This window comes from Streptomyces peucetius (assembly GCF_025854275.1).
In the GTDB taxonomy this organism is placed as follows: Bacteria; Actinomycetota; Actinomycetes; order Streptomycetales; family Streptomycetaceae; genus Streptomyces; species Streptomyces peucetius_A.
Map to the genome: position 1 here is coordinate 115,057 of NZ_CP107567.1, position 226,057 is coordinate 341,113.

The window sequence follows — 226,057 nt, forward strand, 5'->3', positions numbered from 1 at the left end:
ACACTCGCGAGGCGGCGCGCGCGCACGGCGTGCACTGGTTCGAGCTGGAGCACAGCGGATGGCACACGGCCAGCCGGTGGGAGGCGGCGGCTCCCGGCCGAGGGGTCACCGAGGCGGTGGCAGACGGTGGCCAAGGGCCTTCTTCGAACGTCGTCAGTACGCTCCGAACGACCAGAAGACGCCTACCTCGTCGTCGGTAACCGAGATCAGGCCCAAGTCCTCCAAGAAGTCGAGGCCGTTGAGGTACTCGCAGGTGAGGAATCGATGGGATTCGGTGCCCTGGAGGCCCGCTGCGAGGAAGTCCGGAGCCGGGTAGAGGCGAGGGTCGTCGCGTTGTTCCAGTGGCGCGCGGTGGACCCCTGCCGGTCGAGCAAAGTCGGGGATCCGCCAGCACAGCGTTCCGGTCCGGGCGGGAGCGGACGGGGCGGGTTCCGACTGCCATTCCTCGGCCATGATGGCCAGCGCGGCGACCGGCGCCTCCACATCCAGGGGGTACAGACGTCCGGGCATCTCTGCGTCCGGGGGGTCGAAGGGATAGGCAGGCATCGTGTGGCGGGCGGTGTTGGTGCGGTCCTGGTCAGTCGGACCCAGCCTCCGGGGGTCGGGGACCCAGTCCGCCCGGTTGTGGCCTGCCCTTCGGAGAGGGCGGCCCGGATACCTATCGGTTTACTTAACCGTGTTTGGCCTGCAGGTGGATGCTGCTGTCTGTCTCCTGCTGGTTTCCTCGGTGATACGTTGACTTTCCCTGCATGCCATACATAACATGTATCTAGAACAGCTTGACCCGCACGAGATGATCGGCTGATCGCCAGCCGGCCGGGAGTTCTCCTGGCGCTCGTGCCTGATACTGCCGAGCGGTGTCACGCGGGGACGCGTGTCGGGTCCGCCCGGATGGCTGAGGTCAGCGAGGCATGTCATGTTTTCCACCCAGGTCGGTTCAACGATCACATCAAGCGGGCTCCGCCCCCTGCCGGGGCGCACGCGTGTTGCCCCGCCCGCGTCGCCTGCGGTTCCGGCCGGGCGGGAAAAGGACACGTTCCGGCGGGCGATGATCGCCCTCCCCGCGGAGACCTGCCGGGTCCGCACCGTCCGGGCTTTCGTCTCCGGCCTCCTGAAGTGCTGGGGTGTGACCGGTCCGGACCGGGACAGCGCTGTCCTGGTGGTCAGTGAACTGGCCGGCAATGCCGCGCAGCACGGCGGTTCCGAGATGACGGTGAGTGTGTCGCTCACGGCTCAGGATCTGGCCATCGACGTCGTCGACACCGGGCTCTCCACCAACCTGCCCCGCCCCCGCGGAACCTACGCCGACCAGGAACACGGGCGCGGGCTGGGGATCGTCGAGTGTCTGGCCGAGTGGACCGACATCCGTACCCAACCCGACAGCTGGCGCTGCGGCGTCGGACTGCGCGTCACCCGGACCGTCGCCGGGGACGTGCCCCGGGCCGTGTAAAGGTACTCATTTCCCGGCCCTGCCCGCGACGTCCGTGTGCCCGCATCCACGTTACGACCTCGCCGTTCTCAGCAGTCTGCAGCCACTTCCTTGGCCTGGGCCCTTGCCGATTGCAGCGGGACGGCTTCGTCCATGTCGGCGAGCAGCCGCCACGCCGTTGGTGTGGAGGCCACCGCGCCGAACACGTCGCTCTGGTCGCGCAGGACGGCCGTGTCCGTGACGGTCGCACCGCCGTCGGCGATCACCACCGCGAAATCAGTGCGATCCGGCCCAGGTCGTGGCCGGTACCGCGCGGCCTCAGCCGCCGCAACGAGCTCGAGCAGGCACTGGTCAGCCCGGTTGCATCGGCGAGATCCGCCGGCAACCGTCCCCTGGCACACCCGCCCCCGTCCGGTCACGGACACCACGAGCCTGGACCGGGGACCGAACAACCTGCTTGCAGAAAGCGCCTTCCGCCGACGACGATCAAACCCTCGGCAAGTTCAGCGCCCAGCTCGGGAAGGCACTTTCGCGCCACCGGCGTGCGGACCAGCCCGACCGAAGGCAACGGTCGCTCCGGTCGTTCCGGCGTCACGCTCTGCGCGTGCGGTCTGTTACAGCGTGTCGCTGAGGGTGTCCGCGAGACGGTGCCGGACGGCCCGCAGGGCGGGCAGCAGCGAGACGGCGACCGCTCCGGTGACTGCCGCCGCGACGAGGAGGATGAGAGCGCCGGGCGGCGGGAGCTGGGCGATGCCCGCGCCGATGCCGCTGGAGGCGGCCTGGAGATCGATGAGCCATTGGGAGGCCAGGAGCCCCAGGCCGGTACCGACCAGGGCGGCTGCCAGGGCGATGAAACCGGTGCCTGCCACAATCACCGCGACGATCTGGCGGGGTGTCAGTCCGATGGCTTTCAGGGCCAGCAGGTCACGCCGTCGGTCCCGTACGCCGGCGGCGATGGTGGTCGACAGTTCCGCCAGCCCGATCAGCGCCAGCACGCCGATCAGTCCGGCGATCACCGGGCGTACGGAGGAGAGCTCGTCGGCGGCGTTGGCACTCTCGCGGATGTCCAGCCGTCCCGACGCTCGGTCCGACAGTCGGTCACCGACCTCGGAGGGGTCGGCTCCGGGCTTGAGGAGGAGGGAGTAGAAGTCCGGCTGGAGTGCGGGGTCGCGCTCGCGCAGAGTGTCCAGGGAAGTGGAGATCACCCGTCCGTTGTCCTCGGGCTCGACGATGCGGCCGACGATGTGCAGGATCTGTGGGGCGCCTCGGACGGTCATGCGGACCCAGTCGCCCACTTCGACACCGAGCAGGTCCAGCAGCCCTTGCCCGGCGACGGCCTCGTCGGGGCCGTCGGGCGGGCGGCCTTCGGCCACGGCAAAGGGATAAGGGTGGGCCGTGGTGCCCAGGCCCCGGAGTGTGATCGTGCCGGTCTGGCCGGGCACCAGCGCCGCGACGTCGGCGCCGGGATAGGTCGCGGTGACGGCGGGGTCCGCAGTCGCCAACCTCCGCAGGGAGGTGTCGTCGAGGTCCTCGCCGCGGGCGGTGAGGGCGGCGGCGATCCCGACGTCCTGTGGGGCGCTGTCGAGCCGGTCGAGGGTGGACCAGGTACCCAGGGCGATCGTGATCAGCACGATGGGCACGGCCAGCCGGGCGACCGCCGCGCAGGCCCGCAGGGGATATTGGAAGGCGCCGCGCCAGCCGAGGACCAGGGCGGGCGGCAGGCGCAGGCGCAGAGCCCGACGGGTGGTGCCGGACATCCGCCGGGTGGCGGGGACGGTGGCTCGTGCGACGGGTACGGGCGATACGCGGCCTGCCCGCCAGGCCGCAGAGCTGGTCGTTGCGGCGATCAGGAGGATCGCACCCACCGCAATCCCCGCAGGCACCCAGATGTGTCCGGGCAGGGCCTGCCAGAGCTGCACCGCGTCGCCGGCCCGGCCGGGCAGCTGGGCGCCGAGCAGCTCGGTCAGGAGCGTCCCGGCGGCGATGCCCAGCAGCGCGAGCGTCACATACTCGGCCAGGAACATTCGGATCAGCTGCGCGGGCGTGAAGCCGATGGCTTTCAGTACGGCGATGTCGCGCAGCGAACTGCGGATTCTGGTGCTGACAGCGCCCGCCACGGCGAATCCTGCGGCCAGCAGAGCTCCCAGGCCGAAGACGCCCAGGAGCAGTCCGAGCAGGCGATCGCTTCCCTGGGCGGCGGCTCGGGCCTCCTGCCAGGTGGAAATCCCGGAGATCTGGTCGGCGCCGAGCTCGGTCACCGCACGCTGGACGGCGAAACCAGTGTGCTCCGGATCGGCGAGCCGCAGGCCGATGACCTGTTCATGACGCTCGCCGGGCTCGAGCCGCAAGAACGTGGCCGTGGGCACCCATGCCACGCCGCGCACTTCTCCCGGCTCGTACGGGGGCTCCGCCGTGTCTGCGATGCCGATGATGCGCAGGGTGGCGGCGGCTGCGCCGTCCCCGCGCACATGCAGCCGGTCGCCGGGCTCGGCCCACAGCGCCCGGGCCAGTGAGCTCTCCAGAACCACTTCGTCGCCGGCCCCGGAGGCCAGCCAGCGCCCGGAGGTGATCAGCGGCCTGGCCACCTCCGGCGGAGTCGAGGTGGCGGCGCGCAGCTGCACCGCCGCTCTGCTCCCGGCGAGGTCGGCGGTACCAGGGCCGATGAGGAACGGTCCCGACGTGGCCCGCACTCCATCGAGCACGGCCAGCTCCTTGGGGTCGGAACCTGCTTTCGTCTGGATCCACACGTGCGCGCCGGAGGACTGGGTGAACACCCGCTGCCACGGGTTGGCCGCATAGGTGAGGAACGCCCCGGCGAGCAGCAGGGAGACGATGATCCCGGCGGTCGCCAGGACCAGGAACAGCGCCTCGCCGCGACGCACCCGCAGATCGGCCCGCACCCACAGCGCCACGGCACGCATAGTTCAGCCCCCGAGTTCCAGCGTTCCGGACACACCGCCACGGCGCGGGCCTTCGCGGCCGAGTACGGTGTCGTCGACGATCCGGCCGTCGAAGAGGCTGATGACCCGATCCGCGGCGCTTGCCATCCGAGCGTCGTGGGTGACGAGCACGATGGTCTGACCGCGCTGATGGAAGCGGGAGAGCAGCCGCAGGACTTCGCGGGTGCCTTTGCTGTCCAGACTGCCGGCGGGCTCGTCGGCGAGGAGCAGGGCGGGGTGGTTGACCAGGGCGCGGGCAAGAGCGACGCGCTGCTGCTCGCCACCGGAGAGCTCGCCGGGCATGCTGTTCTCCTTGCCCTCCAGGCCGAGCTCGGCGAGGAGCTCGGCGCGATCCTCCCGTGCGTGCCGCGCCGTCTTGCCGGCCAGCAGCGCGGGCAGATCGACGTTGTCCGCCACCGTCAGGTGGGAGACCAGGTTGAAGAACTGGAAGACGATGCCGATGCTGCGTCGGCGCAGCACGGCCCAGCGGGCCTCGCTGTAGCCGTCGACCCGCCGGCCGTCGAGCCAGATGCGCCCGCTGTCGGGCCGGTCGAGTCCGCCGAGGAGGTGGAGGAGCGTCGACTTGCCCGCTCCGGAGGGGCCGGTCACCGCGAGGAACTCGCCGCGCCCCACACCCATATCGACCCCGCGCACGGCCCTGACTGCGGCGCCCTCGGTCTGGTGCGTTTTGACCAGGCCCTCTGCCCGCAGAAGAGGCTCGGCCTCGGTGGATTCCTTCCCGCCGCTCGGGGAGACGGTCTCGTCGGCGCCGCTCCCGGAAGACGCCTCGCGATTCATTCCAGCTCCTCCTGACAGCGCTCCAACCAGTCGAGGTCCGCCTGCAGGTGCAGCATCGCCCCTTCGATGAGCAGTTGCGCGAGCCGGTTGTCCCGGTCCTCGGTCGCTGCCAGCTTCGACAGATCACGCATGGTGTTGAGGTAGTGGCGGCGCTGCTGGTTGATCAGCGTGATCTGGTCGGCCACTCCCGAGTCCGGCGCCAGGGCGAGCTTCATGAAAAACTCGTCCCGCACCCGCGGCTCGTCGGTGGGCTTCTCGAACCAGGCTGCTACCGCCTTACGCCCCGCCGGGGTGAGCCGGTAGATGCGCTTGTTCGGGCGGTTCTCCTGGGTGACGTCCTCGCCCTCGATGAGCCCCGACTTCTCCAGTCTGCCGAGGGTGACGTAGATCTGCCCGATATTCGGCTGAGGGTACGCGGCGCCCAGCAGACTCTCCAGCGCCTGCTTGAGCTCGTAGCCGTGGGCCGGCCCCTTCGCCAGGAGAGCCAGAAGGTGGAGACGCACGTTCGCCCGCCTCCCTTCCCGGCGTAGGATTTGCCGCGGGTGCCCCATAACCCGGCGTGCGGCCGAAGCCTACGGACCTATCCGCACAGTCGAGCATTCCGCTTACCTAACGGGTATCCAGCGTACGTCTGCCTGACGAGCTGTATCACTGCACCCGCCTCCACGCCGTCAGCATTCCACTACCCAACGGATATCCAGGGCACGGCCGCCCGGCGAGTTGGCATCGCTGCAATCAGGAGGAGCCATGCGGTGGACAGGAACCGCCAGCCGGGGACTCCTCGTCGCTGCGCTGATCTGCGCCGGCTTCGTCAGCCTCAGCGCCGCGAGTTGCGGGACCGACGAGACCGCTGCCAGGAGAGGACCCTTGACCCTGGTAACCGGCGAGGACCTCACCGGATACCTGGAAGGGGTCTTGAAGGACTGGAACCAAGCCCACCCCGGCGAGAAGGTCACCCTCGTCGAACTCCCGGAGGCAGCCGACGAGGTCCGGGCCCAGATGGCCACCAGTCTGCGATCCGGCAGCGCCCGCTACGACGTGCTCAACATCGATGTGGCCTGGACCTCGGAATTCGCCGCGGCAGGCTGGATCTCCCCGCTGAACGCCGACCGTTTCCCGATCAAGCAGTTCCTCCCGCCGGTGGTGCAGACCGCCACGTTCGACGGCCGCCTCTATGCGCTGCCCTATGTCACCAACGCCGGCCTCCTCTACTACCGCAAGGACGTGCTGGAGAAAGAGGGGGAGAAACCGCCGCGCACGTGGGCCGAGCTTGAGCGACTGGCCAAGACGGTGGCACCGAAGTACGGCCTGGACGGCTATGCCGGGCAGTTCCTTCCCTACGAGGGGCTCACGGTGAACGCTGCGGAGGCCGTGCAGTCCACAGGCGGCACCATCCTCGTCGACGACGGCAGGCGGGTGACTGTCGACTCTCCCGCCGCACGCCAGGGCCTGGAACTCCTGACCCGGGGTGTCCGCGACGGCTGGATCCCCAAGAAGGCACTCACCTACAAGGAGGAGGAGTCCCGCAAGGCCTTCCAGGACGGTCACCTCCTCTTCCTGCGCAACTGGCCCTACGTGCACGCCCTGGCCGGCGGCAAGGACTCCAAGGTCGCAGGCAAGTTCGGTGTGACTCCGCTGCCGGGACTGGGCGGGAATGCAGCGGGCATCCTCGGCGGCTCCAATCTCGCGATCAACGCGGACTCCCGTCACCGTGACTCTGCAACCGATCTCCTGGTCTACCTGACCAGCCAGAAGGTGCAGCGGCAGGTCCTCATCGACGGCGGCCTGCCACCGGTACGGGCCGACCTCTACAACGACCCGTCGCTGGTGCGGCAGTTCCCCTACCTGCCCACGCTCCGGGAGGCCGTGCTGGCGGCGACGCCGCGGCCCAAGAGCCCGCAGTACGACCAGGTGACCCTCGTGATCCAGGCCGTCGTCCACGACGCCATGGCCCAGCGCGATACGGCCGAGGAGGCCATCGCCCGGCTGAAGCGGGAACTCGAGGCCATCGCCCGCCGGCGCTGACCCCTGACCTCCCTGTTTCGCTTCGGATGGTTGAGCTGGACCTGATCGCGGTGGCCGGGTGATTTCGGTGGCCGGTCGCCGAGTGCCGTGGCGGGGGGCCGACGCTTGGGGCGGGGGCTCCAGGATTCCTCGGGTCGTGGGCGGGCGGGGGGTGTCGCGAGTGGGGTGGACGGCCGTGGCAGGGCCGCGTGGCGGGCGACTGCGTGGTCAGCTCGTGTCGCCAGGGCCAGGTTGCGGAGACTCACAGGTGGAGGCGGCGTCCGCCGCGGGTGATCCGGGCTCCAGCATCGTGATCCGCACGTGGTCCCGGTGCCAGTCCCGGCGCGCTACCGGGCCGGTCGGACGCCCCGGAGTCGCGATGACCCCGTCGGCGCCGGCCGGCGGTTCCGTCGCCTGCCGCCCGATCGACAACCCGCCGACCACTGTCGCCAGCCGCAGCTTCAGCGCCTGGGCTTACGGGACCGGCGCGTCGCTCACCCGCTGCGCCAGTTCGCGGGTCGGCACGAGGACCGGCCCGCGCGGCTGCTTCGGCTCGGCGGCCCCGGCCTGTCGTACGGGCGAGCACGGCCGGCCCGGAGGCGAGGGTCTTGCCCGACCCGGTCCGCGCGCGGCCGAGGATGCCCCGGCCGGCAAGTGCGTCGGGCCTGTCCGGAGCAGTGCGGGCAAGAAGATCGACACCACGACCCCCGACCAGCAGGCGGTACGGGCGCCGGACGCAATCACCAGCTTCTGGCAAACCCGGAGCGGTTCGCTGACCTTTCCCTGCATACTGGGTGAGCCCGTGTCCGGGCTGCGGAGGGGGGCCGAAGTGTCCAATGTGTGGTTCTTTCCGGAGGGCGCCGATCGTCGGCTCCTGGCAGCGGTTCGACGCCAGGAAGGTTTTCGCAAGCGACTGCGGTGGACGCCTGTGATCGGCGGGGTCTACCGCCGGTTCACGGACAAGCGATGGCGGCGCGACATCGAACTCCTGAACAGCGCCCGAGCTGCACAGACGTCCGGCGCCAACTCCTCGAACTCTGCACACCTGATCAAGGAGCTACTCGACGTCGGCCGGGAGGCCAACGAGGCGGCCGGAAGGCTGGATCTCAAGCGCATGTGGCAGGTGCAGTCCTATGTCGCCGGGCAGATGTGGCAGGCGGTCTACGTGCTGGACGTGCGCAGTCTGCCTGACGAGGAATTGACCGAGCGAGTGCGGTGGGCTCGGGATGTCCAGGTCGGACTGCGCGAGCTGACCCGACGCATGGCCGATGGCCAGGACCCGGTGGTACCCGAGGGCGTGGCCACCCGTGAGCACAGGCATCGCGGAGCCACACCACACTCCTGATGGGCTTGCGCACGCAAGCTTCATTGGTATGACTCGGCGTTCGTTCTCAGAGGACACCCATGACCTGTGGCAGCGAACCTTGAGCGTGTGAGCTTGTTCCGTTCCGACGGACACCTTTGGTGTGGTGCTCAGGCTGCGAGTGCCGTCTCCTACTCGGCGGGATGCGGTAGACGAGGCTGCTGTGCAGACGGTGCAAGTTGTGCCAGGCGGCGGCCCGGCCGGGTGTTGCGTGTGCTGCACACGCCGGTCACGAGCGCGACGAACTCGGTCCCCAGCCCGGTCTGACAGATCTGCCCCGGCTCGTCGAGCAGATCCGTGAGGCCGGGCTGGACGTCTCCGTCACCGACGGGATCCAGACTCCTCTGCCGGCCCGCGTGGAGCTGTCGGTGTATCGCATCGTCCAGGAGGCGCTCACCAACGTGCTCAAGCACAGTGAGCCGCGGACGCACACCGAGGTGAACCTCCGGCGCGAGAAGTGCGGCCGCGGCATCACCGCCGAGGTGCTCGACGACGGCCGAGGCGCCGCCGTCCAGGCCGTGTCGAGCGCTGCCCGCGAGAGTGTGGGCGGCCATGGGATCGTCGGCATGCGGGAGAGAGCCATCCTGCTCGGCGGCAGACTCGATGCGGGGCCGCGGCCCGGTGGCGGATTCCGGCTGACCGCCCATCTGCCCACTGGAGAGGAGCCCGCGTGAGCATCCGCGTCGTCGTCGCCGACGACCAGGCGCTGGTCCGCCGGGGCTTCACCATGATTCTGCGGATCCACGACGACATCGAGGTCGTGGCCGGGACCGGGCTCGAGGTGATCGAGGCCGCACGCCGACATCGTCCGGACGTGATCCTCATGGACATCCGCATGCCCGAGATGGACGGTCTCGAAGCGACCTCCCGGATCCTGCGGGAGGCGGATTGGACGTGCGGGTGCTGATCCTGACCACGTTCGACCCGGACGAATACGTCTACGAGGCGCTGCGCGCCGGCGCCAGCGCGTTCGTCCTCAAGGACATTCCGCCGGAGCAGCTCGCCACCGCCGTGCACACCGTCGCGGAGGGTGGTGCGCTGCTGGCACCGTCCATCACCCGGCGCCTCATCGACCAGTTCGCCGAGCGGCACGTCGTCAACACCACCGTGGCGGGCCTCCTGAAGCGACTCACCGGCCGCGAGCGCGAGATCGTCGTCGCCGTCGCGCGGGGCGCGAGCAACTCAGAGATCGCCGAGCAGCTCTTCATTGGTGCCGCGACCGTCAAATCGCATGTGTCGAGCATCCTCACCAAACTCGGTCTGCGCGACCGCATCCAGATCGTGATCTTCTCCTATGAGAGCGGACTCGTCGAAGCCGGCGGCCACGACGTCGGTCACTGACAGGGGGCTCCCCTCGAAGATCTCCTCTGTGCGCCGGGCCTTGCGACATCGCAGCCGACTAGGACGGCTCGTCCCAGCTCGACAGGCCCGGCGCGTCCTGCTGGTATCCGGGTCGGGTGCTGGACAGCCAGACTCGCCTGGCCACACGGGCATGCAGGTCCAGCCATTCCGGCAGCTCCGCCACACGCAGGCCGGCAGCCGGGCGGGATGCGGCGAAGGTCCAGGCCCGCATCCCGCCATCGTCGTCCAACTGCGCCGCAACGGCCGCCTGTTGCTCGACCACGTCGGCAACGACGCCCTTGGAGTAGTGCGGCACCTCGGCAAGCGGCGCGTTGTCGAAGGCAGCGTCGCTGCTGTAGAAGTCGAACTGTTTCGCATGGAGGCGGAGATCGACCGGATCCTGCTGTGTGCGTCCGCGGACGGTGGAAGTTTCGGCCGTCTACTGACGGCGGCCCGCACGCCCGCTCATCGCCGGCACCGTCCCCCAGCCCTACAACCCGTGGGCCCGGAACCAGGCCGATGCAGCGATGCTCAACGTCCTCTCGCCGCTCTCCGGCCGGGCTGCAGAGCAGGCCCGCGGAGATGATGGAGGCAGCCCCCGGCTGGACGGAACAGGCGCATGGCAGAGCTTCCGCTGTCTGACGCCGCCCCGCCTGCGTCGTTACCTCCGACTCGGCATCCTGCTCGGCTCGGTGTACCTCGTGCAGAACTTCGACGTGGTGTTCACGATCACCTCGGGCGGGCTGGGCACCGCCGACCTCCCTGGCAACCTGTGCGACCGCTGGGCGGCCATGACGTGCTGAGCACCTCGGAGCCGAGGTCCTGATCTACGGCTCCGGCGCCATGGGCCTGATGGTGTCGAACTTGCCAAACGCACCGGCGCGGCGTCGGCCGACGTCCTCGACGTCAACCCGGAACGGCTCGCCACGGCCGGGCCCCTCGGCTGCACCGACGCGGCGGCGCCCGCCGACGAGCTCGACCGCCCCGGGGGCTGGGGCGTCGTCATCGACGCGACCTGCAACGCCAAGGCCATCCAGGACGGGCTCGGCCGGGTCGCCAAGGGCGGCCCGTTCCTCCAGTTCGGTGTCTCCGACTACGCGGCGACCGCCGTCGTCGAGCCCTACCGCATCTGCAACCAGGAGATCACCATCTCCGGCTCCATGGCCGTCCTCCACAGCTACGAGCGCGCAGCCGCCCTGTTCGCCGCCGGAGCACTCGACCCCGCGGTGTTCATCAGCGACCGGCTACCGCTCGAGCAGTATCCTCAGGCCATCAAGCGCTTCCAGGCGGGCCGGGGCCGCAAGATCGGGGTGGAACCCTGAGCCGCGACGGCGTGCTCGTTCGGGAGCAGGCCAGTCATCTGTCCGATCTATCGCGCCGCGCCCTGTCGAGCTGCGGCGCTGCCGTCGACGTCCCGCAAGGCAGCCAGCTCCTCCCGCGTGGCGCGCGCCAGACGGTCGAGGTCGGGCAGTGCCTTGCCGTCAGCCACCAGCCCCATGTGCACCTGACCGGCGTACGACGACATGGCCACCGCCAGCGACTGCCCCCGGGCGAGCGGCGCCATCGGGTAGATCTCGCGCAGGGGGCAGCCGCCGAGGGACAGGGTCGAGCGAGGCAGCGGCACGCTCGTGACGAGGACGTCGAAGAGGATCCGGGCGGCGCCGCCCGCGAGCGGAGCACCGAACCGGTGGGCCACGTATGGAAGTTGGTCGGCCAGCAGTGCGACGGCTCCGGCACCGCGCGTCGGCCCCGCCGCTTTGTTGCGGTCCATGGCGTCGCGGATGGAGGCGACGCGCGCCAGGGGGTCGGGCTCGGCGACGGGCAGCTCGACCAGGTAGGCGGACAGCTTGTTGCCTGCACCGGGCGGGCTGCCGGGGCGGCGCCGCGAGACCGGTACGAGGGCTCGGGGGCCCGTGGCGGGCAGCCGTTCGCCGCGCTCATGCATCCAGCGCCGGAGCGCGCCGGCGACGACGGCGAGCAGGACGTCGTTTGCGGTGCCGCCCGCAACGCGCCGCACCTGCTGTACGTCGTCCAGCTGCAGCACCGCGGTGCCGAGCCGTCGGGTGCCGCTCGGGGCCGCGGTCAGGGCGGGCAGCCAGGGCGGGTCGAGCCGGCTGGCCCGTACGACGGAGGCCCCGACGCCGATGGCGCGGCCCAGTTCCTCGATACGGCTCTGGGCGAGGTCGGCGAGCATCCGGGGTCCGGCGAGCCAGGAGCGCGGGGGCACGGGGCGCGCGCGGCGTGTCCCGGTGCGGCGGGCGTCGGCGATCTCGTCGAAGATGCCCGCGCCGATGGCGATGGCGCGCATGCCGTCGGCGAGGGCGTGGTGGAGTTTGACGAGGACGGCGAAGCCCCCGTCTCGGGGGCCGCGCAGGAGGTACATCTCCCACGGGGGCAGACCACGTTCGAGCGGACGCTCCATCAGCTCACCGGCTGCCGCGGTGACCTCTCCGGTGAAGTCGTCGCCGGTCAGGCACACGTCCTGGACGTGGCGGCGCACGTCGAAGTCCTTGGCGGTACTCCAGGTGGCTCCGCCGACGGGGACCAGGACGTCGCGCACCCGCATCCTGAACCGCGGAATGGCGGCGGCGCGCTCCGCCAGCAGGTCGAGAACGCCGTCGGCACCCCCGCCGCCGGGCCGGGGGCCGAAGAAGGCGAGGGCGCCGAGGTGCATGGGGTGACCGGCCGATTCCAGATGCCAGAACGCCAGGTCCAGCGGGGCGAGAAGCTCAGAGCTCACATGGTCCTCATGTCTCTGGGAGGCCGGGAGTCGCAGTCAACATCTTCCGGTCGATTACAGTCAAGTACGATCTGTTCACAGCCAGTTAACGGTCCCGACCATCAGACCAGGACTGGCCCGGGCTGGGACTCGCGCCATGTGGTGCCGTGCGACCACAAGGGCGTTCAGTCCGCGTGGGGCGACCAGCGGGGGCGTAGTCGTACTCGCACGGGTCAGACCCTCGATAGCGCTGGTGCGGGGCGGACGGCCGGGGTCGTCGACACGGACGGTGCCCGTGCGGCTCCGGAGAACCATTCCAGCTCGGGGTACCAACTGCAGTCGCAGGTCCTGGTGTCGGCAGTGATCCGCACTACCTCGGGGTCCTTCGCGGAGACCCGGTAGGGCATGCGCACCGCCGGGATCGGTGTGCCGGCGCCGTTACCGGCGGTCGCGCGGGCGATGGGCTTGATCCTTGTCAGCACGGCAACAAGGAGCACGAGGTGCCGGCTTCGGCTACCCGGGGCACATGCGCCTTCCGAGTCCTGGGCGACACTGGTCAAGTGATTGTCGAACGTGCGTATGCCCATCTCTCCTCGTACGACGAGGACACCTGGCCCTGGTCGGTGCCCTGCGTCCGGCAGCTGCTCAACGAAGGGCTGCGCTTCACCGCACCAGTGACCTTCCTGGTCGGTGAGAACGGCTCGGGAAAGTCGACCCTGGTCGAGGCGCTGGCGGAGGGATTCGGTCTGGACTCCTACGGCGGCTCGCACGACTGGCGCTACGCCTCCCCGCGCGGCAAGTCGACGCTCGGCGAGCGGATGAAGTTCGACGCGGCTCCGCGCGGGCGCCGCATGGTCACCAGCTGGTCGGCACGCAAGGGCTTCTTCCTGCGGGCCGAGACCGCGCTGGACGCCCTGGGCAGGGAAGGGTTCTCACCGGACTCGGTCAGCCATGGTGAGGGCTTTCTCGTGGCGTTCCGCGGGAAGTTCCTTCACGCCGGGCTCTATGTTCTCGACGAGCCCGAGGCGGCGCTCTCCTTCTCCTCGTGCCTCGAACTGATCGGGCACATCGACCGGTTGACCAAGGAGGGCGGCCAGGTCATCTGTGCCACGCACTCCCCGTTGCTGACCGCCCTGCCCGGTGCGGACATCATCGAGGTCGGCGAGCACGGCATGCGGAGGGTCGCCTGGCGGGAGCTCGGCGTCGTGGATCACTGGCGCCGCTATCTCGCCGACCCGCACGTCTATCTGCGGCACATCGTCGAACCGTAGGCGACGTCCCCGCAACTATGCTGGTGCGGACATCCTCGGCCGGCGAGCGTGGGAGCGGCGCCGGGTGCGCTGCGCTTCTGACGAGTCCCCAGCGCCGGGTGAGTTGTGCGCCGAGGAATGACATGGCCGCCCTCGCCGGTGGCCCAGGGCGTGCCGCAGGCGGGTGACGTGGCGTTCGACCATCGTGCCTGCGGTGCCATCGGGGTCCTGTAATCCCGACCTGTCACCAGAAACCGCAGCCCGGGCCGGTGACTGAGCAAGCGTCATCAGGGGCTCCATACCGGTGCCGGAGTTTGCCTGCGTCAGGCCAGTTCAAGTAGCGCCTCGCCGAGCATCGCCACTCCTTCGGCGATGGCGCCGGCCGGGGTGGCCGCATAGCCGAGGACGAGGCCGGGCGGTCCGGGGAGCTGCCGGTGCCACGACAACGGCTGGCACTTCACGCCCCGGGCGAGCGCTGCGGTGGCAAGCTCGGTGTCGGGTATTTCTCCCCTGTAGGTGACAGTCAGGTGCAGACCGGCTGCTGCGCCGTGGACTACCGCGCCCGGCAGGTGCTCGGCCATGGCTTTGATCATCGCGTCGCGGCGTCGCCGGTGACGGCCGCGCAGCAGCCGCAGGTGCCGTTCCAGGTCGCCGCATTCCATCAGGCGGGCCAGCACCAGTTGGGGCAGCACGGCGTTGCCCAGGTCTGTGAAGCGTTTTGTGTCGATCAGGGCATCTCGGTGGCGGCGCGGCGGTATCACCCAGCCGATGCGCAGCGCGGGTGCGAGCAGTTTGGACACGCTGCCCATGTAGCACACATGGTCGGCAAGCAGCGCGCGTAGCGCGGGTACCGGCGGCCGGTCGTAGCGGTGTTCTGCATCGTAGTCGTCCTCCAGGATCAGTCCGCCGTCCTGGGCCCAGCGCAGCAGTTCGCGGCGGCGTTCGCCGCTGGTCACCACGCCGGTGGGGAATTGGTGGGCGGGCGTGAGCAGTACGGCGCGAGCGCCGGTGGCGCGTAGTGCCTCTACGCGCACACCGTCGCCGTCGAGGGGCACCGGTGGGGTGGCCACGGCTCCGTTCCGCAGATGCTGGCGGATGCCGAGTGAGCCTGGGTCCTCGACTGCGACGCCGTCGATGCCATCCGCCCGCAGCACCGGGAGGAGCAGGGTGAGCGCTTGCGCGGTACCGGCGACGACCAACACCTCGTCCGGGTCGGTCCGGATGCCGCGGCTGCGTGCCAGCCAGCCGGCGATGGCACTGCGCAGCTGCAGGGTGCCGCGAGGGTCGCCGTAGCTGAGGTTCTCGGCGGACAGTTCGGTGAGCACGGATCGTTCCGCTCTCAGCCAGGCCGCTCGGGGGAACACGGTCAGATCGGGCGGGCCGGGGGTGAAGTCGATGCGGGCAGGGGTGGCACGCAGCACGTCGAAGACATCGGCGCCCGGTTCGCCGACGAACAGCGTGCCAGGTGCAGTCTTCTCGGTGACCGGTGAGCCGAAAACCGCGAGGTCCCGGTCCCTGGAAGTGCCATGGGTCTTCGAGGCCGGCAAGACCTACGCGTTGGTCGGGCCCTCGGGCTGCGGCAAGACCACACTGCTGAACATCCTCTCCGGCCTGGTCAGGCCGTCACAGGGCCAAATCCTCTTCGACGGAGCGGACGTCACGGCCCTGCCCACGAAAACCCGCAACATCGCCCAGGTGTTCCAGTTCCCCGTCATCTACCAGTCGATGACGGTGTACGAGAACCTCGCCTTCCCTCTGCAGTGCCGCAGGTGGGACAAGGCAAGGATCGATGCCAAAGTCCATCAGGTCGCCGAGGCACTGGACCTGGACGGCCGGCTCGAACAGCCCGCCCGGCGGCTCACCGCCGACGACAAGCAGCTCATCTCGCTCGGCCGTGGCCTTGTCCGCGACGACGTGGCGGCCGTACTGATGGACGAGCCGCTGACGGTCATCGATCCTCAGCTGAAGCACTCGCTGCGGCGCAAGATCCGTGAGATCACCGAGCAGTTCCGGCCCACAGTGATCTACGTGACCCACGACCAGTACGAAGCCATGAGCATCGCTCAGGAAGTGCTGGTCATGAAGGACGGCCGAGCCATGCAGCAGGGCACCCCGGAGCAGCTCTTCGAGGCCCACTCGTCCACGTACGTCGGCTACTTCATCGGATCGCCGGCAATGAACTTCCTGACCCTGGACCGGGCCCAGGGAAGAGTCAGCCTTGGGGGCCGGGCCCTGACCATGGCGTGGGACATTCCCGAGAGCACCACCGAGTGCCAGGTGGGAATCCGGCCCGAGTACGTCCAAATCGTCGCGGAACCGGGGCCCAATGCGTTTCCCGCCAGGCTTCGGGACGTCCGGGACCACGGACCGCAGCGGGTGCTCGAGATGGACGTGGCCGGCCAGCTCATGCGGGCGAAGGTGCCACGGGAAAACGGAATTCCGGGCGTCGACGAGTTCCTGGTGCATCTTCCGCGCGCCAAGGCACTCCCCTATGCGGATGGCCGCCTCGTACTCCACTCGTAGAGGTCATCGACAGGCTGGCGCCGCGGCACGGCCCTGGAACGCTTCGTGCTCCCTCCGCGGTGACGTCGCGGCGTATGCGGCCGGACGGGGCCGGAACGGTTCCCGGCTCGGGACCTGCTCCGGCCACAGCGGTGGCAGCCGAGCATGCCGGACGGGAAGAGCCCGGACTGTGCGGGCACCAGCGCCGTGAGCGTGCCTCCGGGTCGCAGCACGCGCCGGATCGCCCCGAGAACCCGCGGCAGGGGGTGACGACCGGCAGGCACATCGCCGCGCATACGGCCGCAACGCTCGCGGAGGCGGCCGGGAGCGCGTCCGCGCCGGCCCGGACCAGCGGTCCGCGGCCCCGGCGCGCCGCTTCGGCGAGTTCCGCCGCCGACAGGTCGATCCCGACCCAGTCGACGTTCGGCAGCTCCTCGCGGGTGGCGGCCGAACCGCAGGCCAGGTCGAGGACCGTGCCGCGTGCATCGTGCAGCGGTTCGGCCAACCAGGCGTACGGAGAGGCGTCGGCCAGGGAGAAGGGCCGTTCGGTGATACCGGGGTGCGCCTGGTGGTGGGCGGTGATGAAGCGCTGCCAGTCCGGCTCGAAGCGGCGGGCGCGGGCGTTGGACGTCCACACGAGGTGGTTCAGGCCGGGTGTGCGGTGGTCGAAGCGGAGGGTGAGGCCACTGCTGTCTCCGCTGCGGGACTGGACAGCCCCGAGGATGCCGTCGCGTTCCTGCCGGACGCGCCGCCTGGCCCGTTTGCCCGGGTGAGTTTGCCCGCGAGGTCAAGGGCCCGGGCGCCGGTGTTCTTCACTCGGGCCGTGACCATCGGTGCGCCGTTGGCGGCGCGCGCACCGGTCAGATTTTCGATGCGGAAGTCGGGAGCGCGATTCGCCGCCGGGCTCGACGGACAGATGGATGCGCTCCCCCGCGCGGGCGCTCCGGGCCATGGCCTCCGGACCGGCGCATCCGGTGCGGCCTCACGAAGGGCGTGCGTGCCGCACCGGTCGCGCCAACATCGGAGAGCCGGTCCCTCAACCGATCGAACTCCTGCCGGCAAGGGCAGGTTCGCGCCATCCCTACTTCGGTTTTCCGGCTCTCTTCAGCCGGAAACGTTCAGTTAACCCTGCAAACGACTTTGCCGAGTTAAGCTGTTTCTTGACTGGCCATTGACCATTCTTTGGCACGTGCAAGTAGCGATGAACGGCCTGGAGGGGGCGAATGTTCCGAGGTACGACGGCCCGGATCGCGATTTCCACCCTCGCCGCCGTCCTGCTCGCCCTTGAGCACTTCACACCCGGCACGTCCTTCGCACACGCGCACACAGTCAGTCAGGCAAAGGCCAAAGCACAGCCCGGAATCAAACTCCTCGGGAAGGCACTGCGCGACGAAACCCTCACGTCCCGCCGCTGCGTTCCATCGGGCCACGGGGACCCGGCCGGACCGCTCGGCACCCGTGATCGTCAACGCCTCGCCGGCTCCGGGCCCCAGGCGCCCGACCGACCACCGCTCACCCGGGACCCCGCGCACGGGCCGGCCATACCCGGCACAGCTCATCAGCGCACGTCGAGATCATCGACGCCCCACGCCCCGGCCGCGCTTCAGGTCTTCCGCTGCTGAGAGCAGAGCAGCCCCCACCTCTGTCATGTAAACCACACCGACGCGCCACAGCGGCGCGCCAGGAGGAGTCACCACAAATGCAGCCCCTCATCGACAACGCCCGCATGTTCGGACAGCGCCCTGAGGAGTTCGCCGAACTGGCCAAAGGACAGTCCCCGCAGGTCCTGTTCATCACCTGCTCCGACTCCCGGGTCGTACCGGCCCTGATCACGGGCGCCCGCCCCGGCGAGCTTTTCGAGCTGCGCACCGCGGGCAACATCGTCCCGCCGTACGCCTCCGAGCACCCCACCAGTGAGGCCGCCACCATCGAGTACGCCGTGGAGGTCCTCGGGGTCAGCGACATCGTGGTCTGCGGCCACTCCCACTGCGGCGCCATCGGCGCGCTCGTGCGCGGCGACGACCTCAGCGCTGTACCGGCCGTGCGGGACTGGCTGACGAATGCCGCCGACGAGCCCAAGTGCTCCGACACGGCCGACCCGACCGTCGCCGAAGCCGTCCAGAACCACGTCCTCGCCCAGTTGCTGCGACTGCGGTCGTACCCGGGCGTCAACAAGCGCCTTCAGTCGGGTGAACTCCAGACGCACGGCTGGTACTACGAGGTCCACACCGGCATCGTGCGGACGCACCGCGCGGACTCCGACACGTTCGAGACGCTCTGAGGGGACCGGAGACCATGCTGTCCAAGTTCCCTTACCTGAGGCAGGACTTCCTCGCCTCCATCGTCGTCTTCCTGGTCGCCGTGCCGCTGTGCGTCGGCGTGGCGGTCGCCTCCGGCGTCCCCGCCGAACTCGGCCTGATCACCGGCATCGTGGGCGGACTCGTCACCGGGCTCATGCGCGGCAGCAGCCTTCAGGTCTCAGGGCCGGCCGCGGGCCTGACCGTCCTGGTCTTCGAGGCCGTCAGCGAGTTCGGAGTGGCCACGCTCGGCCTGATCGTGCTGATCGCCGGTCTGCTCCAGCTCGCCATGGGCTTCCTCAAGATCGGCCGCTGGTTCAGGGCGATCTCGGTATCCGTCGTCGAAGGCATGCTCTGCGGCATCGGTCTGGTGATCATCGCCGGGCAGATCTACGCGGCAGCGAGCCTGAAGGCCCCGGAGACCGGCATCGGCAAGATCGCGGGCCTGCCCGGGGCGTTCGCCGAAGCGCACGGCAACACCGAGGCGCTGGCCTCCCTCGCCATCGGCGCGGGCACCATCGCCGTCATCGTGCTGTGGAAGAAAATGCCCAAGGCCGTGCAGTCCGTACCCGGCGCCCTCGCCGCGGTGGTCCTGGCCACGCTCGCCACCCTCGCCCTCAGCCTGCCGGTCGCCACCGTCCAGGTCGAGGGCCTGCTCGGCGTCATCCAGCCGCCGGGGGCCGACGCGTTCGGTGCGCTGGCCAACCCGGCCATCTGGGGCACAATCGTCGCCTTCGCCCTGATCGCCTCGGCGGAGAGCCTCTTCAGCGCGGCGGCCGTGGACCGGCTGCACGACGGACCGCGCACCGAATACAACAAGGAGATGGTCGCCCAGGGCGCGGGCAACACGGTCTGCGGTCTACTCGGCGCACTGCCGATGACCGCGGTGATCGTACGCAGCTCCGCCAACGTCAACGCGGGCGCGAAGACCAAGGCATCGCGTGTGCTGCACGGCGTGTGGCTGCTGCTGTTCGCCACCGCGATGCCATGGGCCCTGGCCCTGATCCCGATCCCCGCCCTGGCCAGCATCCTCGTCCACGCGGGCTGGAAGCTGATCCCCTTCCGCGGGATCGTCTCCCTGTGGCGGGGCCACCGCGGCGAGGCACTGATCCTCGTCGTCACCGCCGTCTCCATCGTCGCAGTCAACATGTTCGAGGGCGTGCTGATCGGCCTGGCCCTGTCGGTCGCCAAGACCGCCTGGGAGGCCTCACACCTCAAGACGGAGGTCATAGACAAGGGCGCCGGACCCATCCAGGTCTACCTGTCGGGCAACGCCACCTTCCTCAGGCTGCCGAAGATCCTCGACCACCTGGAGGCCCTGCCCCAGGACCGCCCGATCGAGTTGAACCTCTCCAGGCTGCACCACCTCGACCACGCCTGCCGTATGGCCCTGGAAACCTGGGCCGAGCGGCACAGCTCACCCGACACCGATCCCGTGAAGGTCACGACGAACACCTGACATCGGCCGGCGGCCGGGCGGTGCACACCACACGCGTACCGCCCGGCCTGCCAGCCCCACGCCAGCGAGTAGCCGGTAGGGATCTCACCTGCCGGCTCTCTCAGAGGGCGGTTCGTAAGGTGATGCCCGTCTCCGGTTGAGCTTGGAGCAAGGTCGCTGGTGGGGTTCCGTCGGCTATGGCTTCCTGGCGAAGTTGCCGGTGTCGGCCTCGGTGAGTATCCCGAGTTCGACCAGGCGTTCCAGCTTTGCGCGGGCGCCTTCGGCGTTCCTCGGCAGCAGTTCGTGGCCGAGGGCTTCGCCGACGTCTTTGGCCCGTAGCGGCCCGGTCGCGTGGTCGAAGGCGGCGAGGATGCGGGGGTAGTCCGGGTGCTCGGCAGGTCCGGTTTGCGGGCCGGGAGCCGGTCGGCGGGGCCGGTAACGGTCTCTTGCGGGTGATCGCGAGCTGCTCCAGGCGGGTCTCGGCCGCACCTGGTTCTGCAGGTCGTCGATCTGTGCGCGGAGGCCCAGTAGACGCGGAAGGCGGAGGAGGAGAGGCGGTGCTCGTAGTCGCGGACCAAACGCCGGTGCGGTATCAGGATCCCGTAGGTCTGTTCGACCCTCCACCGCTTCGGCAGGGTGTCGCGCCAAGCGCCGCGCGGTGCCGCACGGCAGGATTGACAAGGCAGGTTGAGGGTGCGCCCACGGCTCGCCGACGCCCTGATCGCGTGCGTGATGAAAGGTGATCCGACCGTGGAGCTCACACTGGTGGTGCTGATCATCATCGTGGGACTGACGTTTGACTTCACCAACGGCTTCCACGACGCCGCGAACGCGATCGCCACTTCCATCTCCACCAGGGCTCTCACCCCCCGCATCGCGCTGGCCATGGCCGCCGTAATGAACTTCCTCGGCGCCTTCCTGGGCACCGAGGTCGCCAAGACCGTCGGCAGCGGCATCATCGGCGCCCCCGAGGGGCTCTCTGGCCTGCTGCTGGTGATGAGCGCGCTCATCGGCGCGATCGGCTGGAACGTCTTCACCTGGTGGAAAGGGCTGCCGACCTCCTCCTCCCATGCCCTGATCGGCGGACTGGTCGGCGCCGCCCTCGCCGCCGCCGCGACCGTCAACTGGCCCGGGATCCTGGGCAAGGTCCTGCTGCCCATGCTGCTGTCCCCGCTGGTCGGGGTGGCCCTCGGCTACACCCTGCACACGCTCATCCTGTGGATGTTCCGCCATGCCGCCCCCCGCCCCACGACCCGCCGCTTCCGCATGGCGCAGACCGTCTCGGCCGCCGGCATGGCCCTGGGCCACGGACTGCAGGACGCACAGAAGACCATGGGTGTGATCGTGCTGGCACTGGTCACGGCGGGCTGGCAGGACGATTTCTCAGTGCCGCTGTGGGTGATCGTGGCCGTGGCCGCCGCGATGGCCGCCGGCACCTACAGCGGCGGACGCCGCATCATCACCACCCTCGGACGGCGCATCGTCCACCTGGATCCGCCACGCGGCTTCGCCGCCGAGTCCGCCGCCACGGGCGTCCTCTACACCACCGCGTTCGTCTTCGAAGCCCCGATTTCCACCACACAGACGATCACCGCATCGATCCTGGGCGTCGGCGCGACCCGGCGCCTGTCGGCCGTCCGCTGGCAGGTGGCTCGCTCGATCTTCACAGCGTGGGTCCTCACATTCCCCGGAGCCGGACTCCCCGCCGCCGCCCTCTACCTGATCCTGCACGCCACTACCGAACTGTGAACCCGATCCGGAGCCGATCATGCCCACCCCACTCACCCCGCAGCCGGACAGGCCACCTCACGTGGGAATCCCCGACGGCCTTCCCACGCCCGGACGCTTCACACACCTGCACCCCGACGACGGCGCCTGCCTGATGGAGACCGCCTCGATGCTGGCCACGGGCAGCTTCACCGACAGCCCGCCCGGCACCCACCCCGTGCTCGCCGCGCTCACCCGCGCCGTCAACGACACCGTCAGCGACGGTACCCGCCGAGCCCTGTGGCCACTGGCCGCCGACCTTGCCGACGCCAACCCCGCCGACCGGGCCTACGGACCGCTGCTCGTCGGCACGGTGGTGGACGCCGCCCGCCGCGTACGGCCCGCCTCCCGGCGCCTGAAGCGACACAGCACGGCCTGCCACCGGCGGGCGCGCCGGCTCGCCCATGCCCCTACCTGGCAGGTGTCGCCCCGCATCGCCGACCTGCTGTGGTGGCACGGCCCCGGTCACCGCCACCTCGAACACGCCTTGCACGTCCTGGTCACCACACCCGACGCCGACCAACGCCTGTCAGAACTCCTGCACCAAGCCGTCGCACAGGCCCGACGCACCACGAACGCGGCTTCGACCGGATCTGCCCATCGAACGGCTCCGTCACCTTCCCGGTGACCGGCGCTGTCTGCGACACGCCCGCACCGAACCAAACGGCCGTGGCCATGGCCGCCGACCTGGCGCCGTGGCGGTCAGCACTGCGGAACACAGACAGTGGAGGAAGGTGCGGATGGGGCGGGTGCTGTGGCCGCGGCCGTCGCCGCGCCCGGCGCCGAGGCTACGACCCTTTCGGCCCCGACGTCGACTGCCTCCGCGACGAAGGACTCACCCGGCAGAAGGTTCATGTCCTGGCGTCCAGCACCGTGGACCGGCGCCTCCTCGTCGGCCACGCCGAGGATACTGACCCGCCAGACCGGGCCGGCGTCACGCCCTCCCAGTCCGGAAGGCGGTGACTGTCTCGCCCCTGTCGGCCGCTTCATGAGCCGCCTCGCCAGGCGCGATCCGCGCGTCCTCCGGAACTGCTCAACTCCTGCCGCTTGGAGTCCGAACAGGCCGGGACCGGAGCTCGTCCGCAGCACCTCACCCCCGGTGGCATCGAGCGGACCGCAGCCCACGAGCAGCGACAACACGGGCACCGGTACGCTCAGGACGTAGCGAGACGAACCTGACCGCGGGCGACAGGGTTTCACCAGCCAAGAAGGCCATCAGGTCAACACCCAGCTCGACCGGACCGGCCGCGGCAGCTGCCGAGCGAAGTGCTCCCAGCACTTGACCTGGCCACCGGAGGACGGCGTCCTCACCAGATCGACGAGCACCGCTACGGGACGGGGAGCCGCCGGGCTGCTCCCCAAGGCGTCGGGGATCTGCGCGAGCCTGATCAATTGCGCCCGTTCAGCTCGTCGTCGCCGTCAGTCGGCTCGTGTCCGGCGACCGCCACGAATGCGCCGAGTTTCCGCTGGTGAAAAGTGGTTTGCCGGGAGAGCGGCGCGTGGGTAGCTTCGCCGGCTATGACCCCGACTCTGCGCACTGAGCGCCTGCTGCTGGAACCGTACGCCCCCGAAGACCAGGAAGACTTCGTCACCCTGTTCCAGGACCGGAGGGTTTCGCAATGGATGGGCGACGGCCCTGCTACCGAGGCGGAGGACCGTGCCCTATTCGGACGGATCTTCACGAAGGTCTATGCCCAGGATCTGTTCGACGTCTGGGCCGTTCGTCGGAATGGTGTCATGATCGGACACGCTGAGATCAAGCCGACCGACGTAGCCCAAGGCCACGAGATCATCTACGCGCTGGTCCCTGATGTGTGGGGATCGGGCCTGGGGAGAGAACTGGCCGAAGCGCTCGTCTCCTACGGCTTCGACGCTCTGGGGCTCGCGGAGGTGTACGCCACCGTGGCGGCCTCCAACAGCGCCTCGCTGGCCGTGCTGAGCAGGATCGGATTCGAGCACGCCCGGGACATAGCCGAGGATGACGGCAGCACCACTCGCGTGCTGACGCGCCGTCGGGCCGTGCAGCCCACCGGGCAGGAGTGAGCGCATAGGCGGCTCGAGGACAGCGTCGGTGTTTGCTGATCATGCGGCTCTGGCCGGGTAATCGGTCCAGGTTCGGATCGGTGAGTTGGGACCCCCGCTCGTTGCAGATGCCGGAGGCGGCGGTGTCCTTCTCGCCGCGCACCTGTTCGGCGGCATGAAGCCGGGCGAGCCGACGACCGGGCCCGTGCTGGTTAGGCCCTGTCGGTGACGGTGTTCACGGCGCGCGCGATGCCATGAAGTCGATGATCCGCGGGCCTTCCACGGCCAGCAGGATGTTGGACGGTTTCGGATCGCGGTGAACGACCCGGCGGCGTGGATGTGTTCCAGGGCCTGTCCGAGCCCGGCGGCGAGGGTGCACGCCGACTACGGCGGCAGCGGTTCCTCCTCGTCCACGACGGTCTTCAGCGCGGGCTCGGGTACGTCCGCGACCGCCACCCACGGCGGGTCCGCCGCCGTGGCGGAGTCGATCACGGGCGTGGTGCCGCTGCCGAGCCGGCAGAGAAGGCGGAACGGGCCGATGCGGGCCGGGTCTTCCGGCGTCAGCGGGTCCACGCGGGGATCCTCGCACACCGCGCCGCCGGTACGCCGGGGCTCCGCAGGTCGCTACGCGACCCGGCTCTCATGGGCTCTATGCCTTCAAGAACGCCAGGATGTCGGGATTGAGGACTTCCGGATGGGTGGACAGCATGCCGTGCGGCAGCCCTTCATACGTCTTCAGGGTGCTGTCCTTCACGATCTCGGCCGTCAGCGGCCCCGCGTCCGCGTACGGCACGATCTGGTCGTCGGTGCCGTGGGCGACGAGGACCGGAACGTCGATCAGCGTGAGGTCCTCATTGAAGTCGGTCTCGGAGAACGCCTTGATGCACTCGTAGTGGGCGTTGGCCGCGCCCATCATTCCCTGTCGCCACCAGTTGTCGATCAACCCCTGCGACACTTTCGCGCCGGGCCGGTTGAATCCGTAGAACGGACCCGTCGGCAGGTCGATGTAGAACTGCGAGCGATTGGCGGCGAGGGCGGAACGCAGTCCGTCGAAGACCTCGATCGGCAGCCCGCCCGGATTGGTGTCCGACCTGACCATGATCGGCGGCACCGCGCCGACGAGCACCGCCTTTCCGACCCGTCCTGGCTTGGCGCGCGCGACATAGCGCGCGACCTCACCGCCGCCGGTCGAGTGCCCGATGTGGAAGGCCCCTCGCAGATCGAGCGCGTCCGTCAGTGCTGCCACATCGGCGGCGTAGGTGTCCATCTCATGGCCGGTCGCGGTTTGAGAGGAACGCCCGTGGCCACGACGGTCGTGGGCGATCACCCGATAACCGTGCGCGAGGAAGAACAGCATCTGGTTGTCCCAGTCATCGGCACTGAGCGGCCAACCATGGTGAAAGACGATCGCCTGGCCGTCGCGCGGACCCCAGTCCTTGTAAAAGATCTCGGTGCCGTCCTGAGTGGTGACGCTGCCCATCGCGCTCGCCTTCCTACGACTTGGGTCCCTAGCGGAACCCTCCTTTTCGACCGTATGGCCGAACGGGGCAGGCCGCCACATGTGCCAGGTCTGAGTTTGACTCTGTCGGGGATCTTGAAGGTCGGTTTCATCCGCCGACGTATCGCCGGGATCGTGGCCGGGGTAGGCCAGGCTGGTCCAGGTAGGCCTGGAACGCGGTCGGCAGTGGAGCACGGAGCGGTTCTCCAGGCGTCGGCCGTTCGGAGAGCCGCTCGATGTTCACCGCGATGGCGGTGAGTACGTGCTGGACGTGGGTCTTGTCCAGGCCGCGGTAGCGGCGTCGCCGCATCTCGTGTCCGTGCGCAAGCTCGTTGATGGTGCCCTCTATGCCGGATCTGACCGCGTAGATCCGACGCCGGTGACCACCCCACGAGTTCCTGCGGGGACGGTGCGGGCGAGCTCCTCCAGGGCCGCGCGCACGGCTTCGGTCACCAGCTCCACGCCGGTCAGATCACGCACGGCTGCCAGGACATGAATGGAGTCGATGCGGCAGCGCACGGCCTCGGCGGTCTGCCGGTCCGAACAGATTGTGCAGGAACTGCCGCAGGCTGACGGTGGCCAGCTGGTAAGGCGGTAACCCGGGCCCGCCATCGCGCGTGTACCAGGCCTGGAAGTTTTCCGTCCCGCCGCAGCCCGTCGAGCCGGTCCCGCACCCACATCACCGTCGTCCCGCCCGGATTGCTCGCCTGCGCGAGCTGCGCCGTCAGCGACGGAACCTGCTCACCGGGACGGGGACGAACGGACATGGAGCACCTCACATCGTGCCTGAACCTCGGACCGTCCAGAGCATGCCGCATCAAGCCCCCGCATCGGAGAATCTCAAGATCCCCGACAGAGTCAAGCTCAAGTACGTGTTTCCGATCCCCGACCGTCGTTGAGTGGGTATGCCGCCTCTGGAAAGGTATGGCCGAAGCGAATGCGGCGTGCCGAGGTGAACGTCCTGAGCCGCTCCGGGCACGCGGTGCGGCCCGGTCAGCGCGAGTGGTTGCGGCGGCGGTATGCGTAGGCGGCGAGCAGCGCGGCGGCAACTGAGGCGAGGCCGCCGAGCGTGAGTACGGCCAGCTGGGGGTTCTCGTCGCGTTGTGGCGTGCGGATGGTGATGCTGCCGGCGTTCTCGCGGGTGACGAGTCCGCTGGTGAGGGTCAGTCGTGCGGTCCACTTACCGGCCGGGAGCCCTGGGTCGAGTGGGGTGGTCGCGACGGTTGATCTGCCCGGGCCGATGGTGCCTGCCTTGGCATTGAACGGGCCTGCGGACGCGCCGCCTGGCCCGTTCGACAGGGTGAGTTTGCCCGCGAGGTCGAGGGCCCGGCCGCCGGTGTTCTTCACTCGGGCCGTGACCATCGGTGCGCCATTGGCGGCGCGGGCGCCGGTCAGATTGTCGATGCGGAAGTCGGAGGGCGGTTCGCCGCCGGGTCCGACGGACAGGTAGATACGCACTCCGGCGCGGGCCGCTTGGCGTACCTGCTTCGAGGGGTCGGGATCGGGGCTGATCTGCGCCCAGATGACGCCGTAGTGTTCGCCGCCGGTCGCATCGTCCGCGACGGTGATCTCGGTCCACACTGTGGCCGTCTCGTCGGGTTCCAGGACGAGTTCGCTGCGCTCGAGCGTCACCCACCTGGTGAGCTCGTTGCCCCCGCGCCCGTGCGCGAAGGTGAAGCCGTCCTTGTGGACCGCTGCGGCCCCGGGGTAGAGCTGTACGCGGTGTCGCGTGTCCGCCAGGTTGGTGACCGCGATCCGCCTGCGGATCTGCTGGCCCGGTCTGATGTGATCGACGATGTACCGGTGGGCACGCTCGTCGTCGCGGCGGCTGACCGGCGCGTCGACGAGCCGGATGCCGACGGCCAGGTCGTCGGACGTCCGCCGCGGCGGCTCCGCAGCCACAGGCGCGACTGCTCCGAGGAGCAGTAACACGGCGAGGAGCAGTCCGCCCACGGGCTCACGCCACCGAATGGGTCACCGTTCCGCTGTAGAGCCCGCCGATGGCATCCTGCGGGATCCTGATCTCGAGGGTGGGGTTCCAGCTCGCGCTGTTGTTTCCGCTGCCCGAGGTCTTGGAGAACGCGGTGCGTGGCTGCTCCAGGCTGACCCGGTCGTTACGTGTGGGCTGGCCGGGCACGAAGGTGCCGGTGCCGGTGGTGGCGGTCGCCGGCCCGGACCAGTAGTTCACCAGGTTGGGCACGATGACCTCGGTCGGATCGTCGGTTCCGGTGTCGAACTGCGTCGCGACCACCGACACTGTCCACGTGGCATTGTTCGCGGCCCTCTCGTCGCGCACCGTGACGGTGCCGAGCTGACCGCTGACGGTCTGCCCCGGGAACCCGGACCCCAGGTCGCGCGAGGAGGGCACCTCGAGCGTGAGGTTCGCCGTGGCCACGGTGAACGTGACGGTCGTGTCCCCCGACGGCTGGGCGACCGCAGGCAACGGTGCCGCGCCGACCACGGCGACGGCGATGGCACTTGAAATCAGTGATCTTTTGCGCACGGAACCATCATGGCTCCTTATTTGACGGTATGTCGGTATCTAGCATGTTTCATGCGACTGAGTGGGTGACGGTCCCGGTGTAGGTGCCGCCCACGGCGGCCGCCGGCACCGTGAGGATCAGCGTCGGCTGCCAGGCGGTGGTGTTGATCCCGCTGCCGGACGTCTTGGCGAACGCCGTACGCGGGACGCTCAGGGTCTGCGCCTGCGCACTCGTGGCCTGGCCCGGTACCCGGGTGCCGATGCCGGTGGTTGAGGTGGCCTGACCCGACCAGTACGAGAACTGACTCCTGGAGATCTGCCGGGCGGCGCCACCACCCGGCGTCGTGAAGTCGCTCGCCGACACCGTCGCCGTCCAGACCGCGTTCAAGCTGACCCGTGTATCGGAAACCCGGACTTCACCGACCTGTCGGCTGATCGATGAACCAGGGAAGGCCGCGCCGAGATCCACCGCGGCCGGCACGGTGATCGACAGCGTGCCCACCGGTTGCGCGACGCGTACCACGCCGTGGCTCGTCACCGGCGCCGCTGCGCCGGGCAGCGCCGTCACCACGACCGCCGACCCGACACCCATAAGCATCCACAGGATTTGCACGCCGCGACTATAGATCCCGCTACGGGTGATTTTGATCCATCGTCACCCGTTCAGCCGGTTTCTTTCTGGCTGCGACCGGTTAGCGTTCCTCGACCGTTTCGCTCATCCGCACCCTCGGCGGATCTTCGTCCAGGAGCCCCCATGCGCAAGTCCGCGCGTACCGCGACGTACACCGTTCTCGCCCTGGTTCTCGCCGCCGCCGCCAGCCCCGCCCTGTCCATGCCGGCGCACCAAGGCCGCACGGAACCAACCCGGCTCGCCAGCATCAGCGAAGACCACGAACCCACGCTCATCCGGCTACGTACCCGCACCTTCGATCCGACCACACCGGAGGCGGAACGCTCCCGGCCGCAGGGCCATCTACGGTCAAAGGACGGCCGCGCGTACCTCGTGCAGTTCACGACCACCCCGCTCGACAGCCACCGCGCCGCGCTGACTGCCCTCGGTGCCCGGATCGGCGCCTACATTCCCGACGCCACCTACGTGGTGCGCATGGACGAGGCGGCCCGAGGACAGGTCGCTGCGCTGCCGTTCGTGCGATGGGTCGGCCGGTACGACGCCGGCGACAAGATCGAAGGCGGAGCCGTGCCGTCGAGCGCCCGCCGATACCTCATCACGCTCGTGGAACGCAGCGCCGCCGATCAACGTTCGGTGGTCGAGCGGATCAAGGCGATCGGTGGGAAGGTTCACGTCGCATCGGCGAGCCGGCAACTGGTTGAGGCAACCCTGCAGCCGGCGCAGGCGCTTGCCGTGGCGCACTTGGACGCGGTGCTCGCGCTCGACGTCTGGACGGCAGGCGAAGTGGACATGGACAACGCCCGCGTCGCGGGCGGCGCCAACACGGTCGAGACCGCCCTGGGCCACCTCGGCCAAGGCGTACGCGGCGAGGTGATGGACAGCGGGCTGCGCACCACGCACCAGGAGTTCGCGGCCTTCCCGCCGATCATGCACACCGCCAACACCACCAGCACGAGCCACGGCACCTCGACGTACGGGCAGATCTTCTCCTCCGGAGTCAACGCCAATGCCCGCGGTCTGCTCCCCCAGGCACAGCCCATCTTCGCCGCCTTCAGCCAGGTGTCCGACCGGTGGGCGCACACCGCGGAGCTCGTCGACCCGGCGGGCCCCTACCGGGCGGTGTTCCAGTCCAACAGTATGGGCAGCGCGCTGACATTCAGCTACAACTCGACATCGGCGGCGATGGACGACATCGTCTTCGACCACGACATCCTCATCTGCCAGTCCCAGGGCAACACCGGTAACCGCTCTGCCCGGCCACAGGCGTGGGCGAAGAACGTGGTGTCCGTCGGCGGCACGTACCACTACGACACCGTCTCCCGCGCCGATGACGCGTGGAACGGCGGCGGGAGCATCGGCCCGGCCGCGGACGGGCGGATCAAGCCCGACCTGTCGAACTACTACGACGCGGTCCACACCACCGCGTCCGGCGGCGACGCCGCGTACACCAGCACGTTCAGCGGCACCAGCGCCGCCACCCCGATCACCTGCGGCTACGCGGGCCTGATCTTCCAGATGTGGGCCAACGGGGTCTTCGAGGGCAGCCCCGGTCTGGACCGCGACGTCTTCGCGTCCCGGCCACATGCCGCCACCGCGAAGGCATTGTTGATCAATTCGGCCGACCAGTACGCCTTCACAGGCGAGTCCCACGACCTGGCCCGGATGAAGCAGGGCTGGGGTTCGGCCAGCGCCGGCAACCTGTACCAGCAGGCGGAGGCCAACAACTGGCAGCTCCCGATCCTCGTCAACGAGACGGACGTGCTCACGCAGGGCCAGAGCGCGACGTACACACTGACCACCGACGGCAGTGAGCCGCTGAAGGCGACGATGGTCTACACCGATCCGATGGGCTCCCCGTCGGCGGCCCAGGCGCGGGTCAACGACCTGACCCTGAAGCTCACCGCCCCGGACGGCACCGTGTACTGGGGAAACAACGGACTCGCGGCAGGCAACTGGTCAGCCCCGGGTGGCTCGGCCAACACGATCGACACCGTCGAGAACGTGTTCATCCAGAACCCGGCCGTCGGCACCTGGACGATCGAGGTCATCGCCAGCCAGATCAACGTGGACGGACACGTGGAAACCCCCGCGACCGACGCCGACTTCGCCTTGGTCACCACCGGAAAGGTCACCAGCTGATACTCCACGGCTCCTTCCTGATGGCGTGCACGGGCGGCGGATCAAACGATGCGTCGCTCGTCGGCGGGCGCAAAGTCCGCTGCACAGGTCAAACGGCGGCGGGCCGGGAGGAGCGTGACTGGGCGGCGTGCCGCATCGTTGTTGCTTCCAGTGCACGCGTCCGTCCTCACGGAATGCATGCTGGGCCCTGATCAGCGCCGATCAGGGCCCGCCTCATGCCTCGGGCCAGGCGGCGGTCCACTGGCTCTCCGGGATGGGCGGCGACGTGAGGGGCGACCGTGCCGGTGATGATCCGGCAGAACTCGGTGAGTTCTCGGTGAGCACACGTCAGCCTGATCAGTGCGGCGGCTCCGGCATGGGCCCGCCGACGGCAGACGAGTCGCCGCCGTTCGGAACACAGCCATCGAGCAGTGCGTCCAGACCTGCGGCGAGTCCCTCCGTTCCACCACGCTCGGCGAGGTCGGCGGTGGCCGCCCGGAGCCGGGGCAGTTCCTGCGCCGACATCCGGTGCAGGCCGAGTCGGAACGCCGGATCGGACTCGTCGGGAGCGTCCACCATGGCCCGGAGCTCGACGAAGACATAGCCGAGCAGCCACGCGATGTACGCCCGATGGGTTCTTGCCGCGGCGGCGTCATCCAGACCCGCCTGGTGCAGCAGGGTCAGGACCCGCTCGTGGTCCCGGAGTACGGCCGGTGGGCGGCGTGCGAGTGGGACCGCCAGCATGCGGGTCGCCAGCAGCGGCACGGCGTGGGGGTGGCTCAGGGCAACCAAGTAGGTTTCGCGTGCGACGTGGTGGAGTTCCGCGCGCCAAGCGGGAGACGACCGCGAGACGTTCGCAGTCGGCGTTCGGGCATCGCGGGACTCAGCGGCCAGGACATCCTCCAACTCCAGATACAGCGCCTCGACCAGGCCGTCTAGCAGAGCCTCCTTGCCGGCCGCGTACCGGTACAGAGCCATGGCCTCGACGCCCAACTCGGCGCCCAGTCGTCGCATGCTCAGCGCCCCGAGCCCTTCGCGATCGACCACTTCCAGAGCGGTGGCAAGGACCCGCTCCCGGCTCAGCCGCCCGTAGCGGCCTCGATCACCGGCACGTCGGCCCGCGCCCTGCCCGGTCTCCCTGGCCATTCCATCGCCTCCAGCGACGAGATGAGCCTTTCGGCCTGCCCCCTTGACCATATGCGACCTTCAGTGGAAAGTGTACGTATACGCCGTAAATATACGACGTAGGGATACAGGCGGAGATGCCTCCCATGCGATCGCTGCGGCAGAAGCCGCGGCTGTGGGCCTGACACGGCCAAACCGACACATAAGGTACGCGACCGATTACGGAGCGTTGCCATGACCTCCAGGCGCCTCGCGATCTCCAGCGATTCCAGTGACGGCGACTCCATGTCCGATTCGGGGACAGTGACGCCACTGGAAGCCCAGATCCGGAAGCTGTCCGGCGGACGTGTCGCACGGATCACTGCGGAAGGCCCCATCTTCAGGTGGCGCCCGCCCTCTCGGTCCGTACGCCCCGACACCTTCGTGCGCGTGCTGTCCGGCGGGGACCAGGCCGTCGTCATCGGACTGGCCGTCAGCTGGGCGCTGGCCTTCACCTGGTTCTGGACGTGGTGGCTGAGGCCGGAGCACCGGGTCGGATGGGCCGGGCTGGTCGTCAACAGCGTCCTGCTGCTGTATCTGACGGCACTCCCCTTCTACTTCCTGATCACCGTCAGCCGGCTGAAGCGGGTGAACCCCTCGCTGGCGGTCCCCGCGCTGAAAGTCGCCTTCGTGGTGACCCGGGCTCCCTCCGAGCAGTGGTGCACGGTCCGCAGAACCGTCGAGGCCATGACGGCCCAGGTCTTCCCTCACCCGTACGACGTGTGGCTGTGCGACGAGGACCCCACCGAGGAGATCCTCCAGTGGTGCCGTCGCCACGACGTCCGTGTGTCGTGCCGCCGGGGCGTCGCCGCGTACCACCGGACCACCTGGCCCCGGCGTACCCGCTGCAAGGAAGGCAACCTCGCCTACTTCTACGACCGCTGGGGCTACCGCGACTACGCCGTCGTCTCCCAGCTCGACTGCGACCATGTTCCGGCCCCGACCTACCTGGCCGAGATGGTGAGGCCGTTCGCCGACCCGGCCATCGGGTACGTGGCCGCTCCCAGCGTCTGCGACGTCAACGCCGGCCAGTCGTGGTCAGCGCGGGGCCGGTTGTACCGGGAGGCCGTCTGGCACGGAGCCGTGCAGCTCGGCCACACCAACGGACTCGCACCGATGTGCATCGGCTCGCACTACGCGGTCCGCACGGCCGCGCTGCGCGACATCGGGGGTCTCGGACCGGAGCTCGCGGAGGACTTTTCCACGACACTGCTTCTCAATTCGGCCGGCTGGCAAGGGGCATTCGCAATCGACGCCGAGGCACACGGCGACGGGCCACTCACCTTCGCCGACATGGTCACCCAGGAATACCAGTGGTCTCGCAGCCTCACCACGATGCTGTTCAGTCTCATCTGGCACCACATAGGCCGTATGCCCGTCCTGCGTCGTCTGCGTTTCGCCTATGCGCTGGGCTACTACCCGCTGCTCGCACTGACCGTTCTGGCTGGAATGTCACTGCCGCCGATCGCGGTGCTGACCGGCCTGCCATGGATGAACGTCAACTACTTCGACTTCCTGCTCCACTTCTGGTTCATGCCGCTCTGGGTCCTCTTGGCGTTGCTCCTCATGCGGCGGTGCGGACTGCTGCGCCCGCCCTCGGCGCCCGTCATCAGCTGGGAGATCTGGCTGTTCGCCCTCGCCCGCTGGCCTTACATCGTCTGGGGGGTCCTGGGGGCGGCGCGCCAGCAGATGCGCCCGCGGCCGGTGGTCTTCAAGGTCACGCCCAAGCAACGCAGCGGCTTCGAACCCCTGCTGACCCGTCTGGTGCTTCCGTTCGCCGTCCTGGCTGTGTCCCTGGCCGGCGTCACCCTGTTCGGAGAGCTGATGCGACCTGCGGTGGGCTACGTCTTCCTGTCCCTGCTCGGCGCCGTGACCTACGGGGCGGTCGCCCTGGCCGTGCCCTTGATGCACGTGCGGGAGACATCCCGTGCGACCGGCACCACGTTCCGCACCGCCCTCCCCACAGCGAGGACACCGCTGCTCATCGGTGTCGCCTCCGCTGTCCCTTCCATCCTGGCCATCACGTTCTTCCCTGCCTACGCGGCCGCTGTTCTCGGCTGGTGAGCCCCGGTGTCCGCAGTCAACCAACCTCATGAACTCACGAAGGAGAGGCCCGTGCCAACACCGTCAACCATCCTGATCACCGGTGGAGCGGGTTTCATCGGCAGCCACACCTGTGTCGAACTGCTCGATCACGGCTACGCGCTGGTGGTGGTCGACGACTACTCCAACAGCTCGCCCCAGGTGTTCTCCAGGGTGCAGAAGGTCGCCGACTGCTATCTGAGCGCCGTCTACCGGCTGGATCTGCGCAACAGACGCGCACTCTCCGACGTCTTCGACCATCATTCCGTGGACGCGGTGGTGCACTTCGCCGGGAAGAAGGCCGTCGGCGAGTCGATGCGGAAACCGATCGAGTACTACGACACCAACATCGGCGGTACGACCGCCCTGCTGCGAGCCATGGACGAACACGGCGTCCACCAGATGGTGTTCTCTTCGTCCTGCTCCATCTACGGCGAAACCGACAAGGTGCCGCTGAACGAGCACGATCCGGCCCGGCCCACGAACCCCTACGCCGCATCGAAGTGGGCATGCGAGCAGATACTCGCCGACGTGTGCCGGCTCCGGCCCGAGTTCAGCGTGCTGTCCCTGCGCTATTTCAACCCTGTGGGCGCACATCCCAGCGGCCTGCTCGGCGAGTCCCCCCGTGGCGGCGACGTCAACCTGATGCCTCGCCTGGCCCAGGTCGCCGACGGCGAGCGGAAGGCCGTCACGGTGTACGGCAGCGACTACGCCACCCGGGACGGAACCGGGGTCCGTGACTACATCCATGTCATGGACGTCGCCGAGGCGCACCGGGTGGCGCTGGACCACCTCGACGACGCACCCGGAATGCGGGTGTTCAACCTCGGCGTCGGATCAGGCACTTCGGTCCTGGAACTGCTGGCCGCCTTCGGCGAGGCCTGCGGCAAGGAGATCCCGTACACGGTCGAGGACCGCCGACCGGGCGACGTGAGCGAACTCGTCGCCGATCCCCGCGTCGTCGCACACGAATGGGGCTGGCGCCCGACCCGCAATCTCGCCGCGATGTGCCGGGACGCATGGCGGTTCCGGCAGCTCAACCCCCTCGGCTACGCGGACTGATCCGTCCGCGCCCTCATGAAGGAGAACGACATGCGGATGACAGTCATCGGCACCGGATACGTCGGGGTGGTCCATGCCGCGTGCATGGCGGACATCGGCCACGATGTCCTCGGCGTGGACATCGACGAAGAGCGCATCGCGGCCCTGACCGCGGGGCACGCCCCGATCTACGAGCCCGGCCTGAACGCGCTTCTCGCCCGTACCGTCAAGTCGGGACGGCTGCGTTTCTCCACCTCCACAACAGAGGCGACCCGGTTCGCACGCCTGCACTTTGTATGCGTGGGAACGCCGCAAGTGCCCGGCGGTGAAGCGGCGGACATCCGCCACGTCGACGCCGCGGTCGACGGCATGGCACCGCATTTGCAGCCCGGCAGCCTGATCGTCGGCAAGTCCACGGTGCCGGTCGGCACGACCGCCCGCCTGGCCGCACGCCTGCGGGCCGTCGCACCGCACAGCGAGATCGCCTGGAACCCCGAGTTCTTGCGCGAGGGGTTCGCCGTGGCCGACACCAGGCGTCCCGAACGGATCGTCGTCGGCGTCGAGTCACGGCGCGCCGAGGCGACCCTCCGGGCGATCTACAAGCCCATGCTGATCAGCGGAGTCCCCTTCTTCAGCACCGACCCCGCCACCGCCGAACTCGTCAAGGTGGCGTCGAACGCCTTCCTCGCCACCAAGATCTCCTTCATCAACGCCATGGCCGAGGTGTGCGACGCGACAGGCGCCGACGTGGTGACGCTGGCCGAGGCCGTCGGCCAGGACTCGAGGATCGGCCACCGGTTCCTGCAGCCCGGTCTGGGCTTCGGCGGCAGCTGTTTCCCCAAGGACATCCGTGCTTTCGCCGCGCGGGCCGAGGAACTGGGGGTCGGCGACACGATGGCATTCCTCCACCAGGTCGACGAGATCAACACCCGGCAGCGGCGCCGCACGGTCGACCTGGCACGGAACCTCGTGGGCGGCTCCTTCACCGACCGGCACATCGCGGTCCTGGGAGCGGCCTTCAAACCCGAGAGCGACGACGTGCGAGACTCCCCCGCCCTGGACGTCGCGGCGGCAATCCGGCGCCTGGGCGCCGAGGTCCGGGTGCACGACCCGGAAGCCGTCGACAACGCCCGGCGCAAGTACCCCGGGCTGCAGTACACCCTCGACGTGCCCAAGGCGTGTGAGGACGCGGATCTCGTCCTGCATCTGACGGCATGGCCCGAGTACAGGGAGATCTCCCCCGCCGAGCTCGGCCCCGTGGTCCGCAGCCGGAAGATCCTCGACGCGCGGGACACCCTGGACGCCGCCTCCTGGCAATCGGCGGGCTGGACGCTGAGCGCACTCGGCCGTCCTCGGATCAGCGGCGCGTACGCCGCCTGACGCGCGAACTCTGGAGGAATCATGCATGTGGTGGTCACTGGCGGGGGCGGCTTTCTCGGATCGCACCTCTGCGACGCCCTGCTACGCAGAGGAGACAGCGTCCTGTGTGTGGACGACTTCTCGACCGCTGACCCGCAGAACACGGCGCATCTGAGCGGACACCCCTGTTTCACCTTCGTCCGCGCCGACGTCACCGCCGCATTCGACGTTCTGGGACCGCTGGATGCCGTGGCGCACCTCGCCAGCCCCGCCTCGCCCCCTGATTACCACCGCCGCCCCCTGGAAACGCTGGCCGTGGGCAGCAGGGGGACGGAGAACGCCCTGCGGCTGGCGGTCCGCCACCGGGCACGTTTCGTCCTCGCCTCGACCAGTGAGGTGTACGGCGACCCGGTGGTCCATCCTCAGCGGGAGGACTACTGGGGGAATGTCAATCCGGTGGGCCCGCGCAGTGTGTACGACGAGGCCAAACGGTTCGCCGAAGCGCTCTCCATGGCGTATCGGCGCAGCCTGGACGCGAACGTCGGCATATTGCGGATCTTCAATACGTACGGACCCAGGATGCGCCCCTACGACGGCAGGGTGGTGTCCACCTTCATCCGGCAGGCATTGGACGGCGAGCCGCTCACCATCTACGGGGACGGAAGCCAGACACGTAGTTTCTGCTACGTGGACGATCTGGTCAGGGGCATCGTCGCCATGATCGACTCAGATCTGCCCGGGCCCCTCAACCTGGGCAATCCCTGCGAGCGGACGGTGCGGGAACTCGCGGAGCTGGTGCTGGAGACGACCGGTTCAGCATCGGGACTGGAGTTCCGTCCGCTGCCCGTGGACGATCCTGTCCGGCGGCGTCCCGTGATCACGCGGGCGCAGCATCAGCTCGACTGGTTCCCCCACGTGACGATGGAGGAAGGCCTGCGGAACACCATGGAATGGTTCAGGTCCAGGCGCAGCCTCTCCTCGGCGGGTCGAACGGCGCAGGAGTCCGTGGGATGCTGATCGGGATGCGAAACCGTTCCGCACGGCGCCTGGGGCGATGCCGCCGGTGCGTCCTCGCGGCCGCGCCGATGGCGCTCACGGGTGTTCTCCTCGCAGGCTGCGTCGGAACTCCGCATTACACACCCGCCCGTACTTACTACGTGAGTCCGGACGGCGACGACGACAATGACGGCCGGTCCCCGGGCCAGGCGTGGCGGTCGCTCGCACGCGCCGACGCACGAGCGCTCGAGCCCGGTGACCGGCTGCTGCTTCGGGGAGGAGGCAGTTTCCCGGGCTTCCTCAAGCTGGACGAGGACGAGGCGGGCAGCGCGGACAAGCCCGTGATCGTGGGCAGCTACGGCGGCGGAAGGGCCACGATCGTTGCGGACAACACCACGGGCATCAGCGTGCACAACACTGCGGGGGTGGAGATCCGGGATCTGGCTATCGTCGGCAGGAACGGCGCCTATGCCGGTCATGGCGGCGTTCACGTCTACAGCGACAGGACCGACGGCGGGAGACTGCGGCACGTTGCGGTGGCCGACGTGGAGGTCTCCGGTTTTCACATCGGCATTCAGATCGGCAGTGCCAGTCGGTCGACCGGTTTCCATGAGGTACGGATCACGGACTCCGTACTGCGGAACAACAAGGACATCGGGCTGCTGACGTACGGCCCGGCGACCCTTGAAGACGCCCCCACCGGATATGCCCACGAGGATGTAGTGGTTTCGGGAGTCGAAGCGCACCACAACGCGGGTGACCCCCATGCCGACGATCGGCACACCGGGAACGGCATCGTCTTCGGCAGTGTCCGGGGCGGTCGGATTCAGGACTCCAGTGCTCACGACAACGGGAGCCGCGCCTCAACCGAAGCCGGGGAGGGGCCGATCGGCATCTGGAGCTACGACTCCACCGGCCTGCTCATGGAACACAACCGCAGTTATCGCAATCACACGGGGTCGCGGGTCGACGGAGCCGGCTTCGGGCTCGACTCGAACGTTTCGCATTCGACCGTTCAGTACAACTTGGCATTCGGTAACGACGGTCCGGGGTTCCACGCGTACACCAGCAAGAAGAACGACGCCCACAACGGCAACGTGTTCCGTTTCAATATCAGCAGTAATGACGGACGTAAATGGCCGGAGAAAGGTGCAATCCATGTGCACGGAAACGTGATGCACGGGCTTCAGGTGTACAACAACACCGCGGTGATGACGGACTCCGTGCGGCCCGGCCCCGCAGTACGGCTGACCGCCGAAGGGCAGGGCATGACTTTCCGTAACAACATCCTGGTCACGGACGGCCCACCGCTCATCGTGGCGGACAAGGCGTTCCGCACCGGTCAGGCCCTGTGGCAAGGGAACGACTATTACAGCACCGCCGGCCGAGAAAACGTGCAATGGGGTGGCGAGACCTACTCCGGGCTCGCGGAGTGGCGGTCCGCCACCGGCCAGGAGATGACGGGCGGCCGGAAGACGGGCTTCGAGAAGGACCCCTGCTTCAGAGGGGGGCAGGCACCGGTCGTCAACAAGGCGAGCGACGCCGCGCTATTGGTGCCCGTGTGCGACGCCTTGGCGGACAAGGGCATCGACCTGCGCTCGCTGTTCGGGATCGATCCGGGCAGACAGGACTACTTCGGCGAGGCGCTCGGGCGGGGGCTGCCCGTCGGAGCCGCCCTGATGGCGACGGACTAGGCGACGCCCTGCAGCGCGCCGAAGCCGAGGCTGGGCCAGGCTCAGTGTCCGAGTTACTCACGGACAGCCCTTCAGCCCCCGAAGCGGAGCTTGTACTGCTTTTTACCCTTCGGGAAGTCGTCCATCGTCCCGCCGCCCCAGTCGTGGTTGAAATACGCCTGGTACTTCGAGTCCTGGACCAGGTCGGCCATGCGGTCGATGAAATAGGGCGAGTCGCCGCCCCCCGCATAGTCGTCACCCTTCAGGTACAGGCCCCACTCCGGGTAGGACGTGGGCTTGTTGTGGGCGGCGGCGAATTCCTTGAACTCGTTCACTCCCATGGCGGTGGTGAGAGTGTGGTTCCACCGCTGAGCCGGCGTAGCGCCCGGGTGCTGCCACCACACGTCGTAGATGTTCAATCCGACGATGTCGACGTAGGAGTCGCCGGGGTACAGCGTCTCGAATGACGTGACCTTGCCCGAGGGACCGACGGCCATGTTGTAGTCGAACTGGAGATCTCCTCCGGCCCGAGCACGCATAAGAGAGACCACACGTCGGAACATCGCCCGATAGGCTGCCGGGTCGTCAGTACCCTGCCATGGCCCGATGATCTTGTTGTTACCCTCGTACCCGAGGCGTACGACCGAATCGCCCAAGCCGTTCTCGACCATCAGGTCGGCGAGGCCCTGGAACTGACTGTCGTACTTACCGGCGAGTCCGTCCGCGAAGTTGCCACCCTTGGGCAACATATGCAGACCGAGCACGAACCGGCGATCGGCCTCGGCCTTCTTCCAGTCACCCCAGTACTTGAACGCGTACTGATTCCACTTGATGTTCTCGGACGGGTCGGCATAGTCGGTCGCGTGAACCGGGGACCGGCTGAGCCAGGTTTGGAAGTTGTTCAGAGCATCGGTTTTCCCGGGGCCCACATAGACACCCAGGCGGGGCGAGGTGGCGACACCCTCGGACGGCACGGCCATGAGCGAAAGGGTAACCGTCGCCATGGCCAGTGTCGCCGCCAGCTTTCGCTTCATCCTCGCCCTTCCTTACCGACTTGCCGATTTACCGAATCACCTGATGCCGACACGGCGGCCAGGGCCGGGCTGCGCCTGAGCCACTCGGTCACCTTGCGGCCTGGTCATTCTTAGGAGGGCTGCGGGCACAGGGCAACAAAAGATCGCTACTAAGTGACTCCGTAGATGGAAGGGCCTTGCCTGCGGACTCAAAGGCATCCGTCCGGCACCCAGGCGCCCCCGGAAGGAATCCTTGTCGCCGCGGGAGTAGCTCTATCGCTTGCGAGGCGGCGGAAATATCGAGCAGTCGAGTGCCGCATCCGCCACACGCCAGGCATGTCCGTTATGCACGTTTTGGACTATTACGCCCTCAGAGGTCTGCTGCTAACAGGCATCGTTGAAGCGGAACGCGGCATGGCGCATGTCACATCACGCAAGAGCCCGGAGTCGCGCGTGACCGGCAGGAGACCGTGACGACTCCGGAGAACCGTCGGTCGACGGATCGCAGCTCCGGGCTGCCCACTCCCGGCCCTACGAGGCCGGGGGTGGCGGCCGATGGGACTGCCGTCGTCCGGGCCCGTTGATGTCATCGATGGACGGGATCGGCCACACACTGTGGCCGACCGACCGCCCCCCGCATCAAGGACCGCCTGGGCCCCGAGCAGGGAAGCGGTCAGGGGCACCGTGCTGATCGTGAACGGCACTCGCGGCCGTCAGCCGGCCGGCGCTCAAGGCCTGGGAGTCGGCTTGGCGCGAAGGCCGCAGTCGGCCACACCACGGTGCTTGCGGACGGCGGCTAACGGGAGGCATCGTCCCGAGATGCGCCATGGGCCCTCCGCGCCTAGTCTCGAAACGGAGACCTCCCTGCAACTCCCAGGTCGCCACGGTTAGTTCCGGTCGAGCGTGTCCTCGTCCGCCTTCGGTGGTCGCGCGGTTTCAGGGCGGATGATGCCCGCCTGCCGTATCCCTCCCGCGTGAGGAGGCGGTTTCCTTGACGCGGATCCACCGGTTGACGGTTTGCTACCTCGCCTTCGTGGTTCTCTGCACGGTTCTGTATTTGGTCTATCCCGACCGGCGTACGACGATGTGGGCCGCCATGGGGCTCGCAGGCGTCGTCGCCATCCTGGTGGGAATCCGCATCAACCGGCCGGCCCGTCGCTGGCCCTGGCTGGCACTTGCTGCCGCAAACCTCGCCTTCACCGCGGGCGATACCGCGTACAACATTCTCAACAGCTTCTTCGATCAGAACAACCCGTTCCCCTCGGTGGCGGATGCCTTCTATCTGTCCACCTATCCTCTGTTCGCCGCGGGGCTCATCGGTTTCATCCATTACCGGTGGCCGGGAAGAGATTTTCCAAGCCTGCTCGACGCGCTGATTCTCACTTCCGGTCTGGCCGTTCTCCTATGGGTCTACCTGATCGGTCCTCTGAGCCATGTGGAGGGAATGACCTGGATACAGCGCGCGATTTCGATCGCCTATCCACTGGGCGACGTGTTGATGCTGACGATGCTCACCCGACTGCTCGCGTCGGGCGTCGGCATCACGCGCAGCATGCAGCTGCTCACCCTCGGCACCCTGGGCATCCTCGTGTCCGACGTGCTGTACGGACTGCTGCAGTTGAAGGGCACCTGGCAGGTCGGTACCCCCATGGACCTGGGGTGGGTGGTCTTCTTCACCGCATGGGGTCTCGCCGCGCTCCATCCGACCATGCGGGACCTGACCGAGCACGTGCCCCAGCGCGGTTCGCCCACGTTCCCGGCCAAACAAAGGCTCGTCCTGCTCGCGGCCGCCTCTCTCGTGGCGCCCGGCATTTTGCTCTACCAAGCCCTGCACGGCAAGGTCAGTGACGCGGGCGTTATCGCCGTGTTCTCGACGGCGCTGTTCCTCCTCGTCATCCTGCGGCTCGCGGGCGCGGTGGGGGTGCACCGGCAGGCAGTGGCCAGGGAGCGCGCCCTGCGTATGGCCGCCGCCTCACTGCTGACAGCGGTCAGACCACGCGAGGTGGCCAACTCCGTCGAGACGGCGGTGAACGCGCTGTTCGGGCCGGGCGTACCGCACAGGACCGTGCTGCTGGCCTCGGAGGGGGACAAGGGCCTGTACGCCGTGCACACGGAGTCGACCGCGTGGGACTGGAGGATCAGCCGTTCCGACGACGGCGGGTCCCACCTGGTCTCGGCGCTCAGCAGCCACGGGGCCCGGTTGGTGCCGCTCGGTGAACTCGACCGACGCGTGGTCGACGGTCTGGACAATGCACAGTGCGCGCTGCTGTGTCCCCTGGCCCTGTCGGACCGGCCGACCGGGGAACCACTCGTCGGTGCCCTGTTCGTGGCGGGCCCCGAACGCAAACTGATGGAGCTGTGGAGTTCGCTGGAGATCCTGGCTTCCCAGGCGTCGCTGGCGATGGAGCGGGTGGGACTCAGCCAGGAGGTCAACCGCCGCAACAGCGAGGCGTACTTCCGTACGCTGGTGCACAATGCCTCGGACGTCATCCTCATCCTGGACGACGACAACACCGTCCGGTACGCGAGCCCGTCGGCGGACGGCATGTTCGGCCGCAACAACCTCATCGGCACGATGTTCACCACGCTGGTCGATCCGCGGGACCAGGAGCGGGCAAGCCGGGCGCTGACCGAAATGCGGGTCACGGGTGACCAGGACATGCACGAGGACTGGAAGGTGCTGACGCCCGCCGGACGGCGCACGGACGTCGAGGCCCGCTGCAGCAATTTGCGCGAGGACCAGACGGTCCACGGACTCGTCCTCACCCTGCGGGACGTGACAGAGCAACGTCAGCTGGAGCGGGAACTCACCCGTCGTGCCTTCCACGACTCACTGACCGGCCTGCCCAACCGCGTACTTCTCCTGGAGCGCATCGAGCGGGCACTGATGCGTGACCGCCGGGAGTCGACCATCGCCTGCGTGCTCTTCATCGACCTGGACGACTTCAAGGTCGTCAACGACACGATGGGCCACACGGTGGGGGACGAGCTCCTGACCGCGGTGGCAGCCCGGCTCACGTCGACGCTGCGGCGCAGCGACACCGCGGCCCGGCTGGGCGGCGACGAGTTCGCGGTGCTGATGGAGGGGGCGAAGGTACCGCTCGACGCGGAGGTACTGGCCAGCCAGGTCATCCAGACTCTCAACCAGTCGTTCCCGTTGTCCGGCGGCATTGTCAGCGTGTCGGCCAGCGTGGGCATAGCCACGGCACTCGACAGTGCGGACGGGGAGGAGCTGCTCGGTCACGCCGACCTTGCCCTCTACGCGGCCAAGTCCGCGGGGAAGCGGCAGTGGCGCAGATACCAGCCCGCACTCCACGCCGACATGCTGGAACGCCACGAACTCCAGGCCGGCCTGGCCACTGCGGTCTCGCAGGAGGGTTTCGCCCTGCGCTACCAGCCCATCGTCGACCTCGGCGACGGCCACGTCGTCGGTTTCGAGGCACTGGCCCGTTGGCCGCATCCCCGGCGTGGCCTGGTGCCACCGGACGAGTTCATCACGCTCGCCGAGGAAACCGGGCACATCTTGCCGCTCGGTGCCTGGGTACTGGAACGGGCCACGGCGGACATCACTCGCTGGCAGCAGGCGACTCCACGGCCGGCCCCGCTGTGCGTCAACGTCAACGTCTCCGCACGCCAGTTCCGGGACCCGGGGTTCCTGGACGAGGTACGTCGCACACTGGAGACGACCGGGCTGGAGCCGGGGTCGCTGGTGCTGGAGCTGACCGAGAGCGTTCTGATGCGCAGGGACGAACAGATCGAGGGCGTCATGCGGGTTCTGAAAAACCTGGGCGTGAATATTGCGATCGACGACTTCGGTACGGGATTCTCGTCATTGAGCTATCTCAGAGAGTTTCCGATCGATGTACTCAAGGTCGACAAGTCCTTCATCGACAACATATGCGTGGACACCCAACAGGTGGCACTCGTCGACGGGATCGTCCGCATCGCCGACACGCTTGGCCTTCAGGTCATCGCCGAAGGCATCGAGGAGTTGTCTCAGCGTCAGTTGCTGACCGCCATGGGCTGCCGTTTCGGGCAGGGCTATCTGTTCGCCCGTCCGATGACGGCGGACCAGGCGGAGGCACTACTGAGCGGCGGGCTGCAGAACCGGGCCGCCGGTCTGATCGACAGGACGGGTCGAACGACGCCACAGCAGCCGAGCGGCCCTCTGCCCGAACCTCGGGCCGTCGACCACATGATTCCGCAGGCCGTCCCCACCGGGAACAGGAATGAGAAAGAAATGCGCAAAGCGCTCCCGGAAGCACGAGGCATACGGCACGACCCGAGATGGGGAGACCTTGAACGCCTCCGCCGGACCAGTCCCATGAGCGACGCGGTCCTGGACGAGGTCGACGGACGGCGCATTCGCTGTGGCGACCACTGGCTTACCGATTTCGCGTCATGCAATTACCTCGGCTTCGATTTCGACCCGGAGATCATGGCGTCGATCGAACCGCAGGTGCGGAAGTGGGGTACTCATCCCAGCTGGTCACGGATGATCGGCAGCCCGCAGCTCTATCCCCAGATCGAGGAGAGGCTCACCGAACTCCTCGGCGCACCCGACACCTTGGTCCTCCCCACCATCACGCTGATCCACGCTTCGGTGATCCCGGCCCTGGCCGGGGAGGAAGGGCATGTCTTCGTCGATGCGGAGGCGCACCGGACGGTGTACGACGGCTGCCTGGTCGCCCGCGGACAGGGCGCGACCGTGCGGCGGTTCCATGCCGACCGCCCCGACGAACTCAGGGAAATGCTGCGGACCGTGCCATCGGGGTCCGCCCGGCTGGTATGCCTGGACGGCGTCAACAGCATGACGGGAAACCTGCCCGCACTGGGCGAACTCGCCGAAGTGTGCCGGGACCTGGGCGCCACCCTCTATGTCGATGACGCGCACGGCTTCGGAATCATCGGTGAACGGGGCCCGGACGAGACATCCCCTTACGGATCCCGCGGCAACGGCATTGTTCGCCATCTCGGCGAGACCTACGACGACGTCATTCTCGTCAGCGGTTTCTCCAAGGCCTATTCCTCACTTCTCGCCTTCATAGCCCTGCCCACCTGGCTCAAGGAGCATCTCAAGGTCGCGGCGGCGCCCTATCTCTATTCCGGGCCTTCACCCACCGCCTCTCTCGCGACGGTGCTGGCCGGGTTCGACGTCAACGAGCGGCGCGGGGACGCCCTTCGCGCCGACCTCCACCGCAAGACAGCCGATGTCCTGAGCCATGTGCACCGGCTCGGCATCGACACTCCCAACGTCCACGGCCTGCCCATCATCGAACTCCCGCTCGCCGACGCCTCCGACATCGACGCGGCCGCACTGTTCCTCTGGGACAGGGGCATCTATGTCACGCTCGCGGCCTATCCCCTCGTTCCCCGTCACCGCGTCGGATTCCGCATCCAGGTGACGGCGCTGAACACCGGCGAGGACATCGAACGGCTCAATGACGCGCTGACCGCCCTGACCGAGCGGTTCCAGTTCCAGACCAGACCGTGAGGCCCGTATGAGCGAACCTCCCGCCGGGAATCGCCGATCGACCCGCAACCGGGACGTGGACTGGGGCAGATGGCCGGTCCAGGAGTACCTGGCCGAGAACTACCGCGAACTGCATTCCTGTGATGCCGCGGTGATCAGACACCACTCGGCCTTCTACCGGCAGTTCGCGCCAGGGTCCATCCAACGCTCCCTCGAATTCGGTGCCGGGCCGAACCTGTACCCGCTGATGTTGGCCGCCGCCGCCAGCCGCCGTGTCGAAGCAGTCGAGCTCGGCGCCGGCAACGTCGCCTATCTGTCCCGTCAGCTCCGCGAGGGCCCTGACGAGAGCTGGCAGGCGTTTTACGCGTTGTGCCGCCGACTGGACCCCGCGCTGCCCCCTGCCCTGACCGACGCGCTGTCCCGTGTGCACATCGTGCACAGCGATGCACGATCGGTCCCACGCGGCACCTACGAACTCGCTTCGATGAACTTCGTGGCCGAGAGCGTCACCGAGGACATGGACGAATTCACCGAGTTCTGCCACTCCTTCGCCGAGTCCGTGCGCCCGGGTGGCCACCTCGTCGCCTCGTTCATGGAGAACATGCCGAGCTACCGCATAGGGACGGTATCGCACTGGCCGGGCTGCCCTGTGGACCGGGCGGTGGTGCAGAGCGTCTTCGCTCCCTGCACCGAGCGGCTCGCGGTCACCCGCATCGACGCGGACCCCAGCCTGCCCGACTACGGAGACACCGGCATGGTGCTGATGAGAGCCGTCAGAACTCGGCAGTCACCTCCGGCGGGACCCGGTACCGAGCGCGCGCCGAGGCGCCACTCGGGGAGTCCAACACCTTCCCCAGGGTGAAGGCTGTGTCGACCAGGGCGATATGGCTGAATGCCTGAGGAGTGTTGCCGAGCTGTCGGCGCCGCTCCGGGTCCCATTGTTCGGACAGCAGACCCACATCGTTGCGGATGTCCAGGACCCTCTCAAAGGTCTCGCACGCCTCCTCCGCACGACCGGTCGCAGCGAGCGCGTCGGCGAACCACAGCGAGCAGGCGACGAACGTACCCTCGGGCCCGTGCAACCCGTCCACGCCATGCACCCCGTGCCGGATGTGCGCATAACGGCGAAGGAACCCGTGGTCGTCCAGCCCCCTGATCGCCTCGACAGTGCTCAGCACCCGCTCGTCATGAGCCGGGAGAAAGCCGAGCTTCGGGATCAGCAGCAGCGAGGCGTCCAGCGCCTGGGAGCCGTAGGACTGAACGAACGCCCTCTGCCCGTCGTCCCAGCCCAGCCTGCACACTTCTTCGTGCACCTCACGGCGCATCTGGCGCCAGCGCCCGTCCGAACCGTTCATTCCCAGCATGTGCGCCATGCGCAGCGCCCGGTCTGCGGCGACCCAGGTCATCACTTTGGAATGGACGAAATGCCGCCTGGGCCCACGCACCTCCCACAATCCCTCGTCGGGCTCACGCCAGTGCTCACCGAGGTAGCTCATCAGCGAGTTCACCAGGCTCCACATGTGGTGCTGGATGGGGATACCCGCGCGCAGCGCGAGGTGGAGCGTGTCCAGCACTTCGCCGTAGACGTCCAACTGGAGCTGGCTCACTGCCGCGTTGCCGAAGCGCACGGGCTGGGAGTCCTGGTATCCGGGCAACCACAGGGCCAGTGACTCCTGGAGCCGCCGCTGTCCCGCCAGACCGTAGAGCGCCTGCAGGTCCGCCGGATCGCCCGCAATGGCCCGCAGCAGCCAGTCGAGCCATGCCTCCGCCTCGTCCCGGAACCCGCTGCGCAGCAGACAGGACAGGGTGAGGGTGGAGTCGCGGAGCCAGCAGAACCTGTAGTCCCAGTTGCGTTCGCCTCCGATGCATTCCGGCAGGGAGGTCGTCGGGGCCGCGACGATGCCGCCGGTGGGCTCGTAGGTGAGCGCCTTCAGCGTGATCAGCGAGCGCACCACCGCCTCGCGCCAGGGCCCCCTGTAACGGCACTTGGCCGCCCAGTCCTCCCAGAAGTCGACGGTTCTGCGGAGCGCGGCATGCGGGTCGCCACAGCCGGGTACGGACAGATGGGAAGGCGACCAAATGAGCATCAGGGCCAGATGTTCCCCCGCCGAAATCCGGAAGTCGAAGAACGTGCGGTCGTCGGCCGCGTGGACATGCACCTGCTGATCGGCGCCCAGCCACACGGAGTCCGGGCCCGCCACCGCGACGGTGTACGTCTCAGTGGAACGCATCCAGGGGACTATGCGGCCGTGGTGGAAGCGAAGTTTCAGCTCTCCCCGCATGTCGACCGTTCCCGAGAGGCCTTCGATACGGCGCACCAAACAAGGCGAACCGGCACGCGGCGGCATGAAGTCCGTGACCTTCACGGCACCTGACACGGTTTCCCAGAAGGTGTCCAGCACCAGGGTGTCTCCCCGGTACGCCCTACGGTTGCATGTTTCCGCGCCTGCGGGCGAGACCCGCCAGTACCCGTTGTCCTGCGTACCGAGCAGTGCCGCGAAGCAGGCGGGAGAATCGAAGCGGGGCAGACACAGCCAATCCATCGACCCGTCCCTGCCGACAAGGGCAGCCGTCTCCAGGTCGCTGATGATGGCGTAGTCCTCGATCAGCCTGGGCATAGGGGGACATCGCCGTATCCTCTTGGCGTCACGGTGACAATTGTAGGATCGGCACCAGTAGATCGCACCTGGACCCGTGTTGCCCGGGCATCAGGGCGATGGCCGGAAGTGTCTTCGCCTATGTCCTGCGTTCCCAGGCTCGCTCATGACGTGTCCCTCTCCTGACCACCGCTCCGATCCCGCTCCACGGCACGTAGGCCGGGCAGATAGAGGAAGGCCAGGGTGACCACTGCGCCGATGACGCCGGCGCCGATGAACGTGCTGCGTACTCCCACGGCCGCGGCGACGGGAGCCGCAAGGGCGTAGGACAGCGGCAGGAGCGCGAGCGAGACGAACCAGTCGACGCTGGATACCCGGCCCAGCAACTCGGCGGGTACGAGCCGCTGCTTCGCCGTCGACCAGGCAATGATCCCGGCCGTCTCCAGTCCGTTGACCACGGCGCAGGTGACGGCGAGTTGCCAGCTGCTGTTGGCGAGTCCGTATCCGGCGACCCCCAGCGTGGCGAAGGTCCAAGTCCAGTACATAAAGGTGATGAACCGGCCGGGCAGCCCGGTCTGCCCTACGATCATCGCCGCAAGGATGGCACTCACACCGCCGCTCGCAAGCACCAGTCCCAGCTCCGTCGCCGACCCCTGCAGCACGTGTTTGACCATGTACGGCAGCAGAACCTCGGTGGGGCCGAGGAAGAGCAGGTACGCGAAGGTGGCCGACACGAAGGTGCCCCAGAGCCAGGTGTTGGCCCGGACATAGCGGAGGCCCGTGCGCAGGTCCTTCCACAGCGACTCCCGCTCCTGGGCGTCGTCAGGCGGCAAGGGCCGAAGACGGGCCAGGCACACGGCGGAGAAGGCGAAGGTGAGAGCGTCGAACCCGAAGGCCCAGCCGGGTCCCACTCCCGCGACGAGCCCGCCGCCGAGGGCGGTTCCACCGATCTGTACGGCTGTCGGGCGGACGAACTGGTCGAGTGCGTTGGCCCCCACCAACTCCGACCTGGGGACGAGAGTGGGCACGGTGGCGTCGAATGCCGGCGGAAAGAACCCGGATGCCGCGCCGTACACCGCGACCACGCAGATCACGTGCCACAGTCGCAGCATGCCGGTCAACGCGAGGATCGCCAGCGTCGCCAGGCAAACACAACGGGCCAGGTCACTGGAGAGCATCACCTTGCGCCGGTCGAAGCGGTCACTGACCACACCGCCGACCAGCACCAGCGCAATCTGCGGGACAGCCATGGCCACACCGACGACGGACATCGCGCTGGGACTGCCCGACAGCGTGTAGACCTGCCATGCGAGCGTGACGAGCAGCACTCCGTCGCCCAGCAGCGAGACACTCATCCCGATCCAGAGGAGCCGGAAGTCGCGGTGAGCCAGCGGCGTCAGCAGCCGCACTCGCCGGGCGCCTCCCGCAGCGTCGAGGATCCTCATTCAGGTCCTTGGGCCAAGAGGAACATCACACCTATCTCCAGGGGCTTCACCTATGCCTGGGGGGACCTCGACGATGGAGCGACTGCCGCTGCGGATGTGCCTGCCACGGACCTCGTCGAGAACCGCTTCGCACACCCGGGCAGAACCCCCACAGACGTTTGAGATCGCCCCACCGGGGGACTCGAGTCGCACACCGCCGCCGACCCGCAGTCCGACCACAGGTTCCTCCTTCCAGGCGCCGGCCTCGCGTGCTCCCAAGGGCTGCGATGAAGGGGGCCCTGACAGACTTGGGCGGGTTGCTGCGCGCGATGCTGTTGATGAGGCATCCGAGTGCGTCGGCGTACGCACAGTACCTGCAGTCACGCGACGTGCCGCTCATCAACACGGACGTCGTCGTCGCACCGCCGGCGCGGGATCGGGACCGGGCATGATCCAGGCCGGGTCGCCACCGATCTCGCGGTGGTGCTCGCCGACGGCCGTGAGGCGATCGCGGATCCGGCTGTGCTGAGCTGGAGAGCAGCTCCGCGCCCGACCGGGGGAAACAGGGCACGGAGCCGCCGATTTGAGGACCCTTTCCGGCAGCCAACGCAGTGAAGCGCTGTATGGACGGCTGATAGTCAGTCAACGACCCCCAGGCGGGCACAGCAATCTTGAGATTCCGCGGGACAGGATTTTCGCCGGTAACGGGTGGGCGTACTCGCCGGCCGCTCCGGTGCACCGGCTGGTGTGGATTCCGAGCGGTATCTTCTGCGCGGTCGTTGGTGGGCGCCGTTGTGATGTTGGTGCACTACTACCGCATGACTCGATCAGGTAGGGGTGCATGAACGGCTCGCCTCCGGTCGGCGTGACCTCGGTGACGATGGGTGCCGAGGCAAACCGCCCGGGTTTCTCCCTCATCCACGTGATACGAACCTCGGGAGGGGACTGAATCGCCGGCCGCAGAGGCGACGAGGCCCCCACCGCCGATCACGGCAGGGCCTCGCGCGCTGTCGCTCGCGTCTTTGCAGCGCCGCCTGTTACGCAGCGCCGAAGTCCTGCGTCCAGTAGTTGCCGGGCTGCGCGAGGCCGACGCCGATCTCATTGAACGCGCAATTGAGGATGTTGCGCTTGTGGCCAGGGCTGGCCATCCAGCCCGCCATGACGCTCTCGGGAGTCGCGTAACCGTAGGCGACGTTCTCGCCGTAAGTACTCCAGGCGTAACCGGCACGCGTGATCCGCTCACCTGCGTCCGATCCGTCGGAGCCGGTGTGGGACATGTTCCGGTGAGCTGCCATGTCCTTGCTGTGATCCTGCGCAGCCTTGGTCAGTTTCGCGTTCAACGTCACCGGGGAGCATCCGGCCTTGCTGCGCTCACTGTTGACGAGTGCCACAACGCGGGCGACATCGCCCGACACCGGCGAAGCCGGCTTCGGCGCCGCCGGCTTGGGCGAAGCCGGCTTGGGTGCGGCCGGCTTCGGCGCGGCCGGCTTCGGCGCAGCGGGCTTCCGGGTGCCCGGCGTCGTGGTGGCGGTCTGCGACTCCGACGCAGTCGGCTTCCAGTCCCGCTTGTGCCCCTCCCACCGATGGTCGTTCCCGTCCCACTGCCGACCGGAATGTGCACTCTTCCACGGGTCGTGGGACCGGCCCTCCTGCATCTCCTGCGGGTCTATACAGGCCATGGCAACAGAGGGCACACCCACGGCCGCCACTGCGACCCCAGCGATGATCGTCTTCCGGTAGTGCGTCGTTCTGCGGTGCTTGCTCATGTGTGACCTCACTCGTCATCGCGGAGCGCCACCGCGAGCGGTTGGCCTGGCCCGTTCTGGTACGTGACCTGCGGAGACGCCTTTGCGGGCAGTCATTGTTAGGACCGCTGCACAAGGAGTGCAACGAGCACCCGCCACTACTCTCATTCGTAGAGACGGACTGCTCTTGCCACGGACCCAACCGACATGCAGGGACGCACACGGGGACTCACCGAGTTTGTGACACCTCGTCAAACCGCCTGCGCCGTCAGAAGACAGCCACATACACCGAACGGACCGAAGGCGCCTGAACACCGCGAACGGTATGTCCGCACCGAGACGGACAAATGGCCTCATGTCACCAGCGAGACGTCTACTATCGACTCTCATAAGTGCCGGAATCGGCTGTGGCGGATGTCACGGAACCATTCCTTCCGCTTCTTCTCCGGTCATGGGCGAACCCTCTTGCCCCATTGGCACGACAACCGGCGAGCCGATACCGGCCCTGGGGCCTCACGGCGGCCTGACGCAAGGCCTGGCCCGGAGCCTGCAGGCGCCGGCGTATGTCGCTCCTGCCAGCGCCGCCTGTCACGCCTCGGCGACAAGGGCTCGTACGGCATTCCCGCCACCCATGACCGGAGCTGCAGAAGTCGCCGGCGCCAGCAGTGCGGCCGGCGTCCCAGTTGCCCGGAGATGTGAGGCCGCGGCCGAGGACGAGAGCGGCCTTCTCTTCCACCTGGCCGGCCACCGGCCCCCGCCCACCGACGGGGTGACCCGCCCGGCCGGCGCCGGCCTGGTGTGCAGGCTCGACCTGCTCGGCGACACTCGGCCCCGATGCTGTCCTGCCTGGCGAGATCAGAGCCGGTCGATTCCCCACCAACGAAATCCTCGACGCCCTGTTCAGAAGAGATCCTCACCGGGCAGGTCGGCGGCCTCGCGGATCCGGATCGGCGACGAGCTCCTCGTCGGCGTACTTTCAGGTGGGGTCCATTCCCCCGTCCCCGCCCTCCCCCGACGGAACGGACTCGTCGGGATCCTCTGCAGAGGGCTCATCCGCGCAGGTCGGGCGGGAATGCTCGTCCGCGAGTCCGGCTCCTCCTCCGGCTCCGGAGGTGCGAATTCATTTCCCTGATCGGACATGGCCTCCGATTCCTTCCTGTGATGACGGTGTACGGCTTCATCGCTGCCCTTCCAGGCCCCGTCCGCATGCCCATCTGGCCAGCAGAACCGCACGCTCGGGACCGTCGGCTCAGTGGATCCCTGGGTGGACTCCGCGGCCACCCTCGTGTACGCCCAACGGATATTCGGCCCCTATGGAACAAACAGGATGAATCCCTGGGCAGCGACCGGTCCGAACTCCGCAGGGCTTCTTCTCGTCGTCCGCAGGCCCCGGCCGGTTCCTTGCGGTGATGGACCGCTTGGAGCGTCATCCGCGCAACAACCGGGTGATCAACCGTGTCCGGCGGGCGGTGCATGGGCTTCTCATGGGACGGGGCAGGGATTTCTTGCACGGGAGGCGGCTGGGGCACCCCGTGCATCTATCGTGCAAGTGCTGATCGGCAGCTGGTTCTCCGCGGCAGTGCTCGACCTGCTTTCCGGGCAGCGCCGGGGAGCGCGCGCCCTGGTCGGGGTGGGGCTTGCCGCGGATGCCCCGGCGGCCGCGGCGGGCTGGGTCGACTGGGCGGACCTGCAGCGCCAGCAGGAGGGCCTTGCCCAGTCGGATGCGACCTTGTGTCCGGGCGGGTGAACGACCCCGCGTACAACGCCACGGCCGGCATCGCGGGGCTGGCGGCCGTGAGTCTCGGCGGCGCGACCGGCGGCCACCTCGTCTGCCGGCAGGTATCTGGCGCCCACCACGCGGAAGCGGTAGACGACGTGCGGGTCGTCGTGGTGCGTGAGGGCGACGCCCCTGAACCTCGACGCACCGGACCGCGCGAACCGGTGCGCCAAGCGGCCTGCCGATATGCCGTGCGTCCGGCCCCGGCGGGCAGGCCCTTCAGGGAGGAAGCCTTGGTGCTGTAGCGGACGGCGGGTTTGCGTCCGGTTCCCCTCCATGCGGGGACGGGCAGGACGGGCGCGCGGGGCACTTCACCCGCACCGTGACAGCGCCGTCCTGCAGGCGTTCACAGAGATCATCCCGCAGTCCGAGGCCCGCGCTGGACAACGCGGGTGACTCCTACAGCCAGTACGGCGTGCCGATCGTTCGCAGCACACATCACCCACCAGATCCCGTTACCGTCCCGTGTGTTCCCTATGTCTCTCTCTCGGGGATGTGTGATGCGTCGACTCACTGTGGGGCTGGCCCTGCTGTCCTCCCTCGTCTCCTGGCCCTGGCTCACGGGACCGGCCGACTCCGACCCGGGGGCACCGGCGGCCCGGGCCACCGGCCGCGGCACGAACATCCTGATCGTGGGGACCGACAGCCGTTCCGGCTTGTCTGCTGCCGAGAAGCGGCGCCTTCACGTCGGCGGCGAAGGCTGCGACTGCACCGACGTGATGATGCTCGTACACCTCTCCGACGACCGGCGTCGTGCGAGCATCGTCTCCATTCCCCGGGACAGCTACGTCGAGTACGCCACACCGGAAGGCGCCACCACTCCGGCCCGCCGGGGCAAGATCAACGGCGCCTTCAAAATCGGCCGGGGCCCCCTCGCCGTACGCACCGTCGAGAAGGTTACCGGGCTGCACATCGACCACTATCTCGAGACCGGCTTCACCGGCTTCGAACAGGCAGTCAACAACCTGGGTGGCGCGACCGTATGCACGGACAAGCCGCTCAAGGACGAGAACTCCGGCCTCGACATCACCGCGGGAAGACATCATGTCGACGGTAACGGAGCACTGCGCTACGCCCGGGCCCGGCACATCAACCCACCAGGAGACCTCGGCCGTGTCCGCCGCCAGCAGCGGCTGCTCGCCGACATGCTGGCGGACCTGACAGCCCGAGGGGCGCTGGGCGACCCCGTGAGCGCGGCGACCACGGCTCACAAGCTGCTCAAATCCGTACACACGGATGAGCGGACGGGCCTGGTTGATCTCGTCCGCATCGGCTGGTCCCTCGGGCGGCTGTCGGCGGACCGGACGGAGTTCGCCACGGTACCGATCTCCCACTTCGACCACCGGGTGCCCGGCGTCGGCTCCACTCTCCTCTGGCACAAAGGCCGCTCCCAGGCCCTGTGGGACGCCCTGCGCGCCGACCGCCCCATCACTGGCGACACCCGCATTCTGCCCGTACCCGAAACACGCGCCGAGACCGATCCTGCCCGGATCAAAGTACGCGTCGACGACGCCACCGTGGCCAAGGCTCTTCGGCGGAACGGATTCGCCGTGACGGACACCTCGGCTTTCGCTCCGGCGGTACGACCCGCAGGCCCCCCTGTCATCACCTACCCGATCGGGCGTGAGGCGGATGCGGCCACATTGGCCGCAGCACTGCCCGAGGCACACCAGCGGGCAACCTCGCGGACCGATGCCGTCTTCGACGTCGCCGTCGGTTCCGAGCCCGTCGCGGTCAGAACCGTCACCTACGACCGCAATGTCGCAGAAGGAGCCCCCGTCACAGCGGACAGCCTACGCTGCTCCAACTGACGAGGGCCCACGAAGGCGTTGAGCGAGGCCTCTTGCCGCCGGACGCCTCTCCTGACTCGCAGAACGCGTCACGTTTTCGGCCAGTTCGAGCGGACGACTCCGCAGTACAGCGCTCCCGGTCCGAGCGACACGGGAGAAGCTCGACGACGATCCGACCAAGCAGGCCCAGCAGGTCTTCGGGCGGGCCCGACAACTGGCCGATCGGGGTGTCCACCTTCGACGGGGCCGTGCCGGTGCAGAGCAATGCCAGACTCCCAAGGCTGGTTCACCGTATGGCGCGGTGACCTCGCCGCGGCGATGGCGGTCCAGCAGGGCGGCCGGGGTGGCAAGTCAACGGGCCGCTGCCGGCCGCGGCGCTGAAGGCGGGCAGCAGACCGCCCTCCCCGCTGAAGGTGATCGCGACCGCGGAAGCGATCGATGACCACCGTACTCGGCGCCGGATCCCTTCGGGGACGTAACGGTTGGTCCGAAGGAGCCTCTGGTCCGCAACGCATTCCGGACCCATAGCACGCAATTGATCACTGCGGCAAGTCCTCTATTTCTCCGCGTGGCTGGTTATGATCGGCACCCCTGCGTCCCACCGAAGCCGGACCGGCCCTTCCCCCGTCCCTCCCCAGGACCACGCCTGGCCCGGTTGCTGGTCTGCCGCCCGCTTTCGCCTGCTCCCGAGGATTGATGTCTCCCATAGAAACCGAAGGGTCACGAGGCCGGTCGACGGCTCGTCGGCGGCGTGCCGTACGCCTGCGTACGCTCCTCATCTGGCTGGCGGTGGTCCCCACCGCGGCGATGGGTGTCCAAGCCTTCATCACCGCGGACCGGTTGCTGGACCGTGCGCATCACCTGCGCGCCGACGTGGCGGCCGGTGAGCGGATCGGCGTACCTCTGTACGAGCTCATGGTTGAGATGCAGGCCGAGCGGACGGTGACCGCCGCGCGATGGGCGGGCTCATCCGTGTCCGAGGAGGACCTGCGTAAGCGGCGTGCCGCCACAGACCTGGCAGCCGCCGAGTTCCGCCGGTCGTCGTCCACCGGCGGGGCGCGATCCGAGCAGGCGGACCGTCGCCTCCTGGAGGTGACGGAAGGCCTCGACGACCTGGATGCCTACCGTGAACGCGCGGACGCCCGCAGCGGCAGCGTCGACAGTGTGATCGCCTACTACACCGGCGTCATCAGCCAGATGGTGCGCTTCTACCAGGACGAGTTCAGCCACACGGAAGACAGCGGGCTCACTCAGGAAGGCCGCGTGGTCGTCGCCATGTTCTCGGCCTCCGAGATGATGGCGCAGCAGGACACGATCCTCGCCCAGGCCGGGCCGTCCAGGGAACTGACCACCTCCAAATTCGCCGAAATCGTCAACGCCATCGGCGCCCACAGGTACCTGTACGACATGTGGATTGTGCCGTATCTGCCTGTCGAGGAGAACGAACTCTACGCTCAGATGGCCCACTCGGACGCGTGGCAGACCAAGACCCGCATCGAGAACGAGGTCGTGTCCGAGCACACGGACACCCGATACGACGTGAAGCTGCCCCAGGCGATCAGCGGCTGGTCGGCCGCGCGCGAGAAGTGGGCGCCGCAGTTGGAGAGGCTGAACGCCAGCCGGGCGCGGGGGCTGCTCGCGCAGGCCGACACCAAGGCGGCGGAGCTCGAGGCCGAGGTCGCCTGGCTGATCACGGGAAGCGGCGGCGCGCTGCTGCTTGTCACAGTCGTCGTCGTGTTCACCACGCGCTCGGTGCTGCGCCGCCTGCGCCGTCTGCACGAACGCACGGTGACCATCGCCGAGGACACGCTGCCGGAGGTCGTCGCCCGCCTCCAGCGGGGGCAACCCGTCGCAGCCGACACGCTGCCCGCGGTCCGCGGAGACCGGGACGAAGTCGGACGTATCAGCGACGCGTTCGCCCGGGTCGTCGCCGTATCCGTCGACGGTCACCAGACACTCGCGAACGAGCGACGCGGCTTCGGCATGTTCGCCGCGGGCATCGCCTCACGCACTGGAAATCTGGTCAGCCGCCAGTTGAGCCTCACCGAAGACCTCCAGGACGCCTTCGGCCACGACGAAGCGCTGCTCGCCCAGTTGATGCGGGCCGACCAGTTGACGGTGGGCATGCGGCGGCAGATCGAGAACCTGCTCATCCTGGCGGGCGGTGAGATCCCGGACCCGCACACCGAGCCCATGCGCGTCGCCGACCTGCTGCGCGAAGCCGCAGCTGAGGTCGAGGACTTCCGGCGGATCGAGCGGCAGGCCCTGGAGGAGATCAGCGTGGAACCGCGCGCGATCAGCCAGATCAGCCACCTTCTGGCGGAGCTGCTCGACAACGCAACCCGATTCTCCCCGCCGAAGTCGAAGGTCGTGATCAGGGCGGACCTGGTGGCCGACGGTCTGTCGGTCGAGATCGAGGACCGCGGTCCGCGAGTGACGCCCGCGAGCTACGAGGAGATGAACGGGCGGCTCCACTCCGCCCCGCCGTACGCCGTCCTGGCGGAGAACGCACACCGGCTGGGTCTCTTCGTCGTCGGCCACCTCGCCGAGCAACTCCGGGCCAGGGTCACGTTGCGCAGGTCGGTGTACGGCGGGACGTCGGCCATAGTGATCATTCCCAATGAGCTGCTCGTGCCGACCGAGCGGGAAGAGTCACGCAAGTCGGAGCGGCCCGTTCCCCCTCAGCCCGTCCCCGCCGAGCCTCTCCCCGCACCGCGCCGCCTCGATGAGCGCAAGCCCGACCTGGTCCTGCATTCAGGCTCCGGCCTGCCGAGCCGCCGGACGCATGAACGGTCGCGTCAGAGCTCGCTCCCGGTTCGGCCCGTGGCGCCGAACGGCGACTCGCGACCCGCCCTGCCCGAGCGTGTCCCGCAGGCCCATATCGCCGAGCAACTGCGCGAGCCACGCGCGCCGGAACCCGTGGTCCCTCAGAACGCGGCGACACCTGAAGAGGTTGCCGACGCCTGGGCGGACTACGAACGCGGAACCCAGACAGCAGAAGAAGAGCTCCGACAGGACCAGCCATGACGACGACATCGAACGACATGATCTACAGCATCCTGGACAACAACCTGAGCAGGATCGCCGGCGTCCAGGGAGCCGTACTCCTCTCCAACGACGGGATCAAACTCAGCGCCTATCTGCTGGAGAGGCCGCAGGCGGAGCGCATAGCAGCGGCGTCCTCCGGGATCGCGGCCACGATGAAGGCGATATCCAGGGAGGTCGACGGTGGCCGGGTGATCCGCCAGCTGGTCGAGATGGACGACCGGTATCTCTGCATCGTCGGGTGCGGAGAGGGCAGCACGCTCATCGTCGTGACCTCGCGCAAGGCACGGCTCGGGGAACTGGGCGGCGAGGCGGTGCGAACCGCGCAGGCGCTCGGTGAGTGGCTGGGCACACCTGAGCGCACTCAGGCGCCCACGTCGTAATGCCGGACGATCCGCAGCACAAAGGCCGCCGCCGGACTCGGCTGTACGCGCTGACCGATGGCCGTACAGCCGCTTCGCACACCGTCCTGACCATGGACACCACGATCACGGCGGCGGTCGCCGCGGACGCCCGCGGTGGCCTGCCCACCGAGTGGCAGGCCATCCTCTCCATGTGCCCGGCTCCGGACGGGCGGGCGGTCGCCGAGATCGCGGCCCGGATGCACATTCGCCTCACTCCGATGACCGTCCTTCTCGGTGAACTCGCGGACCGCGGGCTGATCCAATACCGGCCGCCCCTGGCGGAGGCCGAGACCACCAATGTCCACTTGCTCATGAGAATCAGGGACAGCCTTGCCCGAATATGACTCCCCTGCCCGGGAAGCGGCCCCCGTCAAGATCCTGATCGCCGGGGGATTCGGCGTCGGCAAGACGACGCTGGTCGAGACGGTCTCCGAAATCGAGCCGCTGCGTACGGAGGAGCGCCTGACGGCCGCGGGGGTCGGCGTGGACGACCTCGACGGAATCGAGTCCAAGACGGTGACCACCGTCGCAATGGACTTCGGCCGTATCACCCTCACCGACGCCGGGGTCGTCCTCTATCTGTTCGGTACGCCAGGCCAGGAGCGCTTCTGGTTCATGTGGGACGACCTGCTGAACGGGGCTCTCGGAGCGATCGTGCTGGTCGACACCCGGCGACTGGACCGCAGTTTCCCGGCCGTCGACTTCTTCGAGAACCGCGGGCTTCCGTTCGTGGTCGGCGCGAACTGCTTCAACGGCGAGCAGCTGTACACCGCGGAGGAGATCGGTGCGGCGCTGCATCTGCGTGACCCGAACACTCCCGTACTCATGCTCGACGCCCGCTCCCGTCAGGACGTCCGTGACGCCCTGCTGTCGCTCCTCGACCTGCTGATCGCCAAGGCAAGGGCCTCTGCGTCCGTCTGAAGGAGCCAGCCGACGCCCATCGGCGTGGACCCGTCTGCGCCGACTCCTCGGCCAGGGCGACGAGTTCGGCGAACAGGCCGCCCGTAGCGGCCAGTTCCTCGTACCCGCCCCTGTTCGATCACACGCTCTCGCTCATGACGATGCTGCGGTCGGCCAAGCGCGTGTTCTCGTGCCGGCGCCCGGGACCAAGCGGCGGCGCAGCAGCCGTTCCACGGCGCGGCTCGCCAAGTTGCTGAGCGATGTCCACGAGCGGCAGCACGGCGGGACCGGCAGCCACAATGCGCTCGCGCGGGCAGCCTTGCGGCCACGTCCCGTCACTCCGTGTGCGAGACATATAGCCCTATGTCACAATTTGGTTCAATCGCTCCCGCAGTCCGCCGGGAGCAGCAGCTGTCCACATGGGTCAGCTTGCTCTCAGACTTCTCGGAACCAGGAGAGTTCATGAGTCCCGAATCCAAGGCACGGTCCTCGTACGGGCCGCTCCCCCGACGCAGCACATGGCTTGCCGGCACCACCCTCATGTCCCTCACCCTCGTCCTTGCAGGCGCCTCGAGCCCCGTACTCGCCGTGGCACAGCCTGCCAGGGCGACCACTGCTGCGAACGTGGCGGACGCGACGGACGGCGAGGAGTGCCGGCCGGGAGACAACGACGGCAGCTGCTCCGACAAGCCCAACGGCAACGGCGTGCTGTGCAATGACATCGACGCCTACAGGCCCAACGGCGAAGAGGTCCGAGCCGTCACCTACAACGGCGAAACGTTCGCCGGTATCCGGAGCCTCACCCCCAGCGCGACGCCGTTCGTCTGGTCCGACCTCAGCGACAACGCGGACTACCCCAAAGGCGCTTGCTCCGTCGCCATCGTCCCCCAGAACGGCAGCTTCTCGGTCGAGCTGCTGACGAAGACCGGAGAAATCTGGCGGACGGAGTGCACGATCACCCAGGGCACCCCTGACACCCTCGTGTGCAACGCCCCCTGGGTGGAGGGGACCACGCCGTTCGAGAACGGCGTCATGACTCCTTGATCCGTATCATCGAGGCCCGCACGCGGAGGCGTGGGTCTGTCAAACGATTGAACATTTGACAGACCCACGCCGGGAAACAAGGACAACAAGAGCAGTGACAGCCGAAGCGTCGTGACCGCTCCGGCAGGCAACCAAGCCCAGCACCGGGCGGACACGGTCGCCATGCCGGCCGTGAGGGCGAGGCACGTTCTGGCTGCCTGGCCGCGGTGGATGAGGAAGTCTTGGCGCCAGTGTCCCCCTGGCCGCTGACAACGCTTCGTCCGGCTGCGAAGCAACGTCTCTGATGCCTCGCGGCGAGACCGGACGGCGGGGTGATGCCGGACCCCCGACAAGCCTCTCGATCGAGACCTGTGCAGCCGCAGGGACAGGGCCGGGGCGCTGGACACCGCCACCCCTCATGCACCGTCACGGCCTCCCCGCCCGGGAGGGCCCCCGCCGAAATACGCCGACAGCGCCACCGCCAGATCCTCGCCGCCCGGCGCTTCACACGTGGGCGCAGCATCGACAACCCGCACCACCCCGTCCCAGTTTCGCGCCTCCTCACGATAGGCGTCAGCCTTCTCACCGAAGAGCAGCAGCAGGGGCCGACCCGCCTCCAGAAGCCCGATCACATCGGTCGCTCCCTCCGGCGGCGTCAGCACTACGTTGCGCAGGAACGTTCCCGCGGCCGGCGACGGACACTCGGTGAAGCCCGGCAACCGCAACACCGTGTCCTGACCACTGATCACCTCGCCGAGATACGACGCATCGTCCCCACCCGCCGTCAACAGCCCCGTGGACAGACCACGCAGGGCGTCGAACTCAGGCCCCGGCCGCATCAACGCCAGCTGTGCCCGGGCATGCTCGATCACCCGCGCCACCGCCGGCCGCTCCAGATCGTACGTGTCCAGCAGACCCTCGCCCGCCTCCCCCCGCACGGCGAGCGCCAGCTTCCATCCCAGGTCCAAGGCATCCAGCACCCCTGCGCTCAACCCCTGCCCGCCCACCGGGAATTGCACATGCGCCGCATCTCCCGCCAGGAACACACGATCCGATCGAAAGGACCGCGCCAACCGCGCGAAGTCGCTGAACCGGCTCAGCCAGCGCCCCTCCTTCACCACCACCTCCCGTCTCACGATCCGCGAGGCCTCCCCGCTCAACTCCTCCACGGTGACCGCATGCCGCCGGTTCCCACGAGCGCCCCCACAATCCAGAGTCCGAACCAGCTTCGCTCCATCCGGACCCGGCGTCACCCCACCGGGCCGCCCCCCACCACAACAGCCTGCACCCGCCCCAACGCCCCACCTGACATAACGCAACCCCCTCAACCCCGACACAACACCCCAACAACACACGAAACCGAAAGATACCGCCCAAGCCGTTTCCTCCACCAGAGGCATCACGCGCAATTGGGCGGCCAACTCCGCTGCGGCTGCCGCCAGTTCGACACGCGGAGCAGCCGGTTGCCGAACCGGCCTCCCCATGGGACCTGCGCAGCAGCCCACGTCTGCACAGGCGGAAAATCGGTGTCCGGCGTGGCGCGGTGCGCGATCATGGACCGGACACGGGCACGCGAGCAGACGAATGAGGAAGCGCCACCCATGCCTGTGCCTGCTGACCCGACGGTTCTCCACCCGATGCCCGAGCAGCCCCGGGTGGTGCTGCTCAGGCCGCTGGTGAAGTCCCCGCTGATCGAAGTCGGGGAGTACTCCTACTACGACGACCCGGACGACCCGACCGCGTTCGAGACGCGCAACGTGCTCTACCACTACGGGCCGGAGAAGCTGGTCATCGGCAAGTTCTGCGCGCTGGGCACGGGAATCCGGTTCATCATGAACGGCGCCAACCACCGTATGGACGGCCCTTCGACCTTCCCCTTCCCCACCATGGGCGGCTCGTGGTCAGACCATTTCGACCTGCTCACCGGTCTGCCCAACCGAGGGGACACCGTTGTGGGCAACGACGTCTGGTTCGGCCACGGCACGACGGTCATGCCCGGCGTGCGGATCGGTGACGGCGCGATCATCGGCTCCGGCTCGATGGTCACCGGCGACGTACCCGACTACGGCATCGTCGGCGGCAACCCGGCCCGTATCATCCGCGCCCGTTACAGCGAGCAGGACGTCGCCCGGCTGCTGGCGGTGGCCTGGTGGGACTGGCCCGCGGAGCACATCACCGAGCATGTGCGAACGATCATGTCGGGCAGCATCGCCGATCTGGAAGCCGCCGCCCCGGACACCCCGCCCGCGTGACGGGTTCGGGGCGCCTGCGGCGGCGTGTGCGGGCAGGCGCCGTGGCGGCGAGGCCCAGCCCGCGGAGGCCGACGGCCAGAGTCCGGACATGCCGACGAGCGGCGAACCGACCAGGGCCCATTTCTCCGGGGCCCGCTTCTGTGTTCTGCTGGAAGAACCGGCCCCTCTCGTCACACCCGGCCGGCCGTCGTTGATGCCGCCCGTGTCCGTGGTGGAGCGTCCGGCGGTCGCGGCAGGGACCGGGCCCCTGGAAGGAGCGCCATGCTGCACCTCCGCATCGCGACCCCCTCGCCGGCACAGTCCGGCAACGTTCTGCCCCGGCGTGATCTGGCTGTCGCGTGGTTCCTCATGGTCCTGCTCGCCGGGACGGCATGGATTCTCACTGTGGCCCAGTCCCGCGACATGGGCATGGAACCGGGGACGATGGGGCTGGCGCTGCCTCTCTTCCTGCTGCTGTGGGTGATCATGATGGTGGCGATGATGTTCCCCTCGGTGGCGCCGGTGGCCATCACCTGGGCGCGGTCGATCGGCCGGCAGTCGTCCGGCGCAGCCCGCGCCGCGCGCATCGCCCAGTTCGCCGCCGGCTACCTGCTGTCCTGGACGGCATTCGGTCTGGTCGCCTACGGAGCGCTGGCGGCGACCGGAAGTCTGGTGGACGGCCATCCCCGTGCAGGTCGCTGGGTGGGCGCCACCGCATTCCTGCTCGCGGGGCTGTACCAGCTCGGACCGCTGAAGCGGGTGTGCCTGCTCCATTGCCGGAACCCCCTGGCGCACCTGGTCCGGTACGCGCGCTTCCGGCCGTGGGCACGAGATCTGCGCGTGGGCGCGCACCACGGGCTCTACTGCGTGGGCTGCTGCTGGGGCCTGATGATCGTCCTCGTCCCGCTCGGTGTGATGAACCTGGCCGCCATGGCCGGGCTGGCGGCGGTGATCTTCCTCGAGAAGCTGTGGCGGTGGGGCCCGTGGCTCACCTGGGCGGTCGGCATCGCCTTCCTGGTCCTGGCCGTACTCGCTCCGTTCCATGACGGGCTGTTGCCCGGGCTCCATATGTCCGGGCCGTCGATGTAGCCGCTCGCTTCCGATGCAGCCGCTCGCTTCCTGTGCCGGTCAGGCGCACGATGGAAGGGAAGCCGCTCGCGTCCCGGGAGCGGGCTCGGGACGCGCGGCTCGCCACTCCGAGTGGGCCTCCCTGGGGCCCGACGGGAGGGAAGCGACATGACAGAGCAGGTCACTACCGATACGCGCTGGCACCTGGCCGGCGACTGGTTCGATGTGTGCAAGTGCGCCATTCCGTGCCCCTGCACGTTCGCGCAGCCTCCTACCTACGGCGACTGCGAAGGCGTGCTGGCCTGGCACATCCGGGAAGGCAACTTCGGCGACGTACGGCTCGACGATCTCAACGTGGTGATGCTCGGCTCGTTCGTGGGCAACGCCTGGGCCCGCGAGCACACCGACGCGTACGCCGCTGTCTTCTTCGACGAGCGCGCCGACGAGGGACAGCGCGCCGCCCTCCAGAGCATCTTCGGCGGTGAGGCGGGCGGATGGCCCGCGGAGTTCGGCGAGATGTTCGGTCCCGAGATGCGGGGCATGGAGTTCGCCCCCATCCGGATCGAGATCGACGACGACCTGGCCGCCTGGCACGCGGAGATTCCCGGGCGGGTGTCGGCAGACGCGGAGGCGCTGACCGGGCCCACCACCCCGGAAGGGGGACGGGTGCAAGTGCACAACGCGCCGGGCGCCGAGGTCGGGCCGGGCCAGGTCGCCACCTGGGGACGGGCCACCACCGATCACGCCGACGCGTACGGCTTCACCTGGGACCGCTCCGGGAAGTCGAGCAAGCACTTCCCCTTCGACTGGAACGGCGGTCCGGGCTGACAGCGTCACCGGAGCGCGCCCCGCGCCGGGTCGGCGTGACAGGGTGTCAGTGCCCCTCTGCCGGGCGGCCGGAGACCGGCCTCACCGGCGGACGGGAAGGGCGCGGAACCTTCGACGGGCGGTGGTCTTGGGCAGTGGTCTTCTCGGCCACCCCTTCCTCACGGGCACCCGGCGTTGCACCGGCTGCCCGTAGGATGGTTCGATCATGGAATCGAAGACGCACGTCGAGATGATCTCCGTCCCCGCGGGCCGGGTTGCTCTGTCGGATCGGCGAACGCGGCGCAGTTGGTCGGTTGATCTCGCCCCCTACGAGCTCGCCGCGTTCCCGGTCACGCAGAGTCTGTACGCGCAGGTCACCGGTCGACGGCCCAGCTCCGGGCCGGGTGACCGGCTGCCTGTCGAGTGTGTTTCCTGGTGGGACGCCGTCCGGTTCTGCAACGCCCTGTCCCGGCGCGAAGGGCGCGCGCCCGCCTACCGCCTGCATTCCGACGGTGAGGGCATCGAATGGGACGCTGACGCCGACGGGTACCGGTTGCCGACGGAAGCCGAGTGGGAGCACGCCTGCCGTGCCGGTTCGGAAGGACCGCGCTACGGGCCCCTCGACGAGATCGCCTGGTACCGCGGCAATTCGGACGAGCGCATCCACGAGGTGGGCGGCAGGCGTCCCAACGCCTGGGGCTTCCACGACATGCTCGGCAATGTCTGGGACTGGTGCTGGGACGTCTACGACGCCGAGGTCTACGGCACCTACCGGGTGCTGCGGGGCGGCGGCTGGTTCGACGAGCACTGGAGCTGCCGGGCCTCCGCGCGGCGCCGCAGTCACCCGACCTTCCAGGTCGACGACGTGGGCTTCCGCGTCGCGCGTTCCCTCGATCGTTGATCCTCGCCTGTCGTGGCGGCTTCGCCGTCGCCCGCACCGGTTGTCGCGTACCGGCATCAGCGGCTCTGGGACAGAGTCCGTGCGATGAGGTGGGTGGCAGGCGCCCGACTTGATAGGCAAGCCATGACTTGCCTATGGTGATGGCCATGGCGGAGGACGTCTTCAAGGCGCTGTCCGACCCGACCCGCCGGCGCATCCTCGACGAACTGGTCGAACGGGACGGGCAGACACTGTTCGAGATATGCACACGGCTGGTGACCATGCACGGCCTGGGGCTGTCCCGCCAGGCGATCAGCCAGCACCTGGCCGTACTGGAATCCGCAGGTCTGGTCCGTTCGCGGCGCGAGGGCCGCTACAAGTTCCACGATCTGAACACCGAACCCCTTGAGCACATCGTGACCCGGTGGCTCAGACCCGACAGACCGGAGAGCACACCATGAGGATCCACCTGTCCAGTGTCTTCGTCGACGACCAGGACAACGACGGTATCCCGGCCACGTCCTTCGCCGTGGACGATGTGGTTGCCGAGTTCAACCGGTTGCGCGGGCTCGGCGTGCGCTTCACCCAGGATCCGCTGGAGATGGGCCCGGTCACCACCGCGGTTCTGGACGACACCTGCGGCAATCTGATCCAGATCGTGCACAGCGAGTAAGACACCTCATAGAACACATCGAACGCATCGAAAACTCGTCGAAGCCGTTTCCTGGCGTCCTCTTGTCAGATGCCTCGGTGCACGATGTGCCCGCCGGTCACCGTGAGGCGTACCGGGGCCTCGGCGACCTCGTCGGCGGGTGCTTCGACGGGGTCGAGGCCCAGGGCGGTCAGGTCGGCCCGGAGCCCTACGGCGATGCGCCCGGCGACCGCCGCTTCGCCGGCGGCGAGAGCCGCGTGGGTGGTGCAGCCCTCCAGAGCCTGCAGACCGGTGAGTCCCGCCCGCGCGGAGGCCGCTCCCCGCGGTGTCCGTGCGGTCGCCAGGACGGCGCGGGCGTCGTAGTGGGCGATGGGCCAGTCCGAGCCGAGAGCCACGACCGCGCCCGCGTCCCGCAGGTCCCGCAGGCGCCAGGCACGGGCGGCACGCGTCTCCCCCAGCCGCACGGACCACTCGTCGGACCGGTCGGAGCGGGTGTAGCCGGTGTGCGGGGGCTGCATGGAGGCGATGACGCCGAGCCGGCCGAACCGTGCGACGGTGTCGTCGGGTGCGGACTCGATGTGTTCCACGCGGTGCGCGAGGCGGGCGCCCGGCCCCATCGACTCGACGGTGTCGAGGACGTGGCGCACGGCCGCGTCCCCGATCGCGTGGGTCGCCGTCCGCACTCCGGCACGGTGCAGGAAGCGGACGGCGTCGCTGTACGCGGACGGGTCGGGCCAGAACGCCTCGGTGCCCTGCCCGTGACAGTCCGGGTGCTCCAGCCAGGCCGTGCCCCCCTCGACGGTGCCGTCCATGAAGAACTTCACCCCGCCGACCCGCCAGTGCCGCCCGGTGCGGCTCTGCAGTGCGACGAGCTCCTCCAGGGCGTCCTGGTCGGCGCCGGGCATGCACCAGGGGGCGAAGCGCAGGCGGAGCGGCAGGATCGTCTCACGTGCCGCGGCGCCGACGAGGTCGAGGTCGCCGAGGTCCATGACATGGGCGCCGGTGAGCCCGGTGGCCGCCATGGCGGACAGCAGCTCGCCGAGCCGGGCGCGCCGCTCGGCGTACGAGGGCCGGGGCATGACCGCCGTGACGAGGTCCATCGCGGCGTGTTCGACGAGGTGCCCGGTCAGGCGGCCGTCGGCATCGGTCGCGAGGTGGGAACGCTGGGCGAACTTTCGCGGCCCGGTGATGTCCGCGGCCTTCAGCGCCGCTCCGGAGACCAGGGCGGAGTGCCCGTCGTACAGGCGCAGGAAGGCGGGGGCCCCGTGCAGAGTGTCCTCGATCAGGGCCCGGTCGACGGGCCGGCCGCCGAACACGTTGTGGTCCAGGCCGAAGCCGATGACCCATCCGTCGGTCCGCTCCGCGGTGGCGAGCGCCGCCCGCAGCCCGTCGAGGTCGCGGACCGCGGACAGATCGATCCCGGTGGCCATCGCCAGGCCCCACACGGGGTGGCTGTGGCAGTCCACGAGGCCGGGCACGAGGCAGGCGCCGCCCAGGTCGACGACCTCGGTTGCGGACCCGCGCCAGTGGCGTACGTCGCCTTCGTCGCCGACGGCGGCGATCAGCCCGTCCCGTACGGCGAGCGCGGAAGCGTACGGGCGCTCGGGGTCGAGGGTACGCACGCGGGCGCCGGTGACGACGAGTTCGGCGGTGGGCATGGGGAGGGTCTCCTTGGCGGCTCGGGTGGGCTGTCGGCCGACAGCGGCGAGGTTCGACAGCGGCGAGGTGCGGCAGGGGCGAGGTGCGGCAGCTGTGGGGGTGCGCGGCCCGGCTGGACGCCCCGGGCCGCGACCGGAGGGGTTACGGGGCTTCGGCGGCATCCGCTTCGGCCGGGGGCTCGGCGGCGAAGCGCGCATATGTGTCCGGCCTGCTGCGGCGCAGCCATCGGGCGAGTGCCAGCCCGGCGAGGAAGACCGCGGGAACGATGCCCGCGAGCACCGTGTTCACGGTCGCGGAGGCGCCGGTGAACAGGTCGAGGTGCGTGACCACCAGGACGATCGCGGTGGTGAGGAGCATCGCCGCGGCGACGGGTGCCACGACCGTGCGCAGGACTCCCTCACGGTGGCTGACGCGCCGGAAGTGGAGCGGCACGGCAAGTGCGGCCAGCAGCTGCAGTGCCATCAGGCCGAGCATGCCCGGGGTGTTCACCCACAGCAGCAGCTGCCCGTACGGATCGGCCCCGGCCGCCGCGAAGGCCAGGACGACGACGGCGCCGAGGACGGTCTGGGCGATGCCCACGACGTACGGAGAACCGTGGCGCGGGTGGATGCGGGCCAGCACCTTGGGGAGGATCCCTTCCTCGGCGAGGGCGAGGCCGTAGCGGTTGATGGCGTTGTGGAACGCGAGCAGGGACGCCAGGACGCTGGTGACGATGAGGACGTGCATCGCATCGGCCGCCCATGCGCCGACGTAGGTCGTGATGGCGGAGAAGAACAGTCCGGCGGGGTCGCTGCCGGCTGCCTCGACGACCTCCGCGTCACCGAAGGCCTGGATCGCGGTCCAGACGATGAACGCGTAGAACAGGCCGAGGAAGCCGACGGCGAGATACGTGGCGCGCGGCACCGTGCGGGAGGGGTCGCGCGCCTCGCGGCGGTAGATGGCGGTCGATTCGAAGCCGGTGAACGCGGCGAAGGCGAAGGCCAGCACGGCCGCGGTGCCCGGCACCAGCACATTGCCGGGAGTGAAGGAGGCCAGGGACAGGCCGTGGGCGCCGCCCTCGATGAGCACGCCGGCGGCGAGCAGGACGAGGATGCCGGTCTCGGCGGCGAGCAGTACGCCGAGGATCTTGGCGCCGAAGTCGATGGAGCGGTAGCCGCCGTAGCCGATGAGCAGCAGGCCCGCGAGTGAGACGGGCAGCCACGGGACGCCGGTTCCGGACAGGGCGTGGACGGTGTCCTGAGTGGCGGTGCCGAGAAGTCCGTAGACGCCGATCTCCATGCCGTTGTAGCCGATCAGGGCGAGCAGCGCGGCGCCGACGCCTGCGCCACGGCCGAGTCCGCGGGTGATGTACGCGTAGAAGGCGCCGCCGCCGCGGACGTGGCGGCTCATGGTGGTGAACCCGACCGCGAAGACGGCGAGGGTGATTCCGGCGAGCAGATAACCGACCGGGGCGCCGATGCCGCCGAGCAGGATGGCGAGCGGGGCGACCCCGGCCATGACGGTGAGCGGGGCGGCGGCGGAGACGACGAAGAACGCGATGTCGGCAGTGCCGAGCGACCCGGAGCGCAGGGACGGGGCGGGGCTCGTGGTGCTCTCTGCGGGGCGCGTGCTGGAGCTGGTGACGGGCATGAGGGAAAGCCCTTCTGGCGGCGGGCGGGGACAGGGGCGGGGGCGGGCGTGCGGGGTGTCCGGAGCCCGTAAACCTAAAGGCTTTCGGTTTTGGCAATGTAGCCTCCTCCTCAGACGGCTGGGAAGACCTCGAGGGGAACGAACGACATGGGACGACCGCGCACTCCCCTGCTCGACCGGGAGCGCATCACCACCACAGCGCTGGAACTCCTGGACGCGCAGGGCGAGTTCAGCGTCCCGCAGATCGCGCGCCGCCTCGGTGTGCAGACCGGCTCCGTGTACCACCATGTGGACGGCCGGGACGGCATCGTGGAGCTGCTGCGGGAGCGGGTGGCGGAGGCCATCGACATCGCCGCCCTGGACGTCCGGCCCTGGGACGCGGGCCTGGCGGCCTGGGCGCGCTCCTACCGTGCCGCCTTCGCCGCGCACCCGCGGGCCATTCCACTGCTGATGACGAATCCCGTGCGGGCTCCCCGCGTCCTCGAACAGTACGAACGAGCCGTTGCCCTGCTCCTCGACGCGGGTTTCCCGACGGGCGACGTCATGCCGGTCGTCGTCGCCCTGGAGAACGTCGTCCTCGGATCGGCCCTGGACCTCGCCGCCCCCGCGGCCATGTGGGAGATCGCCGACGAAGCGGCCACCCCGCGCCTGGCCGAGGCGCTGGACGCGGCCGGCGAGAACCGTGCGGACCGGGCCTTCGATCTCGCGCTGGAGGGCTTCCTGTCGCACGCACGGCGCAGGCTGGAGGCGCAAGGGGCGCGACCGGTGATCTGAGCCGCCGCCCGGCTTCACCCGAACGGCTCAGTCACCTGCGAGAGGTGGGTGGGCGGGTCGCAAGGTGGTCCCATGTGGTCCCGACGAATCGTCCTGGGTGCGGGAGCCGTGGTGCTGGCTCTGCTGGTGATGCGGGACGCCCCGTCACGGCCCTCCCGGCCCGAACGCGTCGCCGTCGGTCCCGCGGCTCCGCGGCCCCCGATCGTCAGCCGGAAGGCGTGGCGGGCGGACGAGAGCATGGTCAGGGAGCGTGCGACGTACACGGGACCGGTGAGCGCGGTCTTCGTCCACCACACCGGTCATCTGAACGGTTACGACTGTGCCGAGGCCCCACGCATGCTGCGGGCGATGCAGAAGGACCACATCGAGAGCGAAGGCTGGGACGACATCGGCTACAACTTCGTGGTGGACCGCTGCGGCACCATCTACGAAGGCCGGGCCGGCGGCGTCGGACGACCCGTACAAGGGGCGCACACCAAGGGCTTCAACGCCGACACCATCGGCATCGCGGCGCTCGGCACCTTCGGGCCCGGCACGACGGTCCCGAAGGCGCTGGAGTCGGGGATCGTGAAGGCCGCCGCCTGGAAACTCCGGCCGGAGGCCGACCCCCGTGGCACGGTCCGGCTCGTGTCGACGAACGACGAGAGCACGTACAAGGAGGGCGAGACGGCCCGACTGCACGTCATCTCGGGGCATCGTGACAGTTTCCGCACGGACTGCCCCGGCGAGGTGCTGTACGAGCGCCTGCCCGTGATCCGGGAGTCCGTGGCCCGGCTGCGGCAGCGCTGAAGCGGCGGCCACGGGTGCGAAGGCGTCCCGCAGACGGTGCACGGTGGTGCCGACGGCGAGGCGGTGAAACGCGTACGCGGTTCGACGGTGCCGTGCCCGGCACCGTCGAACTGCTGATCCTCGGTGCTGTCGCACCCGTGGCCGAGGAGGAACGACATCACGGCAGGGAGGATGCCGGGACGCTCGGGGCGGCTGAGGGTGAGGTGATGCTCATCCGGTGCTTCCCCGGTACTCCGTACAGGCGTCGACGAGCCAGGTGGCCAGGTAGGACGCGAACGAGGAGCGGACGAGCAGCCACATGCCGGAGTCTGCTTCGTCCCGCACCACGAGAGTGATCGGGGCCTGTGCCAGCAGAGTTGTCAGGCAGGAGCCGACGGGCGTCACCCGCGGGTCCAGGTCGACGGCACAGCCCTGGGCCAGCACCGTGCGCGCGAAGTGCCCGGACAGGGCCAGTGTGGTGCGCTGCGCCGAGACGTCGGCGACGGTGGCGAACTCGTCGCCGACGGCCGTCCGCAGCTGCGCGACGAGCCGGTCCTGTCGGCCCTCGGGGGCCACGAGCAGCCATTCGTCGGGGCCCGTCCACAGCGCCTTGACGTCGCCGGACATCTCGGCGCGCAGGGGGCCCGGCAGGGTGATGCCCAGCAGAGCCTCGACGGAACGGGCCGCCGGACTGCCGGGCCGCAGCCGCAGGGTGAGCTGGGTCAGGAAGGGCAGTTCCCTCGCCCGTATCCCGGTGGGCAGCTGCGCCAGGGTGTCCTGCCATGCGGCGAGCGGGCTGTGGCGAGTGGGCGTCTCAACCGTCACGGCGAGTTCCCTCCTTGTCGAAGAGCACAGGGTCGGTCACGGTCACGGGGACGGTCCGGCCGTCCAGCGGGACGTAGAGGGTTTCGCCGATGCGCTGCGTTCCGGAGCGCACCAGGGCCAGGGCGAACGTCCGTTGCAGGGCGTCGCTGTGGTAGCTGGAGGTGACATGGCCCAGCATCGGCACCGGTGGCGCGGGGATGCTGCTGGTGGCGATGATCTGGGCGCCTTCGGGAAGGAGGACCCGCTCGTCGGCCGGCAGCAGGCCCACCAGCTGCTTGCGGTCGCCGCGCCGGTTCTCCTCGCGGGAGAAGGACCGCTTGCCGATGAAGTCCGGCTTCTTCCTGGACACGATCCTCGACATGCCGAGGTCCTGCGGGGTGACGGTGCCGTCGGTGTCCTGCCCGATGATCGGGTAGGCCTTCTCGGCGCGCAGCACGTGCATCGTCTCCGTGCCGTACGGGGTGATGCCGTACTCGCTGCCCGCCGCGAGCAGGGCCTTCCACACGGTGATGCCGTCCCAGGCCGGGACGTTGATCTCGTAGGCGACTTCGCCGGAGAAACTGATGCGGCACACCCGCGCCGGGACGCCGGCAACAATGGCGTCCCGCCAGGACATGAACGGGAAGGCGTCGTTGGCGACGTCCAGGCCGGGGGCCACCAGCGCGAGCACGTCGCGGGAGCGGGCGCCGACCAGGGGGACGGTCGCCCAGTGCTCGGTGACGGAGGTGAGATGCACCCGCAGGTCCGGCCACTCCGTCTGCAGCCACTCCTCCATCCACTCGAGGACCCTGGCCGCGTTGCCGGTGGTCGTCGTCAGCAGGAACTCCTGCTCGGACACGCGGATCACGGTGCCGTGGTCGAGTGCCATGCCGTCGACGCCGCACATCACGCCGTAGCGGATCCGGCCCACCTTGAGCGTGCTCATCATGTTCGTGTAGAGCCGGTCGAGGAGTACGCCGGCGTCCGGGCCCTGCACATTGATCTTGCCGAGCGTCGAGCCGTCCATCATCGCGACGCCCGTGCGGGCCGCGCGGCATTCGCGCAGCACCGCCTCCTCCATGGTCTCCCCCGCCCGCGGGTAGTACCAGGGGCGCTTCCACTGGCCGACGTCCTCGAACAGGGCGCCGTGTTCGACATGCCACGGATGCAGCGCTGTCACCCGGACCGGGTCGAACAGTTCGCCGCGGTTGCGTCCCGCGAGGGCGGCGAAGGCCACCGGCACGGCGGGCGGGCGGAAGCGGGTGGTGCCCAGGTCGGCGACGTCCATCCCGAGCGCCTCGGCGATGATGCCGGAGGTCATCACACCCGATGTGCGGCCCTGGTCGTGGGCGGTGCCGATGGTGGTGTAGCGCTTGACGTGCTCGACCGACCTGAGGCCTGCGCCGGTCGCCCGCAGTACGTCGGAGACGAGGGCCGCCGGCCAGTTCGAGTGCCGCGGGATAGGCGCTGTCGTTCGTGGTGAACACGACTGCCTGCCGTCCGGGCAGTACGCCGAAGCGGTTGAGGTAGGTGCGGGCCGATCCGGCCAGCATGGTCCCGGGGCGGTCGTTGTCGTCGGAGGCGACCGGCCGCTCGTGGGCGCCGGTGGCGTACACGACCTGCTTGGCGCGGATGCGCCAGATCCGCTGCCGCGAGAGGTGGGCGGGCGCCGCGGCACCGAGATGGTCGGTGCGCTTCTCCAGGGCCAGGACGAGTCCGTCGTCGTAGTGGCCGAAGGCGGTGGTGCGCCGCAGTATCCGTACGTCGTCGCAGGCGTCGATCTCCGCGACGGCGTCGCGGACCCACGCGGTCGCCGGTGCGCCGTCGAGGAGTTCCTGGCTGCCGAGCAGTGACCCGCCGGGCTGCGGGAGTTCGTCGACGAGGATCACGCGGGCGCCGGACCGTGCGGCTGCCAGCGTGGCGGACAACCCGGCCGGGCCGGCGCCGACGACCAGGATGTCGCAGTGGGCGTGCATGGTGTCGTAGCGGGCCGTGTCGGGCTCGCTGCTCAGCCGGCCCCGGCCGGACAGTCCCCGTGCGACCAGGCCGTCGTAGAGCTCCACGGCGGTGGCCGTGAGCATGGGTTCGGGGAAGGGGGCCTCGATCTGAACGAGTGCGTTGGGCTCTTCGGCTCCGGCGGCCAGGACACCGCGCGGCCTCCCGTACTTGATGCTGCCGGCCACGTGGTGCACGCCGCCTGCCAGCAGCGCGGAGGCGAGGGTGTCGCCGGGGTGCCCGGTGTACGCGGTGCCGTCGAAGGTGAAGGAGAGTGTGGTGTCGCGGTCGATGTGACCGTGCCCCGGGGCACGGAACGGGTTGTTCATCGGCCGGCCTCCTGGCCCTTGTGCTGCTGTGCGGCGGATGCGGTGCTGGTGGTGGGGGGCTGCTCGGCACCGGTGTCATGGACCGGGAGGAACGCGTGGGTGACGGTGTCGCGCACGGCGATGAACCAGCGGCGGCAGCCGGCCGCGTGCACCCACCGCTCGGCGAAGGGGCCCTTGGGGTTGTCGCGGAAGAAGACGTACTGGGCCCACTGCTCGTCGTCGAGCGCGTACGGGTCGTCGGGGTAGGCGACGTGCGCCTGTCCGCCGTAGTGGAATTCGATCTCTTCGCGCTCGCCGCACCAGGGGCAGGCCATGAGCTGCATGTCGGTCTCCTCGGCCGGGCGGTCAGTGGGCGACGCCGGCTGCGCCGTGCTCGTCGACCAGGGCGCCGGTGGTGAAGCGAGTCAGGGTGAAGGGCGCGTTGTAGGGGTGCGGTTCGCCGGTGGCGATGGTGTGCGCGTAGCACCAGCCGACGCCGGGGGTGGCCTTGAAGCCGCCGGTGCCCCAGCCGCAGTTGAGGTAGAGGCCCTCGACAGGGGTCGGACCGACGATGGGCGAGGCGTCCGGAGTGACGTCGACGATGCCCGCCCAGGTGCGCAGCATGTGGGCGCGGGCGAAGACGGGGAAGAGCTCCAGCGCGGCAGCCATCTGACGCTCCAGGATGTGGAACGCGCCGCGCTGTCCGTAGCCGTTGTAGCTGTCGATGCCCGCTCCCATGACCAGTTCGCCCTTGTGGGCCTGGGAGACGTACACGTGCACGGCGTTGGACATGACGACGGTCGGGTGCACGGGTTCGAGCAGTTCCGAGACCAGGGCCTGGAGCGGGTGGCTCTGCAGCGGGAGCCGCAGCCCGGCCATGGCGGCCAGTACGGAGGAGTGCCCCGCGGCCGCGAGCGCGACCTTCCCTGCGGCAATGCGGCCGCGCGTCGTCCGCACCCCGGTCACCCGGCCGCCCCGGATGTCTCGGAAGTCCGCCAGCAGCTCGAGCCCCTCGCCGCCGGCCTCGCGGCCCGGCGCGCCGGCGAGAGCGACCGCGATGAACTCAGCCGGTTGCTGGCACAGCTGGCGGACGTGTCGGACGGCGGCACGGACCTGATCCGGCTCGACATGACCGTGCACCGTGCCATCTACGCCGCGACCCGCAATCCCTACCTCGAGGACACCCTGGTCAGGTACGACAACCTGGCCACACGGATCTGGTGCCTGTTCCTCGACCGGCTGCCGGATCTGGCGGGTCACGTGCACGAGCACGGACCGCTGCTGCGCGCCGTCGTCGACCGCGACGCGGAGAAGGCCGCAGCACTTGCCGCGCGCCACGTGGAGGGGTTCGAGACGGCGATCCGCCGCGTCATCTGACGGTTGGCCCCGGGCCGTTGCGGCTGGGCCGCAGCAGACCGGCGGCCTCAGGGCTCTGCCGGGTATTCGTTCTGGTCAGGAATCGAGAAGCGCCGGTCCCACAGCCGCGGCTAGCGTCATCGTCATGACTTCCATCGAATCCGTCACCCTCGAGGTGACCGACCCCACCGCCGCCGACCGCTTCTACACCGACGCCTTCGGCCTGGGCAGTCAGATACGCCTGCGGGCCTCGAAGGCACCGACCACCGGCTTCCGCGGGTTCACGCTGTCGCTCGTGGTGTCCCAGCCGGCCGACGTCGACGCCCTCGTCGACGCGGCCGTGGACGCCGGCGCCACGACGCTGAAGCCCGCTGCCAAGTCGCTCTGGGGCTACGGGGGCGTCGTACAGGCCCCGGACGGGACGATCTGGCAGATCGCGTCGTCGTCGAAGAAGAACACCGGCCCGGCCACCCGGCGGATCGACGAGATCGTGCTCCTGCTGGGAGTCGTGGACGTGGCCGCGACCAAGCGGTTCTACGTCGATCACGGCCTCGCCGTGGGGAAGAGCTTCGGCAGCAAGTACGTCGAGTTCGCCACCGGTTCGGGTCCCGTCAAGCTGGCGCTGTACAAGCGCCGCGCCCTGGCCAAGGTCGCCGGCGTCTCTCCCGACGGCACCGGATCGCACCGGCTCACGATCGACAGCGATGCCGCGCCGTTCACCGACCCCGACGGGTTCGCGTGGACGACCGCGTCGGAGACCGCGTCGCTGTGAACCGGGTGACGCAGGTGCACGCCGACATCGACGACGAACGGAGCCCTCACATGTGTCACCCCGCATGGGGCCGTGCACTCGTCGCGGCGCAGCGCCTGAACGACCTCGCGCGGCTGCGCCGCGTCCGGGACCGGATCGGCAGGGAGTACGCGCAGCCGCTCGATGTCGAGGCGCTCGCCCGCGACGTGCACATGTCGGCCGGACACCTCAGCCGCCAGTTCCGGCTGGCCTACGGCGAGTCGCCGTACGCCGGTCTGATGACGCGCCGTATCGAGCGGGCGACGGCGCTGCTGCGCCGCGGCGACCTCAGCGTCACCGAGGTCTGTTTCGCGGTCGGCTGCTCGTCTCCGGGCACCTTCAGCACCCGCTTCACCGAGCTGGTCGGTGTGCCGCCCGGCGTCTACCGGCGACAGGCGGCGGGCGCGACGGCGGGGATGCCGTCGTGCGTGGCGAAACGCGTGACCAGGCCGATCAGGAACCGGGAAGCGCGGGTCCTCGAGCCGAAGCCGGCGTGAAAGGGCCGGGCTGTCGCCGACGCGTCAGGAGGCCGGGTTCCCTTCGCCGCGTGAGCAAGGCAAAAGGCAGTGGACAGCGATCACGCGGGCGGCAGACTTGACCCATGACCACATCGGATCCCAAGGCCGACCTTCACTTCTACCTGCAGTCCGCCCGCGATGCCCTGTTGTGGAAGCTCGGAGGGCTCTCGGAGTACGACGTCCGCCGCCCGATGACGCCGACCGGCACCAACCTCCTGGGCATGGTGAAACACGTGGCCGGCGTGGAACTCGGCTATCTCGGGGACACGTTCGGGCGGCCGTCCGGTGAGCCGCTGCCCTGGCTCGAGGACGGTGCTGAAGCCAACGCCGACATGTGGGCCACCGCCGACGAGTCACGCGCCTTCATCGTGGAGCTCTACCACCGGGCATGGGCACACGCGGACGCGACGATCGACGCGCTGCCGCTGGAGACGATCGGCACGGTGCCGTGGTGGCCCACCGGCAGGGACAAGGTGACGTTGCATCATGCCGTGGTGCGCGTGATCGCCGATACACACCGGCACGCCGGGCACGCCGACATCATCCGGGAACTCATGGACGGGGCCGTCGGGATGAACAAAAACAACGACAGCATGCCGCCGGGCGATTCGGCGTGGTGGGAGAGCCATCGGACCCGGCTGGAGCGAGTGGCGCAGGAGGCCGACCGCGACGCGTAGCGCCGGATGCCCGGCGCTCGGGCATCTTGACCGGGCCGGCGGGGCCGAAGACGCGGCGGCAGGACGCTGCCGGTTCTTCGCCCCGCACGGGCCCGCGTCAGCCGGTGCGGCGGGAACGCACCAGGGCCAGCCCGGCCAGGACCACGGCGATCAGCCCCAGCAGCAGCGCCACGAAGGCCCCGCCCAGCCCGTTGCCGGTGCCGAGACCGCCGTCGGCGGTGGCCACGACCAGCGCGTCGAGGGCCACGCCGGTCAGCCCCGCCGCCAGGGCCGCGACGACTCCGAGCCGCCCGGATGCGGTGCCGAAGCGGCCGGCGGGGCGGGCCAGCGCCAGTCCGGCGACGGCCACGCCGGTCAGCCCCAGCACGGCGGCGGCGACGGCGCCGATCCGTCCGGAGCTCATGGTGTAGACACTGGCGGCGGCCGGCCTCGGACCAGGTCCGCCGCGCGCTGCACCTCAGCGGCGTGTTCGGATTCCCACCGGCTGTCGCCACGCGCAGCATTCGGAGCAGGGCGACCAGGACCGTCGGTTCCGCGGCGGCGAACCGGCAGAGTTGCCCGCAGGTCACGGTCGCGTCGAACACCACGGTCCGCACCGGAGTGCTCGAATCGATCCGGTCAGGGCAGGAGGCTGCCCGTGGCGAAGGGAAGGACGGCTCCCGCGGCAAGGCCGAGGAGGAGGGAGACGGCGGCCGCCGTGCCGGCGGTGGCGGCGGCCCAGCGGCCGAGGACGGCGTGCGTGTCCGCGGCTGCGGCATCGGTGGTGGTGAAGACCGGCGAGAGCCAGCGCAGATAGTAGAAGAGCGAGGCGACGGTGTTGGCGACGGCGAGTGCGGCGAGCCAGCTGTAGCCGCCGTCGACGGCGGCGCTGAAGACCTGCAGCTTGCCCAGGAAGACGCCGGTGGGCGGGGTGCCGACCATGCCGAGGAGGCAGACGACGAGGACGGCGGCGAGGCCCGGGCGGCGGCGGGCGAGGCCCCGGTAGTCGTCGAGGGTGCGTGCGGCGGGGAGTTCGGTGACGACGGCGAAGGCGCCGAGATTGGTGGCCGCGTAGGCCGCGAGGTAGTACAACAGGGCCGGCTGCGCGAGGTCCGTGCGGGTGGCGACGGCGAGGGCCATGAGGAGGTAGCCGACCTGGCTGATGGTGGAGTACGCGAGCAGGCGTTTCACGGAGGTTTGGAAGAAGGCGGCGAGGTTGCCCAGTGTCATGGTGACGGCGGCAAGGACCGCGAGCAGCAGCGGCCAGTTGACGTCGGTTTCGGGCAGGGCCTGGTGGAGCAGGCGGTAACCGGCGATCAGTCCGCCGATCTTGGGCAGGGTGGTGACGTAGGCGGCGACGGGCGAGGGTGTGCCGTCGGTGACGTCCGGCACCCAGAAGTGGGCGGGCACGGCGCCCGCCTTGAACAGCAGCCCCGCCAGCACCGCCACCAGTCCGACGGCGACCAGCCCGTAGGGGGCCTGCGGCAGTGCGGTGCGCAGGGCGCGGTAGAGGGTGGCGTGGCCGGCGCCGTGGAGCAGGGCCGTGCCGGCGAGCATGACGGTGCCGGTCAGGGCGCCCATCAGGTAGTACTTCAGGGCTGCTTCGGTGCCGCGCGCGTCCTTGGCGAAGGCGGCGAGAGCGTAGGCGGGGACACTGGCCAGCAGGTAGGCGGCGAAGAGGGTGAGCAGGTCGTTCGCGCCGGTCAGGGCGAGGGTGCCCAGGCCCGTCAGCAGCAGCAGGACCCAGTACTCCGTCTCGCGTCTGTGGCCGCGCACCGTCTCCACCGACATGGCGATGACCAGCAGCAGGGCCCCGAGGACGATCAGGCGGCCGGCGTTCGTGGCGGTGTCGACGGCGAACGCATGGGAGAAGACGGTCTGTCGACTGTCGGTGGCCATGGTGACCGCTGTCGCGGTCAGACCGGCCGCGCAGGCCGCGGCGGCGAGAACGGCGACGGCCCACTGGCGGCGGCGCGGCAGCCACGAACCGGCGAGCAGGCCGAGTACCGCGGCGGCGGCCAGTGCGAGTTCGGGGAGGAGGGCGGCGAGGTTCTCGTTCACCGGGCCACCAGCCCGGTCAGGGTACGGCTGGCGGGTTCGACGACGTCGAGCAGCCATCGCGGCGCGATGCCGATCACCAGCGCCAGGGCCAGCAGCACGACGCTGGAGGCCCCTTCGCTGCTTCTCAAGTCCCGGAAGCCGCCGGTGTGGAGGGACGGCGGCAGACGCGGAGCCCCGAGGAACATGGCTCGCAGCGCGCGCAGGAACAATGCGGCGGTGACGAGGATGCCGGTCAGGGCGACGGCGGTGGCGAGCGTCTGGGACGCCAGGGAGCCGGTGAAGATCTGGAACTCGGCGATGAACCCGGAGAAACCCGGGATGCCGAGACTGGCGAACGCGGCGACGAAGGTGACGGCGGCAAAGCGCGGGGTGTGCTCCGCCAGGCCGGAGTACGCGTCGATGGCGTAGGTGCCGCCGCGGTCGTACAGGACGCCGGCGAGCAGGAACAGCGCGCCGGTGATCAGGCCGTGACTGACCATCTGTGTGACGGCGCCGGTGACGGCCAGGGAGCGGGCCTGGGCGTCGGTACCGGCGAGGGTGCCCGCGGCGCCGACGGCGAGGACGATGTAGCCCATGTGGTTGACCGAGGTGTAGGCGATCATGCGTTTGAAGTCGGTCTGGGCCAGGGCCACCAGCGCTCCGTAGACGACGGAGACGACTCCGACGACGACGATCACCACCGCGTAGTGGCGCCAGCTGCCGGGGAGCAGCGGCATGGCGATGCGGACGAATCCGTAGGTGCCCATCTTCAGCAGCACGCCTGCCAGGATCGCGGATCCGACGGCGGGTGCGTCGGTGTGGGCGGGCGGCAGCCAGGTGTGGAACGGCACGGTGGGTGTCTTGACCGCCAGCCCCACTCCGACGGCCAGCAGTACGAGAGCGGCGTACGGGCCGCGCCCGGACAGGGGGTCGGCGGCGGTGAGGTCGACGATGTCGAAGGTGTGCGGGTCGGCGGCCAGGAAGAGGCCGATGAAGCCGAGCAGCAGGGCCAGGGAGCCGATGAAGGTGTAGAGGAAGAACTTCAGCGCCGCCGCGCGGGCCCGCTCGCCGTGTCCCCAGCCGGCGATGACGAAGAACATGCCGACGATGGACAGGTCGAAGAAGACGAAGAAGAGGATCAGGTCGAGAGCGACGAACACGCCGAGGCTGACGGTCTGCAGGAACAGGAACAGGCACACGTACGGTCGCACGCGCCGCGTCTCGCGCAGCGAGTAGACGGCCACGGCCAGGAACAGCACGCAGGTCAGGGCGAGAAGTGGCAGGGACATTCCGTCGACGCCGACGTGGTAGCCCACTCCCGCGCCGGGGATCCAGCGGACGCGCTGCTGGTTCTGCATGCCGCCGTGCGGATCGAAGGCGGCCCACAGGGCGACGACCAGTGCCAGCTCGGCGGCGGTGGTGGCGATCCACAGCCAGAGGCACGCCCGGTCCGGGAGGCTTCGGGGCAGGACCGTCAGCAGCACGCACATCAGCAGCGGAAGGAAGGTCAGGGCGGTCAGCACAGGGGGGTTACCTCACCAGGAGCACGATCAGGGTCAGCACGGCGAAGCCGACGGCGGCTTGGGCGTAGTACTGGTGCAGCAGTCCGGTCTGCGGGCGGCGCGCCCACCGGCCCAGCCTCCGGGCCCCGGCGGCGACCGCACCGACGGCGGCGTCGATACCGTCGTCGTCCAGGCGGCGGGCCTGCCGGGCAACTGCGAGCCCGCCGCGCGCCAGCTGCCGGACGGCGCCGTCCACGACCCGGTCGTCGAACGCGGCCAGCGCACGGGCCAGGGTCGTCGTCGGCCGGACGACGAGCACCTGGGCGGCGTGTTCCAGGCCGAGCCAGTTCTCCGCCCATCGCGCCGCGGCCCCGGGCACGAGGGCGCGGCGGGGGAACGGCCGCCACCAGGCGAGGGCCGCGGCGAGGAGCGCGACGCCGGCGGAGAGGCCCAGCTCCCACGGCCTGGGCGGGGGTTCACCGGTGGCACCCACCAGGTCCCGCATCCAGGCGGCCGGTCCGGGCAGGGCGAGGACACCGAGTACGGCCGCGGCGAGCGCGAGGGCGATCAGCGGGGCGGGCGTGGTGGGGGCGGTACGGCGGGTGCCGTGCTGCTCGGTGTCGTATCCGGACTGCGCGTCGGCGGGAAGGGGCCGGGTGACGTACCACAGTGCTTTGACGCTGTACACGGCGGCGACGGCGGCCGCCGCGAGGCCGACCGCGTACAGGGCGGGGCTGTCGGCGAGCGCCGAGGCGAGGACCAGGTCCTTGGCCGCCCACAGCGACAGCGGCGGCAGCCCCGCCAGGGTGAGCGCGCCGACGGCGAAGCACGCGCCGACCGTGCGGTGGCCGCGGGCGGCACCGCGCAGGGCGGGCAGTTGCCTGGTGCCGAGGGCGGTCAGCCACGCCCCGGCGGCGAGGAACAGGCCGGACTTGGTCGCGGCGTGCGCGACGAGCTGGGTGGTGCCCGCGGTGACGCCGCCGCTGCCGGCGGCCAGGACCATGAAACCGATCTGTGAGGCGGTCGATGCCGCGAGCAGCTGCTTCAGATCGCTCTGCGCGACGGCCACCACGCCCAGGGCCAGAGCGGTGGCCGCGCCGGTCCAGGCGACGACAGGTCCGGCCCAGCCGGTGGCGGCCAGCAGCGGGTGCAGGCGCAGCAGCAGGTAGGCCCCGGCGGCGACCATGGTCGCCGAGTGCAGCAGCGCGGACACCGGGCTGGGTCCCTGCATGGCCCGCGACAGCCAGAAGGAGAACGGCAGTTGCGCGGACTTGCCCAGCGCCGCGGCCACCACCCCGGCGGTGACCACATGCAGCCACGGGGCGGAGGCGTCCGGGAGGGCGTCCAGCCGCAGGGTGCCGGCCCCGCCGGCCAGCGCGGCACCGGCGGCCAGGTACAGGCCGAGGTCCGCGGTGCGGGTGGTGAGGAACGCGGTGTCCGCGGCACGCGCCCGTCCGGGCCGGCGCCACCAGTATCCGATCAGCGCCCAACTGGCCGCGCCCATCAGCTCCCAGGCCATCAGCAGCAGCGGCAGCGTGGTCGCGGTGACCGTCACCAGCATGAATCCGGCGAACAGCAGCATCAGTCCGGTGAACCGGCCCCGGTTCTCCCCCTGACCGAACTCTCCGGCGGAGAAGACCAGGACGGCCGTGGTGACCGCGGCGACCGTGACGACCAGGACCGCGGACAGGCCGTCCACCGCAAGGCCCGTCCGAATTCCGGCGAACAGCGGCGCGCTCGCCGCAGGTCTGGCCGTCGCGGCGGCGACCGCGAGAGCCAGCGTCGCCGAGGCTGCCGCCACGCCGAGGGCGGGCGCCTGCCGGTTCACGCGCGTCCCGGCCAGAGCGAGGGCGGCACCGGTGCCCAGCGGCAGGCCGATCAGCAGCCAGATCAGCGCGGTCATCCCTTCAGGTCCTCGGCCATGTCGGTCATGTCGACCTGCCGGGCCCGGAAGATGGCGGTGGTGACGGCGAAGCCCATCGCCATTTCGACGGCCATCGCCACCACCGCGGCCACGATCACCACCTGCCCGGCGCCCGCCGCCGGGGCGAGGAAGCGCCAGAAGGCGGCGGCGGCGACGACGATGCCGCCGATCATCAGCTCGATCCCCATCATGATCATGACGATGGACTGCTGCGACAGGGCGCCGAACAGGCCGATGGAGAACAGTGCGGCGGCCAGGACCAATACGAGCTCGAAGGTCATCGGCCGACCCCTCCGCCGGCCGGGTCCCGGGGAGGCCGCTGATCGAGGTCGTCGCCGAAGCGGTCGTAGCGTCCGCGCCGGGTGGCCAGGACCGTCGCGCCGACCATGGTGGCCAGCAGCACGAGCCCGAGGACGACCATGGTCAGCATCTGATCACTCATCAGGGACATTCCGACCTGGAAGGTGGTGTCCCGCGGGAGGGATCCCGTGCGCTCGGGCCAGGGTGTCACGAAGATCCCGGCGGTCAGTGCGACGAACACCGCCGTGCTGATGCCCAGTGCGCCGCGCTTGTTGTGCAGCATCGACATCGGCATCAGACCGGCCGGATTCATCATGTAAGCGATCATGAACACAGCCATGATCACCATCTCCATGACCATCATCAGCACGATGACCACCCCCAGATAGGGCAGCCCCAGCACGGTCACCACACCGCCGACGCACACCAGTGAGCCCAGCAGCGCGAACGTGACCCGGGCCATCGAGTCGCAGGTGAACACCAGGACCCCGCCGGCCAGGGCCGACGCGCCCAGCACCCACAGCAGCACCGTGCCCATGAAGGGCGCTCCTTTCCTATCGGTCGAGACCGGCCACAGCCGGGACCAGGGCCTGCACGATCGTCAGCGGGAGGAGCACGACCCAGGCGAACTCGACGTACCGGTCCGCCCGGATCGCCGGGAGCCGCCGCCGCACCCACACCAACAGGGCAAGCACCAGCAGGGTCTTGACCAGCGACCACGCCCAGGCGGGCAGTCCCGGCCCGGCTCCGCCGCCCAGGAACAGCGGCACCGCCATCGCCGCTCCCGACGCGAGCCACAGCCACCGGCCGGCCTGGAGCAGCAGTCGGTCCGCTCCCGAGGTCTCGCCCAGCACGCCGCCCGCGATGTCACGGCCCGCCGGATAGGCGAACGGCCCCAGGAAGCTGAAGGCGAGCACGCCCGCCAGGTAGACGACGAACGCCACCGGCATCCACACCGCGTACCACAGGCCGTGCTGCGCGGCGACGATGTCGCCGACCCGCAGCGACTGCGCACCGGTGGCGGCCGCGATGAGGGCGAACATGAGCGGCAGCTCGTACGCCAGGCCCTGGGCCAGGAAGCGGTAGCCGCCGACGAGGGGGAACGCCGCGTTCGGCCCCCAGCCCGCCAGCCACAGCCCGGCCCAGGTCAGCACCTCCATGGCGTTGAACCACACGACGCCGACCGACAGGTCGGCGACCGCGACGTTCCCGAACGGGACGACCAGCGTCGACAGCACGGCGGCCACGGGCACGGTGACCACCCCGAGCCGCCACAGGAGCCGGTCGGCCGCGGCCGTCCGGCGCGGCTGCGACACCAGCGCCCTCGGCACCCCCAGCAGCGGCCTCAGCGCGGCGGAGGCGGTGACCGGCCGGCCGGCGTCCCGCGCGTCGAGCACGGCGTCGGCTACGACGGCCAGCAGGGCGAGGAGCGTCAGCAGGGCCGGTGCGGCCGGCAGCGTCCACCACGCTCCCGCCTCAACCACGCGCCCTCACCTCCCGGGGGCAGGCGGCCAGTTCGTCCGGGTCCGGGTCGAGGCTGGCGACGACGAGGCGGGCCGCGGCCAGTTCGGCGCCGTCCAGCAGCCGGGGCAGCAACGCGGCCAGGGCTGCCGAGGGCGGGCGCTCGGCGTCCCAGCGGCCGCGCGGGCCCTCGTCCAGGGCAGGGTCCAGTGGTGAACGGTCGTCCAGCCGCGGTACGTCCCCGCGGATGGCGGCGAGCCACTGCCGGTAGCGGGCCGGCACGTCCCCACCGGCGCGCGCGGCAGGGCCGCTCACTCCGGACGCCTCGGCGTCCGCGGTGGTGACGACGCCCATGCCCCGGGTCAGCCGGTACAGCGTCCGTGACCGGCCCACGCGCCGGGCCAGGGGCTCCAGCCGGGGGGCGACCACCGCGGCCGGGGCACCGTCGAGCAGGTCGTCGCGCAGCCGCCGGGCTCTCGTGGCCTCGACGGGCCAGCCCGCCACGCCCAGCAGGCGCCCCAGGCTGTCCAGGTGTGCCGCCGCCCGGCGGCGGACGGCCTCCCCGGTACGGACGGGCTCACCGGCCGCGGCCCGCAACCAGGGCCGGGTCCAGAACGGATGGGCGGGCGCCGCGGCGGGCGGCGGCGGTTCCTCGAGGTCGGCCCGCTGGACGACGTCGCCCTGCAGCACCAGGCGGACGACGAGTCCGGCGGGCCAGTCGGCCAGGAACGGCCCCAGCGGCACATGCAGCCGGTCCAGCGTCAGGCCGTCGCGGTCCTCGCCCTGCTCGGCCATGGGCAGCCCGCCCGGCATCTCCGCCGTGTCACCACCGTGGCCGCCGTGGCCGTGCTCGCCACTGCCGTGCTCGTCCTGCCCCTCGGGGTCGCCACTGCCGTGGCCGTCGTGCGCGTCCTGCCCGCCCGGGGCATGACGGTCATGCTGCCGGTGTGCGTCCGATCCGGCCGGTCCGGCCGGCGGAGAGCCGCGTCGCCGTACGGTCGGCCGGCCCGGGCGCAGACGCAGGTTTCCGCGAGCGGCGTCCAGCGCGTCCGTCACCTCGTCGGCGTCGCGGGCGCGCACGCGGGTGCGTGGGGCGGGCATGTCCTGCCACAGCCGTTGCAGCGCCGCCTCGAGAGCGGGGCAGTCGGGCCCGGCGACGAACAGCACGTCCGCCTGGGCCGGGGTGGACGCCAGGGGCCAGTCGCGCCGTCGCAGGTGACTCTCGGCGGCCACTCGCGCGGCGGCTCCGCCCGGCGTGGCGGCCAGAAGCACGTGCGGCCGGGCGGCAACCGCGCGCAGCGCCATGCCCGTCAGGTCCATCGCAGTGCGCCCTCCCGCCAGGCGTAGGCGACTCCGGTGAGCAGGATCGCGAGGAAGACGAACATCTCGATCACCGCACCGGCTCCCATCGCCGAGATCACGCGCGTCCACGGGTACATGAAGACCATCTCCATGTCGAAGGCGAGGAACAGCATGGTCACCGTGTACCAGCGCACGTGGAAGCGGCTGACCGCGTGCTCCACCGGTTCCAGCCCCGATCCGAACGGCGCGGCGGTCAGTGCCTCGCCCGAGACCCGCAGCAACCGCGCGGCCCCGTGGACGCCGACGGCTCCGAGCAGGGCAATGCCCAGCAGGGACAGCGCGGCCGCCGAGCCGCTCACCGCCTCTCCCCCGCCCGGGAGTCCATCCGGGGGCGGTGGTCCGCCGAGCCGACGGCGCCGGCGCCGGTCGCCGTCCGCACCGACGCCGCCTCTCCCACTGCCATGTGCACGTCCTCCCTGCCCGTCGCGCCAGAAGCATCGGGTACCCGTGCGGGCATGCGAAATCCGAGAAGGGAGTGAGCATCCCGCCGCGGACCCCTGGGACGTCCGCCGGGCCGATGTCGAGCATTCCGGCTCTGCCGCGCGAACTGCGTACGACGCGCCAGCGGCGGCCCACCGGATCCGCCCGGCGCGGCAATCGGCGCCCTGCTGCTCGACGTCTCCTCGCCGGTGCGGGATGAGTGAGTGTCACTCGCGTCGGGACGGCGAGGTGGGGACGCACCATTCGATGGGGCGGCAGGTCTGCCCTGTCCCGAGGTGGAGGCAGCGACATGGAAACCTGCACGGCGGTTCGGCACAGCGTTGCGCACCGGTACCGGATCGGAGCCGTGATCGGCGAGGCGCTCGGCCGGAGGCCGGTCCGATGAACGCACCGGAGGCACGGCCCTCTTCGTCGGGCGGGCCTGAACGGCGGAGAGATCTCGTGGCGCGCCTGGGGACCGGAGCGGCCTTTCTGACGCTCGCCTCCGGCGCTCTGGCCTTCGCCGTCATGGGCGAACAGGCCCGGGCCCTGCGATTCCTGCTGGGGATCGTGCTGCTCCTGGCGGTGACCCGCCTGGTCGTTCCCGGGCCCTACGAAGCCGCGTTCTCCGTCACCGTCGCACTGTCCCTGTGGTGCGACACGGGGCAGTGGTACAGGACGGTTCCGCATCTCGACACGGCGGTCCACTTCCTCCTGTCGGGTACCGGTTGCGTGATCGTGTTCTTCGCTCTGCTGCGGCTCGGTGGTCCCGCCGTCCGCGCGGGCGCCGTCAGCGCCCCGCGATGGGTGCTGACGCTGTGGGTGGCGTGGATCGGCCTCGCCACCGCCGCAGTGTGGGAACTCTACGAGTGGGTGGTGGAGGAGCTGGCGCCCCGGTCGATGCGCGTCGGCTACGACGACACGATCGCCGACCTCGCCGCCGGACTGGCCGGATGCCTCCTTGCGGGAGCGGTCCTCGCGTATGCGACGCACGGTCGGCTGCCCCGCGACGAGTAGTCATCGGGCCCGCAGGTTGTGCGGCGTACGCCATACAGCTCACAGACACGTTTCCCGTACGGGAAAGGCGGCTACCCAGCAGGCGCGGTGGTGGGCCGGCACACCACCGGGACCGAGCGCTTCGGAGGGGCCATGGCAGAGCTGGAACATCGAACACGGCAGCAAGCAGGCGATGGTTCCAGCAACGCACGGATCCGTACGGGCAGTCGGTTCCGGATGATTCTCACCACGACCGATCACAAGACGATCGGCAACATGTACCTTGTCACGTCGTTCGGTTTCTTTCTGTTCGCCGGAATTCTGGCGATGCTGATGAGGGCCGAACTGGCGCGGCCGGGAATGCAGATCGTGAACGCGGACCAGTACAACCAGTTCTTCACGATCCACGGCACCGTCATGATGCTGCTCTTCGCGACACCGACATTCGCCGGATTCGCCAACGCCGTCATGCCTCTGCAGATCGGCGCCCCCGACGTCGCCTTTCCGCGGCTCAACGCGCTGACCTACTGGCTCTTCCTCTTCGGCGGGCTGATCGTCGTCTCGGGTTTCCTTCTCCCCAGCGGTGCCGCGTCCTTCGGGTGGTTCGCCTACGCACCCTTGAACAGTTCCGTCCGCTCCCCCGGCGCCGGCGGCGATCTGTGGGCCATGGGGCTGGTCCTGGCGGGCATCAGTACGACCCTGGGGTCCGTGAACTTCATCGCCACGATCATCAGCCTGCGCGCTCCGGGTCTGACGATGTTCCGGATGCCGATCTTCACCTGGAACATCCTGTTCACCTCCATCCTCGCGCTGCTCGCCTTTCCCGTGCTGGCAGCGGCTCTGCTGGCCCTGGTGGCGGACCGCAGGTTCGGCGCGCACATCTACGACCCGGCGGCCGGCGGTGCGTTGCTGTGGCAGCACCTGTTCTGGTTCTTCGGCCACCCCGAGGTCTATATCGTCGCGCTGCCCTTCTTCGGCGTGGTGACCGAGATCGTCGCCGTGTTCAGCCGCAAGCCCGTCTTCGGGTACGTGGGCATGGTCGGGGCCACCATCGCCATCACGATGCTCTCGGCCGTCGTCTGGGCGCACCACATGTTCGCCACGGGGGCGGTCCTGCTGCCCTTCTTCTCGCTCATGTCGTTCCTCATCGCCGTGCCGACCGGTGTGAAGTTCTTCAACTGGATCGGCACGATGTGGAGAGGCAGTCTCTCGTTCGAGACCCCGATGCTCTGGGCCGTCGGGTTCCTCGTGACGTTCCTCCTCGGCGGTCTGAGCGGTGTGCTCGTCGCCTCACCCCCGCTGGACTTCCATCTCACGGACAGCTATTTCGTCGTGGCCCACCTGCACTACGTCCTGTTCGGCACGATCGTCTTCGCCATGTTCGGCGGGTTCTACTTCTGGTGGCCCAAGATGACCGGCAGAATGCTCGACGAACGTCTCGGCAAGATCCATTTCTGGACGCTGTTCATCGGCTTCCAGATCACGTTCCTGGTCCAGCACTGGCTCGGTGAGATCGGAATGCCCCGCCGTTACGCGGACTATCTCGCCGCCGACGGATTCACCGCGCTGAACACCATCTCCTCGATCGGGGCGTTTCTGCTGGGTCTGTCCACGCTGCCCTTCCTGTACAACGTGTGGAAGACCCAGAAGTACGCGCCGAAGGTGACGGTGAACGACCCCTGGGGATTCGGCCGGTCGCTGGAGTGGGCCACCTCCTGCCCCCCGCCGCGGCACAACTTCGACGCGCTCCCCCGGATCCGGTCCGACTCCCCCGCCTTCGACCTGAACCACCCGCGGACCGTCGAACTGCGGCCTGCCGATCACGCGGTGACCCGGCCGACCCCGGACACACTCGGAGGCCAGAGCGAATGAAATCCGAGGCCTATATGTTCGCAGGCGTCGCGCTCTTCTTCCTGATCACCGATGTCGCCTACATCTGGTTCGCACGAGAGCCGGCCGGGATCGCGGCGCTGACGGTCTCCTTTCTGATGTCGGCACTCATCTCGTTCTTCTGCGCGGCGAACTACCGCAGGAAGGGCAAAAGGCCCGAGGACCGCCCGGAGTCGCGGATCCAGGAGCGCACCGGCGCGCTGGACTTCTTCCCGCCGCACAGCGCGTACCCCGTCCTCATCGCCCTGGGCATGGCTCTGCTCAGCCTCGGCATCGTCTACGGACTGTGGCTGTTCCTCATCGGTCTCGGCATGACCGGCGCCGGGGTGTTCGGCATGACCTTCCAGTTCGCCGCACGGGACGACTGACGCGCCGGCGTCCGTCGCCGGCCGCTACTTCTCCTCCGCACCGACGACGGGGTCGTTCATCTTCTCGGTGATCTGGACCCGTTGCTCGGCCGTGGCCGGCATCTCCACCCGGTCCCGGTAGTACCAGCGGCTCAGCAGGCTCCGGAGACGGGCCCTCCGTGCTGCCCGTCCGTCCGGCGGGGCCAGCGGCTCGGGAACGTCCCGCACCAGCGCGCGGTAGCGGCGCTCCGCGTCGAGCGGCTGGTGGACCTCGCTGATTCCGCCGTACACGCTCTGCCGCACCCGGCCCGTCTCCTCTCCCTCCTCCATGAGCTCCCGCTCATGCGCCTGGAGTGCCAGGCAGATCCGCTTCGTGATCATGAAGGCGATCACCGGGCCGGCGATCACCGCGACTCTGAGGATCCACGTCAGTGCCTCCACCGGCACGCGGAAGATCAGGGCGACCACGTCGTTGCCGCCCGCCAGGAGCAGTACGGCGTAGAAGACGACGGCCCCCACTCCCAGCCCGGTACGCGTGGGACGGTCCCGGGGCCGGTCGCAGAGGTGATGTTCCATCAGGTCGCCGGTCACCCATTTCTCGAAGTAGGGGTACATGTAGAGGACCGAGAAGAGCAGACCGGGAAGCACCACCGCCGGGACGAAGACGTTCCACATGATCGTGTGTCCGGCCACCTCGTTCTCCCACGGAGGCATCAGCCGCATCGCGCCCTCGAGGAAGCCCACGTACCAGTCCGGCTGTGAATCCGTGGACACGTGGTCGGTCCGGTAGGGACCGTAGTTCCAGACGGGGTTGATCTGGGCCACCGCACCGAGCCAGGCGCTGACGCCGGCGACAATCAGGCTCAGGCCGGTCGACTTGGCGATGAAGTGCGGGAACATCGGCTGCCCCACCACATTGCGGTTCGTCCTTCCGGGCACCGACCACTGCGTGTGCTTCAGATACACCACCAACAGCAGATGGACCAGGACCAGGGCGATCAGAAGGCCGGGGACGAGGAGCACATGGACGATGTACAGCCGCGGCAGGATGGACTCACCCGGGAAGGCTCCGCCCCACAGGAAGAAGTTCAAATACGTTCCGACGACGGGAATCGAGGTGACGATCGTGTTCGCGGTGCGCAGGCCGGTTCCGGACAGCAGGTCGTCGGGCAGCGAGTAGCCGGCGAAGCCCTCCAGCAGAGCGAGCAGGAACAGCGTCACACCCACCATCCAGTTGATCTCCCTGGGCCGGCGGAACGCGCCGGTGAAGAAGATCCGGAGCATGTGAACGCCGAGGGCGGCCACGAAGATCAGAGCGGCCCAGTGGTGCATCTGCCGGATCAGCAGGCCGCCCCGCACGTCGAAGCTGATGTGCAGTGTCGACTCGTACGCGTCCGAGACGAGCACGCCCTGCAGGGGTCCGTAGGAGCCGCGGTAGGGTTCCGTCTCCATGCCGGGGTCGAAGAACAGCGTCAGGTAAGTACCTGTCAGCACCAGCACGACGAGGCTGTAGAGGGCCAGTTCGCCCAAGAGGAACGACCAGTGGTCCGGGAATGCCTTGCGCATCAGTCCCTTGCCGGCCTCGGAGACGGGTGCACGGCGGTCGACTGCGATGTATCCGGCACGGGCTGCCTCATGTGCCTTCTCTTCGAGCATTCGCCTGCGTCTGCGGAATAGCACCCGTCAACTCCTGTCCCTCGCGAGCGGAACCGCACGCCGTGCGTCCTCGGAACCGCACGGAAGTACCCGCACTATGCGATCCGAATCGGAGCGCGGGCCCGCATTACGCAGAACAGGGGCACGGCTCCCGGGGGACGGCCCGGGGGCGGCGAGCGCTCTTCGCTGCTGTCTCCGCCGGATCGGCCGGGCCCGGAGGAGTCACGGCGGACTCCCCCGTCGGAGGTACGCCGGAACCGCTCGACACATCGCGCGGGGGCAGCCACTGCGTGGCAACCTTCCGCGGGTCCCGGCTCACGCTTTGATGCTGGGGACCTCCGCCACGCTCGCCCGCGAGCGCCCTCATGAGAGGACGTCCCCATGGCTTCCACCGTCGTCATCACGGGAGCAAGCGCCGGGATCGGCCGGGCGACCGCCCGGCTCTTCGCCCAGCGCGGGGCGGATCTGGCGCTCCTGGCACGCGGCGAGGCAGGTCTGCGCGCCACAGCCGCCGAGGTAGAGGAACTGGGCGGCCGGGCCCTGACGGTGCCGACCGACATGGCGGACGACGCCCAGGTCGAGGCGGCCCGCCGCCGCGGCGGAGGCGGCGTTCGGTCCCATTGACGTCTGGGTGAACGTGGCGTTCACCTCCGTGTTCTCCTCGTTCGTCGACATCGAGCCGGACGAGTACCGTCGCGTCACCGAGGTGACCTACCTGGGGCTCGTCAACGGGACCCGCAGTGCTCTGAGGCGGATGCTGCCCAGGGACCGTGGCACCGTCGTCCAGGCCGGATCAGCGCTCGGTGAACGTTCGGTCCCCCTGCAGTCGGCCTACTGCGGCGCGAAGCACGCCATCAACGGCTTCACCTCCAGCATCCGCACCGAACTGCTGCACCAGGGCAGCAATGTCCATGTCACCGTGGTCCAGATGCCCGCCGTCAACACACCCCAGTTCTCCTGGGTCCTGTCCTGGCTGCCCAAGCACCCTCAGCCCGTCCCGCCGATCCACCAGCCGGAGGTGGCCGCCCGGGCGGTGCTGCATGCCGCGACCATCCGCGCCGCAAGCAGTACTACGCCGGCGCCTCCACAACGGCCACCCTCTGGGCGAACAGGCTGGCCGCTCCGCTGCTGGACCGCTGTCTGGCACGGACCGGCTTCGCCTCGCAGCAGAGTGACGACAAGCCGGCGGAGCACCGCACCAGGAATCTGTGGGAGCCGGCCGACGACAGCAGCGACTGCGGAGCGCACGGGGTCTTCGACGACCAGTCGCGCACCCGTTCGAGGCAGGCGCTGCTGACCCACCACCCACGGGCGGCCGGAGCGGCGGCCGCCGCGGGTGCGGCGGCCACGCTGTGGTGGGCGACGATCCGTCGTCGTCGCTGAGACGGCGTGGCCCGGCCTGCTTCCTCTCCGGCCGTCGACACCGCACGGCAGAAACTCGCCTCGATGCGGTTTCGCCGGGACGAGGAGGGTTAGTCGTTGCCCGGGTCGGAATGTGCTGCGGACGACAAGCCCTCGACCTGCGTGGAGGTGTGTACCCCGTGAAGGCGACGCTTTCCCTGGGGCGGCCGGCGGGGGTCCGGGTCGGTGTGCACTGGAGCGTCCTGGTGATCGTCGTGGTGCTCGGTCTCGGGCTGGCGGGCCGGCTTGCGGAGGTCTATCCGGGCCGGCCGGGGTGGGTGTACTGGCTGACGGGTCTCGCCGCCGCGGTGGTCTTCCTGCTGTCGTTGCTGGCCCATGAACTCAGCCATGCCGTCGTGGCCCGCCGCAACGGAGTCGAGGTCGGCGACATCACCCTCTGGCTGCTCGGCGGAGTCGCCCGGTTGCGGAGCGAGTCCCCCTCCCCGGGGGCGGAGCTGCGGATCGCCGGCGTGGGACCGCTGGTCAGTCTGCTGCTGGCCGTCGGCTTCGGTCTGGCGGCCGGGCTGGCCGGGATCGTCGCCGGAGCGGGGCTGCTGGTCGAGTCGCTGGCCTGGCTGGCGGGCATCAACCTCGTACTCGCCGTCTTCAACGCGCTGCCCGCCGCCCCGCTGGACGGTGGCCGGCTGCTGCGGGCCGTGGTCTGGCGGAGGACCGGCGATCCCCTCCGCGCCACCGCGGTGGCGACCGGCGCGGGCAAGGCCCTCGGCTGGGTCCTGATCGGAACCGGCCTGTACCTGGTGTTCCTCGGGGCCGTGTTCAGTGGGTTCTGGCTCGTCGTCGTGGGCTGGTTCCTCACCGCCATGGCGACCGCCGAGGGCGGCCGGGCGAAGCTGCGGGAGTTGCTCAGCGGCGTTTCCGTACGGCAGGTGATGAGTACCGGGCCGGTGGTCGTACCCGCCTCGCTGAGCGTCCGTGAGTTCCTCGCGGACCCGCTCTACCGCTACCGGCACTCCGCCTTCCCGGTGGTGGGCCCCGATCAGCGCCCCGTCGGCCTGGTGACGGTCAAGACCGTCACCGGCCTGCCGGAGGAAGAACATGACGCGCCCGTCACCTCGGCCATGATTCCCCTCGAGGACATTCCCACCGCGCGGCCGGGCGATCCCCTGGTGCACCTCCTCACCGACCTGGACACCAGCCCCGCGCACCGCGCTCTGGTCTTGGAGGACGGGCGGCTGGTGGGCATGATCACCAGCTCCGACATCAGCCGTGTCACGACCTGGCTGGCGTCCTCGGCCGCCTGGCGCTTCAGGGCCTTCTGAGCCTGTGAGCGAGCGCGGCGGGCATCGTGGTCGCCGGCGACCACGATGCCCGTCCGCGCGCTCTTCAGCGGACCACGGGGCGCGGCCGGCTAGGGAGTCGCCACCATGGAGTGGCTGGACGTGAAAGCGTCGAGCTGTGCGGTCGTTGCGCTGTACAGCACCTTGGTGGCCGTGGTGGCGGCGTCGAGGACGACCTTGGCGGGCAGGTTGCTGGTGATGTGGTTGGCCGCCAGATAGTTGTTGTCGCCGCTCTTGACCAGCACGATCGTCGGGTCGGCGCCTGCCGGGGTGATGTTCTGGGCCGGCACGGAGAACGAGAACTGGTTGGAGGTCACCGTGTTCCCGCTGCCCGCGATGTGCACCAGGCCGAACTTGTCGTCGAAGCGGTTGCTCGTGCCGTCTCCGTGGACCCGCCGGAAGTGGTTGCTCGCGATCAGGTTTTCGGAGCTCCCGTTCAGCAGCGCGATCATGCTCGGGAAGTTGCTCAGCAGCTTGTTGCTGGTGATGGAGGCCCGGTTCACGTTGTGGAGCGTGATGTTGCAGGCCCACAGAACGGTGTTGCCGGATATGTGCGGTCCCTCCGCGTTCTCGGCGAAGATCGAGTAGCCGCCCCAGGAACTGATGAGGAAGTTGTTGGTGATCTTGGCGACCTGGGACGCTCCGGTCAGCTCGATGCAGGAGCCGCACTCGGCGATGAAGTTGTTGGTGATGCTGGGAGCATCGGCACCCTTCACGATGATCGCGTGCTCCAGGTACACGAATCCCATTCCCTCGATCCGGACCGCGTCGTTGTCCGACTGGAACGAGATCCCGGTCTTGGAGTTGCCCGGCGTGTAGGGCTTCGTGGAGGACACGCCGTCGATGCAGAAGTCCTGGAAGACGATGCTGTTCAGCCGGCCGACCGTGGCGGGCGCCCCGGAGCGGCTGACGAGGAACGCCTCCTGGTGGCCGTCGGTGTTCTTGACCCGGATGTGGCTGGCACCCGGCAGCGTCTCGACCCAGGAGCCCGTCGGCGACTCGTCGCGGATCGCTTCGGACAGGAAGCCGTGGCCGGCTCCCTTGATCTGGAGGAAGCCGATGTCGATGACGACGCGCGTCAGCAGGTCGTAGTGGCCCGGCGGGATGTAGACGACCGCACCCGGTCTCGTGGTCTGCGTCGTCTGCTTCGACTTGATGTCGGCGATGATCTGGTTGATCACGGCACCGATGTCCACATAGGGGGAGACCGTCGCTCCGGTCCATGTCGTGACGTCGTACACGGTGTCTGCCATGGTGTTCCTTCCTCGGGTGGTCGGTTGGAGTTCCTTGACGACGCCGGTCAGAGAAGGCCGACGATGGAGTGGTACGGCGGGTGCGACGGAGGCGGCGCCACGGCCGGTGCCGTGGCCGTGGCCGCCTGGGCCGTGCCCTGCCGTGCGGTGTTCACGAACGCCGCCGAGGCCAGAGCGGCGGTGAGGCCGGCCAGCACGCCGCGGCGGGAGATCTGCGGCTTCCTTGGGGTCATGTCGGCTCCTGGACGAGACGAAGGGATCGGTGGGCGGTGGGTTCCGGAGGGAGCACCCGGGCGTGCGCGGCGGGGCGCTGTCGTCGTGTCAGCGGATCGCGCCCGCCGTCATGCCGGAGATGACCTGTCGCTGGAAGACCGCGTAGATCACCAGCTGCGGGACGAGCACGAGGACGGCGGACGCCATCATGGCCCCGTAGTTGACGCTGTAGACGCCCTGGAACTGGGAGATTCCCAGCGAGATCGTCGTCAGCTCCGGATCGTTGATCAGCGTCACGGCGAACGGGAACTCGTTCCAGACGTAGATCACGTTGAGAATCGCAAGGGTGGCCACGACCGGGCGCATCAGGGGGAACACGACGTGCCAGGCCATCGACCAGAGCCCCACCCCGTCGATGATCGCCGCCTGCTCGATCTCCTCCGGGAACTCCCGGAGGAATCCCGTGAGAAGCAGGATGTTGAAGGGGATCGAGACGGCGATGTAGGGCAGGATCAGCGCGGCGTGCGTACCGAACAGGCCCAGCGCGATGTCCAGTCGGTAGACCGGGAAGAGCAGGATGTAGACGGGTATCGCGAGGCCGGCGAGGAAGTAGTACTTCATGGTGTTCTGCACGCCGCGCCTGCCGCCGCGGAAGACCATCCGGGTCAGCGCGAAGGCGGCCATGTAGGACACGGCCAGGCCGATGGTCACGGAAAACACCGCCAGGATCAGCGTGTTCTTGTACATGAGCATCAGGTCGAGGGTTTCCAGGGCCTGCCGGTAGTTGGTCAGGCCGAGGCCGGACAGCGAGAACGGGTTCGCCAGGATGTTCTCGTTCGTCTGGAAGGACAGCAGCGTGATCCACAGGAGCGGCAGCAGGATCACGAAGGTGACGAGGTACGCGACGGCCGAGGCGATGACGCGGCCGCGACGCGGAGACCGGGCCGGGCGGTGCTCGGCCTGCGACGCTGTGTTCCGGGTGCTGGTCGTCTTCACGCCGCCGCCCTCCTCTTGACGCCGAACAGCGTGGCGACGGTGGCGAGGACGCCGATCACGAAGACCACGACGGCCAGCGCCATGCCGTAGCTGTACTGCAGGGTGGTGAAGGTGACGTAGTACATGTAACTGACCATCACTTCCGAGAGGTGCACCGGGCCGCCGCCGGTCAGTGCGTAGACCAGCTCGAAGATCTTGAAGACGCCGGTCACGACCAGGGCCGTGCAGATCCCGAACGACTGCCGGAGCATCGGCACGGTGATGTACCGGAGCTGCTGGAAGCGCGAGGCGCCGTCGAGGGTGCTGGCCTCCATCACGTCGCGGGGCAGCATGCGGATCGCGGCGTAGAGGATGGTGACGATGAATCCGATCTGCTGCCAGAGGTAGACGAACGCGATCGAGTAGGGGCTGAGCGTGCTGCCCCCGATCCACTGCGGCTGGACGGCGATGCCGACGGCCTGCAGCAGCGCGTTGAGCAGGCCTATCTTCGGGTCGAGTATGAAGATCCAGATCAGCCCGACGAGAATCGGTGCGACGATCGCCGGCGCGAAGACGAGCGGCCTGAGGATCGCGCTTCCCTTGACGTTGCCGCTGAGCAGGACGGCCATGAGGAACGCCAGCGGCACCAGAAGGGTCACCGCGATGCCGAGGATGATGCCGGTGTTCTGGACCGACGTCGTGAACACCGTGTCGTTCGCCATCGCGCGGTAGTTGTCGAGACCGGTGAACGTCGCCGGTGAGACACCGTCGTAGCTGGTGAAGCTGTAGTAGAGGGAGTACAGGATCGGGTAGACCATGTACCCCGTGTAGAGGAGCAACGCCGGCGCGATCATCAGGGTGAAGCTGCGGCGTGTGGTGAGCCAGTTCATGCTGTCCTTGCCATTCGGGCCGACGGCCGGGCCTTCTCGCGCCCGCGCGGGCGGCTGCACGAGCCGTTGCGCGGTGCCTTTGCGCGCGGCCTTTGTGCTGGGGCTTTGCGCGGGCGGCTGCCGCCGGCTGCGTCGTGCCGTCGGCTACTTGAGGGTCCGCTGGACCAGCTGCACAGCTTCCCCGGGCTTCATCGCGCCCGACATGACCCCGTAGAAGCTGTCGTACATCGCGTTGGCCGTCTTCGCGGGGACGACCAGGTCGGGTTGGGCCGCGGGGCTCGAGAGCTCGGGCCTGGCCGCCTCCTCCAGCACGGCCCAGAACACCGGGGACTTGCTCCTGTCCACGGCCGGGACGTACGTCGTGACGGGCGGCTGTGCGTTGTCGACCAGGATCTGCTGGCCCTCGTCGCTGTAGTAGAACTGCAGGAACTTCTTGACGGCCTCGTACTTCTCGGGGTCCTTCTTCACCGCGGCGGAGGCGACGAGCGGTGCGGAGGGAGCGTTCATCACCAGGTTCTGGTTGCCGACGCCGTCGGAGAAGGTGGGGCCGGCCCAGAAGCCGACGTCCTTGCCGACGAGGCTCTGCTGGATCTTCGCGGCTTCCCAGACACCGGAGTCGAGGAAGGCCGCCTGGCCGGCGGTGAAAGAGGCGACGGCCTGTGTGTAGGTCTGCGTCGACATGTTGGGCGGGAAGGCCCCGGCGTCGGCGAGCTCCTCGACATGCTTGTAGAGGCGCAGGAAGTCGGCGTTGTCGTAGCTCTGCTTCTTGTCCAGGATGGCCTGGTACTTCTCCTCGTAGCCGAAGCGGTCCAGCATCGTGAGGAACGCCCAGACGCTGAACGAGGAGTTGTTCGCGCCCTGTGCCATGGGCACGACGCCCGCGGCCTTCAGCTTCTTGACGGCGGCGAGCAGGTCGTCGAACGTCTTCGGGACCGGGATGCCGTGCTCGTCCAGGATGGCCTTGTTGTAGTAGAAGCCCGTGATCAGTGCCTGGTAGGGAACTCCGTACTGGGTGTCGCCCTGTTCGAAGGCTTTGAGCATGTTGGGCGCGAACTTGGTCTCCAGGTCCTTCTCCGCCAGGACCGGCTTCAGGTCGAGCAGGTCGCCGTTCTTCGCCATGGTCTTCGCCAGAGCGTCGTAGACCCAGAACACTTCGGGGAGCGTGTCGCTCTGCGCGGCGATCGTCATCTGCTGCTGATGCTGTTCCATCGGGCGCCCGAGGAGCTTGACCTTCATCGTCGGGTTCTTCGCGTTGAACGCCTGGACGAGCTCGTACGTCGCGGGGTCCTGCTCCTGGATGTTGGGGTTGTGCATCGCGAGGGTGATCAGCCCCTCGCCGGACGCTCCCCCGGGGCCGGTCCCGCAGGCCGTCAGCATCGCGGCCGCCATGACCGTCGCTGTGACACTGCTCGCGAGGCGCAGGGTCCGCGGCGAGCCCGGCCTTCCGGCCTTGTGTGTCATCGTTGACATAGGTGCACCTTTCGCCGGCATCGTTCGATGCGCGTCTGCTGACTCGACCACGACGGGTTGCCCGGACCGGCTACGCGAAGTGTCCCTTTGAGGGACAGAGGGTTCACATCGCGGGACCCGGTGACCTCGGGGCAAACGTTTCGATGAAAGATACTCGGGCGGTTTCCCGTGTCAAGGTTGTATGCGGACCAGATCTCCTCCGAAGCAGTGCTCCTGCCCTGCGCCTTGCTGTGCATGGTGGGGCGAGCCGCGCGGCGGACGTGAGGCCGTTGACTGGGCCACTCACCCGTGCCATCGTTTCGTAAACGTTTCGATGGCGATAAGGCGGAAATCAGGCAGTGGCAACAATCGTCGACGTCGCACAGCTGGCGGGAGTTTCCACGTCCACCGTGTCCCACGTCCTCAACGGAACACGTCCGGTCCGCGACGACACCCGCGCACGCGTCGAGGAGGCGATCCTGGCGACCGGATACCGGCGGGACAGCGTCGCCCGCGCGATGCGCCGGTCGCGCACCGACTCGGTCGGTCTCGTCGTGTCGGACGTGACCCAGCCCGCGTTCGCCGAGATGGTCCGGGGCGTCGAGCACGAGGCGGCCGCCGCCGGTCACACACTCCTGCTCGCCAACTCGGGAGAGGACCCGGCGCGGGAGCTGCGGGCACTGCACGCACTGACCGAGCGCAGGGTGGACGGACTGATCATCGCCCCGGTGGGCCGGTCCCATCGCAAGGAGATGGCGGACATCCAGCAGCGCGGGACCCCGCTGGTCCTGATGGACCGGCTCGGCGGGGTCCGCGCGGACCAGGTGGGCGTGGAGAACGCGGCCCCCATGCGCGACGTGGTGCTGCACCTGGTGGAGCACGGCCACCGGCGCATCGCGCTGGCGGGCGGCGACGCCGCCGTCTCGACCGTCGCCGAGCGGCGGCAGGGGTATCTGGAAGCGCTCGCCGAGGCGGGCATCGAGGCCGACGACTCTCTCGTGCTGATGGGCAGTGGTCTCGCGGCCGCCGTCCGCGAGCAGGCGACGGCGCTGTTCACGAGGGCCGACCCGCCCACGGCCGTGGTGGCCGTGAGCACGGAAGCCGCTGTCGGAGTGCTCGAGGCGGCGCGCGGCCTGGGCCTGGGAACGCCGCACGACTTCGCGTTCGCCACCTTCGACGGATTCCCCAACGCCGACCTCTTCCGGCCCCGGATCAGCACCGTCACGCAGCCCGCGTACGAGATCGGCAGTACGGCCATGCGGATCCTGCTGAGCCGCCTGGAGGACGACACGTCGACCAGCTACCGCTCCGTCCGGCTCGTGCCCGAGATCACGTACCGCGAGTCGTGCGGCTGCCCCGAATGATGCCGCCGGCTGCCGACGACGACTGACGACGGCGGCGGCTGACGACGGCGACCGACGACGCGCCGCGGGCTGGATTCGCCCGGGAGACGGCCGGCCGGTCCCGGGCGCACGGAGGCGCCGTGAGGGTCCGTCGGGCGGTGCGCCCGGTGTCGGCCCGATGCGGCCGGGGCGGCGCCTGGCGTCGGCGACCGCCGGACGAGAGGGGCACAGGAGCCGTCCGCCGGTTTGCCGCTCCGCCTCCGTCACGTGCTTCCACCCCGCCCCACTTCCGGTTCCGCCGCAGCTCGGAGCAGCTTCGGCGGTCTCTTCCGTTTCCCCGGCGCAAGTGGCCCGGCCGCCGGAAAGTTGGGCCATGCACCTTCTTGACACCCACCGCATCGCGTGACAAGAATCAGCGCAATCGTTTCGCGCAAACGTTTCGATAGAGAGGAATGTGCGTGACCACCATCGTCGATGTGGCACAGCTCGCCGGGGTGTCCACCTCGACCGTCTCGCACGTCGTGAACGGGACCCGCCCCGTCGCGGACAAGACCCGGGAGCGAGTCCTGAAGGCCATCGAGCAGAGCGGATACCGGCAGGACACCCTCGCCCGCTCGCTGCGCCGGTCACGCACGGACTCCGTCGGTCTGATCGTCTCCGACGCCGGACAGCCCACGTTCGCCGACATGGTCCGGGGCGTCGAGCACGAGGCGGCCAGGGCCGGATACACCTTGCTGCTCGCCCACTCGGGAGAGGATCCGGCCCATGAGGCGCGTTCGGTACGGGCGCTCGCCGCCCGCCGGGTGGACGGCCTCATCGTGGCACCGGCCGCGCGGTCGACGGGTGCGGAGACGGAAGCCGTGCGGCGCGGCGGTACGCCCGTGGTGATCCTCGACCGGCTCGGCGCCCCCGGGGCGGCCGACCAGGTCGGGGTGGACAACACCACGCCGATGCGCGAGGTCGTGGAGCACCTGCTCGCCCACGGGCACCGCACCGTCGCCCTGGCCGCCGGGGACCTCGCCGTCCCCACCATGGCCGAGCGCCATCGCGGCTACATGCAGGCGTTCGGGACGGCGCACGCAGCGCCCGATCCCGAACTGGTCATCACCGGTTCGGGGCTGGCCGCGGAGACCCGTGCTCTGGCCCTGCGCATGCTCGGCAGTGCTCGGAGGCCGGAAGCGGTCGCCTGTGCCAGTACGGAAACGGCCGTGGGCGTCATGGAGGCCGCCGCGGCGCTCGGCCTGAGGATCCCGCAGGACCTCAAGCTGGCGGCCTTCGACGGATTCCCGCAGTCCGGGCTCTTCGAGCCCCGTGTCACCACCGTCGTCCAGCCGGCCTTCGACGTGGGCACCACCGCCATGGCTCTCCTGCTGCGGCGGGTGAACGGCGACACCCGCGGGGAGGGCGAGGTCGTCCGCCTCGAACCGCGCGTGGTCTACCGCACCTCGTGCGGGTGCGGCCCGGCATAGCCCGTCCGCCGGCGGCGCAGGCAGCCTTGGCCTTCCATCGGCCGGGCGGTGGAGGAGCCCCGACCCGTCTCCACCGCCCGGCATCGGAAACCGGCATCAGAAACCGACGTCAGAGACCGCCACCGGCGGCCTCCACCGGCGGCCGCCAACAGTCGGCCGCCATCAGAGCCGACATCAGCAACCGCCATCAGCGACCGACATCACGAAAGGTAGTGCCCCATGCTTTCCCCACTTGCCGATCTCACCCGCCGGAAGGCGGCGCGCAGCGCCCGTACCTCGAGCTGGGACCAGCGCGGCCGCAATCAGGACTACTGGACCACCCCGGCCCACTCCAGCCGGGTCCTCGCCGACCTCGAGGGTCCGGGCCAGATCACCCACATCTGGATGACGCAGTTCTGCCGCAGGACACTCGGGCCCGGTCTGATCGACCCGCTGGAGGCGGACACCGTCGCGCCGGTCATGGAGATACACAACGCGCTCGGCGTCAACTGGGAGGAGCCCGACCCGGACTACTACCGCAAGGTCCTGATCCGGATCACCTGGGACGACGAGGACGAGCCGGCCGTCCTGGTACCGCTCGGGGACTTCTTCGGTGTGGGCCACTGCATGCCGAACAGCTACCAGTCCGCGCTGTTCACCGTCTCGGCCAAGCCCGAGGAGTCCCTGCTGTTCGGCGGCAGCGCCGCGCTGAACTGCTGGGCACCGATGCCGTTCGGCAAGCGGGCCCGGATCGAGCTGGTGAACGAGAACGACCTGCCGATCCAGCAGTACTTCTACATCGACTACGAGCTGTTCCCCGAGCCGCTGCCCGAGGACACCCTCTACTTCCACGCCCGCTGGAACCGCAGCAACCCGTGCAACGGCTGGGCCCCGGACATCCAGACCAACAGCCCCGAGGTCAACATCGCCGATGTCACCGGCGAGGACAACTACGTCATTCTCGACACCGAGGGCACCGGCCACTACGTCGGCTGCAACCTCTCCGTCCACCACCGGCAGGGAAGCTGGTGGGGCGAGGGGAACGACATGATCTGGATCGACGACGACTTCCTCCCCGACGGGACCACCTCCTGGCCGCCGTCCCTGCACGGCACCGGGACCGAGGACTACTTCAACCACGCGTGGGGCATGCAGAAGAACGCGTACCTCTACCACGGCGCGATCCTCCACGAGGCCGACGTCCCGGGGTACTCGGTCAACTACCGCTTCCACGTGACCGATCCGGTGCGCTTCGAGGAGCGCATCAGGGTCTCCGTCGAACACGGCCACGGCAACCACCTCAGCGACGACTGGGCCTCGACCGCCTACTGGTACCAGGCGCTCCCCTCCCCGAGGGCCTCCGTCCTTCCCCTCGAGCAGCGTCTGCCCGTCCGGCCCGCCGACGCGCCGGCACCTGCCCCGGCATCCCGCGCCGGCGCGGTCGCCGAAGAGATCGCGCAGATGCGCGAGCGCTACCGGGCCCGCTTCGAGCGGCACATGGAGCACCTCGCCGAGCGCACCCGGCTGCGGGGCGAGCGCTCGCTGCGGGAGTCGGAGGCGAACACCGAGCAGGCCGCGAAGGTGCGGCACCGTTACAACGAGCGCAGCCGTGGCTGACCCCGCGCAGGCCGCAGAGAGGCGTCGCACCGTGTCGACCCGAGCGCGGGACCCGCACTTTCCCGCACTGCATCTCCGCCCGCCCCGCAACTGGCTGAACGATCCCAACGGGCTGGTCTTCCACGACGGCCACTACCACGTCTTCTTCCAGTACAACCCGGGCAGCGCCCGCCATGCCGACATGCACTGGGGGCACTTCCGCAGCCCAGACCTCCTCACCTGGGAACTGCTGCCCATGGCCCTGGCGCCCACGCCCGGCGGCGACGACACGGAAGGTGTGTGGTCGGGCAACGCCGTGGAGACGGACGGCGAGCTCGTCGCCTTCTACTCGGCCAGGCATCCCGAGCGCTGGTACCAGCCGGTCGCCCGTGCGTCGTCCGGCGACGGCGGTCTGACCTTCACCAAGCAGAAGCGGCTCGCCGTCGCCGAACCGCCCCCGGGCACCACGATGTTCCGCGACCCCTACGTCTGGCGGGACGGTGAGCGCTGGCGGATGCTCGTCGGCGCAGCACTGGAGGACGGGCGCGGCGCTGCGGTGCAGTACTCCTCCACCGACATGGCCGAGTGGGAGTACGGGGGTGTCTTCCTCGCCCGTGCTCCCGAGCCACTGCCCGGCGGCGCCGACACGGAGGAGGGCTGGGAGTGCGCCCAGTACGCGGACTTCGGCGACGGCCGGGGCGCTGTGCTCGTCAGCGCGTGGGACCCCGAGGAGGGGGCCTCGTGCACCGCGGTGTGGCCCGGGCACGAGCGGGACGGGGCCTTCGTGGCCGGCGCTCCTCAGCGTCTCGACCACGGGCCGGACTTCTACGCCCCGGCGCTGCTGCACGCTCCCGACGGCCGCCGGCTGCTGTGGGCATGGCTCTGGGAGGCGCGGGACGAGGTGCGCATCGGCGCTCCGAGTGCGTGGACGGACGAGGTGGGATGGGCCGGGATGCTGTCCCTGCCCCGAGAAGTGACCCTCGGCCGGGACGGGGCGCTCCTGCAGCGGCCAGCCCGGGAGATCGCGCAGTTGCGGCGAGACCGCCGGGTGCGTGCCGCGGGAGAGGCCGGCGCGGGCCGGCCGGTCGAGTTGGGGGAGGTCGGACGGGCGTGCGACATCACGGCTCGCCTCGGTCCCGGCGGCGGTCTGCGGCTGATCACTGACGCGTCCGGTGGCGAACACCTCGACATCGTCCGCGACCCGGCGACCGGGGAGGTGGTCGTCGACCGCTCCCGTGCCTCGCTGGACCCGCGGGCGAAGCAGGGCAGTTGGCGGCTTCCGGCGCCACTCGGGCCGGCGGAGCTCCGTGTCGTGCTGGACCATTCCGTCGCCGAGGTGTTCACGGCCGAGGGGCAGGCGCTCACGCTGCGCCTCTATCCGGTCGGTGGCGCCCCGTGGCGCCTTCAGGCCACGGCGGCGGGCGGGACCACGCCGGTCGCCTACGAGGTGGAGGCATGGGACCTCCGCGGGCTGCGGATCGTCGACAAACGGCCCCCGTCGGAGCGGGCGTTCTGACCGTTCTCGTCAGTGACGGCCCGCCGGCCGGCCGGTCCGGCGGGCCTGCCGGGGAGGCGCCCATCACCCCTGTTGGCGTCTCCCCCGGTGACGTGCAGTGGCCGAACGGGCGGACCGTGCGGGCGGCCGACGGCCGGGGCGGGGTGGGCCTTCACGTCACCGGCGCTGCTCAGCCGTCCGCGTCGGCCGACGCCCGCGTACGCCGTGGTGGCCTGCTGGAGCCGCGGACGATCAGGCGGGTGGGGACGGTGACCGTACGGGCCCGGGAGCGGTCGCCGTCCAGGCGGGCAAGGGCCGTCCTGGCCGCCGCTTCGCCGATGGCTGCCGGGTCCTGCGCCACGACGGTCGGCGCCGGTTCGAGCACCTCGGCCAGCGGGAGGTCGTCGAAGGTGACCAGGGCGACGTCCTTGCGTGCGGCGCGGGCGAGTTGGGCGACCACGCCCATGGCCACGATGTTGTTGCCCGCGAACAGTGCAGTGGGCGGATCGGCCAGCCCCAGGAGTTCGGTGGTCGCGGCGGCGGCGGTCTCCTGGCCGTGCGCGCCGGTCACCAGAGCCCGGTCGTAGGGCAGACCCGCCGCCTCGAGTGCCGAGCGGTAGCCGGCGAGCCGTTCGCGCCGGGTGTAGAGCTTCGCGGGGAGGTCACCGATGAATCCGATGCGCCGGTGGCCTTGCGCGACGAGATGCGAGACGCCCTCGTGGACGCCGGTCCGGTTGGAGCTGACGACGCAGTCGGCCGACAGGCCGACTCCCGGGCGGTCGAGGAAGACCACCGGCAGGCCTGCCGCGCGCGGCGCCTTCAGGTAGCCGTGGTCGGCACCGTACGCGGGGACGACCATCAGGATGCTGACACGGCGGGCCAGGAAGGTCTGCGTCAGCACCCGCTCCCGTTCGGGGTCCTCGGCGGACGAGCCCATGAGCAGGGTCAGTCCGCGGCCGCGCATCGTGTCCTCCATCCCGCCGGCGACCGTTCCGAAGAACGGGTTGCCCAGGTCGGGCACCACGAGCCCCACGGTGGTGTCGGGGCCTCCGACCCTGATGTTCCGGGCCATCAGGTTGGGCTGGAATCCCAGCTTCGCCACCGCCGCGAGGACGCGCTCCCGTGTCTGCGGGGAACTCGGACCGTCCTCGTTGAGCACCCGGGAGACCGTCTTGGCGCTGACACCCACTTCGCGGGCGACATCGGCCAGTGTGGGGCGGCGGGTCGCGGTCATGTACCACCGTTCCTGTGCGTTCGCCGGGCCCGGCCCGTCCGGACCGGGCCCGCTGTCTTCTCTGAGCTGCCGGCTCAGTGGGCTGACACGCCTGCTGCCCTGGCGGCGTCGGCGTCCGTGACGACGGTACCTCCGTCGCTGTTCACCGTGAGCGCCCCGGTCATGATGGCGACCACCTCGGCCATGGAGTGGTCGGTGGGCTTGATCAGTGCCTCGCGCCGCCCGAGCCGGTGCACATGGATCCGGTCGGCGATCTCGAACACGTGCGGCATGTTGTGACTGATCAGGACGACGGGCATGCCCTTGTCGCGGACCCGGCGGATGAGGTCGAGGACCTGTCCCGACTCCCTGACGCCCAGCGCCGCGGTGGGCTCGTCCATCACGACGACGCTCCTGGCCCACGCCACGGCGCGGGCGACGGCCACGGCCTGGCGCTGGCCGCCGGAGAGGGTTTCCACCGCCTGCGTGAGCGAGCGCAGCCCGATCTTCAGATCGGCCATGTGGGCGGCGGCCTCCTCCCGCATCCGCTTCTTGTCGAGCAGACGGAACACGCTGCCGAGAACACCGGGCCGGCGCAGCTCGCGCCCGAGGAACATGTTCGAGGCGATGTCCATGGAGGCCGCGACGGCGAGGTCCTGGTACACGGTCTCGATGCCGTGTTCGCGCGCGCTCTGCGGGCCGCCGAACCGGATGGGCCTACCGCCCAGTCTGATCTCGCCCTCGTCGGGGACGATCGCGCCTGTGAGCGCCTTGATGAGGCTGGTCTTGCCGGCTCCGTTGTCGCCGATGACGGCGAGCACCTCGCCGGGCATGAGGTCGAAGTCGGCCCCGTCGATCGCGGTCACATGGCCGTACCTCTTGACCAGGCCGCGGGCCTGGAGGACGGGAGTCGCGGACGTGTCGGTGCTCATCGCGCCTTCTTCCGGGAGATCTGGTCGACGGTCACGGCGAGGATCACCAGGACGCCGGTGATCAGCGTCTGGTAGATCGACGCGACGCCCATCAGCTGGAGCCCGTTGCGGAAGACACCGACGATCAGTACGCCGATGAAGGTGCCGAGCACCGCGCCCCGGCCGCCGAAGAGGCTGGTCCCGCCGAGGACGACAGCGGTGATGCTGTCGAGGTTGTCGGTCTGTCCCGCCTGCGGATCGCCCACGCCGGTACGGGAGATGAGCAGCAGCGCCGCGACGCCGTACACCAGACCGGCGAGCGTGTAGACACCGATGGTCAGCCGGGAGGTGCGGATGCCGTTCAGCCGCGCGCTCTCGGGGCTGTTGCCCAGCGCGTAGACGTGGCGGCCCCACGAGGTGCTGCTGAGTGCGTAGGCGAAGGCCAGGAACAGGGCGATGGTGAGGAGGGAACCGTAGGTGATGTCGGTCCGGCCCAGCGGGAACGTCTCGCCGAGGGCGGTGAGCGGCGCGGGCAGATCGGTCACCGTCTGCTCGGCGGAGTAGATGTGGGTCAGGGCGAACGCCACGTTGAGCATGCCCAGCGTCACGATGAAGGGCGGCAGCGGGATCATCCGCACGAGCAGGCCGTTGAGGAGTCCGAAGCCACCGCAGACCACGAGTCCGAGGACGATCGCGGCGAGAGGGGGAAGCGTTCCCTGGGCCGCCGTCTTGGCGATGACGATGCTGCCGAACGCCATGACGGCGCCGCAGGAGAGGTCGATGCCGGCGGTCAGGATGATGAGCGTCTGACCGATGGCGAGGGTGCCCACGACCATGACCTGCTGGACGATCAGGGAGAAGTTGCCGCCGGACAGGAACTGTTCGGTCGTCAGCGAGAAGAAGACGCAGGCGAGCAGGAGCGCGGCCAGGGGGCCCGCGGTGGGTGTGGCGATCAGCCGGCGGACCGCGGTCGGTCCTTTCAGCTGGTCGTAGGGCGTGGTCGTGGCAGTCATGGTGGTCCTTGCCGGTGATGGGTGCGGTGCCGCAGGTGCGCGCCGGAGGTGTGTACGGGGAGGCACCCGGTGACCGCTGGGGCGTACGGAGAGGGGCCGGTGTCCGCAGGTGCGTGCCGGACCTGCGTACGGGGAGGGGGCCGTTTGGCAGCCCGCCGGCGGGCGGGGGCAGGCGCGGTCCGCGCCGCCCCGCCGCCCACGGCGGTGCCGGCCGGGCGGCGCCCCGGGGTCAGCCCCAGCAGTTCTCCAGGCCGAACGCGGTGTCCTTGGCGTCGACCCCCGCCTGCGCCCGGTCGGTGATCAGGGTGACACCGGTGTCGGTGTAGCCGGAGGCCTTCTTGCCGCTCTCGGCGAAGTCCGCGACGGCCTTGACCCCCAGGGACGCCATCTCGAGCGGGTACTGCTGCGAGGTTGCGGCGATCTTGCCTTCCTTGACGGCCTTCGTGCCGGTGCAGCCGCCGTCGACGGAGACGACAAGCACCTTCTTCTCCAGGCCCCTGGCCTTCAGGGCCGTGTACGCGCCAAGCGCGGCCGGTTCGTTGATGGTGTAGACGACGTTGATGCCGGGGGCCTTCTGCAGGCAGTTCTCCATGGCGGTCTGGCCCTTGGCCTGGTCGCCGCCGGTGTCCTGGCTGCAGACGATCGACGGGTCGTTCTCCGGGACACCGAAGCCCTTGAGGAAGCCCTCGTGCCGCTGCTCGCCCACGGCGACCCCGGGCGCCAGGTCGAGCGTGGCGATCTTCGCCTTCTTGCCGGCCATGGCGGCCTTGGCGTATGCGCCGATGAGTTCGCCGGCCTTGACGTTGTCGGTGGCGAAGAGGGCGTCGGTGGCGTCCTGCGGCTCGGTGGGGCTGTCCAGGGCGATGACGAGAATGCCCTTGGCGCGGGCCTTCTCGAGGGCGGGGACGATCGCCTTCGAGTCGTTGGGCGTGATGAGGATGCCCTTCACGCCGGAGTTCACCATGTTCTCGATCGCGGTGACCTGGCCGGCGTTGTCCCCGTCGAACTTGCCTGCCGCGCTGACCAGTTCGACGCCGCTGTCCTTCGCGGCCTGCTCGGCGCCCTCCTTCATCTTCACGAAGAAGGGGTTGGTGTCCGTCTTGGTGATCAGGCCGACCTTCACCGACCCGTCGTCCGAGCCGCCCTGCGCGCCGGAGCCGCAGGCCGTCAGCGCCAGCGTCGCGGCGGCGGTGCAGGCCGAGACCCTGACCAGGTTGGTGACGGCATGGTTGTTACGGGGCATGACTGACTCCTGCTGGTTTCGGGCGGAGCGGCCGGCTGTCCAAGGGCACTGCGGCGCGGGGACATTACTGCTGCGGGCGGTGTCATCGTTGACCGATGTCATCGTTGACACTGCTTGCGGAGGATGATGGACTCCGTCTCCCGGCAACGTCAATGCCTTGACGCCGTCACAAATCCGCAACGCCGCGCCAGCGGCCGCACGTCGACGGCGCCGCCCCTCGGACACCCCTGGGCGGCGCGCCGCCCTACCCGGAGAGAAGCAGCCATGCGCCTGCCTCAGGTCACCGTCCTCGGCGAATGCGTCGCCGACGCCTTCACCGTCCCCGCATCCGCACCGGGCGAGCTCGGCCTGCGGGTCCTGCCGGGCGGCGGCCCGGCGAACACAGCCGTGGCACTCGCCCGGCTGGGCACGCCCGCCCGCCTGCTGGCCCGGCTGTCGGACGACGTGTTCGGCCGGCTCTTCCGCGCCCGCCTCGAGGCCTCGGGGGTCGATCTGTCCCAGGCCGTACGCGCCGGGGAGCCAAGCACCCTGGCCGTCGCCGAGCTCGACACGGCGGGTCAGGCGGTGTACTCCTTCCACGCGCAGGGCACCGCGGACTGGCAGTGGACGGCGGACGAACTGTCCGCGACGGACCTCTCGTCCACCGCCTGCCTGCACTCGGGCTCACTCGCCCTCGTACGCGAACCGGGCGGCCGGGTCGTGGAGGAATTCCTGGCCCGCGCCTCGGCCACCGCCACGATCTGCCTCGACCCCAACGTCCGCCCGCTGCTCGTGGCGCCCGGGGTGTACCGCGAACGCCTGCCGCGCTGGTGCGCGCTCGCCGACGTCCTGCGCGTGAGCGAGGACGACCTGGAACTGCTGCTGCCCGGTCGCCCCGCCGAGCAGGCCTGCGACGTCTGGCACGCCGCGGGCGCCCGGCTCGTCGTCGTCACGCTCGGGGGGCGCGGCGCGATCGCCTCGCTGGACGGCGAGCGGGTCAAGGTGCCTGCGCCGCCGACCGCCGTCGTCGACACCGTCGGGGCCGGCGACTCCTTCACCGCGGGGCTTCTCCACCACCTCGGGACCAAGGGGCTGCTCGGCGGCCGGCTGACGGATCTGCGCATCGACGACGTCACTCGGGCGTGTGTGTTCGCGGCCAGGGTCGCGGCGCTCACCTGCTCGGTGAGCGGGCCGAACCCGCCGTGGGAGGGCGAGTTGCGGGAGCCGGTGGCGTCGGTCGGGCCGTAGGGCCGTCACCGTTCCCGTCGCGGCGGCTCTGCCGGAACCATTGACGGACCTCCTCGAGCACGCTCATCATCACTGCCCAGTGGATGTCATCGCTGACATATGTCAGCGATGACATCCACTGTTCCGGGCCGCCCCCACCGCCCGGCACTGCGATCCCCTTCGGCGTCGTGCCACCGCGGCGGACGCGGACACGACGCCGCCGCCCACAGTGCAGGAGAGACCATGAGCCCAGGCCCCGTGTACCGACGTGCCCGGCTGCGCCTCGTCGCCGCGGCAGCCGCGACATGCGCGCTCGCCGTCACCGCCGTAGTCCCCCAGGCGGCGGCGACCGGCACCACGCCCCACACCGAGACCTACCGGCCACAGTTCCACTTCTCCCCGGAGAAGAACTGGATGAACGACCCCAACGGCCTGGTGTACTTCAAGGGCGAGTACCACCTCTTCTACCAGTACAACCCGAGCGGCAACACCTGGGGCAACATGTCCTGGGGCCATGCGGTCAGCAGGGACCTGGTGCACTGGGAGGAACTGCCGCTCGCGATCCCGCACGACGACGAGGAGATGGTCTTCTCCGGCAGCGCGGTCGTCGACCACGAGAACACCAGCGGCTTCGGGACCAAGGACAACCCCGCGATGGTCGCCGTCTACACCAGCGCCTACAAGAAGGACGGCAGGCAGGCCCAGTCGCTGGCGTACAGCACGGACCGCGGCCGCACCTGGACCAAGTACCAGGGCAACCCGGTCCTCGACATCGGCTCCAAGGAGTTCCGCGACCCGAAGGTGCAGTGGTACGCGCCGACGAAGAGCTGGCTGATGACGGTGTCCCTGTCCACCGAGCACAAGGTGCGCTTCTACTCGTCGAAGGACCTCAAGAGCTGGACGCATCTGAGCGACTTCGGCCCGGCCGGCGCCGTCGGAGGCGTATGGGAGTGCCCCGATCTCTTCCCGCTGCCCGTCGACGGCGACAGCGGGCGCACCAAGTGGGTCCTGGTCGTGAACATCAACCCCGGCGGCATCGCGGGCGGTTCGGCGGCCCAGTACTTCGTCGGCGACTTCGACGGGACCCGCTTCACCCCCGACGACGACGGTTCGTACACGCCTCCGCCCGGCCTGGTCGTCCAGGACTTCGAGGCGAGCGACTACGGGAACTGGACGACGACCGGCACGGCCTTCGGCGAAGGACCGGTCCCCGCGCCGGCGCCCGGCTCGTCGGGCACGAGCGGCGTCGAGGGCCAGTGGTTCGCCGACAGTTTCCACGGCGACGACGCCGAGACCGGCACACTCACCTCGCAACCCTTCACCGTGAACAGCGCGTATCTCAACTTCAAGGTGGCCGGCGGCCGTCACCCGCACGTCCCCGGCTCCGTCCTCGGCGACGCACCGGCGCCCGGGGGCACGGTGCTCGCCGACTTCGAGCAGGACGGCTACGGATCCTGGACCGCCACGGGAACCGCCTTCGGCGACGGCCCCGCCGCGGGAACGCTCCCGGGCCAGCAACCGGTGTCCGGGTACACGGGCGACCGGCTGGTGAACAGCTTCCGGGAGGGTGACGCGACCACGGGCACGCTCACCTCTCCCGAGTTCACCGTCACCGCGAAGCACATCAACTTCCTCGTCGGCGGCGGCAGGCACCCCTCCGGAGCCGAAGCGCCCACCGCCGTCCGCCTCGTCGTCGACGGCAGGACCGTACGCAGCGCCACCGGCGCCGACTCCGAGGCGCTCAACTGGGCCTCCTGGGACGTCGCCGATCTCGTCGGCCGAAAGGCGCACATCGAGGTCGTCGACGAGAACACCGGCGGCTGGGGGCACATCCTGCTCGACCAGGTCATGCTCTCCGACACTCCGGCCCGGCCGCGTTCGACCGAGACCGCCGTCAATCTCCTGGTCGACGGCAAGGTCGTCCAGAGCGTGTCCGGCGCGGACAGCGGAAGCCTGGACTGGGCGTCCTTCGACCTCCGCGCCCACCGGGGCAAGCAGGCCGTCGTCCAGCTCGTCGACATGAACAAGGGCGGCTGGGGCCACATCATGGCCGACCACTTCGTCGCCGCGGAGGAGCCCGCGACCTCCAGCGTCCAGCGGGCCCACTGGGTCGACCACGGCAAGGACTACTACGCGGCCGTCTCCTGGGAGGACGCGCCGGACGGCAAGCGCCGCATGATCGGGTGGATGAACAACTGGCAGTACGGCAACAGCATCCCCACCTCCCCCTGGCGCAGCGCGCAGAGCATCCCGCGCGAGATGGCGCTGCGGACCGTGGACGGCCGGATCCGACTGACGCAGCAGCCGGTGACGTCCGTGCGCTCGCTCCGTACGGGGCAGGCGGTCGGGGTCCGCGACATCACGGTCACGGACGGCACCACGCCGCTGGCCCAGGGACGGGCCGACGGAAAGGCGCTCGATCTGCAGGCCACCTTCTCCCTGCGTGACGCCGAGCGGTTCGGACTCAAGGTCCGCACCGGCGAAGGGCAGGAGACCGTCATCGGGTACGACGCGAAGACGCAGGAGCTGTACGTCGACCGCACCAAGTCGGGCGCGGTGGACTTCCATGCGGACTTCCCCGGCGTCCAGCGCGCACCGCTGGCGGCCGAGGACGGCAAGGTCAGGCTGCGGATCCTGGTCGACTGGTCGTCGGTGGAGGTGTTCGGGGGCGACGGTCAGGCCGTGATCACCGACCAGATCTTCCCCGACCCGGACAGCGAGGGCATCCAGCTCTTCGCGGAAGGCGGCTCGGTCGGCGTGGAGGAGGTGAAGGTCTGGCAGCTGCGGTCCTACCGCGACTGAACCACTCGACGACGAAGCGGGCGGGGGCGGCCGACCGCCCGTGCCCTGGGCGCCGGGCCGGCCGCGTGCCGGTGACACGACAGGAGACAGAGACATGACGAAGACCCTGCTGGCCGAGTTCAGCGTGCGTCCCGGCCGTGAGGCGCACGTCGCCGAGCTGGTGGAGGGCTACAGCCGACGTGTCCGCCAGGAGCCCGGAAATCTGGCCTTCGAGGTGTACACGAAGGAGTCCGACCCCCGGTCGTACTGCGTCTTCGAGGTGTACGCGGACGAGGCCGCGTTCCGGGCCCACCTGACGGCGCCCTACGGCGCGCTGTTCAACGCCGAGCTGCGCCCGTGCATCAACGAGGAGGAGTCCGTTCTCACCTTCCTGACTCCTGCCGACCACGCACCACAGGCCCGGCGCCGTTAGGCACGGTACGGGCCGCCGCCCGCCCTGGCAGCAGGGCGGGCGGGCATGTCAGCGGGTGCGCCGTCCGTGTGGTGGTGCGCACCGTCCCGCACCGGCTTCCGAAGGCGCGAGCCGTCTCACGCCTGGAATTCGGTGAGATCGATGCTGTGGACGTGCAGCGGGAAGCCGTACACCGGGTGCTCCGTCTCGCGCTCCGGCGCCATGCCCAGCTTGCGGATGACGTTCTCGGACGCGTCGTCCCCCACACGGCTGATGCTGATCACGCGGTCGAGGCCCCGGTCCTGGAGCGCGAACTCCAGCGTCGCGTGGGCGGCTTCCGAGGCGTATCCCTGGCCCCAGAAGGGTGCGCCGAGCCGCCAGCCGATCGCCACGGCGGGCATCACCTCCGGCAGGAACCCGGGAACGTACAACCCCGTGAAGCCGGCCAGTTCGCCGGAGGCCAGCAGTTCGACGGCGAAGAGACCGAAGCCCTCCGCGTCCCACTCCTCCTCCCACTGCTCGATCTCCTCAGCCGTGCGTTCGAGATCGTGCACCGAGGCGTCGTCGGTCCAGCGCATGACCCGCGGGTCCGCGTTGATCTCCGCCATCGGCACGAGGTCGTCGTCGGTCCAGCGGCGGAGCAGGAGGCGGGGCGTGCGGATCTCGGTCATGGGCCCATCCTGCCGGAGGCGGTGGACCCACCGGTAATCGGTGCTCGTGCCGGCCGCCCCGGCGGACGAGGCGTCCCGCTCGGCCGCTGCGATCAGTGGCGGACCACCAGCAGGGCCGCGGTGTCGTCCTCCAGGCCGTGGACGCCGAAATGACGGAGGTCGCCCTTCAGCAGGGAGGTGATCGCATCGGCGGGGCGCGTGGCCCACTGGCCGAAGCGTTCCTCCAGCGGGTAGAAGTCGCCGTTCCGGTTGCGGGTCTCGGTCACCCCGTCGGTGAACACCAGCAGCCGGTCCCCAGGCTCGAAGGGCAGTTCCCGCACGTCGTACTCCTGCTCCAGGCGCACCGGCAGATTCACGGGCAGTGAGGGCGCCGGGAAGTCGACGGCCCGGACCGTGGTGTCGTGCTGGATCAGCGGTGCCGGGTGCCCGAGGGTGAGCAGCCGGACCACCGGGGCGTCGTCGGGGACCTCCGCCAGGATGACGGTGGCGAAGCGGTCGGCCCCTTCCGCCTCGGGGGCGCGCTGCCCGTACCGGCGCATGCTGAGCTCCAGGCGGCGCGCGATCCCGGGCAGGTCGGTCTCCGAGTACGCGGCCTCGCGGAAGGACCCCAGCAGTATCGAGGCCGCCTCCACCGCGCCCAGCCCCTTGCCCTGCACGTCTCCGAGGATGAGGCGCACCCCGTCACCGACCGGCAGGGCTTTGCAGAAGTCGCCGCCCACATGGGCGCCGTGCACCGACGCCTCGTACAGCAGGTGCAGGTCCACCGGGCCGAGCCGGGACGGCAGGGGCCGCTGGACCGCCCGCTGGGTCACATCGGCCAGCGCGATGACATCCTTCAGTCTCCGCTCCCGCCGGTCGCGGGCCCGGCTCGCCCACACCGCCGCGCTCACCACGACCATCAGCGCGAGGAAGCTGAGACCCGAGTCGCCGGAGACCAGCTCCGAGTGGCGGGTGGCCAGCGCCGCGAACAACGCCACGGAGAGCAGCCCGAAGCCGAGAGTGCTGAGCGTCCCCCAGGTGACAGCTGCGAGCGCGGGCACGGCGAAGAGGAAGTGCTCGAAGTGCTCCGTGTCCGGTGTGACCAGGTCCAGAACCACGGCCAGGACAAGCAGCACGCACGGCAGCACCCGGCCGACCACCAGAGCGACGTCGGCCTTACCGCGGGAGTACGAGGACTCAGGCATTCAGTCCATTACGCCCGATCACGGCGATCCGCTCCACCGCTGGGACCGTGTCGGTCCGGCCCTTCACTCGGCTGCCCGCCCGAGCATGTGGGCACGGCTGCGCGAGAGGCGACGAAGGGGCGGGACGCCGACGCCCGCCCCGGCGGACCGGGGCGGGCGTCACAGCGAGGTGGCTCAGGCGGGGGTGATGTTCTCCGCCTGCGGGCCCTTCTGGCCCTGGACGACGTCGAAGTTCACCTTCTGGCCCTCCTGCAGCTCACGGAAGCCGGAGCTGGCGATGTTCGAGTAGTGGGCGAAGACGTCCGGGCCCCCGCCGTCCTGCTCGATGAAGCCGAAGCCCTTTTCCGAGTTGAACCACTTGACTGTTCCACTGGCCATTTTTGCCCTCCAAGGGACTGTAAATCGGTGCCCGCACGGCGCGGGAGCCGGAGGTGATCGCCCTGGTCCTCAGAGGCTTGAAACAGCAAAACGCCCGTGAACTCGCGCTCACGGGCGACCGGTACTTCGGAACCATGACAGCTGTCACTGACGCTACACGGCCTGTGCCCTCTTCACCACGAGAACCACCCTGCCGGGCGACTCCGCGCCCGTCACCCGGGCTTTTCGGGCGTCGGCCCCCTCGCCGTACCGTCCGCCAGGCACCCGGCCCCATACTGGAGCGGCCCGCAACCGCCGCCGCGACAGAACGACTCCATGCCAAAGACCCGTACCTCCTCGACCGCCGCCCCCGACACGACGTGGCTGGGGCACGGGCGCCACCTCGGGCACGCGCCCGAGCAGGACGTCCGGCGCAACCTCATCGCCCTGAAGGCCGCCGGTGTCATCGACGACTTCCTCGACCTCGCCCCCTCCGACGCCTCGGCGGCGGGCGTGGGCGATCCGTCCGCCGTATCCGGCTCCCGCGAGAGTGCGGGCACGCACGGTTCCTCCGCACGCCGCCGCTTCGAGGCCCGCTGGCGCGTGGACGGCGATGTCACCGTGCGGGCCCAGCTGACGTGCTACGACTCCCCCGGGCGGCAACGTGACGGCGAGGCCGTCGCATGGACGCTGGCCGCGGAGGCGGAACGGACCTGGGACCAGCGGTGGCCCTCCCCCGCCACCATGTTCTGGCCCGACAACGACGGCGTCGCCTGGGACCACGACGCCGTGCCCGGTCCGCGTCTGCGGACCGTCAATCGGCTGCCGGGCGACGACAAGGAGATGCGGCGTCTCCTCAAGGACTGCACCCGTCTCAGCTGGAACGTTCACGTCGTCGTCCACGAGGCGATGACCCCCGACGCGCGCGGCCGCCGGCCACTGACGCCCTTCCTGCCGCCGGGCCTGCGCCATCGCGTGGTGGAGCACCGGGCCGCGCCGGAGCAGTTCCAGATCGTCAATTGGGCGATGAAGGATGTACACGTACAGGTGCCTCGGGGCGGGGCGGTGGTCCTGCCCACGGCGTCGGTGAGCCGGGAGTACGACGCGGAACAGTTCGCCGTCCGCACTGTCTTCCTGGACGGCTCGGAGCCGACGGAGCTCATCGAGAGGATCACCGCCTTCGCCGGCCTGCCGCGGTCCCTGACCGCCGACGCGGAACAGGCCCTCGGCAGTCTGCGCCGCCACTGGCATCTGCTCACCGTGGAGGAGGAGTTGGCGCACGCGCGTGAACTCGTCGCCAAGTACGCCGAGGCGCTCGATGCGATGACCAGGTCCCGTGACCTGTACCGGGAAGCAGCCGAACTCGCCCAGGCCGCACTGGCCGAGGTGACCGGATCGGACAGCCTGCCGCATCCGGCCGCCTCGGACGCCACCGTCGCCAAGCCGGCGGGCTCTTCGCGAAGCGTCCTGACCAAGGCGCTGGGACGCTTCAAGGACACATCGAGGCAGCACCCCCAGAAGTAGCGGTGCGACTCTGCTCCTCGACGATGCGCGCCACTGCGTCGGGGTGGGTGAGCTGGGGGCAGTGGCCGGCACCCGGCACGCTCAGAAGTGGCGTCAGTCGGGGCGGAGGGCCTGACGGCGGGCCGACCGCGCCCTGTTGCCGCATCCGACCGAGCACCATGCCTGATCACGCCGGCGAGCCAGGAAGAACATGCCGCAACTGGGCGCGGGGCAGGTCCGCAGCCTGGCCTGCTCCGGGCCGGCGGCCAGGACGAGTACCTGCCTGGCCACCCTGCCGGCGACCGGGCCGCCTCCCTCCCGCTCGGCGAGCCGACCGTCCTCCCCGACCTCGAACGTCACCGGGGCCCCGGCGGCGAGAGCGTTGAGCCGCGTCCGCGCGGCCTCGGGCAGCGGGGCCTGCCGCGCCGCGGCGCCCAGGACGGCCCTGGCCGGCTCGCGCAGCCGCGTCAGCTCCTCCAGGGGCAGGTCCGCCAGCCCCCGGTCCGCCGCCCGGCTCCGCCAGGACGCCCGCAGCCCCTCCTCGGCCAGCAGATCGATGTCGCCGCCGGAGGAATCCGCACCGCACACGACGGTGTTGGCGAGATCGAGCACGGCGTGCTCACCGATCCACGGCATCTCGTGGAGGTTCTTGAGGCTCATGCCCCCAACCTACCCGACACACGGTTTTGGCATCCCGAATCCGTGATAGCTTCCGCTCGCGGTTTCAAGGATTTAAATCCGTGATCAGCGATCCCGAAGGAGTGCCACATGAGCACGACCGTCGAGTACGTACGCTTCGAGGCCACCGACCCCGCCGAGCTGACCGCCCAGCGGGACCGGCTGATCTCCCTGCTGCGCGAGCGCTACGAGGCCGACTTCCTCGGCGCGTACCTCGCCCGCTCCAAGGACGGCTCCCTCCTCGACTTCCTCATCTGGGCCTCCCCCGAGGCCGCCGCCCGCGCGGCGCGGGAGATGCCCGGCGCACCCGCCGCCGCTGGCTTCTTCGGCCTGATCGGCGAGGTCCACGAAATGCGGCACGCCGAGGTGCTGCACAGCACACAGCCGTAGCCGTTGGAACAGCGACCGGTCCCGTGCTGCCGCGCGGCGGGGCGGGACCGGCACAGAAGACCCGCAAGGAGACAGCCGTGCCCACGGTCGACGAACTGATCAACACGCAGACCACCGACGGCCTCGCGGCTGTCATGACGGCGGCCGGTTCCACACCGGCCACCGCCCTCCGTGGCTGCGGCGCCCGCCTTGACGGCCTGACCGTCGGTCAGCGCGTCGCCACCGTGAAGGAAGCCGTACTCGCCGACCTGCCGGACGACTACGCAGGCTTCGCCGCCGTCGTCCGCGCGGCGCTGCGACAGCCCGCCTTCACCGGATGGATGACCTTCCCGCTCAACGAGGCAGTCGCCGAACGCGCCCTCGCCAGCGGCGTGTTCGAGCCCGCACTCGACCTCCTGGCGGACCTCACGCCGCTGCTGACGGCGGAGGCGGCAGTGCGGCCCTTCCTCCGCCACGATCTGCACCGGGCTCTGCGGACGATCCTGCCGTGGACCGGCCACCCCGACCCGCACGTACGCCGTCTGGCGAGCGAGGGCACGCGGCCGCGCCTGCCCTGGGCGTCCCGGCTGCCCGCCCTCGTCGCCGACCCCGGCCCGGCCCTGCCCCTACTGGACGCGCTGCACCGCGACACCTCCGAGTACGTCAGGCGGTCGGTCGCCAACCACCTCAACGACATCAGCCGTGACCACCCGGAGACCGCGATCGCCACCGCCGCCCGCTGGTTCACCGACCCCGCCCCCACCACACCGGCCGTGGCACGGCACGGTCTGCGCACGCTCGTCAAGGCGGGGCACCCGCAGGCCCTGGCCCTCCTCGGCCACGACCACGACGCCCCGGTCCACGTCACCGGGCCCGACGTCCGGACTCCCGAAGTGCCGTCCGGCGGTCATCTGGTCTTCTGCTACGAGGTCACCAACACCGGCTCCGAGACGGCCGGCCTCATGATCGACTACGTCATCCACCACCGGAAGGCCAACGGGACCCTCACCCCCAAGGTGTTCAAGCTGACCACCCGCAGCCTCGCCCCCGGCGAACGGTGGTCCGGCGTCCGCCGGCACTCCTTCCGGCCCATCAGCACACGCCGTTACCACTGGGGCGTGCACCGGGTTCAGCTCCAGATCAACGGACGTCCTCACGGGCTCGCCGACTTCACGCTCACCCCCGGCACCCCGGCAGAAGCCCCGCTCTGAACAGCCCGGCCGGCAAAGCACGACGCCCCTGCCGGGACCGGACAAGCCGTGGCCCCGGCAGGGGCGCCCCCGCGGTCGGTGCCGCGCTATCCCTCGTCGTCCGCCGGGTACCGCACCGCGGGAACGCCGTCCCCGGCCGGCAGGGCCGACGACAGCCGCGGCAGCAGCTGCGCAGCGAGCAGGGTCGACAGGGCGGAGGTGTCACCGCTGCCCGGGCCGTCCGTACGGATCACCACCGGCTGCGGGGCGTGCGTGGCCAGCTCCGCCCCGACCTCCAGGCGGCGCCGGGCCAGCTCGTACCGCAGCACCGCGGCGTTGTCCCGGTACGCCTGGGCGAGGGCACGCTGGGCACGGGCCTCGTTCTCCGCGGAGATGAGGCCGCTGCGTCCGCGCGTCTCGATCTCGAAACGCACCCGCTGCGCGTTGGTCTCCTGCTCCTCCAGGAGCTGCGCCACCGCCTCGCGCGCCCGGTTCAGCGCCGCCTTCACCTCGACGATGCGGGCGTCGCGCACCTTCTTGGCGCGCTCGATGTCCATGCCGAGGCTGTCGATCCGGCGCTTACGGGTCAGGCCCCACTCCTGCTCGTACGCGTGGCGTTCCTTCGCGACCCGCTCGCGCGTGGCGAGATGCTGCTGGTACTGGGCCGGCAGCTGCACGTCCGGGATGTTGCACCCGGTGATGCGCACCCCGTAGCGGGACAGCTGGCGGTTGAGCAGCTCCTGCATGTCGGCGACGTCCGAGCCGCGCAGGTCGTAGGCCCTCTCGGTGCGCATCAGGCGGGCCCGCTGCCGGATCGCGTCCTGGACGGCGCTGGAGAGCACCAGGTCGAAGTTGCCCGCGCCGATGGTCCGTACGAACAGCACCGCGTCGGTGATCCGGAACTTCAGGAAGAACTCGATCGACCGCAGGGGCACGTTCTCCTGGGTCGGGCAGGCCATGACGGGGGCGGAGTACGGGATCTCGGTGGCGGTGTCCACCACGAAGTCCACCCGCGACCACGGGTGCCACAGATAGTGGCGGCCGGCCTCCAGGGTGTTGGTGACGGCCCCGTAGCGGGTCAGTACACCGTTCGTGCCCTGCTCGATCTCCACGATCGAGGAACGCCACCACCACAGGGCGCCCGCGAGGAGCAGCACGCAGCCGCCCGCGTAACCGAGGGTGGCGAGCGCGCCGTAGGCGACGTCGGCGACGTCGCTGCCCTCCGATTCCGCCTCGGCCTCCCGCAGCGTCAGCATCACACCCGACAGGAGGGCGAAGACGCCCAGCCAGAGCGGGAGCATCCACCAGAGCCTGCGGCGGTGGCGGGGAATGATGACCGGAACCAGGGTGCCCGCCTCGCCGCCGCGCAGCAGTTGGGCGATGTCGCTCCAGGGGGCGACCGCTTCGGAGATGACCGACCTGCGGTTCATGCGTGCGGTGCTCACAGGGCGCCCTCCTCGGGCTCGGACGTCGAGACGGTCGGGGACTCGGACAGGGTCCCGGGGCCGGAAGCGGGCGGCGCGGGCTCGTCGGCGGTGCCGGGCTCCTCGCCCCGTACGGCCGGTACCACCGGCCGGTCCGCCTCCAGCAGGGCGCCGATCTCCGTCTCGCGCTCCGCGATACGGGCGGCGACCTCGGTCAGCCGGGCGCGCATGGCGGCCATGTCCGCGTCCGTGAACAGCTCCGCGCCCTGCTCGCCGACCAACTCCCTGGCCAGTTGCAGGAAGTCGACCCCGGCGGCCTCCCCGCGCTCCCCCGAGCCACCGATCCGCACGAGCCGCGGCAGATGGTCGGCCACCTGCTCCAGGGTGTCCAGCACCTGCTGCTGGTAGCGGTACTCCAGGATCTCCGGCGCCTCGGCCGCCGTCACCGCGCGGATGTCGAGGGCCTGTGCCTCCAGGAGCGCCGCGTTGGCCTTCGCCTCCGACTCGGCCTGCACGTACCGCTGGCGGGCCAGCGCCTCTGCCCGGTTGGTCTCCCGCTCCACCGCGGTGTCCATCTGCGCCTGGTACTGCGCGATGTCCGCCTGGATCGCCGAAAGGGTCTCCTGACGGGTCGCCAGCTCCTTGGTCAGATCACCCTCGTCCTGCTCCTTGCGGAGCTGGAGGGCGTACTCATGGGTGTACGCCTCCTTCGCGACGCGCACCATCTCGGGCGACGCCAGGTCCATGCGGTAGGCGCGGTCGGACGGCTCGGCGTGGGTGATGTTGGCGTTCGTCAGCTCCACGGCCGGCCGGAACTGCTGGTTCAGCTGCTCGAGCAGACGCCCGGTGTCCTCGCCGACCATGTCGTAGATGGCCGCGGCTTCCTGCTCGTAGATGAGGCTGCGGATGGTCTCGCTGACCGCGTTGCTCAGCTTCTCCTCGAAGCCGCGCACCGCACCCAGCGTGTAGACGAACTCGGTGGGGTCGCTGATCCGGAACTGGATGAACAGGTCGATCGACGCCTTCACCCCGCCCTTGGTCGGAGCCTCGCGAACCGGCGCGTTGAACGGGTACTCACGGGTGGTGTTGACGATGTACGACACCCGCTTCCACGGGCTCAGCAGGATCACCCGGCCGGGGCCCACCACCTTCTCCAGCTTTCCGAAGCGGGTGATCAGCGCCTGACAGCCGTCGGGGACCATCACCATGCCCTGGCGTGCCCACACGAAGGCGACGGCCAGGACGGAGATCACCCAGTAGTGGATCCCGAAGAGGGGATGGGTCAGCAGGCCGCCGCCCGTCGCCGTCACAACGGCGGAAGCGACGGCGCCGAGCACGAGCAGCAGCACGACGGGCAGCATGCTGAGGAAGGAGCGGCCGCGCGGCATCACCATCGGGCAGATGGCATGCACCTGCTCGCCACCCTCCTGCCGCTGCTCACTGCGGTTGAGGGCTTCCCCCGCCTCGTCCAGCGGGACGGTCTTCTGGGCCATGACGGTGGCGATGCTGCCACCCTGTTCGCGGGCGGCGGGGAAGTCGCCGGGGTCCATGCCCTCGTCCTGTGCGGTCTGACCGGCCTGTGCACCGGTCACGCCGGACTGCCGCCGGCCTCCGTCGTCACCACCACTGCTCCGGCCACCGCTGTTCCCGCTCGCACCACCGGCGCGGCGGCGCAGCGCCTCTTCGGCGACCTGTTGCGGGCTCGCACCTCCTGCGTACGCCCGCGCGGCGTCCCGCAGGTTCTGAGTCCGTGCCACGTTTCCCCCTTCGCTCTTGCTATCTGCGGCCATCCCACACCATGGACCCGGCCGGATGTAAGGCAGGGTCGCATGTGCCGCCCGTTTCGTGACCGGACGGGCCGGGCGGAGAGGGGCAGGGGCGGGCCGCGTGGCAGCCGGGACGGTGGTGCCCGCTGCCACGGGGCCTGTTGACGCCTGTTGGGGCCTGTTGGGACCTGCCTAGTGGGCCAGTGCCTGCCGGTGTGCTCTCGGTACCGTGGCCGTACCCGCACCGCCGTGGATCACGAACTGCGATCCGGGTTCGACCAGGATGTCGCCCTCGGCCGAGCCGGTGATGGTCACGTCCGTCAGGGTCGCTCTGCCGCGGGCACCGCCGTGGGCGAAGATGCCGGATCCGTTGTTGGACCTGTCGATGGTCACGTTGGTGATCTGTGCGCCGGGCACCGCGCCGCCGCCCGACTTGAACTGGATGCCGTCATAGGTGGAGTCGTGGATGTCGGTGTCGCGGATCACGACACCGGGGATGTCCTGGCCCGCCTCGAACAGGGTGATGGCGCCGAACTCCTGGGCCTCGCCCCAGAACGCGCCGCCGGTGCGGTGCAGGGCGTTGTTGGCGATCAGCGTCTGTCCGGAGAACGGCAGCGGGTCGTGATCGGTCGTGAGCATGATGCCGGGGTAGTTCATGGTGTCGGAGACGATGTTGTTCTCGATGGTGTTGCCGTGACCGCCGTAGATCGCGATGTTGTTGGCACGCCAGGGAAGCTGAACGGTGTTGTTTCGGAAGTGGTTGTCGTGGCCGATGCCGACCGACGGGTCCTTGACGTAGCGGCTCGCCCAGACGGCGAGCGCGTCGTCGCCGGTGTTGCGGAAGGACGAGTTGTACACGGTCGAGTTACGGGTGCCGTTGGCGAAGTTGATGCCGTCGGCGTAGGTGTTGCGGATCCGCATGCCGGTGAACTCGAGGCCGTCTCCCGGGTTCCACAGTTCGGGGATGTTGGAGTGGTCGCGCCCCACCCAGACGCCGACGTTAGCGCGAACGGCGGTTCGTGGAGGGCGTCGAGGCGCGTGCCGGGTGCGTCGCCGGATGGAGATGACGGGGTCTCGTCAGGTAGTTGACGGCGACCTGACGAGCAAGCAGCGGCAACCAAGCGATTCTTTGAGTAATTCCGTCAATCTTTTGCGCTGCCAAGGTGACAGGTTTCTACCAGGTCTGGACTTTGGCAACGGCCCGGTGAACATCACGAGTTGCCGCGAGAGTCGTCGCAGGCCACGCCCGCCCCCTGCCGGGCGCCCACCCGGTCTCCTGTGGTTCCTTCCTGCAGCGAGTCGGTGAGATAGGCGGCGAGGTCGGGGCGGGCGGGCGCGAGCAAGTGCCGTACCCAGGCTTCGCGTTCGTGGAGGACCGGCGGCAGCTCCCAGACACTCCCAGCTCGATCGTGCGGCCACCGGGGTCCGCGTGGTCCAGCGGCACGTTCGCCACCGCGCACTCGAAGCCGGCCTGGGCCTCCTGCGGGCAGGGCCGCCAGCGGAGCTCGACGCCGCCGGGGCCGCCCGGTCCGCCGGCCGGGCCGGACCGGCCGACAGCAGCAGAAGGATGGCCGCGACCACGACGCCGGCGGCGGTCCTGAGCGGCCTGCGTCGGGCGGTCCGCCGCATCGCCGGGCCCTTCCGTCGGCAGGTGACGGGCCCTGCACGACGGTGGCGGGCCCGCCTGCCATACCTGTGGGGTCCCCGCGCGCCGGGCAACCGCCACGCGTCCGAACGTCCGCACCGCCCGCTGCCGGCGCCTCCGGCAGTGCCGCGGCAGCCGCGCGCTGCTCCTCACCGGGGCCGTACGCACGAGGGCCGGGGGCTCGCGGCTGAGGTACCGAGGCGGACCGGGCGCCTCCCCCTGCTCCGGGGGCGTCCTCGGCGCGGCCGCTCCCGGCCGGTGCGCTGGTAGCCTGGTGGGACGCTTCGACTTGCCGGGGCCCGCACCAGGAGGTGCGGGCCCCCGCTCGTTCCGGGCGCCAGACCAGGGAAGGGTCCCCCATGAACACGAAGCCGTCAGCCCCTGGGCACTCCGGTGCCGGCACGACACGGGCCGCGGCGCCGCGGGGCGAACTCTCGGCGAAGACGCTGACCCCCGGTTCGCCGCCCGCCGCGTCGTTCGCCGAGCTGGGGCTGCCGGCGGCAGTGGTGCGGGTGATGACCGACCACGCGGTGACTGAGCCGTTCCCGATCCAGGCGGCCACCCTGCCCGACGCGCTGGCCGGCCGGGACGTCCTCGGCCGCGCGCGGACCGGCTCGGGCAAGACCCTCGCCTTCGGGCTGGCGCTGCTCGTCCGTACGGCGGGCCGGCCGGCGGCGCCGAAGCGGCCGCGCGGGCTGGTCCTGGTACCCACGCGGGAACTGGCGCAGCAGGTGAGCGACGTCCTGGAGCCGTACGCCCTGGCGCTGAAGCTGCGGCTGGCGACGGCCGTCGGCGGACTGTCGATCGGGCGGCAGGCTGCCGCGCTGCGGTCCGGCGCCGACGTGGTCGTGGCGACTCCCGGGCGGCTGACCGACCTGGTGGCACGCCGGGACTGCCAGCTGGACCAGGTGCGCATCACGGTGCTGGACGAGGCGGACCAGATGTGCGACATGGGGTTCCTGCCGCAGGTGTCGGAGCTCTTGGACCAGGTGCCCGCCCAGGGGCAGCGGATGCTCTTCTCGGCCACTCTCGACCGCGACGTCGACGAACTCGTCCGGCGCCACCTGAACGACCCGGTGCTCGCCACGGTCGACCGGGCGGCGGGCGCGGTCACCGCGATGGAACACCATGTGCTGCACGTCCACCCCGCGGACAAGTACGCGACGGCCACGGAGATCGCCGCCCGCGACGGACGGGTGCTGATGTTCCTGGACACCAAGGCCGGTGTGGACCGGTTCACCCGGCAGCTGCGCGACAGCGGGATCCGGGCCGCCGCGCTGCACAGCGGGAAGTCGCAGCCGCAGCGCACGCACGCGCTCGCACAGTTCAGGAGCGGTGACATCACCGTGCTGGTGGCCACCGATGTCGCCGCACGCGGAATCCACGTCGACGGCCTCGACCTCGTCGTCAACGTCGACGTGCCAGCCGAGGCCAAGGACTACCTTCACCGGGGCGGCCGCACGGCTCGCGCGGGCGAGTCCGGCCGCGTCGTCACTCTTGTCACCCCGGACCAGCGGCGCGACGTGAACCGGATGATGTCCGACGCCGGGATCCGGCCGGAGGTCACCCAGGTGCGCTCCGGCGAGGAGAAGCTGACCAGCATCACCGGAGCGAAGCGTCCGCCCGCCGGGACCAGGGCCGCCGGCGGCAACGCGCCCTTCCGCGGCCTGGGCACCCGGCCGGGCCGCGCCCCGAAGGAGTCCCGCCGGGCCGCCGAAGCCCGCGGTGTCGCGGAGGCCCGTAAGGCCGCCCGGATCCGCCGGGGCCACTGACGGCCGGGCGGGACCGCCGACCTGAGCCGTCGGCGGTCCTGCCCGGTGTCAGCCCCGCCCGTCGGCCGGCCTTGCGGCGGGCCGGCCGGTCCCGGCGAAGCAGCCCTCGTTTACGGGCGTCAGGCGAACTGGCCGGGCCGGTAGTCGCCGGCGGGCTGCTGGACCATGACGTTCACGCGGTTGAAGGCGTTGATGAGGGCGATGAGCGACACCAGGGCGGCGAGCTGGTTCTCGTCGTAGTGCTTGGCGGCCGTCGCCCATGCCTCGTCCGTGACGCCACCGGCCGCGTCGGCGATACGGGTGCCCTGCTCGGTCAGCTCCAGCGCGGCGCGCTCCGCGTCCGTGAACACCGTGGCCTCCCGCCAGGCCGCGACCAGGTGGAGGCGTGTCGACGTCTCCCCGGCCTCCGCGGCCTCCTTGGTGTGCATGTCCGTGCAGAAACCGCAGCCGTTGATCTGGCTGGCGCGGATCTTCACCAACTCCTGCGTCGCGGCCGGCAGCGTCGAACCCGAGACCGTCCTGCCGCCCGAGACGAGGTTTCCGAGGAACTTGGCCGCGACCGGGTTGCCGAAGAGGTTCAAGCGAGCATCCATGGTGAACTCCTTGCCGTTGTGTGTGCCTGCGTATTTCTGACGGGCCGGCTCGGCACGATGTGACACGGACGGATGTGACGTGCGTCTCTCGCGGGCTCAGGGCGCGCGCGTACAGCGCTGTTCGCCATGGTGACGGCCCGTTGGATCTCCGCGCGAAGGTTCCTGTCGGTGACCCCTGGGGAAACGGGCGCTGGTTCCGCGATTCGGAGCGGGTCCGGACGTGCGTGGCACAACCGTGGTCTGCTCAGCGGTACGACGGCACAGCGTGCCCGGACGGCGAGGCGACGCGCCGGCCTCACATTCCGGTGCGGTGTCTCGTCGGACAGGTGTGGGCAGCAGCGACCGAAGGAGTCCGACACCATGACCAGCACGTCCGAGCCGGGAGACGCCCCGCTCGATCCGGACCTGAGCGCGATCACGAGCGAGCGGCGCCAGCTGATCAACGTCGCGTACCGGCTCCTCGGCTCCCTGGCCGAGGCGGAGGACGTCGTGCAGGAGACGTACGCCCGCTGGTACGCCATGTCCCCGCAGCAGCGGGAAGCCGTCGAGTCCCCCGGCGCCTGGCTGACGAAGGTCGCCAGTCGCGTCTGTCTCGACGTGCTCCGCTCGGCAGGGGTCCGGCGGGAGCGCTACGTGGGCGAATGGGTCCCCGAGCCGCTGCCCGACCGCACGGAGTGGGCCAACGGGCCCGCCGGCGGCGCGACGGCCGACCCGGCCGACCGTGTCACCCTCGACGAGTCGGTCAGCATGGCCTTTCTCGTCGTGCTCGAATCGATGACCCCGGCCCAGCGCGTCACGTTCATCCTGCACGACGTCTTCCGCTACTCCTTCGCGGAAGTGGCGGAGATCGTCGGCCGGACCCCGGCGGCATGCCGCCGGCTGGCCTCGTCGGCCCGCGGCCGCCTTCGCGAGTCGCAGGCCACCGCGACTCCGGCGGACCGGCGCGCAGGCATCGTCAGGGACTTCAAGCGGGCATGGGAAGCCAAGGACATCGACGCCCTCGTCGGCATCCTCGACCCCGACGCCACGGCGGTCGGCGACGGCGGCGGCCTCGTCAGTGCGCATCTCCACCCGGTCCGGGGCGGCGAGCGGATCGCGCGGTACTTCGTCGAACTCGCCGACAAGGCGCCCGGCCTGACGATTCTCGAGCGTACGGTCAACGGTCAGCCCGGTCTGGTGGTCCAGCAGGACGGCGTCACCGGGACGGTGGTCGCGTTCGACTTCACGGGCGACCGGATCAGCCGCATCTGGGGCGTACGCAACCCCGAGAAGCTCCGGCCGTGGACGGCATGCTGATCCGCCTCCCCGTCGGGGGCGCTCACGCCAGGGCGTTGACGGCGGCGGTGAAGACGCGCGGCAGGCGTTCGGCCGTGGGCACGATGAGCGGTGCGAACGCCGGCTTCTGCCGGGCCCGCAGCAGGAGCTCCGTCAGCAGCCGATGCCTGCGGGTCGCCCGGTTCCAGTCGGTCTCGTATCGGCCCGGCGTACCGCGGCGCAGGTTGCCGACCAGGGCCTCGGCGCCCGTGAGGGCCAGGGAGATCCCCTCGCCGGTCAGCGCGTCGACGTAGCCGGCGGCGTCTCCCACGAGGAGCACCCGTCCGTGAAGGCGGGCGCGTGCCTTCTGGCGCAGGGGGCCCGCGCCTCGCACCGTGGTGACGGCGGTCTCCGGCGGCAGGCGCGCCGCGAGTTCGGGGAAGCCGGCGAGTTGGGCGTCGAAGGGGACGCGTCGTGCGGTCAGCAGGGCGATGCCGACGAGTTCCGGCCCGAGGGGGGTGACGTAGGCCTCGCCGTGCCGGCCCCAGTGCACCTCGACGCAGGAGGACCACGGAGCCACGGCGTAGTGGCGGCGCAGCCCGTACCGGGGCGCTCCGCGGGTCGGCACGCCCAGGCCCAGGGACCGGCGCAGCGGCGAGTGGAGGCCGTCGGCGGCGACCAGCCAACGGGCGCGCAGCCCCGTACCGGGCACGTGCACGCCGGTGGAGTCCTGCCGCACTTCCTCGACCCGCAGGCGCACCACGGGGACTCCCGCCGCGCGGACAGCCGCGTGCAGGGCGCCGTGCAGGCTGGTACGGCGCACCCCGAGGCCGGGACCGTACCGGAAGTACGCCTGGGCCCGGCGGGGTTCCTGGACGTAGCGGATTCCGTCGATCGGATGGCCGGGGACCTCTACCCCGAGCGCGGCGAGAGCCCGGACGGCGCCGGGCATCAGACCTTCGCCGCAGGCCTTGTCGACGGGTTCCCGGCGCGGCTCGGCCACCACGGCGTCGAATCCGGCGCGGGCCGCGTGGAGGGCTGTCGCGAGGCCGGCGGGCCCGCCCCCGACGATGAGCAGGTCGTGGCCGTCCTTCACGCGGACACCGCCACTTGGGCGAGGGCGGCGTTCTCGCACCGGACACGGACCGTGAGCAGCGCCGCATTGGCGGCGGTGAACACCGCCGCGGTCAGCCACGCCGAGTGCACGAGGGGCAGTGCGGTGATCTCCATGACGACGGCGACGTAGTTGGGGTGGCGCAGGAACCGGTAGGGGCCCGCGTCGACCAGGCGGGTGCCGGGGACGACGATGACGCGGGTGTTCCAGTACCGCCCGAGGGTCGTGATGCACCACCAGCGCAGGGCCTGGGCCAGGAGGACCAGGGTCAGCATGGGCCATCCCAGCGCGGGCAGGAACGGCCGGGGAGCGAGCAGGGGCTCGAGCAGACAGCAGGCCAGCAGGCCGGTGTGCAGGGCGACCATGACCGGGTAGTGGCCGCGGCCGTGCTCCACGCCGGAGCGGGCGAGGGTCCAGGACGCGTTGCGCCGGGCGACGACGAGTTCGGCGACGCGTTCCGCGGCGACGGCGAGGACGAGCAGCGTGTACCAGGGCATGCGGATCACTCACCAACGCAGCAGGACGAGTTCGGAGCAGAATCCCGGGCCCATCGCCAGCAGCAGGCCCCAGGTGCCGGGAGCGGGCCGACGGGCCTCTCGGGTGTTCTGGAGAATGTGCAGTACGGACGCGGACGACATGTTGCCCACCGTCGCGAGCGAGTGCCGTGCGGCGGCGAGGGCGTTGTCGGGCAGACCGAGGACGTCGGTCACGGCGGACAGGACCTTGGGTCCTCCTGGATGGCACACCCAGGTCCCGATGTCGTCGGTGGTGAGGCCGTGGTCGGCCAGGAAGTCCCGCAGGCCGGCACCGAAATGGCCGCGCACGATGCCGGGAACACCGGCACCGAGCACGATGCGGAATCCGCTGGCGCCGATGTTCCAGCCCAGGAGCTGTTCGGTGTCCGGGTACAGGTGGCTGCGTGTGGCGACGACCGTCGGCCCGGGTCCGCCACTGCCGGGTCCACCGCTGCCGGGTCCGCGGCCGGTGGTGCGGCGGCCGCGTGCGACGACTGCTGCCGCGCCGTCACCGAACAGGGCGCCGGCGACGAGATTCGCGTGGGAGTCGTCGCGCTGCTGGAGCGTCAGTGAGCACAGTTCGACGGTGAGCAGCACGGCGGTGTCGTCGGGGTGGCCGCGGAGGTAGTCGTGCAACCGGGCGAGGCCCGCGGCCCCGGCCACGCACCCCAGGCCGAACACCGGGACCCGCTTGACGTCGGGCCGCAGCCCCACGCGTCCGGCCAGCCGGGCGTCGAGCGACGGGGCGGCGATACCGGTGATGGAGGTGCACACGAGCAGATCGACGTCGTGCGGTTCGAGCCCCGCTTCTTCGAGGGCGCCTGTGAGGGCCTGCTCGGCGAGGTCGAGTCCGGCCGCCATCCAGGCATCGTTGGACTGCCCGAAGTCACCGAGGGCGGCGTACCGCTCGATCGGCAGCGCGAGATGCCGTGTGCGTACCCCGGCGGAGGCGTGCAGGCGGCGCAGGAGGGCGCGCTCGGCACCGGGCGCGAGGCAGAGGTCGCCGATCAGTTCGGTGAGGTCGTCCTGGGTGTACCGGTGCGGCGGCAGTGCGGTGCGGACCGCGAGGATCGTGGTGGCCGCGGCCGTCCGGTCCGGCGGGGCGGGCGGGGGAGGGGCATCGTCGGCCATCACAGGAACACGCATGCCGGTAATGCCCTTCTCGTTGTCGAATGCCTGATTATCTTTCCTTCGTGTCTCTACACCCCGCCGACGCCCTTCCCTGCACGACACACCGTGTCCCCCCGCTGTGGCGCTCCTGTCACCTCGGGCCGGCGCTCGCCGTGACCGGGTTCGCGACCGCGCTGGCCGTCACGGCCGGACGCGGCCCGGCGGGTGCAGCCGAGGTGGCGGCGGCGGTTCTGGCGGGCCAGCTGTCGGTGGGCTGGTGCAACGATGCGGTCGACGCGCGGCGTGACACGCTCTGCGGTCGTCGCGACAAGCCCGCGGCGACGGGAGAACTGCCGCCGCGGACGGTCGCTGTCGCGGCCGTGACGGCCCTGTGGTTGTGCGTACCGTTGTCGCTGCTGAGCGGCGCCGCCGCGGGGGCGGTGCATCTGGGGACGGTGGCGACCGGCTGGGCCTACAACCTGTGGCTCAAGCACACAGCGCTCTCACCACTGCCCTACGCGGTCGCCTTCGGCGCGTTGCCGGCCTTCGTCACGCTCGGTCTGCCGTCGCCGTCCTGGCCCGTCTGGTGGGCGGTGACCGCGGGAGCGCTGCTGGGTGTGGGGGCGCACGCCGTCAATGTGCTTCCCGACATCAGGGACGATCTCGCGGCCGGTGTGCGGGGTCTGCCGCAGCGCCTGGGCCGAACGGCGTGCCGGTGGCTGACCCCTCTCGTGATGCTGGGGGCCGTGGGCGTGGTCGTGGCAGGTCCGCCCGGGCCGGCCGGACCGGCGAGCCTGGTGCTCGCGGTGGTCGCGGGCGCCGTGGCCGTCTCGGCCACGGCACTGCCGTGGGGGCTCCGCAGCCGATGGCCGTTCCGGGCCGCGATCGCGGTGGCGGGCATGGCTGTGGCACAACTGCTGCTACGGGGGCCGGACATCGTCTGACCCGGCCAGCGGCGGCGAACGCGAGACCGCGCCCCCGCACTGCCCCCGCGGGCGCGACGAGGGGCCCTGGCCACTCGGGCCAGGGCCCCGGCGCCCCCTCGCGGATGAGGGGACGGCTGAAGCCGGCTTCGTCTACTGCCGTCCGCCGCCGCTCTCACGGCCGCCCTTCCGGCCCGCCTCCGACGCACGCTGCGGATCGTTGGCGAAGTTCCCGGAGTTGTTGGACGCAGCCATGACCGCTCCTTTCCCTCAGGTCGCTGTGGTCTCTTACGACACCGCGAGCGCCCAAGGCGAGGTACCCCAATCAGGACTCTCGCGACGTTTTACTGACTATTGGTCACCGACCCTGCCGGCAAAGGCCTGACCCGACACACCCCCGAGGACGCTCCCGGAACGGTCGGTCTCAGGAGGCGGGTGCGTCCGTCGGCTCGTCCGAGGGACGCTCGGCGGCCTGCCTCGCCAGTTCGGCGCGGAGGTCCTCCGGACCGAGCGCCAGCAGGCCGCCGATCGCACGGTTCCATTCGACGGCCGCCTGTTCCACCGCGGACCGGAAGCCCAGTCGCACCGGGCACCCGGCCACCATCAGGACGAACGCGGCGACCGGCCGCAAGAGCCACCGACCGCGTACGGTGAGCGCGACGTCCACGTGCCACCGGCCGTCGTCCGCCCGCTGCGGCCGCAGATGCAGCCGCGCCTGGCCCAGCCGGTGCTTCAGCCGTGCCGTCGCGGGAGCCCGCGCGACCGACGGCGCCCCGGGCGCGAGTTCGGTCGCCGCCCACCACGCGGCCAGATCGAGACGTGCCTTTCCCGACCCCCGGTGCAGCGTCCCCGATCCCTCCTGGCCCTGCATCCGCCCTTCGGCCTCCACCAGCCGCGGGCGGTCGGGGCTGCGCAGTCGCAGAGACATCCGCACCGTCAGATCGTCCGAGACCAGCAGCTGTTCCAGGACGATCGCGTCGTCGCGCCGCCACTCGCGTACGAGCAGCGCCACCCGGTCCGTGGCGCCTGCCTCCGAGAGCTCGTACCGCGCGCCGGGCCGCAGATGGCGACCCTTGACGAGCCGCACGTCCGCGACGGGCTGCCCGTTCTCGAGGAGGATCTCCGCTCCGCGGCCCCGGGTGGATTCGGCGAAATCCAGGAACACCCGCAGGAGCTCGTGGAACCGGCCGGGTTCCACGGCGAGGACGGTCACGGAGTGCCGGAGAACGGTCATGTGTCCCTGCCCGCGGAGGCGGGGCCGACCGGCCGTGCTGCCGCAGGCCGCCGCTGCCACTCGCTCACTGTTCCCCCCGCCTCTACCGGAACCGTCCGGCCCACTCGGCCGGACCCGGCGCGCCCAGTGCCGCCACAGCCAGATGCGACGGCGGCTGAGGGTGCGTCATATCAGCGTTGCCATTGGTATCAGCATCGTATCGTGTGCCTTTTCCCGGGAACGCCCGTGCTGCCGGGCAGAAGCGGATCCTGGTCGTAGTGTGTGGCCGTGGCACGGATCCCGGATCCGGCGCGCGCCTCCACACCGCCCACCGCTTCCCTGGGGATCCGCATGGCCGCATCTACCACCGAGCCGCCCACTCTCGTCCCGGTGAAAGGCCGCAGGTGGGGAAGTGTGGTCGTCACCTGGGTGACGACCACCGATCACAAGAAGATCGGGCATCTGTATCTCATCGCGTCGTTCATGTTCTTCGTCATGGGCGGCGTGATGGCGCTGCTGCTGCGGGCGGAGCTGGCGCGGCCGGGTATGCAGATCATCTCGAACGAGCAGTACAACCAGATGTTCACGCTGCACGGCACGATCATGCTGCTGCTGTTCGCCACCCCGACCTTCGCGGGTTTCGCCAACGCGGTCATGCCGCTGCAGATCGGCGCGCCGGACGTCGCCTTTCCCCGGCTGAACATGCTGTCGTTCTGGCTGTTCCTCTTCGGAGGACTCATCGTGGTCAGCAGTCTGCTGACCCCGCAGGGCGCGGCCGACTTCGGCTGGACGGCCTACACACCACTCAGCGGCGACACACGTACCCCCCAGGTGGGAGGAGACCTGTGGATCATGGGGCTGGCGCTGTCCGGGTTCGGCACCATCCTCGGCGCGGTCAACTTCATCACCACGATCATCGGCCTGCGCATGCCGGGCATGACGATGTTCCGGATGCCGATCTTCACCTGGAACATCCTGCTGACCTCGGTGCTGGTCATCCTTGCTTTTCCCGTGCTGGCGGCCGCGCTTCTGGTCCTGGAGGCGGACCGGCGCTTCGGTGCCCAGGTGTTCAGCCCGGAGCACGGCGGCGCGCTCCTGTGGCAGCACCTGTTCTGGTTCTTCGGGCACCCGGAGGTCTACATCATCGCGCTGCCGTTCTTCGGCATCATCACCGAGATCATCCCGGTCTTCTCCCGTAAGCCGATCTTCGGCTACATCGGGCTGGTGGGCGCGACCCTCGCCATCACGGGGCTGTCCGTCACGGTGTGGGCGCACCACATGTTCGCGACCGGCGCGGTGCTGCTGCCGTTCTTCTCGTTCATGAGTTTCCTGATCGCCGTGCCGACGGGCGTGAAGTTCTTCAACTGGATCGGCACCATGTGGAAGGGCTCGCTGTCGTTCGAGACGCCGATGCTGTGGTCGATCGGCTTTCTGGTGACGTTCCTGTTCGGCGGCCTGACCGGCATCATCCTCGCCTCGCCGCCGCTGGACTTCCACGTCACCGACACCTACTTCGTCGTGGCCCACTTCCACTACGTCGTCTTCGGCACCGTGGTGTTCGCGATGTTCGCCGGCTTCCACTTCTGGTGGCCCAAGATGACCGGCACGATGCTCGACGAGCGCCTGGGCAAGATCCACTTCTGGACGCTGCTGGTCGGTTTCCACACGACCTTCCTCGTCCAGCACTGGCTCGGCGCCGAAGGCATGCCCCGCCGCTATGCCGACTACCTCCACGCGGACGGCTTCACCACCCTCAACACCGTCTCCAGCATCGGGGCGTTCCTGCTGGGAGCGTCCACGCTGCCGTTCTTCTACAACGTATGGAAGACGGCCAGGACCGGGCGGCGCATCGACGTCGACGACCCATGGGGTTACGGGCGATCGCTGGAGTGGGCGACCTCGTGTCCGCCGCCGCGGCACAACTTCGTCACCCTTCCCCGTGTCCGCTCCGAGTCGCCGGCGTTCGACATGCATCATCCGGACATCGCACAACTGGACACAGCCGAGGACACCGGCCGTCGCGACGTCGTCGAGCCCGGCAAGGGGGTGGCTCCATTGACGGGCGAGGACGACGAGCACTGACGGAGGCGCTGCCCCCTCCTGGACCGCGTCAGGCCCGCGCGGGAACCGCGGGTGTGCGGCGACAGCTGCCGAGCGCGCATCGGCCTCACCATGGAAAATAGCACCGCAAAAGACGCATGAATGAGCATTCCACCCGGCGGTGGCCGAGCGACGACGGTGAGGACGCGGGGGCAGACAGGAAGGCGATCATGGCGAGAGCGATCTGGACCGGAGTGCTGACCTTCGGGCTGGTGTCGGTGCCGGTGGGTCTCTACACGGCGACCGAGGACCACACCGTCCACTTCCACCAGCTGCAGCGGGGCACCGGTGACCGTGTCCGCTACAAGAGGGTGAACGAGCGCACCGGGAAGGAGGTCGACAGCGCCGACATCGTGAAGGGCTACGACATCGGCGACGGCGAGTACGTGGTGGTCGAGCCGGAGGAGCTCGAGGAGATCGCCCCGGGCAAGTCGCGGGTGATCGACATGGCGGGCTTCGTCGACCTCGACGAGGTGGAGCCGGTCTTCTTCGACCGCACGTACTACGTCGCACCGCAGGACAAGGAATACCTGAAGGTGTACGAGCTGCTGCGCGCCGCTCTGCAGAAGTCGCAGAAGGCCGGCATCGCCACCCTCACCATGCGCAACAAGGAGTACCTCACCGCGCTCCGCGCCCAGGACGAGGTGCTGGTCCTGCACACCATGCACTGGGCCGACGAGGTGCGCGACCCCCGGCAGGAACTCGGCCTCCTGCCCGACCGGCGCACCAGGACCGGCGGCAGGGAACTCGACACCGCGCAGCAGCTGATCGACGCGCTGAGCATGGAGTGGAACCCGGACGACTTCCACGACACCACCGAAGAGCGCGTCCAGGCACTCGTCGACGCCAAGCGCGAGGGCCGGGAGATCGTCGAGGAGGCCGGACCGCCGGCGGCCACCAACGTGATCGACCTGATGGAGGCGCTGCAGAGCAGCGTCGAACGCGCCCGCTCGAAGGGCACCGGCAAGCGCGCCCGGCCGGCGGGCGAGCTGAGGCGGCTGCCCTCCCGCGAGGGTGACAAGGAACGGACCGGAAAGCGCCGAGGAACGAAGAAGGCCGGGGGCGAGAAGGATCTGGAGAGCCTGACCAAGAAGGAGCTCTACGAGCTCGCCTCCGGCCAAGGCATCGAGGGCCGCTCGAAGATGACCCGGGAGCAGCTGGTCAAGGCGCTCAGGGCCAAGGCCCACGCGGCGTGAGACCGACGCCCCGGGCCCGGCCGGCGCCCGGCCCCGCATCGCCGCCCTTCCCCCGGGCCTCGCAGCACGGAGCCACCGGGCGGCCGTGCCACCGGCCTCCTCTCCGCCGGCCGGCCGGTGCCGTACGTGTCCAAAAATGCGTTTCAGGCGGTGCGTGAAGCGCCTTACCGTGGCGCGGTGACGACACAGATGATCATTCTCAACGGTGGTTCCAGCTCGGGGAAGTCCGGGATCGTCCGGTGCCTGCAGGCCGTACTCCCGGATCCCTGGCTGGCGTTCGGCTGCGACTCGTTCGTCGACGCCATGCCCGCGAAGATGCAGGCCTCGGACGGGGGCATCCGCATCGCTGCGGACGGCGGGGTGAGCGTCGGGGCGGACTTCCGGGCGCTGGAGGCGGCCTGGACGGACGGCATCGTGGCGATGGCCCGGGCAGGAGCCAGGGTCGTCGTCGATGACGTCTTCCTCGGCGGGGCGGCGTCCCAGCAGCGGTGGCGGAAGGCTCTGGGCGGGGTGACCGTGTTGTGGGTCGGCGTCAGATGTGACAGCGCGGTCGCCGCAGGCCGTGAGGTCGCACGAGGAGACCGCGTCCACGGGATGGCCGCGTCGCAGGCGGATGCGGTGCACCAGGGAGTGTTCTACGACCTGGAGGTGGACACGACGCACACCGAGTCCCTGGTGTGCGCGCGGACCATCGCCGCCCACGTCAGCTGATCGGCCCGTCCGGATCGGCCCGTCCCGGATGGGCCTGGAGGCCGGAATCATCGCCTGGCCCGCTTCCTGCAGAGCAGCACGGTGACCGTGGCGGTGACCGCGGCCAGCGCGGCAAGGACGAGGAGACGGTGGTCGTTCACCGTGCCGGCCGCGTGCGCGGCTTTGTCGCGTACGGGCTCGGGCGTCCTGTCGCGTGCCACTTGCAGCGCGTGCGCCGTCGTGTCGTGGACCTGCTGTCTGACCTCCGCCCCCTTGTGCTGGGCCTGGGTCCTGGTCTCGGCCAGTTTGTGCTGGGCCTGAGCCTTCACGTCCGCCTTGGCGGCCAGTGCTTCGACCGTGTGCGCGAGCTCTTCGCGGGTGGCCCGGGCCTGCTCGCGCAGCTCCTCGGGAGTGGGGTCCTGTCCACGGGGGCCGTTGTCGGTCATCGGTGTGCGCTTTCCTTGATCTGGGCGATGTCGGCCTTGACGTTGTCGACGGTCTGCTGGGGTGCGGGCGGGGTGCCCCGGTCGATCTGCTTCTTGCCGGCTACGGCAAGGACGCCGGCCACCGCGCAGAGCACGGCCGTGACCACAAGGGCGGACAGCCACAGCGGCCAGACGAGATCGAGCGCGATGATGGCGGTCGCCACGACAGCCTGCAGCGCGAGGACGGCGACGAGACCGGCGCCGCCGAACAGGCCGCCGCCCAGCCCGAACCGCTTACCCTTCTGCTTCATCTCCGCCTGCGCCAGGCGCATTTCCTGACGCAGCAGCTGGGAGATCTGCTCGGACGCCTGCTTGACCAGCTCCCCCACCGATTCGTCCCGGTGACGGGGCGGGGTTTCCGGTGACCTGTCCATGGTTTCCTGCCCTTCTCCGCTCGCGGGTGAGCTGCGGATGCGTCGTGTTCCGCTCGGGTGCCGTACCGGTTCCCCCGGTTGTGCCGGGCGCATGCCTGCCGGCCCTGTCAGCCGTCGTCACGACCTGCGGGACCGGGGCCGGTCTCCCCCATGGCGCTGCGGTCCTCGGCGGTCCACTTGCGGGTGTCCCGGGGTTCGACGTACGGCTCCTCCCGGCGGGGGTGCCCCCCGATGATGGCCCGCTCCCTGGCCAGTTCCGCGTCGAACTCCAGGCCGAGCAGGATCGCAAGGTTGGTGATCCACAGCCAGACGAGGAAGATGATGACGCCGGCCAGGGTGCCGTAGGTCTTGTTGTAGGAACCGAAGTTGGCCACGTAGACCGCGAAGCCGGCGGAGGCCACCATCCAGATCAGCAGCGCCAGCAGACTGCCCGGGGAAACGAACTTGAAACCACGGCCCCTGGCGTTCGGTGCCGCCCAGTACAGGATCGCCAGCATGATCGTGACCAGCAGGACCAGTACGGGCCATTTCGCGATCGACCAGACCGTCAGGGCGCTGTCTCCGATGCCCAGGGCGGTGCCGATCTGACGGGCGATGCCGCCGGTGAGTACGACGATCAGGGCGCTGACGCATGCCAGGACCACCAGCGTCAGGGTCAGTCCGACGCGTACGGGAAGTACTTTCCACACCGGCCTGCCCTCGGGCAGGTCGTAGACGACGTTGGACGTCCGGATGAACGCCGCCACATAGCCGGACGCCGACCACAGCGCGCCCAGCAGGCCGACGAGCGCCAGGACGGAGCCGACCCCGGCGCTGCCCTGCAGCTGAGTCACCGCGTTGGTGAGCACGTCACGGGCCGCGCCCGGCGCGAGCTTCTGGATGTTGTTCAGGACGGACTGCGTGGCCGAGCTGCCGGCGATCCCGAGCAGCGAGATCAGGACGAGCAGCGCGGGGAACAGGGCCAGGATCCCGTAGTAGGTCAGGCCCGCCGCCCGGTCGGTGAGCTCGTCCCGCTTGAACTCCTTGAGCGTGCGTTTCAGCACCGCCACCCACGACGCCTTGCCCATCTCCGTCGGCGTGTCAGGCGCATCTCGCTCCGCTTGCGGGCTCGGGCCGGTCTCCCGTTCGGTGCGGCGGGCTCGGTGCGCGTCGCCCGGGTGCTCACTGCTGTGTTCGTTGGACATGGGACCCGGGTAACCGGCATGATCCCGTCCACGCCAGTTTTGCGCCGATTTCATTCAGAGGGAGTACTGGCGCGACTCCTCGGCACCCGGCCCCGGGCAGGTCCGCGGGTGTTCACGCGGTCCTGCCCGGCGGGGCCGGTGCGACCTCCCGACCCGCGGCCGGCGGAGCCAGGGGCATCCTCGGCGGTACGGCGGTACGGCTCAGGCGTATGCCGGCTGCCCCGGCCCCGGCACGTTGCGGAAGCGGAACGGCTCCGGCTCGCGGCCCGCCTGGACGAACCAGCACTCACCGGTGTCGTCGCCGGTGACGATGCGCAGCACCGTGTCGGCGACCACCTCCGCGGGGATGACCGGCATCCCCTGCGCGGAGAGCATGTCGCGCAGCGGGTCGATGATCCGTGACTCGGCGAAGCCCGGGCAGATCGCGTTGAACCGGATGCCGTCGGGGGCCAGCGCGGGCCCCAGTGAACGTGCGAGGCCCACCACGGCGTGCTTGTTGGCCCCGTACAGCGGGTCGAGCGGTACCGAGGCCAGGCCGGCCAGGGACGCGGTCGCCACGATCGACCCACCGCCGCGGGCCCGCAACGCCGGCAGGACGGCATGGGTGCCGAAGACGACGCCGTCGAGATTGGCGCCCATGGCGCGACGGTAGCGTGCCAGGTCGAAGTCGTCGGCGACCCCGCAGCCCGTCGCCACCCCCGCGTTCAGGAACGCGATGTCGACACCGCCGCAGCGTTCGACGGCGAAGTCCACCAGGGCACGGTTCGCGTCGAGGTCGGAGACGTCGCACGTCCGGAAGCTGCCGCCGACGAGGTCGGCCACCTCCCGGCCGCCCTCCACGTCGAGGTCGGCGACGACCACCTCGGCGCCCGCCGCGGCGAGCGCCAGCGCGGTGGCCCTGCCCAGCCCGCCGGCACCGCCGGTGACGATCGCGACCTTGCCGTGCAGCGCTGCCGGTCCCCGCCCGCTCCCCGCGGCCCGGGCCTCGGCGGTCATGCCAGCTCCAGCACGAGCTTGCCGACGTTCTCGCCGCGGAAGAGCATCCGGAGCGTCTCGGGGAAGTCGTCCACCGTCCCCTTCACCACATGCTCCTTGACCTTGAGCCGGCCCTGGCCGATCCAGCCGGCGATTTCCTGTCCGGCCTGGGCGTAGCGCTTGGCGTAGTCGAAGACCACGAAGCCCTCCATGCGGGCACGGCGCACCAGGAGGGACAGGTAGTTGGAGGGGCCGTTGACCGGTGTCGCGTTGTTGTACTGGCTGATGGCGCCGCAGACGACCACGCGGGCGTGCATGGCCAGCCGGGTGAGCGCGGCGTCGAGGATGTCCCCTCCGACATTGTCGAAGTAGACGTCGATGCCGTCAGGAGTCTGCTCGCGCAGTGCCCGCTTGACGTCGCCGGCCCGGTAGTCGATCGCCGCGTCGAATCCCAGTTCGTCGGTGAGCAGCCTGCACTTCTCGGGTCCTCCGGCGATGCCGACGACGCGGCAGCCCTTGACCTTGGCGATCTGGCCGACGACGGTGCCGACGGCACCCGCGGCGCCGGACACGACGACGGTCTCGCCTTCCTTGAGGGCACCGACGTCCAGCAGGCCGAAGTACGCGGTCATACCGGGCATGCCAAGGGCGCCGAGGTAGGTGGAGGGCGGCGCGAGCGAGGTGTCGATCTTCAGCGCGCCCTTGCCGTCGGACACGACGTGCTCCTGGACGCCGAACGTGCCCGCGACGTGATCCCCCGGCCGGAAATCGGGGTGGTTGGAGGCGGTCACCTCGATGACCGATCCCGCACGCATCACCTCGCCGAGCCCGACGGGCGGGAGGTAGGACGGGCGGTCGTCGAGCCAACCGCGCATCGCGGGGTCCAGCGATATGACGCGTGTGCGGCCCGCGAACCGGCCGGGGCCGGGTGCCTCGACGGGCACCGAGACGTGTTCCCAGTCCTTCGGCTCGACGTCGCCCACGGGGCGGGCTGCCAGGCGGATCTGGCGGTTGGTCGCAGACATGAAGCCTCCTGTCGTCCATGAACCCCCTGACCATACCGACCAGTAGGTACGTCTGTGACTGTGAGGTGCGTCACGCACCTCTCTCCGGTGGAAACGCCGCCTCACTGCCCGCCCGCGATTTGCCAGCCCGCGATCGCGGTGCCTGTATGGAGCACAACGCAACACGCCGGCACCGGGACAGGGCACAGCATGGGAATCGACGAGACGGCGGAACGGGTGATCCCGTTCGCGTGCGAGCAGGTGGCGGCCTACGCGATGGACTGGCGGCACGATGCCGAATGGACCCAGGGCATCCGTGAGGCGACGCTGACACGGGAAGCCGACACCGGCGGGTTCGGGGTGGGCGCCGAGGTGACCCGTACCGCGTACTTCGTGGGCAAGCGGATCGACTACGTGCTGCGCGTGGCCGCGTACGAGCCGCCGACACTGTTGGACATGGTCTCCGTCGCGGGCCCGATGCCGATGCACGTCACGTACTCGTTCGCACCGCACGCGCGGGGCACACTCGCTCGCATCCGCGTCCGGGGCGACACGGCCAACTACTACCGCCCCGCCGCACCCCTGATGGCGCGGAAGGTCCGTTCCTCACTGGTCAAGGACCTGCGCGACCTGGAGCGGCAGCTCAGTACGACGCCACAGCGATGAAACACCGGCGGTCCGCATTCCGCGGGCGGGGCGTCCGCCGCTCAGGCACCGCCCGGAGGACGTCCGGGCCGGTAGACCAGTTCGATCAGGAACCCGACGATCACCATCCATCCGCCGGCGCCGAGGAGCCACACGGAGTGGGTGAGGAAGCCGCAGACCACCAGGACCGTCGCGGTCAGCGTGAGTGCGTGGACGACGCGCCGCACGCCGCGGTCGTTGTCAGCAGTCGTCACACGACTGCCCTCGAGCGCCCAGGGCACTGGTCTGCCGAGTTCACCGACGGCGTGGGCTGTTCGCGCGAAACGGTCACCGGGGTAACGGTAGGCCCCGCTCAGCGGCACGGCCGGGGGCTCGCGTCAGGGCTGCGTACAGGAGTGCGGCACTCGCGTAAGGACGGCGTCAGGGCCGCCCCCGACTGGCTATCGTCATCCCGTGCGAGTGATCGAAATGTACCCGGGCGACACGACGGAGTCGCCGTGGTGAACCGGCGGTGGCCCCGCCCCCGGCATCCGGCACAGGTCGTCGTCGCGGGTTTCGCCACGGCGATCCTGGTGGGGGCCGGGCTGCTGATGCTTCCCGTGGCCAGAAGCGGCCCGGGCGGCGCGAGTCTGCTCGAGGCGCTGTTCACCTCGGTGTCGGCGGTGTGCGTGACGGGCCTGGTCGTGGTGGACACACCCGCCTACTGGACCGGGTTCGGGCAAGTGGTGATCCTGGCTCTGATCCAGCTCGGCGGGCTGGGCATCATGACCTTCGCCTCCCTGCTGGTGGTGCTCGTCTCCCGCCGGATGGGGCTGCGTGCCCGGCTGACCGCGGCGGCCGAGACGAAAACACTGGGACTGGGCGAGGTCCGCTCCGTCATTTCCGGCGTGGTCAAGGTGAGCCTGCTGCTGGAAGCGCTCACGGCACTGGTGCTGACGCTGCGTTTCGGCCTCGGCTACGACAACTCATGGCCGCGGGCCCTGTGGCTGGGCGTCTTCCACGCCGTCTCGGCGTTCAACAACGCAGGCTTCGCGCTGTACTCCGACAGCCTGATGGGTTTCGTCACCGACCCGTGGATCTGCCTGCCGGTCGCGTGCGCCGTCATCGCCGGCGGCCTCGGGTTCCCGGTGCTCTTCGAGCTACGGCGCCGCTGGCGCAGGCCGCGGTCCTGGTCGCTGCACACCAAGATCGTGGTGTGTGCCAGCAGTGTCTTCCTGGTCGGTGGCAGCGTGTTCATCACCGCGATCGAATGGACCAACCCGGCGACCCTGGGCCCGCTGGACACACCGGGCAAGCTGCTGGCCGGCTTCTTCCAGGGAGTCATGCCCCGTACTGCAGGCTTCAACAGCATCGACACCGGCCAGATGAACCCGGCCAGCTGGCTCGGCATGGACGTCCTGATGTTCGTCGGCGGCGCCAGCGCCGGCACCGCCGGCGGCATCAAGGTCACCACATTCGCGGTGCTCTTCTTCGTCATGTACGCCGAAGTACGGGGCGAGAGCGCGGTCAACATCTTCCACCGGCGCCTGCACGGCGACACCCAGCGCCAGGCGCTGACCGTCGTCCTGCTCTCCGTGGCCGCCGTCGTCGGCTCCACGGTGGTTTTCATGGTCTTCACCGACATCAATCTCGACCGGTCGCTGTTCGAAGTCATCTCCGCGTTCGCCACCGTCGGACTGTCCACCGGCATCACGGCCGACCTGCCCGCCACCGAACAGGTGCTGCTGACCGCACTGATGTTCATCGGCCGGCTCGGCCCCATCACCGTGGCCTCCGCGCTCGCCCTGCGCCAGCGCGTCCGCATGTACGACCTTCCCGAGGAGCGACCCGTCATTGGCTAGGAACCGCAGTCCCAGAACACGCCGCATCACCCAGAGCGATTCCGTCGTGGTGATCGGCCTGGGCCGCTTCGGACGAGCCCTGGCCCTGGAACTCGTCGACGAGCACACCGAGGTCCTCGGCATCGACGAGGACCCGGAGCTCGTCCAGCAGCTCTCGGGCACCCTCACCCACGTGGTGCGCGCCGACTCCACCAAGGAGGACGTGCTGCGTCAGCTGGCCGTCCACGAGTTCAACCGCGCCGTCGTCGCCATCGGCACCGACCTGGAGGCCAGCATCCTGACCGCCTCCCTGCTCGTCTCCTTCGGCATCCAGGACGTCTGGGCGAAGGCCATCAGCGAGGCCCACGGCCGCATCCTCACGCAGATCGGAGTGCACCACGTCGTCTATCCCGAGCACGACATGGGCCAGCGCGTCGCCCATCTGGTCCGCGGACGCATGCTCGACTACATCGAGTTCGAGGACGACTTCGCCATGGTGAAGACCACCCCGCCCACCGACATCATCGGCAGACGTCTCGCCGACAGCGCCGTCCGCACCCGCTACGGCCTGACCGTCGTGGCGATCAAGCGCCCCGGTGAAGGCTTCACCTACGCCACCCCCGAGACCGTCGTCCGAGCCGACGACACCATCATCGTCGCCGGACGCACCCGAGAGACCGAACACTTCAGCGAACTCCAGTGACCGCCCGGGAGCAGTCCCGGATGCGCCGGCGGCAGGCGGATGCGTCCCGTGCTGCGTGTGAGCGGCCCCGCCGGCCCGGAGGGCGGAGCGCCCGACCGGGGTTATCGGTCACTCGTCACCCATTGGCGTGAGCGACAACCGAAGACCGCCCGGTCCGCCCGGGCGCCTTCTAGCGTCCGGCTCCATGAACGACATGACCGAAATCGGCGCCATCATCCAGCAGGTGCAGCAGGACATGGGCGACGAGCTGCGCCGGCGGGTGCGTCAGGCCCTCGCCGACCGGCCGCGTGACTGGCTCGTGGAGCAGCTCATCGATCTCGCCCTGGCGCCCGCGCTGCCCGGGCAGCGCGACGTGCGGGCCGCCGCCGCCACGGAACCGGAGGAGGAGCCGGAGAAGGACCGCGCGGCACGGTCGGAACGGATCCGTGCCCTCGCGCTCGATACGGAGGTGCTGCGCCGGTACGTCCAGGGCTACAGCGCGCTCGACCGCGACACGCTGGTCGCCCGCGGCCTGCTGCTCGACCCGCTGGAGAAGGGAGCCGGTCTCCTCGGGCCGGAGCACCGTTCCGCGGAGGGCGAGTCGCTGCTGACGCAGGCGAAGGACCTCCTGTACGCGCTGCTGTTCGGCGACGCGGAGATCGGTGTGCACCTCGACCGTGTGGAACGGGAACTCCTGACACTGACCATGCCGCGGAGCAAGGCCCACGCGATCTCTTTCGTGCTGCGCGCCGCCACGGAGATCGGCGCCGCCGGCACCTGGCGCGACCCCCGGGGCGCGGCGAACGACGACCGGGCACCGAACACACTGCTTCAGGTCGAGTACGGGGAGATCGCGGAGGAGCTGGTGGGAAACGGGATCGCCGCGTGCCTGCGGCTGATCAATCACTTGGAGGTGAACGAGGTGGTGCTGTACGCGCGGATGGAGAACGTGGAGGAAAGCACCCTCATGTGACGGCGGGCCCCCTCCCGGGTGTCGCAGCTCACACGGTCCGGCACGGAGGGCACGGAACATCCCGAAGTGGTTGACCGTTCACCTGTACGTGGCGGCGGAGGGGACAGTGTCCCCGGGCCTCACCCATGGCCCATGGGGAAGATCGTTCGGCTGAAGCCCCATGGTCCCCTCGCCGAGAGGCGACCGCCCTCCGCGCCACCACCTGCTGCCCCGGCTGGTTCCCCCCGACCAGCCGGGGCTTCCTGCGTCCTGCGGCGTGATGTACCGGCCGTCTCTCAGGCGGCGCCGTTGCGGTCCATGGGCCCCCAGTCGCCGGGCTGGGAGGTGACCACCTCTGTTGCTTCGGTGATGACGCGGCTGGCGATCCAGCCGAGCGGCTCGACGTCCTTCACGAGGGGTTCGTTGTCCGGGCCGCGGGTCGCCTCGGTGCCGTGCAGTACCCACGGTCGCGTGCCGGAGCCCTTCACGTGCGGGAAATGGCAGTAGTCGTGCAGTCGCCGGGCGACCCAGACGTGCGGGGGACGCCCGCCCCACCAGTCCTCGATGTCGAGCGGGCTGGCCGACAGCCCCGGCAGCGGGACCCCTGTCAGGTCATCGGTGCTCGAGACGTCCCGCAGGTCCTGACCGGGTCCGCGCGACCAGCGCACATAGAGACCGCGGCGGTCGGTGACGACCCGGGTGAGCGCCGCCAGACTGTCGAAGACCGGCATCGTCTGCGTTGACTTGCTCATGGTCCAATTGACGGCTCCGCCCGCCGCACGGGTCAAGCGGGGAGCAGGGAGTCGTCTTCGGGGCGGGCGCCGGGCAGTTGATGGCGGGCCGCGATCAGGGCCGCGTCGATGTCGCGTGTGCCGGTCGACACGCACAGCGTGCGGGCGATGTCGTCCATGCGCTGCCGAACCTCGGCGCTGCCTTTGTCGGCGTGCAGGATGCGCAAGGTGTCGTACTGCTCGACCAGGTTCTGAAGCACCGCGGGGTGAGCCATCAGCATCAGCCGTCTCCTTCCGTCACGGAACACTTATGCGTCGTGTGCCGGCCCGCCTACCCCGGGCCTCGCACACCATGCGCGCCGTGCCCGGCTCAGGACCCGGAAGCGGAGGCCTCGCCACTCGAACGGCCCTGCGGCGGCCGGGCACGTGATGAGGAGCGGTGAGCGGGTGCTCACGGAGGAGAAGTGGGCCTTCGGTCCGGCTTCTCCTCCGTGAGCACCCGGTCCGTTGCGCGGGTGCGGGGTACCCGCCGGCCGCACAACACATTGCGGACCCTGCCGCGGGCAGCTTCACTGCAACAGAGTCCAACGGCGAACTCGATCGGAGGCTGTGATGCTGTCCCACGCTCTGGACCGCGGCGTCCTCGTCGTCACCGTCCACCAGGACCCCGGCATCAGCCGACGCGCCGAACTCGCCACACGGATCAGCAGCCTGGTACACGCCCACAAACCGGCCCCGGTCGTCATCGTCCTCGAGGACCATGCCGCCACCAACGCCGCGGTGAGCGCCGTGCTTCGCGCCCACCGTCTGTGCAGCCACCTCGACACGCTCATGTCCGTCGCGACTCACAGCGCCCCCGCCCGGCGCCTGCTCGAGGCGAACGCCGACGCCGGCAGCCACCGTCTGGTCGTCCACTCCCGCATCGACATCGCCATCAGTGCTGCCAACACCGCAGCCGCAGCCTGACGGGCCTTCCGGCAGCGCTCGGGCACACCCCGGTTCCCGCCGGAGCGCGCCGCCCCGTGCCGAGGCGCGCCCGAACCCACCGGCAGTGGCACGGCCCTGTGCCGGGCCGCGCCCGGACCGGTGGCCGCGGCCCGCCGGGTTCAGGCGCCGAGTTTGCCGACGGTGTCGCGCAACGTCTCCGCCAGCCGCGTGACGCCCTCCTGCGCGGGCGACGAGGTGCCCAGCTGCTCGACGAGCTCTCCTCGCGACATCAGTACGGCCGCGCCGCGGAAGGCGTCGCTGTCCAGGTCGGCCGGGCCGGCCACCCGCGCCCGGCCTTCGAGCACCACCAGGGCGGCATCGTCGTCGGTGGCGTCCAGCAGTTCCCGGACCAGAGCCTCGTCGATCACCACAATGCGCTTCCTTCCCGCGATGCCGGGACCGCCCGACGGGGCCGAACGGCCCGGTGTTGCCGGTGGCCGGCGAGCCGGTGACTACTGTCCCTCCTTGCTCACTTCCTTGTTCACTTCGGCCGGCGAGTCGTAGCTCTTCTCCGGCAGAGCGTCGAGCGCCTCCATGATCTTCTGGTCGGCACCGTGCTGCTTCGCCTGGTCCAGGATCTGCCGCTTGTCCGCGGGGTACCCCACGCCGCCCAGGCACTTCTGCAATGCGATGGGATTCACGTTCATGGAAAGACGGCTACCCGTGCCGGGAAAGGGAGTGCACCCCGTGTCTCCAGGTGCACACCGATGGCCGCCTTGCAGGCTGCCGGCGTGTCGCCACCCGGCGGCTGGGCACTTGCGTCAAGTAGCAGCGAGCCCGGCTGTGGCCGACGTTGGAGGCGAGGGCGGCCAGCACCCTGCGAAGCCTGTGACCGTACGTGGAGGTCCTGCCGTATGACCGTTCGCACCCGCATCACCGTCGTCGTCATCACGCGTGACCGGCGAGAGAATCTCCTCCACACTCTCGACCGCCTGGCCGCGCTGCCGGAGCGCCCGCCGGTGATCGTCGTCGACAACGGGTCGAGCGACGGAACCGCGGAGGCGGTCCGCCGCCACCACCCGGACCACCTCCTGCTCACTCCGGGCCGCAATCTCGGGACACTCGGCCGCAATCTCGGCGTGCGCCGGGCACGGACGCCCTACGTCGCGTTCAGCGACGACGACTCGTGGTGGGAACCGGGTTCACTGGCCGCCGCGGAGGGTCTGCTGGACGCGTATCCACGCCTGGGGCTGCTCGCCGCCCGCATCCGGGTCGGCACGGAAGGCGGCACGGACCCCCTCGACGCCGCGCTCGCCCGCTCCCCCCTCGAACCGGTGGCCGACCTGCCCGGCCAACCGGTGCTCGGCTTCCTGGCCTGCGGCGCGGTGGCCCGGCGTGATGCCTTCCTCGACGCCGGCGGCTACCACCCCGTGCTGTTCTTCGGCGGCGAGGAGACACTGCTCGCCTACGACCTGTCCGCCCGCGGCTGGGGCGTGTGCCACGTTCCCGGGGTGGTCGCCGTGCACTGCCCGACCAAGGAGGTGCGCCCGGGCCGGCCGGCCGTGATGCTCCGCAACGCCGCACTCACCGCGTGGCTGCGCCGCCCTGTCCCGGTGGCGCTGCGGCACACCGCCGCACTGGTCACCGCGCCGCGCCGGGACCCCGAGGCGCGCACGGAACTCGGACGGATGCTGCGCAGGCTGCCCGCCGCACTCCGGGCCCGGGAGTCGCTCCCGGCCGGCGTGGAGAGCGCCGCGCGGCAACTCGACCTGCAGGGAGCCATGCCGTGACCGGCGTACGCACCACGGTGGTCGTCATCACCCACAACCGCCGCGAGGAACTGCTGCGTACCCTCCGCGAGCTGACGCGCCTGCCCGAACGACCGCCGGTGATCGTGACCGACAACGCGTCGACCGACGGCACCGCCGAGGCGGTGCGCCGACGGTACCCGGACGTACTGCTGCTCACTCCCGGCCGGAACCTCGATGCCGTGGGCCGCAACCTCGCCGTGCGGCACGTATCGAACCCCCTATGTCGCGTTCTGCGACGACGACTCCTGGTGGGAGCCGGGGTCCGTCGCGCGGGCGCAGGAACTGCGGGATCGCCACGAGCGCCTGGCCGCGGTGACCGCCCACATCGTCGTGGAGCCCGGGGGCACGGAGGACCCCATCGTGGCCGAGTTGCGCGACTCACCGATCAAGGGGCCGGCGTGGCTCCCCGGGCCCGCGCTCGGTTCGTTCCTCGCGGGGGCCACCGTGCTGCGGACCGACGCGGCGTTCGCGGGCATCCCCTGGGTGATCCGTGAACGGCGCGTCGTGGCGCCCGCCGTCGAACGGCGACTCGTGCTCCTCGAGACGGAGCAACGGCACTCCACTGCCCGTCAGTACGTGGGCTGATCGGGCAGTCGGAGCACGTCACCGCAGAGAACTCGGCACAACCCGTCCCGCCCCGGCGTACCTGCTCCGCACGTTGGGCGTCCGTGAGGCCCAGGTCGAAATCGGCGTCCACCAGGACGGAGTGGGCACGTCGTCCTGGTTGCCGTACTGCAAAGCCGGTGGCCGGGCTACGACTCGTAGTCCTCCGGCTTGATTCCCGCCTCCTCCATGGCTTCGCGCATGGTGCGACCCGAAGCGTCGGGGATTTGCTCGTCCGCCTTTTCCTTGCTCTCGTCCTCGATCTTCTCCGGGTGGGTGATCACGTCGTCGGTCGTCCTGCTCTTGCGCCGGTTCTCTTCGGGTACGGTCATCTCTCTCAATCCTCTGGTACGCAGGCGGTTCGCCGGCCGGGTACCCGGCCGGCGAACCGCCGAACACACCGACGGGCAGCACACGCGGCGTGCGGACCGAGGCCAGTGGCGGCGAGTCGTCCGCGGCCCGGCGGCCGCCACCGCCACACAGGCCCTCCCCGCTCGCCGACCGTGCGGGCGTGCGGTAGGGCTGGGTGCATGGCTGGAATCGAACTCAAGAGTGCGGCGTTCAACGACCACGCGCTGATCCCCCGGCGCTACGCACGCGAAGGCGAAGACCTCTCCCCGCCGTTGTCCTGGTCCGGGGTTCCCGACGGCACCGCCGAGCTGCTCCTGCTGTGCGAGGATCCCGACGCGCCCAGCGGCACGTTCGTCCACTGGCTCGTCACCGGCATCGACCCGCGCGACGGCACGGTCGACGCCGGGCAGGTCCCCACGGGTGGCACAGCAAGGAGGAACGGCTACGGCGAGGACCGCTGGGGCGGCCCCCAACCGCCCGTCGGGGACGAGGCGCACCGCTATTTCTTCCGCCTGTACGCCCTGCCCGAGCCGGTGGATCTTTCCGACGGGGCGACCGCCGAGGAGATCCACCGGGCGGTGGACCAGCAACAGCTCGCGAGCGGCACCGTCGTCGGTCTGTACCAGCGCTGACCTGCTGGCTGGCACCGGTTCCCGGGACACGCCCCAGGCCCGGTGCCGCCGCCCGGCTGCCACGCCTCACAAGCAGGGTGCCGGCTGCCCGTGCGGCTGCGCGGCAGCCGCTTGCCCGGCTCGGCGCCCGTGCCGCTGTCGGCCTGCGCCTTGCGGAAGAGTGCGGTGACTTCACACCGGCAGCGGCATGGTGCACCCGGTGCTACGGGTTGTCGCTGTCCTCCGTGTCGTCCTTTTCGCGCCCCTTCAGTGCTTCTCCCTCGCCTGTGCCGTGCGGGCTGTATCCCTCCGCGGCGCTTGCCGTGCCGTGCACGGTGCGCTCCCTCGGCTGCTGCTCGCGCCCGGAGTGTGCTCCGGGACCGCGGTCGGCGGCTTCTCTCGGTCCGGCGGATCCGGATGAGGCTTTGCGATCGTCAGGCGATGAGGCTTTGCGGTCGTTGGCCATGGTGCCTCCCTTCGGGGCCGTAGGCACTTTGGACCAGTACCCGTCGAGGCACAGGTGACACGCCCGGCGGACGGTGGATCCGCCGCCCCGCCCCCCCGCGAATGGCGCGACCTCGCCGAGCGGCCGGCGAGGTCGGTGGTCCGCAGGCAAGCCGCTCCGGGGACCGGAGCGGATCGGCTCTCCTCGGCTTCAGGCCCGGTTGTGCTCGGCCTTGCGGCCGGACCGCTCTGCGGCTTCGTCCTTGTCCTCGGGGATCCCCGCGACGTCCTCGACGTGGAAGAGGCGGGCGATCGGGACGTCGGTGCTGCTGTGGGCGATGATCGAGGCCGCGATGCAGACGGCGATCAGTGTGTACGCCTCCTTGCCCTGCGGGATACCGGCCTGCAGCACCAGAAGTCCATACACCACCGAGGCGAAGCCCTTGGGTCCGAACCAGGCCGCGACAAGCCTCTCCCGCCGGTCGAACCGGGTTCCGATCAGCGAGACCAGCATGGACACGGGGCGGATCAGGACGATCGCCAGGAACACCGCGACGTAGCCGCCGACGGAAAGGTCGCCGAAGAGCGCCGGGGTCAGCAGCGCGCCGAAGACCAGCAGGGCCGCGAACTTGGCGAGTTCGGCAAGCTGCTCCCCGAGCGGTTCGAACGCGGTCTTCGCCTCGGTCGGTGCGACGGCGGTGATGACCGCGCCGGCCGAGAACGCGGCGAGGTAGGGGTTCGCGTGCGTGAGGTGGCACAGCCCGTAGAGGATGACGCCGATGGCCAGCGGAAGCAGCGGCTGGAGCTTCGGCTCCGCGCCGAGCAGCTTGAACCGCAGCAGCCCGATGACGAGCAGCGGCAGGACGATGCCGAAGGCGAGACCCAGTCCCAGCTCCAGGCCGATCATGCCGAGCGATGCCTCGGCGTGCCCGGCGGTGGGGCCGGCGGCGGCGATGAGGATCAGGACGATGGGCAGTGCGAGGCCGTCGTTGATGCCGCTCTCGACGTTCAGCAGCTGGCGCAGCTTGGAAGGCACTTCCTTGCGTCCGACGATCGCCGAGGCGAACACCGGGTCGGTGGGCGCCAGCACGGCTCCGACGAGGAAGGACGTCGTCCAGTCCAGACCCACCAGGAAGTGCGTGATCAGTGCCATGCCCACCAGGGCGAGCGGCATGCCCAGACCCAACGCGCGCGCCGGGTTCTTCCAGTTGGCGCGCAGCTTCGGGAACGAGACGTGCATGCCGTCGGTGAAAAGCACCGCGAACAGGGCGAGATCGGCCGTGACGGAGACGATGCCACTGTCCGGGGTGATGTGAATCAGACCGAGGAAGCCGTCACTGACGAGCGCCCCGCCGACGAGGAAAAGGAACGAGGTGGAGAGAATCGTGCGGGCCGCGAGCCCGGACAGGAGTACGGCGATGAGCAGCGCGACTCCGAAGACAGCTACGAGCAGCATGACGAGAATCCCCCGATCAGCTAAGACACGTGTCCCTTTGTTCGCCGACCCGACTTCCCGGCACTCCGCCGGTGACTCTACACGCCTCCCGCACCCTCTTGGCGAGTGCCGGGTGCCGCCGTCATCATCTGGTTCAGCTTGCCGGGACCCGGCAACCGGTGCACACCGGCACCGCTGAACCCGCGGCGCTCGCAGCCCGTCTGCCTCGTGCGGGGCGTCACCGGCTCAGGTGACACACTGCCGGAACACCGTACGGAAATCGGCTCGCTGTACCGAGAAGGCGGGGCACAGCGCGCGGCCCGGCATCAACGACGCGCAAAGGCTTCCGGGACCGCGCAATGTTCCGTAGTGCGTCAACTGCCATCCTGCACGCAGACAGGCCGGGCCTCAGGCCGAGGACGGGACTCGAGGTCCGTGTCCCGGCCGGCTCGCAACGGGCACGGTCAGGGCGCTCGTCCTGTCACCTCGACAGCAGTCCCCTGCCAGGGAGTGCGTACGGAAAGGGACTTGCTCGTGACCATGCCACCGCCCCCGCACGGATTGCCGCCTGCCCCGTCCGGCACCGGTGGCGCCCTGCCCCCGCCCCCGCCCTCTTCCGCGTGGAGCGGCCTCGCAGTGGCGTCGTTCGTTCTCGCGGTGCTGGTCGTTCCCGCACCACTGGCACTCGTTCTCGGCGTCGTCGCCTTGGCACGGATACACCGGCGGAACCAGCGCGGCCTTGGTCTCGCCGTCGCGGGCGTCGCCGTCTCCGGCGTGGCCGTCCTGGTGGCCGGGGCCCTGGCTTCCGGCTTGCTCCACTTCTCCGTGTGGTCCGGCACCAGCGGCGAACGCGGCATCCCGACAGCCGTCCCGGATCGGACCGTTACCGTCTTCGACCTGACGGTGGGCGACTGCTTCGACCCGGGAACGGGGCGGCTGGACAAGGACCACGAGTCGCTGAGGGACATCAGCGCAGAACGCAAGGCATGCGACGAACCCCATGTCGCCGAAGCCTACGGGTCGTTCGAACTGCCGGACCGGACGCGGTACCCGGGATTCGAGGAGATCTCCGCGATCGCACGGCAGAGGTGCGCGGACCTTCTCCTCGACTATGCGATGGACCCTTACGCCTACGGCCGTCTCCAGACGTACTTCTACCAGCCGGACCGTTCCGGGTGGGCGCGCGGCGCTCGTTCGGTGTTGTGCTGGGCGGGCCGGCCGCAGGAGGACCTCACCGCCTCCCTGCGCAACGACGCCTCGGTTCTCACCGAGGAGCAGGTGACCTACCTGACCGCGCTCGAGCCCGCCCATCTCGCGCTGCTGCACGCTCCGCGGCAGAGCCCGGCGGACGACTTGCCCACGGCCCGGGAATGGGCGGGCCGTATGGCGGAGGCCCAGGCGGCATCCGCAACGCGGTTGCGGCAGGCGGATCTGCCGCCGGAGGTACGCACGACCGCGGCGGAACTCGCCGCACAGCTCACGGCAAGCTCGGTTCACTGGGAGCGGGCCTCTCACGCCGAGAACGCCGAAGGGTTTGCCCGGCACGCTCGACAGACGGAGAAGAGCTCGGGCGAGGAACAGGCCGTGAGAATCCGGACCGCACTCGGCCTGCCGACGGAGCCGGCACACACGGGCGGCTCCTTCGGCGCGGACGCCTGACCGGACGGCGCCGGCCGGCCGGGACGACGTACTCGCTGCTCGCAGGCCGGCCTGCCGCACAGCGCGGCAGGCCGGTCAGCGGCCGACGGAGCCGTCGATCTGCTCACGGAGGATGTCGGCGTGGCCGGCATGCCGGGCGGTTTCCTCGATCATGTGCACCAGGACCCAACGCATCGACGGTGGAGCTGTTTCACGGAGCGACCGGGCCCCAGGGCGCCCCAAGTCGTCACACGCACGGATGATTTCGTTGGACTGTCCGATCGCCCGGCGGTAGGCGGCGAGCAGACTCACGGCGGTCTCGTCGTCAGCCGGCCCTGATTCGTCGTCCTGAAGGGCGGCATCGGCGCCGGCGTAGGACCAGGTGAACCAGTTGTGTTCCACCGCGGTCAGGTGCTTGACCAGGCCGAGGATGCTGGTTCCCGACGGCACCCCGGCGGTGCGGACCGCCTTCTCGGAGAGGCCGGACGCCTTGGCGGTGACCGCGTCCCGCAGGTAGTCGAGGAAGGCCAGCAGCGTGGTCTTCTCATCGGCGTCAAGACTCGGCGGACGGAGATCACCACGCGATCCGTGCTGCGCTTCGGCCGGAGTTCCGGGCTGTGATCGGGGCTGAGGTTCAGTCCGCGGTTCTGTATGCGGCTCGGGATGCGTCACACCGTGACACTACGCGTCTGCCGCGTCGGAGGAAGGGAGTTCGTTCCAGTTCACCCGGTCGTCCGCGAACACCGGCACGGCTGCGAGCGAGTTCCTCTCCCGGCTGCTGGGCTCCGTGACAACGCGCGGGCAGTACCGTTGCCTCACAGCAACCTCATCCACCGCGGGCGTCGTCCCGCAACTCGGGAGACCTACATGACTTCGTCGACCAACCCTGCAGGCAGCATCACCGAGGCAACCGCACTGCTGCAGGCAGAGCTGCCGCAGTTGGAGAAGTACCAGCAGACGCTCGAGCAGGAACTCGCCTCGGTCACCGGGCGACTCGAGTCGGTGCGCAGTGCTCTCGCCGCTCTGCAGGCGCTGTCGGCCACTCCCATTCCGGCCCCTCGTGAGGCGGAGAGGGCTGGTGCGATCGCGGCCGACGCGCCGGCGGTCGTGGCGGAGGAAGTGCCGGAAGCGCAGCCCGCAAAGGTGCCCACGGCAGCGCCCGCACCTCAGGACCGGCCCGCGCGGAAGGCGAAGCCCGCGGCGCGCACAGCGGCCGCCGGGAAGCGCCCGGCGAGGACGGCCTCGGCAGGCAAGGAGGCGGAGCCCAAGAAGGAGACCCGGGCCGAGAAGGAGACGCGGACGAAGAAGGTGGGGAAGCAGTCCCGGTCCGCGAAGACCGTGCCGGCTCAGGACAGGGCGCGGAAGACTCCGGCGAAGAGCCAGGACACCGCCGGCCCCGCCGTGTCGGATGCCGCCGGGCTGACGGACCAGGTTGTCGCGGTCCTGACCCGCAACGCCGACACTCCGCTGCGTGCGCGCGACGTCGCCCAGGCCCTGGGACGTGACGGCTCCACCGGCAGCGTCAACACCGTTCGCAGCACGCTCGACCGTCTCGTCGCCACGTCCCGCGCCCACCGCGCCGGCCGCGGCCTGTACCAGGCGCCCCGTAACTGACCGCCGGACGACGCCGCGTCGGCCGGGGGATGACTCACGCCGTCAGCGCCCGCCGAGGCCGGTACGCCCGGCTCTGTCGCGGAGGGGGCCGATCAGGGAGGGCCCTCCCCGCAGGCACCACAGGGCGATGACGGGGTCGCAGACGGCGCAGGCCATGGAGGAGTCGTGCTGGAAGGGCATGATCGGGTTGCCTTTGAGGTGGTGGGCCAGGTCCCAGGCGGTGTGCAGCAGCCAGGCGATGCCGATGAAGGTCCAGGATTCCAGCCCGCGGTACGCGACGTAGGTGATGACAGCGGTGACAGGGAATTCCCAGCCGCCGAAGCCGCCACCGCTGAGGTAGGCGGCCCGCTCCGGCAACCGTGATCGCGTTGAGTCGGCGTCGGTGCGGTTCGCGGATCAGCGACATCAGCAGGACGTAGACGACGCCGACCAGTTACCGGCGTGACGTAGTCCAGGAGGCCGGGGTCGAGGTGGTTCACGGCTGGCCGGCCTCCTCGGGGTGCGGCGCCGCGGCCGTGCCGGGGCGGGCGGGTTGCCGCAGGACGAGCAGGCCGCCGATGCCCGGGACGAGGGCGGTGGCCCTGGTGAGGGTCGTCGACTGCGAAGGCGCCAGGTCGCGACCACGACGAACAGGTAGGCGCAGCCGTGGGTGGGGCCCATCAGCGAGGAGACGGGTTCGAGGTGGGCGGTGGCGAGATTGGCCAGCATGACGACCAGTGAGGCGAGTTCGGTGTGTGCCGCGATGCGCAGCGGCCGCGGATGCACGGTCATGCTCCCGTGGTGGAACCGGGGCGGACGATCATCAGGACGGTGACCGTGGCCCACAGGAGGTTGAAGACGCCGGTGAACGCGGCAAGGCGGCCCGGCGTCAGGGCGTGGGTGCCGGCAGCCCCCACCGCGGCGAGGACCTCGTCCTGGGCGGGCAGGATCAGCAGGACGAGGACGGCGGCAGCAGCCGCGGTCAGAACGATCGAGACGATCAGCCATGCGCTGCCGAGGACGCCGAGGCTGCCGGCCGTGGCGAACCCGAAGACGGGTACGGCGATCCCGACGGCCGCGTAGACGCGGCAGATGCGGTGCAGCAACCGCAGGCGCGTCAGCGCCTCGCCGCCGCCGTCACCGTCTCCGCCACCGTCGAGGGCCGGCCGCATGGCTCTGGGGAACATGCTCGCGGCGACGGTGACCGGGCCGACGGCCACGACGGCGGCCAGCACGTGCAGGGAGAGGAAGAGTTTCGTCACGGTCGGCGGCCCGTGCCCTTCCGGACGGCGCGGCGCTCGCCGGTGACGCGGCTTGAGGTGCTTCCTTCGGAGGCGCTGCGGCGGGCGTACAGCGCTTCGCCGAGGGTGACGGAGTCGGGCGGGCCGAAGCCGTCGGGCAGGGGGATCCGGACGTGCATAGAGGTTCCTTCAGGTGCGGACCGGTCCGTTCTGGGCCGGGGACGCTCCTGAAGTTAACCGGCTGCCGACCTGCCTCCCAGTGGCAGGAGTGACACCTTTCAACGAGATATTGCCAAGTGCCTCGTTGAGGCTCTGATCTGGGGCATGCGAGGGTTCTCCGGCTCCAGAAGCCGAGGTTCACCGTCCGGCGGGGAGGTATTTTCCGGCCATGCACACCATCGCCGTACTGGCGCTGCACCAGGTGATTCCGTTCGATCTGTCCACTCCGATCGAGGTCTTCACCCGCACCCGGCTTCCCGACGGGCGTCCCGGCTACCGGATCCGCGTGTGCGGCGAGCAGCCGGAGATCGACGCGGGCACGTTCACCCTGCGCGCACCCTGGGGCCTGGAGGGGCTCGAGGGCGCGGACACGATCATCGTGCCCGGTACGGCCGCCCCCGCGGCCCCGCTCTCGCCGGCCGTCCGGGACGCGTTGCGCGTGGCCGCCGAGGACGGCACCCGTATCGCCTCCATCTGCACGGGCACTTTCGTCCTGGCCGCCGCCGGGCTCCTCGACAGCCTGCGGGCGACCACCCACTGGATCGCGGCCGAGCTCCTTGCCACCGCCCACCCGGACGTCGAGGTGGACCCGGCCGTCCTGTACGTCGACAACGGGCAGATCCTCACCTCGGCCGGCGCGGCCGCGGGCCTGGATCTGTGTCTGCACATGATCCGCCGTGACTACGGGTCGGCGGTCGCCGCCGACGCCGCCCGCCTGTCCGTCATGCCCCTCGAACGCGAGGGCGGGCAGGCGCAGTTCATCGTCCACGACCACGCGCCCACCCCGCAGGGTTCCGTCCTCGAACCGCTGCTCACCTGGCTGCAGGACAACCTGGGCCGTGATCTCACCCTCGCCGACATCGCCGCCCGGGCCGGCACCAGCACCCGGACGCTGATACGGCGCTTCCGCGAACAGACCGGCACCACTCCCCTCCAGTGGCTGCACGGCGCCCGCATCCGCCGGGCCCAGCATCTTCTGGAGACCACGCACCACTCCGTCGAACGCATCGCCGCCCAGGTCGGCTTCGGCTCCCCCACCGCATTCCGCGACCGTTTCAAACGCACCACGGGTGTCAGCCCGCACACCTATCGCCGCACCTTCGGCTGAGGTTCCGCCCAGCCGAAGACGCGGCGTCCGGTTCGGTGCCGCTCAGCTCGTCCCAGGGTGGGCCGGCTCGTCAGGCGGCTCGGGTGAGTTCCGCGCGGCCGAACAGCAGGCCGTAGCCGGCGGGCAGCTGCGCAAGGATGCGGTCGACGAGGTCGGGGCCGGCGAGGCGGGAGACGACGTTGAGCACGGCGCCGGTGTCCCACCGCGTGGTGGCCGGGGTGCCGCCGATGCGGGCGGCGAGGTCCTTGACGAACCCCCAGCCGGTGAGGGGCTGGGTGGCAGGGATCTGGGAGGTGAAGGCGCGGGCCGCCTCGAGAGGGAGGCAGGCAGCGAGGTCGACGCGCTCGTCGCCGGTGATCTGGCGTCCGAGGGCGGCGAGAACGGCGCGTACGGTGTCCTCGGCCCGGTCGCGTGTGGGGTAGGCGCCTTCGTAGCGCACTCGTTCCAGCATCTGGTCGAACGTCATGCCCGGCGTCGTCGGGGTCGGTTCCTGCTGGGTGAGCATGGTCGGTCGTCTGCCTTTCTCGTCACGGTGTCCGACGCCGCCGGCCCGGTGTGTGTGGCACCCGGCCGACGGCGCTCTCATGCGGTCCGGTTGGTCATATGCGCGCGGGGCGGCCGAAGAGGAGGTCGTACCCCGGGGGCAGTTGGAGCAGCACCCGGCGGGTCAGCTCGTCGCCCGCGGCGTCGGCGGCCACGCTCAGGACGGCGCTGACGTCCCATGTGGCGGTCTGTTCGGTGGCGCCATCGATCCATGCCGCGGTGGCACGTACGAACCGTTCCGGTGACAACGGTTCGGCGGCCTGCAGCGGGTTGAGCAGGATCAGTGCGAAGGCTTCGGGGAGCCGGGCGGCCAGCCTCGCCCGCACGTCGCCCACCAGATGCGCCCCCAGCAGCGCCAGCACGGTGCGTGCCGCCCGCTCCGCCTCCTGGCGCGTGGTGTACTCACCGCGCTCCTGCACCTGGTCCAGGAACGCATCCCATCGCATCGTCATCTGGGCCCCTTCCTCTCCCGACCCGAGGCGGGGGCGGAGGAGGGGACGGGAGGGGGGAGACCGTTCCCGTCCTCCGCCACGGCGCGGGCAGGTCGCGGGTCAGCCGCCGATCTCCTTGCGGCCGGACTCCCCGCCGATGGTGATCTTGCGGGGCTTGGCGCGCTCGGCGATCGGGATCCGGAGCGTCAGGACGCCCGCCTCGTAGTCGGCCGTGATGTGCTCGGTGTCCAGGGTATCGGCCAGCATCACCTGGCGGGAGAACACACCCAGGGGCCGTTCGGACAGTTCCATCTGTACGTCGTCGGCCTTCGCGACCGGTCGGCGCTCGGCCTTGACGGTCAGCATGTTGCGCTCGACGTCGATGTCGATCGCCTCGCTCGTGACACCGGGAAGGTCGAGGGCGATCACATACTCGTCGCCCTCCCGGTAGGCGTCCATCGGCATCGCCGAGGGCCTCGACCACGTGCCACTGGTTCCCAGGAGCTGCTGGGTGAGGCGGTCGATCTCGCGGAACGGGTCGGTGCGCATCAACATCGCGAAACACCTCCAGTCGGTTCAGGCAGGAACTGCCAATGCGTTGCACCTGAGACCGTTGTAGCATGTCATCGAAACGATGACAAGTGGATGTGTCATCGCAGCGATGACGGGAAGATTGTCATCGGAAGAATGACGAAAGCGAAGGGAATCCCGTGAACGCAGCCGAGCAGTCCCGCGAGCCCGGGCCGACCCCCGCCTCGTTCCTCGCCGCGGCAGCGGCGCTGACAGCCATCGACGAGGCCGTACGCGCCGCCCAGGCCCCGCACTCCGAAGAGCAGCCGCCACCGGAGCGGGCGAGTTCCCGGCAGGCGCTGGCCGCTCTGCTCCTGCTGCGCCAGGTGCGCGACCAACTGGCCGGCTGGGAGCCGGGCCTCATCGAGACGGCCCGCGAGGCAGGCGCCAGCTGGGCCGAGCTCGCCCAGCCCCTCGGCGTGGCCAGCCGCCAGGCCGCAGAGCGCCGCTATCTCCGCCTGCGCCCCGGCGACGCGGGCAGCACCGGCGAACAGCGTGTGCAGGCCACCCGGGACCGCCGCGCCGCCGACCGCACCGTCACCGCCTGGGCCCGCAGCAACGCGTCCGACCTCCGGCAGCTCGCAGGCCAGATCACCACGCTCACCGACCTGCCCACCGACTCCCGCGCACCGCTGGCCGAAGCGCTCGGCGACAACGACCCCGCCGCTCTCCTGCGCCCGCTCATCGACACGCACCCCCACCTCGAGACCCACCACCCCGACCTCGCCGCCCGGGTCGACTCCGTCAACCGGCACACCGACGACCTGCGCCGACGCGGCGGCAACCGGCAGCAGCCCGCCACCTGACGGCACGGGTGGCGCCGCTCACCGGCAGCCCCGCGCAACGGCCGTCGCCTCCGCGCGACGGCGGACGTTTACGGCACGGGGGCTCGGAGACCCGACCGGGTGTCGACGTGCGTGGAGGCAGTCATGGCGGTGTCCGCACAGATCAGCGACGAGCTGTGGAACGAGTTCCATGCCGTGGTCAACATGACCTCACGGGAGTTGCGGGAATGGCTGAGCGTGGAAGCGGCCGGCGAGGAGACCGAGGAGGTTCCCGACCGTGCCGGAAAGCCCACCGGCCGACGGGTTCTCGAGGTTCTCGGCAAACGTCGCACCGACCTCACACGGAGTGATGTGGAGGTGATGGAACGAGTCTGCGAGATCGTCCGCTCCCAGCGCGATCCCTCGCTCGACCCGAAGGCCGGGGGCGCGGACTGGCGGCACAGCTTGATGGACATCGGCCACGATCCGCTCAAACCGGCGTGACGCCGCCCGGCACCGTCCGGATCTGCGGCCCCGCCTCGTGAGCGGCCCTCAGGGGCCCAGGGAGCGTGGGCCCTGACGGAGGTGAAGACACGGATGCGCTTCCTCGATCACCGGCACGCGGGGCAGGAACTGGCGGCACGACTCGTCGAGTGGCTCTCCGGCCGTGACCTGACCGACATCCTCGTCCTGGCCCTGCCGCGCGGCGGTGTGCCCGTCGCGGCCGAGGTCGCCCGTGCGCTCGGCGCACCCCTGGACGTCGTGGTGGTCCGCAAGATAGGCGCGCCCGGACGCCCGGAGGCGGGGATCGGCGCCGTCGCGGGCGACGAGCCCCCGTTGTACGACGGCAGGGCTCTGGAAGTGCTCGGCCTCTCCGAGGACGATCTCGCTTCCGACGCGGCCCGCGAGCGGGCAGAGCTGCGCCGGCGTGAGGAGCTGTACCGCCGGGGGCGGCCGGCTCCGGCGGTCGAGGGGCGGACGGTGATCGTGGTCGACGACGGGCTGGCCACCGGCGTCACCGCACGCGCCGCGCTGCGCCACTTGCGCGCGCGGAACCCGGCGCATCTGATCCTTGCCGTACCCGTGTGCGCTCCCGGGGCGGCAGCGGCGGTGCGGGACGAGGCCGACGCCATGGTCTGCCTGTACCGGCCGGAGTCCTTCCGGTCGGTCGGCCAGTGGTACGAGGAGTTCGCCCAGGTCTCCGACAACGAGGTGATCTCGACCCTGCGCCGGCCCGGCGTCTCCCCCGGGGACCGGTAGTCACTCGGGTCCGGACGGCGTCGCGGCCCCGGAGGTGTGCCCAGGTGTCTGTACGGGGAGCAGGCGCGGCCGTTTGGCGGTGCGGCCGTCGCCGGACGACCGGCCGCGCACCCGTCTGCGCAGCCACGGGCCGAGGAACGCGGCGGCCCAGCGCAGTTCCGCGGTGAGGGCGTGCCGTCCGGCGGGAGCGGCGGTTCCTGCCGGAGAGGGCAGGGGCTGCGTCCAGGCGAGGTCACTGCCGGGCAGGCCGAGGGCGTGAGCGACCGCGGCGGCGATCCGCTGGTGGCCGAGCGGCCCGGCGTGAAGCCGGTCAGGGCTCCACAGGCGGGGGTCGGTGACGACGGGATGGCGGCCGGTCTCGGCGACGGCGACACCGTGCCGCCGGGCGGCTCCGCGGATGCGGTCGTTGAGTGCGGTGACGCGGGAGCCGAGCGGGCGGGCGAGCGGGGTGATCCGCGACAGGTCGGGGAAGGTGACGGTGGCGACCCTCGCACCCTGAGCGGTGAGCGCGGCGAACATCGCGTCCAGGTGGCCGGCGACCTCGTCGGCGTCGAACCGCGGCCGCAGCAGGTCGTTGACCCCGGCGACCACGGTGGCCAGATCGGGGTCAAGGGCGAGAGCAGGCGCGAGCTGTTCGGCACGGACCTGCCCCGCCAGGCGTCCGCGTACGGCCAGGTTGGCGTAGCGCAGCCCGGGGTTGTGCGGTGCGAGGTGCTCGGCGAGCCGGTCGGCCCACCCTCGCAGGCCGACCGTGTCGTCGCCGTCTCCCAGGCCCTCTGTCTGGCTGTCGCCGAGGGCCACGTACCGCAGAAAGGGCGCGTCAGTCTCGGGCATGACGGTCCGTCCTCTCCCGCAGGACCTCGACGGCACGCAGGCACCAGTCGCGGTTGCCCTCCTCGAAGGCGAGACCGCGCAGGCACGTCAGGTAGGGGCCCACGGGCCTGCCGTGGCGCAGGAACTCCTCCTCGGTTCGGCCGCCCCGCATCGAGTGCAGCAGACGCTCGAACAGGTCGATCCTGGCCTGGGCGAAGACGGTGCGTTCGGTGAGCTGCGCGATCAGGTTCCCGGTGTCGACGTGGTCGGCGGCCTGGACCTTCACCAGCAGGTCCTCGCGGATGTAGGAGGGCTTGGCGGCGGCTGCCGTGAACTGCTGCAGCTCGGCCAGGCCGGCGTCGGTGACCTTGAACAGGCGCTTGTTGGGCCGGTTCTCCTGCACCACTTCGCGGCCCGTGACGAGTCCGGCCTCCTCCAGCCGGCCCAGTTCCGCGTACAGCTGCTGCGGCCGGGCGTGCCAGAAGTTCGCCACTCCCAGGTCGAACGCCTTGGCCAGCTCGTACCCGCTCAGTTCCTCGTCCAGCAGCGCCGCCAGTACGGCGTGGCGCAGAGCCATCGGATCGCCTCCTTGCCGCCTCTGTTCATGAACACACCGAGGATGATACTCATGAACATGACTAGTCACATTCATGAGTAGAAAGTTCCACGAGAATCACGAAGGAGAAGCTGTGACCGCAGCAGACCGCTTCCGCGCCGGCGTCGACAACCGCGACCTGGCCGCCCTGGACGACCTGTTCACCGAGGACGTCCGGCTCTACAGCCCCGTGAAGTTCACGCCCTTCGAGGGCAAGCGGATGGTGCTGGGCCTGTTCGGGGTCCTGCTGCGCACCTTCGAGGACTTCCGCTACGTCGGGCACTGCGCCGGCACGGCCGAGACGAGTGCCGACGGCGTGGAGTGTCCGTCGGCGGTCCTGCTCTTCCGGGCCACCGTGGACGGACGGCAGATCCACGGCATGGACCTGCTGCACTTCGACGACGAGGGCCGGATCAAGGAGTTCACGGTGATGGTCCGGCCGCAGTCCGCGGTTCACGCCCTGGGTGAAGCGGTCCTCGCCGGCCTGATCGCCGACGGCCTGGTCCCCGCGCCCCTCGCGCCGGAGCCCGGAGCGCGTCCGACGGCCGAAGCGCCGGGGCGCTGACGGCGGCGCCGGCTTGAGGACCGCCGCCTGCCGCGGACGGAACCGGCCCCCGGAAAAGTGACGCACGCCCTGGCTGCCGGGGCATTGTTACTGGTAGCCAGAGCCCTACGCTGAGCGCAACGGAGCGTTCCCATGTCACAGCGGTCGCCCGGGCATCCGTGAGCGGCCACCACAGAGACGGAGCGAGATGTTCGGCAAACTACTGGTCGCCAACCGCGGTGAGATCGCGATCCGGGCCTTCCGGGCCGCATTCGAGCTCGGTGTCTCGACGGTGGCCGTGTTCCCGCACGAGGACCGGAACTCGCTGCACCGGGCGAAGGCGGACGAGGCGTACCGGATCGGCGAGCCCGGCCACCCGGTGCGCGCGTACCTCTCCGTCGAGGAGATCGTGAAGGCCGCACGCCGTGCCGGCGCCGACGCGGTCTACCCGGGTTACGGGTTCCTGTCGGAAAACCCGGAACTGGCCGCCGCGTGCGAGGAGGCCGGCATCACCTTCGTCGGGCCGCCGGCGTCGGTGCTGAACCTGACGGGCAACAAGGCCCGGGCGGTGGCGGCGGCGCGCGAGGCCGGCGTGCCCGTCCTGAAGTCGTCGGCCCCCACGGCCGACGTGGACGAACTGGTGCGCGCGGCCGACGACATCGGCTTCCCCGTGTTCGTCAAGGCCGTCGCGGGCGGTGGCGGACGCGGCATGCGACGGGTCGAGCGGCCCGGCGACCTGCGGGAGGCCGCAGAGGCCGCCATGCGCGAGGCACGCTCGGCCTTCGGTGACGCGACGGTGTTCCTCGAGCAGGCCGTGATCGACGCCCGGCACATCGAGGTGCAGATCCTGGCCGACGCCGAGGGCAATGTCGTGCATCTCTACGAGCGGGACTGCTCGGTGCAGCGGCGTCACCAGAAGGTCGTCGAGATCGCCCCGGCGCCCAGCCTCGATCCCGGACTGCGGGACCGTATCTGTACCGACGCCGTCGCGTTCGCCCGCCACATCGGCTATGTGAACGCCGGCACGGTGGAGTTCCTCGTCGACGGGCGCGGCAACCACGTCTTCATCGAGATGAACCCGCGCATCCAGGTCGAGCACACGGTCACCGAACAGGTCACCGGACGGGACCTGGTGATCGCACAGCTGCGCATCGCCTCGGGCATGACGCTGCCGGAACTGAACCTTACGCAGGACAGCATCACGCTGACGGGTGCCGCTCTGCAGTGCCGCATCACGACCGAGGACCCGGCCAACGGCTTCCGGCCCGACACCGGCACCATCGCGGCCTACCGCTCCCCCGGCGGCCCCGGCGTGCGGCTCGACGGCGGGACCGTGCACACCGGCGCGTCGGTCTCGGCCCACTTCGACTCCCTGCTGGTCAAGCTGACCTGCGAGGGCCATGACCACGCGAACGCCGTCCGGCGGGCCCGCCGGGCGATCGCCGAATTCCGCATCCGGGGTGTGGCCACGAACCTGCCGTTCCTCGGCGCCGTGCTGGACGACCCCGACTTCCAGGCGGGACGGGTGACCACGTCCTTCATCGACGAGCGCCCGCATCTGCTGCGGACCCGGCCGCCGGCCGACCGGGGCAGCCGCATCCTGGGCCATCTCGCGGAGACGACCGTCAACCGCCCGCACGGGCCTCGTCCTTCCGTCGTGGAACCGGTGGAAAAGCTCCCCGTCACCGACCTCACGGCCCCGCCGGCAGACGGCTCCCGGCAGCGGCTGGCCGCGCTCGGTCCCGAACGGTTCGCCGAGGAGCTGCGCAGGCAGTCCGCGGTCGCCGTCACCGACACCACCTTCCGTGACGCCCACCAGTCGCTGCTGGCGACCCGGGTCCGCACCCGGGACCTGCTCGCCGTGGCACCCCATGTGGCCCGTACCGCACCGCAGTTGCTCAGCCTCGAGTGCTGGGGCGGCGCCACCTTCGACGTGGCGCTGCGGTTCCTCGCGGAGGACCCGTGGGAGCGGCTGGCCGCGCTGCGCGAGGCCGTGCCCAACATCTGCACGCAGATGCTGCTGCGGGGCCGCAACACGGTGGGTTACACGCCCTATCCGACGGAGGTGACGGACGCGTTCGTGGCCGAGGCCGCCGCCACCGGCATGGACGTCTTCCGGATCTTCGACGCCCTCAACGACGTCTCCCAGATGCGTCCCGCGATCGACGCCGTACGGGCCACGGGAACGTCGCTGGCCGAGGTGGCGCTCTGCTACACGGCCGACCTGTCGAACCCCGCGGAGAAGCTCTACACGCTGGACTACTACCTGCGCCTGGCCGAGGAGATCGTGGAGGCCGGGGCCCATGTACTGGCCATCAAGGACATGGCGGGCCTGCTGCGTCCGCACGCCGCACGCACCCTCGTGACGGCGCTCCGGGAGCGATTCGACCTGCCCGTGCACCTGCACACGCACGACACGGCGGGAGGTCAGCTCGCCACCCTGGTCGCGGCGATCGACGCCGGCGTGGACGCCGTGGACGCCGCCGTCGCGTCGATGGCCGGTACGACCAGTCAGCCGTCGCTGTCGGCGCTGGTCGCGGCGACGGACCACACCGAGCGGGCGACCGGCCTGTCGCTGCAGGCGGTGGGCGACCTGGAGCCCTACTGGGAGGCGGTGCGGAAGGTGTACCGCCCGTTCGAGTCGGGTCTCGCGTCGCCGACCGGCCGCGTCTACCACCACGAAATCCCCGGCGGGCAGCTGTCGAACCTGCGGCAGCAGGCCATCGCGCTCGGGCTGGGCGACCGGTTCGAGCTGGTCGAGGAGTACTACGCGGCGGCGGACCGGATGCTGGGACGTCTGGTCAAGGTGACGCCTTCGTCGAAGGTCGTGGGCGATCTGGCGCTGCACCTGGTGGGTGCCGGTGTCTCGGCGGACGCCTTCGAGGCGTCCCCGGAGAAGTTCGACGTCCCGGACTCGGTCATCGGCTTCCTCCGCGGCGAACTGGGCGACCCGCCCGGCGGCTGGCCGGAGCCGTTCCGCAGCCGGGCACTCAAGGCGCGGCCGTCGCAGGCCGAGCCGCCGCAGCTGTCCGAGGAGGACCGGCGGGGCCTGCGCGACGAGCGCCGTTCCACCCTCAACCGGCTGCTGTTCCCCGGCCCCGCCAAGTCGTTCGCGTCCCACCGTGAGCACTACGGCGACACCTCGGTGCTGTCGACGAAGGACTTCTTCTACGGGCTCGAGCCCGACAGCGAGCACACCGTCACCCTGGAGCCGGGCGTGACACTGCTCATCGAGCTGGAGGCCATCTCGGAGGCGGACGAGCGTGGGTTCCGCACGGTGCTGACCCGTATGAACGGGCAGATGCGCCCGGTGTCGGTGCGCGACAACTCCGTCGCGACGACGGTGAAGGCGGCGGAGAAGGCTGAGCGCGGCAACGACCGCCACGTCGCGGCGCCGTTCGCGGGCGTGGTCACCCTCCAGGTCGCGGAGGGCGCGTCGGTGAGCGCGGGACAGACCGTGGCCACCATCGAGGCGATGAAGATGGAGGCGTCGATCACCGCGCAGAGCTCCGGCACGGTGCGGCGGGTCGCCATCGGTGAGGTCCAGCAGGTGGAGGCCGGTGACCTGCTGATCGAGATTGCGCCGTGACGCCGCGGGGCCGGACGCACTGACGAAGGACACGGGCGCGCAACGCTGTCGCGGCGTTGCGCGCCTGCGGTCTTCCTGGCTCCGTGCGGGCTCATCGGCCCGGTGCGCAGCGTGGCGTCCTGACCGTCCTCCTGCGGTCACTGCGCTTGCCGTCGCCAGGGTTCGCCGAGGGCGCGGCCGCGCGCCGCGTGCCGGGCGTCAGGCGTCAGGCGTCCTTGCCGTAGAGGTCGGTGAGCAGGGCGACCGCGGCGTGGGTGGCGGGGTGGGGGTCGTGCCGGCGCCAGATGAGGTGCACGGGCACGGGGTCGGCGTCGCGCAGGGGGCGGTAGGTGATGCCGTCGCGGCGGTACTGGGCGGCGGTCGCCTGCGGGGTGACGCCGACGCAGCGGCCGGTGGCGATGGCGGCGAGCCAGTCGTCGACGTCGCGGGTGAACTCCACGGCCGGGCGGGCGCCTTCCGGCCACAGGTCCAGGGTGGTGGTGCCGGTTCGGCGGTCGACCACCAGGGTGCGCTCGCGGATCTCCGCCAGCCGGATGCCGCGGCGCCTGGCCCATGGGTCGTCCGAGGCGAGGGCAACACAACGGCGTTCGTGACCGACGAGGGCGTGGGCGTAACGGCGGGTGTCGAGGGCGGTGCGCAGCACGGCCAGGTCGCACAGACCCTCGGCGAGGCCGCCGGTGGGGGTGTTGTGGCGGATCAGCTGGAGTTCCACGTCAGGGTGGCGGTCGTGCCAGCGGCGCTGGAACTCGGCGGTGTGGCGGCCCATCGCGGACCAGGCGTGCCCGATGTGCAACCGGGCCTGGCCGGTGGTGGCCCGGCGGACCAGTTCGTCGGCCTCGGCCAGCAGATGGCGGGCGCGGGCGAGGACCTGCACGCCGGCGGTGGTGGGGGTGACGGTGCGGCTGGTGCGGTGCAGCAGGCGCACGCCGAGGATCCGCTCCAGCGCGAGCAGGGTGCGGGAGACCGCGGCCTGGGAGAAACCCAGTTCGATCGCGGCGTCGGTGAAGCTGCCGGTGTCGACGATCGCGACCAGGCACCGCAGGTGCCGCAGCTCCATTTCCGTACGACCATCCATGCGTCCAGCGTATAGGTGGGGTGTCGGATGCATTTTGCGTATGCGCGGGTGCGACGGATCGTCGGGCCATGACGACAGACGTTCGCGCGAGGCCGACGGTGGCGCCCCGGGCGCAGGCGATATCACCCCGGTGGTCCGGAACAGTACTGATGGTGGGCAGTGGACTGTCCACCCAGGCCGGGGCGTCGGTCGCCGCGCTCGCTTTCCCGGTTCTCGGGCCGGTGGGCGTGGTGGCGGTGCGCCAGTGGGTGGCCGCGGTGGTGCTGCTGAGCGCCGGCCGGCCGCGGCTGCGCTCGTTCACCGCCGCGCAGTGGCGGCCCGTGCTGGGGCTGGCCGTGGTCTTCGCGGTCATGAACATGGCGCTGTACACGGCGATCGACCGCATCGGACTCGGCCTTGCGGTCACCCTGGAGTTCCTCGGCCCGCTCACGGTGGTGCTGTCGAGCTCCCGCCGCCGAATCGATCTGGTCTGCGCGCTCGCCGCCTCGGCGGCCGTGGTGGTCCTGGCCCGTCCCCGGCCCAGCACCGACTACTTCGGCATCGGCCTGGCCCTCCTCGCCGCCGTCTGCTGGGGCTGCTACATCCTGCTCAACCGCACCGTGGGCGAACGCCTGCCCGGCCTGCAGGGGTCGGCTGCCGCCGCGGCCGTCTCGGGTCTGCTCTATGTGCCCGTCGGCACCGTCGTCCTGTGGCTGCACCGGCCCACCGCGGGCGCCCTGCTGTGCGCGCTCGCCGCGGGCGTGCTGTCCTCGGCGGTGCCGTTCCTCGCGGACCTGCTGGCCCTGCGACGGGTCCCCGCATCGTTCTTCGGCATCTTCATGAGCGTCAACCCGGTGTTCGCGGCCCTGATCGGCATGCTCGTGCTCGACCAGCACCTCGGCTGGGCGTCGTGGTCCGCCGTCGCCGTGATCGTCACCGCGAACGCCGTCGCCGTCGGCACCGCCGGCGACCGCTCACGGGAGAAGACCGACGGGCACAAGGCTCACTGCTGAGCCCCTCGGGGGATGCCGAGATCCTTGACCCACCAAGGGCCGCCGGCCCCGTGGTTCACGCCGACGCCCATGTCCTCGAAGCGGCAGTCCAGGAGGGCGTCGCGGTGGGCGGGGCTGCGCATCCAGTCGGCGACGACGGCCGAGGGGTCGGTGGGGCCTTTGTGGATGTTCTCCGCCCACCGGCCCCAGGCGTAGCCGGCGGCTTTCATCCGGTCACCGCCGTCGTGGCCGGCAGGTCCGGTGTGCTGGTAGTAGCCGCGGGCGGCCATGTCGTCGGCGTGGGCACGTGCCGCCTTCGCCAGCCGCGGGTTCACCGACAGGCGGTCACAACCCACTTTGACGCGTTCGGCGTTCACCAGCTCGGCGATTGCTGCCGCGTCGTTCCTCAGGGCACGCCCGGCGGCGGGTGGCAGCGAGGAGGCGGTGCCGGCAAGACCCGGGGCGGCCCCGCCGCCCGCTCCCGCGTCCCGCCGCCCGTCCGGCGCCGGCCACGCCACCACGACCACGGCGGCGAGCAACGCCGCTCCGCACATCCGCGGCAGGACGGCTCGGGGCGGCCCCGGCCGCTTCGGGCTGCGCATGGATTCTTCTCCTTCCCGAGGAAGCTCAGCGGGGCGAGGTTTTCACACCGGACCGGCCCCTCCGGCGCACCGCGCCCGCCGCTGGGCCCATCGAGCGACCTCCGCGGCGGTGCGGCACTGCCGGGTGCCGGGGCTGCGGCGGTCACAACGGGTGACGCTTCGGGATGCGGTTCCGGCCCGTCGCTGGTTCGCTGGTCGGGCCCGCTCTTCCGAGTTGCGCAAGGAGCAATGATCATGAGCGTTGCAGGTGAGTCCGGCGGCCGTGCCCGCCAGATGCGTGAGAAGGCACAGGAGCTGAAGCAGGCCGCGGAGCGAGCCACGGATCCGCAGGAGCGTCAGCGGCTGGAGGAGAAGGCCAAGCGGCTGCAGTCGCAGAGCGAGCAGGAGAGCAGCATGGGCGGCGGCGACATCTACCCGCCGGAGTAGGCACCGTACACACACTGCCCGGCCGTTCGGAGCTCCCGCAGGAGCGCGCCGAACGGCCGGGCAGCGTCGTGTCATGGCGTACGGGCGTGGTCCCTGCCGAGGAGGCACCCGTGGACGACTCCGACGGTGAGTACGGTCAGGGCCACCGCCAGCAGCAGCACGGCGGGGCTCACGGAGGCTCGCAGCAGTGCCGCGCCGAGCACCCCGCCGGCGAACATGGCCGCCACGGATGCGGCCCGGCGGCGCCGGTGCCCGGTGTCCGTGGAGGCGCCCGGGCCGGTGGTCGGGGCATCGCCGACGGGTACGGATCGCCCTCCCCCGAGCAGGCCCGTCATCGCTCGGGTGACCAGGGTCGTGGGCACGTCCGGTACCGGTGCTTTCATCGCCGTCGCGTTCTGCAGCCCCATCGCGGCTCCGACGATGGCGGTGACCGCGTAGTGCCGTGCGGTCAGTGGCCCGCCGGTCCCCTCGATGCCCCACGCCACCAGTGCGCCCGAACCGATCAGCACCGCCTCGGCCATGAGTGCCGCGAAGAACCAGCGCAATCCGCGCGCCTGGACGGCCGCTTCGAACCCGCTGCCGACGACGACGCCTGAGGCGAACCCGGCGAGCGACATACCGGAGGCCGCCGGTGAAAGGTCGGACTCGGCACCGGTGATCGCGAAGCTGAGGAAGAGCAGGTTGCCTGTTTGCACGGCGGTGAAGACGGGGCCGAGCACCAGGAAACTGACGGCCTCGATCACGCCTGTGGTCATGGTGAGAGCCACCATGGTCGCCGTGAGGGCCTTTCCGGACTTCGGCGTCCTGGCTCCCGCGGCCGGGGACTGCCCCTCACGCATGCGGCTTTCACCCGCCTCGTCCGGTCGGTACGAGCGGCATCATCGTACGGAGGCCAGGCGGCCGAGCCCGTCACGACCCGGCGGCCGCCCCGCTCACGGCTGTTCGACGTGGACCTGGACGCGTCACGGCCCGTTGCCCGTCCGAAGGCGGGCAACGATGCCGGTGAGACGATCCCCGCCGTCTCGTTCCCGTACCGGATCTCGGCCACGGATCCGAAGGTTCTGCTGGTGGCCGGCCGTACCGTCACGTGCGACTGCGACTGGTACCCGGAGTTGCGGTGGTCCAGCGGCGGGAGGTCGGGCGCCGTACGGATCGACGACGGAGGCCGGCCGTTCCGTACGAGCGCCCTCGGGGACGGTCCCGTGTACGAGTACGACTACGGTGCTCGCCGCCGGGTCTCGTCCCTGCCCACCTCGCGCAGGCCCTGAGCCGTGTCCTGACCCGCGCTGCGCGTCTCGTCCCTCGTGGTCCGCGCCGCGTCCTGCGCCGCCGACTTGACCGCCTCGACGGCCTCGCCGGCCGGGCCCCGCAGCCCTTCCTGGACTTCGTGGGCGCCCTGCTTGACCGGTTCGAGGAGCTCGCCGGAGTGCTCGCGCAGCTGCTCGCCGACACGTTCCTCCGCCTTCGACGGTGGCAGGAACGCCGCTGCCAGCATGCCCGCTCCGAAGGCCATGACTCCGGCGGCGAGGGGGCTGCCCTGGGTGCGTTCCTTCATACGCGCAGGCGCCTGCTGAGCGGTGCTGCCGAGGTGGCCCGCGGTGTCCTTCGCCTTGCCCGCGGTGGCCCTGGCCCTGCCCGCGGTGGCCTTTGCCTTCTCGCCCACCTGGTCGGCGCCCTGTCCTGCGGTGTCCGCGACACTGTGCGCGGTCGACGACAGGCCGCTCCTGCTCTCCTTGGCCGAGCCCATGACGTGCTCCTTGATTCCCCTGAGTCGGTGCTGCGCCGAATCGGCCTTCCGGCGGGCGATCCTGCGGGGCGCCATCCGGTCCGCCAGGAGGTCCACATTGCGGGCCAGATGCGCCCGCGTGTGTTCCACTTCGCTCCTCAGCTCGTCGGGTTGCGTACCCATCGGGCGTCCTCCTTCAGTGTTTCGACGGTCTGCTCGGGTGTGAGGTTCACATTCCGCATCTGTTTGCGGCCGCGGACGAACAGCACCGCACCCACCACTGCCCAGACGGCGGTCACGATCAGTGCCGCCCAGGCCCAGTCCATGACGTTGGCGAGCGCGAAGACGACGGTGAGGCTGCCCAGCAGGAGCACCAGGTGCCCCGCGTAGCCCGCGCCGGCGAGCATGCCGGAGGCCTTGCCCGCCTTCGTCGCCTCCTCCTTGATCTCCGCCTTGGCCAACTGGATCTCTTCCTGGACCAGTCGGGACACGTCCTTGCTGATCTCGCCGACCAGCTCACCGATCGACGGTTCGCCGGACGGCTCGACGGACACCGGTTCGACGGGACGGCCCGTCCGCGTCCGGCGCTCCGCCGCGGGCGGCGCCTTGTCCGTGTAGATGGTGGCCACGGCTCAACTCCCTTGTACCGGCGGGTTCCCGTCGTCCCGGCTGCGCGGGTACGTGGGCGGGGTGTGCGGCGCGACCGGGCCGGGCTCGCCGCGGGCGCTGCCGGAGGTGTGGTGCGGTGGCTGCGACTGGCCGTACGTGCCGAGCGGATCCGGTTGCCCGACTCCGGCGCTCGACGATTCGAACCGGGTTTCACCGGCACCCACGCCTGCCGGTTCGAGGCGTTCGGCCGGGCGCTCGGCGCCGTACGGTTCCGCTCCGGGACTGCGGGAACCACCGTCGGAGCCGGCGGCGCTCACGCTCTTGCCGGCGCGGGCGACGGCGAAGCCTGCCAGTGCGGCACCCGCGAGGAACACGCCGGGCCTGCGCCTGGCGAAGTCCTCGAGGTCGCTCAGCAGACCCTCCGGGCCCCGGTCCTCGAGGCGGGACGCCACGCGCCCGCCACCGTCGGCCAGCCGGCGCACGACGTTGGCCGCGGCGGAGTCCGGCCGGGCGCTGCCGCTCATCTCCCTCAGGTCGTCGGACGCCCGCTGAAGGTTGGCGGCCAGACTGTGGGTCTGGGAGTGAGCCTGGTCGCGGAGCTGACCGCGCACCTGACCCGCCAGATCCCTGGCCTGGGAACGGGCCTCACCGGCAACTCCCGCCGCCTGCTGTTTGGCGGTGCCGGCCACGCTCGAGGCGTGCTCCGTGACCACCTCCGCGCCCTGCGCCGCCTTCTCCTGCGCTGCGCCCGCTGCTGCCGCGGTCCTGTTCTGGTCCCTGCGGTCGGGGCCGTCGATGTCACTCAAGACTCCTCCTGCGTCAGACGTTGCGGATCTTGTTTTCCTGCGGGTACCCCTGCTCCGGCTCAGCATTGGGGCATATCGGCACAAATATTTATTCAATGATCAAAATTGCAGCGAATCGCCCGACCCCGGCTTGGATCAACCCCACAGGGGTTTGCGGGCGACGGCTCCGGATACCCGCTGTCCCGAGGCAACCATGGGACGTACCGCAGAGAACCGACGCAACGAAGACCCCGGACACAACGAACCCAACGAGCGACGCAACGAAGACAGCGAACACAACGAAGGCAACGACGACACGCAGCGGCGAGAGCGCCGGACCGTCAGATCGGTCGAGGTGCTCCGCGCCGCCCGGGAACAGCTCGCCGAGCTGACGGGAATGACCGCGGAGACGGTGTCGTCGTTCGCCCGGACACCGGACGGCTGGCGGCTCGTCGTCGAAGTGCTCGAGCTTGCCCGCGTCCCCGACACGACGAGTCTCCTCGCCTCGTACGAGGTCGAGGTCGACAGCGAGGGCGAACTGACCTCCTACCGGCGGACGCGGCGATACGAACGCGGACGGGCCGACCGCCCCTCTTCCTGAGGGCCGGTCCTCCTGAGGCCGGTATTCCCACAGGCCGGTCTTTCCAAGGCCGGGCATCGTGCCCGGCCCCCGTCTTTGCGCCCCGGGGGAGACAGCCGACGCCCCGCACACACTGCCCGACACAGGGAGGCATCAACCAATGACCGTTGTCCCGGCACAGCAAAGCACGGGCAGCCGCGGCACTTCCGGACTGTACGACGTACTGGAACTCGTTCTCGACCGCGGGCTGGTGATCGACGCCTTCGTCCGTGTCTCACTGGTCGGCATCGAGATCCTGAAGATCGACGTGCGGGTCGTCGTCGCCAGCGTCGACACGTATCTGCGGTTCGCGGAGGCGTGCAACCGCCTCGACCTGGAAGCGGGGAACCGCAAGGACCCGGGGCTTCCCGATCTGGTGGGCGAGATCACCGAGTCCGGCGCCCGGGGCAAGTCCAAGGGCGCCCTCGCCGGAGCCGCACAGACCATCTCGGACGCCTTCGGCGGCGGGAACGACGACGAGGAGAAGGAGTCCCGGCCGCGGGCCAGGCGCACTGCCTCCCGTCGCAAGGAGGAGCAGGAGTGAACACCTACGTCTACGGGATCGCCCGCAACTCCCCGGAGCTCGAAAGCGCCTCCCGCACCGGTGGCGTCGGCGATCCGCCGCGCCCCGTGCGGCTGCTCGGCCGGGGCAGGCTCGCCGCCCTGGTCAGCGACGCGCCGGAGGACCTGCGGCCCAAGCGCCGCGACCTGCTCGCGCATCAGCACGTCCTGACGGAGGCCAGTGCGGCCGGGACGGTGCTGCCCCTGCGCTTCGGCGGTGTGTCGGCCGACGACGAGACGGTGGCCACGGCACTCGCCGACCGGGAGGAGCACTACCTGGAGCGGCTCGACGCGGTCGACGGCAAGGCCGAGTACAACGTGAAGGCCCACCACGACGAGGAGGCGGTGCTGCACCGGGTCCTGGCCGACGATCCGGACCTGCGAGCAATGGGCGCCGCACAGCAGGCCGCCGGCGGCACGAGTCAGGAGGAGAAACTGCGGCTGGGCGAGCTGATCGCCGCAGCCGTGCGCCGGCGCGAGGAGCTCGACCGCGACGAGGTGCACCGGGCGCTGAAGGACACGGCCGTGGCCTCGGTGCCCGGGCCCGAGAGCTCCGGGTGGGTGGCCAACCTGTCGTATCTCGTGGAACAGGAGCGCGCGGAGGAGTTCGTGACGGCCGCCGCCAGGTTCCAGCGGGTCAATCCGCACCTGCGGATCCAGGTCAACGGCCCGCTGCCCCCGTACAGCTTCGTGGGGTGAGTGATGGGCCTGCTGGGAGAACTGCTGCTGCTGCCCGTCGCACCGGTCCGTGGCACCTCGTGGGTGCTGCAGCAGGTGGTGGCGGAAGCGGAGCGGCAGTACTACGACCCCGCCGCCGTTCAGCGCGAACTCGCCGAGCTGGTCGAGCGGTTCGAGGCGGGCGAGATGGACGAGACCGAGTTCGACCGGCGCGAGGACGAGCTCCTCGCGCGGCTGACGCCGGAGGGCGGCCCACGATGACGATGACGACGGCGGCCGGGCGGCCGCCCGGCCCGTACGACTCCGGAGGCGGCACCGATCTCGCGGACATCCTCGAGCGGGTCCTCGACAAGGGCATCGTCATCGCCGGTGACATCCGGATCAATCTCCTCGACATCGAGTTGCTCACCATCAAGCTGCGCCTGATCGTCGCCTCCGTCGACAAGGCGAAGGAGATGGGGATCGACTGGTGGGAGCACGACCCCGCGCTGTCCTCCGGCGCCCGCAAGCGGGAACTTGAGGAGCGGAACGCCGAGTTGGAGCGCCGGGTCGCGGAGCTCGAGGCCGACTCGCGGCCCGCCGGGCACGCACAGCAGGAAGGGGAGCGGTCATGAGCGGACTGCTGTACGTGTATGCGGTGGCCCGGCCTCCCCTGGGCGGTGTGCCCGGCTCCGCGACCGGCGTCGGCGGTGGCCCGGTCCGGCCCGTGGAGCACGACGGTCTGCTCGCGGTGGTGAGCGACGTGCGGGCGGAGGACTTCGAGGAGGCGCCGCTGCGCGACCATCTGGAGGACCTGGACTGGCTCGCAGACACCGCTCGTGCGCACGAGTCCGTGGTGCGCGCCGTCGGCGAGGTCACGGATCTCGTGCCGCTGCGGCTGGCCACGGTGTGCCGCGGCGAGAGCGGGGTGCGCCGCCTGCTCGACCAGGGGGCCCGCCTCTTCGCGGAGAACCTCGACCGGCTCGCGGGGCGCGTCGAGTGGGGCGTGAAGCTGTACGCGGCGGCCGAACAGGAAACCGCCCCGGAACCTCGGTGCGCGCCCGCGGAGGGGCCCTCGTCGGGCCGTGACTACCTGCGCCGGCGACTGCGGAGCCGGCAGTCCCGGGAGCAGAGCTGGACGCGTGCCGACGCTCTCGCCCGCCGGCTGCACACGGAACTCGCGGGACACGCCGAGGCGCAGCGGCTGCACCGGCCGCAGAGCGGGCAACTGGCCCGGTCGCACGGTGTCAACGTGCTCAATGCCGCGTTCCTGGTGCGCCGCGAGGACAGCGAGGCGTTCGTGGGGCACGTCGAGCGGCTGACGCCGCCGGAACCGGGCGTCCGGGTGGAGCTGACCGGGCCCTGGGCGCCGTACTCGTTCGCGGACCTCTCGGACACCCGGGACGACGGCCGGGTCGGCGCATGACGGCGGCAACCGACGGCACCGCGCCGCGCGACAACGCACACCTCGACACCGCACGCCTGGGCACAGCGCCGCGCGACACAGCACCGCGCGACACCACACCGCTCGCCCGGCGCGAACTGGCCCTCGTCGACCTGCTGGACCGGCTCCTCGCGGGCGGCGTCGTCATCGCCGGCGACGTGACGTTGCGGATCGCCGACGTGGACCTGGTGAGGATCGACCTGAAGGCCCTGATCAGCTCGGTGGGCCCGCGGGTGCCGTCACCGTGGCCGGATCAGGAGGCGGACCGATGAGCAGCACCCGGCGCCCGCGGGTGGAACTCGACCCGGACACGGTGGAGCGCGACCTCGCCAGGCTGGTACTGACCGTGGTCGAACTCCTGCGGCAGCTGATGGAACGGCAGGCGCTGCGCCGGGTTGACACCGGGGAGCTCACCGAGGACCAGGAGGAGCGCATCGGCATGACGCTGATGCTGCTCGAGGACCGGATGGAGGTTCTGCGGGACAAGTTCGGGCTGGAACCGGGTGATCTGAACATCGATCTCGGACCGCTGGGCCCGCTGCTCCCGCCCGGTGAATGACCACCATCCGGACGGGTCTTTGCCGTTCCGGCAACATGGTTTGCCGTGGCTGTGGTCGCGGTCTCCCTGAACGGAGGTACACCACATGTCCACAGCAGCAGAACAGAAGGTGACCGGCGCGGACGCCCCGGCTCGCGGGTGTTACGACATCGTGGTCGTCGGCGGCGGGGCCGCCGGACTGAGTGGAGCACTGGCGCTGGCCAGGGCCCGCCGCTCGGTGCTGGTCGTCGACTCGGGCCGGCCGCGCAACGCTCCGGCCGGGCACGTCCACGCGTACCTGACGCAGGAAGGCGTGGCGCCGGGACAGATCCTGGCCACAGGCCGTGCCGAAGTGAGCGGCTACGGCGGCGAAGTCGTCACGGACACCGTCGAGGCCGCCGAGCGCCTGGAGGACGGGCGGTTCCGTCTGGTGCTCGCCGGAGGAGCGGCCGTCGAGGCGGACCGCCTGCTGGTGACGACCGGCCTGATCGACGAGCTGCCTCAGGTGCCGGGCCTGACGGGGCGGTGGGGCCAGGAGGTGCTGCACTGCCCGTACTGCCACGGGTACGAAGTGCGCGACCAGGCCGTCGGGGTGCTGTCCACCGGTCCGATGGCCGTCCACCAGGCCCTGATGTGGCGGCAGTGGAGCGACGACGTCACGCTCTTCCTGCACACCGGTCCGGAGCCGGACGAGGACGAGTACGAGCAGCTGGCCGCCCGCGACATCGCGGTGGTGGACGGGCGGGTGGCGTCCGTGGAGGTGACGGACGGCCGGCTCAGCGGCGTGGTCCTCGACAGCGGCAAGGTGATCGCGCGCCAGGCACTGGTGGTCGCCCCTCGCTTCACCGCCCGCGCCGGCTTCCTCGCCGGGCTCGGTCTCGAGGTGAGCGATCAGGAGATGGGCGGCGTGGCGGTCGGCACGCGGATCGCTGCCGACCCTGCCGGGGCGACCGGGGTGCCGGGCGTCTGGGTGGCCGGGAACGTGGCCGATGTGAGCCTGCAGGTGATCGGCGCCGCTGCGGCGGGAGTCCGGGCGGGGGCGGCGATCAACGCCGACCTGATCGCGGAGGAGACCCGCCGGGCGGTCGAGGACCGCAGGCGCCCACGTGAGGCCGCTCCGGCCGGGTGAAGCCGTCCGCGTGCGGGCCCGCCGTCGGAGCGGGCCGCTGCGCGAAGCGGGCCAGAAGCAGCCATCCCACGCAGCGGCCCACCGACCAGCGGCCGCCGCGCAGCGGTCTAGGAGAACAGGAACGCCGTGGCGGCGCCGGTACCGAGACCGGCGCCGGCCGCCGTCTGGGCGACCGAGTGGTAGCCGAGTGCGACACGCGACCAGCACACCGCCACGACGAAGACGTACCCGGCGGCCCACCACGGCGAGTGCACACACGCCAGCAGAGCCGTGACGGCGGAGGCCACCGCCGAGTCCACACTGATCTTCCAAACGGTGTTCACGGCGAGGAGGACGACGGTCATCGCCCACAGGGCGGTCATCGCGAGCAGGATCCCGGTCGGGGCGCCCCCGAGGACCATCACAAGGAAGCCCGCGCCGATGGAGCCGAGGATCACGAGGAAGATCGGGGCGCGCTGCCGGCGGTCCACCACATGCCGGTCGCCCCAGGTGCCGCGGCGGCGTTCCCTCTCGATGTACGCGGCGGGCACTATCCCGGCGCACAGCGCGCCCAGGAGGCCCCACGGCAGGCCGGTCCAGTTGCCGGCGGCGGCCAGACCGATGCCGAGCATGCCCAGCAGGAGCACATTGCGGGGCTGGAGGATGTCGGTGACCGCCCGGGCCACGTCGGTGGTCCGCTGCGCGGCGCTGCGGGACATGCCGGTTCCTTCAGGGGCTTGGCGGGTGCACGAAGAGTCGGCCGGCCGCGGGCCGACGGCCGTGATCGTATCCGGCCGCCCAGCGGCGCAGGCGCACGCCCGGGCACCCGTCGGGGCATGCTCACTCCCGCGCGCCGGCGCTCAGACGGCGAGCACGTCCGCCGCGACCCGCAGGTCGGAGACCAGCCCCCGGTACACCGGTTCACGGTCGTCCGCCCGCAGCACCGCCGACGGGTGGATCGTGCCGATGACGCAGCCGTGGGCGGCGGCCTCCTCCGTCGGTACCCCGGCGGCTCCCGAGACGTCCGTCCGGCCGAGCTCGTCCCAGGCGGGTGCGGGCAGCAGCAGCCCGCGCTGCTCGGAGACCCGGAAGGAGCCTCCGAGCAGCGCCTTGCCGGCGGTGGCCCCCAGCGCCATCACGACATCGGGTCCGATCTTGCGCAGTTCGGCGGCCAGCCACGGACGGCACGCGGACATCTCCCGCAGGCTGGGCGGCTTGTGGATCCGGCGTTTCCCCCGGGGCGCGGGCGCGAACTTGAAGTGCTTCACGGCGTTGGTGAAGTACGCCGTTTTCGCGTCGATGCCCGCTTCCTCGAGCGCGTCGCGCAGCAGCCTGCCGGCGGGCCCGACGAAGGGCGCCCCCTGACGGTCCTCCTGGTCGCCCGGCTGCTCCCCCACGAGCACGATGCGGGCCGAGGAGGGCCCGGCGCCGAACACCGTCTGCGTGGCATTGCGGAACAGCGGGCACCCCTCACATCCCGCCGCGGCACTGCGCAACGCCGGAAGGCCTCCGCGCCGCGGGAGGAACGGACCGGCGTCGTAGCCCTCCCCTGCTTCCTTCTCACTGCTGACGGTCACCGTCCTCGCCTCCCGTCCGGGCAGGTTCGCCTCTGTGCCCGCCGGGTACCCGTGCCAGCCCGGCGGTACTCGCGCGGGCCCGTGCGCCCGCAGCCGTGGCCTCCGGGCGCCCGGGACGAACCGCGTACGCATCGGGAGGACCACGATGACCGACGCCCTTGAACTCGACGCGCTGTGGGACGAGTTCCACAGCGTCGTCAACATGACCTCGCAGGAGCTGAGCGCCTGGCTCACCACGCGGGAGGCGGGCGAGGTGACCGAACCCCTGCCGGAGGGGCCCGGGTCCCCGACGGGGCGGCACGTCCTGGCGGTCCTGCAGAAGCGCCGCACCGATCTCACCGAGGACGACGTGCGCGTGATGTACGAGGTGGTGGACACCGTGCAGGCAGAGCAGGAGCAGGGTGCCGCCGAGACCGCCGACGACACTCGCAGGCGTCACCGGCTGATGACGCTCGGGCACGACCCGCTGAAGGCGGGCTGACCGGCGCGGGACGCAGGTCGCGAAATGGGACTGTTGATCCGGGCGATTTCGGGCACCCGGCCGGTATGAACAGTCAGAGCCCCGATCCCGACCCCCGGAAGACCCCCGGCGTTCCTCCGGGCGGCACCGTGCCACCCGGGGAGACACCGCCCGGCGAGGAGAGCACCGGTTCGGAGACCGGCCCGCGAGGGGACCAGTCGCGTGGCTGGGCCATGGGACCGATGATCGCCATCGGCATCGTCGTCGTGGTCTTCGCGGCGTTCTTCCTGGCGTACGCACTGGTCATGATCCTGTGACCGCTCCCCGTACGCCGACTGGGACGCGCCGCGGAACGCGTCGTCCCGTACGCGCTCGCACCGCCGCACTCCGGTGAGCACCCCGTCCACCGCATCCGACCGCACCGCGGCAACCGCAGGTGCCGCAGGAAGGAAGCACGCCATGTCCGACGATGCAGTCCAGCACGAACAGGCGCGGGGCGACGACGTCTACCAGCCGGAGGGCTCCGACGCGCAGAACCGCCCCAACGACGACCTCGACATGGAGAACGTGATCGGCGAGCGCGGACTCGACGACATGATGGTGGAAGGCTACTCACCTCCCGAGCGTCCGCTCGGCGTGGGCAAGTACGGCACCACCGGCGAGGAACAGCAGGAGGGCGAAAGCCTCGACCAGCGCCTCGCGCAGGAACGCCCCGATGTGGAGGCGGCACGGGGCGACGGCATCGGCGACCTCGAGGGCGGCGCCGGCGAGCCGGTCGACGAGGAGGCCGGCGGGCCCCGGGCCGGGCGGCTCACCCCGGCCGAGGACCCCGCCCCCCGCCGGCCGAGCGACACGGTGGCCCGTGACGTGGGCATCGACGGCGGCGCCGCGTCGGCCGAGGAGGCAGCGATGCACGTGACCGACGACGAGGAACTGCGCGACCGGTGACGCGGGTCCGGCGGCGGGCCCCGGCGAATGTGAGCGGCGACCGGGCCCGCGGCCCCGGACCTGTGGCCGGACCATGAGGGAAGTGACCCCAGGAATGCTTTTCCACGACCGTCGGGAGGCCGGGCGCGAACTGGCGCGCGGGCTCCTCGAGCACCGCGACGAAGAAGCCCTCGGAGATCCCCTCGTACTGGCGCTGCCACGCGGTGGCGTACCGGTCGGCGACGAGGTCGCCAGGGCGCTCGGCGCCCCGCTGGACATCATCGTGGCCCGGAAGATCGGGGCGCCGTTCAACCCGGAGGTGGGGGTCGGCGCGCTGGCCGGCGAGGGCCCTCCACTGTACGACGAGCGGGCGCTCGCCATGCTCGACCTGACGGCCGACCGGCTGAGTCCCGAGGTCGCCAGGGAACGGGCGGAAATGCACCGGCGTGAGCAGCTCTACCGGGGTGCACGGCCCGCCCCCGACGTGAAGGGCAGGACGGTCGTCGTCGTGGACGACGGGCTCGCGACCGGCGTCACGGCACGTGCGGCACTGCGTGCGGTGCGCGCCATGGAGCCGGGCCGGCTGGTGCTGGCCGTGCCGGTGGGGTCGCCGGACGCCGCGGAGGCACTGGCTGCCGAGGCGGACACGGTCGTGTGCCCGCACCGGCCGCAGCCGTTCCACGCGGTCGGGCAGTGGTACGAGGAATTCGACCAGGTCGGTGACGACGAAGTGGTCGCGATCCTGCGGAGCCACGGCGGCGGCTGACGGCCGTTCACACGAGCCCGCGTGCCCCGCGAGACGCGGTGACGGGACACGCACCCCGTGACGGAGCCGGACGTGGCCTTTTCGTGTCCCCCGAATTCCGCAAAGACCTTGGTCGCGGTCGTCTCCGTTGGCATGCTTGAGCCCCCACGCAGGCCGGGCACGGAGCCCTCCGGGCCCCGCTGTGCGCGGTTCGCCCAGCTCACGGCGGAGGTGTAGAAAGAATCTATGGCCGGACGCTACGGCCGCCCGCGCTCGGTTCTGAGGATGCGAACTGTCGCCGGTCAGGTCTTCTTCCTGCAGGTGGCGATCGTGGTGTTGCTCGTGGCCGCGGCCATGGCGGCACTCGTCTTCCAGTCCCGTGCGGGCAGCGAACGCGAGGCACGCAACCGGTCGGTCGCCGTCGCGGAGACCTTCGCCAACTCCCCCGGAATCGAGGAGGCACTGGCGAGTCCCGATCCGACCGCGGTGCTCCAGCCCAAGGCCGAGGCGGCCCGTGAGCGTTCCGGCGTCGACTTCATCGTCGTGCTGAACCGCGAGGGCATCCGTTACACCCATCCGCTGCCGGACCGGATCGGGAAGAAGTTCGTCGGCGACCTCAGTCATGCCCGGGCCGGCGAGGTGTTCACCGAGCGGATTACCGGCACCATCGGACCGCTCGTCCAGGCGATCGTCCCGATCACCACGCGCGACGGAACCGTGATCGGCATGGTCTCCGCCGGCATCACCATCGAGAATGTCAGCGGTGTCGTCGAGGAGCAGTTCCCCCTCCTCTTCGGCGCCGCGGGCGGGGTGCTGCTGGTGGCCACCGGTGGCACGGCCCTGGTCACCAGCCGGCTGCGGCGACAGACCCATGGGCTCGGGCCTGCCGAGATGACCCGGATGTACGAACATCACGACGCGGTCCTGCACGCCGTTCGCGAGGGGGTCATCATCGTGAGCGGCGACGGCCGCCTGCTGCTCGCCAACGACGAGGCACGCCGGCTCCTCGGGCTGCCGGCGGACGTGGACGGCGTACCCGTCACGGAACTGGGTCTCGATCCGCTCACCGCGCGCCTGCTGTCCTCGGGACGTGTCGTGACCGACGAGATCTTCCCCGTCGGGGAACGGCTCATCGCCGTCAACCAGCGCTCGACGGACCAGCACGGCGGGCCGCCCGGATCCGTCGCGACCCTGCGGGACACGACGGAACTCCAGGACCTGACCGGCCGGGCCGACCTGGCCCGGGGCCGGCTCAAACTGCTCTACGACGCCGGCGCCGAGATCGGCACCACGCTGGATGTGGTCCGCACCTGCGAGGAGCTCACCGAGTTCGCCGCGTCCCGGTTCGCCGACTTCGCCACCGTCGACCTGGTGGAAGCGGTGCTGCGCGGCGAGGAGCCCACCTCCACGGGCGCGTACACCGACATGCGGCGCACCGCTTTCAGCGGCTCGGGCGAGACCGCGCTCTACCCGTTGGGGCACACGATCCGGTTCGCACCGGTCACGCCGATCGGCAGAGGGCTGGGTCAGGGCGAAGCGGTGCTCCAAGCGGATCTGACCAGCCTGGCCGGCTGGCGGGAGCAGGATCCGGAGCGCGCCCGGCTCCTGCTCGAGGAGGGGATCCACTCGCTGATCGCGGTTCCTCTGCGGGCACGGGGCGTGATCCTGGGCGTGGCCATGTTCTGGCGGGGGGCGGGCAATCCGGATCCGTTCGAGGACGAGGACCTGTCGCTGGCGGAGGAGCTGGTCGCCCGCGCGGCGGTCAGCGTCGACAACGCACGGCGCTACTCGCGGGAGCACACGATGGCGGTCACGCTGCAGCGCAGCCTGCTGCCCCGGATGCTGCCGGAGCAGAGCGCCCTCGACGTCGCGTACCGCTACCGGCCCGCGCTGGCCGGGCTCGGTGGGCTGGGCGGCGTGGGCGGCGACTGGTTCGACATCATTCCGCTGCCCGGCGCACGGGTGGCCCTCGTCGTCGGGGACGTCGTCGGCCACGGCCTCCATGCCGCCGCGACCATGGGCCGGCTGCGTACGGCCGTCCACAACTTCTCCAGCCTGGACCTGCCGCCCGACGAGCTGATGTTCCATCTGGACGAGCTGGTGGCGCGCATCGACCAGGACGAGACCGACGACGGTGCCGACGCCGGGGTCACCGGCGCCACCTGCATCTACGCCATCTACGACGCGGTGTCGGGGACCTGCAGCATGGCCCGGGCCGGGCATCTCCAGCCGGTGATCGTCCGTCCGGACGGGACCACCGAGTTCGCGGACGTGCCGGGCGGGCCGCCACTGGGGCTGGGCGGTCTGCCGTTCGAGACCCTGGAGCTGCGGCTGCCGGAGGACAGCCGGCTGGTGCTCTACACGGACGGGCTGGTCGAGGACCGGGAACGGGAGATCGACGAAGGGCTGGAGCTGCTGCGCCGCACCCTGGCCGAGCACGCCGGTCAGGATCCCGAGGAGACCTGCGAGACGGTGCTGGCCACGCTGGTGCCCGAGCGTCCGCGCGACGACATCGCGCTGCTCGTGGGACGGACGCGCGTACTGGACTCCGGGCAGGTCGCGGAGTGGGACGTGCCGTCGGATCCGTCGGCGGTGGCCGGGGTGCGGGCGGCGGTCGCCGACAGGCTCGGGGAATGGGGCCTCGAGGAGGAGTCGTTCACCACCGAGCTCATCCTCAGCGAGCTGGTCACCAACGCCATCCGCTACGCCGCGGGACCGATCCGGGTGCGGCTCATCCGGGACCGCGCACTCATCTGCGAGGTCTCCGACCACAGCAGCACCTCGCCGCATCTCAGGCAGGCGGCCATCACGGACGAGGGGGGTCGCGGGCTGTTCCTGGTCGCGCAGTTCGCCGACCGCTGGGGGACGCGCTACACGGCGGACGGCAAGGTCATCTGGACCGAGCAGCCCCTGCCGGGCGGAGGGGCCGTGTGACGGCTCCGCCGTGAGGGCCGGTACGGGGGCGGGCGCGCGGTGCCCAACGCTCATCCGCGGACAAGAAACCGGGGACGCCTGCTGACGGGGCGACAAGAAACGGGGGCTCGCCGGCCCGTGCCGGGGAAGTTCAATGGCCGCTCTTGCCTGCCGGGTTACCCGTCCGTAACGTCCTTCTCGCGCAACGGTCCGGGGCGGCGCGAGCGGCCGGTTCAATTCTCGGCAGCGGCCTCGGGGTGTTGGGTCCGCCCTTTCTTCCGTGATTCCGAGCGCCTCTCCCCCGGTGCCGGACACCGCCGCACCGTTCCCGTTCTGCCGTTCTCCCGTTCCGTTCGTTTCCCTCGTTCCCGTTCTCGTTTCCGCATTCCCCGCGTCTGCGTGCCATGCTCGCAGCGCCGAATCCTGGAGCCGTGATGAAGCGTCTGAATTCCGCGCCCTTCAAGGGCCGAAGAGCCGTGATCCGCGGGGCGATCGCCCTCGCCGCGGGGCTGGGGCTGGTCGCCGCCACCTCGGGCACCGCCCATGCGGTGCCGGTCCGCCTCGACTACCCGCTGACCGGCACCACGCACCTCGAAGGCACCGGCTCCGACCTCGAGTTGGGCCCGGGCTTGCTGGAGGTGACGGCGGACCTCAGGGCGGGGACGATCTCGGCCAACACCAAACTGCCGCCCGCGCCCGGCTCGTTCAAGATGCTCGGCGCGATTCCCGTGAGCGTCACCACGGAATTCGTCGAGACGGAGCCGACGGCCGGCACGATCGACCTGAAGACCGGGGCCCTCGTGACCACCACGAAACTCACCCTGCGGCTCAAGGACCTGAAGGTCGCCGGCATTCCCACTCCGGTGGGCAGCTCGTGCCGTACGGAAACACCGGCGGTACTCAATCTGACGTCCGATCCGGGATTCAACGCGCTCAAGGGCGGAACCCTCTCCGGTACGTACACGATCCCGAAGTTCGAGCACTGCCTGCTGGCCACACCGCTGATCAATCTGATCATTCCGGGTGACGGCAACAAGGTCAGCCTGACGCTGGGGCAGCCGGGTCCGCCGCCCGTCGCCTGATCACGGTCCCGTCCGGGCGCTCCCGGGCGGGGCCGCCGCTCCCGGGCGTGCGTGGCGGCGCGCACCCGGGGGCGTCGCGGCCCGTGGGCCCGTCAGTCCTTCGTGGCGACGTAGTAGACGTTGAGCGGGTCGCCCTCGACGGTCCGGACGTCGACCTCGGTGAAACCGGCGTCCCGCAGCATCCGGACGGCCGTCTCCTGGCCCCAGACAGTGCCGAGTCCCGCGCCGCCGGTGCTGAGCGAGGTCGTCATGCAGTAGAAGACGGAGAAGCCGAACAGGGCGGGCCCGAAGGGGTGTCCGATGTTCTTCTCCAGGCTGCTCGACGCGGCGATGTCTCCCATCAGGAAGGTGCCGCCCTCACGCAGCGCCCCGGCGATCGCCGCGAGCGTCGCCTGTGGCCTCGCCAGGTCGTGGATCACGTCGAACGCGGTGATCAGGTCGTACCGGCCGCTGATCTCCGTGGAGTCGCCGACCGTGTAGCTCACGTTGCCGAGCCCCAGGCGGGCCGCGTCCGCGCGGCCGGCCTCGATGCCCGCCTCGGACTGGTCCAGGCCGTGGAAGCGCCCGGCCGGGTACGCCTTCGCCAGCACGATCGGCGCATGGCCCTGCCCGGTGCCCACGTCGAGCACGTCGATCCCGCCGCGCAGCCGTTCGGGCAGACCCGGCACGAGAGGGATGATGGTGTCGACGAGCGCCCGGTCGTATACGCGGGCCGTCTCCTCGGCCTGCAGCGACTGGAACCTCGGATACGCGGAGTACGGGACGCCGCCTCCCTCGCGGAAGCAGCGCACGACCTGCTGCTCGACCTCGCCGATGAGACCGATGTACGGCATCATGCCGGCCAGGTTGTCCGGCCCCGCCGCGGCCGTCAGGGAGGCGGCGTGCTCGGGCGGCAGCGTGTACGTCTCGCCGTGCGGCTCGTACGTGACGATGCCACCGACGACCATGCCGCCCAGCCACTCGCGCACATACCGCTCGTCGAGATCCGCCGCCCCGGCGATCTCCGCACTGGTGGAGGGCGGCAGCCCGGCGAGGGTGTCGAACAGGCCGGTCTGATGGCCGACGCTCATGAGCAGGGCCAGCGCACCCTTGTTCAGGATGTCGACGACTTCACCGGCGAACGCCTCCTGCCGGGCGAGGTCGGGGGCCGCCTGCTGCGTGTCAGGACTCGACATGACCGCTCCTTCCACCGGGCTGCTGTGGCGCACCGGCGGGGCCGGCCCGCATCTGTCACATTACGCCCCGGGCCTGCTCTGGAGACCTTACGGAGTGGGAACGGCGGGCCTCCGGCAGGCGGTACGCGGGGGTGGCTGCGGGAGCGCTCCCACTGCGGGAAGAGTCCTCCCGGGTATGACTCATGTGCGCCCCTACCGGCCCGCGGACCGTGCCGCGGTCTTCGACATCTGCCACGGTTCGTCCAGGCGTTCCGCGAGCAGTGGCTGCCGCTCGTGCGCGACCGGTTCCCCGACCCGGGGGAGAAGCAACCGCGCACCCCGAGCGAGGACATGGCGGCGTTGCTGCACCGCCCCGAACACCTGCTCACGCCGGAGACCGCCGGCTGTCCGGCATCTGCACATCGATCTGCTGCCCGCCTTCCAGGGCCGGGGCCATGGGCGGGAGTTGATGGGAACACTGCTCGGCACCCTCCACGCACGGGGCGTCGGCCTGGTGCACCTGTGCATGGCGGACGCCAACACGGGCACGCGGCTCTTCTACGACCGGCTCGGCTTCCACGAGATCGAGGGGCCGCCGGTGTCACCTACCTGGGGCGCGACACCGGGCCAGTGGGAGCCCGATCGTAGGGTGGCCGCCGTGGACAGACCATCTGGTTCGAACGGGTGCACAACTTCCGGGACTTGGGCGGCTCCGGCACTGCGGACGGCGGCCGCATCGGAAAGGGCGTCAGAGGTCAGGAGACGGAGAGCAGCAGCTCAGGGCGGTCCCACATGACGGCCGGGGGACGGGCCTCGACGGTGCCGGTCCGCCGGGCGCCCACGCTCAGGTAGAACCCCTCCGCGGGCGGGTGCGCGACGATGCGCACGGCGTCGAGACCGGCCGTCCCGGCCCGGCCGGTCAGGTGCTCGATCAGGAGTCGGCCGATGCCCAGCCCCTGCGCCTCATCGGCCACGAACATCAGATCCAGCTCGGGCGGCGACAGCACCAGCGAGTAGAAGCCGAGGACTCTGCCGCTGTCGTCTGCCGCGACGAACACCTCGTGCGCCTCGATGTAGTCGGGGCCGACCCGGTACCCGGCGACCATCGGGGCGTAGTGCCCCCGGTAGGCAGCGGACCCCCGCACCAGCCGGGTGAGCCGCCTGGCGTCCGCGCCGGTCGCGCGGCGGATCGCCGGGGCCGCCGGGCGGCCGGCCCGTCGCCCGGGGGCATCGTTCGATGGCAGGGGTGACGTCATGGAACAAGTATGACGCGCCCGGGTCGGCCGCCGGGGTGCCGGCGACCGGCCGCGCGGTCCGGGAACGGTTCAGACGCCTCGGGAGCGGGGTGGGCGGATACGGCCGTACCCGCCCACCGCTCCGGTTCACACCGTCGTGTCGAGGAAGCCGGCCACCATGGCGGCGAACTCGTCCGGCGCGGCGATCCGGGTGCCCAGCTGCTCCGCCTTGTCCCTCTTGGAGCCCGCGTTCGCCCCGGCGACCAGGAGCGAGGTGCGCTTGGACACGCTGGAGGACGACTTGCCCCCGGCCCGCTCGATGAGCTCGTTCATCTGGTTGCGGCTCAGCTTCTCCAGCTCACCCGTCATCGCGCCGGTCACGACCACGGTCATGCCGTGGAGCGGGCCGGCGTCCTGGTCCGTCCGCGCAGGCGCCCCCGGACTTGCCTGGTCCCCTTCGGGCAGGCCCGCTTCGGGACCGGCGCCGCCGCCCTCGGTCACCGCGCCCCGGTATGTCGCCCCCGGCTCGGTCATGTTGACGCCCGCGGCCGTCAGCCGGTCGATGAGCGGGGCCAGCTCCGCCAGTTCGGCCACGACCGTACGGGCCTTCTCCGCGCCGATGCCGTCGACCTGCTGGAGGGCTTCGGCGTCGGCCGTGCGTATGTGCTCCATGGTGGCGAAGTGCCGGGCGATCCGGCGGGACATGGAGCGGCCGGTGCCGCGCACACCGAGGGCGCAGAACACCCTCGACAGCGGCCGGGTCCTCGCGGTGTCGAGGGCGGCCAGCAGGTTGTCGGTGCTGGTCTCTCCCATCCGGTCCAGCCCGAGCAGCTGCTCGCGGGTGAGGCCGAAGAGGTCGGAGAAGTCGCGGACCAGGCCGGCGTCGACCAGCTGGACGACCCGGGTGGTACCGAGCCCTTCGATGTCGAGCTGGTCCCGCCCCGCCGCGTAGGAGACCGAGGCGACGGCATGGCAGTCGCGGCCACGGACGCATCGCCAGCGCTGTTCGGAGGTGTCGATGCCGGAGCCGCACTGGGGGCACACCTCGGGGAAGACGACCGGCTGCTCGGCGCCGGTGCGCAGATGAGCGACGGGGGCCTCGATGCGGGGAATGATGTCGCCCGCCTTGTAGACCATCACCCGGTCTCCCGTGCGCAGATCCCGGCGGGTGATGTCGGCGGGGTTGTGCAGCGTGGCGTAGGTGACGGTCGATCCGTCGATCTCGACCGGCTCGAGCACGGCGCGCGGGGCGATGATGCCGGTGCGGCCCACGTTCCACTCGACACCGAGCAGGGTGGTGACCTTCTCCACAGCGGGGAGCTTGTAGGCGACGGCCCACCGCGGCGCCCGGGAACCGGAGCCGGCCGCTGCCTGGTCCTCGGCCAGGTCCGCCTTGATCACGATCCCGTCGATCCCGAACGGCAGGCCGGGGCGGGCGGCGGCGATCTCCGCGATGCGTTCCTGGATCGCCGCCGTCGCGCTCAGGGTGCGCGGTGCGACCGGGGTGCTGTGGGCGGTGTGCACACCCAGCCCCGCCACATGGCGCATCACCTCGCTGTGCGCCCACTCGCCGAGCCGGGCCGTGAGCTCGGCGCCGGAGTCGGGCAGGGCCAGTGCCGCGTAGCCGAAGAAGGTCATCTCGACCGTGTACTCGCGGTCCCGGGCGCGCAGGCTGCCCGCCGCGCCGTTGCGCGGATTGGCGAAGGGCGTGCCACCGTGCCCGGTGCGCGCGGCGTTCGCCCGCTCGAACTGCTCGTCGGTCATGAGCACTTCGCCGCGGATCTCGAGCGTCGCCGGCTCGGTCAGTCGCTGCGGCAGTCCGGCGATGGTGCCGATCGCGTGCGACACGTCCTCCCCGGCCGTGCCGTCGCCCCGGGTGACGAGCCGGGCGAGGCGCCCCTGTTCGTACCGGGCGGCGACGGCGAGGCCGTCCAGCTTGGGCTCGACGCTCCACACCGTGACGGGCCGGCCCGTGCGGCGCTCCACGGAAGCGGTCCAGGCGACGAGCTGCTCCGGGGAGAAGACGTTGTCCAGGGAGAGCATCGGTACCGTGTGCGGCACGTCGCCGGACACCGCGCCGCCCGCCACCTTCCCGACGGGGGAGACCGGTGACGTCTCGTCGGGGTGCTCCTGCTCGTACGCCGCGATGCCGCGGACCAGGCGGTCGTACGCGTCGTCGTCCAGAGGGCTCTCGCCGGTGGCGTAGTACGCGGAGGCGGCACGGGTCGCGGTCGCGACCGCCTCGGCGTACGCGGCGGCATCGGCGACCACGGCGGCAGGCGCGGCAGTAACGGCGGGTGAAGTCGTCATGTCGAACATACTGCCGCCCACCACTGACAATGGCCGTGGCGCGAGACTCGAACGCCTGTGGCACATGCCAGAGGCACCACCGGATCGAGTGTTGCCAAATCGCTTACGGCCCCTTGCCGCCTGTGCAACAGTCGTACCCGGTCCCTGTCCCAGACCCTGGCCGTGGCCGCGTTTGTATCGGAGTACGACATGCCGTCCCATGTGTTCGCGGACCGTACCGCTGAGCCGCCCGAGCGCGGAACCGTCGATGCGCTGATCACCCGGACGCGAAGACTTCGCGGAGACGTCGACGCGGTGCGCCCCGACGGCGCGTCGACGGAGGACGATCCGCAGGGCCGCTGGCAGCGCGCCCTCTGTGACCTGGCGCTCCACCATCTCGACGACTTGGGCGCGCACTTGGGACAGCTCAAGGAAGGGCTCCCGCAGCAGGCCGCCGACGAACTCGCCCGTGAACTCGCCGAGTACGAGGCGGACGGCGCGGTCGGCACCGGCTCGCTGCTCAGCCGGGTCGGCAGCGCCGAGTGGAACCTCCTCACCGACGAGGTGAGCTGGTCCGACGAGCTGTACCGGATCCTGGGACGCGATCCCTGCTGCGGCCCGATGTCGCTGGACGAGCTGCCGTCCGTCGTGTTCGCCGAGGACCAGCCGCTGCTGACCGCGATGGTGACCGACTGTCTCGTCGACGGCCGGCCCATCGACGGCGAGTTCCGTCTCGTCCTGCCCGACGGCCGGGTGCGCACCGTGCACATGATGGGCGAGCCCGTGCTCGACGGCGACGGGTGCACCGCGTCGATGTGGGCCGTCCTGCGGGACGTCAGCGAACTGCGCCGCAGCCAGCGGGCCGTCCGGGAGACCCACGACTGGCTGCAGCGGCAACAGCACATGGAGCAGACGGAGCGCCGGCTCGCGGCCGAGATGCATGAGGCCGTGCTGCCCCGGCGCAGCACTTTCCCCGCCGGCGGCAGGGCGTCGCTGGATGTCGCGGCGCACTGCGTCCCGTCCCCGAGCGGTGCGCTCGTCGGCGGCGACTGGTACGACACGCTGCAACTGCCCGGCGGGGAAACGGTCCTGAGCGTCGGCGAACTGACAGGGCATGGAGTGAGCGCCGCCTCCTCCATGGCGATGCTGCTGGGAGGGCTGCGGGGCATGGCGGTGGCCGGTATCCGGCCGGGACCGCTGATGACGCACCTCAACCAACTCCTGGACACCTCCGCGCAGCCCGCTCTCGGCAGCGCGGTGTGCTGTGCTTACACCCCGCGCACCAGGACCCTCTCGTGGGCGCAGGCCGGCCACCCCGCCCCCCTGCTGTTCCGCAACGGGACGGGGCGGGCCCTCGTGGCGCCGGACGGTGTCCTGCTCGGTGCCACCGGCGGTGCGGTGTACGAGCAGGCCGAAGTCGCCCTCCAGCCGGGCGATCTGCTGGTGCTGCACACCGGCGGCCTGACGCGCACGAGTGCCGCCTCGGAGCCCGATGCGGACCGGCTGACGGCGTTGGCAGCGCGGTTCGCCCGGGCCGTGGATGCTCAGGAGTGCGTCCGTGCGATCGTCGAGGAGTTCGGTGAGCAGGAGCATGAGGGCGACGCCTGTGTGATCGTGGCAAGGGTCATCGCATGAAGCGGGCCGCCGCGGCGGCCGGCGGCTAGATACCCGCGCCTTTCGGCCGCGCCGGGGAGCCGGTGCGCGGCAGCGCGATCTGGATCTCCTCGCGCAGGTCCTCGATCTTCGCGTATCCCGCGTACTGCCCGGTCAGGCGGTACATCTGGCGCAGCCTGTCCCATGTCCGGTGCGAGGAGGTCTCCCCCATCGACACCAGGGCGAGCCGGGCGTAGCGGTCGGCCTGCTCCGGGTCGTCCGCGATGAAGCAGGCGGACGCCAGCGAGATGTAGTCGAAGATCTTCGAGCGCTGCCGGCCGCCCTCGCGCAACTGCAGTGCCTGCTTGGCATGTTTCTGCGCGATGCCCGCCGCCGAGGGGTCGTGGTCGGCAAGGGTGCGGTAGGCCAGTGCCTGCATGCCGTGGAGGTCGGCCTCGTCGAACATCTGCATCCAACTGGGCGGCGGTACGTCGCCCTTGTCGGAGACGAACAGTTCCTCGGCCTCACCGAGGGTGCGACGCATGGCCTGGCCTTTGCCCATGGATGCCTGCGCCCATGCCTCGATGGTGTGCAGCATCGCGCGGGTGCGCGGCAGGGTCTGCTCCCCGGAGCCGGTCCTGGCGAGCTTCATCAGGTCGAGCGCGTCGTCGGGACGGCCCAGATGGACCATCTGGCGCGCGGCGCGGGACAGTGCCTCACCGGCGCGTGGGCGGTCGCCGCCCTCACGGGCCGCGTGGGCGGCGATGACGAAGTATTTCTGCGCGGTGGGTTCGAGGCCGACGTCGTGGGACATCCAGCCGGCGAGCACCGCGAGATTGGCGGCAACGCCCCACAGGCGGCGCTGGAGATGGTCGGGGTGGTGGTAGGCGAGCATGCCGCCCACCTCGTTGAGCTGTCCCACGACCGCCTTGCGCTGGAGGCCGCCGCCGCGGGCGGCGTCCCATGCGCGGAACACCTCGACGGAACGCTCCAGTGCCTCGATCTCCTGCGACCCGATGGGGGCGGCCTCGTACCGGTCGTACCCAGCGGGGTCGGCGTGCAGGAGGTCGGAGGTGTGTGCGGCGCCCCGGGAGGCCGCCGGATCGGTCTTGAGCCAGTCGTGCATGGCGCTGCTGAGTGCTGAGCCCGCGGCAAGTGCCGCGCCGGCGCCCACCAGGCCGCGTCGGTTGAGCATGAGGTCCATTCCCGTGAATTCGGTGAGGACCGCCGCCGTACGGTCGGGCGCCCAGGGCAGACCGTCAGGGTTGTCGGTGCCCTGGACGTCCCGCCGCTTACCCGTTCGCCCGCTCCGTGCGAACCCGAGGTCCTCGATGGTCACGACACGACCGAGTCGCTCGGTGAACAGAGCTGCCAGCACCTTGGGCACGGGATCGCGCGGGGTCTCCCCCATGTCGATCCAGCGCCGGACCCGCGAGGTGTCGGTCGCCAGCTGCGGATGGCCCATGGCGGCCGCCTGCCGGTTCACGAGTCTTGCGAGCTCACCCTTGGACCATCCGGCCAGGCCGAACAGGTCGTACAGGCGGGTGTTGGGTTCTCTGCTCACGTCAAGCCCCCAGGTTCTCGGCTGAGTTGACATTAACGCGCTGTCATGGGGCGGGCGAGTATTCGCCAGGGTTCGCCAGGGTTCGCCAGATGGTGTGCCACCCGCGACGCGGTGTCAGGTAGGAAAGCGCCACCTCGCCCCGTCTGCCGGGGCACATTCCCCAGGGTGTTGCCCATGACATGTGGGGCGGGGCAGCGCACGCCACCTGTCGGCACACGAAGGGATCTGTATCGCCCATGTACACAGCATCGTCCTCCGTGTCCGCCCCGCCCCGGCTCCAGCAGCGCAGCGTGTTCACGGCCGGTACCGCACCGTATTCCGAGCCCGCCGCCGGCCGAGTCCCCAGGCAGGCCGGAACCGCCGGCCGACCCCTCAGCGGGAGGATCGACCTGTCCGGCCCTCAGGGAGCGCAGCTGCGCAAGGCCGTCGCGTCGGTGCACCGGATCTGTCCGGAGTTCAACCCGGTGCAGGTACTGCGCCGCAGCGGACGATCCGTACTGATCGTCGGAACGACGGGGCGTACCACGGCGGTCGCCAAGTGCTTACTGGACCACTCGCCGGCCTGGGCCGAGCGACTCCGGCACGAAATAGCTTCGTACCGCGCCTTCGTGCGGCACCGCCCACCGGTGCGGGTCCCGCGGCTGATCGCCGCCGACCCGGAGAACTGCACCCTGGTGATCGAGCGGATGCCGGGGCGGCCGGCGGCGCTGACCCGTCATCCGGTGGAGGCCCCGCCGCGTGCGGACGTGCGTGCCGTGCTGGGCGCGGTCGCGCGGCTGAACAGCTGGCGCCCACCGGCGGGGATGTTCGACGCGCCGCTGGACTACGGGTCACGCATCTCGCGCTACCACGAACTGGGGCTGTTCACCGACCGGGACCTGGGTGACCTGCAGAAGCTGCTGCACGGTCTGGCCCAGGCCGGGGGCAGGCAGGGGATGGGGCAGTTCTGTCACGGGGACGCGCTGCTCTCCAACATCCTCCTGGCGCCGACGGGTCCGGTGCTGGTCGACTGGGAGCACGCCGGCTGGTACCTGCCCGGCTACGACCTGGCGACGCTGTGGTCGGTACTGGGCGATGCCCCCGCGGCACGCCGTCAGATCAGTCAGCTCGCCCAGCAGTCGGGCACCGCGGCCCGGGACGCCTTCCTGGTGAACCTGATGCTGGTCCTGACCCGGGAGATCCGTACCTACGAGACGGCGGTGCAGCGCACCATGCGCGAGGCGCCGCCGGTCCCGGCCGGCCAGGCACAGCCCGGTCCGTCGGCCGGTGAGGAACAGCGGTTGCTGCTGAGGCGGCTGCACGACGACTGCGCGATGGCCCGCAGGGCCGTGCGTGCGGCGGTCGGCACTCGCTGACCACCGCCACAGAGGGGGAAGCGCGCTGCGCGCCCGGTGTCGGCACACCGCGCGCGCAGCGCACTGTGCTGTGCGCCGCGGCCGACGCCTCGGGCATGTCTTCCGTTCGGCGCCGCCGCCGCTGTCCGCCGAAGGTACGCATCTCCTGAACGCCTCGGCCATTGGTCCATGCCACTGACGCGCCGCAGGCCCGCGCGCCGCGGCCGCGAAAGTCGCCGAACGGCGGCTGACGTGCAAGTTCCTTGTCGGCGAGCATGATTGACGGATCGTCTGTGAGCCGATACCCATGGGCGTGTCCCGGCCCGCAGGTCCCGTTGCGCATCACTCGTCACTGGAGGCTGCATTGCAAGGATCGACTGCCCCACGGCCAGGCGGCGCCCGCCGCCGTCGCGCCTTGACCGCTGGGGGCGCGGTGGCGTGCGCCGCTCTGCTGCTGCCGCTGGTGTCGGCAGGTCCGTCGGCGACCGCAGAACGGGCCCCGGCCGGTTCGCTGCAGGGGGCCTTCGCCGCCGCGGCCGACGAGTACGGCGTGCCGGAGAGTGTGCTGCTCGGCGTCTCCTATCTGCAGTCCCGCTGGGACGGGCACGGCGGCGCGGCGAGCGTCACGGGCGGCTACGGCCCGATGCATCTGACGGACGCGAGGACGGCGCTGGCCGAGGCGCCGCACCATTCGCACGGCAGTGAGGACGCCCGCGGGGACGACACGCGTGCGGCCCGCCCGGTCGCCGAGGCGGCGCTGCCCGACCCCGGCGAACTGCCGCCGCGACTGCGGACGCTGGAACGCGCGGCAGAGGTGTCGGGCATCGGCGCCGAGCAGCTGCGGGACAGTGCGGCGGCCAACGTCCGAGGCGGTGCCGCGCTGCTCGCCGCGGCACAGCGCGAGCTGGGCAGGCCGGCCGGCCAGGACCCGGCGGACTGGTACGGGGCCGTGGCCAGGTATTCCGGCGCGGACGACGTGGCGACGGCGACGGCGTACGCGGACGACGTCTTCGACGTGATCCGCACCGGCCAGTCCCGGACCACGGACAGCGGTCAGCGGGTGGCGCTCGAGCCGCAGCCGGAGGTGGCGCCCGAGCGGGCGCAGGTGCGGGAGCTGGGGCTGCGCACGGCCGACGCGGGCAGGACCGAGTGTCCGCCGACGGTGGCGTGCGAGTGGATCCCGGCGCCGTACGAGGAGTTCGGCGCGGGCGACTACGGCAACCACGACCAGGGGAACCGGCCCGCGTCCCAGTCGGTCGACTACATCATCGTCCATGACACGGAAGCCTCCTGGGACACCACCCTGAAGCTGGTGCAGAACCCGCAGTACGTGTCGTGGCAGTACTCGCTGCGCTCGTCGGACGGGCACATCGCGCAGCACGTCCCGCTCGAGGACGTCGCCTGGCACGCCGGCAACTGGTTCGTGAACGCCAAGTCGGTGGGCCTCGAGCACGAGGGTTTCCTGGTCGCTCCGGACGCCTGGTACACCGAGGCGATGTACCGCACTTCGGCGCGGCTGGTGAGGTACCTGGCCAAGCGGTACGACATCCCGCTGGACCGGCAGCACATCCTGGGCCACGACAACGTGCCCGGTACGACGACGGCGACGATCCGCGGCATGCACACCGACCCGGGGCCGTACTGGGACTGGGCGCACTACTTCAAGCTGCTGGGCAAGCCGTTCACGCCCCAGGCGGGGCCGCGCAGTGCGGTGGTCACCATCCGTCCCGAGTACACGGAGCACCGGCCGCTCTACACCGGCTGCGTCAAGGCCGGGGAAGCGTGCGCGCCCCACGGTTCGGGTGCGGTGCGGCTGCACACCGGGCCGAGCGAGAGTGCTCCGCTCGTCAAGGACATCGGCCTGCGCCCGGGTGGGCAGGACTCGACGACCGCGGTGAACGACACGGGGGCGCGCGCGTCGACCGGCCAGCAGTACGCGGTGGCGGAGCGCCGGGGCGAGTGGACGGCGATCTGGTACCTGGGGCAGAAGGCCTGGTTCCACAATCCGGGCGACCGCCCGACTGCGGTCGGCGCGCGGGAGGCGGTGCTGACGCCGAGGGACGGTCTCGCGGAGGTGCCGGTGTACGGGAGGGCGTACCCGGAGGCGTCGGCGTATCCGGCGGGCGTTCCGGTGCAGGCTGTCTCGCCGCTGCCGTACAAGCTGCTCGCCGGGCAGAAGTACGTGGTCGGTGACCGGGTGCCGGGCGAGTATCTGTACGCGACCACGTTCGACACGGCGGGCCACCGGGTGGTGCGGGGCAAGGAGACGTACTACGAGATCCAGTTCGGGCACCGGGTGGCCTTCGTGAAGGAGGCCGATGTGCGGGTGCTCCGGTAGACCACGGGGCGCCACCGGTCGTGGGGTCCGGTGGCGCCCCGTTCGCCTTGACCTATTGTCCGACTAATCGCCGGAATGCGTGGGCCGTACGGGCGAAGGGTAGGGCTGGGCCGTCATGACCGGTCCGCGCCTGGTGCGCGGCTGCTCCCGAAAGGCCCTGGCGCACATGGCACAGCCCTTCGTACTGCCGGACTTCTATGTTCCGTATCCGGCCCGCCTCAATCCGCATGTCGAGGAGGCCCGGCGGCACTCCAAGAAGTGGGCGCGCCGGATGGAGATGCTGGAGGGGTCCGGCATCTGGAAGGAGAGCGACCTCGACGCACACGACTACGCCCTGCTGTGTGCCTACACCCACCCGGACTGCGACGCCGAGGCCCTCGGCCTCGTCACCGACTGGTATGTGTGGGTCTTCTTCTTCGACGACCACTTTCTCGAGGTCTTCAAGCGCAGTCAGGACCTGGCGGGCGGCAAGGCGTATCTGGACCGGCTGCCGGCTTTCATGCCGATGGACCTGTCGCAGGGCACTCCGGAGCCGACGAACCCGGTGGAGGCCGGGCTCGCCGACCTGTGGCGGCGTACGGTGCCGAGCATGTCCCCGGCGTGGCGGGCCCGGTTCGCGGAGGCCACCGAGCATCTGCTCAACGAGTCGATGTGGGAGCTCGCCAACATCGACGCCGGCCGGATCGCCAATCCCGTGGAGTACATCGAGATGCGCCGGAAGGTCGGCGGCGCCCCCTGGTCCGCCGGCCTGGTGGAGTACGCGGCGCAGGCCGAGGTGCCGGAGTCGGTCGCCGGCTCCCGTCCGCTGCGAGTGCTGCGTGACTCCTTCTCCGACGCGGTGCATCTGCGCAACGACCTCTTCTCGTACCAGCGCGAGGTCGAGGACGAGGGCGAGAACAGCAACGGCGTGCTGGTGCTGGAGCGGTTCCTCGGCTGTACGACGCAGGAGGCGGCGGAGGCGGTGAACGATCTGCTCACCTCACGGGTCCAGCAGTTCGAGAACACCGCGCTCACCGAAGTGCCCGCGCTGTGCGTCCAGAAGGGTCTCTCGCCGGCGGACTGCGCGGCGATCGCCGCGTACACGAAGGGACTGCAGGACTGGCAGTCCGGCGGCCACGAGTGGCACATGCGCTCCAGCCGTTACATGAACGACGGTGTGGCCACGGAGCGTTCGTCGTTCGAGGGGGTGCTGGGCACCTCCGCGCTGGACATCCGGACGCTGTTCGGCCGTCCCGCCGCGGCCCGGCTGCGGACACTGACCCACCGGCCGCAGCGGGTGGGGCCTTCGTGGCTGCCCGAGTTCGACCTGCCGTTCCCGTTGACGCTCAGCCCTCATCTGGAGCATGCCCGCGCCGCGTCCATCGCCTGGGCCGGCCGGATGGGTCTGCTGGCCGACATCTGGGACGAGGCGAAGCTGACCGGCTTCGACCTGGCCCTGTGCTCCGCGGGGCTCGACCCGGACGCCACGCCGGAAGAGCTGGAGCTCAGCGCCGAGTGGCTGACCTGGGGGACGTACGGCGACGACTACTACCCGGTGGTCTTCGGACGGTCCCGCGACGTCGAGGGAGCCAGGCTCAGCAACGAACGGCTCAAGGACTGCATGCCCGTGGACGAGCCCGAGGCCGGCGCCGGGGTCGCGGTCACCCCCATGGAGCGCAGCCTGGCGGATCTGTGGGCGCGTACCGCCGGGCCGATGTCCCCGGGTGCCCGGCAGTCGCTGCGGAACGCGGTCGACGTGATGCTGGACAGCTGGCTGTGGGAGCTGCACAACCAGGCCCAGCACCGGGTCCCCGACCCGGTCGACTACATCGAGATGCGACGGTTCACCTTCGGCTCCGACATGACCATGAGTCTGTGCCGGCTGCGGCACGAGGGCGAACTGCCGCCCGACCTGTACGCGAGCGGGCCCGTGCGGGGCCTGGAGAACTCGGCGATGGACTACGCCTGCCTGCTCAACGACCTCTTCTCGTACCAGAAGGAGATCGAGTACGAGGGGGAGGTCCACAACGCGGTGCTGGTGGTGCAGACGTTCTTCGACTGCGACCACCGGACGGCCGCCGCGATGACCGACGCTCTCCTGCGGTCCCGGCTGGAGCAGTTCCTGCACACGAAGGAGCACGAGCTTCCCTTGGTGTGCGAGGAGTTCGGTCTGGACGAGAAGGGGAGGGCGGCCCTCGACTCGTATGTGAAGGAGCTCGAGGACTGGCTGGCGGGCATCCTCAACTGGCACCGGAAGGTGCGGCGTTACAAGGAGGAGGATCTGCGGGGCGGCGCGTCCCCGTGGCGGCTGGGCGCGCCCACGGGGCTCGGTACGTCGGCGGTCCGGCTGTCGCTGCCGGCCCAGCGGTCGGCGGTCAGGGTGTAGCGGGTCGGTGCGGCCGGTCGGGGGTGCGGCCGGTCCGGGGTGCGGCTCCGGCCGGCCCTGTCTCTCCGGCGGCACGTCGGCTGATGCGGCGAGAGGGGCACGACAGAACTGCCCGGGGCGGGGCCCCGGGCAGTGGGTCGGACATCGGAGGAGCGGCTCAGCCCTGCTGGAACAGCTCCGCGGGCAGCGGCTTGAGCAGCGCGTAGAGGTCGTCGGTGATGGGCCGGTCCCAGCTGGCGATGGTGACGAGCACATTGTCGCTGCGGTCGAACTGGACGCAGGAGATGCGGCTTTCCGAGAGCTTCAGCCGGCGCACGATCAGCAGATTGTCACCCTGCATGACCGGCGTGTCCTCGACGTCGGTGACATGGACCGGCTCTTCGTTCTCCAGCGCGAGCAGCAGCTGCCCCACCTCGAAGGGGATCTCCCCCTCCGCGACCTCGCGGGCCGGCGAGCCCTCCGGCAGGTTGCCGATGATCATTGCGGGTCCCCGGCCGCCGAACAGGTCGTAGCGCAGGAACACGCCCTGGCAGCTTCCGTCCGGGGCGGGCAGCAGTCCGGCGCCGAGGTTTCCGGGCCAGTCCCCCGGGTCCATGGCCAGGACATCGAAGTCCGGGCCCGCGGGTGTGGCGGCGCTGCGGCGGCGGAGGAAGGACATAACCGCAATGGTACGGGTACGGGGGGACTCGGCCGAGCCGGGGCCGGGGCCTGTTGAACGCGGCTGCCCCCGTTGCCGTATCCATGGGAGCACCGGCGGCGGAGCGTCGGTGCGGGTGCACGCCCCCTCCGTGTGAGGAGCAGGTTCCCACCGGGATTCCGTACCGACGTGAGGATCATTCCATGAACGACCGCACCACTCCTCCCCTGCAGGCCCTTCCCGACGGCGAGGCGGAACTGCGGCTGGTGGTCCGCCTCCACTGGGAGGACGTCGCCGCGCTCGGGCAGGAGGCGGGCCGGCTGGCGGCCCGGATGCAGCGTCCGGTGGGTCTCGACGAGGCCGCGAGTCACCGGCTGCGCAGCCGCTCCGCCGGCCGCACCACGCCGCCGGCGACGACAACGCCCACAACGCCGACGTCAGCGGCCCCGTCCACGAGCGGTCAGCAGCTGCCGCCGGCGACGTCGGTCTCCTCAATCTCCGCCCGTAACCCCGCCGACCACGCCCGACAGGCCATCGAGAAGATCAACGGTACGGCGGGGCCGGGGCGGGACATGACGCACACCGCCTGAGCGGGCCCGTACTGTCCCGCCGCGTTCGCCGACGGGAGGCCCGGCGCGCCGGGCACGTCAGGTGAGGTCGAACTCGCCGTCCCGTGCGTTCAGCACGAAGGCACGCCACTCCGCCGGGGTGAAGATCAGCGACGGGTTCTCCGGACGGCCGCCGTTGCGCATCGCGATGAATCCCTCGACGAACGCGATCTGCACGTCCCCGGTGCCCTGAGTGCCGGAACGCCAGTCCGCGTTGCTCAGGTCGAGGTCCGGCTTCTCCCACCCGGAAAACATGTGCGTGGTTGTGGTGGTGGTGGTGCTCTCGGCCACGTCCCTGCTCCTCCCGCGTCGTCTCCCGGGCCAGCCTAGCGACGACACCCGGTCACGGACAGGGTGCCGCACGTGACGGTACGGCGGAGATCACACGGCGGGCGGTTCGCGGCCGACCACCCACATGGCGAAGAACTGGGCCCCGCCGCCGTAGGCGTGGCCGAGCGCCCTGCGTGCCCCGTCCACCTGGTGCTCGCCCGCCTGCCCGCGCACCTGGAGCGCGGCCTCCGCGAAGCGGATCATGCCGGAGGCCCCGATGGGGTTGGTCGACAGCACCCCGCCGGAGGGGTTGACGGGCAGGTCGCCGTCGAGTCCGGTCGCGCCGGACTCGGTGAGCTTCCAGCCCTCGCCCTCGGCGGCGAAGCCCAGGTTCTCCAGCCACATCGGCTCGTACCAGGAGAACGGCACGTACATCTCCACCGCGTCGATCTCGCGGCGCGGGTCCGTGATGCCGGCCTGCCGGTAGACGTCGGCGGCGCAGTCCTTGCCGGCCTGCGGCGACACGAAGTCCTTGCCTGCGAACATGGTCGGCTCACTGCGCATCGCCCCGCCGTGCACCCATGCGGGCCGCCGGGGCGAACGGGCGGCGCCCGCCCGGCCGGTGAGGACCATCGCGCACGCCCCGTCGGAGGAGGGGCAGGTCTCGGAGTAGCGGATCGGGTCCCAGAGCATCGGTGACGCCTGGACCTTCTCGAGGGTGATGCCGTGCTCGTGGAGGTGCGCGTACGGGTTCTTCAGCGCGTTGCGCCGGTCCTTGTACGCGACCAGGGAGCCGACCGTGTCGGGTGCGCCGGTGCGGCGCATGTAGGCGCGTACGTGCGGGGCGAAGAAGCCGCCCGCGCCGGCGAGCAGCGGCTGCTGGAAGGGGACCGGCAGGGACAGGCCCCACATGGCGTTGGACTCGGACTGCTTCTCGAAGGCCAGGGTGAGCACCGTCGTGTGCACCCGCGCCGCCACCAGGTTGGCGGCGACGAGGGCGGTGGAACCGCCGACGGAGCCGGCCGTGTGGACGCGGAGCATCGGTTTGCCGACCGCTCCGAGCGCGTCGGCCAGATACAGCTCCGGCATCATCACGCCCTCGAAGAAGTCGGGCGCCTTGCCGATGACGACGGCGTCGATGTCGGCCCAGTCCAGGTGCGCGTCGTCGAGGGCCCGCCGGGCGGCCTCGCGGACCAGTCCGGCGAGGGAGACGTCGCGGCGGGCGGCGACATGTTTCGTCTGGCCGATGCCGACGACGGCGACGGGCTCAGCGGGCATGGGCCTCTCCTTCGAGGACGGCGACCAGGTTCTGCTGGAGGCAGGGCCCGGAGGTGGCGTGGGCGAGCGCACGGTCCGACTCGCCGCGGTGGATCCGGGCCGCGGCCTCTCCGATCCTGATCAGTCCGGCGGCCATGACCGGGTTGGCGGCGAGCGCTCCGCCGGACGGGTTGACCCTCACCCTGTCGTCGAGGTCGAGACTGCGGCGTAGGACGATCTCCTGCGAGGTGAAGGGGGCGTGCAGCTCCGCCGTGTCGACGGGACGCTCGAAGGCTCCGGCCCGCTCGGCCGCGAGCCGTGTGGAGGGCGAGCGGGTGAGGTCCCGTACGCCGAGGCTGTGCGCCTCGATGCGGTGGTCCATGCCGCGGATCCAGGCGGGCCGCCCGCACAGCTCGCGGGCCCGGTCGCCGGCGGCCAGGATCACGGCGGCCGCGCCGTCGCCGACGGGCGGGCAGTCGGAGACTCTCAGCGGCCGGACGAGGTACTCGCCGCGCGGGATCTCTCCCTGAAGCTGAGCGTGCGGGTTGGCCGAGGCGTCACCGCGGCTGCGGGCCGCGACGGCGGCGAGCTCCGGTTCACCGGTCTCGCCCGCGTCGATCAGCGCCTGCGCCTGCAGGGCGGCGAGGGCGACCGGGTCGGGCCAGAGCGGGGCCGCGTAGTAGGGGTCGAGCTGCCGGGTGAGCACGTCGCGGACCTCACCGGGCGACGTCTTGCCGTACGCGTAGACGAGCGCTGTGTCGGCCTGGCCGGTCAGCAGCTTCACCCACGCCTCGTACAGTGCCCAGGCGCCGTCCATCTCGACGTGGGACTCGCTGATCGGGGGCCACGCGCCGACCCCGTCGAGCGCCATCGTGAACGAGAACGCCCGGCCCGCGAGATAGTCGCTGGACCCGGAGCAGGTGAAGCCGATGTCACCGGTCCGCAGGCCGGTCGCCCCGAGCACCCGGTGCAGCACCGGCATCAGCATCTCGACCTCGGACGAGTCGTCCGTGCGGCGCCGGTGGCGGGTCTGGGCGAAGGCGACGACGGCGATGTCCCTGCCGGTGCCGCTGCCGTTCGGGGTGGCGGTGTCCCTGCCGTCCGGCGCGTCGTACCGCGTCACAGCAGCTCCCTGTAGGTGTCGTAGTCGGCGTCCGGTTCGCCGGTGGGCCGGTAGTGGTCGGGGTGCCGGGCCCCCTCCCGCCACACCGGCTCGACGCGCAGGCCCATGCGGACCCGGTCGTACAGGATGCCGCCGATGCGTCCGTGGAGGGCGAGGCCGGCGCCGTCCAGGGCGATGTGGGCGTAGACGTAGGGCACCTCGATGTCGAGATTCTTCGCCTTGATGTTGACGACGCAGAAGGTGGTGACCGTGCCGCGCGGGCCGACCTCGACCTGCTCCCCCGTGGCGACGCCGCAGGTGGGGCAGGCGCCGCGGGGCGGGACGTAGACCTTGCGGCAGGACGGACAGCGTTCGCCGACGATCCGGTGCTCGGTGAGGGCGGCGAGGTGGTCGCTCTGGGCGCGGCCGGGCGTGTAGGTGTAGTCGAGCCTGGCGGGGGCGACGATGCCCGTCACGGGCCCGGCGGCGGATTCGGGGAAGGTGCCGCTGTGGGCACGCGGCGCCGCGTCGGGCTCGCTCCCGTACGGTTCGAAGCAGGCGATGTCCGTGATCGCGCCGCTGCGCTCGGCCGCCCAGCGCACCCGAACCCGCATCCCGGTGTGCACGGCCTCGGGGCCGGGGGCGTCGAGGACGTGCAGGAGGGCGGTGTCCGCGCCGTCCAGGCGTACGAGCACCCAGGCGAACGGGGTGGCGAGCGGCTGCTGCCGGCGCGGGTGCGGGTTCCACGCCCAGGTGGTGACGGTGCCGGTGGCGTGCACCTCCACGAGGTCGCGGATCTCCTCGGCGGTGACGGGGTCGTACTCGACGGGCGGGACGAGCACCGTGCCGTCGCCGGTGCGCACGCCGAGCACGGTGCGCTCGCGCAGGCCGGTCAGGAAGGCGCTCTGCACGGGCCCGAGGGAGCGGGTGAAGGGGAACTCGACGACCAGCGGGGCGCGCAGCACATCGGGCATGGGGCTCTCCTCTCAGGCGCGCCGGTAGACGGGGTCGCGCTTCTCGGCGAAGGCGCGGGCGCCCTCCTTCGCGTCGGCGGTGTCGAAGACGGGCCGGCCTCGTTCCAGTTCGGCGGCGAGTCCGTCGGTCTCGGTCATCTCCGCCGTCTCGTACACCGATGCCTTGACGGCCTCGACGGCGAGCGGGCCGCAGGCGTTGATCTGTTCGGCGATGCCCAGGGCCGCTTCGAGGGCGGTGCCGTCGGAGACGACACGTCCGACGAGGCCGATGCGTTCGGCCTCTGCCGCGGTGTAGGGGCGGCCGGTGAGCAGCATCTCCAGGGCGTGCGTGCGCGGGATCTGGCGTGGCAGGCGTACGGTCGAGCCGCCGATCGGGAAGAGGCCGCGGCGGACCTCGAGGAGTCCGAAGGTGGCGCTCTCGCCCGCGACCCTGATGTCGGTGCCCTGGAGGATCTCCGTCCCGCCGGCGACGCAGTACCCCTCGACGGCGGCGATGACCGGTTTTCCGGGGCGGTGGTGGCGCAGCATGGCCTTCCAGTGCAGATCGGGGTCGGCCTTCATCCGGTCCCGGTACCGCTCGCCCTCCATGCCGGCGCCGGCGAGCGCCTTGAGGTCCATGCCCGCGCAGAAGGAGCCGCCCGCCCCCGTGAGGACGACGGAGCGGACGGTGTCGTCCGCGTCGGCCGCGAGCCAGGCGTCGTACAGGCCGACGAGCATGGCGATCGAGAGGGCGTTCTTCGCCTCCGGCCGGTTCAGGGTGACGATCAGGGTGGCGCCCTCGCGCGCCACGCCGAGGTGCTCGGTGCCCGTGCGGTGGTCGCTGCGATGTTCCATGGGGAACCTCCCGTCCCAGACCTGGAACAGGTTGCAGCAGCCGGGCGGCCAGTTCAATAGTTTCCTGACACTCAGTCAGATTCTCTTGCCCGTGCCCCTTCCCAGTTGTGCCTGCCGGCGCTCTAATGACGGCCAGGTTCGCCGGGTGTCAGGAGGAGCGGTGGAGTACAACCTTGCCGACCTGTTCGAATCCGTGGTCGACGTCGTGCCCGACCGCGAGGCGCTCGTGTACATCGACCGTCCCGGGACGGGTGCGCAGCGCCGGCTCGACTACGCCGCACTCGACGCGGCGGCCAACCGGATCGCCCACCATCTGCTCGACACGGGCATCGGGCCCGGCGAGCATCTCGGGCTGCACCTCTACAACGGGATCGAGTATCTGCAGACCGTGCTGGCCTGCCTCAAGGCGCGGATCGTGCCGGTGAACGTCAACTACCGGTACGTCGAGGACGAGCTGGCCCATCTGTACCGCGACGCCGACATCACCGCGCTCGTCTTCGACGCGGAGTTCACCGAGCGGGTGGCAGCGGTGCGGCCACGGACCGGAAAACTGCGGCACCTCGTGCGCGTCGGCACACCGCCCGACGGGGCACCGCGCCTGGACGCGGTCGCCTTCGCCGACGCCGAGGCGGCCGGCTCGCCGCGGCGCGGCTTCGCGCCCCGGTCTGCGGACGACCGGTTCATCATCTACACGGGCGGCACCACGGGCATGCCCAAGGGGGTGGTGTGGCGACAGGAGGACCTGTTCTTCGCCGGGCTGGGCGGCGGCGCACCGACCGGCGAGCCCGTGTCACGGCCGGAGGAGCTGGCCGAGCGGGTGGCCGCGGGCGGCGACGGGATCACCTTCTTCCCCACTCCCCCGCTGATGCACGGCACGTCGACGCTCACCGCGTTCATCGGCTTCAACTTCGGCCAACGGGTCGTACTGCACCGCAAGTTCGTGCCGCACGAGGTGCTGCGCACGATCGAGCGGGAGAAGGTCACCAGTGTCTCGCTGGTCGGCGACGCGATGCTGCGGCCGCTGATCGACGCACTGAACGGACCGCTCCGGGGATGCGACCTGTCCAGCCTCTTCAGCGTCTCCAGCTCCGGGGCGATCATGTCGGACTCGGTGCGCGACGAGTTCGGCGCGCTGGCTCCGCACGTCATGCTGCTGAACAACTTCGGCTCCTCCGAGTCGGGGTTCAACGGCACCGCGACCGACGACGCAGGACCCGCGACCGGCTTCCGGCTGCGGGTCAACGCCCGTACGACGGTGGTCGATCCGGCCACGTACGAACCGGTGAAGCCGGGCGGGACCGGCCGGGTCGCGCAGTGCGGGCACGTACCGCTCGGCTACTACAGGGACCCGGCGAAGTCGGCGGAGACGTTCTTCGAACGCGACGGTGAACGATGGGTGCTGCTCGGCGACATGGCGACCGTGGACGAGGACGGCATCGTCACCGTCCTGGGCCGGGGCTCGCAGTGCATCAACACCGGCGGCGAGAAGGTGTACCCGGAGGAGGTCGAGCAGGCGCTCAAGGCCCACCCGGACGTGTACGACGCGCTCGTCGCGGGCGTACCGGACCGCAGGTGGGGCAGCCAGGTGGCCGCCGTCGTGCAACTGCGCGAGGGCGTGTCCGCACCCAGTCTGGACGCGATCCGGTCACACTGCCGCAACCGGCTGGCGGGCTACAAGATCCCCCGCCGGCTGGTGATCACCGAGGAGATCCGGCGCTCGCCGAGCGGCAAGGCGGACTACCGCTGGGCCCGGGAGGTCGTGACCCAGGCGGCGGAGGGCCGCCGTCCAGCGGGCGGCGTGGTGTGATCAGTCTCCGTCGCCCGGGCCGCCAGGCAGGATCCGCTCGCCGTTGAAGACCCCGAGCCGTTCCCGGTACAGCTCCAGCGGTACGCCGTTCGGGTCGCGGGAGGCCAGCGGGCCCTCGGGCCGTTCCGGCGTCGGCCGCGGCGGGTCCAGGGGCAGCAGCGGGGGCGCGCCCTCGATCACGAGCCGGCGGACGAGCCCGGGGTACTACTCGGCCAGGAGTACGGCGGCCGCGCCGCCCATCGAGTGGCCGACGACATCGACCGGGCCGAGCTCCAGGGCCCCGATGAAGGCGCTCAGGTCGTCCCTGAACGCCTCGAACCCGTAGCTGCCGGGCCAGTCGCTCAGCCCGTGGCCACGGAAGTCGGGGCGTACACGCGGCGGGTCGCGGCCAGGCGCTCGGCGATGCGTGCTCGCGCAGCGCCTCGACGTCGTCCACCTGGCGGTCGCAGCGGTGGGTGCCCGCGTCGGCCGGTACGGCAGAGCCCGCCGGTGCCGCGCAGGTCGAGCAGCACGAGCCGCCGGCGGGTGGTCAGGCCGCCGAGATCGCCGAGGTACGCGGAGGCACGCATCGGCCCGCCCGGCAGACAGATCAGCGGCTCGCCCTCCCCTGCGGTCCGGTAGGCCAGTTCAGTGCCGTTTCGCACGACGTGAAGGACAAGGCGTGGACGTCCCCCGGAGGTTCCCGCGGGGACGTCCCTCGGCCGTGCGCGTGTGGCCGTGCGACTGGGGCTGTGTCCGTCAGGGGCGGCGCGGCTCGCGCCGCATGGCCCACAGCACCGGCCCCTCCCCCGGCAGCCGCAGCTCCTTGCGCACGGTGAAGCCGAAGTGCTCGTAGAATGGGAGGTTGGACGGTTTCGAGGACTCCAGACAGACGGGCAGACCCGCCGCGTCGGCCTGGGCGAGCCCTGAGCGCAGCAGGGCGGCCCCCTGCCCCTGGCCCTGGGCGGCCGGGTCGGCGCCGATGAGTGCCAGGTACCAGTGCGGCTCCCGGGGTGTGTGCTCGGCGGCCGCCTCGACGGCTTCCCGGAACAGCCCGGCCCGGTCACCGAGAATGTTCTGGAGCTCCTGGACGGTCTCCGCGTCGGGCACGGCCTTGGCCTGCGCCTCCGGGGGCACCCAGAACGCGGCCGCCGCCTCGGTGCGCTCACACACTCCGTGGTGGACGTACTGCCGGGTGAAGATCGTGGTGAAGTAACGGCCCAGTGCTCCCTCGCGCAAGGCGTCGTCGGGGAAGAACCAGCGCATCATCGGGTCGTCGTCGAAGGCGCGGGTCAGGGTGCCGGTGATCAGCGGAGCGTCGTCGATCGTCGCCGGCTTCGGCGTGTTCCTTATCGGCATACGGGCCATTCTGCACTTGTTGATCTTGCGGTTGCGGGGCGGGGCCCGGTCCGTTCACCGAGCAATGCCTTGACGGGCGCCGGGCCGGGCTGAATAACTGATCCCGAATGGAACGACCGAATGATCGGTCGTCCGGTTCGGGACGGGAGCAAGCGGATGACGGACCTGCTGGACGCGGCGGAGCGGCTGGGCCGCGAGGAGCTCGAGGCGCTGCAACTGGAGCGGCTGCGGGCGACCTTGCGCCACGCGTACGACAATGTGGCCTTCTACCACGAGTCGTTCGACAAGGCGGGGCTCCGCCCGGAGGACTGCCGTTCGCTCGCCGACCTCGCCCGGTTCCCGTTCACCGCCAAGACGGACCTGCGGGACAACTACCCCTTCGGCATGTTCGCGGTCGAGCAGTCCCAGGTGCGCCGTATCCACGCCTCCAGCGGCACGACGGGCCGGCCCACCGTCGTCGGCTACACCGAGCGCGACCTGGACACCTGGGCCGACATCGTCGCCCGCTCCCTGCGCGCCGCCGGCGCCCGCCCCGGCCACAAGGTCCATGTGGCCTACGGCTACGGCCTGTTCACCGGCGGCCTCGGCGCCCACTACGGGGCCGAACGGCTCGGCTGCACCGTCATTCCGGCGTCCGGCGGGATGACCGCCCGCCAGGTCCAGCTGATCTGCGACTTCCGGCCCGAGATCATCATGGTCACCCCCTCGTACATGCTCACGCTCCTCGACGAGTTCGAGCGCCAGGGCGTCGATCCGCGCACGACCTCGCTCAAGGTCGGCGTCTTCGGCGCCGAGCCGTGGACGGAGGAGATGCGCTGCGAGATCGAGGAACGGTTCGCGATCGACGCCGTCGACATCTACGGGCTCTCCGAGGTGATGGGCCCGGGTGTGGCGCAGGAATTCGTGGAGACCAAGGACGGCCTCCACATCTGGGAGGACCACTTCTATCCGGAGATCGTCGACCCGTTCACGGGCGAGCTGCTGCCGGACGGCGAGGAGGGCGAGCTGGTGTTCACCTCGCTCACCAAGGAGGCCATGCCGGTCATCCGCTACCGGACGAGGGACCTGACGCGGCTCCTGCCGGGCACGGCACGGGTCTTCCGGCGGATGGAGAAGGTGACCGGCCGCAGCGACGACATGGTGATCCTGCGCGGGGTGAACCTCTTCCCCACCCAGATCGAGGAGATCGTCCTGCGCACGCCCCATGTCGCCCCGCACTTCCAGCTCCGGCTCACCCGCGAGGGCCGCCTCGACGCACTGACCGTGCGCGCCGAGGCCCGCGCCGAAGCGACCGGCGAGCAGCGCGCCGCCGCGGCGCAGGCCATCGCGGCGGCGGTGAAGGACGGCGTCGGGGTGTCGGTCGCCGTGGAGGTGGTGGACCCGGAGACGCTGGAGCGCTCGGTGGGCAAGATCAAGCGGATTGTGGACATCCGAGGGGCATAGGGCCTGCCGCCGTCCCAAGGGTCCGCCGCTGTCTGACTGCCGGGAGTGCACGTCGTTTCGATGTGCCGCCAGGGCTCGGAGCTTGCGATGTCGTGGGCTTCTTCATTGCGCAGCCGCAACGAGGCGTTGGACAGATCGATCACGGGCGGATAGACAAAGACACGAAGGTCTTGGTCCGTCGGTTTCCTGATGGGTCGAGGACGTGGGATGAGGGGCGGCGCGTCGTGGACCCGTGCTCGACGTCGACGGAGTCCCTGCGGGAGGCGCCGACACTGTCGCCGGCTGATGCGGTGAGGAGAAGGATGTCGCGAAAGGTGAAGCGATTCGCCGTGGTGACATGGGCCGTGCTCATCATTGCCGGCGGCGGGCTGACGCTGTTGCTCGGCGAGCCGGGGCCGGTCGACTGGGACGACTGGGGGCGGGACGAACCGCCGTCGCCGACGTCCTGCCCTTCTTCCGGTGCAGTCGCCGACGGGACAGATACCGCTCCGTGGCCCACACCGTCCATGCCCCAGCCCCCGACGTACGCGCCGGTGCCGACACAGCCCGTTCCTGAGCCGGCACGACCGGTCGCAACCGTGATTGCGTGCGCATACCGCGTGGAGGACTGATCCACCCCGCTGGTGTCGTACGCACTTTGCCCAAGCGGGCCTCAAACGCCTCTCACGCGAAGCTCACGCACGCTCGGTGAACACGCCGTGGCCGGCCTCAAGACCTGGTGACTGCGGCACACCCGGACCAACGATCAGATGATCTGAACGAAACGCCCCAGCCGTTTGGTCCCGCGCACGGTTGGCAGACTCTTGATCAGAACTGCTGTGTGATCCGCCGGCCATCTGTCTGTGTCTGCCCTTCTCACCGCTGGAGTCTTTGTGTACCTGTCCAACCGCAAGGCGTGTCCCCTTGATCCGGCCGCTGATCCTGTTGAGGAGGCCGGACTGCTGAGGAGTCTCGGCCCTCTGGTGCGCGTCGAGCTTCCAGGGGGTGTGGCCGCCTGGGCAGCCACCGATCACGCCACCGCGCAGAAGGTCCTCGGCCACGAGGCCCTGACCAAGGACCCGGCCCACTGGCCGGATCTCAACGCGGGTCGCATACGCGACGACTGGGAACTCATCGCCCTGGTCCGCGGGGCAGCCATGCTCCACGAAGGCGGCAGCGAGCACCGCAGACTCCGGCAGCTGGTCAGCACGGCCTTCGCCCGGGCGCCCATCGAGGCACTGCGTCCGCGCATCGAACAGATCGCCGCCGAACTCCTCGACGACCTCCTCGCCACGGGCACGACCGGGCCGGTGGACCTGCGTGAGCACTTCGCCTATCCCCTGCCGGTGCGCGTGATCTGCGAAGTCCTCGGCGTCCCGGACACAACGGTGAGCGAGCTGCGCCACCGTTTCGACCGGCTCGTCACCCCCCGGAAGAACGCCTCCGGCGAGGAGGACATCCGCGTCGCGCAGATGGACATCGTCAGCAGCCTCACGGCGCTGATCGAAGCCAAACGAAGCCGGCCGGGCGACGATCTGACGACAGCGCTCATCCAGGCACGCGACGAGAGCGACCGGCTGAGTCAGCGGGAACTGGTGGAGACGCTGTTCCTCGTCCTCATCGCCGGACACGAGACCACGATCAACTCGATCACCAACACGGCCCACGCCCTGCTGCAGAACCCCGCCGTACTCACTGCCGTACTCCAGGCAGAAGACTCCGACGCCGCGTGGGAGGCGGCTGTGGAGGAAGGCCTGCGGTACGCGTCACCAGTGCGCCACGCCCTGCTGCGGTACGCCGTGAAGGACGTCGAGATCGCGGGAGTCACCATCGCTCGGGGCGAGCCGGTCCTGGCGAGCCTCGCGGCCGCAGGACGGGACACGACACGCCACGAGAACCCCGACCGGTTCGATGTGGCCCGGTCCACCCGCCGTGAGCACCTCGCCTTCGGCTTCGGCGCCCACTTCTGTCTGGGGGCCCGTCTGGCCAAGCTCGAGACGAAAATCGCCCTTCGAGCCCTCTTCACGCGGTTCCCCGCCCTGGCCCTCGCCGAAGAGCCTGCCCGTCTGTCGTCCATCCCCCTGCAGGGATACAGCACCCTGCCGGTACGTCTGCAGAGCCGGCCGGTGCTGCCGGATCCGGAACGCGGGTGCCCGGCCGACGCTGCTCCCGGCGACGCCTGACGGCGCCACAGCCCCGGAAGGCGTCTGTGACAGAACCGCGGGCCGGGGGTGGGGGGCCGGGCAGGGAACGCACCTTGCCACCGGCCCCGCCACCCGCCGGCCCGCCGGGATCGCGGTCAGTGCGTACGCCGCCGGAAGAGGCCACTCCACCACGACGACCGTGTCCCCGGAGAAGTGGCGACGGATGCCACCGGCTCTGCCGCAGGAGTGGCCTGTGGCAGAGGCTGCGCACTGGCCGCGACCGCCGGCTCGCCGAGGAGGTGGTTCCTGGGTCCCGCTGAGTGTGGTGTGAAGCGGGCCGGCAGGTTGTTCAACCGGCTGGAGACCAGGGACGAAGTGACCTGTACTTCGTCGCCGGTGTCGTCGAGTTGAACGTCCGGCAGCCGTGCGAGCAGGGTGTCGATGCCGGTGTCGGCGATGGCCCGGCCGATGTCCTGGCCCGGACACTCGTGCGGGCCGCTGCTGAACGCCAGGTGCGCTCGGTTGCCGTGCACGGGAGCGGTGAGGTCGGGCCGGATCTCGGGATCGACGTTCCCGGCCGCGAGGCCCAGCATCACCATGTCGCCGGCCTTGATGTCCTGCTCGCCGAGCCGGATGTCCTGCCTCGCCCAGCGGCAGGCACCCACCGCAAGCGGCGGTGCGTCCCACATCACCTGTTCCAGCGCATCAGGCAGCGTCATCGACCCGCCTGACAGGCTGGCGCGAAACCGTCGGTCGGTCAGCACCATCTTCAGCGTGTTCGCGACCAGGTTCGTGGTGTTCTCGTGAGCGGCGACGATCGCATGGCGCAGATGCTCCACGACCTCGTCGTCCGTGAGTCCGGACTCATGGCTCAGGAGCCAGCTGGCGAGGTCGTCCCCCGGTTTGCCCTTCTTTCGCTTCAGCAGCTCCGACATGATCCCCACGACGTAGGTGTTGCTCTGCAGGGCCGTGGGCGTGCCCTTCACCATGTCCCGTACAGCTGCGCCGAGCGGCAGCGCGTCCTCCTCGGCGATTCCGAACTGCCGTGCCAGTACGAGGATCGGGAGCTTCTCGGCAAAGTCGCTCACCAGGTCGGCCCGGCCCGCCTTGGCGAAGCCGTCGACGAGCTGATGGGTGTAGCGGACGACGTAGCGGCGTACGCCGTGGCGGTTGAACCGAGCCAGGCTGTCGGTCACCGCGGCCCGGAGCCGCGCGTGCTCCTCGCCGTCCGCGAAGACGAGCAGCGGCTGCCACGCCGTGATCGGCAGCAGCGGCGAGTCGCCGGTCAGCTGCACGTTCCATATGCGCGAGTCGCACGACCACAGCGACGGAGTGCGCATGACCTCAAGGTTTTCACGGTGCCCGAGCACGAACCACGCGGGCACTTCCCCGGGGAGAAGCACAGGAGCGACCTGCCCGTGTTCCTTGCGCAGCCTCTCGTACAGCGCGTGCGGCTTCCTGGCTTCCGGCCCGTAGATCCGCTGCGCTCCGAGTGCGCCGGTGTGCGCAGGGCACTGCGTCGGCGGGACGGTGGCGGTCGGCGGGCCCGCCGGTTCCGGGAAGGGCATGGTCACGAGTCCTCCGTGAAGCAGCAGCATGGACGTGCGGATCGATGAGGGATCACCCACCGTGCTCCAGTTGCCAAGAGCCGGGCCGGTGCACGCACTCGGAATGCGGTGTCCCTCGCGCACGATCAAGAAGCAGGAGCGCCCGCAGCATATCCATGTCGGAGACGGGCCAGGCAGGCGGTCCCTGGCCGAACTCGTCGGCCGGCCACGGGCGTTGCTCGAGGACCCGGTCTCGCACGAACCGGATGCGGATGATGAGATTCCCCGCGGCGGCCGCACCGGCCACTTCACCAGCACGCAATCTAAGGACCTCCCGAAATGGCAGTTGTGCTGCAACCGTCCGGAACACGGACCATCCCGCGAGCCCCCGGGACCGTTCCGCTCCTCGGACACGCTCTGGCCCTGTGGCGCGATCCGCTCGGGTTCCTGACGTCGTTGCGTCAGCACGGGGACATCGTCCGGGTCGACCTCGGCACCATGCCGATGTACGTGCTGACGTCCCCTCGGCTCGTCCATGAAGTGCTGGTGGGTCAGGCCCGCAGCTTCGAAAAGGGGCGCTTCTTCGACCGCCTGCGCCCGCTGGCGGGCAACGGACTGGCGAACTCCGACGGTGACATCCACCGGCGGAACCGGCGCATGCTCCAGCCGATGTTCTCCAAGGACCGCATCGTCGCCTACTCCGACACGATGAGCCGCAACGCCCTGGCCGTGGCCGACTCGTGGGCACCCGGCCAAGTCGTGGACCTGGAGCAGGCCATGGCCGAGTACGCCATCGAGACGCTGGCTTCCACGATGTTCTCCACCGGCATCGGACTGCCCGCGGTCGAGGCCGTACGCAAGAACCTGCCCGTCCTGCTGAAAAACCTCCTGATACGCGCGGCCTCCCCCAAGTTCCTGGACCGTCTCCCCATCCGCGCCAACCGGGACTTCGACGCGGCCTCCGCCGCCCTCAGGGCGGTCATAGAGGACGTGATCACCGCCTCCCGCACCTCCGGCACGGCCGATCACGCCGACCTGCTGTCCCTGCTCCTGGCCGCCCATGACGGCGAAAGCGGGCGGGGACTGACCGACGTCGAGGTCCGCGACGAGCTGAGCACCATCCTGTTCGCCGGCGCGGAGACCACGGCCGCCATGCTCGCTTGGACCTTCCACGAACTCGGCCGGCGCCCCGACATCGAGAAGCAGCTGGTCGAGGAGATCGATGACGTGGTCGGGGACCGGCCCGTCACGATCGCTGACGTCCCCCGGCTCGAAGGAATCCGCCGCGTCCTGGACGAAGTGATCCGGCTCCACGGCGTCACGCTTCTGATGCGCCGCACGACCGCGCCGGTTCAGCTCGGTGAGACCCTCTTCCCCGCCGGCACCGAGATCGCTTTCAGTCTCTATGCCATACACCGCGACCCGAGCGTGTACGACGACGCCGACACCTTCGACCCGGACCGGTGGCTCCCCGAACGCCGCTCGCAACTGGATCGCCAGGCGTACATGCCGTTCGGAGCCGGCAGCCGCAAGTGCATCGGTGACCAATTCGTCTGGACCGAGGCCACGATCGCCGTCGCCACCGTTCTCTCCCGATGGCACCTCACGCCTGCCGCCGGCCACGACGTCAAGGAAGTCGCCTCAGCCGTGGCACACGCCGACCGTATCCCCATGATCGTGCAGCCTCGGCAGCGCTGAGCGCAGCCATGTGCGCTCCAAGGCCCCGGGCCCCGGCCCGGACACCAGCCGTGAAGCAGGTCGGGGGCAGCACGGCGGGGCGCCGAGGAGCAGGCGGCGGACGCGAGCAGCAGGAGGCCCGCGCCGACGGGGATCTGCCGGGTACTCCGACGGGAGTAGTGCCGGGGCGGGCACGAAGTCCCGTTGCAGCCATACCAGTTTGGGCGGAGCGGTCCTCCCGGAACTTTCGTCCAAGACAGGATCGCCGAAGTCGGCGACCGTAGGGGCATGCGCAGCTACGAAGCGGGCTCCGCCCCCATGGACCGTGAGGCCGAGGACGGCTGGGAAGTCGCCCATCCCGTCGGCGGCACGTCTCCCGGTGGCGTCCGGATGGCCGGATTCCGCGACCGCATCGCTGCCGGGCTGGACCTGCGGGTGCTCCCCCAGCCTGCCGTGATCGTCGTCATCGGTTTCGGGGAGAGTCCGTTCACCGTCGAGGGCGCCCCCGGGCGCCGGTCCCTGAGCAGCCTTGTCGCCGCTCTGTCGCCCGGTCCGGCCCGCATCCGCGGGGAGCGCGTCGAGTGCATCGAAATGCGACTTCGAGGACGTCTGCCACCGCGCGGGCCTGTCCCTCACATCGGTCACCCCGCTCGCGGAGGCCGCGCCGTTCTCCCTCGTCGAGGCCGTGGCCGACTGAGCGAGCATCGCCTGCCGTGCCGATGGCGCGCGGGGCCGGCCGTGGGCGCCGTGATCGCACCGCCCGGCGGGCCGGCCCCTCGCCGCTCCTCCTTCCGGCCCCTCGGCCAGGCCCCTCGGCCAGGCTCCTCCGTCCCGCTCCTCCGTCCCGCGCCTCGGTCCGCTACCTCGTGCCGAGGTAGTAACTGACCTGCGGCGGCTGGTTGTAGCCGGTGTTCTGCCAGGCCACTCCGAGCCGGTACACCGGGTCGTGCATCAGGGTCGGCAGCCGGAACTCGGTCGGGTGCGGGGTGGTGTAGAGGCGCAGCGCCGTGGAGTCGTTGTTGCGCCAGATCATCTCCTCGCGCCAGTCGCCCAGGAGGTCGGCGGAGAGCACCGGGTTGCCCTTGGTCCAGTTGTTGGAACGGGCGTCCTGGTCGTACCAGAGGCGGGTCAGCTCCGTGGAGCCGTTGTACTTGAGGATCTGGCCGTAGCCGGATCCCGCCGTGCCCGACCAGCGGTGGTCCAGGAGTTCACGGTTCGCGTCGCCGTCCCACCAGATCGCCGAGTTGTACGACGCGCCGCCGCCGAAGCCCGGGACGGCGTCGCTGATCTTCGTACCGTCGGCGGCGTACAGCCCGCCCCCACTGGACCAGCACTCGGCGCCCGCGTGCGCGCGCGTGAGGTCGGCGCAGATGCCGCGCCCGACGTCGGTGCCGGTCTTCCGGCCCCACAGGATCTCTCCGGTCCTCGCGTCGTGCATCTCGAAGCCGTACGCCGAGCCGGTGTGCTCGTGCACGTTGAACGACTCCAGGCCGGGGCGGGCCGGGTTCAGGTCGCCGACGTGCAGCGCGTCGCCATGGCCCAGTCCGGTCGTCCACAGCCCACGGCCGTCGTGGTCCACGGCCATGGCGCCGTAGACGATCTCGTCCCTGCCGTCCGCGTCGACGTCCGCCACGGCGAGATTGTGGTTGCCCTGCCGGTCGAAGCCCTTGCCCACGTTGGTGGAGGAGTTGGTGTCGAACTTCCAGCGGCGGACCAGGTCGGTGCCGTTCCAGTCGTACGCGGCGATCGCGATCCGCTCGTAGATGCCGCGGCTGAAGATCATGCTGGGCGTCGAGCCGTTGACGTACGCGGTGGCGGACAGCAGCCGCCCCTCGCGGTTGCCCCAGGTGTCGCCCCAGTCGGCGACCGAGCCGCGGGCCGGCTCGAAGGGCACGGAGTCCATGACTCGGCCCGTCTGCCCGTTGAAGACCGACAGATACTCGGGGCCGCTGATCACCGCGCAGTTGTCGGCGAGGTGCGAGGCGCCCGCGTCACCGATGACGGTGCCGGCGGAGTCCCTCGACCCGTCGGAGGTACGGACGGCCATCTCGGCCCTGCCGTCGCCGTTGTAGTCGTACACCTGGAAGGAGTCGTAGTGCGAGCCACTGCGCACATTGGTGCCCAGGTTCACGCGCCACAGACGGGTGCCGTCCAGTTCGTACGCGTCGAAGACCGTCGGACCGGTGCAGGTACCGGAGTTGGCCACGTCGGTGGCGTTGGAGGGCACCCACTTGAGGACGAGTTCGTAGGCGCCGTCCCCGTCGAGGTCGCCCACGCTCGCGTCGTTGGCGGAGTAGGTGTAGGCGACGCCGTCGCGGGTGGTGCCGCCCGGTGGCTTCCGCAGCGGGATGTCGAGCCGGCCGGAGGCCCAGACGACGGCCTTCTCGCCCGGCTGCTCCGTACCGCCCACGACGGCGCGGACCTCGTACGAGGAGGAAGTGCTGCCACGGGCGTCGAGGAAGTTCGTCCTCGTGGTCTCCGAGACGAGGGTCCCGGCCCGGTAGAGCCTGAAGGAGACACCGGACGGATCGTTCCCGAGCATGCGCCAGGTGACGAGGACGCCGCCGCTCGCGGGGACGGCGACGAGCCCCCGGTCGAGCCGTTCGGCGATTCGGGGGGCGGCCAGGGCACGGACCGGGGGCTCGTCGGCCGCGGACGCCGGCGCGTTGACGGCCGGCAGGCCGCCGGTCCCGGCAAGCACGGCGGCGAGGAGTGCTCCGGCGAACCTGCCTGAGCGGTGGGATGTGCGGCGTGATCGGGACATCACTCGACCTCGTTGTCAGGGGACGGAGGGACAGCTGCCCCCGGTGGTCGCCGCCGGTGCCGCCTGAGGTTGCCGGTTCGATCACTCCGCCGCGACGAGCCTCCGGCCGGTCCGCCTGGAACACCGTGCACAGCGGCCGGGGGCCCGAGCGTCCAGTCCGTTCAACCGGGGTGCCTCCACGGGCGTCGGTCGGGTAGCGTGCGGGGCATGTCGAGCCCCGAGTCAGCCGAGGTGGGGGCTTTCGGTCACGCCGTCAGCCCCCTGAACCACTGAGTTCGTAGTCCTGTCGTCCCGCCGCGTTCCGCGGCTGGACGAGTGCGCCCGTGGGTGCCGGCGGCGGTGACGAGATGTCCTCCTCTCGTGCTTCTCCTCGCCTCGGAGCCACTCGATGCCTCTCCCGCTGTACCTGCTTGCCCTGGCGCTCTTCGCCATGGGCACCTCCGAATTCATGCTCGCCGGCCTCCTGCCGGACATCGCCTCCGACCTCGACGTGACCGTCGGGACGGCAGGGGCGCTCACCTCGGCCTTCGCGGTCGGGATGATCGTCGGCGCCCCGCTCGTGGCCGCGCTTGCCCGCAACTGGCCCGGACGGTCCAGCCTCCTCGGGTTCGTCCTCGTCTTCTCGGCAGCTCACGCCGTGGCCGCCGCCACCGCGAGCTTCCCGGTCCTGTTCGCCACCCGGGTCGTCGCCGCGCTGGCGAACGCGGGGTTCCTCGCCGTGGCTCTGACAGCCGCTGCCACGCTGGTCTCCCCCGACAAGAAGGGACGTGCACTCGCCGTGCTGCTGTCGGGCACGACGGTGGCCACGATCGCCGGTGTCCCAGGAGGGTCGATGCTCGGCACGTTGCTCGGATGGCGGGCCACGTTCTGGGCTGTTGCCGTTCTCTGCGTGCCTGCGGCTCTCGGCATCTTCAAGGCGATCCCTGCCCGGCCCGCGAAGGAAGCCGCGGCCGGCGGGCCGGCGTTGCGGTCGGAGCTGGCGCAGCTCAGGAATCCCCGGCTGCTCCTGGTGATGCTGCTCGGCGCGCTGGTGAACGCGGCAACCTTCGGAAGTTTCACCTTTCTCGCCCCCGTCGTCACCGACAACGCCGGGTTGGACGAGTTGTGGATCTCGGTCGTCCTGGTGCTCTTCGGCGCCGGTTCCTTCGTGGGCGTCACCCTCGCCGGACGGCTGTCGGACCGGCGCCCCGGTCTGGTCGTCGCAGCCGGTGGTCCGCCACTGCTCATCGGCTGGCCGGTCCTGGCCTTGCTCGCCGACGAGCCGGTCGCTCTGCTCATCCTCGTGTTCGTGCAGGGCGCGCTGTCGTTCGCGCTCGGCAGCACCTTGATCACGCGGGTCCTCTACGAGGCCGCCGGAGCACCCACCATGGCCGGCTCGTACGCGACCGCGGCACTCAATGTCGGGGCCGCTGCCGGACCACTCATCGCCGCGGCCACCCTCGGTACCACGGCCGGGAGCCTGGGGCCGCTCTGGGCCAGTGGTCTCCTCGTCCTGGTCGCGCTGCTGGTCGGGTTCCTCTTCCGCGGGGTGATCCTCAGCGACGCGCGTGGCGGATCTTCAGCCGTCCGAACCCCACGGCCCCGGTGATCCGGATCGTCGGCCCGCCGGGGCCGGGGCGCCGCCGGGTCCTGTAGCGGACGTCCTTCCACCCGGTCCGCAGACCCTCGACGTCGACGATCGCGTCGCGCGGCACCGTGATCTTCGCCCTGCCGGTGCCGAGTTGCAGCTCGATGTCGACCACCGGGTACTCGATGACCGCCCGGGACAGGTCCAGGTGCACCCGTCCGAATGCGGACCCGACCGTGAGGTTCCGAGGTACCCGCCATGCGCCGGCGCCGCCGGATCCGTCCGCCGGCGGCGGCAATCGTGGACGTGGTGCCCGGGCTCTCCTCCGGGAGCGAGGCCAGAGGCGACACGAGCTCGCCGCGCGTCCTGGCGGTGAGCACCTGGTGGAGGCGTTCGTCCATCTCCTCGTGCGAGATGTGCCCTCCGGCGTACGCCTCCTGCACGCGCCGCACTGCCGAGTCGCGGTTGTCTTCGCTGATCGGTGACGCGGGTCTTCCGGCAGACAGGTCACCCCTTCACCCTACGGCCGTGCCGGACTCCGCGGCCGGCGAACGAAGTTCGCAGCGGATGACGGAGGCGGGTGGGCCGCGGGAACCGGCGTGGTCGGCGGGCAGGACCGAGCGGGTCGTGGAGGTCAGGCGCGCGCAGGGCCGTCCGCGGTGTCGCCGAAGTGGTCGCGGAGTTCGCGCTTGAGGATCTTGCCGCTGGCGTTGCGCGGGAGGGCGTCCACGAAGAGGACCCGCTTCGGGGCCTTGAAGGAAGCGAGCTTCCCGCGGGTGTGGGCGATCAGTTCGGTCTCCGTGACGTCCTCCCGGGCGACGACGACCGCCGTGACGGCCTCGATCCAGCGGTCGTCGGGCAGACCGATCACGGCGGTCTCCGCCACGGACGGGTGGGTGTAGAGGGCGTCCTCGACCTGGCGGGAAGCGACCAGGACGCCGCCGGAGTTGATGACGTCCTTCACCCGGTCGACGACCGTGAAGTAGCCCTCGCCGTCGCGGACGGCGAGGTCGCCGGAGTGGAACCAGCCGTCGCGGAAGGCCTCTTCGGTCTCCTCCGGCTTGTCCCAGTAGCCCTCGCACAGCTGCGGCGACCGGTAGACGACCTCTCCCGCGGTGCCGTCCGGGACCTCCTTGCCGTCCTCGTCGACGACCTTCGCCTCGACGAAGAGGACGGGGCGGCCGCAGGACTCCATGCGGCCCTCGTGCTCGTCGGGACCGAGGACGGTCGCGAGCGGGCCGATCTCCGACTGGCCGAAGCAGTTGTAGAAGGCCAGCGCGGGCAGCCGTTCGCGCAGGCGTGCCAGCACCGGCACGGGCATGATCGAGGCCCCGTAGTAGGCCTTGCGCAGGCCCCGGAGGTCACGGGTGGCGAAGTCCGGGTGGTTGGACAGGCCGATCCATACGGTCGGCGGGGCGAACAGGCTGTCGGCGCGGCCCGCTTCGACGAGGTCGAAGATCCGGCCGGCGTCGGGCGCGTCGAGGATGGTGTTCTCCGCGCCGACCGCGAGGTACGGCAGCAGGAACACGTGCATCTGGGCCGAGTGGTAGAGCGGCAGCGAATGGACGGGCCGGTCGCCGGCCGTGAGGTCGAGTGCGGTGATGGCGCTGACGTACTCGTGGACGAGCGCGCGGTGGGTCATCATCGCGCCCTTGGGCAGGGCGGTGGTGCCCGATGTGTAGAGGAGCTGGACCAGGTCCTCGGCCTGCGGCTCGCGTTCGGCGGTGAACGGCCGCGGCCGTGCCAGCTCGGCGAGGAGCGACTCGTCCGTGTCGCGCAGGGCCAGCACCCGGTGCCCCGAGGGCAGGCGGGGCGCGAGGGCGGGGTCGGCGAGGACGAGCGCGCTGCCCGACTGGTCGAGGATGTAGGTGAGGTCGTCGCCGGTCAGGTTCTGGTTGACCGGCACGTGCACGAGGCCGGCGCGGGCGCAGGCGAGGAACGCGATCAGATAGGCGTCGGAGTTGTGGCCGTACGCGGCGACCCGGTCGCCCCGGCCCAGGCCGTGTCCGGCCAGTACGGCGGCCGCGGTGGTGACGGCGGCGTCGAGTTCGGCGTAGGTCCAGGACCGGTCCGCATACCGGACGGCGGCGCGGGCGGGGGTGCGCCGGGCACTGCGGCGTACGAGGGAGTCGACCGTGCTGCTGTGGGCGCCTGTCATGGCGTGATCCTGTGCGGGGCACGGCCGTGGGGTCAAGCCCTCGTGACGGCCTCACCCCGGACAGGGAACGGGAAGGCGGGAGCTCACGGGCTCACGGCGAGGAAGATGAACGCCGCGAGGATCGCCAGGTGCACCCCGCCCTGGAGCAGCGTGGCCCGCCCGGGCACGACCGTCAGCGCGCCGACGACGACGGTGAGTGCGAGCAGCACCATATGCGTGGCGCCCAGACCCAGCAGCAGCGGCCCCTCCAGCCAGATGGTGGCGAGCGCGATCACCGGGATCGTCAGCCCGATGCTCGCCATGGCCGACCCCAGCGCGAGGTTCAGAGACCTCTGGACCAGGTTCCGCCGGGCGGCCCGTACCGCGGCGATTGTCTCGGGCAGCAGGACGAGGAGGGCGATGACGACGCCGACGACGGCGTGCGGCAGACCGGCCGACGCCACCGTGGACTCGATGGTGGGTGACACCGCCTTGGCGTCGCCCACCACGGCCACCAGGGCGACGACGAGCAGCACCAGGCTGAACAGCGCGGCCGACCGGCCGGGGGCCTCCGAGTGCTCGTCGCCGGCCGTGCTCCCCGGTTCGTCGTCGCGCGTGACGGACATGAAGTACTCGCGGTGCCGCACGGTCTGCACGGCGACGAACAGCCCGTAGAGGCCGAGCGAGGCGACGGCGGCGAACGTCAGCTGGGCCGGGGAGAACTCGGGGCCGGGCTTGCTGGTGGTGAAGGTGGGCAGCACGAGGCTGAGGGTGGCGAGCGTCGCGACGGTGGCGAGCGCCGCGCCGGACCCCTCGGCGTTGAAGACGGCGACGTGGTTGCGCAGTGCGGCCGCCAGCAATGACAGCCCGACGATCCCGTTGCAGGTGATCATCACCGCGGCGAAGACGGTGTCCCGCGCGAGGGAGGAGGACTCGGGTCCGCCGTCGACCATCAGGGTGACGATGAGCGCGACCTCGATGACCGTGACCGCGACCGCGAGCACCAGGGAGCCGAACGGTTCCCCCACCCGGTGGGCGACCACTTCCGCGTGGTGGACCGCGGCGAGCACGGCGCCGGCCAGGCAGACGGCGACGAGGACGACCGCGAAGCCCGGCAGGTCGCGGCCCCAGCTGAGGACCAGGGCGACCACCGCGACGAGCGGCGCCCAGACGGTCCACCGGCTCAGGAAGGACGTGAGGTTCACCGCACTCATGGGTGTCAGGCTGCCAGCGGCGGACGCCCGCCGCGCGACGAGTGTGCGGCGGACGCCCGCGGGCCGGCGCAAAGGAGCCGGGCGCCCGCCGCCGGCGCCGGACGGATCTCACCACGACCCCGGCGGTCGGCTCGGTGACGCGGTCACACGGCCCGATCGTGTCCCTCCCAGTACGGCTCACGCAGCCGCCGCTTGTAGAGCTTGCCGTTGGGGTCGCGCGGCATGGCGGCGACGAAGTCCACCGACTTGGGGCGTTTGTAGCCGGCCAGGTGCCGTGCGCAGTGGGCGAGGATCTCGGCGGCGAGGGCGTCGCCGGGCGTGCGGCCCTCGGCAGGTTCCACGACTGCCTTCACCTCTTCGCCCCAGTCGGTGTGCGGAATGCCGAAGGCCGCGGCGTCGGCGACGGCCGGGTGGGTGAGCAGCGCGGCCTCGATCTCGGCCGGGTAGATGTTGACCCCGCCCGAGATGATCATGTCGATCTTGCGGTCCCGGAGGAAGAGGTAGCCGTCCTCGTCGAGGTGCCCGAGGTCACCGACGGTGAAGAAGTCGCCGATGCGGTTGCTCCGGGTCTTGGTCTCGTCCTTGTGGTAGCTGAACGCACCGGTCGTCATTCTCATGTAGACGGTGCCGAGTTCGCCCGCCGGGAGCCGGTTGCCGTCGTCGTCGAAGACGGCGAGCTCGCTGATGGGCCAGGCCCTGCCGACGGTGCCGGGCTTCTTCAGCCATTCGCCGGCGGTCGCGAAGGCGCCGCCGCCCTCGCTCGCCGCGTAGTACTCCTCCACACAGCTTCCCCACCAGTCGATCATGGCTCGTTTCACATGGTCGGGGCATGGGGCCGCGCCGTGGATGGCGTGCCTCATGGACGTGACGTCGTAGCGCCTCTTCACCTCGTCGGGCAGTGCGAGCAGGCGGTGGAACTGGGTGGGGACCATATGGGTGTGCGTGCACCGGTGGGTGTCGACGAGGCGGAGCATCTCCTCGGGCGTCCACTTGTCCATCAGGACCAGCGGATGGCCGATGTGCAGGGCGGCGGCCGCGAACTGCAGCACGGCCGTGTGGTAAAGCGGCGAGCACACGAGGTGGACGTTGCCGTCGTGGGGCCGGATGCCGAAGATGCCGAGGAAGCCTCCGAGGTGGGTCTCCTCGGGCGGTTTGCCGGGCAGGGGCCGGCGGATGCCGCGCGGCCGGCCGGTGGTGCCGGAGGTGTAGTTCATGACCCAGCCGAGCGTGCGCCCTTGGGGCGGGGTCCCCGGCTGCCCGTCGAGGAGCGCGCCGTACGGCCGGAAACCGGCCACGTCGCCGGCACCGACCGCGTATCGGTGGGGGTGCGGCAGCCCCGCCTCGTCGGCCGCGTCGCCCGCCGGGCCGGTGAACCGCTCGTGCGCGACGAGCACCTTGGCACCGGAGTCGGACACGATCCACGCGATCTCGGACCCGACGAGATGGTGGTTGACGGGGACGAGATAGAACCCGGCCTGGGCGGCGGCCAGGTAGGCGGTGATCAGTTCCGCGCAGTTGGGCAGGACGACGGCGAACGAGTCCCCGGGTTCGAGTCCCGCGGCCCGCAGCCCGTGCACCAGCCGGTTGGCGGCGCCGTGGAGCTCCGCGGCCGTCCACCGTTCGCCCGCCGGGCCGGTGAGCACGGTCCGGCCGGGATCTGCGGCGGCCTGGGCCCAGAAGCCGTTCGGGGGTGCGGGGGCACCGGTCATGACGCGCTCCTTCCCGCGATGCGGTTGATGCGGTCCACGGCGCGTTCGAAGCCGCGGGTCAGGTCGTCGAACACCTCGCGCACGCCGCGCTCCGAGTTCATCCGGCCGACGATCTGGCCCACCGGGGTGCCGAGGAGCGGCTCCACCTCGTACCGCTGGATGCGGGAGACGGCCTCCGCGACGAGGAGCCCCTGCAGGGGCATCGGCAGGGTGCCGGGGCCGGCCGGGTCGTCCCAGGCGTCGGTCCACGCGGTGCGCAGCTGGCGGGCGGGTTTGCCGGTGAGGGCACGGGAGCGGACGGTGTCGCCGGAGCCCGCGGCGAGCAGTTTGCCGGTGAGGGCGCGGGAGCCGAGTGAGGCCTCCGTGGTGGTGAGCCACAGGGAGCCGAGCCAGACCCCCTGGGCGCCGAGGGCGAGGCCGGCGGCGATCTGTTCGCCGCTGCCGATGCCGCCCGCGGCGAGGACGGGTACGGGGGCGACGGCGTCGACGACTTCCGGTGTGAGCACCATGGAGGCGATGTCTCCTGTGTGTCCGCCGGCTTCGTATCCCTGGGCGACGACGACGTCGATCCCGGCCTCGGCGTGGCGGCGGGCGTGCTTGGCGCTGCCGGCGAGGGCGGCGACCAGGGCGCCGTGGTCGTGGGCGCGTGCGACGACGTCGGCGGGCGGGGAGCCGAGGGCGCCGGCGAGAAGTGCGACGGGGTAGTCGAAGGCGACGTCGAGCTGGTTGCGGGCGACCTGTTCCATCCAGCCGGTGATGCGCCAGCCGGAGGCCTCGCCGTCGGCGAGTTCGGGGACGCCGTGCCGGGCGAGGGTGTCGGTCACGAATCTGCGGTGCTCCTCGGGAATCATCGCCTCGACATCCGCCTCGGTGACGCCCTCGACCTTCTTGGCGGGCATGACGACGTCGACCCCGTAGGGCCTGCCGTCCGTGTGCTCCTGCATCCAGTCGAGGTCGCGCTTCAGGTCGTCGGGCGCGGTGTAGCGGACGGCGCCGAGTACGCCGAGTCCGCCCGCGCGGCTGATGGCCGCGGCCACCGCCGGGAACGGTGTGAAGCCGAAGATGGCGTGCTCGATGCCCAGTTGTCTGCTCAGCTCCGTCTCCATGGGCGGCAGGATGCCGCAAGGCACCGGACGAGGGAAGACGTTTTCTGATGCCGCGTCAGATTCTTTGGAGTGGTTGACAGACCCACGACGCCGCAAGAAAGTTTCACCTGTCGCGGAAGATCCGAAAGATACTTTCAAAGACGCGCAGAGAGGGTTCCGTATGACCGACGACTCGGCGGGCAGAGGGATCAGCAGGCGGAGGCTGGGCGGCGGGATGCTGGCGCTGGGCGGAGCGGTCGCCCTCGCGCCGGTCTCCTTCGCGGCGGCTGCCGGAACGCCGGACGGCTCCGGCACGGGGGCGGGGGCCGGTCCGGGCGGCGGGGCCGGCCACCGGCCGACACTGCGGCGCGGCACCGCCCGGCGGGCGGGTCTGCTCTCCGAGCATCTCGACCGACTGGTCGCCGACGCCGAGAAGTTCCTCGCCCCCTCCCCCAAGCACCCGTGGTACGGGGGAGCGGTGCTGCTCGCCGCCCGGGGCGGCACGGTCGCGCTGCACCGGGCGATCGGCAAGGCGCTGCGCTACTCGGCGTACGACGAGACGACCGACACCGCGCTGGAACTGCCGGCCGAGGAGCAGATTCCCATGGCCGAGGACACCGTCTTCGACCTGGCCTCGGTCTCCAAGCTGTTCACGTCGATCCTCGCGGTGCAGCAGATCGAGCGGGGCGCGCTCGGACTGGAGGCGCCGGTCGCCTCCTACCTGCCGGAGTTCGGCCGGGCGGGCAAGCAGGACGTCACGGTGCGTCATCTGCTGACGCACACCTCCGGCCTCCGTGCCTGGATCCCGCTGTTCCGGGAACCGACCCAGGAGGCCAGGCTGCGGCGGCTCTGGGACGAGGCCCCGGCGAACCCGCCCGGCACCGCGTATCTCTACTCCGACCTGAATCTGATCTCGCTCCAGCTCGTCCTGGAGAAGATCACCGGTCGCTCTCTGGACAGGCTGCTCCACGACGAGATCACCGCTCCGCTCGGGATGCACCGCACACGGTTCAACCCGCCC

The 226,057-nt window shown here is 70.4% G+C and carries 203 protein-coding genes and 18 pseudogenes (1 of these 221 cut by a window edge); 110 read left to right on the forward strand and 111 right to left on the reverse strand.

The window, feature by feature from the left end:
• Positions 1-153: 153 nt before the first annotated feature.
• Entirely contained in the window at positions 154-510 is a 357-nt protein-coding gene (locus OGH68_RS00525) for a hypothetical protein (protein WP_264241262.1), read from the reverse strand.
• 538 nt (positions 511-1,048) lie between these two features.
• Between OGH68_RS00525 and OGH68_RS00530 the strand changes: the two genes are divergently transcribed.
• The gene (locus tag OGH68_RS00530; protein ID WP_264241263.1) at positions 1,049-1,450 is read left to right on the forward strand and encodes an ATP-binding protein; all 402 of its coding nucleotides are present in this window, start codon (positions 1,049-1,051) and stop codon (positions 1,448-1,450) included.
• Between the two features lie 80 nt (positions 1,451-1,530).
• On the opposite strand, the pseudogene OGH68_RS00535 reads toward OGH68_RS00530, so the two are convergent.
• The 4 genes and pseudogenes from OGH68_RS00535 to OGH68_RS00550 form a co-directional block, all read right to left on the reverse strand.
• Positions 1,531-1,826: pseudogene (locus OGH68_RS00535) on the reverse strand (IS1380 family transposase); the annotation flags it as partial.
• 217 nt (positions 1,827-2,043) lie between these two features.
• Positions 2,044-4,350 carry an ABC transporter permease gene (locus tag OGH68_RS00540; RefSeq protein ID WP_264241264.1) on the reverse strand — a complete coding sequence of 769 codons (2,307 nt, stop codon included), beginning with the start codon at positions 4,348-4,350 and terminating at the stop codon, positions 2,044-2,046.
• A gap of 3 nt (positions 4,351-4,353) precedes the next feature.
• Positions 4,354-5,166, reverse strand: coding sequence for an ABC transporter ATP-binding protein (locus tag OGH68_RS00545; RefSeq protein WP_264241265.1), 813 nt, complete (start codon positions 5,164-5,166; stop codon positions 4,354-4,356).
• On the reverse strand, positions 5,163-5,669 hold the full coding sequence (locus OGH68_RS00550; protein ID WP_264241266.1) for a PadR family transcriptional regulator: 507 nt from the start codon (positions 5,667-5,669) through the stop codon (positions 5,163-5,165). The genes OGH68_RS00545 and OGH68_RS00550 overlap by 4 nt, the downstream gene beginning before the upstream one ends.
• A 244-nt stretch (positions 5,670-5,913) precedes the next feature.
• Here OGH68_RS00550 and OGH68_RS00555 point away from each other — a divergent pair, with 244 nt between their 5' ends.
• The 4 genes and pseudogenes from OGH68_RS00555 to OGH68_RS00575 all read left to right on the forward strand — a co-directional run bounded on the left by OGH68_RS00555 (position 5,914) and on the right by OGH68_RS00575 (position 9,874).
• Complete coding sequence (locus OGH68_RS00555) at positions 5,914-7,191, forward strand: ABC transporter substrate-binding protein (protein WP_264241267.1); 1,278 nt, start codon at positions 5,914-5,916, stop codon at positions 7,189-7,191.
• Between the two features lie 358 nt (positions 7,192-7,549).
• Positions 7,550-8,515, forward strand: coding sequence for a hypothetical protein (locus OGH68_RS36295; protein WP_413470909.1), 966 nt, complete (start codon positions 7,550-7,552; stop codon positions 8,513-8,515).
• Positions 8,516-8,712: 197 nt separating this feature from the next.
• On the forward strand, positions 8,713-9,207 hold the full coding sequence (locus OGH68_RS00570; RefSeq protein WP_264241269.1) for a sensor histidine kinase: 495 nt from the start codon (positions 8,713-8,715) through the stop codon (positions 9,205-9,207).
• A pseudogene (locus OGH68_RS00575) lies at positions 9,204-9,874 on the forward strand (response regulator). The gene OGH68_RS00570 and the pseudogene OGH68_RS00575 overlap by 4 nt, the downstream one beginning before the upstream one ends.
• Positions 9,875-10,016: 142 nt before the next feature.
• On the opposite strand, the pseudogene OGH68_RS00580 reads toward OGH68_RS00575, so the two are convergent.
• Positions 10,017-10,181, reverse strand: a pseudogene (locus tag OGH68_RS00580) (VWA domain-containing protein); the annotation flags it as partial.
• Positions 10,182-10,429: 248 nt separating this feature from the next.
• Between OGH68_RS00580 and OGH68_RS00585 the strand changes: the two are divergent.
• Together OGH68_RS00585 and OGH68_RS00590 are read left to right on the forward strand one after the other, a co-directional pair.
• Positions 10,430-10,638 (forward strand): annotated as a pseudogene (locus tag OGH68_RS00585) (ABC transporter permease subunit); the annotation flags it as partial.
• 40 nt (positions 10,639-10,678) lie between these two features.
• Positions 10,679-11,196: pseudogene (locus OGH68_RS00590) on the forward strand (zinc-binding dehydrogenase); the annotation flags it as partial.
• A 47-nt stretch (positions 11,197-11,243) separates the two neighbouring features.
• Here the strand turns inward: OGH68_RS00590 and OGH68_RS00595 are convergent.
• Positions 11,244-12,614, reverse strand: coding sequence for a wax ester/triacylglycerol synthase family O-acyltransferase (locus tag OGH68_RS00595; RefSeq protein ID WP_264241270.1), 1,371 nt, complete (start codon positions 12,612-12,614; stop codon positions 11,244-11,246).
• A 207-nt stretch (positions 12,615-12,821) separates the two neighbouring features.
• Positions 12,822-13,060, reverse strand: a pseudogene (locus tag OGH68_RS00600) (transcriptional regulator); the annotation flags it as partial.
• A gap of 93 nt (positions 13,061-13,153) precedes the next feature.
• Here OGH68_RS00600 and OGH68_RS00605 point away from each other — a divergent pair.
• Positions 13,154-13,864 carry an AAA family ATPase gene (locus OGH68_RS00605; RefSeq protein WP_264241271.1) on the forward strand — a complete coding sequence of 237 codons (711 nt, stop codon included), beginning with the start codon at positions 13,154-13,156 and terminating at the stop codon, positions 13,862-13,864.
• Positions 13,865-14,166: 302 nt separating this feature from the next.
• On the opposite strand, the pseudogene OGH68_RS00610 reads toward OGH68_RS00605, so the two are convergent.
• Positions 14,167-15,309, reverse strand: a pseudogene (locus OGH68_RS00610) (PLP-dependent aminotransferase family protein); the annotation flags it as partial.
• A 13-nt stretch (positions 15,310-15,322) separates the two neighbouring features.
• Between OGH68_RS00610 and OGH68_RS00615 the strand changes: the two are divergent.
• Entirely contained in the window at positions 15,323-16,366 is a 1,044-nt protein-coding gene (locus OGH68_RS00615) for an ABC transporter ATP-binding protein (protein ID WP_264241272.1), read from the forward strand.
• On the opposite strand, the gene OGH68_RS36300 is transcribed toward OGH68_RS00615, so the two are convergent.
• Positions 16,248-16,982, reverse strand: a complete 735-nt coding sequence (locus OGH68_RS36300) for a methyltransferase domain-containing protein (protein ID WP_413470910.1) — start codon at positions 16,980-16,982, stop codon at positions 16,248-16,250. The genes OGH68_RS00615 and OGH68_RS36300 overlap by 119 nt on opposite strands.
• A gap of 1,062 nt (positions 16,983-18,044) precedes the next feature.
• Here OGH68_RS36300 and OGH68_RS00625 point away from each other — a divergent pair.
• Positions 18,045-18,626, forward strand: coding sequence for a carbonic anhydrase (locus tag OGH68_RS00625; protein WP_264241274.1), 582 nt, complete (start codon positions 18,045-18,047; stop codon positions 18,624-18,626).
• A gap of 14 nt (positions 18,627-18,640) precedes the next feature.
• Entirely contained in the window at positions 18,641-20,101 is a 1,461-nt protein-coding gene (locus OGH68_RS00630) for a SulP family inorganic anion transporter (RefSeq protein ID WP_264241275.1), read from the forward strand.
• Between the two features lie 174 nt (positions 20,102-20,275).
• Here the strand turns inward: OGH68_RS00630 and OGH68_RS00635 are convergent, their stop codons facing one another.
• Positions 20,276-20,569, reverse strand: a complete 294-nt coding sequence (locus OGH68_RS00635) for a hypothetical protein (RefSeq protein ID WP_264250451.1) — start codon at positions 20,567-20,569, stop codon at positions 20,276-20,278.
• Positions 20,570-20,830: 261 nt separating this feature from the next.
• On the opposite strand from OGH68_RS00635, the gene OGH68_RS00645 reads away from it, so the two are divergent.
• The 3 genes from OGH68_RS00645 to OGH68_RS00655 all read left to right on the forward strand — a co-directional run bounded on the left by OGH68_RS00645 (position 20,831) and on the right by OGH68_RS00655 (position 23,890).
• Positions 20,831-21,829, forward strand: coding sequence for an inorganic phosphate transporter (locus OGH68_RS00645; protein ID WP_264241276.1), 999 nt, complete (start codon positions 20,831-20,833; stop codon positions 21,827-21,829).
• A gap of 19 nt (positions 21,830-21,848) precedes the next feature.
• Positions 21,849-22,475 carry a hypothetical protein gene (locus tag OGH68_RS00650; protein ID WP_264241277.1) on the forward strand — a complete coding sequence of 209 codons (627 nt, stop codon included), beginning with the start codon at positions 21,849-21,851 and terminating at the stop codon, positions 22,473-22,475.
• An 890-nt stretch (positions 22,476-23,365) separates the two neighbouring features.
• Positions 23,366-23,890 (forward strand): GNAT family N-acetyltransferase, encoded by a 525-nt coding sequence (locus OGH68_RS00655; protein WP_264241278.1) that lies wholly within the window; start codon positions 23,366-23,368, stop codon positions 23,888-23,890.
• A gap of 363 nt (positions 23,891-24,253) precedes the next feature.
• Here the strand turns inward: OGH68_RS00655 and OGH68_RS00660 are convergent, their stop codons facing one another.
• The 6 genes from OGH68_RS00660 to OGH68_RS00680 form a co-directional block, all read right to left on the reverse strand.
• Positions 24,254-24,442 (reverse strand): hypothetical protein, encoded by a 189-nt coding sequence (locus tag OGH68_RS00660; protein WP_264241279.1) that lies wholly within the window; start codon positions 24,440-24,442, stop codon positions 24,254-24,256.
• 76 nt (positions 24,443-24,518) lie between these two features.
• Positions 24,519-25,349 (reverse strand): alpha/beta fold hydrolase, encoded by an 831-nt coding sequence (locus OGH68_RS00665; protein WP_264241280.1) that lies wholly within the window; start codon positions 25,347-25,349, stop codon positions 24,519-24,521.
• Between the two features lie 127 nt (positions 25,350-25,476).
• The gene (locus tag OGH68_RS36305; protein WP_413471076.1) at positions 25,477-25,737 is read right to left on the reverse strand and encodes a transposase; all 261 of its coding nucleotides are present in this window, start codon (positions 25,735-25,737) and stop codon (positions 25,477-25,479) included.
• A gap of 623 nt (positions 25,738-26,360) precedes the next feature.
• The gene (locus tag OGH68_RS00670; RefSeq protein WP_264241281.1) at positions 26,361-27,320 is read right to left on the reverse strand and encodes a peptidase; all 960 of its coding nucleotides are present in this window, start codon (positions 27,318-27,320) and stop codon (positions 26,361-26,363) included.
• A gap of 4 nt (positions 27,321-27,324) precedes the next feature.
• Positions 27,325-27,870 carry a hypothetical protein gene (locus tag OGH68_RS00675; protein WP_264241282.1) on the reverse strand — a complete coding sequence of 182 codons (546 nt, stop codon included), beginning with the start codon at positions 27,868-27,870 and terminating at the stop codon, positions 27,325-27,327.
• A gap of 49 nt (positions 27,871-27,919) precedes the next feature.
• The gene (locus tag OGH68_RS00680; protein WP_264241283.1) at positions 27,920-28,420 is read right to left on the reverse strand and encodes a hypothetical protein; all 501 of its coding nucleotides are present in this window, start codon (positions 28,418-28,420) and stop codon (positions 27,920-27,922) included.
• A 183-nt stretch (positions 28,421-28,603) separates the two neighbouring features.
• On the opposite strand from OGH68_RS00680, the gene OGH68_RS00685 reads away from it, so the two are divergent.
• Positions 28,604-30,619 carry a S8 family serine peptidase gene (locus OGH68_RS00685; RefSeq protein ID WP_264241284.1) on the forward strand — a complete coding sequence of 672 codons (2,016 nt, stop codon included), beginning with the start codon at positions 28,604-28,606 and terminating at the stop codon, positions 30,617-30,619.
• A 336-nt stretch (positions 30,620-30,955) separates the two neighbouring features.
• On the opposite strand, the gene OGH68_RS00690 is transcribed toward OGH68_RS00685, so the two are convergent.
• A complete protein-coding gene (locus OGH68_RS00690) occupies positions 30,956-31,744 on the reverse strand; it encodes a TetR/AcrR family transcriptional regulator (protein WP_264241285.1) in 789 nt (262 codons plus the stop codon).
• 213 nt (positions 31,745-31,957) lie between these two features.
• On the opposite strand from OGH68_RS00690, the gene OGH68_RS00695 reads away from it, so the two are divergent.
• From OGH68_RS00695 to OGH68_RS00715, 5 genes are read left to right on the forward strand one after another with little or no spacing between them, the layout of a single operon-like run.
• Complete coding sequence (locus OGH68_RS00695; RefSeq protein ID WP_413470911.1) at positions 31,958-33,826, forward strand: glycosyltransferase family 2 protein; 1,869 nt, start codon at positions 31,958-31,960, stop codon at positions 33,824-33,826.
• Between the two features lie 51 nt (positions 33,827-33,877).
• Positions 33,878-34,906, forward strand: a complete 1,029-nt coding sequence (gene galE / locus OGH68_RS00700) for a UDP-glucose 4-epimerase GalE (protein WP_264241286.1) — start codon at positions 33,878-33,880, stop codon at positions 34,904-34,906.
• Positions 34,907-34,936: 30 nt separating this feature from the next.
• Positions 34,937-36,265 carry a UDP-glucose dehydrogenase family protein gene (locus OGH68_RS00705; RefSeq protein ID WP_264241287.1) on the forward strand — a complete coding sequence of 443 codons (1,329 nt, stop codon included), beginning with the start codon at positions 34,937-34,939 and terminating at the stop codon, positions 36,263-36,265.
• Positions 36,266-36,286: 21 nt separating this feature from the next.
• Complete coding sequence (locus tag OGH68_RS00710) at positions 36,287-37,261, forward strand: UDP-glucuronic acid decarboxylase family protein (RefSeq protein ID WP_264241288.1); 975 nt, start codon at positions 36,287-36,289, stop codon at positions 37,259-37,261.
• Positions 37,255-38,934, forward strand: a complete 1,680-nt coding sequence (locus OGH68_RS00715; RefSeq protein ID WP_264241289.1) for a right-handed parallel beta-helix repeat-containing protein — start codon at positions 37,255-37,257, stop codon at positions 38,932-38,934. The genes OGH68_RS00710 and OGH68_RS00715 overlap by 7 nt, the downstream gene beginning before the upstream one ends.
• Positions 38,935-39,005: 71 nt before the next feature.
• Here the strand turns inward: OGH68_RS00715 and OGH68_RS00720 are convergent, their stop codons facing one another.
• Positions 39,006-39,947 carry a glycosyl hydrolase gene (locus OGH68_RS00720; protein WP_264241290.1) on the reverse strand — a complete coding sequence of 314 codons (942 nt, stop codon included), beginning with the start codon at positions 39,945-39,947 and terminating at the stop codon, positions 39,006-39,008.
• Positions 39,948-40,983: 1,036 nt separating this feature from the next.
• On the opposite strand from OGH68_RS00720, the gene OGH68_RS00725 reads away from it, so the two are divergent.
• Complete coding sequence (locus OGH68_RS00725) at positions 40,984-45,420, forward strand: aminotransferase class I/II-fold pyridoxal phosphate-dependent enzyme (protein WP_413470912.1); 4,437 nt, start codon at positions 40,984-40,986, stop codon at positions 45,418-45,420.
• A gap of 7 nt (positions 45,421-45,427) precedes the next feature.
• Entirely contained in the window at positions 45,428-46,261 is an 834-nt protein-coding gene (locus tag OGH68_RS00730) for a class I SAM-dependent methyltransferase (RefSeq protein ID WP_264241291.1), read from the forward strand.
• Here the strand turns inward: OGH68_RS00730 and OGH68_RS00735 are convergent.
• The 3 genes from OGH68_RS00735 to OGH68_RS00745 all read right to left on the reverse strand — a co-directional run bounded on the left by OGH68_RS00735 (position 46,173) and on the right by OGH68_RS00745 (position 51,186).
• Entirely contained in the window at positions 46,173-48,017 is a 1,845-nt protein-coding gene (locus OGH68_RS00735) for a glycoside hydrolase family 15 protein (protein WP_264241292.1), read from the reverse strand. The two genes, OGH68_RS00730 and OGH68_RS00735, sit on opposite strands and share 89 nt — an antisense overlap.
• A gap of 143 nt (positions 48,018-48,160) precedes the next feature.
• Positions 48,161-49,441, reverse strand: coding sequence for an MFS transporter (locus OGH68_RS00740; RefSeq protein ID WP_264241293.1), 1,281 nt, complete (start codon positions 49,439-49,441; stop codon positions 48,161-48,163).
• 1,016 nt (positions 49,442-50,457) lie between these two features.
• A complete protein-coding gene (locus OGH68_RS00745; RefSeq protein WP_264241294.1) occupies positions 50,458-51,186 on the reverse strand; it encodes a CAP domain-containing protein in 729 nt (242 codons plus the stop codon).
• Between the two features lie 610 nt (positions 51,187-51,796).
• On the opposite strand from OGH68_RS00745, the pseudogene OGH68_RS36310 reads away from it, so the two are divergent.
• From OGH68_RS36310 to OGH68_RS00790, 9 genes and pseudogenes are all read left to right on the forward strand, one after another.
• A pseudogene (locus tag OGH68_RS36310) lies at positions 51,797-51,991 on the forward strand (hypothetical protein); the annotation flags it as partial.
• Positions 51,992-52,714: 723 nt separating this feature from the next.
• Positions 52,715-52,912 (forward strand): hypothetical protein, encoded by a 198-nt coding sequence (locus OGH68_RS00755; protein WP_264241295.1) that lies wholly within the window; start codon positions 52,715-52,717, stop codon positions 52,910-52,912.
• Entirely contained in the window at positions 52,909-53,187 is a 279-nt protein-coding gene (locus tag OGH68_RS00760) for a hypothetical protein (protein WP_264241296.1), read from the forward strand. The genes OGH68_RS00755 and OGH68_RS00760 overlap by 4 nt, the downstream gene beginning before the upstream one ends.
• Positions 53,188-53,442: 255 nt before the next feature.
• Entirely contained in the window at positions 53,443-54,753 is a 1,311-nt protein-coding gene (locus OGH68_RS00765) for an LCP family protein (protein ID WP_264241297.1), read from the forward strand.
• 675 nt (positions 54,754-55,428) lie between these two features.
• Positions 55,429-57,759 (forward strand): nitrate- and nitrite sensing domain-containing protein, encoded by a 2,331-nt coding sequence (locus tag OGH68_RS00770; protein WP_264241298.1) that lies wholly within the window; start codon positions 55,429-55,431, stop codon positions 57,757-57,759.
• Positions 57,756-58,160: a roadblock/LC7 domain-containing protein gene (locus OGH68_RS00775; RefSeq protein WP_100105847.1), complete on the forward strand. Its 405-nt coding sequence runs from the start codon at positions 57,756-57,758 to the stop codon at positions 58,158-58,160. The genes OGH68_RS00770 and OGH68_RS00775 overlap by 4 nt, the downstream gene beginning before the upstream one ends.
• Positions 58,160-58,525, forward strand: coding sequence for a DUF742 domain-containing protein (locus tag OGH68_RS00780; RefSeq protein WP_264241299.1), 366 nt, complete (start codon positions 58,160-58,162; stop codon positions 58,523-58,525). The genes OGH68_RS00775 and OGH68_RS00780 overlap by 1 nt, the downstream gene beginning before the upstream one ends.
• Positions 58,512-59,102, forward strand: coding sequence for a GTP-binding protein (locus OGH68_RS00785; protein WP_264241300.1), 591 nt, complete (start codon positions 58,512-58,514; stop codon positions 59,100-59,102). The genes OGH68_RS00780 and OGH68_RS00785 overlap by 14 nt, the downstream gene beginning before the upstream one ends.
• A 441-nt stretch (positions 59,103-59,543) precedes the next feature.
• A complete protein-coding gene (locus OGH68_RS00790; protein ID WP_264241301.1) occupies positions 59,544-60,125 on the forward strand; it encodes a hypothetical protein in 582 nt (193 codons plus the stop codon).
• A gap of 395 nt (positions 60,126-60,520) precedes the next feature.
• On the opposite strand, the gene OGH68_RS00795 is transcribed toward OGH68_RS00790, so the two are convergent.
• Positions 60,521-61,588 (reverse strand): FAD-dependent monooxygenase, encoded by a 1,068-nt coding sequence (locus OGH68_RS00795; RefSeq protein ID WP_319020168.1) that lies wholly within the window; start codon positions 61,586-61,588, stop codon positions 60,521-60,523.
• Positions 61,589-61,705: 117 nt separating this feature from the next.
• Between OGH68_RS00795 and OGH68_RS00800 the strand changes: the two genes are divergently transcribed.
• The 6 genes and pseudogenes from OGH68_RS00800 to OGH68_RS00825 all read left to right on the forward strand — a co-directional run.
• Positions 61,706-62,356 carry a CatB-related O-acetyltransferase gene (locus OGH68_RS00800; protein WP_264241303.1) on the forward strand — a complete coding sequence of 217 codons (651 nt, stop codon included), beginning with the start codon at positions 61,706-61,708 and terminating at the stop codon, positions 62,354-62,356.
• Positions 62,357-62,617: 261 nt separating this feature from the next.
• Positions 62,618-63,424: a DUF2182 domain-containing protein gene (locus OGH68_RS00805; protein ID WP_264241304.1), complete on the forward strand. Its 807-nt coding sequence runs from the start codon at positions 62,618-62,620 to the stop codon at positions 63,422-63,424.
• Between the two features lie 147 nt (positions 63,425-63,571).
• Positions 63,572-64,231, forward strand: coding sequence for a DUF1326 domain-containing protein (locus OGH68_RS00810; RefSeq protein ID WP_264241305.1), 660 nt, complete (start codon positions 63,572-63,574; stop codon positions 64,229-64,231).
• Positions 64,232-64,436: 205 nt separating this feature from the next.
• On the forward strand, positions 64,437-65,111 hold the full coding sequence (locus OGH68_RS00815) for a formylglycine-generating enzyme family protein (RefSeq protein WP_264241306.1): 675 nt from the start codon (positions 64,437-64,439) through the stop codon (positions 65,109-65,111).
• A 146-nt stretch (positions 65,112-65,257) separates the two neighbouring features.
• Positions 65,258-65,551, forward strand: coding sequence for an ArsR/SmtB family transcription factor (locus OGH68_RS00820; protein ID WP_264241307.1), 294 nt, complete (start codon positions 65,258-65,260; stop codon positions 65,549-65,551).
• A 41-nt stretch (positions 65,552-65,592) separates the two neighbouring features.
• Positions 65,593-65,763 (forward strand): annotated as a pseudogene (locus tag OGH68_RS00825) (VOC family protein); the annotation flags it as partial.
• Between the two features lie 65 nt (positions 65,764-65,828).
• Here OGH68_RS00825 and OGH68_RS00830 read toward each other — a convergent pair.
• A complete protein-coding gene (locus tag OGH68_RS00830; RefSeq protein WP_264241309.1) occupies positions 65,829-67,400 on the reverse strand; it encodes an amidohydrolase in 1,572 nt (523 codons plus the stop codon).
• 142 nt (positions 67,401-67,542) lie between these two features.
• Positions 67,543-69,030: an APC family permease gene (locus OGH68_RS00835; protein ID WP_264241310.1), complete on the reverse strand. Its 1,488-nt coding sequence runs from the start codon at positions 69,028-69,030 to the stop codon at positions 67,543-67,545.
• Positions 69,031-69,177: 147 nt separating this feature from the next.
• Here OGH68_RS00835 and OGH68_RS00840 point away from each other — a divergent pair, with 147 nt between their 5' ends.
• Both OGH68_RS00840 and OGH68_RS00845 read left to right on the forward strand, forming a co-directional pair.
• Entirely contained in the window at positions 69,178-69,804 is a 627-nt protein-coding gene (locus OGH68_RS00840; protein WP_264241311.1) for a TetR/AcrR family transcriptional regulator, read from the forward strand.
• Between the two features lie 72 nt (positions 69,805-69,876).
• Entirely contained in the window at positions 69,877-70,593 is a 717-nt protein-coding gene (locus OGH68_RS00845; RefSeq protein ID WP_264241312.1) for a peptidoglycan recognition protein, read from the forward strand.
• 210 nt (positions 70,594-70,803) lie between these two features.
• Here the strand turns inward: OGH68_RS00845 and OGH68_RS00850 are convergent, their stop codons facing one another.
• The 5 genes and pseudogenes from OGH68_RS00850 to OGH68_RS00860 form a co-directional block, all read right to left on the reverse strand.
• Positions 70,804-71,397 carry a sarcosine oxidase subunit gamma gene (locus OGH68_RS00850; RefSeq protein ID WP_264241313.1) on the reverse strand — a complete coding sequence of 198 codons (594 nt, stop codon included), beginning with the start codon at positions 71,395-71,397 and terminating at the stop codon, positions 70,804-70,806.
• Positions 71,387-73,304 (reverse strand): annotated as a pseudogene (locus OGH68_RS00855) (glycine cleavage T C-terminal barrel domain-containing protein); the annotation flags it as partial. The gene OGH68_RS00850 and the pseudogene OGH68_RS00855, both read right to left, overlap by 11 nt.
• 117 nt (positions 73,305-73,421) lie before the next feature.
• Positions 73,422-73,700: pseudogene (locus tag OGH68_RS36315) on the reverse strand (2Fe-2S iron-sulfur cluster-binding protein); the annotation flags it as partial.
• Positions 73,697-74,023: a sarcosine oxidase subunit delta gene (locus OGH68_RS36320; protein ID WP_413470913.1), complete on the reverse strand. Its 327-nt coding sequence runs from the start codon at positions 74,021-74,023 to the stop codon at positions 73,697-73,699. The pseudogene OGH68_RS36315 and the gene OGH68_RS36320, both read right to left, overlap by 4 nt.
• Before the next feature lie 22 nt (positions 74,024-74,045).
• A pseudogene (locus tag OGH68_RS00860) lies at positions 74,046-74,657 on the reverse strand (FAD-dependent oxidoreductase); the annotation flags it as partial.
• On the opposite strand from OGH68_RS00860, the gene OGH68_RS00865 reads away from it, so the two are divergent.
• From OGH68_RS00865 to OGH68_RS00880, 4 genes are all read left to right on the forward strand, one after another.
• Positions 74,577-75,056 (forward strand): FCD domain-containing protein, encoded by a 480-nt coding sequence (locus OGH68_RS00865; RefSeq protein ID WP_319020266.1) that lies wholly within the window; start codon positions 74,577-74,579, stop codon positions 75,054-75,056. The pseudogene OGH68_RS00860 and the gene OGH68_RS00865 sit on opposite strands and share 81 nt — an antisense overlap.
• 124 nt (positions 75,057-75,180) lie before the next feature.
• Positions 75,181-75,807 (forward strand): glyoxalase, encoded by a 627-nt coding sequence (locus OGH68_RS00870; protein WP_264241314.1) that lies wholly within the window; start codon positions 75,181-75,183, stop codon positions 75,805-75,807.
• 50 nt (positions 75,808-75,857) lie between these two features.
• Entirely contained in the window at positions 75,858-76,322 is a 465-nt protein-coding gene (locus OGH68_RS00875) for a helix-turn-helix transcriptional regulator (RefSeq protein ID WP_264241315.1), read from the forward strand.
• A gap of 104 nt (positions 76,323-76,426) precedes the next feature.
• The gene (locus tag OGH68_RS00880; RefSeq protein WP_264241316.1) at positions 76,427-77,020 is read left to right on the forward strand and encodes a DinB family protein; all 594 of its coding nucleotides are present in this window, start codon (positions 76,427-76,429) and stop codon (positions 77,018-77,020) included.
• A gap of 97 nt (positions 77,021-77,117) precedes the next feature.
• Here the strand turns inward: OGH68_RS00880 and OGH68_RS00885 are convergent, their stop codons facing one another.
• From OGH68_RS00885 to OGH68_RS00925, 9 genes are all read right to left on the reverse strand, one after another.
• Positions 77,118-77,423: a DUF6223 family protein gene (locus OGH68_RS00885; RefSeq protein WP_264241317.1), complete on the reverse strand. Its 306-nt coding sequence runs from the start codon at positions 77,421-77,423 to the stop codon at positions 77,118-77,120.
• A 215-nt stretch (positions 77,424-77,638) separates the two neighbouring features.
• Positions 77,639-79,060 carry an NADH-quinone oxidoreductase subunit N gene (locus tag OGH68_RS00890; RefSeq protein ID WP_264241318.1) on the reverse strand — a complete coding sequence of 474 codons (1,422 nt, stop codon included), beginning with the start codon at positions 79,058-79,060 and terminating at the stop codon, positions 77,639-77,641.
• Entirely contained in the window at positions 79,057-80,562 is a 1,506-nt protein-coding gene (locus OGH68_RS00895) for a complex I subunit 4 family protein (RefSeq protein ID WP_264241319.1), read from the reverse strand. Before OGH68_RS00895 ends, OGH68_RS00890 begins: the two co-directional genes overlap by 4 nt.
• A gap of 7 nt (positions 80,563-80,569) precedes the next feature.
• A complete protein-coding gene (locus OGH68_RS00900) occupies positions 80,570-82,444 on the reverse strand; it encodes a proton-conducting transporter membrane subunit (RefSeq protein ID WP_264241320.1) in 1,875 nt (624 codons plus the stop codon).
• Complete coding sequence (locus OGH68_RS00905) at positions 82,441-82,746, reverse strand: NADH-quinone oxidoreductase subunit NuoK (RefSeq protein WP_264241321.1); 306 nt, start codon at positions 82,744-82,746, stop codon at positions 82,441-82,443. Before OGH68_RS00905 ends, OGH68_RS00900 begins: the two co-directional genes overlap by 4 nt.
• The gene (locus OGH68_RS00910) at positions 82,743-83,303 is read right to left on the reverse strand and encodes an NADH-quinone oxidoreductase subunit J (RefSeq protein ID WP_264241322.1); all 561 of its coding nucleotides are present in this window, start codon (positions 83,301-83,303) and stop codon (positions 82,743-82,745) included. The genes OGH68_RS00905 and OGH68_RS00910 overlap by 4 nt, the downstream gene beginning before the upstream one ends.
• A gap of 16 nt (positions 83,304-83,319) precedes the next feature.
• Positions 83,320-84,249, reverse strand: coding sequence for an NADH-quinone oxidoreductase subunit H (locus tag OGH68_RS00915; protein WP_264241323.1), 930 nt, complete (start codon positions 84,247-84,249; stop codon positions 83,320-83,322).
• Entirely contained in the window at positions 84,242-85,546 is a 1,305-nt protein-coding gene (locus tag OGH68_RS00920) for a hypothetical protein (RefSeq protein WP_264241324.1), read from the reverse strand. The genes OGH68_RS00915 and OGH68_RS00920 overlap by 8 nt, the downstream gene beginning before the upstream one ends.
• On the reverse strand, positions 85,537-85,887 hold the full coding sequence (locus OGH68_RS00925) for an NADH-quinone oxidoreductase subunit A (RefSeq protein WP_264241325.1): 351 nt from the start codon (positions 85,885-85,887) through the stop codon (positions 85,537-85,539). Before OGH68_RS00925 ends, OGH68_RS00920 begins: the two co-directional genes overlap by 10 nt.
• A 583-nt stretch (positions 85,888-86,470) precedes the next feature.
• Between OGH68_RS00925 and OGH68_RS00930 the strand changes: the two genes are divergently transcribed.
• From OGH68_RS00930 to OGH68_RS00940, 3 genes are all read left to right on the forward strand, one after another.
• Positions 86,471-87,025, forward strand: a complete 555-nt coding sequence (locus OGH68_RS00930) for a hypothetical protein (RefSeq protein WP_264241326.1) — start codon at positions 86,471-86,473, stop codon at positions 87,023-87,025.
• A gap of 132 nt (positions 87,026-87,157) precedes the next feature.
• Positions 87,158-88,876 (forward strand): cytochrome c oxidase subunit I, encoded by a 1,719-nt coding sequence (ctaD, locus tag OGH68_RS00935; RefSeq protein ID WP_264241327.1) that lies wholly within the window; start codon positions 87,158-87,160, stop codon positions 88,874-88,876.
• On the forward strand, positions 88,873-89,262 hold the full coding sequence (locus tag OGH68_RS00940; RefSeq protein ID WP_264241328.1) for a cytochrome c oxidase subunit 4: 390 nt from the start codon (positions 88,873-88,875) through the stop codon (positions 89,260-89,262). Before ctaD (OGH68_RS00935) ends, OGH68_RS00940 begins: the two co-directional genes overlap by 4 nt.
• 24 nt (positions 89,263-89,286) lie before the next feature.
• Here the strand turns inward: OGH68_RS00940 and OGH68_RS00945 are convergent, their stop codons facing one another.
• The gene (locus OGH68_RS00945; RefSeq protein ID WP_264241329.1) at positions 89,287-90,897 is read right to left on the reverse strand and encodes a cytochrome b; all 1,611 of its coding nucleotides are present in this window, start codon (positions 90,895-90,897) and stop codon (positions 89,287-89,289) included.
• A gap of 381 nt (positions 90,898-91,278) precedes the next feature.
• Between OGH68_RS00945 and OGH68_RS00950 the strand changes: the two are divergent.
• Positions 91,279-92,280, forward strand: a pseudogene (locus OGH68_RS00950) (SDR family oxidoreductase).
• Positions 92,281-92,438: 158 nt separating this feature from the next.
• A complete protein-coding gene (locus OGH68_RS00955; protein ID WP_264241330.1) occupies positions 92,439-93,578 on the forward strand; it encodes a site-2 protease family protein in 1,140 nt (379 codons plus the stop codon).
• 89 nt (positions 93,579-93,667) lie between these two features.
• Here the strand turns inward: OGH68_RS00955 and OGH68_RS00960 are convergent, their stop codons facing one another.
• From OGH68_RS00960 to OGH68_RS00980, 5 genes are all read right to left on the reverse strand, one after another.
• Positions 93,668-94,849 carry a NosD domain-containing protein gene (locus OGH68_RS00960; RefSeq protein ID WP_264241331.1) on the reverse strand — a complete coding sequence of 394 codons (1,182 nt, stop codon included), beginning with the start codon at positions 94,847-94,849 and terminating at the stop codon, positions 93,668-93,670.
• A 47-nt stretch (positions 94,850-94,896) separates the two neighbouring features.
• On the reverse strand, positions 94,897-95,082 hold the full coding sequence (locus OGH68_RS00965) for a hypothetical protein (protein WP_264241332.1): 186 nt from the start codon (positions 95,080-95,082) through the stop codon (positions 94,897-94,899).
• Positions 95,083-95,170: 88 nt separating this feature from the next.
• Positions 95,171-96,058 (reverse strand): carbohydrate ABC transporter permease, encoded by an 888-nt coding sequence (locus OGH68_RS00970; protein ID WP_264241333.1) that lies wholly within the window; start codon positions 96,056-96,058, stop codon positions 95,171-95,173.
• A complete protein-coding gene (locus OGH68_RS00975) occupies positions 96,055-96,927 on the reverse strand; it encodes a carbohydrate ABC transporter permease (protein ID WP_264241334.1) in 873 nt (290 codons plus the stop codon). Before OGH68_RS00975 ends, OGH68_RS00970 begins: the two co-directional genes overlap by 4 nt.
• 144 nt (positions 96,928-97,071) lie before the next feature.
• Positions 97,072-98,397, reverse strand: a complete 1,326-nt coding sequence (locus tag OGH68_RS00980) for an ABC transporter substrate-binding protein (RefSeq protein WP_264241335.1) — start codon at positions 98,395-98,397, stop codon at positions 97,072-97,074.
• A 338-nt stretch (positions 98,398-98,735) separates the two neighbouring features.
• Between OGH68_RS00980 and OGH68_RS00985 the strand changes: the two genes are divergently transcribed.
• The 4 genes from OGH68_RS00985 to OGH68_RS01000 all read left to right on the forward strand — a co-directional run bounded on the left by OGH68_RS00985 (position 98,736) and on the right by OGH68_RS01000 (position 104,279).
• On the forward strand, positions 98,736-99,740 hold the full coding sequence (locus tag OGH68_RS00985) for a LacI family DNA-binding transcriptional regulator (protein ID WP_264241336.1): 1,005 nt from the start codon (positions 98,736-98,738) through the stop codon (positions 99,738-99,740).
• Between the two features lie 437 nt (positions 99,741-100,177).
• Positions 100,178-101,188 carry a LacI family DNA-binding transcriptional regulator gene (locus OGH68_RS00990; protein ID WP_413470914.1) on the forward strand — a complete coding sequence of 337 codons (1,011 nt, stop codon included), beginning with the start codon at positions 100,178-100,180 and terminating at the stop codon, positions 101,186-101,188.
• 219 nt (positions 101,189-101,407) lie between these two features.
• Positions 101,408-102,784 carry a glycoside hydrolase family 172 protein gene (locus OGH68_RS00995; RefSeq protein WP_264241338.1) on the forward strand — a complete coding sequence of 459 codons (1,377 nt, stop codon included), beginning with the start codon at positions 101,408-101,410 and terminating at the stop codon, positions 102,782-102,784.
• 31 nt (positions 102,785-102,815) lie between these two features.
• A complete protein-coding gene (locus tag OGH68_RS01000; RefSeq protein WP_264241339.1) occupies positions 102,816-104,279 on the forward strand; it encodes a glycoside hydrolase family 32 protein in 1,464 nt (487 codons plus the stop codon).
• A gap of 169 nt (positions 104,280-104,448) precedes the next feature.
• Here OGH68_RS01000 and OGH68_RS01005 read toward each other — a convergent pair whose 3' ends face one another.
• The 4 genes from OGH68_RS01005 to OGH68_RS01020 form a co-directional block, all read right to left on the reverse strand.
• Positions 104,449-105,492 (reverse strand): LacI family DNA-binding transcriptional regulator, encoded by a 1,044-nt coding sequence (locus tag OGH68_RS01005; protein WP_264241340.1) that lies wholly within the window; start codon positions 105,490-105,492, stop codon positions 104,449-104,451.
• Between the two features lie 74 nt (positions 105,493-105,566).
• Positions 105,567-106,403: an ATP-binding cassette domain-containing protein gene (locus OGH68_RS01010; protein ID WP_264241341.1), complete on the reverse strand. Its 837-nt coding sequence runs from the start codon at positions 106,401-106,403 to the stop codon at positions 105,567-105,569.
• Positions 106,400-107,395, reverse strand: a complete 996-nt coding sequence (locus tag OGH68_RS01015) for an ABC transporter permease (protein ID WP_264241342.1) — start codon at positions 107,393-107,395, stop codon at positions 106,400-106,402. Before OGH68_RS01015 ends, OGH68_RS01010 begins: the two co-directional genes overlap by 4 nt.
• A 229-nt stretch (positions 107,396-107,624) precedes the next feature.
• On the reverse strand, positions 107,625-108,638 hold the full coding sequence (locus tag OGH68_RS01020; protein ID WP_264241343.1) for a substrate-binding domain-containing protein: 1,014 nt from the start codon (positions 108,636-108,638) through the stop codon (positions 107,625-107,627).
• 264 nt (positions 108,639-108,902) lie between these two features.
• On the opposite strand from OGH68_RS01020, the gene OGH68_RS01025 reads away from it, so the two are divergent.
• The 3 genes from OGH68_RS01025 to OGH68_RS01035 all read left to right on the forward strand — a co-directional run bounded on the left by OGH68_RS01025 (position 108,903) and on the right by OGH68_RS01035 (position 113,058).
• Positions 108,903-109,865: a carbohydrate kinase family protein gene (locus OGH68_RS01025; protein ID WP_264241344.1), complete on the forward strand. Its 963-nt coding sequence runs from the start codon at positions 108,903-108,905 to the stop codon at positions 109,863-109,865.
• Positions 109,866-110,087: 222 nt separating this feature from the next.
• Positions 110,088-112,646: a GH32 C-terminal domain-containing protein gene (locus OGH68_RS01030; RefSeq protein WP_264241345.1), complete on the forward strand. Its 2,559-nt coding sequence runs from the start codon at positions 110,088-110,090 to the stop codon at positions 112,644-112,646.
• 94 nt (positions 112,647-112,740) lie between these two features.
• Positions 112,741-113,058, forward strand: a complete 318-nt coding sequence (locus OGH68_RS01035; RefSeq protein ID WP_264241346.1) for a putative quinol monooxygenase — start codon at positions 112,741-112,743, stop codon at positions 113,056-113,058.
• Positions 113,059-113,174: 116 nt separating this feature from the next.
• Here the strand turns inward: OGH68_RS01035 and OGH68_RS01040 are convergent, their stop codons facing one another.
• The 3 genes from OGH68_RS01040 to OGH68_RS01050 form a co-directional block, all read right to left on the reverse strand.
• A complete protein-coding gene (locus OGH68_RS01040) occupies positions 113,175-113,708 on the reverse strand; it encodes a GNAT family N-acetyltransferase (RefSeq protein ID WP_264241347.1) in 534 nt (177 codons plus the stop codon).
• A gap of 92 nt (positions 113,709-113,800) precedes the next feature.
• Entirely contained in the window at positions 113,801-114,892 is a 1,092-nt protein-coding gene (locus tag OGH68_RS01045) for a PP2C family protein-serine/threonine phosphatase (protein ID WP_264241348.1), read from the reverse strand.
• Between the two features lie 174 nt (positions 114,893-115,066).
• Complete coding sequence (locus OGH68_RS01050; RefSeq protein WP_100105551.1) at positions 115,067-115,270, reverse strand: cold-shock protein; 204 nt, start codon at positions 115,268-115,270, stop codon at positions 115,067-115,069.
• Positions 115,271-115,585: 315 nt separating this feature from the next.
• Here OGH68_RS01050 and OGH68_RS01055 point away from each other — a divergent pair, with 315 nt between their 5' ends.
• A complete protein-coding gene (locus OGH68_RS01055; protein WP_264241349.1) occupies positions 115,586-116,773 on the forward strand; it encodes a hypothetical protein in 1,188 nt (395 codons plus the stop codon).
• Between the two features lie 93 nt (positions 116,774-116,866).
• Here the strand turns inward: OGH68_RS01055 and OGH68_RS01060 are convergent, their stop codons facing one another.
• A complete protein-coding gene (locus OGH68_RS01060) occupies positions 116,867-117,412 on the reverse strand; it encodes an ABATE domain-containing protein (protein WP_264241350.1) in 546 nt (181 codons plus the stop codon).
• A 108-nt stretch (positions 117,413-117,520) separates the two neighbouring features.
• Here OGH68_RS01060 and OGH68_RS01065 point away from each other — a divergent pair, with 108 nt between their 5' ends.
• Positions 117,521-117,820, forward strand: a complete 300-nt coding sequence (locus OGH68_RS01065) for a hypothetical protein (protein WP_264241351.1) — start codon at positions 117,521-117,523, stop codon at positions 117,818-117,820.
• A 77-nt stretch (positions 117,821-117,897) separates the two neighbouring features.
• On the forward strand, positions 117,898-119,010 hold the full coding sequence (locus OGH68_RS01070; RefSeq protein WP_264241352.1) for a DNA alkylation repair protein: 1,113 nt from the start codon (positions 117,898-117,900) through the stop codon (positions 119,008-119,010).
• An 86-nt stretch (positions 119,011-119,096) separates the two neighbouring features.
• Here the strand turns inward: OGH68_RS01070 and OGH68_RS01075 are convergent, their stop codons facing one another.
• The 4 genes and pseudogenes from OGH68_RS01075 to OGH68_RS01090 form a co-directional block, all read right to left on the reverse strand.
• Positions 119,097-120,434, reverse strand: a complete 1,338-nt coding sequence (locus tag OGH68_RS01075) for an SPFH domain-containing protein (RefSeq protein ID WP_264241353.1) — start codon at positions 120,432-120,434, stop codon at positions 119,097-119,099.
• Positions 120,431-122,170, reverse strand: a complete 1,740-nt coding sequence (locus OGH68_RS01080; RefSeq protein ID WP_264241354.1) for an SPFH domain-containing protein — start codon at positions 122,168-122,170, stop codon at positions 120,431-120,433. Before OGH68_RS01080 ends, OGH68_RS01075 begins: the two co-directional genes overlap by 4 nt.
• A 201-nt stretch (positions 122,171-122,371) precedes the next feature.
• Positions 122,372-123,184, reverse strand: a pseudogene (locus OGH68_RS01085) (right-handed parallel beta-helix repeat-containing protein); the annotation flags it as partial.
• 206 nt (positions 123,185-123,390) lie between these two features.
• Complete coding sequence (locus OGH68_RS01090) at positions 123,391-123,522, reverse strand: hypothetical protein (RefSeq protein WP_264241355.1); 132 nt, start codon at positions 123,520-123,522, stop codon at positions 123,391-123,393.
• A 661-nt stretch (positions 123,523-124,183) separates the two neighbouring features.
• On the opposite strand from OGH68_RS01090, the gene OGH68_RS01095 reads away from it, so the two are divergent.
• Positions 124,184-125,596: a DEAD/DEAH box helicase gene (locus tag OGH68_RS01095; protein WP_264241356.1), complete on the forward strand. Its 1,413-nt coding sequence runs from the start codon at positions 124,184-124,186 to the stop codon at positions 125,594-125,596.
• A gap of 119 nt (positions 125,597-125,715) precedes the next feature.
• Here OGH68_RS01095 and OGH68_RS01100 read toward each other — a convergent pair whose 3' ends face one another.
• Entirely contained in the window at positions 125,716-126,189 is a 474-nt protein-coding gene (locus tag OGH68_RS01100) for a carboxymuconolactone decarboxylase family protein (RefSeq protein WP_264241357.1), read from the reverse strand.
• A gap of 360 nt (positions 126,190-126,549) precedes the next feature.
• On the opposite strand from OGH68_RS01100, the gene sigJ reads away from it, so the two are divergent.
• The gene (gene sigJ, locus OGH68_RS01105) at positions 126,550-127,485 is read left to right on the forward strand and encodes an RNA polymerase sigma factor SigJ (RefSeq protein ID WP_264241358.1); all 936 of its coding nucleotides are present in this window, start codon (positions 126,550-126,552) and stop codon (positions 127,483-127,485) included.
• Positions 127,486-127,507: 22 nt separating this feature from the next.
• On the opposite strand, the gene OGH68_RS01110 is transcribed toward sigJ, so the two are convergent.
• The 3 genes from OGH68_RS01110 to OGH68_RS01120 are packed head-to-tail and all read right to left on the reverse strand — an operon-like array spanning position 127,508 to position 130,203.
• On the reverse strand, positions 127,508-128,539 hold the full coding sequence (locus OGH68_RS01110) for an NAD(P)/FAD-dependent oxidoreductase (protein ID WP_264241359.1): 1,032 nt from the start codon (positions 128,537-128,539) through the stop codon (positions 127,508-127,510).
• Positions 128,536-129,054, reverse strand: coding sequence for an isoprenylcysteine carboxyl methyltransferase family protein (locus tag OGH68_RS01115; protein WP_264241360.1), 519 nt, complete (start codon positions 129,052-129,054; stop codon positions 128,536-128,538). Before OGH68_RS01115 ends, OGH68_RS01110 begins: the two co-directional genes overlap by 4 nt.
• Positions 129,055-129,063: 9 nt before the next feature.
• Positions 129,064-130,203 (reverse strand): type III polyketide synthase, encoded by a 1,140-nt coding sequence (locus OGH68_RS01120; RefSeq protein WP_264249838.1) that lies wholly within the window; start codon positions 130,201-130,203, stop codon positions 129,064-129,066.
• Positions 130,204-130,265: 62 nt separating this feature from the next.
• Here OGH68_RS01120 and OGH68_RS01125 point away from each other — a divergent pair, with 62 nt between their 5' ends.
• Positions 130,266-131,126, forward strand: coding sequence for a UbiA family prenyltransferase (locus OGH68_RS01125; protein WP_264241361.1), 861 nt, complete (start codon positions 130,266-130,268; stop codon positions 131,124-131,126).
• Between the two features lie 132 nt (positions 131,127-131,258).
• Here the strand turns inward: OGH68_RS01125 and OGH68_RS01130 are convergent, their stop codons facing one another.
• Both OGH68_RS01130 and OGH68_RS01135 read right to left on the reverse strand, forming a co-directional pair.
• Positions 131,259-131,360 (reverse strand): general stress protein, encoded by a 102-nt coding sequence (locus tag OGH68_RS01130; RefSeq protein ID WP_264241362.1) that lies wholly within the window; start codon positions 131,358-131,360, stop codon positions 131,259-131,261.
• A gap of 169 nt (positions 131,361-131,529) precedes the next feature.
• Positions 131,530-132,339, reverse strand: coding sequence for a hypothetical protein (locus tag OGH68_RS01135; RefSeq protein WP_264241363.1), 810 nt, complete (start codon positions 132,337-132,339; stop codon positions 131,530-131,532).
• A 330-nt stretch (positions 132,340-132,669) separates the two neighbouring features.
• Here OGH68_RS01135 and ctaD (OGH68_RS01140) point away from each other — a divergent pair, with 330 nt between their 5' ends.
• The 3 genes from ctaD (OGH68_RS01140) (at position 132,670) to cpt (ending at position 136,325) form a co-directional block, all read left to right on the forward strand.
• Entirely contained in the window at positions 132,670-134,400 is a 1,731-nt protein-coding gene (gene ctaD / locus OGH68_RS01140; RefSeq protein WP_264249840.1) for a cytochrome c oxidase subunit I, read from the forward strand.
• Between the two features lie 188 nt (positions 134,401-134,588).
• Positions 134,589-135,614: a Ku protein gene (locus OGH68_RS01145; protein ID WP_264241364.1), complete on the forward strand. Its 1,026-nt coding sequence runs from the start codon at positions 134,589-134,591 to the stop codon at positions 135,612-135,614.
• Positions 135,615-135,791: 177 nt separating this feature from the next.
• Entirely contained in the window at positions 135,792-136,325 is a 534-nt protein-coding gene (gene cpt, locus OGH68_RS01150) for a chloramphenicol phosphotransferase CPT (RefSeq protein ID WP_264241365.1), read from the forward strand.
• A 47-nt stretch (positions 136,326-136,372) separates the two neighbouring features.
• Here the strand turns inward: cpt and OGH68_RS01155 are convergent, their stop codons facing one another.
• The 5 genes from OGH68_RS01155 to OGH68_RS01175 all read right to left on the reverse strand — a co-directional run bounded on the left by OGH68_RS01155 (position 136,373) and on the right by OGH68_RS01175 (position 140,347).
• Entirely contained in the window at positions 136,373-136,750 is a 378-nt protein-coding gene (locus OGH68_RS01155) for a DUF3618 domain-containing protein (RefSeq protein ID WP_264241366.1), read from the reverse strand.
• Positions 136,747-137,163, reverse strand: a complete 417-nt coding sequence (locus OGH68_RS01160) for a phage holin family protein (RefSeq protein ID WP_264241367.1) — start codon at positions 137,161-137,163, stop codon at positions 136,747-136,749. Before OGH68_RS01160 ends, OGH68_RS01155 begins: the two co-directional genes overlap by 4 nt.
• 107 nt (positions 137,164-137,270) lie before the next feature.
• Entirely contained in the window at positions 137,271-138,230 is a 960-nt protein-coding gene (locus tag OGH68_RS01165) for a YihY/virulence factor BrkB family protein (RefSeq protein WP_413471077.1), read from the reverse strand.
• A 318-nt stretch (positions 138,231-138,548) separates the two neighbouring features.
• The gene (locus tag OGH68_RS01170) at positions 138,549-139,343 is read right to left on the reverse strand and encodes an SDR family NAD(P)-dependent oxidoreductase (RefSeq protein ID WP_264241369.1); all 795 of its coding nucleotides are present in this window, start codon (positions 139,341-139,343) and stop codon (positions 138,549-138,551) included.
• Positions 139,340-140,347 carry an NADP-dependent oxidoreductase gene (locus tag OGH68_RS01175; protein ID WP_264241370.1) on the reverse strand — a complete coding sequence of 336 codons (1,008 nt, stop codon included), beginning with the start codon at positions 140,345-140,347 and terminating at the stop codon, positions 139,340-139,342. Before OGH68_RS01175 ends, OGH68_RS01170 begins: the two co-directional genes overlap by 4 nt.
• A gap of 189 nt (positions 140,348-140,536) precedes the next feature.
• Between OGH68_RS01175 and OGH68_RS01180 the strand changes: the two genes are divergently transcribed.
• Positions 140,537-140,992, forward strand: coding sequence for an SRPBCC family protein (locus OGH68_RS01180; protein WP_264241371.1), 456 nt, complete (start codon positions 140,537-140,539; stop codon positions 140,990-140,992).
• Between the two features lie 41 nt (positions 140,993-141,033).
• Here the strand turns inward: OGH68_RS01180 and OGH68_RS01185 are convergent, their stop codons facing one another.
• Positions 141,034-141,225, reverse strand: coding sequence for a hypothetical protein (locus tag OGH68_RS01185; protein WP_264241372.1), 192 nt, complete (start codon positions 141,223-141,225; stop codon positions 141,034-141,036).
• A 243-nt stretch (positions 141,226-141,468) separates the two neighbouring features.
• Here OGH68_RS01185 and OGH68_RS01190 point away from each other — a divergent pair, with 243 nt between their 5' ends.
• The 3 genes from OGH68_RS01190 (at position 141,469) to OGH68_RS01200 (ending at position 144,446) form a co-directional block, all read left to right on the forward strand.
• Entirely contained in the window at positions 141,469-142,812 is a 1,344-nt protein-coding gene (locus tag OGH68_RS01190) for a TrkH family potassium uptake protein (RefSeq protein WP_264241373.1), read from the forward strand.
• Positions 142,805-143,494, forward strand: a complete 690-nt coding sequence (locus tag OGH68_RS01195; protein ID WP_264241374.1) for a potassium channel family protein — start codon at positions 142,805-142,807, stop codon at positions 143,492-143,494. Before OGH68_RS01190 ends, OGH68_RS01195 begins: the two co-directional genes overlap by 8 nt.
• Positions 143,495-143,678: 184 nt before the next feature.
• On the forward strand, positions 143,679-144,446 hold the full coding sequence (locus tag OGH68_RS01200; RefSeq protein ID WP_264241375.1) for a hypothetical protein: 768 nt from the start codon (positions 143,679-143,681) through the stop codon (positions 144,444-144,446).
• Between the two features lie 275 nt (positions 144,447-144,721).
• On the opposite strand, the gene OGH68_RS01205 is transcribed toward OGH68_RS01200, so the two are convergent.
• A complete protein-coding gene (locus OGH68_RS01205; protein ID WP_264241376.1) occupies positions 144,722-145,177 on the reverse strand; it encodes a DUF6098 family protein in 456 nt (151 codons plus the stop codon).
• Positions 145,178-145,209: 32 nt separating this feature from the next.
• A complete protein-coding gene (locus tag OGH68_RS01210; RefSeq protein ID WP_264241377.1) occupies positions 145,210-145,437 on the reverse strand; it encodes a DUF5133 domain-containing protein in 228 nt (75 codons plus the stop codon).
• 331 nt (positions 145,438-145,768) lie between these two features.
• Here OGH68_RS01210 and OGH68_RS01215 point away from each other — a divergent pair, with 331 nt between their 5' ends.
• Positions 145,769-146,122 (forward strand): hypothetical protein, encoded by a 354-nt coding sequence (locus tag OGH68_RS01215; protein WP_264241378.1) that lies wholly within the window; start codon positions 145,769-145,771, stop codon positions 146,120-146,122.
• A gap of 140 nt (positions 146,123-146,262) precedes the next feature.
• Here the strand turns inward: OGH68_RS01215 and OGH68_RS01220 are convergent, their stop codons facing one another.
• Together OGH68_RS01220 and OGH68_RS01225 are read right to left on the reverse strand one after the other, a co-directional pair.
• Positions 146,263-146,511: a hypothetical protein gene (locus tag OGH68_RS01220; RefSeq protein ID WP_264241379.1), complete on the reverse strand. Its 249-nt coding sequence runs from the start codon at positions 146,509-146,511 to the stop codon at positions 146,263-146,265.
• A gap of 84 nt (positions 146,512-146,595) precedes the next feature.
• Positions 146,596-146,790, reverse strand: a complete 195-nt coding sequence (locus OGH68_RS01225) for a DUF2795 domain-containing protein (RefSeq protein ID WP_264241380.1) — start codon at positions 146,788-146,790, stop codon at positions 146,596-146,598.
• A 207-nt stretch (positions 146,791-146,997) separates the two neighbouring features.
• Here OGH68_RS01225 and OGH68_RS01230 point away from each other — a divergent pair, with 207 nt between their 5' ends.
• Both OGH68_RS01230 and OGH68_RS01235 read left to right on the forward strand, forming a co-directional pair.
• Positions 146,998-147,873, forward strand: a complete 876-nt coding sequence (locus tag OGH68_RS01230) for a glycosyltransferase (RefSeq protein WP_264241381.1) — start codon at positions 146,998-147,000, stop codon at positions 147,871-147,873.
• Positions 147,870-148,479 (forward strand): annotated as a pseudogene (locus OGH68_RS01235) (glycosyltransferase family 2 protein). Before OGH68_RS01230 ends, OGH68_RS01235 begins: the two are co-directional and overlap by 4 nt.
• Before the next feature lie 167 nt (positions 148,480-148,646).
• On the opposite strand, the gene OGH68_RS01240 reads toward OGH68_RS01235, so the two are convergent.
• Positions 148,647-148,829: a hypothetical protein gene (locus tag OGH68_RS01240; RefSeq protein ID WP_264241382.1), complete on the reverse strand. Its 183-nt coding sequence runs from the start codon at positions 148,827-148,829 to the stop codon at positions 148,647-148,649.
• 198 nt (positions 148,830-149,027) lie between these two features.
• Between OGH68_RS01240 and OGH68_RS01245 the strand changes: the two genes are divergently transcribed.
• Positions 149,028-149,480, forward strand: coding sequence for a YbhB/YbcL family Raf kinase inhibitor-like protein (locus OGH68_RS01245; RefSeq protein WP_264241383.1), 453 nt, complete (start codon positions 149,028-149,030; stop codon positions 149,478-149,480).
• A gap of 634 nt (positions 149,481-150,114) precedes the next feature.
• Here the strand turns inward: OGH68_RS01245 and OGH68_RS01250 are convergent.
• Positions 150,115-151,359: a cation:proton antiporter gene (locus OGH68_RS01250; protein WP_264241384.1), complete on the reverse strand. Its 1,245-nt coding sequence runs from the start codon at positions 151,357-151,359 to the stop codon at positions 150,115-150,117.
• 615 nt (positions 151,360-151,974) lie between these two features.
• On the opposite strand from OGH68_RS01250, the gene OGH68_RS01255 reads away from it, so the two are divergent.
• Positions 151,975-152,997: a DUF4190 domain-containing protein gene (locus OGH68_RS01255; RefSeq protein ID WP_264241385.1), complete on the forward strand. Its 1,023-nt coding sequence runs from the start codon at positions 151,975-151,977 to the stop codon at positions 152,995-152,997.
• A 75-nt stretch (positions 152,998-153,072) separates the two neighbouring features.
• Here OGH68_RS01255 and OGH68_RS01260 read toward each other — a convergent pair whose 3' ends face one another.
• Positions 153,073-153,648, reverse strand: a complete 576-nt coding sequence (locus OGH68_RS01260) for a DinB family protein (RefSeq protein ID WP_319020169.1) — start codon at positions 153,646-153,648, stop codon at positions 153,073-153,075.
• Positions 153,649-153,843: 195 nt separating this feature from the next.
• On the opposite strand from OGH68_RS01260, the gene OGH68_RS01265 reads away from it, so the two are divergent.
• The gene (locus OGH68_RS01265) at positions 153,844-154,590 is read left to right on the forward strand and encodes a hypothetical protein (protein WP_264241386.1); all 747 of its coding nucleotides are present in this window, start codon (positions 153,844-153,846) and stop codon (positions 154,588-154,590) included.
• 42 nt (positions 154,591-154,632) lie between these two features.
• On the opposite strand, the pseudogene OGH68_RS01270 reads toward OGH68_RS01265, so the two are convergent.
• From OGH68_RS01270 to OGH68_RS01280, 3 genes and pseudogenes are all read right to left on the reverse strand, one after another.
• A pseudogene (locus tag OGH68_RS01270) lies at positions 154,633-155,045 on the reverse strand (DUF6010 family protein).
• 312 nt (positions 155,046-155,357) lie between these two features.
• Positions 155,358-155,831 carry a hypothetical protein gene (locus OGH68_RS01275; RefSeq protein ID WP_264241387.1) on the reverse strand — a complete coding sequence of 158 codons (474 nt, stop codon included), beginning with the start codon at positions 155,829-155,831 and terminating at the stop codon, positions 155,358-155,360.
• Entirely contained in the window at positions 155,828-155,989 is a 162-nt protein-coding gene (locus OGH68_RS01280; protein ID WP_264241388.1) for a hypothetical protein, read from the reverse strand. Before OGH68_RS01280 ends, OGH68_RS01275 begins: the two co-directional genes overlap by 4 nt.
• A 209-nt stretch (positions 155,990-156,198) precedes the next feature.
• On the opposite strand from OGH68_RS01280, the gene OGH68_RS01285 reads away from it, so the two are divergent.
• Complete coding sequence (locus tag OGH68_RS01285; protein ID WP_264241389.1) at positions 156,199-157,137, forward strand: GlxA family transcriptional regulator; 939 nt, start codon at positions 156,199-156,201, stop codon at positions 157,135-157,137.
• A gap of 70 nt (positions 157,138-157,207) precedes the next feature.
• Here the strand turns inward: OGH68_RS01285 and OGH68_RS01290 are convergent, their stop codons facing one another.
• The 3 genes from OGH68_RS01290 to OGH68_RS01300 form a co-directional block, all read right to left on the reverse strand.
• Complete coding sequence (locus tag OGH68_RS01290) at positions 157,208-157,642, reverse strand: DUF2267 domain-containing protein (protein ID WP_264241390.1); 435 nt, start codon at positions 157,640-157,642, stop codon at positions 157,208-157,210.
• Between the two features lie 94 nt (positions 157,643-157,736).
• Positions 157,737-158,132 (reverse strand): DUF2267 domain-containing protein, encoded by a 396-nt coding sequence (locus OGH68_RS01295; protein WP_264241391.1) that lies wholly within the window; start codon positions 158,130-158,132, stop codon positions 157,737-157,739.
• Positions 158,133-158,231: 99 nt separating this feature from the next.
• Positions 158,232-158,666, reverse strand: a complete 435-nt coding sequence (locus OGH68_RS01300; protein WP_264241392.1) for an Hsp20/alpha crystallin family protein — start codon at positions 158,664-158,666, stop codon at positions 158,232-158,234.
• A gap of 155 nt (positions 158,667-158,821) precedes the next feature.
• On the opposite strand from OGH68_RS01300, the gene OGH68_RS01305 reads away from it, so the two are divergent.
• From OGH68_RS01305 to OGH68_RS01315, 3 genes are all read left to right on the forward strand, one after another.
• On the forward strand, positions 158,822-159,487 hold the full coding sequence (locus OGH68_RS01305; protein WP_264241393.1) for a type III effector protein: 666 nt from the start codon (positions 158,822-158,824) through the stop codon (positions 159,485-159,487).
• A 123-nt stretch (positions 159,488-159,610) separates the two neighbouring features.
• Positions 159,611-159,949 (forward strand): DUF3140 domain-containing protein, encoded by a 339-nt coding sequence (locus OGH68_RS01310; protein ID WP_264241394.1) that lies wholly within the window; start codon positions 159,611-159,613, stop codon positions 159,947-159,949.
• Between the two features lie 93 nt (positions 159,950-160,042).
• Positions 160,043-160,705 carry a phosphoribosyltransferase gene (locus tag OGH68_RS01315; RefSeq protein ID WP_264241395.1) on the forward strand — a complete coding sequence of 221 codons (663 nt, stop codon included), beginning with the start codon at positions 160,043-160,045 and terminating at the stop codon, positions 160,703-160,705.
• Here the strand turns inward: OGH68_RS01315 and OGH68_RS01320 are convergent, their stop codons facing one another.
• Positions 160,706-161,539, reverse strand: coding sequence for an SGNH/GDSL hydrolase family protein (locus OGH68_RS01320; RefSeq protein WP_264241396.1), 834 nt, complete (start codon positions 161,537-161,539; stop codon positions 160,706-160,708).
• Complete coding sequence (locus tag OGH68_RS01325; RefSeq protein ID WP_264241397.1) at positions 161,526-162,095, reverse strand: PadR family transcriptional regulator; 570 nt, start codon at positions 162,093-162,095, stop codon at positions 161,526-161,528. The genes OGH68_RS01320 and OGH68_RS01325 overlap by 14 nt, the downstream gene beginning before the upstream one ends.
• A gap of 112 nt (positions 162,096-162,207) precedes the next feature.
• Between OGH68_RS01325 and OGH68_RS01330 the strand changes: the two genes are divergently transcribed.
• On the forward strand, positions 162,208-162,678 hold the full coding sequence (locus tag OGH68_RS01330) for a nuclear transport factor 2 family protein (RefSeq protein WP_264241398.1): 471 nt from the start codon (positions 162,208-162,210) through the stop codon (positions 162,676-162,678).
• A gap of 187 nt (positions 162,679-162,865) precedes the next feature.
• The gene (locus OGH68_RS01335; protein ID WP_264241399.1) at positions 162,866-166,246 is read left to right on the forward strand and encodes a pyruvate carboxylase; all 3,381 of its coding nucleotides are present in this window, start codon (positions 162,866-162,868) and stop codon (positions 166,244-166,246) included.
• Positions 166,247-166,451: 205 nt separating this feature from the next.
• On the opposite strand, the gene OGH68_RS01340 is transcribed toward OGH68_RS01335, so the two are convergent.
• Complete coding sequence (locus tag OGH68_RS01340; protein WP_319020170.1) at positions 166,452-167,321, reverse strand: LysR family transcriptional regulator; 870 nt, start codon at positions 167,319-167,321, stop codon at positions 166,452-166,454.
• Between the two features lie 149 nt (positions 167,322-167,470).
• Here OGH68_RS01340 and OGH68_RS01345 point away from each other — a divergent pair, with 149 nt between their 5' ends.
• Complete coding sequence (locus OGH68_RS01345) at positions 167,471-168,313, forward strand: EamA family transporter (RefSeq protein WP_264241400.1); 843 nt, start codon at positions 167,471-167,473, stop codon at positions 168,311-168,313.
• Here the strand turns inward: OGH68_RS01345 and OGH68_RS01350 are convergent.
• Positions 168,304-168,894, reverse strand: a complete 591-nt coding sequence (locus OGH68_RS01350; RefSeq protein WP_264241401.1) for a CAP domain-containing protein — start codon at positions 168,892-168,894, stop codon at positions 168,304-168,306. The two genes, OGH68_RS01345 and OGH68_RS01350, sit on opposite strands and share 10 nt — an antisense overlap.
• 234 nt (positions 168,895-169,128) lie before the next feature.
• Between OGH68_RS01350 and OGH68_RS01355 the strand changes: the two genes are divergently transcribed.
• A complete protein-coding gene (locus tag OGH68_RS01355) occupies positions 169,129-169,320 on the forward strand; it encodes a DUF6381 family protein (RefSeq protein ID WP_264241402.1) in 192 nt (63 codons plus the stop codon).
• A gap of 71 nt (positions 169,321-169,391) precedes the next feature.
• Here OGH68_RS01355 and OGH68_RS01360 read toward each other — a convergent pair whose 3' ends face one another.
• Positions 169,392-170,159 (reverse strand): YoaK family protein, encoded by a 768-nt coding sequence (locus OGH68_RS01360; RefSeq protein WP_264241403.1) that lies wholly within the window; start codon positions 170,157-170,159, stop codon positions 169,392-169,394.
• 108 nt (positions 170,160-170,267) lie between these two features.
• Between OGH68_RS01360 and OGH68_RS01365 the strand changes: the two genes are divergently transcribed.
• On the forward strand, positions 170,268-170,588 hold the full coding sequence (locus tag OGH68_RS01365; RefSeq protein ID WP_413470915.1) for a hypothetical protein: 321 nt from the start codon (positions 170,268-170,270) through the stop codon (positions 170,586-170,588).
• Here the strand turns inward: OGH68_RS01365 and OGH68_RS01370 are convergent.
• The 3 genes from OGH68_RS01370 to OGH68_RS01380 are packed head-to-tail and all read right to left on the reverse strand — an operon-like array spanning position 170,537 to position 172,461.
• Positions 170,537-171,229: a DUF3618 domain-containing protein gene (locus OGH68_RS01370; RefSeq protein WP_264241404.1), complete on the reverse strand. Its 693-nt coding sequence runs from the start codon at positions 171,227-171,229 to the stop codon at positions 170,537-170,539. The two genes, OGH68_RS01365 and OGH68_RS01370, sit on opposite strands and share 52 nt — an antisense overlap.
• Positions 171,205-171,675: a phage holin family protein gene (locus OGH68_RS01375; RefSeq protein ID WP_264241405.1), complete on the reverse strand. Its 471-nt coding sequence runs from the start codon at positions 171,673-171,675 to the stop codon at positions 171,205-171,207. The genes OGH68_RS01370 and OGH68_RS01375 overlap by 25 nt, the downstream gene beginning before the upstream one ends.
• 3 nt (positions 171,676-171,678) lie before the next feature.
• Entirely contained in the window at positions 171,679-172,461 is a 783-nt protein-coding gene (locus OGH68_RS01380) for a hypothetical protein (RefSeq protein WP_264241406.1), read from the reverse strand.
• Between the two features lie 193 nt (positions 172,462-172,654).
• Here OGH68_RS01380 and OGH68_RS01385 point away from each other — a divergent pair, with 193 nt between their 5' ends.
• The 9 genes from OGH68_RS01385 (at position 172,655) to OGH68_RS01425 (ending at position 177,388) form a co-directional block, all read left to right on the forward strand.
• Entirely contained in the window at positions 172,655-173,041 is a 387-nt protein-coding gene (locus OGH68_RS01385; RefSeq protein WP_264241407.1) for a gas vesicle protein, read from the forward strand.
• A 139-nt stretch (positions 173,042-173,180) separates the two neighbouring features.
• A complete protein-coding gene (locus OGH68_RS01390) occupies positions 173,181-173,603 on the forward strand; it encodes a gas vesicle structural protein GvpA (RefSeq protein ID WP_264241408.1) in 423 nt (140 codons plus the stop codon).
• Positions 173,600-174,319, forward strand: coding sequence for a GvpL/GvpF family gas vesicle protein (locus tag OGH68_RS01395; RefSeq protein ID WP_264241409.1), 720 nt, complete (start codon positions 173,600-173,602; stop codon positions 174,317-174,319). Before OGH68_RS01390 ends, OGH68_RS01395 begins: the two co-directional genes overlap by 4 nt.
• Positions 174,320-174,322: 3 nt before the next feature.
• Positions 174,323-174,559, forward strand: coding sequence for a gas vesicle protein GvpG (locus OGH68_RS01400; protein ID WP_264241410.1), 237 nt, complete (start codon positions 174,323-174,325; stop codon positions 174,557-174,559).
• Between the two features lie 2 nt (positions 174,560-174,561).
• Positions 174,562-174,912 (forward strand): gas vesicle protein, encoded by a 351-nt coding sequence (locus OGH68_RS01405; RefSeq protein ID WP_264249844.1) that lies wholly within the window; start codon positions 174,562-174,564, stop codon positions 174,910-174,912.
• Positions 174,909-175,703 carry a GvpL/GvpF family gas vesicle protein gene (locus tag OGH68_RS01410; RefSeq protein WP_264241411.1) on the forward strand — a complete coding sequence of 265 codons (795 nt, stop codon included), beginning with the start codon at positions 174,909-174,911 and terminating at the stop codon, positions 175,701-175,703. Before OGH68_RS01405 ends, OGH68_RS01410 begins: the two co-directional genes overlap by 4 nt.
• 56 nt (positions 175,704-175,759) lie before the next feature.
• Complete coding sequence (locus tag OGH68_RS01415; RefSeq protein WP_264249846.1) at positions 175,760-175,993, forward strand: gas vesicle protein; 234 nt, start codon at positions 175,760-175,762, stop codon at positions 175,991-175,993.
• Positions 175,990-176,280 (forward strand): gas vesicle protein K, encoded by a 291-nt coding sequence (locus OGH68_RS01420; RefSeq protein WP_264241412.1) that lies wholly within the window; start codon positions 175,990-175,992, stop codon positions 176,278-176,280. Before OGH68_RS01415 ends, OGH68_RS01420 begins: the two co-directional genes overlap by 4 nt.
• 85 nt (positions 176,281-176,365) lie before the next feature.
• Positions 176,366-177,388 carry an NAD(P)/FAD-dependent oxidoreductase gene (locus OGH68_RS01425; RefSeq protein WP_264241413.1) on the forward strand — a complete coding sequence of 341 codons (1,023 nt, stop codon included), beginning with the start codon at positions 176,366-176,368 and terminating at the stop codon, positions 177,386-177,388.
• Between the two features lie 107 nt (positions 177,389-177,495).
• Here the strand turns inward: OGH68_RS01425 and OGH68_RS01430 are convergent, their stop codons facing one another.
• Together OGH68_RS01430 and OGH68_RS01435 are read right to left on the reverse strand one after the other, a co-directional pair.
• Positions 177,496-178,086, reverse strand: a complete 591-nt coding sequence (locus tag OGH68_RS01430; RefSeq protein ID WP_264241414.1) for a hypothetical protein — start codon at positions 178,084-178,086, stop codon at positions 177,496-177,498.
• A gap of 141 nt (positions 178,087-178,227) precedes the next feature.
• Positions 178,228-178,944 carry a UdgX family uracil-DNA binding protein gene (locus tag OGH68_RS01435; RefSeq protein WP_264241415.1) on the reverse strand — a complete coding sequence of 239 codons (717 nt, stop codon included), beginning with the start codon at positions 178,942-178,944 and terminating at the stop codon, positions 178,228-178,230.
• Positions 178,945-179,089: 145 nt separating this feature from the next.
• Here OGH68_RS01435 and OGH68_RS01440 point away from each other — a divergent pair, with 145 nt between their 5' ends.
• The 6 genes from OGH68_RS01440 (at position 179,090) to OGH68_RS01465 (ending at position 185,071) form a co-directional block, all read left to right on the forward strand.
• The gene (locus tag OGH68_RS01440; protein WP_264241417.1) at positions 179,090-179,425 is read left to right on the forward strand and encodes a DUF3140 domain-containing protein; all 336 of its coding nucleotides are present in this window, start codon (positions 179,090-179,092) and stop codon (positions 179,423-179,425) included.
• A 65-nt stretch (positions 179,426-179,490) separates the two neighbouring features.
• Positions 179,491-179,721, forward strand: coding sequence for a DUF6480 family protein (locus OGH68_RS01445; RefSeq protein WP_264241418.1), 231 nt, complete (start codon positions 179,491-179,493; stop codon positions 179,719-179,721).
• 142 nt (positions 179,722-179,863) lie between these two features.
• Entirely contained in the window at positions 179,864-180,352 is a 489-nt protein-coding gene (locus OGH68_RS01450) for a DUF5709 domain-containing protein (RefSeq protein ID WP_264241419.1), read from the forward strand.
• A 94-nt stretch (positions 180,353-180,446) separates the two neighbouring features.
• A complete protein-coding gene (locus OGH68_RS01455; RefSeq protein WP_264249847.1) occupies positions 180,447-181,097 on the forward strand; it encodes a phosphoribosyltransferase in 651 nt (216 codons plus the stop codon).
• A gap of 225 nt (positions 181,098-181,322) precedes the next feature.
• On the forward strand, positions 181,323-184,010 hold the full coding sequence (locus tag OGH68_RS01460) for a SpoIIE family protein phosphatase/ATP-binding protein (RefSeq protein ID WP_264241420.1): 2,688 nt from the start codon (positions 181,323-181,325) through the stop codon (positions 184,008-184,010).
• Between the two features lie 413 nt (positions 184,011-184,423).
• On the forward strand, positions 184,424-185,071 hold the full coding sequence (locus tag OGH68_RS01465) for a hypothetical protein (protein WP_264241421.1): 648 nt from the start codon (positions 184,424-184,426) through the stop codon (positions 185,069-185,071).
• Between the two features lie 92 nt (positions 185,072-185,163).
• Here the strand turns inward: OGH68_RS01465 and OGH68_RS01470 are convergent, their stop codons facing one another.
• On the reverse strand, positions 185,164-186,246 hold the full coding sequence (locus OGH68_RS01470; RefSeq protein ID WP_264241422.1) for a class I SAM-dependent methyltransferase: 1,083 nt from the start codon (positions 186,244-186,246) through the stop codon (positions 185,164-185,166).
• A 448-nt stretch (positions 186,247-186,694) separates the two neighbouring features.
• Between OGH68_RS01470 and OGH68_RS36095 the strand changes: the two genes are divergently transcribed.
• On the forward strand, positions 186,695-187,021 hold the full coding sequence (locus OGH68_RS36095; protein WP_319020171.1) for a hypothetical protein: 327 nt from the start codon (positions 186,695-186,697) through the stop codon (positions 187,019-187,021).
• Here the strand turns inward: OGH68_RS36095 and OGH68_RS01480 are convergent.
• Both OGH68_RS01480 and ligA read right to left on the reverse strand, forming a co-directional pair.
• Positions 186,981-187,481 (reverse strand): GNAT family N-acetyltransferase, encoded by a 501-nt coding sequence (locus OGH68_RS01480; protein WP_264241423.1) that lies wholly within the window; start codon positions 187,479-187,481, stop codon positions 186,981-186,983. The genes OGH68_RS36095 and OGH68_RS01480 overlap by 41 nt on opposite strands.
• A 126-nt stretch (positions 187,482-187,607) precedes the next feature.
• The gene (gene ligA, locus OGH68_RS01485) at positions 187,608-189,779 is read right to left on the reverse strand and encodes an NAD-dependent DNA ligase LigA (protein WP_413470916.1); all 2,172 of its coding nucleotides are present in this window, start codon (positions 189,777-189,779) and stop codon (positions 187,608-187,610) included.
• A 180-nt stretch (positions 189,780-189,959) separates the two neighbouring features.
• Here ligA and OGH68_RS01490 point away from each other — a divergent pair, with 180 nt between their 5' ends.
• Positions 189,960-191,384 carry a PP2C family protein-serine/threonine phosphatase gene (locus tag OGH68_RS01490; protein ID WP_264249849.1) on the forward strand — a complete coding sequence of 475 codons (1,425 nt, stop codon included), beginning with the start codon at positions 189,960-189,962 and terminating at the stop codon, positions 191,382-191,384.
• Between the two features lie 25 nt (positions 191,385-191,409).
• Here the strand turns inward: OGH68_RS01490 and OGH68_RS01495 are convergent, their stop codons facing one another.
• Complete coding sequence (locus OGH68_RS01495; protein ID WP_264241425.1) at positions 191,410-192,906, reverse strand: hypothetical protein; 1,497 nt, start codon at positions 192,904-192,906, stop codon at positions 191,410-191,412.
• 236 nt (positions 192,907-193,142) lie between these two features.
• Here OGH68_RS01495 and OGH68_RS01500 point away from each other — a divergent pair, with 236 nt between their 5' ends.
• From OGH68_RS01500 to OGH68_RS01510, 3 genes are all read left to right on the forward strand, one after another.
• On the forward strand, positions 193,143-194,261 hold the full coding sequence (locus OGH68_RS01500) for an aminoglycoside phosphotransferase family protein (RefSeq protein WP_264241426.1): 1,119 nt from the start codon (positions 193,143-193,145) through the stop codon (positions 194,259-194,261).
• Between the two features lie 343 nt (positions 194,262-194,604).
• Entirely contained in the window at positions 194,605-196,578 is a 1,974-nt protein-coding gene (locus tag OGH68_RS01505) for an N-acetylmuramoyl-L-alanine amidase (protein WP_413470917.1), read from the forward strand.
• A 166-nt stretch (positions 196,579-196,744) separates the two neighbouring features.
• Positions 196,745-198,943 carry a terpene synthase family protein gene (locus tag OGH68_RS01510; protein ID WP_264249850.1) on the forward strand — a complete coding sequence of 733 codons (2,199 nt, stop codon included), beginning with the start codon at positions 196,745-196,747 and terminating at the stop codon, positions 198,941-198,943.
• A 157-nt stretch (positions 198,944-199,100) separates the two neighbouring features.
• Here the strand turns inward: OGH68_RS01510 and OGH68_RS01515 are convergent, their stop codons facing one another.
• The gene (locus tag OGH68_RS01515) at positions 199,101-199,601 is read right to left on the reverse strand and encodes a hypothetical protein (RefSeq protein WP_264241428.1); all 501 of its coding nucleotides are present in this window, start codon (positions 199,599-199,601) and stop codon (positions 199,101-199,103) included.
• Positions 199,602-199,783: 182 nt separating this feature from the next.
• On the opposite strand from OGH68_RS01515, the gene OGH68_RS01520 reads away from it, so the two are divergent.
• Complete coding sequence (locus OGH68_RS01520) at positions 199,784-200,170, forward strand: hypothetical protein (protein WP_264241429.1); 387 nt, start codon at positions 199,784-199,786, stop codon at positions 200,168-200,170.
• A gap of 57 nt (positions 200,171-200,227) precedes the next feature.
• Here the strand turns inward: OGH68_RS01520 and OGH68_RS01525 are convergent, their stop codons facing one another.
• The 5 genes from OGH68_RS01525 to OGH68_RS01545 all read right to left on the reverse strand — a co-directional run bounded on the left by OGH68_RS01525 (position 200,228) and on the right by OGH68_RS01545 (position 204,625).
• Entirely contained in the window at positions 200,228-200,443 is a 216-nt protein-coding gene (locus tag OGH68_RS01525) for a DUF397 domain-containing protein (protein WP_264249851.1), read from the reverse strand.
• Between the two features lie 126 nt (positions 200,444-200,569).
• On the reverse strand, positions 200,570-201,736 hold the full coding sequence (locus tag OGH68_RS01530) for a thiolase domain-containing protein (protein ID WP_264241430.1): 1,167 nt from the start codon (positions 201,734-201,736) through the stop codon (positions 200,570-200,572).
• Positions 201,726-202,769, reverse strand: a complete 1,044-nt coding sequence (locus OGH68_RS01535; RefSeq protein ID WP_264249852.1) for a thiolase domain-containing protein — start codon at positions 202,767-202,769, stop codon at positions 201,726-201,728. The genes OGH68_RS01530 and OGH68_RS01535 overlap by 11 nt, the downstream gene beginning before the upstream one ends.
• 65 nt (positions 202,770-202,834) lie before the next feature.
• Complete coding sequence (locus tag OGH68_RS01540; RefSeq protein ID WP_264241431.1) at positions 202,835-203,791, reverse strand: Zn-ribbon domain-containing OB-fold protein; 957 nt, start codon at positions 203,789-203,791, stop codon at positions 202,835-202,837.
• Positions 203,792-203,803: 12 nt separating this feature from the next.
• Complete coding sequence (locus OGH68_RS01545; protein WP_264241432.1) at positions 203,804-204,625, reverse strand: crotonase/enoyl-CoA hydratase family protein; 822 nt, start codon at positions 204,623-204,625, stop codon at positions 203,804-203,806.
• Between the two features lie 160 nt (positions 204,626-204,785).
• Here OGH68_RS01545 and OGH68_RS01550 point away from each other — a divergent pair, with 160 nt between their 5' ends.
• Positions 204,786-206,432 carry an acyl-CoA synthetase gene (locus OGH68_RS01550; RefSeq protein ID WP_264241433.1) on the forward strand — a complete coding sequence of 549 codons (1,647 nt, stop codon included), beginning with the start codon at positions 204,786-204,788 and terminating at the stop codon, positions 206,430-206,432.
• A gap of 111 nt (positions 206,433-206,543) precedes the next feature.
• On the opposite strand, the pseudogene OGH68_RS01555 reads toward OGH68_RS01550, so the two are convergent.
• A pseudogene (locus OGH68_RS01555) lies at positions 206,544-207,076 on the reverse strand (alpha/beta fold hydrolase); the annotation flags it as partial.
• A 94-nt stretch (positions 207,077-207,170) separates the two neighbouring features.
• Positions 207,171-207,770, reverse strand: coding sequence for a GNAT family N-acetyltransferase (locus tag OGH68_RS01560; RefSeq protein WP_264241434.1), 600 nt, complete (start codon positions 207,768-207,770; stop codon positions 207,171-207,173).
• A gap of 156 nt (positions 207,771-207,926) precedes the next feature.
• Between OGH68_RS01560 and paaK the strand changes: the two genes are divergently transcribed.
• Together paaK and OGH68_RS01570 are read left to right on the forward strand one after the other, a co-directional pair.
• Complete coding sequence (paaK, locus tag OGH68_RS01565) at positions 207,927-209,213, forward strand: phenylacetate--CoA ligase PaaK (protein WP_264241435.1); 1,287 nt, start codon at positions 207,927-207,929, stop codon at positions 209,211-209,213.
• 962 nt (positions 209,214-210,175) lie between these two features.
• Positions 210,176-211,375: a cytochrome P450 family protein gene (locus OGH68_RS01570; protein WP_264241436.1), complete on the forward strand. Its 1,200-nt coding sequence runs from the start codon at positions 210,176-210,178 to the stop codon at positions 211,373-211,375.
• A gap of 116 nt (positions 211,376-211,491) precedes the next feature.
• Here the strand turns inward: OGH68_RS01570 and OGH68_RS01575 are convergent, their stop codons facing one another.
• On the reverse strand, positions 211,492-212,904 hold the full coding sequence (locus tag OGH68_RS01575; RefSeq protein ID WP_264249853.1) for a cytochrome P450: 1,413 nt from the start codon (positions 212,902-212,904) through the stop codon (positions 211,492-211,494).
• A gap of 318 nt (positions 212,905-213,222) precedes the next feature.
• Here OGH68_RS01575 and OGH68_RS01580 point away from each other — a divergent pair, with 318 nt between their 5' ends.
• Positions 213,223-214,581: a cytochrome P450 gene (locus tag OGH68_RS01580; RefSeq protein WP_264241437.1), complete on the forward strand. Its 1,359-nt coding sequence runs from the start codon at positions 213,223-213,225 to the stop codon at positions 214,579-214,581.
• An 838-nt stretch (positions 214,582-215,419) separates the two neighbouring features.
• On the opposite strand, the gene OGH68_RS01590 is transcribed toward OGH68_RS01580, so the two are convergent.
• A complete protein-coding gene (locus OGH68_RS01590) occupies positions 215,420-217,324 on the reverse strand; it encodes a rhamnogalacturonan lyase (RefSeq protein ID WP_264241438.1) in 1,905 nt (634 codons plus the stop codon).
• A 388-nt stretch (positions 217,325-217,712) separates the two neighbouring features.
• Between OGH68_RS01590 and OGH68_RS01595 the strand changes: the two genes are divergently transcribed.
• Positions 217,713-218,912, forward strand: a complete 1,200-nt coding sequence (locus OGH68_RS01595) for a Cmx/CmrA family chloramphenicol efflux MFS transporter (RefSeq protein ID WP_264241439.1) — start codon at positions 217,713-217,715, stop codon at positions 218,910-218,912.
• Here OGH68_RS01595 and OGH68_RS01600 read toward each other — a convergent pair.
• The 5 genes and pseudogenes from OGH68_RS01600 to OGH68_RS01620 all read right to left on the reverse strand — a co-directional run bounded on the left by OGH68_RS01600 (position 218,860) and on the right by OGH68_RS01620 (position 225,057).
• Positions 218,860-219,402 (reverse strand): annotated as a pseudogene (locus OGH68_RS01600) (DUF1707 SHOCT-like domain-containing protein). The gene OGH68_RS01595 and the pseudogene OGH68_RS01600 sit on opposite strands and share 53 nt — an antisense overlap.
• Positions 219,403-219,525: 123 nt before the next feature.
• Entirely contained in the window at positions 219,526-221,049 is a 1,524-nt protein-coding gene (locus OGH68_RS01605) for an acyl-CoA synthetase (RefSeq protein ID WP_264241440.1), read from the reverse strand.
• Positions 221,050-221,132: 83 nt separating this feature from the next.
• Positions 221,133-222,242 (reverse strand): calcium:proton antiporter, encoded by a 1,110-nt coding sequence (locus tag OGH68_RS01610; protein WP_264241441.1) that lies wholly within the window; start codon positions 222,240-222,242, stop codon positions 221,133-221,135.
• A 143-nt stretch (positions 222,243-222,385) separates the two neighbouring features.
• Positions 222,386-223,951, reverse strand: coding sequence for an acyl-CoA synthetase (locus tag OGH68_RS01615; protein WP_264241442.1), 1,566 nt, complete (start codon positions 223,949-223,951; stop codon positions 222,386-222,388).
• The gene (locus OGH68_RS01620) at positions 223,948-225,057 is read right to left on the reverse strand and encodes a nitronate monooxygenase (RefSeq protein ID WP_264241443.1); all 1,110 of its coding nucleotides are present in this window, start codon (positions 225,055-225,057) and stop codon (positions 223,948-223,950) included. The genes OGH68_RS01615 and OGH68_RS01620 overlap by 4 nt, the downstream gene beginning before the upstream one ends.
• Before the next feature lie 160 nt (positions 225,058-225,217).
• Between OGH68_RS01620 and OGH68_RS01625 the strand changes: the two genes are divergently transcribed.
• On the forward strand, positions 225,218-226,057 hold the 5' portion of the coding sequence (locus OGH68_RS01625; protein ID WP_264241444.1) for a serine hydrolase. Its footprint extends 1,041 nt past the window's final position; only the first 840 of its 1,881 coding nucleotides appear in the window; the start codon lies at positions 225,218-225,220; its stop codon lies beyond the right edge, outside the window.

Excerpts from the sequence above, each read along its gene's own strand:
- OGH68_RS00525 (WP_264241262.1), bottom strand. The coding sequence starts at position 510 with ATGCCCGGACGTCTGTACCCCCTGGATGTGGAGGCGCCGGTCGCCGCG.
- OGH68_RS00530 (WP_264241263.1), top strand. The coding sequence starts at position 1,049 with ATGATCGCCCTCCCCGCGGAGACCTGCCGGGTCCGCACCGTCCGGGCT.
- OGH68_RS00540 (WP_264241264.1), bottom strand. The coding sequence starts at position 4,350 with ATGCGTGCCGTGGCGCTGTGGGTGCGGGCCGATCTGCGGGTGCGTCGC.
- OGH68_RS00545 (WP_264241265.1), bottom strand. The coding sequence starts at position 5,166 with ATGAATCGCGAGGCGTCTTCCGGGAGCGGCGCCGACGAGACCGTCTCC.
- OGH68_RS00555 (WP_264241267.1), top strand. The coding sequence starts at position 5,914 with ATGCGGTGGACAGGAACCGCCAGCCGGGGACTCCTCGTCGCTGCGCTG.
- OGH68_RS36295 (WP_413470909.1), top strand. The coding sequence starts at position 7,550 with ATGACCCCGTCGGCGCCGGCCGGCGGTTCCGTCGCCTGCCGCCCGATC.
- OGH68_RS00625 (WP_264241274.1), top strand. The coding sequence starts at position 18,045 with ATGCAGCCCCTCATCGACAACGCCCGCATGTTCGGACAGCGCCCTGAG.
- OGH68_RS00630 (WP_264241275.1), top strand. The coding sequence starts at position 18,641 with ATGCTGTCCAAGTTCCCTTACCTGAGGCAGGACTTCCTCGCCTCCATC.
- OGH68_RS00650 (WP_264241277.1), top strand. The coding sequence starts at position 21,849 with ATGCCCACCCCACTCACCCCGCAGCCGGACAGGCCACCTCACGTGGGA.
- OGH68_RS00655 (WP_264241278.1), top strand. The coding sequence starts at position 23,366 with ATGACCCCGACTCTGCGCACTGAGCGCCTGCTGCTGGAACCGTACGCC.
- OGH68_RS00665 (WP_264241280.1), bottom strand. The coding sequence starts at position 25,349 with ATGGGCAGCGTCACCACTCAGGACGGCACCGAGATCTTTTACAAGGAC.
- OGH68_RS00685 (WP_264241284.1), top strand. The coding sequence starts at position 28,604 with ATGCGCAAGTCCGCGCGTACCGCGACGTACACCGTTCTCGCCCTGGTT.
- OGH68_RS00690 (WP_264241285.1), bottom strand. The coding sequence starts at position 31,744 with ATGGCCAGGGAGACCGGGCAGGGCGCGGGCCGACGTGCCGGTGATCGA.
- OGH68_RS00695 (WP_413470911.1), top strand. The coding sequence starts at position 31,958 with ATGACCTCCAGGCGCCTCGCGATCTCCAGCGATTCCAGTGACGGCGAC.
- OGH68_RS00705 (WP_264241287.1), top strand. The coding sequence starts at position 34,937 with ATGCGGATGACAGTCATCGGCACCGGATACGTCGGGGTGGTCCATGCC.
- OGH68_RS00710 (WP_264241288.1), top strand. The coding sequence starts at position 36,287 with ATGCATGTGGTGGTCACTGGCGGGGGCGGCTTTCTCGGATCGCACCTC.
- OGH68_RS00715 (WP_264241289.1), top strand. The coding sequence starts at position 37,255 with ATGCTGATCGGGATGCGAAACCGTTCCGCACGGCGCCTGGGGCGATGC.
- OGH68_RS00720 (WP_264241290.1), bottom strand. The coding sequence starts at position 39,947 with ATGAAGCGAAAGCTGGCGGCGACACTGGCCATGGCGACGGTTACCCTT.
- OGH68_RS00730 (WP_264241291.1), top strand. The coding sequence starts at position 45,428 with ATGAGCGAACCTCCCGCCGGGAATCGCCGATCGACCCGCAACCGGGAC.
- OGH68_RS00735 (WP_264241292.1), bottom strand. The coding sequence starts at position 48,017 with ATGCCCAGGCTGATCGAGGACTACGCCATCATCAGCGACCTGGAGACG.
- OGH68_RS00740 (WP_264241293.1), bottom strand. The coding sequence starts at position 49,441 with ATGAGGATCCTCGACGCTGCGGGAGGCGCCCGGCGAGTGCGGCTGCTG.
- OGH68_RS00745 (WP_264241294.1), bottom strand. The coding sequence starts at position 51,186 with ATGAGCAAGCACCGCAGAACGACGCACTACCGGAAGACGATCATCGCT.
- OGH68_RS00765 (WP_264241297.1), top strand. The coding sequence starts at position 53,443 with ATGCGTCGACTCACTGTGGGGCTGGCCCTGCTGTCCTCCCTCGTCTCC.
- OGH68_RS00770 (WP_264241298.1), top strand. The coding sequence starts at position 55,429 with ATGTCTCCCATAGAAACCGAAGGGTCACGAGGCCGGTCGACGGCTCGT.
- OGH68_RS00775 (WP_100105847.1), top strand. The coding sequence starts at position 57,756 with ATGACGACGACATCGAACGACATGATCTACAGCATCCTGGACAACAAC.
- OGH68_RS00780 (WP_264241299.1), top strand. The coding sequence starts at position 58,160 with ATGCCGGACGATCCGCAGCACAAAGGCCGCCGCCGGACTCGGCTGTAC.
- OGH68_RS00790 (WP_264241301.1), top strand. The coding sequence starts at position 59,544 with ATGAGTCCCGAATCCAAGGCACGGTCCTCGTACGGGCCGCTCCCCCGA.
- OGH68_RS00795 (WP_319020168.1), bottom strand. The coding sequence starts at position 61,588 with ATGGGGAGGCCGGTTCGGCAACCGGCTGCTCCGCGTGTCGAACTGGCG.
- OGH68_RS00800 (WP_264241303.1), top strand. The coding sequence starts at position 61,706 with ATGCCTGTGCCTGCTGACCCGACGGTTCTCCACCCGATGCCCGAGCAG.
- OGH68_RS00805 (WP_264241304.1), top strand. The coding sequence starts at position 62,618 with ATGCTGCACCTCCGCATCGCGACCCCCTCGCCGGCACAGTCCGGCAAC.
- OGH68_RS00810 (WP_264241305.1), top strand. The coding sequence starts at position 63,572 with ATGACAGAGCAGGTCACTACCGATACGCGCTGGCACCTGGCCGGCGAC.
- OGH68_RS00815 (WP_264241306.1), top strand. The coding sequence starts at position 64,437 with ATGGAATCGAAGACGCACGTCGAGATGATCTCCGTCCCCGCGGGCCGG.
- OGH68_RS00820 (WP_264241307.1), top strand. The coding sequence starts at position 65,258 with ATGGCGGAGGACGTCTTCAAGGCGCTGTCCGACCCGACCCGCCGGCGC.
- OGH68_RS00830 (WP_264241309.1), bottom strand. The coding sequence starts at position 67,400 with ATGCCCACCGCCGAACTCGTCGTCACCGGCGCCCGCGTGCGTACCCTC.
- OGH68_RS00835 (WP_264241310.1), bottom strand. The coding sequence starts at position 69,030 with ATGCCCGTCACCAGCTCCAGCACGCGCCCCGCAGAGAGCACCACGAGC.
- OGH68_RS00840 (WP_264241311.1), top strand. The coding sequence starts at position 69,178 with ATGGGACGACCGCGCACTCCCCTGCTCGACCGGGAGCGCATCACCACC.
- OGH68_RS00845 (WP_264241312.1), top strand. The coding sequence starts at position 69,877 with ATGTGGTCCCGACGAATCGTCCTGGGTGCGGGAGCCGTGGTGCTGGCT.
- OGH68_RS36320 (WP_413470913.1), bottom strand. The coding sequence starts at position 74,023 with ATGCAGCTCATGGCCTGCCCCTGGTGCGGCGAGCGCGAAGAGATCGAA.
- OGH68_RS00870 (WP_264241314.1), top strand. The coding sequence starts at position 75,181 with ATGACTTCCATCGAATCCGTCACCCTCGAGGTGACCGACCCCACCGCC.
- OGH68_RS00875 (WP_264241315.1), top strand. The coding sequence starts at position 75,858 with ATGTGTCACCCCGCATGGGGCCGTGCACTCGTCGCGGCGCAGCGCCTG.
- OGH68_RS00880 (WP_264241316.1), top strand. The coding sequence starts at position 76,427 with ATGACCACATCGGATCCCAAGGCCGACCTTCACTTCTACCTGCAGTCC.
- OGH68_RS00885 (WP_264241317.1), bottom strand. The coding sequence starts at position 77,423 with ATGAGCTCCGGACGGATCGGCGCCGTCGCCGCCGCCGTGCTGGGGCTG.
- OGH68_RS00900 (WP_264241320.1), bottom strand. The coding sequence starts at position 82,444 with ATGACCGCGCTGATCTGGCTGCTGATCGGCCTGCCGCTGGGCACCGGT.
- OGH68_RS00905 (WP_264241321.1), bottom strand. The coding sequence starts at position 82,746 with ATGACCTTCGAGCTCGTATTGGTCCTGGCCGCCGCACTGTTCTCCATC.
- OGH68_RS00910 (WP_264241322.1), bottom strand. The coding sequence starts at position 83,303 with ATGGGCACGGTGCTGCTGTGGGTGCTGGGCGCGTCGGCCCTGGCCGGC.
- OGH68_RS00920 (WP_264241324.1), bottom strand. The coding sequence starts at position 85,546 with ATGGACCTGACGGGCATGGCGCTGCGCGCGGTTGCCGCCCGGCCGCAC.
- ctaD (WP_264241327.1), top strand. The coding sequence starts at position 87,158 with ATGGCAGAGCTGGAACATCGAACACGGCAGCAAGCAGGCGATGGTTCC.
- OGH68_RS00940 (WP_264241328.1), top strand. The coding sequence starts at position 88,873 with ATGAAATCCGAGGCCTATATGTTCGCAGGCGTCGCGCTCTTCTTCCTG.
- OGH68_RS00945 (WP_264241329.1), bottom strand. The coding sequence starts at position 90,897 with ATGCTCGAAGAGAAGGCACATGAGGCAGCCCGTGCCGGATACATCGCA.
- OGH68_RS00960 (WP_264241331.1), bottom strand. The coding sequence starts at position 94,849 with ATGGCAGACACCGTGTACGACGTCACGACATGGACCGGAGCGACGGTC.
- OGH68_RS00965 (WP_264241332.1), bottom strand. The coding sequence starts at position 95,082 with ATGACCCCAAGGAAGCCGCAGATCTCCCGCCGCGGCGTGCTGGCCGGC.
- OGH68_RS00975 (WP_264241334.1), bottom strand. The coding sequence starts at position 96,927 with ATGAACTGGCTCACCACACGCCGCAGCTTCACCCTGATGATCGCGCCG.
- OGH68_RS00980 (WP_264241335.1), bottom strand. The coding sequence starts at position 98,397 with ATGTCAACGATGACACACAAGGCCGGAAGGCCGGGCTCGCCGCGGACC.
- OGH68_RS00995 (WP_264241338.1), top strand. The coding sequence starts at position 101,408 with ATGCTTTCCCCACTTGCCGATCTCACCCGCCGGAAGGCGGCGCGCAGC.
- OGH68_RS01005 (WP_264241340.1), bottom strand. The coding sequence starts at position 105,492 with ATGACCGCGACCCGCCGCCCCACACTGGCCGATGTCGCCCGCGAAGTG.
- OGH68_RS01010 (WP_264241341.1), bottom strand. The coding sequence starts at position 106,403 with ATGAGCACCGACACGTCCGCGACTCCCGTCCTCCAGGCCCGCGGCCTG.
- OGH68_RS01015 (WP_264241342.1), bottom strand. The coding sequence starts at position 107,395 with ATGACTGCCACGACCACGCCCTACGACCAGCTGAAAGGACCGACCGCG.
- OGH68_RS01020 (WP_264241343.1), bottom strand. The coding sequence starts at position 108,638 with ATGCCCCGTAACAACCATGCCGTCACCAACCTGGTCAGGGTCTCGGCC.
- OGH68_RS01025 (WP_264241344.1), top strand. The coding sequence starts at position 108,903 with ATGCGCCTGCCTCAGGTCACCGTCCTCGGCGAATGCGTCGCCGACGCC.
- OGH68_RS01030 (WP_264241345.1), top strand. The coding sequence starts at position 110,088 with ATGAGCCCAGGCCCCGTGTACCGACGTGCCCGGCTGCGCCTCGTCGCC.
- OGH68_RS01035 (WP_264241346.1), top strand. The coding sequence starts at position 112,741 with ATGACGAAGACCCTGCTGGCCGAGTTCAGCGTGCGTCCCGGCCGTGAG.
- OGH68_RS01040 (WP_264241347.1), bottom strand. The coding sequence starts at position 113,708 with ATGACCGAGATCCGCACGCCCCGCCTCCTGCTCCGCCGCTGGACCGAC.
- OGH68_RS01045 (WP_264241348.1), bottom strand. The coding sequence starts at position 114,892 with ATGCCTGAGTCCTCGTACTCCCGCGGTAAGGCCGACGTCGCTCTGGTG.
- OGH68_RS01050 (WP_100105551.1), bottom strand. The coding sequence starts at position 115,270 with ATGGCCAGTGGAACAGTCAAGTGGTTCAACTCGGAAAAGGGCTTCGGC.
- OGH68_RS01055 (WP_264241349.1), top strand. The coding sequence starts at position 115,586 with ATGCCAAAGACCCGTACCTCCTCGACCGCCGCCCCCGACACGACGTGG.
- OGH68_RS01060 (WP_264241350.1), bottom strand. The coding sequence starts at position 117,412 with ATGAGCCTCAAGAACCTCCACGAGATGCCGTGGATCGGTGAGCACGCC.
- OGH68_RS01065 (WP_264241351.1), top strand. The coding sequence starts at position 117,521 with ATGAGCACGACCGTCGAGTACGTACGCTTCGAGGCCACCGACCCCGCC.
- OGH68_RS01095 (WP_264241356.1), top strand. The coding sequence starts at position 124,184 with ATGAACACGAAGCCGTCAGCCCCTGGGCACTCCGGTGCCGGCACGACA.
- OGH68_RS01100 (WP_264241357.1), bottom strand. The coding sequence starts at position 126,189 with ATGGATGCTCGCTTGAACCTCTTCGGCAACCCGGTCGCGGCCAAGTTC.
- sigJ (WP_264241358.1), top strand. The coding sequence starts at position 126,550 with ATGACCAGCACGTCCGAGCCGGGAGACGCCCCGCTCGATCCGGACCTG.
- OGH68_RS01115 (WP_264241360.1), bottom strand. The coding sequence starts at position 129,054 with ATGCCCTGGTACACGCTGCTCGTCCTCGCCGTCGCCGCGGAACGCGTC.
- OGH68_RS01120 (WP_264249838.1), bottom strand. The coding sequence starts at position 130,203 with ATGGCCGACGATGCCCCTCCCCCGCCCGCCCCGCCGGACCGGACGGCC.
- OGH68_RS01130 (WP_264241362.1), bottom strand. The coding sequence starts at position 131,360 with ATGGCTGCGTCCAACAACTCCGGGAACTTCGCCAACGATCCGCAGCGT.
- OGH68_RS01135 (WP_264241363.1), bottom strand. The coding sequence starts at position 132,339 with ATGACCGTTCTCCGGCACTCCGTGACCGTCCTCGCCGTGGAACCCGGC.
- ctaD (WP_264249840.1), top strand. The coding sequence starts at position 132,670 with ATGGCCGCATCTACCACCGAGCCGCCCACTCTCGTCCCGGTGAAAGGC.
- OGH68_RS01145 (WP_264241364.1), top strand. The coding sequence starts at position 134,589 with ATGGCGAGAGCGATCTGGACCGGAGTGCTGACCTTCGGGCTGGTGTCG.
- OGH68_RS01155 (WP_264241366.1), bottom strand. The coding sequence starts at position 136,750 with ATGACCGACAACGGCCCCCGTGGACAGGACCCCACTCCCGAGGAGCTG.
- OGH68_RS01160 (WP_264241367.1), bottom strand. The coding sequence starts at position 137,163 with ATGGACAGGTCACCGGAAACCCCGCCCCGTCACCGGGACGAATCGGTG.
- OGH68_RS01165 (WP_413471077.1), bottom strand. The coding sequence starts at position 138,230 with ATGGGCAAGGCGTCGTGGGTGGCGGTGCTGAAACGCACGCTCAAGGAG.
- OGH68_RS01170 (WP_264241369.1), bottom strand. The coding sequence starts at position 139,343 with ATGACCGCCGAGGCCCGGGCCGCGGGGAGCGGGCGGGGACCGGCAGCG.
- OGH68_RS01175 (WP_264241370.1), bottom strand. The coding sequence starts at position 140,347 with ATGTCTGCGACCAACCGCCAGATCCGCCTGGCAGCCCGCCCCGTGGGC.
- OGH68_RS01180 (WP_264241371.1), top strand. The coding sequence starts at position 140,537 with ATGGGAATCGACGAGACGGCGGAACGGGTGATCCCGTTCGCGTGCGAG.
- OGH68_RS01200 (WP_264241375.1), top strand. The coding sequence starts at position 143,679 with ATGAACGACATGACCGAAATCGGCGCCATCATCCAGCAGGTGCAGCAG.
- OGH68_RS01205 (WP_264241376.1), bottom strand. The coding sequence starts at position 145,177 with ATGAGCAAGTCAACGCAGACGATGCCGGTCTTCGACAGTCTGGCGGCG.
- OGH68_RS01210 (WP_264241377.1), bottom strand. The coding sequence starts at position 145,437 with ATGCTGATGGCTCACCCCGCGGTGCTTCAGAACCTGGTCGAGCAGTAC.
- OGH68_RS01215 (WP_264241378.1), top strand. The coding sequence starts at position 145,769 with ATGCTGTCCCACGCTCTGGACCGCGGCGTCCTCGTCGTCACCGTCCAC.
- OGH68_RS01225 (WP_264241380.1), bottom strand. The coding sequence starts at position 146,790 with ATGAACGTGAATCCCATCGCATTGCAGAAGTGCCTGGGCGGCGTGGGG.
- OGH68_RS01230 (WP_264241381.1), top strand. The coding sequence starts at position 146,998 with ATGACCGTTCGCACCCGCATCACCGTCGTCGTCATCACGCGTGACCGG.
- OGH68_RS01240 (WP_264241382.1), bottom strand. The coding sequence starts at position 148,829 with ATGACCGTACCCGAAGAGAACCGGCGCAAGAGCAGGACGACCGACGAC.
- OGH68_RS01245 (WP_264241383.1), top strand. The coding sequence starts at position 149,028 with ATGGCTGGAATCGAACTCAAGAGTGCGGCGTTCAACGACCACGCGCTG.
- OGH68_RS01250 (WP_264241384.1), bottom strand. The coding sequence starts at position 151,359 with ATGCTGCTCGTAGCTGTCTTCGGAGTCGCGCTGCTCATCGCCGTACTC.
- OGH68_RS01265 (WP_264241386.1), top strand. The coding sequence starts at position 153,844 with ATGACTTCGTCGACCAACCCTGCAGGCAGCATCACCGAGGCAACCGCA.
- OGH68_RS01280 (WP_264241388.1), bottom strand. The coding sequence starts at position 155,989 with ATGCACGTCCGGATCCCCCTGCCCGACGGCTTCGGCCCGCCCGACTCC.
- OGH68_RS01285 (WP_264241389.1), top strand. The coding sequence starts at position 156,199 with ATGCACACCATCGCCGTACTGGCGCTGCACCAGGTGATTCCGTTCGAT.
- OGH68_RS01290 (WP_264241390.1), bottom strand. The coding sequence starts at position 157,642 with ATGCTCACCCAGCAGGAACCGACCCCGACGACGCCGGGCATGACGTTC.
- OGH68_RS01295 (WP_264241391.1), bottom strand. The coding sequence starts at position 158,132 with ATGACGATGCGATGGGATGCGTTCCTGGACCAGGTGCAGGAGCGCGGT.
- OGH68_RS01300 (WP_264241392.1), bottom strand. The coding sequence starts at position 158,666 with ATGTTGATGCGCACCGACCCGTTCCGCGAGATCGACCGCCTCACCCAG.
- OGH68_RS01310 (WP_264241394.1), top strand. The coding sequence starts at position 159,611 with ATGGCGGTGTCCGCACAGATCAGCGACGAGCTGTGGAACGAGTTCCAT.
- OGH68_RS01315 (WP_264241395.1), top strand. The coding sequence starts at position 160,043 with ATGCGCTTCCTCGATCACCGGCACGCGGGGCAGGAACTGGCGGCACGA.
- OGH68_RS01320 (WP_264241396.1), bottom strand. The coding sequence starts at position 161,539 with ATGCCCGAGACTGACGCGCCCTTTCTGCGGTACGTGGCCCTCGGCGAC.
- OGH68_RS01325 (WP_264241397.1), bottom strand. The coding sequence starts at position 162,095 with ATGGCTCTGCGCCACGCCGTACTGGCGGCGCTGCTGGACGAGGAACTG.
- OGH68_RS01335 (WP_264241399.1), top strand. The coding sequence starts at position 162,866 with ATGTTCGGCAAACTACTGGTCGCCAACCGCGGTGAGATCGCGATCCGG.
- OGH68_RS01340 (WP_319020170.1), bottom strand. The coding sequence starts at position 167,321 with ATGGATGGTCGTACGGAAATGGAGCTGCGGCACCTGCGGTGCCTGGTC.
- OGH68_RS01345 (WP_264241400.1), top strand. The coding sequence starts at position 167,471 with ATGGTGGGCAGTGGACTGTCCACCCAGGCCGGGGCGTCGGTCGCCGCG.
- OGH68_RS01350 (WP_264241401.1), bottom strand. The coding sequence starts at position 168,894 with ATGCGCAGCCCGAAGCGGCCGGGGCCGCCCCGAGCCGTCCTGCCGCGG.
- OGH68_RS01355 (WP_264241402.1), top strand. The coding sequence starts at position 169,129 with ATGAGCGTTGCAGGTGAGTCCGGCGGCCGTGCCCGCCAGATGCGTGAG.
- OGH68_RS01360 (WP_264241403.1), bottom strand. The coding sequence starts at position 170,159 with ATGCGTGAGGGGCAGTCCCCGGCCGCGGGAGCCAGGACGCCGAAGTCC.
- OGH68_RS01370 (WP_264241404.1), bottom strand. The coding sequence starts at position 171,229 with ATGGGTACGCAACCCGACGAGCTGAGGAGCGAAGTGGAACACACGCGG.
- OGH68_RS01385 (WP_264241407.1), top strand. The coding sequence starts at position 172,655 with ATGGGACGTACCGCAGAGAACCGACGCAACGAAGACCCCGGACACAAC.
- OGH68_RS01390 (WP_264241408.1), top strand. The coding sequence starts at position 173,181 with ATGACCGTTGTCCCGGCACAGCAAAGCACGGGCAGCCGCGGCACTTCC.
- OGH68_RS01400 (WP_264241410.1), top strand. The coding sequence starts at position 174,323 with ATGGGCCTGCTGGGAGAACTGCTGCTGCTGCCCGTCGCACCGGTCCGT.
- OGH68_RS01405 (WP_264249844.1), top strand. The coding sequence starts at position 174,562 with ATGACGACGGCGGCCGGGCGGCCGCCCGGCCCGTACGACTCCGGAGGC.
- OGH68_RS01410 (WP_264241411.1), top strand. The coding sequence starts at position 174,909 with ATGAGCGGACTGCTGTACGTGTATGCGGTGGCCCGGCCTCCCCTGGGC.
- OGH68_RS01420 (WP_264241412.1), top strand. The coding sequence starts at position 175,990 with ATGAGCAGCACCCGGCGCCCGCGGGTGGAACTCGACCCGGACACGGTG.
- OGH68_RS01425 (WP_264241413.1), top strand. The coding sequence starts at position 176,366 with ATGTCCACAGCAGCAGAACAGAAGGTGACCGGCGCGGACGCCCCGGCT.
- OGH68_RS01430 (WP_264241414.1), bottom strand. The coding sequence starts at position 178,086 with ATGTCCCGCAGCGCCGCGCAGCGGACCACCGACGTGGCCCGGGCGGTC.
- OGH68_RS01440 (WP_264241417.1), top strand. The coding sequence starts at position 179,090 with ATGACCGACGCCCTTGAACTCGACGCGCTGTGGGACGAGTTCCACAGC.
- OGH68_RS01445 (WP_264241418.1), top strand. The coding sequence starts at position 179,491 with ATGAACAGTCAGAGCCCCGATCCCGACCCCCGGAAGACCCCCGGCGTT.
- OGH68_RS01450 (WP_264241419.1), top strand. The coding sequence starts at position 179,864 with ATGTCCGACGATGCAGTCCAGCACGAACAGGCGCGGGGCGACGACGTC.
- OGH68_RS01455 (WP_264249847.1), top strand. The coding sequence starts at position 180,447 with ATGCTTTTCCACGACCGTCGGGAGGCCGGGCGCGAACTGGCGCGCGGG.
- OGH68_RS01460 (WP_264241420.1), top strand. The coding sequence starts at position 181,323 with ATGGCCGGACGCTACGGCCGCCCGCGCTCGGTTCTGAGGATGCGAACT.
- OGH68_RS01465 (WP_264241421.1), top strand. The coding sequence starts at position 184,424 with ATGAAGCGTCTGAATTCCGCGCCCTTCAAGGGCCGAAGAGCCGTGATC.
- OGH68_RS01470 (WP_264241422.1), bottom strand. The coding sequence starts at position 186,246 with ATGTCGAGTCCTGACACGCAGCAGGCGGCCCCCGACCTCGCCCGGCAG.
- OGH68_RS36095 (WP_319020171.1), top strand. The coding sequence starts at position 186,695 with ATGGGAACACTGCTCGGCACCCTCCACGCACGGGGCGTCGGCCTGGTG.
- OGH68_RS01480 (WP_264241423.1), bottom strand. The coding sequence starts at position 187,481 with ATGACGTCACCCCTGCCATCGAACGATGCCCCCGGGCGACGGGCCGGC.
- ligA (WP_413470916.1), bottom strand. The coding sequence starts at position 189,779 with ATGTTCGACATGACGACTTCACCCGCCGTTACTGCCGCGCCTGCCGCC.
- OGH68_RS01490 (WP_264249849.1), top strand. The coding sequence starts at position 189,960 with ATGCCGTCCCATGTGTTCGCGGACCGTACCGCTGAGCCGCCCGAGCGC.
- OGH68_RS01500 (WP_264241426.1), top strand. The coding sequence starts at position 193,143 with ATGTACACAGCATCGTCCTCCGTGTCCGCCCCGCCCCGGCTCCAGCAG.
- OGH68_RS01510 (WP_264249850.1), top strand. The coding sequence starts at position 196,745 with ATGGCACAGCCCTTCGTACTGCCGGACTTCTATGTTCCGTATCCGGCC.
- OGH68_RS01515 (WP_264241428.1), bottom strand. The coding sequence starts at position 199,601 with ATGTCCTTCCTCCGCCGCCGCAGCGCCGCCACACCCGCGGGCCCGGAC.
- OGH68_RS01520 (WP_264241429.1), top strand. The coding sequence starts at position 199,784 with ATGAACGACCGCACCACTCCTCCCCTGCAGGCCCTTCCCGACGGCGAG.
- OGH68_RS01525 (WP_264249851.1), bottom strand. The coding sequence starts at position 200,443 with ATGTTTTCCGGGTGGGAGAAGCCGGACCTCGACCTGAGCAACGCGGAC.
- OGH68_RS01530 (WP_264241430.1), bottom strand. The coding sequence starts at position 201,736 with ATGCCCGCTGAGCCCGTCGCCGTCGTCGGCATCGGCCAGACGAAACAT.
- OGH68_RS01540 (WP_264241431.1), bottom strand. The coding sequence starts at position 203,791 with ATGCCCGATGTGCTGCGCGCCCCGCTGGTCGTCGAGTTCCCCTTCACC.
- OGH68_RS01545 (WP_264241432.1), bottom strand. The coding sequence starts at position 204,625 with ATGGAACATCGCAGCGACCACCGCACGGGCACCGAGCACCTCGGCGTG.
- OGH68_RS01560 (WP_264241434.1), bottom strand. The coding sequence starts at position 207,770 with ATGCCGATAAGGAACACGCCGAAGCCGGCGACGATCGACGACGCTCCG.
- paaK (WP_264241435.1), top strand. The coding sequence starts at position 207,927 with ATGACGGACCTGCTGGACGCGGCGGAGCGGCTGGGCCGCGAGGAGCTC.
- OGH68_RS01575 (WP_264249853.1), bottom strand. The coding sequence starts at position 212,904 with ATGCCCTTCCCGGAACCGGCGGGCCCGCCGACCGCCACCGTCCCGCCG.
- OGH68_RS01580 (WP_264241437.1), top strand. The coding sequence starts at position 213,223 with ATGGCAGTTGTGCTGCAACCGTCCGGAACACGGACCATCCCGCGAGCC.
- OGH68_RS01590 (WP_264241438.1), bottom strand. The coding sequence starts at position 217,324 with ATGTCCCGATCACGCCGCACATCCCACCGCTCAGGCAGGTTCGCCGGA.
- OGH68_RS01595 (WP_264241439.1), top strand. The coding sequence starts at position 217,713 with ATGCCTCTCCCGCTGTACCTGCTTGCCCTGGCGCTCTTCGCCATGGGC.
- OGH68_RS01605 (WP_264241440.1), bottom strand. The coding sequence starts at position 221,049 with ATGACAGGCGCCCACAGCAGCACGGTCGACTCCCTCGTACGCCGCAGT.
- OGH68_RS01610 (WP_264241441.1), bottom strand. The coding sequence starts at position 222,242 with ATGAGTGCGGTGAACCTCACGTCCTTCCTGAGCCGGTGGACCGTCTGG.
- OGH68_RS01615 (WP_264241442.1), bottom strand. The coding sequence starts at position 223,951 with ATGACCGGTGCCCCCGCACCCCCGAACGGCTTCTGGGCCCAGGCCGCC.
- OGH68_RS01620 (WP_264241443.1), bottom strand. The coding sequence starts at position 225,057 with ATGGAGACGGAGCTGAGCAGACAACTGGGCATCGAGCACGCCATCTTC.